The following is a 230686-nucleotide window of genomic DNA, read 5'->3' as shown; positions in this document are numbered from 1 at the left end:
TGTTTCAAGGTAGTGCCGCCGGGCTCAACGCCAATGCCGTGCTGCTGCTGGAAGGCAACCAGGTAAATGCACAGTTTGGCACCAGCGTCTCTACTGCGGGTGATGTAAATGCGGATGGTTACAGTGATGTACTGGTAGGTGCACCGTTGTATGACAAGGGTCAAACTGATGAAGGCGCAGCATTTCTGTACTTCGGCTCTGCCGGGGGGATTAAGCTGGCGGGGGCAGTTACTTTCGAGGCCAACCAGGCTTCAGCTTACTTCGGCCAGAGTGTTGCCACGATCGGTGATGCCAATGCGGATGGTTTCAGCGACATCATTGTCGGTGCGCAGCTGTATGATAATGGTCAGACCAACGAAGGTGCAGCATTCATCTACAAGGGGAGTGCAGGGGCGATCAGCGCAGTAGCAGCAACCGTCCTGGAAAGCAACCAGGCGAATGCAAGCTTCGGGTACTCGGTAGCCGGTGCCGGGGACATCAATGGGGACGGCTTTGGTGATGTGGTTGTAGGATCCATGCTGTATGACAATGGCCAGGACAACGAGGGGGCGGCATTTGTGTTTCATAGCTCGGCGGCAGGAGTGAACCCGGTTGCAGCGATCAGGCTGGAAGGCAATCAGGTGGCAGCCATTTTCGGGTGGTCGGTCAGTACAGCCGGTGATGTCAATGGAGATGGTTTCAGCGATATCATTGTGGGTGCTTACTCCTACGACAAGGGGGAGACCAACGAAGGGGCGGCCTTCATCTACCATGGTTCGGCAGCGGGCATCAGTGCCAATGCTGCCACTACCCTGGAAAGCAACCAGGCCGAAGCAGTGCTCGGGATTGCCGTCGCCTGTGCCGGTGATGTGAATGGGGACGGGTACAGTGACGTAATCGTGGGAGCGAAGTATTATGACAAGGGGCAGGCCAATGAAGGTGCTGCTTTTGTATACCACGGTTCAGCGGCAGGTATTTACGCCAACGCGGTTGCTACCCTGGAAAGCAACCAGGCCAATGCATGGCTGGGAACGTCAGTCGCCAGTGCCGGGGATGTCAACGGAGATGGATACAGCGACGTGATCGCCGGCGCACCCACGTTTGACAAGGTGCAGTACGATGAGGGAGGGGCGTTTGTGTTTCATGGGAGTGCTTATAGTGTGGATCTGGTGACATCGACGATTTTTTTAGGCGGCCAAAATGGTGCTCAGTTTGGCTGGTCAGTTGCGTCCGCAGGTGACGTCAATGGAGATGGATTTGGAGATATTATCATTGGCGCGAATGAATATGATAATGGCCAGGCAGATGAGGGTGCTGCCTTCATTTACTATGGATCGAAAGCAGGTCTGGACATGGCAAGCCCTACAATCTTGGAAATAAACAAGCCGCTTTCAGCTTTTGGAAGTTCGGTTGCCAGTGCAGGCGATGTGAATGGAGACGGATATGGGGATGTGATTGTCGGCGCATATCTGTACGATAATGCAAAGGAAAATGCAGGAGCCATATTTGTGTTTCATGGATCGAAGAATGGAATAAATCAGACTATACAATTCAAGGCAGAAGGTGCGCAGGAGGACGCAAATATGGGCAAAAGTGTCTCATCAGCAGGAGACGTTAACGGAGATGGATTCGATGACATTATTGTCGGTGCGCCGGGATATGATTTAGAGGCGCCATTAATGGATGAAGGAGTTGCATTTATCTTTAACGGTTCCCCTGCAGGAATAACTCAGAATACTAGAATTTTACCCGGTGACACGCGCGGAATCTATTTTGGATCTTCGGTGGCAACCGTGGGAGATTGTAATAGCGATGGCTATTCGGATGTGATTGTTGGTAGTCCCTTATTTGGTCAGGATGAGAATTATGAGGGGGCTGTGTTTGTTTACTATGGATCACCAACAGGAACAAATGTCTTGCCTGGGCAGACGTTGGAAAGCGGTCAGGATGGTGCGCGATTGGGAGGGTCTGTTGCAGCGGCTGGCGACATCAATGGAGATGGCTTGCCTGATTTTGTTGCCGGGGCGGATAGGTATACCAATGGAGAATATCAGGAAGGAGCTTGCTTTGTGTATTATGCCGGACCAAATGGATTTTTTACATGTCCCGAAATTTTGGAACGGAATTTCATGGGCGCACTTTTGGGCAGCGCAGTCCATGGTGCGGGCGATTTAAATGGGGATGGATACAGTGACGTTATCATTGGCGCTTTGGGCTACACCAATGGTCAGTTCAATGAAGGAAGTTTCTATGTTTACCTTGGCTCTTCGAGCGGAATTGCAAACGGATTTGTAATGAGTGCTGAAAGCAATCAAGAGGGCGCATTTCTCGGACATTCCGTCGCATCGGGAGGCGACGTTAACGGCGACGGTTTTAGTGATATTTTGATCAGTGCGCATCAATTTGATCAAACTAAATACAACGAAGGGATAGTGTACGTCGCCTACGGCAACACCGGAGTATGCCTCCGCAACAACCTTCGCATTTACAACTCCGACCTGATTTCACCCATCGCGCAATCACAATTTGCCAAGAACGACTTTGGGGCGGGGTTATATTCGAAATCATTTTTGGGGAGAGGCAAGGGAAAGCTGGTTTGGGAAACCAGGCCAAAAGGACAGCCATTTTCCAAAGTGGCAGGTGGTACGATCACCACCAGCACCCAGTTTACCGGCATGCAGAACATCTATGCAAGCCTGGGCTCAACAGGTACTGAGCTGAAAAGCCTGATCACAAAGCAGGGTGTAGGTACAAAGGTGAGAACACGTGTGAAGTTTGATCCAGTGCTTGCTATGACGGGTCAGGTATATGGACCATGGCGGTATACTCAATCCAACCTGTCCGGTGCCAGCAATGCACCAGCACGTCAGGCGCAGGTAGCTATGACGACGGCCGGTAATCTGGAAGAAGCGTTTGCCGAAATTAGCATTTACCCCAATCCCGTTACAGACTGGCTGCATATCCAGACAAGTGAAACATATGAGATAGCATCGGTTGAAATCAGGAATGTAGCAGGAGCATCGATCTACAAATCAGTAAATGCAAGCCAGGCGATTGATGCGCGAGAATTTGCGCCCGGAACTTACATTATCATAATGGGTGATCAGCAGGGACGCCGCACAAGCAGGAAGTTTGTAGTAAGCAGATAAGTGTTATAGAAGTAGTCAGGAAAGCCGCGGAGCATTTTGCACCCGCGGCTTTTTCATTAAAAAAAGATGACTAAAAAATCATTATTGCTTGTTGGCGAATGATCTCAGCATCCAGGTATTTTTTTCCTTGAACTGCATGAAACGGTTTACCATATCATTGGTACCATCATCGCCAGCTGCCGAAGAGGCTTCCAGCAACTCGCGTTCAAGGCTGATCAGCTGCGCCATGTCGCCCAGTATTGCATCCACCATTTCAAGGTCGGGCATACCGATGGTATTTACCTCCTGAATCTCAGACTCGCTGATATAATCGGCAAAGCGGCTGTGCGGCGGCTTGCCCAGGGTCAGTACACGCTCGGCAATTTCATCAATGGTCAACTGAGCATTGGTATAAAGCTCTTCGAATTTGACATGCAGCGTAAAGAAGTTTTGTCCCTTGATATTCCAGTGGCAGCCACGCAGCTTTTGGTAGTGAATATGATAGTTTGCCAGGTAGTCGTTTAAAAGATCCACAACGGGCTTGACTTCCTGCTCGCTCAGGCTGATTGCTTCGGCTTTCATAGTTTTTATTGCGTTTATTTTCGGGAAATATAAACATCAAAACCATACCAAATTCATCAATAAGGCGCTAAACAATAAAATTGGCGGGTTTTGGTTTATAGCATACGGAAACAGGCACGATCCTTGATCTGCTATCCGGAACATGCCGGAGCATCCGGTTCACCATTCTTTTAATTTTATGAATAACCTCAAATCAAAACTCGCCGCGTTCTTCACACTATTCGTACTGGCTACAAGCGTTCAGGCGCAATCCAAAGAGGAGGATCGGATTAAGGCTTCCGTTTCAGTACTCAACGATTTCGGACAAATGCAGGAAAGTATACCCTCGCAGTTGCTGGACATCTCAAAGGGTATCATTATCATTCCGAAAATGATCAACGCCGGCCTGATGGTAGGCGGCAAGCATGGCAAAGGTATCGCCATGGTGCGCAAGGCAAACGGGGAGTGGAGTGATCCTGTTTTTATCACGATGACCGGCGGCAGCATCGGACCACAAATTGGTGTACAGGCTGTGGATCTTGTCCTCATTTTCAAAAACAGTAAGTCACTCACTGAGATGACCAAGGGGAGTTTTACCCTGGGTGGAGATGTGTCGGTAGCAGCCGGCCCAATGGGCAGGAGCTCTTCGGCAAGTACCGACTATAAGCTGGAAGCGGAAGTGTACTCATATTCCCGGAGCAAGGGACTTTTTGCAGGTATCACACTCAATGGTGCGGCTCTGGCCGTTGATACCAAGGCAAACAATGCTTTTTACGACAACACATCCAGCGCAAAAACCATCTTTACGGCATCCAATGTGTCGTCCCAGGCAGTAGACGATCTGCGGGGTGCGCTTGCTGATTTTAATAAATAAACAGCATATGCCTTCTTCGGTGGTTGCCCATTTCAGCTATGACGAAGAGACCGGAACGTTGCGCATCAGGTACGTTTCCGGTATGGTATATGATTATAGGAAAGTCCCTTTGGAAGTGTACCGCGCGATGCGGGATGCACCTTCAAAGGGTATTTTTTTGAATACATTTATCAAAGACCAGTACGACTTTGAGAAGGTGGAATAGCTTTTCAGATGTTCCCTTTTTTCATCTCACGTACCGCATAATCCGCTGCCCTGGCCGTCAGGGCCATGTAAGTCAGTGAAGGATTTTGTGTCGAAGTGGACGTCATGCAGGCGCCATCCGTGACAAAAACATTGGAAACATAATGCATTTGATTCCATTTGTTGAGGATGGAGGTTTTAGCATCGCTGCCCATCCTCGCTCCGCCCATTTCGTGATTTTCGCTGCCCGGATTGCGCTGCGTGTCGGACGTTTTGATGTTGCTGAATCCCGCCCTGTCCAGCATTTCGCTGAGTTCAGTGTAAAAATCCTGCACCATTTTCATGTCATTTTCATCAAAAGAAACATGCATGCGGAGCTGCGGAATACCCCAGGCATCTTTCAATGTATCGTCCAGCCTTACAAAGTTGGTTTCTTTGGTCAGCGTTTCTCCCATCATCTGCGCGCCGATCGACCAGCCGCTTTCGTCCGGTGCAAAAAGTCCTGCCTTCAGCGACTCGCCTATACCATCATTCGGGTTGCCCGACTTGGATGCCGACACGGAGGCTGCATAACCGCGGAGAAAATCCGTCTCCTGCTTAAAAACATTGCGGAACCGCGGTATATAGACGCCATTGGGACGACGGCCGTCGGTGGTGCGATCATGAAAGCCGTCAAAGTCTGCCGTGATGCGCCCGCGATAGTTGTGGAATCCGATGAATTTGCCCAGCACCCCGCTGTCATTGCCCAATCCGTTCGGGAACCTGGCCGATGTAGAGTTCAGCAGGATCAGGTTGGAGTTGATGGCTGATGCATTGATAAAGATGATTTTAGCATAGTACTCACTCATCTCCTTAGTGAGTGCGTCAACAACCCGGACGCCGGTTGCGCGTTTTTTGTTTTCATCATAAATCACCGAATGCACCACGCTGTGGGGCCTCAAAGTCAGATTGCCTGTCCGCTCAGCCCACGGCAATGTGGCTGCATTGCTACTGAAATATCCGCCAAACGGGCAACCCCGCTGGCACAAATTGCGATGCTGGCATTGGGCACGGCCCTGCTGAATATGGACCGGCTGCGGCGCTGTGATATGAGCCGCACGCCCGATGATCACAGGACGTGTTCCTCCGTAGTTTTTCGCTGTCTGATCACTGAAGTGCTTCTCAACACAGCTCATCTCGTGGGGCGGCAGGAACTCGCCATCAGGCAGTTGCGCTAGCCCGTCCCGATTCCCCGAAATACCCGCAAACTTTTCAACATAGCTGTACCAGGGAGCAATATCCTTGTAGCGGATGGGCCAGTCAACGGCGAATCCGTCCCGGGCAGGTCCTTCAAAATCGTAGTCCGACCAGCGTTGCGTTTGCCGTGCCCACAATAGCGAGCGCCCGCCCACCTGGTAGCCGCGCATCCAGCTGAATGGCTGGTCCTGCACATAGGGATGTTCGTAATCTTTAACGACAAAATGCATGGCATCTTCCCGGAAAATATAGTGCTTGCTGGCCATGGGACTGGCTTCCCGGACAGCAAGCGACGGCATTCCAAGATGCTCAAACTCCCAGGGCATCATGTTGGTTGTGGGGTAGTCGGTGATGTGCTTAACGTCCCGGCCACGTTCAAGGATCAATGTTTTCAACCCTTTTTCCGTCAGCTCCTTCGCAGCCCAGCCGCCGCTGATGCCCGTCCCGACGACGATCGCGTCGAACGTACGTTCCTTCACCGAATCGATATTCAAGTTTGCCATTTGTATTCAGCGCTATGCTTATTTGCTGGTAGTACCGGTTTTCTTCCAAAGATTGGGCAGCAGCTTGTCGTGCAGCAGCATACGCCACGTACCCCAGTCGTGTGCACCTTCACCTCCCACAAAATATTCGTGGGGCACACCTATCTTTTCAAGCGCCTCGTGGGTAGCTGCCGATCGTTTCCCTACAAAGTCCTGCTCGCCGCTGCCGGAGCCGATCAGTATATAGTCTACTTTTTCTTTAATCCCGGGGTCAGCAAAGAATGCAGGATTGAGCTTTGCAGGCTCGGCATCTCCTGAGCTTAGAATCCCGAAGGAGCTGAAAAGGTCGGTAGAAGCAAATCCTACGGCCTGGGTATGGCGGCCACCCATGGAGAGCCCGGCAAGTGCCCGTCCCCGGCGGTCTTTGATCGTACTGTAATGCTGATCTATAAACGGTACAATTTGCTCCCGCAGCTCTTTGCCGAAACGTACATAGGTTTTTTCAAGATGCTGGGGATCGTTGCGGTGAATGACCTGGTTGTTGGGCATGGCGATGATCATCGGGACCATCTTTTTCTCTGCCAGCAGATTGTCAGCGATAAAGTTCGCGCGGCCGTCCAGCGACCATCCCGAGGCCAGCTCGCCACTGCCGCCCAGCAGGTACAATACAGGGTATTTTTTCTTTGGATCATAGCCTGGCGGCGTGTAAACAAAGATTTCCCGCTCACCACCGAGTACGTCGGAATGGTAGATATGGCGCGTAATGCTGCCATGAGGCACATTCGCTGCATCATAGTAGGCAGGCCTGGCACCGTGCACCACCAGGGTACTGTAAGCCGGCTGATTGGAAACGCCCGTGATGGTATTATTCGGATCGGCGACGGCAACTCCGTCCACCAGGAAGCGGTACACGTACATGTCGGGTTTCAGCGGTCCGACCGTCAGGGTCCAGATGCCATCGCTGCCTTTTACAAAAGGAATAGGATCCTTTGACCTGAGCGCCAGCAGAACCGGCCCGCCGGTAAGCTGAACCGAGGCTGCGTCAGGCGCCTTCAGTCTGAAAGTAACTGTATGATCGTCGCGAACATCCGGTGAGACCACATTACCTCCGTACGGAAAAAGGTTTTCAGTATTTTTCTGCGGGTTCCAGTCCAGGTTTACATTCGCCTGCTGTGCGAAGCTCGTCAGTGTGGTAAGGCACAAGGCCGGACCAAGAAGCCGGGAAATCAGTTTGCTCATTACGCAACAATTTGGGTACGTCATAGTAAGGCAGCAGGATAAAAACACTACCGGTCACCGACGTCCTAAATTGCTTTCAGTGTTCTGAAAATCTCCTCGTGCGGCTGCTCTCCTTCGAAAGTTTTGACCATTTTCCCGTTTTTATCATAAATCACGATGTACGGGAAGTACCTGATCTGGTAGTATCGCTGCACAAGCATGCTGCTGCCCTCGGTACCCACTTTGAAGTTGGGAAAAGTAGCAAGCTTGTATTTGGAAACAAATGGCCGCAGCATGTCCATATTCTGGAAAGTGACCATCACAACCTGCTTGTTGGCAACAACGTTGTAATTTTTGACGAGATCCTGCGTGAAATCCTGGCAATGCTCGCAGTCAGGCGAAAAGTAGATCAGCACCACGGGGCCCTTCGCGAGCTGCGCAGAGGTATATTGCTGACCGTTGGTGAGCTTCATACTGAATGGAGCAATGCTCTTCAGGCCTGCGGTACTTTGGGCAAAAGTGGCAGCGGATGATAATAAAATCAGGGAAATGAGAAAATAGCGGAACATATCGGTCTTTGATTCTTGAAACGTTTTGCCAAGTTATCAATCTTTTTGCAGCCTTGTGCCCGCGCCAGGCATTTACTTGTTGCACGATCAAATGTGCGGCTGTGATCAGGGCGGAAAGTGACCGTCAGCCATCACTTGCCAGGGTGGTGTTTTTTTATAAATTTGAATTTATGAAGCACATATCTGTACTGGTACCGAAAGGCGACGCTGCATTGGGCACCATTGAGGGGCCATTCAAATTTTTCACCTTCGTGAATGATTTTCTGGTTGCGATGGGGCGCGAGCCCGGGTTTCAGGTGGAGCTGGTGGGGCTTGACCGTGACGTCCAGCGGTATGGTAAAGTGTTTGCAGTGATCCCCGACATGTCCATCGAGCATGTTCATCAAACGGATCTGGTGATCATCCCAGCGGTCAATGGAAACCGTGAGCAGGTGATTGAGATGAATCAGGCCTTTTTTCCCTGGATTACGCGGCAGCACCAGGCAGGTGCCGAAGTTGCCAGTTTGTGCGTAGGGGCATTTTTGCTTGCCGCCACGGGACTGCTCAATGGAAAAAGCTGCACCACACACTGGATGTCTGCAGGCGATTTCAGGCGGATGTTTCCTCTGGTAAACCTCATGGACGACCGCATCATCACGGATGAACGCGGCGTGTACACCAGCGGCGGCGCCAACTCATTCTGGAACCTGCTTGTATACCTGGTGGAAAAGTATGTTGATCGTGAGATGGCGATCTATACCACCAAGTTTTTTATGATCGACATCGACCGCCACTCTCAGTCTCCATTTATCATGTTCAGCGGACAAAAGGGCCACGAGGATGAGGTGGTACGGAAAGCGCAGGAATTTATAGAAAAACAATTCCACGAGCGCATCACGGTCGATCAACTCTCGGACATGTTTGCAGTAGGGCGACGCAGTTTTGAACGTCGCTTCAAAAAAGCCACGGCAAATTCCATTACCGAATACATTCAGCGGGTGAAGATCAAGGCGGCTAAGAAAAGCTTTGAAGTAAGTCGTAAGAATGTCACCGAGCTGATGTACGAGGTCGGCTATACGGACACGAAGGCATTTCGCAGTACCTTCAAGAAACTGACCGGACTTTCACCGGTGGAATACCGCAACCGTTACAACAAGAATCTCACGCAGGCTTAGCCGACACGAAACGGAGAAGGTTCGCGCCTGAGCTTATGGTAATACACGTAAGAGCCGGCCAGGAGCCCGATCGCTATAAAAATCCCCACCCACAACTAGGACCGTCGCCCGCAGCGATGTGCGAATACAATGCACCTGCAAGATCAAAGAAAAGACCTGCATATGCCCACTCTTTGATCCTCGGAAAACCAGGAACCAGAATCGCGATCACACCCAGTAGCTTGGCAATGCCCAGAAAAGGCACAATGTACGCGGGGTAGCCGAGGTGCATCACATGCGTCAGGGCTTCGGGCGCCGACACGGCATCAAATATGGCACCTACACCCAGCATTGCTGCCGCAAGACCGGTCAGAATCCAGTACACGATTTTCGTCTTTTTCATTGTTTCATTTGTTAAAGCTCAGGGCACGACAAGCATTTATTCCGTTATGAAAATGGCGGAATGCAATCCGGACGTAATCGGGTCATCATCTTCATCATCCAATATTTCTGCACGAAATCCGAATGCTCCAAGCAGGTCGATGACGGCAGACGCATCAAGATCAACCGTCAGGGACTCCACCCGCAAAACGCGGTCATAGTCTTCAAGGTCGAAACTGGCGGCATAATCCGGAAATCGCCGGCGCAGGTGGTCGAGCAGAAAGCTTGCCTGGACTCGTTGTTCAACATTGGTCCTGAAAACCTCAATCATTCGCAAGCCCAAATCGCCTCCGGCTATACGCCCGGGCACCGGCAATAACAATGGTCTTTCATGTGCATTTCCTTTCATCATGGCAGGAAGTTAGGCTGTTACAAAAATAGGGTTCAAACAAGTCGTAATGAGATGTGATTTGCGACATTATGAGGGGGTAATTGTGACAATAAACCGGGTCTAGCGAGCACCTTGTTCAAAGGCGGCAGCTTTGTTCCAATACTACGCAGCAGAATACAGCATTTCAGAAACTTTGTACAAGTTTTTTTATAAAAGGTAGAATTTTATGCAACATATATGGAGCGTCATGCCGTGAAAATTTACCATCTTTGCCGGTGAGAAACCTACAATAAATCAGGAAAATGGTTGAAGCAGCCCATAGGGACACACTGCCAGCCCAATCCTCTTTTGGTTTTCCAAATTTTTACTCCCACAATTAGGTAAGCCTGTATGACGGCGACTGCACATATTGTAGTAGGACTTGGCTATGGGGATGAAGGCAAAGGTATTTTTACCGATTACCTGAGTTCCCGTCTTCGGCGCCCGGTCGTGATCCGTTACAACGGTGGGCATCAGTGCGGTCATTCCGTAAACCTGCGCGATGGCCGTAGCCACGTTTTTTCCAGCTTTGGTTCCGGCACTTTCCGGGGAGTACCCACTTATATATCTGCATTCTGCACCATTGATCCTGCCGATATGCTGCACGAACATGCCAGCTTGCGCAGCCTGGGCGCAAATCCTGTGTTGCTGGCTGATCCCCGGGCGCTTGTGGTTACGCCGTTCGACAAGCTGTATCACAGGCTGCAGGGGGGTCAGAGTGACAGCCATAATCCCGGCGAGGGCTTCGCTGCCTGCCTGGATCGTGTGGAACGCGGCTGTGTGCTTCATGCGGCAGATCTGTTCGTGGAAAAAGATTTAAGTGCCTTACTGCTGCACATCAGGCAGTACTATGAAACTGAGCTCATCCAGGCGGGCTACCCGGACGCGCTTTCGGATTTGAACCAAATCTCCATTCCCGGCTTTCTGGATGAGGTACGTAAAGCCACCGCTTTTTTTCAGCTGGTCCCGGAGGGCAAGCTTTTCTCGGGGTCGGGCTTTTCCGATTTCATTTTTGAAGGTGCGCGTGGCATCCTGCTGGACAATGAGTTCGGGATCTTTCCCAATGCTGCCAAGATGAGTACAACCAGCAAAAATGCTGTGATCATGATCAAACGAAACCTTCCGGACTGTCAGGCAAACCTGTACTATCTCACCCGCGCCTACCAGACCCGGCGCGGCACCGGATGGATGTCGACCAGGAACCATCCGGTAAAACTGACGGCGGAGCGCACAACTGATCGCCAGGTTGCTACCGGTATCCTGGACCTCGATATGGTGCGCTACGCCATGCAATGCGACACTGACTCCGACTTTCCGGCTAAGAAAAATCTCGTGGTCACCTGTCTGGATCAGCTCGCTGGCTTTGTGCATTTCAGGGACGGGCGTGTAATCCGGTCACAGGATATCGGCTCGTATATTTACAAGATCGCAGTATGCAATTCAATCTACCTCAATGCATCACCCTACTCGGATACTTTCAGATATTACAGCTGGGAAAGCTGACTGCATTCATTCACCCCACATTGTAATGACAAGGCTTCTGGGCCCGCCTGCGTTGCGGTGCTCGCAGAGGTAAATGCCCTGCCAGGTACCCAGCGCAAAGCGCCCCTTACTCACCGGCACCATAACCGAACTTCCCAGAAGTGCCGCTTTCAGGTGTGCCGGCATGTCATCGGAACCTTCGTAATCGTGGCGGTAATCGGGATCGTTTTCAGGAACATGCTTGTTGAAGAACATTTCAAAATCCTGGCGCACGGTTGGGTCTGCATTTTCATTGATCGTCAGCGAGGCAGATGTGTGCTGGATAAAGACCTGGCAAATCCCTGTCTGTATGCCATGTTCTTGTCCGAGCACTTGGATAATCTCATCCGTAATCAGGTGAAAACCGCGCCGGCGCTCGCGGAGGCGAATTTGTTTTTGAAAAATCTTCATGCAGCTTATTACATTTCTTTTAGCACCGAGAGGATGTTGCCTGCCGGGTCAGTGAACCATGCAATATGCGGACCAACCGGTCCCCGTGCAATGTGGTCAGCGTCGGTTTTCAGTCCTGGAAAGTCATAATCCTCAAATGGCACACCCAGCTCCTTCAGCTTCGCTACGGTTCCTTCAAGATCCTCAACAGGGAAGTTAAGCACGGTAAAAGTGGCGGGCTGGTGATTGGGCTTTTCGTAAATCAGCACATCGCCGCCACCTGCAAGATGGAGGCGGAGGGTAGGCATTTCGGCTATTTCACTGACGTCCAGTTGCAGAATGTTTCCGTAGAAATCCTTGGCTTTTTGCAGATCATTTACCGAATATCCCGTGAATGCTTTTGCGTTTTTAAACATGTTCTGTACCGGTTAAGTGATAGACAATGAATATTTTATAAAACAGCAGGCTGCCCCGTGCCTCCATATTCTTCTTCGGGCTTTCTGTAAATCTTCGAAAGCTGCCTGTAAGCCTTTGAACGCATAGCCACCAGTGTAATCAGCAGTCCGATGATCCCCGTGACTGAAAACAGGAGCGCCAGTCCGCGTGCCTGGCCGGTACCATACCAGGAGCCAATCAGCCGGGCACCTGCACCGTCGGTCATCAGCGGGATAAAGATGTACTTGGCGATCGGGCCGATCATGAAGGCGGTCACCGGTGCTGCGGCCTGCTCAATGCTTTGCGCAAATCCGAACACACGTCCCTGCCTTTCCGGCGGAATTACTTTCTGCAGGATGGTCTGCTCGGTAGCCTCTACAACGGGAATCAGGCACAGGTATACGAACATGCCGATTGCCAGAAGCTCAATCGAAGACTGTATGGTGAAAAATATGCAGATCGTCCACATAACGATGTTGGACACAAACAATGTTTTAAGCGGCTTCTTCCCTAAACCCGTTTTGGCAACCACCAGCCCGCCAATGATAAATCCCAGGCTGAGCACGCCCCAAAGTATCCCCCAGGCCTGCACCGACACTAGGGAGAGGCCGTACGCATCCATCAACGACATAAATACCCCGCCTAGAAAGTTGTTGAAAGTATTGAAGAAAATGAGCCCGAAAAGCCCGGGTACCAGGTTTACAGCGGCGATGGTCCCTTTCATATCAACCATTTGGGAAGCCGGATCAAGGTGGACAATTTCCTTCTCGCCAATGTGTATGGTCGTGAGGTGCAGGATCGTCAGGACGGTGAGCCCTATTGCCAGCACCAGCATCCAGAGCATACCCATAAATCCGATCACCAGCCCGCTGAAAATGGACGCAACCAGGAACGACACGCCGTTTGCCGTACCCACCATGCCGTTCGCCTTATCTCGCGCGTCTTCCGCGACCAGGATCGTAACCGTAGTGGAGAGGGCAATGCTGCGGATATTACCTGCTATGGCCCCCAGCAGCGACAAAGTTATAAACACCCATAGGTTGATGCTCGAAGGATTTTTGAATGTAGCCTCGGGCGTAAGCACGTATATCAGCAATGCCAATCCATACAGTACCAGTGTGACGACGCCCGATATCATCATGGAAGTTTTCTTCCGGTAGTGGTCTACAACAGAGCCAAGAAAAAACCCGGAAACAGCCACCGTAGTCAGGTAAATGCCAGCCATCAGTGAAGTCGCGATCACCGACTTGGTTTCCAGGTACACCCAGAAAGTTACTGCAAACCAAACGAATGTATTGGTCAGTGAAGCTGCCAGCGAATTAACCAATACTGCATAAAACGTTTTCATAGTATGTTGTGAAGGTTAATGCAAAGATACTCGCCGACTGCCACTTACAGGATGGTGGTACAGGACAATGTAAGGGTGTCCATGCGCCACCTCCCTCAGTGCACCGGCCGGGCCGGCTGCCGCTGGGCAGGGATAACGTTACCGCGCTGCGACTCAGTGGAAGGTTCATTTCTTCCGGATGTCGCTTGCCGGGTTCCGGTGTTTGCAGCCTCACCTTGAGATGTTGTGCCGGACGTTTTGGCCGGCGTCGCACCCTGCCGCTGATACTGTGCCGGATTAGCCGCGGGGTCCTGGGTCGTGAATGCATTGGGGACACGTCCGGGTTGTGCCAAATTCCCCTGGGCTCCTGCCTGCCGCGGCAGAGGCTGCTCAATGCGGCCTGTGGGCCTGGGCTGATATTGCGGATAGCGCATGCCCGGGCTGCTGCTCGAATCGGCTCCGATTTTTCCGGTGGGTGCGGGGCGACTGCCCTGTGCACAGGTTTTGGCTGCCATCATGCCCGAAAGCAAGGCAGCAAGTAATAGTTTGTGGGTTAAATGCATGAAGTTTGAACTTGGTCGGAATGGAACGTTTGTGAACGCAATTTTACCAAAACCATTCCAATAATGCCCCGGCCCGCTACCAGCTTTTTACGAGTCGGGAACAAGCTGAGTTATTCCATCATTTCAGGACGGTCCCAAAATGGCGGCGGTGTAATGCCCAGTGAACGCAGGTACACATACCCCTGTGCGCGGTGATGGATTTCATTGTCAATCAGGTAAAACAGGGTAGCGTAGACCTTGCCGGGATACATGCCAAATGCCACATCGTGCTCGTGCAGACGATCCAGTTTGACGTCGGGCCAGGTTTGGTTGATCAATGCTGTAACTTCATCCCACAAGGCCAGCAGCCCTGCTTTGGTAGGAGGTACCGGGGTTTCATGGGATATCTGGGGATTGGAGGATGTCCAGTCGCCATAGGCAACACCCCGTACGCCCGGAGCAGCCAGCCCTGCCATTTCCATGGTGAGTTCGGCAAATGTGCGCATACCACCAATGGAATATTGAAACAGTTGTTCTTCCGGGAAGGCATCGATGACCCGCCTGGTGAGTGCGCGGTGGCCCTGCCAGTGTTCGAGCAGTTCCGTGAGCGTGATAATGGAAGGACTGTTAGTGGCAGTGTTCTCGGTGATGTACGTTTCCATGGTCGTCTGAAATTTGGGTGATTGTTTTTGTTTGACTCTTCAAAGTAAATACCGGCGGGTGACAGCCCTGTGTCAGCAGCATTTCAGAAATGCAAAGTTTTTTTTGTTTTTACTAAACACTGTTTACTATATTTACGATGTATTGTTAGGGACCATGGCGATTAAGGAAAGAAAAGAGCGGGAAAAGCAGGATATGCGTAATCTGATTATCGAATCAGCCACACGGCTGTTTTTGAAGCAGGGTTACGATAAAACCTCCATCCGCAACATCGCCGAGGATATCGAGTACAGCCCCGCTACCATTTACCTGTATTTTAAAGACAAGGACGAAATTTTTTACGTCATACATGAAAATGGCTTTTCAATGCTGCTGGCTGAATTCCGGAAGTCGCAAAACATTGTAAATCCGTTTGAAAGGCTGGTGGCAATCTGTAAATCCTACATCCGGTTTGCGATAGAAAACCAGGACTTTTACGATCTGATGTTTATCATGCGTGCGCCCCTGGCTGAGATTGAGTGCAATAACGAGTGGCCCGAGGGGCAAAATGCATTTGCATTTCTTGTCCAGGTCATTCACGAATGTCTCGACCAGCAGCTGATCAGGCCGGTGGACGTAGGTTTGCAGGCACTTTCTGTATGGTCGATGGGGCACGGGCTGGTGTCGCTGTATGTGCGCGGACGCTGCACGGCCATGAAGTTTCCGGAGGCGGATATGGAGCAGCTGCTGGATGATGCAGTCGTGAATTATCTTGAAGCGATCAGGACCTGATCCTAAAAAAATTTTACCATCTGATAAACACTGTTTACTATCTAAACAACATTTAGTATGATCAGCATTCCGAAGATCAGGGGCTTTCTGCTGGGAGCTTCACTGGCTGTGCTATGTGCAGGGGAGTCACAAGCGCAGGACGATCCGCTTCCCGGGTACATCCGCACCGGACTCTCCAACAATCAGGGACTCAAACAGGAAAATCTCCTGTTGGAAAAGAGTTTGTATGCGCTCAAAGAGGCTAAATCGTACTTTTTGCCGGAAGTGAATTTCAGTACCTCTTACCTCGATGCCCGGGGCGGCCGGAAAATCAGCATTCCGATCGGAGATCTGCTCAACCCGGTGTACCGGTCTTTGAACGAGCTGACCAGTTCGGGTGCATTCCCCCAGGTTGAGAATGTAAACCAGACATTTAACCCGAATAACTATTACGATGCAAAAGTCCGGACGTCTGTTCCGCTGTACAATGCCGAGATCATGTACAATGCCAGAATCCGGCGTGAGCAGATTACCATGCAGCAGGCGGGTGTCGACGTATATAAACGTGAGTTAGTCCGAGACATCAAGGTGGCCTACTATGCCTGGATACAGGCGAGGCAGGCTGCCGGTATACTCGAAAGTGCCGTAGAGCTGGCCCGGGAAAACCTGCGCTTCAACCAGGTACTCGTCAAAAATGACAAGGCGATACGTACCGTGGTAAGCCGGTCGGAAAATGAACTGATCGGCTTGCAGGCCAGGCTGGAAGATGCACGCTACCAGTCTGTCAATGCGGCCGGGTACTTTAATTTTTTGTTAAACAGACCGCTGGATACGGCCATCGAAGCTGCACCCGCCCATGAACTTCCTGTATCTATCGACTCGATCACTGACGGAAAGCGGGAGGAACTGACCCGGCTGGAAACGGTTTCCCACATTAACCAGCTGTCCGAGCAGCTTGTGCGGGCGGCTGTGATCCCGCGACTGTCCACCTTCCTCGACCTGGGTTCGCAGGGTGATTTTGCAAATTTTAACAAGGATACCCGCTACTACCTGTTCGGACTCACGCTCGACTGGCGCATATTCGCAGGCAACCGTACGCAGTACCAGCTCAGGAAAGCGGCACTGGATAGTAAAGTTACAGACGAGCAACTCAGCCAAACCAGCCGGCAGTTTGAATTACAAGCACTTACCGCCTCTAACCGGCTGCAATCTTCCATCGTCAGCTACCGGGCCAGCCGTAATCAGACGGCACTTTCCCAACAGTATTACGGCGACCAGCAAAAGCGCTATCGCGAGGGGCAGCTGTTATACATTGAGCTGCTCGATGCGCAAAACCGCCTTATCAATGACCAGTTGCAGCAAAGTATTGCTTTGCTGAATGTACAGACCCGCGCTGCCGAGCTGGAAAGAGCCCGTGCCAGCTTTGTTTTCAACGATTAATGATCAACAACATGAAAAACGTAAACTTGATACTGCTGGCTGCCACCCTGCTGGCAACTGCCTGCCGGGAAGTGAAAAAGCCTGAACAAACCGACAATAAAATCTCGGTGAAGGTGATCAGCTCGTCGGCATTGCAGCAGGCGCGACCCGTGCAAACCTCGGGTCTGCTGGCGTCCGACAAGGAGGCATACCTGTCCTTCAAAGTCGGGGGGATCATCAGCGAAATGTTTGTGAAAGAAGGTGACGCGGTTCGGAAGGGCCAGGTACTGGCAACCCTGAACACCACCGAGATCGCCGCCGAGGCTGCACAGGCAGAGGAAAATTTCGAAAGGGCCAGGCGCGACGCCCGTCGGACCGAGCACCTTTATAACGACAGTGTGAATACCAGGGAGCAGCTCGACAACAGCAAAACTGCATTGCTTATTGCTGAAAAACAGCTTGATATCGCACGGTTCAACCTATCGCAGGCAAAAGTAGTAGCAACTTCGGATGGCGTTGTGATCCGTAAAATGCAGAATGCCGGCGAGCAGGTGCAGGGCGGTACCCCTGTGTTGTTCGTGAGCAGCAACCGCAACGCCGACTGGGTTGTCAAATGCGGACTTACGGATGCCGACTGGGCGCGGCTTCGGGGTAGTGAGCAGGCAGAGATCCGGTTTGATGCCTACCCCGAAACCTTCACAGGCAGTATCAAAAGCCTGGCACAGGGCAGTGATCCTGCTTCGGGCCTGTACCAGGCCGAAATCCGCATTGATGCAAAAACAGCAAGACTGGCATCCGGGTTGTTTGCACGCGTAACCATTTACCCGAAAAGTAAAACCAACATGGTGTCCGTGCCGATGGATGCATTGCTGGAAGGAGAAAATGACAGCGCATTCGTGTTTGTGGCGGCAGGCAGCCGGGCATTGCGCAAGGCCGTGAAAGTGGCTTACCTGGAAGGTGAACGCGCGTTTATCTCGTCCGGGATCAGCGCCGGAACCCGGGTGATCCGGGAGGGATCGGCGTACCTGTCGGATGGTTCGGAAATCCGCATTGTTCAATAACATTTCAAAAGAAGAACCATGAAACTTCCTGAATTTGCCGTCAGAAATTACCAGTTTACACTGGTTGTTTTCCTGGGTGTGCTGGCGCTGGGGATCTATTCCCTTTTTACAATGCCCCGGAGTGAAGACCCCGACATTCATCCGCCGCAGTTTACCGTAGTGGTCATTTACCCGGGTGCCAATCCCAAGGATATGGAGCAGCTTGTTGTAGATCCCATGGAGAAAAAGCTCAATGAGCTTGACGATATGAAGCACATCATCACAGACATCCGTGACGGACTTGCCGTGATCCAGGTCATTTATAAGTACAGCTCAGACCCGGATGATAAGTACCAGGAGGTGGTACGAGAAATCAACAGTCTGCGTACGCAGCTTCCTGCCGATGTGGCCGACATCCGGATCAATAAGCAGGTACCTTCCGACGTGAGCATTTACCAGTATGCGCTTGTAAGTGAAAATGCCACTTACGCCCAAATGAAGAAGTACTCCAAAGAACTGAAAGAACGTCTTGAAAAAGTAAAAAGCCTTAAAAAAGTGGAGTATGCCGGCATCCCGGAACGTGAGGTTAAGGTAAAGCTGCATTTGCAGAAAATTGCCGCGCAGAACCTGACGCAGCAGCAGGTAATCCGTGCGCTGCAGAGCGAGGATGTAAACATTCCCGGCGGAAGCATCAGCATGGGCACCCGCAAGCTCAACATCAAAACAAGCGGCAACTTTCGCTCGCTCGACGAGGTCGCCAATACCGTGGTGGCTGCGTCAAATGGTAAAATTGTGCTGGTGAAAGATGTCGCTGACGTGTCTATGGGTTACGAAGACGAGTCGCATCTCACGCGCCTTAATGGGTACCGGTGCAGCTTTGTTAACCTGAGCCAGAAGGAAGGCGAGAACATTGTTGCCGTACAAAAACAGGTAGAACCCGTGACAGCGGCTTTTGCCCGGGAACTTCCGCCTAACATCGAGCTGGTGAAGGTGTTTGATCAGGCTAAAAGTGTGAACACGCGGCTGTCGCATTTTGCCCGGGATTTCGGAATTGCTATCCTGCTGGTGCTGCTGACGCTCCTCCCGCTGGGTACCCGGGCGTCGGTGGTCGTGATGATCTCCATTCCGCTTTCACTTGCAATCGGTCTTACCCTGATGAACCTGTTCGGCTACAATATCAACCAGCTGAGCATTGTGGGCATGATCGTGGCGCTGGGTATACTGGTCGACGACAGCATTGTAGTGGTCGAGAACATTGAGCGCTACCTGCGCATGGGCTACAACCGTGTGGATGCTGCCGTAAAAGCATCTTCGCAGATCGGGCTGGCCGTGGTAGGATGTACCATACTGCTTATTTTTGCATTTCTTCCGCTCGTGTTCCTGCCGGAGGGAGCGGGCGATTTCATCCGCAGCCTTCCGATGTCGGTAATTACCACGGTGTTCGCTTCCATGCTGGTATCCCTCACCATCGTACCTTTTTTATCCAGCATGATCCTGAAAAATCATGTGCACGAAGAGGGGAACTGGCTGCTGCGCGGCATGAAAAAAGGCATTCATAAAACCTACGGCAGCCTGCTCGACCGTGCATTGCGGTTTCCTCGGACGACCCTTGTGGCTGCGGGGCTGATCTTCGCCGGTTCACTTGCTTTGGTGCCGCTCATCGGGAGCAGTCTTTTTCCAAAATCGGAAAAACCCATGTTCCTGATCGACATTGAAACGCCGCAGGGTACCAACCTAAAAAAGACGAACGAAGTGGCACGCTATGTAGAAGATATCCTTAAAAAGGAGCCGCTGATCACGTCCTTTGCGTCCAATGTGGGAAAGGGCAATCCGCGGGTGTACTACAACGTCGTGCAGCGGAATGAGAGCGAGAATTTCGCTGAGATCTTTGTTCAGGTTGAAGGTTTGGAGACTGAGGAGAAAGTAGCCGTAATTGAAAAGCTGCGCAAAAAACTGGAAAACTATCCCGGCGCGGAAATCAAGGTGAAGGATTTTGAACAGGGACCCTTGATTGAGGCACCCCTGGCATACCGTATTTATGGCGAAAATCTGGACGACCTCCGTAAAACCGCATTCGGGGTAGCCGACCTGCTGAGCAAAACCGAGGGTACTATTTACATTAACAATCCCCTGCTCGTACAACCTACCGACCTGCGCGTGCAGGTCAACAAACAAAAAGCCGGAACGCTGGGCATTGCTTCGGCGGACATTGACCGCACGGTGCGGTTGGGCGTGGCAGGACTGAACGTGGCTACCTTCCGGGAAGACGAGGGCAAGGCCGACAATTACAATGTAAATGTGTCGGTACCCCGCCAGGCGGCTGTGCAGGACATCAGCGTGTTTGATGAGCTGTATGTACCCTCGGCATCGGGCGGGAGTATTCCATTAAAAAACGTTGCGAGGATAACGCTCGAAAGCTCACCCAACCAGATCAGGCACTACGACAAGGACCGGTATGTAACGGTATCGGCCTATGTGAAGCCCGGGTACAATGTGCAGCAGCTCAATGAGGAAATTACCGCAGAGCTGGGGAGTTTCCGGTTTGCCGAAGGACAGCATTTTACCGTCGCAGGTGAAAAAGAGAGCCAGGAGGAAAGTTTCGGAGGCCTCGGCCTGATCATTCTTGTAACGGTTTTCGGCTTTCTGGGCGTACTCATACTCGAATTCAAGACATTCAAAAGCATCCTGATTGTGCTCTCTGTAATTCCGCTCGGCATTGTGGGCGGGTTGGCCATGCTGTTCCTCACCGGGGAGACACTTTCTTTCACGGCAACAATCGGGTTTATTGCCCTGGTAGGTATCGAGGTGAAAAATTCGCTGCTGGTTGTCGATTTTACCAATCAGCTGCGGGAGCAGGGTATGGGCATCAGTGAGGCTATTATTGAAGCCGGGGAGATCCGGTTCGTACCCATTTTGCTTACTTCTCTCACCGCGATCGGCGGATTGCTGCCGCTGGTGGTTGAATACAGTGCATTGTACTCGCCGCTGGCGCTTGTCCTGATCGGCGGACTGATCAGTTCTACATTGTTATCGAGGCTGGTGACACCGGTCATGTACAAGCTGTTACCGCCAGCGATCGCCAAAGCCGAAGTTGAGCAGGAGCCCGCCGGTGAGCTGGCCTATTAATATTTGATCATTCCTGCACATGCAACAAATCCCGGGATCTCTTCCGGGATTTGTTTTTTTTATCGTACCGCTCCGGAATGGGGAAGGCAATCGGCAGGAACCGGTAAAAAGGCATAAAAAAAGGCGGCCTTGATCGGCCGCCTGCAACCCACAACAAAGAGTGGCACAGCAATGCTGTAAATACTTATTTGTAGTCCTTGACTAATCCCGGGATCATTTCAATCCCTGTTTGTGGTCATCCGTCATTTCAGATTATGGAAAACAGCAACGCTGTTGCTTGCCGGAAAGTAAACCTTCCCGCCTCGGCCTGAGCCGGTTCCTGTAAAATGATGGAAGAGGTTGCAAACGCTAAGCTACCACTTTTGCGTACACGGTCAAACATTATTCACGTGCAGGCCGATGGGCGGGCACGCTATTTTGTCAATGGTGCGCCTCATCGGGCAGCCCGGCATCACAAAACATTTTGGCATAGGATTTGGGTATGTAAGAGGGTAAATGTTGCAAAAGATGGAAAATAAGTCCGTTTCAGGCTCTGGTTTTATGTTTGGCAACTACCACCGCATCCCAATAGAGGTGCATTGAAATATGGAAAAAATAAAACAAAAAGAAAGCGGCAGGCTGATTATTGTCGCGTACCGGTTGCCCTTCAAGATTGTCCGCGAGCAGGATGCGGTGCAGCTTTTTCAAAATTCAGGCGGGCTGGTATCGGCAGTACTTTCGCTCGTAGCAGACAAGGAAAGCGCGGTTTTTGATACAACAGAAAAAATTCAGTGGGTAGGCTTTTCCGAGAATTCGCGGGAAGAGCTCAAAGGACAGTCGCTGGCGAACGAAAGCTTTCAGGCACACCCTGTATTTATCGCTCCCGAGCTGAATGAGCATTACTATGAGGGTTTTTGCAACAACCTGATCTGGCCCCTGTGTCACTATTTTCCTTCACTTGCCCGTTTTGACGATGTTTATTTTGAAGCATATCAGGCGGCCAACCAGCTTTTCTTTGAAAAGGTAGCCGAAATTATTCAGCCCGGCGACACGGTTTGGGTACAGGATTACCAGCTAATGCTGCTTCCGGGAATGATCCGGGAGCAATTTCCCGATAACAAGATCGGCTTCTTTTTCCACATCCCTTTTCCGTCCTTCGAGATATTCCGCCTGCTGCCGGTTACCTGGCGTAAGGCTATTTTGAATGGAATTTTAGGGGCTGATGTAGCGGGTTTTCATACCAATGATTATGTTGAGTATTTTCTAAAAGCAGTAAGGATGGTACTCGGGCATGGCAATAAGCTGCACTATGTAAATCTCAGCAACCGCATTGTCAAGGCCGATTCCTTTCCAATCAGTATTGACTATAATAAATTCAATAATGCATTTGATGATCCTGAAGTAGCCGAGGCACGGAGCGAGGTGCGGGCTTCCTTGAAGGAAAAGATCATTTTCTCGGTAGACAGGCTGGATTATTCCAAAGGGATCATTCACCGGCTCCGTGGGTACCAGCGTTTTCTTGAGACTTACCCGGAGTGGCACGAGAAGGTATCGTTTATGATGGTAGTGGTCCCATCGCGGGATACCATCGAGCAGTACCAGCAGATGAAATCAGAGATAGACCAGACCGTGGGCCGCATCAATGCGGATTTCGGGAATATTTACTGGCAGCCGATCATTTACCAGTACCGGTCTATGCCTTATAATGAAATGCTGGGCATGTATACGGCAAGCGACGTTGCGCTCATTACGCCCGTGCGGGATGGGATGAACCTTGTTTGCAAAGAGTTTGTAGCCAGCCGAAAAGACCGTAAAGGTGTGCTGATCCTCAGCGAAATGGCCGGAGCTGCGGCCGAGCTCGGAGAAGCCCTCATCATCAATCCGCTCGACCGGCAGGACATTGCAGATGCAATCAAAAGGGCTTTTGAAATGCCCGGCGATGAACAAACCAAACGGATGGATGCCATGCGTGAGCGCATCCGTGCGTACGACGTGTTTACATGGACAAATGATTTTTTTACCCAAATGACTATGCTTGAACAGGAACATGAGCGTCTTCGGCAGGTTTTTCTGAATGACAGCGGTATTAACGAGATCCGGAAAGCCTACGAGTCGGCCAGCAGGCGGATCCTTTTCTTCGACTACGATGGCACCCTCGCGCCCATTGTACCCGACCCGGCCAAGGCCATAGTTTCCGAAGATGTAAAAAAACTGCTGATGCAGATCGCCAAGCGCGATACTGTCGTCATCATCAGCGGCCGCGACAGGCATTTCCTGACCAGTTTGTTCGATGATCTGCCGGCCCACCTGATTGCCGAGCACGGTGCCCTGATCAGGTCTCAGGGCAGTAAGGAGTGGGTGCTGAACGAACAGTATGAGGAAAACTGGAAAGACAGCATTCGCCCGATCATGGAAATGTATGAGAAGCGGTGCCCCGGCGCATTTGTGGAAGAAAAAGAAACATCCCTGGCCTGGCACTACCGCATGGCCGATGACAAGGATTATGCAAGCCGGCGCGCGCAGGAATTACTGTGGCAATTGAAGAGCTTCATACAACCAGAGCTTAACCTGCAGGTCATTGATGGCAGCAAGGTAGTGGAGGTTAAAAAAACGGCATTCAACAAAGGAACGGCAGCACGGGCGTTTGTAGAGGATGGTCAGTACGACTTTATACTCGCCATCGGAGACGATACGACGGATGAGGATATGTTCGAGATTTTGCCCGATACTGCATTTACAATCAAGATTGGGGATGCCTTGTCGGCGGCCCGCAACCACATCAGGAGCCAGGAAGAGGTGTTTCATTTTCTCAACTTCATGGTTTCATCCGAAGCAGAGTAGGCCATGGACATGCATCTTGACCAGCTCAGAGTCCTTGTAGCAGCATTTTCACCTCTGTCTGACCAGGAGTGGGATGAATTCGCAGGTCTGTGGAAGCCTTTTTCCGCGGGCAGGAAGGAGATACTCACAAGTGCCGGAGAGCAGGAGCAGTATCTTTATTTCGTATGTGAAGGTGTGCAGCGGATTTACACGCTGGATCATACCAGCCGGGAGGCGACGCTGGTATTTACCTATCCGCCCTCTTTCGGCGGTGCTGTGGATTCACTCATACTGAGGCAGCCGTCGCGGTACTATTACGAAACACTGACGCCGGGTGTTTTCCTGCGGGCAGGCTATGAAGGCCTGAGTGCATTGGCGGCGAAGCATCCATCCGTGTCCGCGCTGATCATGAAAGGTCTTGCCCAGGCATTGGCCGGGACGCTGGAACGCCTGTCAGAAGTACAAAGCCTTTCGTCGGAGGAGCGTTACCGGGTGCTGCTGAAACGCAGTCCTCATTTGCTGCAGTTGGTTCCTCACAAGTACATTGCCAGTTATCTCGGGATCGATCCCACTAATTTCAGCAAGCTGATGAACAAGGTAAGAATCTGAAAAATCTTGGTATTTGCCAAAGTATATGCGCAGCTTTGGAGGCAGCTTTGCATTGTAATCAGCACGAATGCATCTATGAAGCCAATCAATCAGCAGTACCTGCTCTCCCAGCTTGCCCGTACGCTCCACCAGCAAACCCATATGGTAAATGAATCATTTCTGGACCGGGACCATGACGCTATGCATGCGCCGTCCCGGAGCGGTGGGTGGAGTATTGTACAGTGCCTTGCCCATCTTAATTCTTACAGTGCATACTATCTGCCGCGGCTCGAACAACAGCTTAGCCAGCCGGGGATTGCCAATGCGACAGGTATGTTCCGGAGCTCCTGGCTTGGACGTTTTTTTACCAACATGATGGACCCTGCGCAAAGTAAGTCACGGTACAAGGCACACCGGCTGCACGTGCCGGGCTCGGATGCCGACGCAGCTGAGGTAACCAGGGCATTTATACACCATCAGGAAACACTGTTGCGCTGCATGGACCTTTGTGCAGACAAAAACCTCAGGAAAATCCGTATCCCTATGTCGGTTGCACCGATGATCAAAATAAATGCAGGTGACCTGATCCAGTTCCTGATCATGCATCAGGAACGCCATATTCAGCAGGCTTTGCGCAATCTTGAAAAGCACACGATTGCTTAGCCAAGTACGACCTTGCCTGGTTCACTCAGGTTTTCAAGTTTGATAAAATGACAGCTGTATCCCGCCGACCGGAGGGTGGCTTCTATGCGTTTGAAGTCGGAGAGCTCGGAGGTGAGCGTCAGGAGAAATTCCTGAAAATCATAAGCCCAATGCTTAACATTCAGCTGTTTGAGGCAATCGTGCAGGCGTTGGAAGGACTTATTGTTGCGGATCCGCGTACGGAAGGATATTCGGTAAGTATTGCTCATTGTAATCATTGTCGAAGGTGATACTGAAAAGGTACAGTTGCATCATTGAAGAGAGTGGTTTCGCCATGATCAAAATTCACACTTATTTATAACAATTCCAAATAAGATCTTGTAATTTCCTGGCGCCTGAACGAAAAAAGCCTTGCAGCTTCACACGAGGTATTAGCTCATGTAAGTTGCAAAGCTTTTTGCTGAAAGCCTTTACCAGGCTATTAAGATTTCCTTAGAATTTGTTAACCTGAGGATAAACTCCGGTTACAACTTCTACTTCCAGTTTGTGCGGAGGAATTCGATCCAGTTGCGCCACATAATCCGCTCAATATCATCATTGGAATATCCTCTGGCGGCAAGAAGGCCGGGAATCGTTTGCAGGTCGGCGATGGAATCCAGGTCGCCGGGTGACTGCTCTCTGCCATACGCACCATCCAGATCCGAGCCGATGCCGACGTGATTGGCATTGCCGGCAAGCTGGCAGATGTGGTCAATATGCCGTACGACATGCTCGATTCTGAGCCCTGTACTTTCCGGGGTAGACTGCCCGCGTACCCAGCCGGGAATCATCATCCAGGCATCAAAAGCCATTCCGATTACCGCGCCGCGTTCTACCAAGGCATTGATCATCTCATTCGAAAACTGCCGGTTGTGCGGCGTAATGTCGCGTACGAGGTTGTGACTCGCCCATACCGGTCCATGATATATGTTTAATGCTTCCCAAAACGCGGTGTCGCACAAGTGTGTGGCATCGAGGATCATATTCAGCTTATCCATTTCGAGCAGCAGGTCACGTCCCTTTGCAGATAAAGGTGCATCGGCATCTGTCCCATAGGCATATACGCCGGGTCCGTAGTGTGCAGGTCCGATTGCCCGCAGCCCGTAGCCATAAGCAATTTCCAGGTTTTTCAGACTGATCAGTGAATCGGCACCTTCCAGGCTTAGAATGTATCCGATCGGAAGTGTTTCGTCCCCACTGGCATTCTGCCAGCGCGCCAAGTGGTGATTCAGGCCGACCACGTCGGTGATCTGTACCATTTCGCCGGCTTCTTCCATGGCTTTGTACCAGGCAATCTGGGCCTGGGTTTGTGCCCAGGCCTGCGCCTGAGAGTGCCAGCCAGGTATTTTGCTGTCGGGCTTCACAAACCGGGCAATCTGCGTGGCAACACAAATGCCAATATTTCCGCGTCGCATTTCAGGAAAACTGACTACTCCTTTGCCCCGATCGGGCTTGTCGGTCATGTTTTTTTCCCGGTTCCGAATGGCATAGAGGTCCTGGGTCAGGTCGCGGTTCCACTCCACGGCGTTCATGGACAAGTCCAGGTGTGCATCAAAAAGAAACATGAATTCTGGTTTAAAATCGTCAAAAAACTAAACAGAAAGGCGGCGGGAACGTGCAGTAATCTTCCACTCGTCCACGTTGTCTCCTTCCAAAACAATGGTTGCATAATCATGCAGTGCAACGGTGGGGCAAATGTGGTAGGGGAGTGCATAGTACACATCGCCCACCTTGATGGCTTCCCACTGGTCGGCGCTCACCTGCAATACACCATGTTCCTCACTCTGGCCCAAAACCGTATAATGCGGCATGTTCAGCAGCCTGAAACGGTTTTCAATGGGGTTTTCGGCCGCTACGGACTTGTGCCCGAGGTCAATGGTAACAATGCCCGGCGCCGGCTTGGAAACCACGCGCGTAAGTACGACAGCCGCATGCAAAAAGGGCTGCCCGTCAAACCGGTCGCCGTATCCCCAGTCCCAGAGTACGTTGGTACCCGGACTCAGGTAAACCTCCGGCCGCATGGCATGCACCGTAAAGGAAGGGGAACCTCCGGCAATAACCATCGTTTCCCTGCCGGTATCTGACCGGATGAGGTCAAGCAGCGGCAGTACCTTTTCATAGGCTTCATCGCCCGCAGCTTTACGGCCCGAAAATTCCGGGTTCCGGATATGTCCATCGTACACATGCAGACCCTGGATACTCAGGTTCCCGAATCCGCTGAGCGAGCGGTAAAAAGAAAGGATCGACTCGTCGGTAGGGTGGCCGGTCCGGTTCATTCCGTTATTTACATCAATAAAAACGGTGGCCACGCGCCCCTTACTTTCGGCAGCAGCATTAAGCTCCGCGGCCGAACCAAGGTTATCTATCAAAGAAGAAAATACCGTTACCGGAAATTGTTCCTGAAGTTGAAAAAGCCGACCGACATTTGGGCCTACCAGCTGGTATGAAATCAGGATCCACCTGGCGCCGGCCGAGGCGAGCATTTCGGCTTCCGCAATGGTGGCGCACTTGAATTTGCTGATACCCTGATCCATCTGCATGCGTACAATTTCGGCACATTTATGGGTCTTCACATGCGGCACCAGCCTGCCCGCATCGCCTGCCAGGCTGATCATGTTCCTGATATTATGTTCGATACGATCCTTGTAAAACAGCAGGGAAGGAGAAATAACTTGGTCGGGATGGTTGAGCTCGTACCAGGGCATGGAAGGGTTTTTGAATTTTGAATGACTGAATGATTTAATGACGGAGTTTTGAATGAGTGAGGTAGTGAGTTAGCGAGTTTTGAATGATTGAATGATTGAATTTTGAATGTGGCGGTTCTGACTTTTGGAAGAGAATGTAACAACTGGTGAAATGGGATTGGAAAGTTGTTAATAGATAATTTAATAAATGTAGGAAGTGACTCATACGTTAATGCTTGAAAAAAGAGCTTTAACCAGAAATCAAATTTATAACCCAGATTCATTCATTTAATCTATTATTCAGTCATTCAGTCATTCAATCATTCATCATTGCTTCTCACTTCTCCTCCAACTCAAACATTGCTTCGATCTCCACGGGAATGTTGTCGGGCAGGGTGCCCATTCCTACGGCGCTTCTTACGCCGATGCCGTTTTCTTCGCCCCAGACCTTAGCAAAAAGCTCACTGCATCCATTGATGATAAAAGGATGTTTTTCGAAGTCGGTTGTGCAATTGACCATACCGAGCACCTTCACTACTCTTTTTACGCGATTGAGGCTGCCCAGGTTTGCTTTCAGGGTGGATAAAATGGCAAGTCCCACCTGCCTGGCTGCAAGCTTTCCCTGGTCAGCATCCAGATCTTTGCCGATGCGGCCTTTGATCAGTGTGCCGTCATCCTGCACAGTGCCGTGACCTGATACGTACACCCAACGTTTATCAACGATCAGCAAGGGTTTGTAAACGCCCACAGGCTTGGGAGCAGGCGGCAAAGAAAGGCCCAGTTGGGCAAAGTTGGATTCAGGAGTGTTGTCCATGTTAATTTTGAATGATTTAATGAATGAGTTTTGAGTTAGTGAATGTGTGAGGGAGTGAGTTAGTTTTGAATGACCGAATGACCGAATGACCGAATGATTGAATGTTTGAGTTTTGAGTTAGTGAATGTTTGAGTGAGTGAGTGGGTAAATTTTGAATGACTGAATGACTGAATGAATGAATGATTGAGTTTTGAGTTAGTGAATGTGTGAGGGAGTGAGTGGGTAAATTTTGAATGACTGAATGACTGAATGACTGAATGATTGAGTTTTGAGTTAGTGAATGTGTGAGGGAGTGAGTTAATATTGAATGACTGAATTTTAATTGAAAGTATTGTTGCGCAAAAGTTTGAAAGCGAGCTTCGCTATATTATGAATGTTCAATTTCCATTGAAGAAGATTGATGTTTGAACGTCTGAACAGCTTGGTATTGTTCAATGAATTTGCTAATCATTCAATATTCAGTCATTCAACGATAACCCACTCACTCACTCGCACATTCACTCAGTCAAAACTTCCTCATTCAATCATTCGGTCATTCAACATTAACCCACTCACTCACTCACACAATCACTAACTCAAAACTTCCTCATTCAATCATTCGGTCATTCAAAATTGATCTCCTCTAAACAAACAAATTTAGTACCAAAACGCCCAGCAATCCCATGATGGAGACAATTGTTTCCATGACCGACCAGGTGAGCAGGGTTTCGCGGATGCTTAGGTTGAAGTACTCTTTAAACAGCCAGAAACCGCCGTCATTCAGGTGCGAGAACATCAAACTGCCTGATCCGATGGAAAGTACAATGAGTTCGGGCGCGACGGTTGAGCTCGCCAGGAGCGGGGCGAGGATGCCTACGGTGGTCAGTCCGGCTACGGTGGCTGAGCCGACACAAACCCGGATTACGGCTGCAATACTCCAGCTGAGCAGGAGCGGAGAAATGTTGATGCCCGCGAGGCCCTCGGCTATATAGGTGCTCACGCCGCTGGCTGTCATGATTTCCTTGAAAACGCCCGCTCCTGCAATGATCAGCAGGATTACAGACACGCCTTTAAATGCCTCCTCCATGCTTTTGCTGATCATTTTCATGTTGTTGCCGCGACGTATGCCGAGGGTGTATGCTGCAAACAACACGGAGAGCAGCATACCAAAGTAGGGTTCTGCAAGCAAACCGATGATCTTGCTTTCAGGATAAAGTTTCTTGATACCCGACATGGTGGTGAGCAGCAGTACAGGCAGCAAACCAGTCACAATACTGATTCCCAGTCCGGGAAGCTCGCTGGCCGGCCGTGGCCTCACATTGAACAGATCTTCATCCGGCTTCGGCTGAAAACGTTTGAGCGTACTCCCAAAGAGCGGACCCGCGACTGCAATAGCCGGAATGGAGACCATAATGCCATACAGCAGCGTTTGCCCCAGGTCAGCATGAAGCTGGCTGGCAATGGCGGCAGGTGAGGGGTGGGGCGGAAGGTAGCCGTGAGCCACCGACAGCGCCGACAGCATGGGGATACCTATATAGAGCAGCGGAAGCTGCGCAGTGGCGCTGATCATGAAAATAAGGGGGATCACAATCACAAATCCGGCATTGTAAAACAAAGGAATTCCAATCACGAAGCCGGCCAGCGCCATGCCCCATTGAATGTATTTTTTTCCAAATAAGCCAATCAGCGCATCTGTAATGCGCTGGGCTGCACCACTGTCCGCGACCATTTTGCCGAGCATCGCCCCGAATCCCACAATCAGTACCAGGTCGCCGAGCGTGCCGCCGACACCTTTCTGAATGGCTTTGCCGATGGTATCAATGTTTAGCCCGCTGGCAAGGCCGAGGCCGATGGAAACGAGCAGGAACGAAATAAAGGTGTCGATTTTGAGCCAGGCAATGAGGATAATGAGCGCGAGAATGGCAAAAAACGTCAGCAGTAGGGGCATAACAGCGGTTAGAAAGCAGGTTAGGGATAGAAGTTGGAAGAAACTAAATTTTACCGAGAGATGCCAATTAAGTTTTGTCCGGAAGCTTTTGGAGGTTAATGCCCGATGGATCATGCGAATAGGCGTACCGGGCTGAAATAGGGCAAAAGATAGTTTGTTAGAGTGGCAGGAAATCGCGAAATTTGGCAAACGGAAACTTACAATTTTCTAGTAATAATCAGGGATGAACACTGATCTGCCCCTGGCCAAACATTTGATTATCTTCTAAATTTTTTATGGCAGAAGCTTCTGGTGAAAACATTATCCCCATTAACATTGAGGATGAAATGCGTGGGGCGTACATTGACTATTCAATGTCCGTTATCATCTCGCGCGCGCTACCTGACGTCCGCGACGGTCTGAAACCGGTGCACAGGAGGGTGTTGTACGGGATGTCGGAGCTGGGTGTCAATTATAATCGCTCTCACAAGAAATCAGCACGTATAGTAGGTGAGGTTTTAGGTAAATATCACCCGCATGGTGACTCGTCGGTTTACAATACGATGGTACGTATGGCCCAGGAATGGTCCCTGCGCTACCCGCTTGTGGACGGTCAGGGAAACTTTGGCTCAATCGACGGAGACAACCCGGCGGCGATGCGTTATACCGAGGCGCGGCTGAAAAGGATTGCCGATGAGCTCATGAATGATCTCGGCAAAGATACGGTTGATTTTCAGCCCAACTTTGACGATTCACTTTCTGAGCCTACCGTACTCCCCGCCAAATTCCCTAACCTGCTGGTCAATGGATCCTCAGGGATCGCGGTAGGTATGGCGACCAACATGGCGCCGCACAACCTGTCGGAAGTAGTGGATGGTGTGCTGGCATACGTGGCTGATCCGGACATTACCGTCCAGGGACTGATGGAATACATCAAAGCTCCCGATTTCCCGACTGGTGGTATCATTTACGGCTACCAGGGTGTGCGCTCTGCGCTTGAAACAGGCAGGGGCAGCATTATCATGCGTTCCAAAGCGCAGTTTGAAGTCTCTAAAACGGGCAAGGAACAGATCATCGTTACCGAGATCCCGTACATGGCCAACAAGGCGGCGATCATTGAACGGATTGCGGGTCTGATCAACGACAAAAAGCTTGATGGTATCTCAGATATCCGGGATGAGTCAGACCGTGACGGGATGCGCATTGTTTTTGATCTGAAAAAAGATGCGATACCCAACATCGTACTGAACCATTTATTCAAGTACACGCCGCTGCAATCATCTTTCGGGGTGAACAACGTGGCGCTGGTAAAAGGCCGGCCGGTACTCCTTAACCTGAAAGACCTGATCAGGCATTACGTGGATCACCGCATTGTGGTGATTACCCGCCGTACCGAGTACGAACTCCGCGAAGCAGAAAAGCGTGCGCATATCCTGGAAGGTTTGCTGATTGCACTTGATAATCTGGATGCAGTTATTTCCCTGATCCGGAACTCGGTTGATCCCGATGCTGCGAAAAGCGGCTTGATCGAGCAGTTCAGCCTGAGTGAAATTCAGGCCAAGGCGATTCTGGAAATGCGTTTGCAGCGTCTGACCGGTCTGGAAAGAGACAAGATCGTGAAGGAGTACGAAGAGATCATGGTGCTGATCACAGACCTGAAAGACATTCTTGCCAACGAATCCCGGAAGTACGATATCATTAAATCAGAGCTTACCGAAATCAGGGAGCGCTACGGTGATGTGCGCCGCACGAAGATCGAGTTCGCTGCTGAGGAGTTCAGTGATGAGGATATGATTGCTGACGAGGAGATGCTCATTACCATTTCCAATGCAGGTTATATCAAGCGTACGCCGCTGGCCGAGTACCGTACGCAGACGAGGGGTGGGGTAGGATCGAGAGGTGTGAAGACCAAGGATACCGACTTTACCGAGCACCTTTTCTCCGCTACAATGCTGAATTACCTGCTGATCTTTACCGAGTTCGGTAAGCTCTACTGGATGAAAGTATATGAAGTACCGGAAGGCAGCAAAACGTCCAAAGGACGTCCGATCCAGAACCTGATCAGCCTGGAAGGCGGAGATTCCATCCGCTCGGTGATCAATGTGAAGACACTTTCTGATGAGGATTATATCAACAATAATTACATCATTATGTGTACCCGGCAGGGGACAATCAAGAAAACATTGCTTGAAGCCTATTCACGTCCGCGGACTAATGGAATTATTGCAATCTCCATCAATGACGGAGACCGCCTGCTTGATGTGGCATTAACCAACGGTGACAACGACATCGTGATTGCTTCCAGTGCGGGTAGGGCAGTGCGGTTCAATGAAAAAGGCGTGCGCCCGATGGGACGTACCGCGGCAGGAGTAAGGGGCATCAACCTGAATGATCCTGACAACAAAGCCATCGGTATGGTATGTATCAGCCGCGAAGATGCACAACTCCTGGTAGTTTCTGAAAATGGTTTTGGAAAACGCTCGGATATTGACAGCTACCGTATTACCAACCGGGGTGGAAAAGGAGTTTCGACCATGAACGCTACGGACAAGGTAGGTAAACTTGTCGCGATCAAGGAAGTAACCGAGCAGGACGATCTGATGATCATCACCCGCAACGGAATTGCCATCCGTATGAGTGTGCTTGATATCCGGTTGGCTGGTCGCAATACCCAGGGTGTAAAGCTGATCAGGCTGAACAACAGCGATGAAATTACGTCTGTAACCCGCATTCTGAAAGATCCGGATGAGAAGGCCGAAGAGCTGGATGAAGATGGAAACGTAATCAAGCCCGCAATAGTGGTGGAAGGCGCATCCGACAGTATCATTGTAAGCGCCGACGAGCAGGAAATACTATCCGACGACGACGACTTGACAGAAGAGGATGAAGACGAAAATGAGGCTTCTGACGAGTGAGGGGCATGATTTTTGTGAAATTCTCTAACTGTACGAATATTAACCCAACGAACAATCAATCATAACCAAAGTCAATATCTATGAAAAAACTGTTTTTTGTTTCTGCACTTGGCCTGTTCAGCATTGGTGCATTTGCCCAGGATGCTGTTAACAAGGCAATGGTAGATCAATACCGGAAGGACAAGGAAAAAAGCGATAAAGACGTAGCAGACCCCAAAAATAGCGCCAAAGCATCTTTCTGGATGGAGAGGGCAAAGCTTTATGAAAACATCGCGAGCAATGGTTCCGAGGTAGATTCAAGCGCGGCAAAAACAGCTTTGGAAGCTTACAAGAAAGTTGTTGAGCTGGATGTGAACAAAAAAGGGGAGCCCGGTAAATCTTCGAAAGAAGCGACCAATGCGCTCACAGGTGCTGAGGGTACCGTTTTATTCAATGCATTTGTGAAACAGGGTGCCGAAAAGTACCAGGCGAAGAATCTGGCGGGCGCGCTCGAAATGTTCCAGGCTGCCCAGGAAATCAACAAAAAGGATACAACTGCATCACTTTATGGTGGTATCGCCGCGCAGCAGCTTGACAAAAAAGAAGACGCAAAGACACAATTTGAAAAATATGTGGCTAATGGTGGTAAAGATCCCAGCGTATTTTACGGACTTGCTCAGCTGTACCGTGCCGACAATAACTTCGACAAGGCGATTGAGGCGCTGAACAAAGGTTTGGAAAAATCTCCGGGCAACAAGGATTTGAAATCAGAAGTGGTGAACATCCTGCTGGCATCCGGCAAGGAAGATCAGGCCATCAATGAGCTGACCACATTGGCACAAAACGATCCTAAAAATGTGCAGAACCTCGTGAACCTCGCGATCCTTTACGATAACACCAGCTCTAAGGCAAATCAGCGTATCAAAGAGATCCAGGGAAAACTTGGCCAGGGTAACAGTAAAGCGTCCAGCCTGACAAAAAATCTGGAAAGCGAAAAAAGCAAAATTGAAGTATACGACGGTGAAGTAAAACGCATTACCGCGTTGATCAAGAAAACGCCTAAAAATACCGATCTGAAACGTCAGCTGGCCGACGTAAACAACAAGAAGAAAGAATCGCTGGCAGCTATCGCAACCATGGAAGGTGAAGCGAAAGCAGCAGCAGCATCGGCATCAAGCACTGACAATGCAGGTTTGGAAAAAGAACTGGCAGACCTGAAAGCGAAACAGAAAGATGCAAGCGAAAAGGCTGTGACCAACTACAAGAAAGTATTGGAAGTAGACGGCGCTAACTACGATGCACTCTACAACCTTGGTGTTTTCTATTTCAATGAGGCTGTTCAGCTGAAAAGCGAAGTTGATAACATGAACATGACCGAGTACCAGCAACGTGGTAAAGAAGTTGAAGGTCGTGTATGTGGTAAATTCAAGAAAGCAAAACCTTACTTCGAAAAAGCCGTACAGGCAAAAGACGAAGCTGAGGCAAAAGAAAACCTGGCAACTGTGAACAGCGTACTGGAGCAATTCACTGCAAAACAGGTTGCATGTGTTGAAGAGTAATCCAAAGCTCATTCATACATTTATAAAAAGAAGAGCGGTATTAACTACCGCTCTTCTTTTTGCCTGAAACTCTATTTAACATAATATAAATTATACAACAAACATAGGAGGAGATTATTGGGCTTATACAGTAATGACAATTTCATATAGACGGCCCGTATTACAGCAAATGCCCGCTGTACAAACCTCAGGAGGTTGTAGCAGCAGGCATTTGAAGATAACTGACTGTAATGCAGAGCCCAATCAGGGATAATTGGACATTGTCAGGCAATGTCGCAAATTTCAACGCATTGCTTTAAAGACGCCAGCGGCTCGCGTTTTGGGATAAATTCCTGCGCTACGTAGCCAGTATAGCCCGTATCCAGGATCGCTTTCATGATTGCAGGGTAATTCAGTTCCTGTTCCTGGTCAATTTCGTTGCGTCCGGGAACGCCACCTGTATGATAATGCGCAATGTACTTGTGGTACTGACGAATGTTGGCAATCACGTCACCTTCCATAATCTGCATGTGGTAAATGTCGTACAGCAGCTTAAACTTTTCAGAGCCGACCATCTCACAAAGTCCGGCACCCCAGGATGTGTGATCGCACATGTAATCCCTGTGATTCACTTTGCTGTTGAGCAGCTCCATGATCATAGTCACATTGTATTTTTCAGCTGCCGGCATTAACCGTCTCAGACCGACGGCCGCATTGCGCATCCCGTCTACATCCGACATGCCGCGGCGATTTCCTGAAAAGCAGATCACCGTCGTGTAACCCGCAGCCTGTAATTTTGGAAAAAGCTCTTCATAGCTTTTTACCAGCGCATCGTGGTTAGCCGGGTCGTTGAAACCTTTTTCGATTCCCATACCTGCACCATTTGGCAAGGCACAATGCAGACCATACTTTTTCAGAGTCGGCCAGTCTTCGGGGCCAAGCAGCTCAACCGACTTGATACCTATTTTTTTGCATTCCTGGGCAAACGTCTCCAATGGGATATTTCCGTAGCACCACTTACATACCGAATGGTTGATCTTGCCTTTGAGTGCAGGACCCAGCGCCTTGTCGCTGGCTGCAAATGCATCGGATAGTGAAAGGATCCCGGCTCCTCCTGCCGCAATGTTTTTTAATGCTGAACGTCTGCTTGACATACTTGGATGATTTGTATCTTCTTTATACTAACTATTTTAACGTGAGATCCCCTGCGTGGCAGTAGGAAAACTTGCGGGAATTTTCTGCGTGACCTTTCCGGTCGCAGCCCACTCTGTACCCCGCTGAAGCGTGGTGATGAAACCTACACATTTTTGCGAGTATGTTTCATGGCCGAGTGTTGTATGAAAAATCCTTCCTTTTCCATACTGGAGTACCATCAGCACAGGCTCGTTCCGGCCGGATCCATTCTGTTCTTTGGCACTGTATGCCGTAGCAAGTACCGTAATGTTATCCGCAGGTCCGCGCAGGCGGTCGTACAGTTCGTCTTTCTGGTGAAGCCACTCGGCCGGCAAGTCCTTCATGATCGGATGCCCGGCTTCTCTTGTTTTGACTATGAATTCATGCTGATTGCCGTGACTGCCTCCTATGCCCGCACTTGAATCTTTCACTACGGCTTGTTTTGATTCGTCGTAGTAAAGCCACGGACCGCTCTTTTCGTCCCGGCCCTCCCATCCGCCAATGCCGATCATCTTATTGTAAGCTTCCCATTTTGGGAATGCATTGTCTGCGGAGTGAACCACCACCAGACCTCCCCCATTTTGCACAAAACGTTCAAATGCATCCTTCACTTCCGGCGACCATTCGTCGCCATTATAGTTGGAAAGAATAACGTCAAAGCCTTGGAAATCAGGTCTAAACGTGGAAAGATCGGTACCCTTTTTTGGCGAAGTCACTACATCTACGGTGAACAATCCGGTCTCTTCCAGGTAGCCCTTCATCATGGCAGTGCCCTCCTTCATGTTGCGGTGGTTAGTCTGACCGTCAATAATCAGTACCTTAAAAGGTTTGGGCGGATGTGCTGGCAGGGTCTTCCCGAATGTTGACCACATTGTCACAACAACGATCAGGATTGCGGTACCGAGGTGAAGCAGGGTTTTCATTGGTTTTGTAAAAAAAAAGTGATGCTGCGAGTTGCAGCACCACTTCCATAAGCTTGTTCTTAAATAATCTACTCTATTATTTACCGCCTTTCTGAGTTCTTGATTCGGTGTAGATCGGGTTGTTTTTATTACCGCCCGACATCAGGTAAGCTACCAGATCCCGGAGTTCGTCCGGATTAAGTCCGTTGATCAAACCCGGAAGCATTACGGAAACCGTCGAGATCTTAGATGATGCTACTTCTTTTTTGCTCAGCTTGCGAACTGTTTTTGAATCAAATGGATTCTGCGCGATGTAGTAAAAATTGGCATCCTCGTTGATCTGACGGCCTACCACCGACTGCCCGTCTTTCAGGGTGTAAGCGATCGATGCGTACTGATCAGAGATCGTTTTATCAGGAATGATGATCGATTCCAGCATATCATGCACGGAGAAGCGTGTTCCGAGCTGTGTAAGTTCGGGACCCACGTCGGCACCTTCACCCTGGATCGCATGGCAACGGCTGCAGAGTACGGCTGAGAAAATCATTTTACCTTTTTCAAAGTCACGGTTGGCCAGGCTGTCCTGCACCAAAGCGACTGCTTCGTCCACTTTCCATCCGCGGCCGGGGCCTTTCGGCGTGTAAAGTCTTGCAAGATCATTACCAGTGCCTGTGAGCAGCTCAGCGCCGGAAAGTTTGTTGTAATAAGCAAATTTGTCCTTCGGTACATTCTTCAATGCAAGCTGGCGGGCCTTGTCGATAAAGCCGATGTAGCTCCGTCCACCTTGGTAGCCAAATGCATTTTTGAACCAGGCGAAGTATTTCTCGCGCAACTCAGGCGTCCAGCCAGTCTTGGCGCTGCTCAGCATGATTGCGTAAAATGTTTGCTGAGCGGGCGGCAGTTTTTCAAGAAGTCCTGCCAGATCAAGGCCATACTGCGGGTTACGCAGGATCAGATCGGCCGACGCTGTCGCCATTGCATTATCCTTGTCATCAAAAACTTCATTCTTCTCAATCAGTCCAAGTGTTTTTTGAACAGCGCCGGGTGCTTCAAGCGTAATAAGGATTTTAGAAAGAAAACGGTTTTGCAATGCATTGGATGAAGGATACCGGGGATTGAGGTAACTGACAACCGCCTGCTTGGTGGCTGCGTCCGGCTCTCCGGTGCGGTAAATGATCACCTCCATAGCGCGGAGCAGTGCCTGTTTTTGCAGGTCATCCAGTTTGGCATAATCAATCTTGCTCAAAGCTTTCAGCAATGGACCACCTACCTTGGTTGAGTCCCCCTGACGACCCAATGCGATGGCCGCATAAATCAGTGTTTGCGGGTCTTTTTCAGCATATACTTTACTTTCCCATTGTGCTACGGGCTGGTGTTCAATTGCTGTCCGTGCGGCAAAACGCAGGAACCGATCCGGACTTTTCAGCAAAGGCCAGGCAAGGTCAATTGCTTTCGGATCTTTCTTAACATGGTATTGCTCAATCTCGGTACGTTGCTTGTGCTCCGGTGTAACGGCCGCATTGGCAACATTGGATCCCGCAGGGATGTTTTGGTAGTCACCATAATAAACCCGGTACAGGTCTGATTCGAGGCGGCGTCCGCCGGTCAGGAAATACAATGCACCGTCCGGTCCGATCGCTCCGTCTGTTAATGGAAGTGGTGCGCCAGAGAGGAATTCTTCATGATCAGCCGTGTAGGTAGATCCGCTTGGTTTCAGGTGCAAACCATGAACGATACCAAAACTCCAGTCAAATGCGAGCAGCGTATTCTTGTATTTGGCCGGGAAGCGCGCGTCTTTCAGGTAAATCAGGTTAGTAGGCGAACCCTGCCCGATATTCATGATGGGTGACAGGAAGTCGGCGAAAGCAGGAGAAGTATTGGCCGACCCGGTACGCCAGCCATAGTCGCCGCCGCTGATCGCATGGCAAACGCGTGTGGGCCGGTACCACGGAGTACCAAAATCCCACTCCATGTCAGAGTCGTAAATAAAAAGGTCACCCGCTTCATTGAATGCGATATCATACGAGTTACGATATCCGGCACTGAAAAGCTCCCATGATTTGCCTTCCGAATCGGTACGGGCAATCCAGCCGCCAGGTGCATGCCGGTCGGTGGCGTGGCCACGCGGATCTTTGATGAATGGAAACAGGTTATCGTTTTTCCAATTGGTTGGCAGCAGGTATGTGTCCATTTTCGGCACGTCCGTAAAGTTACCGGCTACCACAAAAAGGGATTTTTTGTCGGGTGACAATACAATGCTGTGCGGACCGTGCTCACCTTCTCCTTTCAATGCTTTCAGCAACGTGATTTTGTCGTACTGGTCATTATTGTCTGTGTCCTGCAACCGGTACAAACCGCTTCCTTTCGGGAAACGCGGATTTTCGCGGTTGTTGATCATAACATACAAACTGTTGAATGCATATAGCAAGCCGTGCGCATAGCCCATTGCCACCTTGGCGGTATCGCCTTCTACTTTCAGGGTCTCCACCTTTGGCTTTTCCGTAGAGCCGATCGGCGGGAGTACCAGCCTGAACAACCCGCCATACTGGTCGGAAGTGATCATCCGGCCTTTATCGTCGAATGTCATTGAAACCCACGATCCGTTTTGTTCTTCTGACGGACTATATAAATGTTCTGCCTTGAATCCCTCCGGCAGTTTGAGTTTGTCGACCTTGGAGCCAGGCGGACGGTGACTGGCTGTCCGGTTGCTTAGCATCACTCCGCAAAACACGCCCACAGCCAGTAATACTGCGAGCGTCATCGGAAGTTTTGACCATCGATTTTTTGTGTACATCTTACAGTTCAGTGTTTAAGTAATACTATTAAGAAAAGGTAGCTTGCTGATTGTCTCCGGATTAGTAAGGTTTCGGCAGTGTAGATCAGACCATTATAACTTAAATTTTTGTCTTGAATAAAACAAACTAAAACTTCGAATATTCCGGTAGTATGACAATGATATAAGGATTACGTGAGGCTGCCATCCTGTTCTGTCGGCATAGCACACGGGTATTTTTGTTTTTGTAATTAAAAAAAAGGAGTGCAGCAGGATCCTGCCACACTCCCCTCTCTTCCTGAATAACTACTAGAAATTAGGCGTCAATGCCGACTCATCAGCTGGCAAGCCATAGTACTGGTCAAGGTTCGTAAATGCATTTGCCGGTGGTATTGCGCCTTGCGGGAAGTAGTACGCAGCCGGGTTGGCCTTGATCCTGGCTCCATAAGGTTCGATAATCTCTTTCACGCGACCGGTACGGGTCAGGTCAAACCAGCGCTTGTTTTCGAATGCAAGTTCAACCCTTCTCTCTTTGAAGATGGCCTCCCGCATGTCGGCCTGGGATGCTGCCTTGGTAGCAGCAAGTCCTGCACGGGCACGTACCTGGTTGAGGTAAGTAGCAGCTTCCGAGGGTTTTCCCTGCTCGTTGAGGCCTTCTGCCAGAAAGAGCAATACTTCCGCGTAGCGGTACACAGGCCAGTTTTGACCGGTATTGCCATGCAGTGAATGCGGACGAGCGTATTTCTTAATGTACGGTATCGTCTTGTTTGCCTGCGCAGCACCGCTCAGTGTCACATATCCGATATTCACATCCTTGCGCTTGTCACCTGCCTCGTAGGCAGCAATGAGGTCCGGAGTAGGAATGTTATTACTTTCCTGCGAAGTAGGCTGCGTATTGCTGGTACCGGTAAGTGGCTGCAATTCAGCGGCTGTAATCGGCGACGGAATGAATGAATAGATAAACCCTCCATTGTATCCTGCGGATCCTTCCATGTACTGTACCTCAAATACTGACTCCTGGTTGTTTTTGTTGGTACCAGTAAATGAGAATGCATTGTTATAGTCCGGCATGAGCGCGTAACCATCCTTGCCGACTACATCTTTGGTCAGCGTAACTACCTGATCCCATTTTTTCTGTGTCAGGTACAGGTTGGCAAGCAAAGTTTTTGCTGCTCCGGATGTAGCACGACCAGCTTCCTGGGTTGCCTTGTTGGGGAGCAACGTACTGGCTGCGCTCGCATCTTTTTCGATCTGCGCATATACTTCTTCCGTAGTCGAAAGCGGCAATGCAGCATCCTCCCGGGTAGTCACCGGAGTAAGGTGCAGAGGTACCTTCCCGAAAAGCCGGATCAGGTCGAAGTATGCAAATGCACGCAGGAACAGCGCCTGACCTTTCAGGTTATTTTTGGATGCTTCCGCAAACTCAACCGCATCTATGGAAGTAAGGATCTGGTTGGCACGGGCTATGATCTGGTAGTTGAGCCGGTACTGCTGCAGCACGTTGTTGTTTGCCGTAACACCATTGGCCGTCGGTACCGCGAAGTTCGCCACGTTTTCCGTCGCATCTACTGCACCGTACAGTACGTTCCGGGCATAATACGAGTTGTCGGAATGCATTTCCTCCAATACCCATGCATGGTTGTTAAAGATGGTCCGCAGCGGAACGTAGGTTCCGTTTACAGCTTGCTGGAAGTCAGCCTCCTTGGTGAAAAAAGTCGCCGAGCTCAGCGCAGTTTCCGGCACCACTGTCAGGAAGCTCTCCCGGCAGGCAGTCATGGAAAGTGCCAGCAGGCAGGTTGTTGCTATATATTTTGTTCTTTTCATTTCAAATCAGTTAATAGATTTTCAAATACAGCAGCTTAGAAATTCAGGTTCACACCCAATGTCCAGGTACGTGGAACCGGATAGTTGGAGAAGTCTACTCCCTGGCTCAGGTTACCACCATCTCCGCCTCCGTCGCCTTGTGCGCTGGTTTCAGGATTGGGTCCGCCCCAGTATTTCGTAAATACATACACCTGCTGAGCGGAAGCATACACCCGCGCCGATTTGAAGACCTTGTTCACCTTACCGATGTTGTAGCCAAGCGTGATGTTCTTGATGGTGAAGAACGATGCATTGGCCAGGAAGTGCGAGCTGTTCCAGTCGCGCTCAATACCTGTGAAGGTACCGCCGCCATTGGTTGCGCCGTACATGCCTTTGCCCGGTGTGATCACCTCCGTAACATTTCCTTTGGCATCACTTTTCACGCGGAAACGGTCCTTAACGCCGGCCACCATGTTAAACACACCGTCGAGGTTGGCAGTACTGTACAAATGACGTACCCAAAGCTGGTTACCCTGTGATCCGGAACCGGTGATCGACAGATCCCATCCGCCGTAGCTCAGGTTGTTGGTGATGCCATAGGTGAATTTCGGGAAAGGACTGCCGATGATAGCCCTGTCATCCTGGTCGCCACCGTAAGTAATCTTGCCGTCGCCGTTCACATCCTTGTACTTGATCGTACCGATGGCAGACTGGCCCGGAGCAATCGGTGAGTTAGCAAGGTCTTCCGCATTCATGTAAAATCCTTGCTTCACCAGACCGTAAAACTGTCCGAAAGGTTGTCCAACCTGGGTAATGTGGAATGAACCATATACGCGGTCAATGCCGGGTGCCAGTTCCATTACCTTGTTTCTGTTGAAAGAAATGTTGGCGTTGGTCGTCCATTTCAGCTTACCATCCAGGTTGCGGGTAGTGAGTGAGAACTCATGTCCCCAGAACTTGATCTCACCAATGTTATCGTTGAAAAACGGGAACCCGGATTCCTGAGGAACCTGCACGGCATACAACAAGTTGGTGGTACGCTTGGTGTAGTAGTCATAAATGAACTGGATTCTGTCATTGAACAATCCCAGATCCAGACCAAGGTCGAACTGCTTGGTTGTTTCCCAGCCGAGGTTATTGTTTGCCAGGGATGTTACCACTGCTCCCGTAGCAACGTTGGAACCGAACACTGAATTGACCGTATTGTTTACGAGCGCGTACTGTGTGTAGTTACCGATATTGTTGTTACCGATCACACCAAAGCTACCGCGGATTTTAGCAAACGAAATCTTTGGAATGTCCTGCAGGAAGGTTTCATCCGAGATCACCCAGCCAGCCGAAACAGACGGGAACGTACCCCAGCGGTTTGCCGAACCAAAGCGGGATGAACCATCCGCACGTACTGCTGCCGTAAACAGGTATTTGCCTTTGTAGTTGTAGGACAAACGGGAAAGATAAGATGTCAGCGCCCACTCATTCACACCACTGATTGTTCCGCCCCGGTTGATGTTCAATGCACCCTGGATTGTCGGAAGACGGTCGTCGGCGTAGGTATCAGCCTGGATTCTTGAGAAATCCTGACGGTACCGCTGCTGCGTAAAACCGGCGAGCAATTCGAAGTTGTGGTTGCCAAAGCTGCGGTTGTAAACAGCCGTGTTCTCATTCAGCCAGCCTACATTCTCCAGTGCCTGACGGATGGATACCGCCGTGGTCGGGATAGGAACGTTGATGTTGCTGGTAGCCGTAGATGGGTTGAAGAAGAAAAACTTGTTGTTTTCGTATTCAATGTTCATCGTTGCTCTGAGCGTAAGCCCTTTAACTGGATTCAGCGTGAGGTACGTATTGCCGAGGAGCTTGGTTGTTTTATTTTCGTTGGTCAGCTCGTTGGCCGCGCGTACCCAGTTGGGATAATCGAAGATGTTACCAGTACCACTTGGGAAGTTGTTGTACTTGGTCAGTTCTCCATTTGCATCATAGATGGGCATAACCGGCCATGTATGCAATGCATTGAACAGGATACCCGTTCCGCGGTCGCCATCCGTTCTCGGCGTATTGTCGTATACGTACTGGGGTGCAATGTTAAAACCGATCTTCACCTTGCTGGAAATAGCATATTCGGAGTTCATCCGAAGCGAGTATCGTTTGTAATCATTGTTGAGCACAACACCTTCCTGGTTGAAAATACCCGCTACGAGCGAAGTTTTCAGGTTTTCCTTATTGGAAGTAATGGTCAGGTTGTAGCTCTGGATCGGCGCGGTATGCAGCAAGGCACCATACCAGTCGTTGTTTTTGCCGGCGTAATCCGACGGCCTCTGAAACACTTCCGGCACTGCCTGACTCTGATCTTCGTAATATTCCTTTTTAAACTGCGCGAACTCTTCCGCATTCAGCATTTTCACGCGGCCGCGCTCAGGTACTTTCTGCAGACCGTAGTATGCATTGAAGCTCACGTTTGTTTCACCGATTTTACCCTGCTTGGTCGTAATGAGTACCACGCCGTTTGCTGCGCGGGAACCATAAAGCGAGGTCGAGGCAGCATCTTTCAGGATGGAGATATCTTCAATCTCGTCGGGGTTGATCGCCGCGATGTTTCCTGTGATCGGAAAACCGTCAATCACGTAAAGCGGATCGCTTCCTGCCGAAACAGAAACCTGTCCGCGGATACGTACCGACATACCCTGGCCGGGCTTACCGGTCGTCTGGTTGATCTGGACGCCCGCAAGCCTGCCCTGCAGTTTTTGCGTCACCTGTGAAACCGGCATGTCCTTGATCTCTGCCGCACTCACGGATTGTACCGAGCCGGTCACTTCTTTTTTGAGCTGGCTGCCGTATCCCACAACCACTACTTCGGTAAGTGCCTTGGAGTCGGTGCCTAGTTTGACATTGATGTCGGTGTTATTACCAATGGTAACTTCCTGCGACAGGAACCCTACCGAAGAAAATATAAGTACGCCGCCCGCATCGGGTACACGCAGTGTGTAGCTTCCTTCTTCATCGGAAACCGTACCTGTGGATGTACCTTTGAGCACTACACTTACGCCCGGAACTTTCTCTCCGGATTCGTCAGTGATGCGGCCTTTTATGGTTTTGTCAAGAACTATGTGTTTACTACTGGGAGGAAAGAACGGTGGAACGGTCACCCTGGCATGTGCTCCGAAGCCGCAGGCAATTCCAAAAAGTGCCAGGCCGACTGATCGGGTAATAAGGGAATTCCGGGCACATACAGTTGATGGTCGAGATTTAGTCATAGAATTAATGATTTTTAAGGGTTGGGGACTTTGGGCATTCTGATGTCAGCTTTCTATCATGCGAACGGGTTTTAGTGAATAAATTTTCAGGGTTTAGGAACAGTAGTATTTTCAATGGATTTTATAATCATAAATAATACTCTTATAGTACCATTCTATTTGCCTGCAACTTTGCGGACCATTATGAGTTATCCGACATTTGCATCAACATGAGTCCAGGCAGGCAGAATAATACTACTCTGTGAAAAAGTTTTATTCCTCGTTAAGTAAGGCTAAAACAAACTCGATATAATGATATTTATGCAATAGTAGGACGATTGCCTATGCAGACTATCCTGCTCTGTCTGGTTTTAAGGAATATTTAATTCCTCAGAGTTTATAGGATATAATCAACAAAAAAACCGCCCGTACGCATTGTACTGGCGGTTTTAGTCCTCGTGTAAAGTGGCGGCTCAGGTAAGCAGCTCCATAACAGGTTTGCCTTTTCCGTCGGGGGTTGTGTAAAAAGGACGCTTTTCAATTTCGTACTGCGTATCGGGCGTAATTCCGAGCGCGTGATAGATCGTCTGGTGTATGCCATCGATCTTGACGGGGTTCTCAATGGTTTTGCACGGGCGCTCGTCGGCGGTCTTTCCGTACACAAATCCTCTTTTGATGCCCCCACCAAACATGAGCATGGAACAGCCGTCGGTAAAGTGGCGGTGCATGCCGTAAAACTTCGCATCCGACAGAATATCAGGCTGTGCGACCTGCTCCAGTACCTTGGCATCGGGCCTGCCTTCCACCATCATATCGCGGCTGAACTCACTGGCAAGTACGATCATCGTACGATCCAGCAAACCTTTTTCATCAAGATCCTTGATCAGCTGGGAAACAGGTCCGTCGATCTGCTTCTTCATATCTGCAAGACGCGTATGTCCGTTCTCATGCGTATCCCAGCCCATAAATGGCTCGTACTCCGTAGTGACGCTGATAAAGCGCGCACCCTGCTCGGTGAGCCTGCGTGCCAGCAGACAGCCCAGTCCAAAGCGGCCGGTGTTGTAAATGTTGTAGCTTTCCTTTGGTTCAGTGCTGAGGTCAAATGCCTTTGACTCCGGAGAATTGAGTAATGCATAAGCCTGCTCCATAGACCTTTTAAGTGATTCGCGCTGGTAATCGCTGCCGAACTCGCCCACCGGACTGTTGTTGATGAGCTCATTATAAAGCTGGTTCCTTCTTTCAAACCGCTTGGCATCCATACCTACCGGCGGACGGACACTGTCGAGTCCCTGGCTGGGGTCAGGAATAAAGAACGGACCGAATTCATTGCCCAGGAAACCCGCGGTATGAAATGCTTTCAGCTCTTCGGCTTCGCCTACGGTAAAGCGCTGGCCAATGTCTACAAAAGCCGGGATCACGGGATTTTTCGGACCGAGTTCCTTGGCAATCCACGAACCCAGATGGGGCGCAGCCACGGTTTGGGGCGGCTCGTAGCAGGTGTGCCAATGGTACTGATGCCGGGAATGAAGGATGTGGCCCATGTCAGCAGCCACGTATGATCGTATCAGTGTGCCTTTGTCCATAACCGATCCGATGCCCTGCAAACCCTCTGAAAAGTGGATGCCGTCCAGCACGGTCGGCATGGATTTGAAGGTACTGAGTACCCGGTTTCCCTCCATGTCCCTTTCGAAAGGCGTGTATTTTTTCGGGTCGAAAGTTTCGGTATGAGCCATGCCGCCGGCCATCCAGAGCAGGATGACGGTATCAGCCGAACCATTGCTGCCGGGCTTTCCCTTGCATGACGAAAGCAGTCCCGACATGGGAGCTCCCGCTGCAAGTGCCGCCAGTGTTGCAGCGGTGCTACGTTGCAGGAATTCCCTTCTGTTCCATTTCGTATTCATTTCAAAAAAGATTATCTGTTTATTGATCAGAATGATAGCTCTTAACACATATTCTACATAATATACTTTTCGTATTATTGAACATACATAGCATACATTATGGGTGATAAATATCTTCTATATTCAACATATACTGAAATACCTAGTAGATCAACTGAAACTCCGGCACCAGCGCAATGGCCCAAACCAGGTCTTGGATGCTTTCTTCACTTGGCTTTGGACCCAGAATTCGTTTAGCTGCGGCAATCTCATTGGGTACCGGTTTTCGGCTGAGTGCTTTCCGGTAGAGCTCGGTTACCAGCAGGTCTGTCGTCGGGTACTTCACTTTCCATACTTTGGACCCTGCCTTCAAGGTCTCCGTAAATTTGTCCCCGTTCGTAAGTTCAAGCGCCTGCAGCAGATTGGCCTGCGAAGTACGACTGGTACTTACCGTTTCGCGATTGGGCCGGCCGAGTGAAGTTAAAAACGGATCGTTCTTCACCACCGAAGCGCGCGCAAAAGGCAGCTTTGTTTTGATGTCCGCAGGAAGGGACTTGTACATTACTGCCGAGTCGGCATACATGGGCGTGAATGCGGTACTGATCGCATCCGAGAACTGCTCGGCCGATAATCTGCGGCGAACCATACCGGTAAACCTGTAATTCTGAGCTACAATATCCTGCGCTTCTTTTACAGAAGATGAAGGCAGCTGGTACGTTTTGGAGGTAACGATGTTGTAGATCAGCTTTTTCATATCATAGCCTGTCGCCGCAAAGTCAGAGGCCAGGAAGTCGAGCAGGTCTTCGCTCCAGGGTACATTATCCATCACGTCAACCGGCTCCACAATTCCCCGGCCCATCAGCTGTGCCCAGATCCGGTTGGCGGCAGTGCGGTAGAGCCTGCCATCTTTGGGCTGTACCAGCAGGTCTGCCAGCTGGCGCAAGCGTTTTTCGGTACTTGCATTTACACTGATTTCGCCCAGCTCGGGAAAGAGCATGCGGGTACCGGCGATTTTTCCTGTCGGTTTATCACAATGGTTAATTTCCAGTAAGGTGTCTGCAAAGATGTTGGCAAATGCATAGGCATCGGCCAGTTTCCAGTCGCTGACAAAGCTGTCGTGGCAGGATGCACATTTGAGATTAAGGCCGAGCAGTACCTGTGATACATTTTGTGCCGCCTGCATCTCGGTGCGCTGACTTGAGTTAATAGTACCGCGCCATTTGATACCTTTTATAAAACCTTCGGAATCCTTGGTTGGACTGATCAGCTCGCGCACGAAGAAGTTGTAGGGCTTATTCACTTCCAGGGAAGTGTACAGCCATTTGGTAATGTCGAACCTGCCGCCCGTAATGTAGCCTGTGCCGGTATAATCATTGCGAAGCGCATCATTCCAGAAAGAAAGCCAGTGCTGGGCATAGTCGCTGTTCCGGTTAAGGAGCTCTTTGGCCAGTAGCTCACGTTTGTCGGGCCGACTGTCTGCGAGGAAGGTGTCAACCTGTTCGGGCGATGGCAGCAATCCCACAATGTCGAGGTATACGCGCCGGATGTACGTACGATCGTCAACGACCGGCTTCCAGCTGATCTTGTTTTTTACAAAATACGCATTAACAAACCGGTCGATGGGTTTGTCAATGCCGCCCGAAGCAGCCGGGATCTCGGGGGTTCTCGGTTCAAGGGATGCTACGCGGTAAATGCTTTTCAGCTTGCCGTCTGGCCAGGGAGCCCCCTTCTCGATCCAGAATTTAAGCACCTTCACTTCCCGCTCGGTCAGCCGTTTTCCCTTGGTTGGCATGGCCTCCTTGTCATTCCGTGGCAATGTGATGCGGCGGATCATCTCACTTTTGTCGGGATGTTCGGGTACGACTACGGCGCCATGCTCACCGCCCTGCATCACAGCTTCCTTGCTGTCGAGGCGGAGATCGCCTTTGATTTTGGTTTCGCTATGGCAGCTGTAACAGTTATGTGCAAGGATGGTCCTTACTTCCACATTGAGCTGCTGCACCTGATCGGGCGAGAGGGCTCCGTTGTTAGTCATGACGAAATCCGGCTCGTCCGTTCCTTCCGGTTCTACCATATGCTCGTCGGATGAGGATGAGGGAAGGACTTCGGAAATGTAGTTTTCACCGTGCGTGAGCAGCGCGCCGTAATGTCCCGCAAAGGATACCCCCAGTACGGTCAGTAGCAAAACCGACCGGTACATGATACGCTGTTTTAAGCGGATCGCCAGACAGGCAATTACGGACAGTGACATGGTAGCAATGCCTGCCCATTTATGGATTGCAAATGTATCTCCGGCCGACTCTTCCGAATTGGCCAGCAACAAGCCAAATACTACTGCCACTACGGCGCTGAGAGCACCTACTACCGTCAGGATATTGATTGCTTCCCGCAGGGTACCGGATTTTTTACGCCAATCGAGGATTTCAAGTAAAAGGGCAACGCAAAGCAGTCCAACCGGGAAGTGGACCATCAATGGGTGTAAGCGTCCCAGGAATTGCCAAAGCCAAAAAGTTTCGCCAGCCTGAAGTAGCACGATATGAAATGATTAAGGGTAGGAAATGCTGAAAAAAGATGATGCGGATGCTGCAAAAAAATCGCGAATACCGGAGGGCACTGTCCTGCTGTGTCTTGTTATTACAAGCTCAATGTGCCAGGAGTGCATTTAAATATTACCGGTAGATGTTCCGTCATGGGTGCAGATGCTGATTTTTGACGTTTGCAGAATGGAAAAATGCTAACAAGCTGTAAGTTAAGGAAAATCATTGTTGTAATAACGTTTTTGTCCATTATTTACTTGCTAACTTTCAAATTGCAGCTTTCCCGGGCAGCCCTGTGCTTCCGGGAAAGCTGCAATGGGCAAATACTAGTAGCCGGGATTTTGTGTCAGCTTCGCATTGATCAGAATCTGAGGCGCCGGTATGGGCAGGTAGTACTCATTTTCGGTAAATACATAATCGGTTGAATTGAATGGCACATTCCCACGGGCGATTGTTGGATTCGCGCGTTCCTTGGCTCCATGCGCATTCATGAATGCAGCCCATTGCGCCGGCGTCATTGTACGCCGCAGATCAAACCAGCGCTGGTTTTCAAAAGCTAGTTCAACACGCCGCTCTTTGAGGACGGCAGTTCGGAATGCGGTCTTGTCGAGACCGGCGAGTGGTTCCAGTCCTGCACGCTTGCGAACCTGGTTCAGATAATCTGCTGCTTCGCCGGTTGGGCCGGATACTTCATTGATACTTTCCGCGAGCATCAGCAATACATCCGCATAGCGGAGCACGGGCCAGTTGGTGTTGGTACGGTTGACGATCGTATGCGGGTAATTGTATTTGTTGACGTAGGTCACCGGGTACTTTACACCTTCCAGCGTGAAGCCGGTTTTCAGGGAAATATCCTTGCGGAGGTCACCTTTTTCGTACGCCGCTATGATATCATTGGTGGGTGCATTGCGTCCGCCGTTTGACCCGCTTGCATATCCGGTCACAGCACCTTTGGAAACCCTTGGTGCGAATACATATTCAAAACTGCTCCATTCTCCCAGGTCATTGTCGCCCTGGTACTGGATCTCAAACAAGGATTCGGGACCATTCTTTTTGGCGGGCGAAGGATCAAAATTATCCGCGTAATTCGCATTCAGTGAATACCCGAGCTTGGTTACCTCTTTCAGCGTCGTAATCGCGTCTTCATACTTCTTGTTGGTCAGATAGGTTTTGCCCAGCAGGCCCAATGCAGCTCCCTTAGTTACCCTTCCTTTATCAGCAGCACTGGGGTATACGGCCGGCAGCAACGTGACAGCCTCTTTGAGGTCACTTTCTACCAGCGCCCATACTTCCGCCTGCGGGGAGCGAATGAGGTCAAATGCCGGATCAGGAGTTGCAAGCGTATTGGTTACGATCACCACGTCACCGAAATATTGAACGAGATTGAAATACAGATACGCACGGATGAATTTCAGCTGGCCTTTGATCTTGCCGCGTGCATCATCAGACAGGGTTGCGCCTTCCATTTTTTCGAGGGTCAGGTTGAGATTGTAGAGCGCAGCATAGTAGTTATTCCAAACTGTCGCAATCTCCCCATTCCCTGCATTGACCGTTGAAAATTCGAATGCTTCCCAACCTCCCGCACCACCCCGGTCCGACGGGTTCAGGTCTACAGTTGTATTATCGGTCTGAAACTCGCCGAACAGGTAAGCAGTGTTGGTGATAGTCTGCAATGTGCCGTAAACACCGTTTAATGCCTGGTTTACCTGCGCTTCATCCTTATAAAAGACATCCACACCAACCTTGGTAGGATCTGTTTGATTCAGAAAGTTCTCATTGCAGGATGTAGCCAGCAGGCTAAGCAGGAACATCCCGGATATCGTAATTTTTTTCATTGTTGGTCCTGTTAAAAATTGACTTTAATACCCGCAGAGAAGGTTCTGGGCACAGGGTACGACTCGTCGTCGTTGTTGAGCTCGGTACCGCCGCGCACCCCTGCATCCGGATTGTTACCAGGATATTTGGTGATAATCCAAAGGTTAGCCGCATTTACAAACACGCGTGCATCCGACAAAATGCCTTTCATCTGCGGAAGCGTATAGCCGATGGTCACGTTTTTGATCCAGGTGTGGGTTCCGTCGTAAACATAACGGTCGCTGCTTTCGCGTGACCACTTGAAGTAGTCTGTTCCACCCTGCGAATGCTTGTCGTTCGGATTGGAGCCGGGATCCTGGGGTGAGCGCCAGCGGTCTTTGGCTTTTTCCAGTACATTGAACACACCGTCCATGTTCATGGTGGAAGCCTCAATGTTGCGGTACACATCAAACTTATAGGCACCGAGCAGCATAATGTTGAAGTCAAACCGCCGGAAGTCTCCACCCACATTCCATGCCCAGGTAAATTTGGGATTAGGGTTCCCGATCTCGGTCATGTCCTTGGTATCATAAGACACAATCCCATCCGGGCCACCATCTTCCGCCCCGTGCAAATCGGCAAATTTCATGGCGCCCGGCACGGCACCTTCCTGCAATGGTGCAGCATTGATTTCTGCCTGGGTGTTGAAAATACCGATTTTGCGATAGCCGAAGATCATTCCGATAGGTCGGCCTACCTGCTGGATGTTGTACCCGCCGTACTGGCTGCCCTGCAGCAGAAAATCGTTCTGGCCGCGGATCGCCAGGATTTTGTTACGGTTGATGGTAACATTCGCATTGGTACGCAGATTGAGCGGACCCACCTTAATGCGGTAGGTAGCCGCAATTTCAAGACCTTTGTTCTGCACTTTACCCAGGTTTTTCAGGGTAGAGGTAAATCCGGAGACAGCCGGGATGTTGTAGCCCAGCAGCATGTCGTTGGTGATTTTTTTATAATACTCAACTGTAAAAATCAGCCGGTTGTTGAAAGTGGAGAGGTCGAAACCAATGTCCAGCTGGTTCGACTTTTCCCAGCTCAGCTCCGTGTTCGCAAATCCGGTGACCGTTTTGCCGGATACGACGGTGTTGTTGAACACATAATTATTGAGTCCGAGGAAGGCCAGACTGGCGTAATTTCCATCGCTGCCCGCATTCTGACCTACGCCAAAGTTATTGTTGGCCGACACCTGGTAGCTGTTGTTACCAGTCATGCCCCAGCTGGCGCGCAGTTTCAGGTCGGTAAGCCAGGAAGCTTTCGGCACAAAACGTTCTTCCGAAATGCGCCAGCCCACGGAAGCTGCCGGAAAGTTGCCGAATTTGTTCCCTTCCGAAAACCGCGAGCTGCCTTCACGGCGCATAGAAGCCGAAACCAGGTACTTGTCTTTAAAAGCATAGTTGGCCCGTGCAATGTAGGCGATCATGGTCCATTTCCTTTCCATGCTGTTGGAAGACCGAATGGTACCATTACCCAGGTATGGGGCCAGGTCGTCAGGAAAAGTGTTGGCCGATCCGTACAATCCTTTTACTGTTTCCTGCTGTGCTGAGTATCCCAGCAAGGCATCGAAATGATGGTTTTCACCAAAATTGTGATCATAAGTCAGCAGCTGGTCCGCAGCATAGTTTTGCAGCTCTTCCGAATCGTCCCGTTCTGTCGCAAGGCGCGGGGGCGCTCCTGCACTGCCCGTGGCAATAGCCAGACCGATCGTAGAGGGTATGTATTCTTTATAGGTATTGTAGTTGATCTTGGCATTGAGCGACGACCGGAACCGCAAACCTTCCAGCAATCTGACTTCAACATAACCACTGGCAAGCACATCGGCGATGTTGCGGGTGCGGTTGATGTTTTTAAGCATGTAAAGCGGATTTGGAAAACCGAAGACATCGCCGACCCCATTATAATAAGGTATGAGTTCACCCTTTTCATCGTAGGGAGAATAGCGCGGGTCGCTGATGAGTGCAAGTCCTACAACCTGGCTGCGGCCGTCAGTATTGGCAACGCGGCTTTTGGAGTAGCTGCCAGCCAGGTTCAGGCCTACATTGATGTACTTGTTTACGTCACCATTGAGGTTGGTGCGCACCGACGACCGCTCATAGCCGGTATACTGAAGGGAACCATCCTCCTTATAGTAGCCGGCAGAGACTACAGACTTAATCGGACCTTTGCCCGACATCAGTGTGACGTTCACATCTTTGTACGGTGCATTGTTGTTCAGGATCAGGTCAAACCAGTTGGTGCTGTATTTGGTAGCAGCCGGGTCGCGGAAGTCCGCGGGAATTTCGTCAGGATTGGGCGGACGCAGGTTCGACAACTGGAACCGGCCTATAAACACCTCTTTTTTGAATTGTGCAAAGTCAGGACCATTCAGCACATGGGTTTTGCGGGAATCCGGAACGTTCTGTACGCCGTAATCGATGGATACATTGAGACTTGTTTTGCCTTCTTTCGCACTCTTGGTGGTAATCAGCACTACGCCGTTACTTCCCCGTGCCCCGTAAATGGCCGTCGCAGCTGCGTCTTTGAGCACCGAAATGGTTTCGATGTCATTGGGGTTTAAATTCTGACCTACCGAAATACCGACCGGAAATCCGTCGATCACATACAATGGATCACTTCCCGCACCAAGCGAACTGATGCCGCGTACCTTGACGTCAAACTGCTGGCCCGGTGTACCGCTTTTTTGTTTAATGATCACGCCCGGCGCCTGGCCCTGGATCATGCGGGTCACGTTGGACTTCGGCATTTCGCCAATGTCGTCCATGTTGATCACCGACACTGCCGACGTAATGTCCCGCTTGCGCTGGGTACCGTAACCTACAACTACCACTTCTTCAAGCGCTTTGTTGTCCACAGCCAGCTGAACATCAGCGGTGGTTTGATTTGCGGCGGCGGTAACTTCCTGTGTAAGGTACCCGACAAATGAAAATACCAGGATGTTGGTCGCATTATCGGGCAGGTTGAGGGAGTAGCTACCCTCCGGATCGGTGACAGTTCCGGTACTCGAACCTTTGAGGATGACGCTCACGCCCGGCAGGGCGGCGCCTTTTTCGTCTGTCACTTTTCCTTTCACGATCCGGTCAGCCGGATTTTGAAAGGGTTCTGTCAAGTAAGGAGGAAATTCAGTCCTGGCAAGTACCGGGCCGGGCACGAGTTGGGCCAGTATCAAACCGGCAGCTAGCCAGCCTGTGAAAGGCGGGCCGGGAAGTCGAAGTTTTTTCATAAGTAAGGGGTAGAATAGTTGAGGCTTTTTGCAATACCGGCTGCATACCAGCCTGTACGGGCAGCCGTAACCTGTGCAGGGATCCGGGACTTTGGTGTTTAGCGTCTGTTTGTAGCCATAGCGTCTTTTTAGGTGGTAAAAAGCGTTAAGAATGAGAAAGGTAAAGGTTGGTTCCGTGGAAGGTACCGGTAAAGGAAAGTCGTGGGGTATTGTTGTATTGCAATTATAATCCAATAAATGATTTGAATTGCAACATTTACAATAGTATGGGCTTTGGCAGGCGTGACTATCCTGTGCTGTCCGGTAATTGGGCAAGAATGTGTAAAAGCTATATTTATTTTAATTTAAGTATGACCTTTGCCCGGGTAAATGGTTAATTGCCACAAATTCCCTTGTTTGCCCGTAAGTTGATTTAATGTAAAACCAAGATGCAGTCCGCTGATGGTCAAAACTCTACTTTTCCCGCTATTCATACTTCTTTTTGCCGCTGGCCTCCGGATACCTGTGTCGGCAAATCATATTGTAGGCGGCGAGCTTAAAATGCGCCCGCTGAATGCATCCAACCTGTACGAAATCACGCTGGTGCAATTCTGGGATAGTAATAACCTGATCATTCCCGGTCCCAACGTGTCGGGCAACCGCGACGTCAATGCAGAGCTTTTTATTTTTCGTAAAAAAGACAATGTACTGATGGATCGCCTGACGGTCGAGTATGTTTCCACGACCGACATGCAGTATCAGAACAAAGCCTGTGCTACTTACCGGTCTCTTGAAACCTCCATTGGTACGTACCGGGGAAATTTTGCATTGAATGCGGGAAAGTATAATGATCCGGCGGGCTACTACATTGTCTGGGAAAGATGCTGCCGCAATGATGACATCAATAATATTGTTGCACCGGGAGAAAATGGGATGGTCTTTTACCTCGAATTTCCGCCGCTCACTACCCGGAACGCATCTCCCCGGTTTCTTTCTCCGAATGGTCAGTACATATGCAATAACCGTCCTTTTTCCATGAACATGTCGGCCACCGACGCGGACGGCGATGAACTCAGATACTCACTGGTTACGCCGATGCGCGGTCATACGGATCAGATCAACATTTATGGCGACGACACTCCCAAAAGCAGCTTTCCGCTGGTAAGCTGGTCGGCCGGCATTTCCGATGCCAATATGATTCCCGGATCGAGTCCGCTGGCAATCAGCAATTCAGGTATTCTTTCCGTCAATGCAAGCCACGTAGGACTTTATGTTTTTGCCATACAATGTGACGAGTACCGCGCCGGCAAAAAGATCGGGCAGGTACGGCGGGATTTCCAGCTGCTGGTGATTGACTGCAATGATGATCAGCCGGAGCCGCCGGTGATTATGATGGGATCTCAGCCTGTGCGGAATGTGGCATTTTGCCCGGAAAAAACGATTGAACTGGAAACTGCCGCGTCTGATAAATGGTCGTACCAGTGGCAGCTCAATGGGCAGAATATCCCGGGAGCCACCACCGCTACGATTGCTGTTCAGGACACCGGGTTGTATTCAGTTGTAAAAAGTTATACGGAAAAATGTTCGCGGGATACATCCTCTGAGAATGTTCATGTAAGCTATGCATCGGTCCCGGCGGAAATTACCATGAACCGTGATACGATCTGCGAGGGAGAAACCGTAACGCTCCTTGCAAACGGAGGCAATGTAGGAAAGCTGGCGCTCAGCTGGATTGCTGACGGTAAATCGCTTTCGGAGAAGTCTGCTGGCCTGGATGTAAGCTCGTCCGGTACTTTTATCCTGAACCTGAAAGATAATGATACAGGCTGCACCGGCAGCGACACGGCCAGGATTGTGCAGGAAAAATTACAGGTAAATCTTCCTCTTTCGCAAACAGTGATCCGGGGCTCGCAGATTGACATCGAGGCCAGAGTTGTACCGGCAGGTAATGCCTACGTTTATCATTGGACGCCTCCTGCGGGTGTGGTGACAGGGCAGGACGGGAAAGTAGTGACGGTCGCGCCGGATCAGGAGACTGTTTATACGGTGCAAGTTGCTTCTCCGGCGGGTTGCATTGCAGACACGTCGACCATCGTAAAGGTTATTGACAAAATGCATATACCGACTGCATTCACACCGGATGGGGATGGGGTGAACGATAAGTTTGAGATCTTTAATGGAGATGGTCAGATCCTGGATGTGCGGATCTACAATCGCTGGGGAGAGCTGGTGTACCAATCGCCCGGGTACAGCACACCCTGGGATGGGACATATAAAAGTAAACTGGTTGCCTCGGGCGCTTATCCGTACATTATTAAAACGCCGAGCGGCAATGTCAATGGTACAATTACGATCATCCGCTGATGAAGGATTCGTAATGTGAGATACATGGTGAGTTCTTCACCCAATTCTTATGCAATCTCCTGATCAGGACCTAAGCTCCTGGAAAGTACCGTCCGAATAAAACACGATAATTTTATCGACCATCTTTGGCTTTACATCTGCAACTTCATTCTCAGGTTGTTTTTGCAGCTCGCTGGCCCTGGAAACGGCAGGTTGCGCTGGCGAAACGGTTTGAACTTTTGCAGCTTCCCGGGATTCTTGTTTGCTGACGTTTTCACCAGTGCCGGGCGCTGTAAAAGAAAGTTCTTCTCCGTCAAGGATCCAGCTTACTCCAAGGTCGGGATATCGCTTGATGATCTTCTGCACAATTTCCAGGCTGGGCTTATTGCGGCCCGATAGAATATGCGACATGCTTGATCGCTGTATACCTACTTCATCTGCGAAGAGAGAAGGTGAAATTTCCTTGTAAGAAAGAATGAGTTTAATCTTATCACTTAGCTCCATGTTCAGGCACATTTACAATGTAAACTTAATAAACATTGGCGAAGTTTAACAAACTATTAGAAATTTAGAGTTGTAATTTAAATCTGTAAACACCCGCTACTTTACATAAATCAATTTAATGTTTACAAATATAAACCTAACGAAAGAGCACAAAAAAGCACAGCCATAAAGACTGTGCATAGGATTATGGAATCGGTAATGTTAAACTGCGACCTGGTTTTCTCTTAATGCATCATTCAATGATGTTTTCAGATCGGTACTTGCTTTACGCTTTCCAATGATCAGTGCGCATGGAACGTGATAAGTACCCGCCGCAAATTCTTTGGGCAAAGATCCGGGGATCACTACGGAATCCGCAGGCACAAAGCCTTTATATTCAATTGGTTCGCTTCCTGTAACATCAATGATCTTCGAACTGCCTGTGATGGTAACCCCAGCTCCGAGAACAGCACGTTTGCCAATGTGTGCACCTTCCACTACAATACAGCGTGAGCCAATGAATGCACCGTCCTCTATAATAACAGGTGAAGCCTGCACAGGTTCGAGTACCCCTCCTACTCCAACGCCCCCACTCAAATGTACGTTCTTTCCAATCTGTGCACAGCTGCCGACAGTTGCCCAGGTGTCCACCATTGTTCCTTCATCTATATAGGCACCAATGTTCACATACGAAGGCATCAGTACAACTCCTCTTGAAATGTATGCACCATACCGGGCCACTGCAGGCGGCACTACCCGAACACCTAATTCGTCGTAGCCGGTTTTTAGTTTCATTTTATCATGGTACTGAAAAATGCCAACTTCTGCTATTTGCATTTGCTGGATTGGGAAATAAAGGATGATTGCTTTTTTTAGCGCCTGGTTGACTTTCCAGCTTCCGTCTTCCTGAGGTTCGGCAACTCGCAGCCGTCCCTTATCTACTTCTTCAATGATGTTCTTGATAAACTCGATGTTGTCCTGTTCTTTCAGAAGTTCACGGTTATTCCAAAAAGACTCAATCGTTTGATCCAAATTCATGTTAAACAATATATTTAATAAAATACTTATAAAACGCTCTTATACAATAACATAACGAAAGTTGAAGAATATTATTAAGGGGTATTATTCTGTAACTATCTCCTACCCTACTTCTTCAAATAATGTAGCCTCGCTACTGTCAAATTTTACTTGCAATTTTATGGAGAGACAAACATAGGCAAAGATTACAGACAAACAAAATAACTTAGACACAGCTAACATACATCTAAAATAATCTAACTACTACTTATATTAGTAATTTAGCAAACATTTCCTGCTGCGAAATTGCTAATGTAGATAGTAATCTATTTGACTGAACTCACTTCCCATATTTTAGGTTTGTGTTTTAAAACAGCGGCGTTTTTTATTAATATTGCCGCTAATTAACCAATCAATACAGATATGTCTAACGTAAAAGTCGCAATTAACGGATTCGGTAGAATCGGACGCCTGGTATTCCGCCAGATCTATAATATGGAAGGTATCGATATCGTTGCCATCAACGATCTTACCAACCCTAAGGTGCTTTCCCATCTTCTTAAATATGATACGGCACAAGGCCGATTTGACGCAGACGTAAAAGCCGGTGAGAATTCAATTTCGGTAAACGGAGAAAATATTGTCATTTATGCACAACGTGACCCTTCTCAAATTCCCTGGGGATCGCACGATGTAGATGTGGTACTCGAATGTACCGGTTTTTTTACAAGCCAGGAATCAGCCAGTGCTCACTTGAAAGCCGGGGCTAAGAAAGTTGTTATCTCTGCACCAGCTACGGGCGACCTGAAAACAATCGTTTTCAACGTTAACCACAATGAGCTTGACGGTTCCGAAACAATTATCTCCGGTGCTTCATGTACTACTAACTGCCTTGCACCTATGGCACAGGTACTGGAAGAGAAATTCGGAATTGTAAACGGCCTGATGACAACCATCCACGCTTATACAAACGACCAGAATACGCAGGATGCACCGCACCCTAAAGGCGATTTGAGACGTGCAAGAGCTGCTGCTCAGAACATCGTTCCAAACAGCACCGGCGCGGCAAAAGCAATCGGACTTGTATTGCCTAGCCTGAAAGGTAAACTGGACGGATCGGCACAACGTGTACCAACACTGACCGGTTCATTAACTGAGCTTACTGCAATTCTTGGAAAAGAAACTTCCGTGGAGGAAATCAATGCGGCTATGAAAGCGGCTTCGAATGAAAGCTACGGATATACCGAAGACGAAATCGTAAGCAGCGACATCATCGGCATCAGCTACGGCTCACTCTTTGATGCTACGCAAACACGCGTTCAAAAAGTTGGAGATACACAGATTGTAAGAACTGTGGCTTGGTACGATAACGAAATGTCGTATGTGTCACAACTTGTTCGCACCGTGTACTATTTCGCCGGTTTGATCAACAAGTAATATCAAATGCTTCGAAAAAAGCCGCTGCTCAATGACGGGCAGCGGCTTTTTTCATATCACCTGTGCTTTAATATACTTAATGGAATGTCCTTTGGCAGTGAAGATGCGCTCATAATGGGTTTGCACACCGTGGTGGTCTTCCAGCAGATGCGACGCGTATAAGTCTGGCGTATGCTCCACAATTTGCAGCTGCTTAAAGGTATCTAGTGTTTCCAGCGTATAGTCGTACAAAAAACTGCTGTCTGTTTTTAAACAAAAAAGCCCGCCTTTTTTCAGGAATTGTGCGTACCTGGTAAGGAATGAAGGATTTGTAAGCCTTTTTTTCTCTTCTTTATCTCGCTGCTGGGGATCAGGATGAATCAGCCATATCTCGCTAAGCTCACCATCGCTAAAAAATTCATCCGAGTACTGGATACCCGCCCTCAAAAAAGCTACATTCGAAAGATTCAGATCTGAAGCCAGCTTACTCCCCCGGGCGATGCGGTCACCTTTGATGTCCATACCGATAAAGTTTCGGTTGGGGAACTTCGCACCAAGTCCCACGGTATATTCACCTTTTCCACAAGCCAGCTCTACAATTACCGGCGCTTCGTTTTTGAAGTACAGCCGGTTCCAGTTACCTTTTACTTCCTGATAAAGGGGTTTGCCCGCCTGGATAACATTATTGGCTTCTTCGCTGTACTTGTAATGGTCTAACTTTCTTCTCATTGATTGTAACTATAATTCTTCAATATCGGCCACCACAAAAGTACTGCCGCCGACATAAATGGCATCGTCTGTTGCTGCATCATCCAATGCGGCACTTAGGGCCAGGTTGACATTTGGGTACACAGTCCCTCTCAGGCCGCAATCTGCGGCGAGCTGCTGTAACGTCCGGACATCGAGTGCCCGCAGGTTAGAAGGTTGGCAAAAGTAATATGCAGCATCTTTTGGGAACAAAGGCAACACGGACCGCACATCCTTATCACCTACAAAACCAATGACAAAACGCCGGGTCCGGCAAGCAATGGTTGAAAATTGGTTCAGCGTGATGGCCAGACCAGCTTCGTTATGGGCAGTATCGCAGTACACGGCCGGATTTTCCTGTAATTTCTGCCACCTGCCTTTTAGCCCCGTCAATTTTGCGGTTTGTGAAAGTGCCTGCGCTATGGCTTCATTGGTTAAATTCCAGCCTTTTTCCCGTAATATCCTGATGGCCGATAATACTCCCTTGATATTTTTCAGCTGATAAGCACCTGTAAGATCCAGCCGGAGGTCGGGTAATGACTGTGTACCTTCCTGATCTGTGACCGACAGGTGCATCAAACCTTCCTTCAACCCCATGTTTTCAACCCTAAATTGATCGGATCCGAAGGCGATCGGCGCTTCATTACTCTCTGCAGTACTCTCAAAAACCTGGGTGATATCGTCTGTTTGGCGCTCACTTACAATCACAGGCGTGTTTTTCTTGATGATACCAGCTTTCTCCGTGGCAATCTTGGCCGGCGTATCGCCGAGAAATTGCATATGGTCCATGCTGATATTGGTAATGACCGACAGCATAGGCTCAATAATGTTCGTCGAATCCAGGCGGCCGCCCATACCCACCTCGATTACCGCTACATCTACCTCCTGCTCAGCGAAATACCGGAGAGCCATCGCTACCGTAACTTCAAAGAAAGAAGGGCTTAGCCTCTCAATATCAGCATTGATTCCCTTGATAAATGCTGTAATGAATTCCTTGCTTACGACCGTACCGTTGACCCTTATACGTTCCCGAAAATCTTTTAAATGAGGCGAAGTGTAAAGGCCGACCTTGTATCCCGCCTGCTGCAATACCGCCGCAAGCATATGAGAAGTGCTTCCTTTTCCATTGGTGCCACCAATGTGGATTGTGGGATATTTCTCCTGAGGATTGCCCAGCAAGCTGCACAATTCCCTGGTAGTCTGAAGGCCCGGCTTGAATGCCCGGGCCCCTATATGCTGAAAGACAGGTAATCTTTGATAAAGGTACTCGATCGTCTCCTGGTAGTTCATGAAATGCTAGCGCGACCGTATTTTAAACGTAATGGTTCCTACCGACTCGTCAGGAACATTGTCGGATTTGGGTATGAAAGTCAGGTCCCGTACGGCGCTTTTATATTTGTTGACCACCGCGTAATCGGTAACGGTTGTGCTTTGGGTAATAATGCTTCTTACACGGCCATTTTTGTCCACTGTAATCTTGAAAGTAATATCCCCGGTAGCATCGGAGTTATCATCCACCACGGGCTTTCTGGACCAGCTCCAACCCGACAGACTTAGTCCGACTGCAGTACCACCGCCGCCGCCTTCTCCTTTATAGGTTTTTGCAAACAAGCTGCCCGTTTTTGCTCCCTTATCTCCCACTCCTTCGGCGTCGTCACCATTGTTGTTACCTCCAACCCCGCTTCTTGTTCCATTGGTACCATTGCTGCCAGATTTACTGCCTGAAGACTTCGAAAACAAAGCATCCTTGTTCACCGCTTTTTCAGGTGCAGGCTTCGCAGCAGGTGCTGACGAGTTTTCGCTTCCTGTAGACTTTTTAACTTCCGTTTTCTCCGGCGCTTCCACCGGGCTTTCTGTCTTGGACGTAATGACCGGCTTTTCAGCTACCGTCCTGGTAGGCTTTGGGGACTCGATTTTAGGGGGAACAGGCGGTGTAGGCTTCGGAGTGGACACCGACTTTACCTTTTTAACCTCGTCGGCATCGGCACGCATGTTTTCGGCCACCTTGCTGTCATTGGGCTTGTTAAATGTTTGCACATCTCCTTTTCCAACTTTGCTCGTTCCATAGTTTACTTCGACAAAGAGCTCTAAGGGCTCAGTCTTCGGCATGGACGAGTTTAAACGGATAAAAAAGAAAATACCCAGCATTGCCACAGTGATTCCGAAGGACATAGCCCAGGAAATTGCTATCCGCTGACGATCTTCTGCCTGTAACTGCATCATATTTTAACTACTTTTTACCCGAAATCAACGTGAATTTATATAAAATCGTATAAACAAAAAAGGAAGCGTTGCTGCCTCCTTTGATGTTTTGCTATGGTCTTTTGTACACCCAGCCTACTTCACCGATGACCGATTTTAGTCCAGCGGCTGATTGATATGCTTCTTTTTCATTGTCAAATCCATTGACGGCCACCTTCACCTTCTTGCTGAATTGGTCCTGCGGGATAATGGTAGCAGTTGTAACACCTTTGGATTGAAGCTGTTCCAACAAGATACCTGCCTGCCGGGTTCCTTTGAAAGTTCCGGCTACAACAAGAAATTTCTTTGACTTGTAATCTATTTCAGTTGGCTGGGCAACTTTAACTTCAGGTTCGTTCTTTACTTCGGCAACACTATCCGCGCTGACTACCGGAGCGTCAACAGAAGCATCCGGAATAAGACTCAATGAATCAATGGAGACAGCCTCTTCCTCCACCTCCGTTTCCACAACTTCCGGTTCATCCTTCACAACCTCTTTTCTGGCAAACAGCTCCTTGAAAGGGTTCAATGTACTCTGGATTGTACCGGTAGGAGAATTAACCAGAAAATAGCTCAGGCCGATCATCAGGCCGGAAAGTACCGCGGCAGCAGCCCAGCTCGTCCAGCGAATGCTTCTTGGCGCTGCTTCTTCCGACTCTACTACTTCAATTACTTCCTGGATTTCGGATGCAGGCGTATGTACCACCGGCTCCGCACGCATGATTTCGGTAGCTTTGAACTTCTCGAAGCCATACCAATCATCCTTGAAGTGCTTTCCCAAATCAGGCTCAAAAACCGGTTTGCCTTCCACATTCCGGCTGAATACGCCAATACCGGGGATTACTGCTTGTCCCTCCCTTTCGAGTTCACTACGCAGCCGGTCCGAGTAATTCTTGACGCAATCGACAGCTTCCTGGTGGGTCAGATTTTGCTCCCGGGAAATACTGTTGGCCAACAACCCGTCGTCCAGCTTCAGGTATTCGTTGAATGCAAGTCTTTTTGCAGGCGGCGAGAATATTCCTGAGTGGGTATCAAAGGTTGCAGGAACCTGATGTGACAGCAATGCTCCGAAACCAGGAATGATGACGAATTCATATTCCCCCATTAGTCTGCGGATAACCAGTTCAACTGCGATCATGAAGCCAGATTTAGTGTCATTTGGGCGAAGTTAGAAAGAAAAAGATAATCCACCAATAAAGTTCAGGCCCTGCTGCGGGTAGTACATGTACCGCTGATATTCCTTTCCAAAAACGTTATTCATGGCCACAAAAGCTGAAAAGTTGCTGGTTAACAGGTAATCTATCTTGAAGTTCAGATCGGTGATCACCGGCAGTTTGACAGCTTCTCCGGTCTGGAAATTTTTAGCTTTTATACCTCTCAGCATATAAAAATCCGCCGTGACAAAGAGCTTTTTGCTGATGGTAAGTGCGTTAAACCAGTTTAACGTAAGATCAGGCCGCTGCCAGGGTTCTTCCAGGTTTGCGACAGCATAATCAAAAAAATTAGCCTTCAATGAAGTCTTAAACAGATCATTATAGTTGTATCCTGCCTGGGCAGAAATGGTCAGCACCTTCGTTTTTCCCGGATCGTACAACACCGAGAACTTGGAAGTGTCTGCGAGCGAGTTATTGAAATAGTAGAAGTTGCGGTAGCGGGCATAAGCTACTTTTCCCTCGTAGTTAAACCCTGAACCAATTTCACCTTTGACGCCTCCGCTGATCTCAGCAGTTTTCTCTGTATTTGCAATCAGTACATTCGGCCCAAGCCACTGGTTTTCAGCAAGCATACTCTTCAATGTATTCCGGACAATATCTCCGTTTATGCCTGCGAAAATATGCAAACCTGTAAATGGTGTCACATCCACATTCACTACCGGGAAAGCCTTGGTCTTGTTAATGTCTAGCTGATTGTCCGTCTCGTTGACCACATTCAGCCCGGCTGTTACTGTATACATCTGTTCTGCATACTTGAACGTGGGCTGTACCCTGAACAGGTTTCTGTTGTAAGTCAGCCTGTCTACGCGCTGGTTGACAAATGCATCTGCTTCCAGCATCGCGTAAAATGTTTTACTGATGGGTACAGACGCAGTCAACTTAGTTCCCCAGTCGATCTCAGATGCATTGTAACGGTCATTCAACGAGTTCAACGTTGTTTTGACTCCATAATCCACAGCGACACTTGGGTCGGTATTTTCAAATCCCAGTGAAATTCCAAACTGATTTACAGTTTGCCGGATGCTGTCCCGATTTACAATGTAAGCCTCGGGCTGCGGTTTGTACCCGTAGAAATAGTAGTTTTTACGGTCATATTCCAGTGCCCCGTCCACCTTATAGGTGTTACGGATATACTTCCCGCCAAGTTTGATGTTCGTCAATGCATTAGCAGAATTCTTGCCCTCGACAGGTCCGTTTGCTGCTGACAGGTGTTTGAGCTGCGCGGTAAATGCAAGATCTTCCGAGGGACGTCCCCCTACAAATGCTTCACCCAGAAAGCGGCCGTAGTTACCACCTCCAAGCTTAATGTAGTTGTTGAGCACTTCAGGCTGTTCCTGGCGCTGCTTTTCATCAGATGCAACCCCAACCGCCGGTGTGAGCTTGGGCGAAGCAATGTTGATCTGCGGATCAATGATCTGGTAGTTCACCTTCTTTTTGCCCGTTTCATTCTGTACAGGCTGCACTTTATCAAAAATGCGGGTAGCAGGGGCAAATTCAATGCTTTTTTCTTTTACGATCTCGTAAGTCTGGCTTTCGATTTCGCCGCGTTGGGCGTATACAAAGCCGGATGAGAAACCAAGCGTAAGCAGAAATATGGAAGAGCGGGTAATGCTTTTGTTCGTCATGAGTAATCGGATAATGCTTCGGAATACTGTTTACTTCTGGATCTGCACCAACTTTTGTTTCGCAAGTTCAACGGCCTCTTTATCGTCAGAGTTGTCGATAATGGAATTCAGCGTGGCTTTGGCCTGCGGCATGTCGTTCATACCCACATATACCTCAGCAAGCAGGATAAAGGACCTTACACGCCAGTAATCGTATCCTTCAAATGATTTTCCCATATCGATGATCGCTGCTTCCGCTTCTTTGTATTTTTTGTTTTTATACAAAATCGTTGCTGACCAGTAGGCTGCCTCGGCACCTACTTCATCCTTGGAGGTAGCTGCTATTTTTCTGAACTCTTCCGCTGCTTTGTTCAGATCGCCTTTTTCATAGGGAACCTTACCCAGGTAAAGCTGCGCCTTTCCAAATCCTTCCGGAACAATGTTGCCCGCATTGACCACCTCACGCGCATAATACAGCGTAGAGTCATAACTTTTAAGCGTGTAATAGGTATCCATCAACCCGATCCACGCCTGTGCCTGCTCTTTTTTACTTTCTGAATTCCTTAGCAACACTCTGAAGTTAGTCACAGCATTGTTGTAATTACCTCTTCCGATTTCAAGCTCAGCAGATCTTTGGGCAGCTGCTGCTACAAAACTTGACCGGTTGTCGCGGACCACTTTACCAAAACCCTGGATGGCCTCACTTACTTTTCCGAGCTTATCGTACGAGGAAGCGATAAAGTATTGCGCATCATACTGGTGCTTGCTGCTTGGGTATGATTGAACAAATTCCTGAAGCGAAGTCACGGCGTTCTCGTATTTCTGGGCATAGTAAAGGTTCCTCACGTTGTCGAACTCAACTTCCTCCAGTTTTTCGCTGCCCGGATTGTTTTTTCGTACCACACCAAGTACCTGGGTAAACTCCTCTGGCCGGCCCACGGCAGTGTAGCTCTCCTGAATACCTTCCAGCGCACTGCTGGCTGATGGTGAATCCGGATACTCGGTTAGTATTTTACGAAAATCGACGATTGCCTGCTCATATACCTGCAGGTTATAATATGATTGTGCACGGCGAAGCAGGGCCGCGGGAATCATCACGCTTTTGGGCGTTTCATTGATCATTCGCGTAAAGCCTTTTACAGCGGCCGAGTAACTCTGCTTTTGAAAGTCTATATCGGCAATTTGGAAATACGCATCGTCAATGTATCTGGAATTGGGATATTGGCTGATCAGTTGATTGAACTGCTTACGGGCTTCGTCTTCCCGACCCATGTAAACAAAAGCACGTGACTTCTGGAACAATGCGTAATCTTTATCAACCTTTCCTTTGGCAGCTACCTGCTCGTAAGTACGGATGGCTTCATCATAATTTTTAGCAGCCAGGTAACAGTCAGCTAAACGTGCATGGGCATCCTCTATCATTTGTGCATCCATGCCTTCGATGTTGGATGTGAATTCCTTGAAGTAGGTCAGCGCCTGTCCGTATTTTTTCTGATTGTAGTAAATGTACCCCAGTGCGTAAAGACTTTTCCGTGCATAAATTCCGGCCTTCGCATTTTTCGATATTTGTGAATACTGACCGGCTGCCTCATCAATCCGGTTCAATGCATATACTGACTCTGCTTTATAGAATGCGGCAGGGAAAGTCAGTTGCTCGTCGATGGGGTTTTTCAACGATTTATCAAACATCACAATTGCCGCATCATATCGCTGGGCATTGAAATCTAACACCCCCTGGTTGTACGTAAGTTTCTGGTAGGTTCCATTAATCTTTGCATTCCGGCGCGAAAGTCCTTCAATGTACTTTATAGCACCCGCATTATTGCTTGATCCGGCGTACCCTTCTGCAACCAGCTCAGTAGCTTCTTCTATGTGCTTGCTCTGTGGATACTGCGCCATAAAGTTGTTGAATTCTTTAATGGCATCATTATTGCTACCATTATCGAGCTGAACTTTTGCATGGTTATATGCAGCCTCTTCCTTCACAACATCGTTAAAGTCAAGCTTTGCGGCGTTATCAAAGGAGGTTAAAGCATAGCTTAAATTATTCGTCTTCAAATAACTGATTCCCAGCAGGTATGATGCATACTGCGAAACAGAATCTTTACCAGGACCAATGGGCTTTAACGTCACTATTGATCCCTCATAGTTGTTTATCCTGAACTGTGCATGTCCGTAATGAAGTGCCACCGTGGGAGGTATAGCACCTGACTTCATACGCTTATATCTTTCGTACGCTTGGACTGCGGCGGCGTAATCTCCTTTCTCATAATAAACCTCTGCCACGTACAAAGCAACATCGTCGAGCTTGGTATTACCACGCTGCTGTTTTAATATGCGTTCACCATAAGCGAGCAACTGATCATAATCTTTCAGTTGGTATAAGGATGAAATGATCCAGTTCGGAGCTTCATTCTTGTAATAAGGATGGTCCTCTATTCTTTTGAAGTCTTCATAAGCCTCCCGGAAATTATTTTTCTGGTAATTAATAACCCCTGCATAAAAAGATGCGTCACCTGCATTCTGAAATCCAGCTTCATTTTTAACCTGGTTAAACAAAGGCAGGGCTGCGTCAGGCTGCTGCGTATTGTAATATGACATGGCCAGCTGGTAAGTACTTTCCAGCTTTTTAGCCCCTCCCCCGGTTCCTACTGCTTTTTCCAGGTAGGTGATTGCCTTGTCATAGGCTCCTGCCTCATAATAATACCGGCCCAAATCGCCATAGATCTGCTGCGCTTTCGGATGTTCCGCATGGTTTTTAACAAATCGGTCTACCTGCACCTCTGCCTCAGGATAATTGAGGTAAAGTCCGGTTACTGCCACATAATATTCAGCTGTAACTTTATTATAATCAGCAGTATTAAGTAATTTATCCTGGGTATTCAGGTACTCACCAAATTCCTGCCTTGCAGCCACGAAATTCGACTTTTCATAATATTCCAGGCCATTGCGGAAATGAGCCTCGGGTTCTGTAATACTTAATGTATTCTGAGCCAGAACCGAAGATGCGCCTACACATAAAAGCATTCCGACCGCGGAGGCGCTTTGTTTAAGAACCATAGGTACTGAGTTGGTGTATTTTTTACTGAATTTTATTAATTAACTCTTTCCAGGAAGGACATTTTCCAAGGACAGTTTTCTTTCCAGATCATTTGCTATCTAACGAAAAGCAGGATTAAAGCGTATAATGCAACCTCTACGCACTATTTGCAAATCAAAACAGCACATGATTCCTTTGCAGTGAACCAAAGAAATCACCATGCATTTCATCAAATCGCTGCATTACTGCCCTGATAAATGCCTCGTCCATACATTTTTCAATTTCATCCGCACTCTCTACTTCGTAATCATCGATTTTGTATGTTTGCTCATACAATCCGGATTCGATCTTTATAATGTACTTATTGTTCCATTGGTACAATCCGATCTTTAATTGTTGGTGCGGGATATCTTTCAGGTATCTCATTAACAAGTATTTACAACATAAATGAACTACATACTAAAACCACTTTTAGTGCTACAATTTTTAGTGCTAATTACTTCCTGCGGTGATCAGGATAAGAAAGATGCTGCTGATTTCTTTCTTAAAGGTAATGTAGCCCTCGGGCAGAAAAACTATGCCGAAGCACTCCGCTTGTATGACGAAGCAATCGCCAAAAATGCGGATTTTTCCGACGCATACCTCAACAAAGGCATAAGTTTATCTAAATTAAACCGGCACCAGGAAGCTTATGACGTTTTAACAGAAGCATTGCGCATTGATCCTACGCTGGTACAGGCAAATCTCGCGCGGGCAGAAATCGCCCTCGATTTGGGTAAAAAGCAGGAAACGCGAGTGGATCTGGCGCAAATCGCCAAAGAATACAAGGACTCTGCACGGTACTACCTGGTAAGAGGCAATCTGGCAGTTGCTGATGGGAACGATACACAAGCAATTTCCGAATACGACCGGACCCTGCAGCTGGATAAGCGGAACGTTGAGGCTTACGTGAATCGGGGAGCGATATATTACAAGATGAACAATCTTAATTATGCTGAGACTGATTTCCGATCAGCATTGGTTTTAGATCGTGCACAACCCCAGGCACTCAACAATCTCGGACTGATTGCTTCCAAAAAAAAGGACTGGGATGAGGCAAATTCATTTTTTGATCAGGTACTTTCCAAAAACCCAGCTGATCCCGTCGCAATGAATAACAAAGGATATGTACTGCTGCAAACCGGACACCCGGCCGATGCCTTAGCGCTCATCCAGCGTTCGCTGGACATTCTGCCGGAGAATCCTTATGCCCTCCGGAACCTGGGCATGTACTACGATCAGAAAGGTCAGTCCGCAGAAGCTATTCAATCTTACCAAAAGGCCATCGATCTGGCAGAACCTGTGGAAATGCTTTACGGGCTCGCTGGTGACGCTTACCTGAGGGCAGGCAACAAGTCTCAGGCATGTACAATCTGGAAGCAAGGTGCGATATTGAAAGACAGTCTGGCCATTGAAATGCTGACAGCAAATTGCAACTAGCTTTCAGGGCGCACAAGCGCTTTCAACATTTTCCAAACCCTCTCGTTCTCCCGCGGGTCGGTGAAGATCTCCAGCAATGCAATCTGATCGTGCTCCATCAGCCAGCGTAGTTTGTCTTCCAGTTCATCGGGCAACCTGGCAGACTGGTAATCGATCCGGGCATCTTTACAGGTATTTTCTGCGGTAAATCTATGACGGGTCTCAAAGTAAGTTTCGAGTTCTAGGGTATCTTTCGGTCCATCGATCATCCGAAAGATATTACCGCCTGCATTGTTGACCACAATAATCCGGAGGTTTTGAGGAAGATCCTGAATCAGAAATCCATTCCTGTCATACAGGAAAGAAACATCACCAACCAGAAGTAAAGTTGGTCTCTCATTAACCAGTGCAGCACCAATGGCAGTACTCACACATCCATCAATACCGCTCGTTCCACGATTGCAGAATACGCCGGAGTACAATTTTGTATCTAATAATGCATTTACATACCGGATTGCCATACTGTTTCCAACATGTAGCTGGTAGTGAGATGAAGGTTGCTTATTTAAAACATCTAGTAATGTAAGATCACTTAACATTGTTAAATTATTAGCAAAGTTGTACTTGATCTTTCTTGTTTTATATTCTTCTTCATTCCAGCAAGCTTTGAATGATGTATCAATTTCAAGATCTGTGTTGGTGACAAACAGGTAATTATCCAATTTCTCGAATAAGGTAGTAAAAAAGTGCGCAGCCTGAACAGGTACTTGCATTGTTAATGTTTGGGTAGCATCTGTAAGAAATATGTCCTGACCAATGTGCCAGTGCTGGCGCGGCGGATTTCTGCGTATGTACTGTTTAAACTCTTTTGAAACAAAGGACTTCCCAAATGTAATCAGCAGATCGGGTCTCAGGTGAGTGGAAGTCTGAGCATGCAAAAACAGATCATGATGATGAATAAACGCATCACTGGTCAGGTTTGAAACAGCATCGGCAAGCACCGGTATATCCCATTCCTCCGAGATATGCGTCAATGCAGCTGCAAGTGGCTGATCAGGCAGATGCTGTGCACCTGCAATCAAAATGCGGGGTGATGATTCGAACTCATCCAGTAGTCTGTTCCATTCGTCACTCGATAGTTCTGTAGTTGCTTTCGACTTCGAAATAATACGCAAGTTTTCAGTTGACTGGAACACATCGTTCTCGTCAGGGTAAAATGGCTCACGCACCGGAATATTGATGTGGACCGGGCCCTGCGGAACCGAGCTGCTCAGCAATATGGCTTCATTGGCAATCCTGTTGACAGCCCAGGCAGTATCGCGGTGGTCATAGTCCGGCAAAAACTCAAAGGAACGCTTTACATGCTTCCCAAATATTTCATGCTGATAAATTGTTTGTCCATCATACTGGTGAATCCATTCCTTAGGACGATCCGCCGACAGTACCAGTAGAGGTATTTGCTGGAAAAAAGCTTCGGAAACTGCCGGTGCAAAATTGTACACGGCGCTACCGGATGTACATATCAGAACGGTTGGAATGCCCGTCTGCTGGGCCATGCCGAGCGCGATAAAACCAGCGGATCGTTCGTCTATGCATACCTGCATCCGGAACTTGCCGAACCTTGCAAAAGAAAGCGTTATAGCGGCACTTCTAGAACCTGGTGATACTACTACATGCCTGATCCCATGTTTGTAGCAGATCGCGGCCAGATCTACCAGGGGTTGAATAACAGCCATTGCATTTAAACGAAAATAGCCTCATAAAGAGGCTATTTAGTAAAACTTTAACAAAAACAGATTAACCTAAATAGGTTTTAAGCGCTTTGCTTCTCGAAACGTGACGTAACCTGCGAATCGCTTTCTCTTTGATCTGACGTACACGTTCGCGGGTAAGATTGAACTTCTCTCCAATCTCTTCCAGCGTCATTGCGTGCTCGCCGTTTAATCCGAAGTACAATGCAATTACATCCGCTTCACGCTGCGTCAATGTGCAAAGTGCACGCTGCACTTCTTTGCGCAAAGACTCATTAACGAGGCCGGAATCCGGCTTATCTTCCAGGTCATTTTCAAGTACGTCCAGCAGGCTGTTTTCTTCACCCTGCACGAACGGAGCGTCCATAGAAACGTGCCTGCCTGAAATCTTCATGGTATCAACCACTTCTGAAGAAGAGATTTCAAGTACCTCAGCAAGCTCCTCGGGCGATGGCTCACGCTCAAAGCGTTGTTCAAGCTCCGAGAATGTTTTTGAAATTTTATTCAAAGAACCTACACGGTTCAAAGGTAAACGTACGATACGGGACTGCTCTGCAAGCGCCTGCAGAATAGACTGCCGGATCCACCATACCGCATAGGATATAAATTTAAATCCACGTGTTTCATCAAACCGCTGCGCTGCTTTGATCAAGCCGAGATTACCTTCGTTGATGAGGTCACCCAGGGATAAGCCCTGATTTTGGTACTGCTTGGCAACAGAGACCACAAAACGAAGGTTTGCTTTCGTCAATCTTTCCAGTGCAAGCTGGTCACCATCCCTGATTTTCTGAGCTAACGTCACTTCCTCGTCCGGCGTTAGCAAATCCACCTTACCGATTTCCTGCAAATACTTGTCAAGCGATTGGCTTTCACGGTTGGTAATTTGCTTACTGATCTTTAGCTGTCTCATCTATCTTTTTTTAATATGTATGTATTACGATCTTAGATACCCTCTATTCCAAAAAACATCAAATTATTCTTTTTTGTTCTCTGGCTTAGGTAACAAAACCTTGCGAGACAAGCGATATTTACCAGTTTTCTTATCTATTTCAACGAGTTTAACCTGTATTTCTTCTCCTACTTCCAGTACACCGTCCATTTTCTCAAGACGCTCCCACTTGATCTCGGAGATGTGCAGCAAGCCGTCTTTACCAGGAAGGAATTCAACAAATGCGCCAAACGGCATGATTGACTTCACTTTACCTGTATAAAGCTCACCTACCTCAGGTACCAGGATAATGCCTTTGATACGGGCAACTGCTTTTTCCATGGATGTTTTATCCGCGGAAAATATGCTTACAAAGCCGGCACCGTCTTTTTCTTCAATCGAGATCGTTGCACCGGATTCTTTCTGAATGTCCTGAACAACTTTTCCGCCAGGCCCGATTACTGCACCAATCATCTCCCTGTCAATCTTAATCACAACAGCACGTGGCGTATGTGGTTTAAGATCCGGGCGGCTCTCTGTGATTGTTTTATTCATTTCACCAAGAATGTGAAGTCGTCCGGCTTTTGCCTGCATCAATGCTTCTGTAAGCACCTCGTAGGACAAACCATTTACCTTCATATCCATCTGGCAAGCCGTAATCCCTTTTTCCGTACCGGTTACTTTAAAGTCCATGTCACCCAGGTGATCTTCATCGCCAAGGATGTCGGAAAGTACCGCATATTTGCCGGTAGCTGCATCTGAGATCAATCCCATCGCAATGCCTGATACAGGTGCTTTCACTTTCAGACCGGAGTCCATCAAAGCCAGTGACCCCGCGCAAACAGTAGCCATCGATGATGAACCGTTTGACTCAAGAATATCGGAAACGATACGGATTGTATAAGGATTATCCTCAGCAACAGGAAGCACCTTTTTCAGTGCACGAAGCGCCAGGTTCCCGTGTCCTACTTCACGACGGCCAGGGCCGCGGTTTGGCTTTACTTCACCGGTTGAGAATCCGGGAAAGTTATAATGCAGCAGGAATTTGCTGTATCCGTATTTCAATGGGGTATCTACGATCTGCTCGTCATTTTTGGTACCCAGTGTCACAGTAGTCAGCGATTGGGTTTCACCACGCGTAAAAAGTGCTGAACCATGTGCGTTCGGAAGAAAATCAACTTCCGAAGCAATCGGACGGATTTCATCAAGCTTACGACCGTCAAGACGGGTTCTTTCATCCAGCACAAGCCGGCGCGAAGCTTCCCATACCAGATCATTAAAGTAGCGTTTTGCAAGCGAGGCGCTCACTACTTCCTCTTCACCGATCGTAGTCAGGAATTCTTCCCAAACTGCTTTAAATCCTTCTTTACGAACCTGCTTGTTGGATGATCCCTGCTGAGCAACTGCATATATTTTATCATATGCAAATGCGCGTACCCGTGCTTCAAGCTCCGCATCGGTCGGGTCGCCTATGTATTCTCTTTTTTGTGTCTTGCCAACTTCAGTTTCAAACTCTTTCAAAGCCTGGCACTGATCTTTAATGACGCCATGCGCTACTTTCAGCGCTTCTATTACCTCTTCTTCGGTAACTTCATCCATTTCGCCTTCTACCATGGCAATGTCGTCATAGGTAGCACCTACCATCAGATCAAGGGTCGCATTAACCAGGGCCTCAGTACCCGGATTGATCACGTACTCTCCATTGATTTTCGCCACACGCACCTCCGAAACCGGTCCATTGAAAGGAATATCGGAAGCAGCCAGTGCAGCAGAAGCCGCAAGCGCAGCAAGTGCATCAGGCAATGCATTCGCGTCAGCAGAAATTAGGAGAATGTTCACCTGTACCTCAGCGTGGTAATCCTCAGGGAACAAAGGCCGCAAAACACGGTCTACGAGGCGGCTGGTAAGCACTTCATGGTCCGACAGTTTTCCTTCGCGACGCTGGAAGCTTCCGGGAATACGTCCGGCAGAAGCAAACTTTTCCTGATAGTCCACAGACAAAGGCAGGAAGTCGACACCTTCTTTAATATCTTTATTAGCGACAACAGTGGCCAGCAGCATGGTATTACCTAGCCGTACCACAACCGAACCGTCGGCTTGTTTAGCTAATTTTCCTGTTTCAATGGTGATTTCCCGTCCGTCCGGAAGGGGTATAGTTTTCGTAACTATATTAAAGAGCATAAAGTAGTTGATTTTTTGTAGCTGTGAAACGCTGGATCAGCGCTCCGGATTGTTTTGTCTTTTTCCGCAAAAAATCAGGGAACTTTCATTGATTGAAGTTCCCTGATTTTTGAATTACTTACGTATGTTAAGCTCGGCAATAATCGCACGATAGCGGTTGACGTCTTTTTTGTAGAGGTAATCAAGCAATCTTCTGCGCTTTCCTACCATTTTCAACAGCCCCAACCGGGTATCATTGTCTTTCTTGTGCGTTTTAAGGTGCTCGTTCAGATAATTGATACGGTACGTAAATAGAGCAATTTGGGATTCGGCAGAACCAGTGTCTCCGCCTTCTTTCTTAAACCCTTTAGATTCGAAGATGTCTCTCTTCTTTTCCGCGGTTAAATACATGATTGTAACAACAGATTAATATGAAAAAGTATAATTTAACAGCACCCTGCTGCAAATAAGGTTGCAAAATTACGCTTTTATACTTATTTAAAAAATTTAATTTTCGTATGCTTGGATAAGCTCCTTTTTACTAAATCTACTGATGAGGTACGACTTAATTCTGCGGAAGTACATCTGGTACACGTCCTTTTCAAACAATCTTGAATCACTCCTGGCGCGGTCCACAAAGTAAATACCGGCAAGTCCGAGTATGGTATTGGCCAGCCAGGCTCCTACCGGCACCGCTACCAGTCCTTCTTTCACCCATTTATCCCCCTGAATCGTAAATACATAAAGCAGGATGAAAAAGATAATGGAAATTAACACCGGCACACCAAAACCACCTTTTTTGATGATTGCCCCAAGCGGTGCGCCAATCAGGAACATGATCAGGCAGGAAAGTGCCTGGGTGTATTTGTGGTGCTTTTCAAGTTCATATTTATTGGCGTCTTTCAGCTTTGTTTCAAGGTATTCCGTCTGTGACTTCAAAAAACCCGTCATGCTAGTGACAGCTGCCTTAGAATTGCTCAGGATTTCTTTTTTCAAACTGTCGGACACAGGCTTGTTCAGCAAGGAATCGATCCACGGCCCGCTTTTTAGCGTCTTGTCCGTGCCATCCTTGTAATTGTAGGAATAATATTGCTGACTGCTGGGTACCAGATTTTTCCGGGTCTCTATATACGACGTTCTCAGGGAGTCGGTAGTCTGGTTCAGATCATTGATGTTTTTCATAAACTCATGGTACTTGAACTGTCCTTCATCCGTCCTTTTCATACCGAACGAAGCCAGACTTTCCGTCAGCCGGTAATGCATAAATGAGTTCCTGCTGAAATTAGAGTACACGGGTTTAGCGCCTGCCACCGACATGTACACGGGTCGGGAATTGTTGCTCACCTGGTCTGTATAGCGGGTACCATTGTACAGCTCAATCACCAGGTAGCGGTTATTGTTAATGGCATACATCCGTCCTGAGTCGGCCAGAATTACCTCTGTATTTCCGTATTCATACGAGCGGTTGCTGTGCTTGTAAATCACCATACCTTTCAGACGCCCGTTTTCTTCTTTCTGATCCACCTTAATGCTGAAACCCGGAAGATCATTGTAAAAGATACCTTCCTTGATTTTCAGTGTGGCTTTGGCTGTTTTGATGTCGTAAAGCAAACTATACCCTTTCAGATTGGCCCAGGGAGATATACGGTCATTGAAGAAAAAGGAAAAAATGCTGATGCCCACAGCCACGATAAACAAGGGCGCCATAGCCCGTACAATCGAAATTCCCGCACTTTTAATAGCCGTGAGCTCGAAAAACTCACCTAAATTACCAAACGCCATCAGCGAAGAGAGCAACATGGCCAGCGGCAATGCAGTAGGAACCGTAATCAGGCTGAAGAAGAAAAATAGCTGCGCGTAGTCAGTCAGAGCCAGGTCTTTTGACACAAAATCATCGATATAGAAAATCATGATTTTCATCAAAAACACAAATACCACTACCGACATCGTAATCACGAACGGTCCCCAGAACGTCTTTAAAATAAGCTTATCCAGCTTTTTCATTAACTACCTACTATTTCTCTAAGATTATCCATAAACCCCAACCACAGCGTCCTGAGCTCTTCCTGATCTTTAACGAAGGAGTAATCAATTACGCGTAAAAAGGTCGTCTGGGTTAACTCGCTTACTTCCAGTTTTAGTTCCAGATGGTTATTGTCCGTGTTGTTGTCACTGGTATTTTCAAAGTCAAAACGGACGGCTTTATTTATCCTGAGGCTGGTCTGACGGGCAATGTGGCTGTCACCGTCCCACTGGAAATCAAATCGGTGATCGGGCAGGACAGTGACTTTTTCAGCAAACCATTGTTCAAGCCCCGAGGGTGTAGAAATATAGGGAAACAGTACTTTTGGGGAAGATCTTAATTCAAACTCTATTACAAATTTATATTTTTCCATACCTGCTTCAATGATAAAGGGATGGTCCGAGTGGCGGGCCGTTGTAAAAGTTGTAATATAGCATAAATCCATAATAAAATCCCGCGCTAAGGTTTTTAATCTCTGGGGTTTGTACGTTTCTGAACTGAAATTTAGAAAAAACGTTTTGTGTACTCAGATAATTTAACATACTTTTGCACCACAATTACACGGCGGGGTAGCTCAGATGGTTAGAGCGTAGGATTCATAACCCTAAGGTCGGCAGTTCGATCCTGCTCCCCGCTACAAGTCAGAGCCGCTCCTTTCCGGGCGGCTTTTTTCATATATGATGGTTGCATACCATTCTCCGGCTCCCCCTTCCTTTTTGCCGGATTCCTGAATTAAATCCCGGCAAATTCAGTTTGCACTAAGTAAGTCCGCCACAAGAACCACCGTACATGATATGAAGTTACTACTCCAATACCTGAGCAGGTATAAGGGCCTTATTTTCATTGCCCTCCTGCTCGCCGCTGTCAACCAGATTTTTTCGCTCCTTAATCCCTACATTCTCGGGAACTACATCATTGACCCGTTTGCCAATAAAGCTGCCTCTTTCCGCACAAAGGATATGGGCGACGAGTTTTTTAAAGGGATTTCTGTCGGCCTGCTGATGATCATCGGCGTGGCCATGGTGTCCCGGATTGCCAAGGCTTTCCAGGATTATGTGGTCAACGTAGTGATACAAAAGTTTGGCGCAAACCTGTACACCGACGGGCTGCGCCACGCCTTGCGGCTTCCGTTTCAGGACTTTGAAGACCAGCGCAGCGGCGAAACCCTCTCCGTGCTGCAGAAAGTGCGTGCTGATTGTGAAAAGTTTATCACCAGCTTCGTAAACGTACTTTTTGCCACCCTCGTCGGAATTGTTTTTGTTACGATCATCGCTTTCCGGCTCAGCCCCATGCTGCCGCTGATTTACCTGGGAGGTTCCATCGTGCTGGCACTGCTGACCAGCGTGCTTAGCCGCAGGATCAAGGTGATTCAGAAAACCATTGTGCGTGATACAACTGCGCTGGCGGGCTCCACGACCGAGTCGCTCCGGAACATCGAACTCGTAAAAAGTCTTGGGCTGACGCAGCAGGAGATCAGCCGCCTGAACACCACAACCTTTAAGATCCTGAAACTCGAACTGAAAAAGGTCCGCAGCATCCGCTCGATCAGCTTTATACAGGGTACGTTCGTCAACTTCCTGCAGCAATGCATCATGTTTACACTCCTGTTTTTTGTATTTCACGACAAAATCACCGTGGGACAAATGATGATGATGCAGTTTTATTCATTTTTCATTTTTGGACCTCTGCAGGAACTGGGCAATGTGATCCTGTCGTACCGGGAGGCCGAAGCTTCTCTCGTCAACCTTCAGACCCTGCTGGCACGTCCGGTGGAGCCCAAGCCGGCTAACCCTCAGCAAATTCGCGAAGTCGATTCCCTGCGGTTTGAACATGTGCGTTTTCAGCATCAGTCGGCGACACGCCCTGCATTGGAAGACATTTCTTTTGAGGTAACGCGTGGCGAAACCATTGCATTTGTAGGTCCCTCAGGTTCGGGTAAAACGACGCTTGTTAAGCTGCTCGTCGGCTTGTACCATCCGATTACCGGCGCGGTTTACTACAACAACTTCAATGGCAATTCGGTCGATTTTGATGAAATCAGATCCCAGATCGGTTTTGTCACCCAGGATACACAGCTGTTTTCAGGTACAATCAAGGAAAACCTGCTGTTTGTAAACCCGGCCGCGACCGACGAAATGATCCATGACGTGCTGCTGAAAGCCGCCTGCTACAACTTGCTGGCCCGCGCAGAAAACGGCATTGAAACCGTGATCGGTGAAGGCGGCCTGAAACTTTCCGGGGGCGAGCGGCAGCGCCTGTCTATTGCCAGGGCATTGCTACGCGAACCAAACCTGATCATTTTTGACGAGGCAACATCCGCCCTCGATTCACTTACCGAGGAGGAAATTTCCAACACCATCCGCCAGATTACAGAACAATCGGCCCATATCACGGTCATGATCGCGCACAGGCTGTCTACCATCATGCATGCAGACCGTATTTATGTGCTTGAAAAAGGCAGGATCGTGGAAATGGGCAGTCACTCCGACCTACTGGACGAAAAAGGACTGTATTATGCCATGTGGCGGCAGCAGATTGGGGAGCGTAAAGATGAGCAGCTTGTTGCGGCGCAGTAAAATATTAACCACCGTCAGGCCGGCTCACCCTGCCTGACGGTCAGACTTCTCCACAGGTAAAATACGAGGTAGCTCTCCCACCCTTCGAAGGCGCTGAACAATGCATTGATCCTCTCCTGCTCTTTACGGTCGTGAATAATGTTATGGCTTTCCAGTGCATTCAGCAACCCGATATCACCATGAGGAATACCTCCCGGCTCCCGCATGGATTTCATCAGCACATAATTGGCTGTCCACGCGCCTATACCTTTCAGCGCGGTCAATGCTTTTGTACGTGCCTCAAAATCGGGAAGCGCTGCCAGCATTTCCCGGCTGATCAGCCCGTCGCGGAAAGCTTTGGCTGTATTGATCAGGTACTCGGCTTTTTGCCTGGAAAATTGCATGGACTTCAATTCCTCCATCTGTACGTCCGCCAGTACCGAGGGTTCGGGAAAGGTGTAAAATGTTTCATTTTCAAATGTCACGCCCTCTCCAAAGCGTTCAATCAGGCTTCGCTTTACCTTATATGCAAATGCCAGATTGATCTGCTGCCCGATAATACTCCAGCAGATCGCCTCAAAAAGGTTGGCGATCCCCATTAGCCGCAGCCCCTTGTACCTTTCTGCCATATAGCTCAGCCTGCCGTCAGTTTGCAGCAGATGGTAAAATGGTTCAATGTCCCGGTCCATATCAAACCACTCCCTGATATAGGCGACCACCAGGTTTTTCTCTGCCTCGCCGGCCGGGCCTGCAATGATATCGGCTTCCAAAAAGCTGCCATTTTGCTCGATACCTACGAGTACGATGTCATTTCCTGTATGAATTGACTTATAAACAGTTTGTTCTTTGATGACATGGAGACAATCGTCATAATTCCTGTCCAGGAACCAGACACATTCCTCAAAACTGAACAAAGCCGGGGTCGGGATTAAAATTTTATTTTCGTCTTGCATATATAAATGACCTGCCCGCCTTGCCGCACCAGGCCCGGACCATGCTTTTTTTTAATGTAGGATCTTAAAAACGAGTTCTTTCAGCAGCTCTCCCTCGGGGATGGACACACCGTCCACACCTTTCATACGAGCATCAGTATCTCTCAGAAAATGAACGATATCCGCAGCCTTATGCAGCGGATAATTCCGGGCAGCAGCGAGGTAATCCTTCACGAAATATGGGTTTACAGACAGTTCCGAGGCCAGCACCTTTTCAGATTTGTCCTTGCTTGCGTGTACCAGCAATACTTTCGAAAAAAACCCGAACAAAATAATCAGGATGGGCGTAAGCGGGTTGTCTTTGGGATTTGACGAAAAATAAGAAGCTATGCGGTTTGCTTTCAGCACGTCCCGGGTCATCAATGCTTTTTGAAATTCAAATACATTGTACTCCTTGCTGATGCCGACAAACCGCTCTACGGCTGAGGCATCAATCCCCTCGTCTACCCGCAGGTTCACCATAATCTTCCGGATCTCATTAGCCAGCCTTTTCAGATCGTTACCAATGTTATCAACCAGCATCTGTACGGCTTTCGGGCTCACTTTCACCCCTTCACTCTGGCAAAAGCCTGTAACCCACTCAGGCAGCTTGTTGTCGTACATTTTCTTGGAAGGTACTGCTACGCCATGTTTATCAAAAGCTTTCACATACGACCGCCGCTCATCCGCTGCTGCATTGAAGCAAAGTACCAGGACGGTACTTTGAAGCGGGTTTAATGCATAATCTTCCAGGCGTGCCTGCTGCTCTTTCTGATCAATACCTGCCAGTTTGTTAGCATCCTTGACAATGATGAGCTGGCGCTCGGACATAAACGGAAACCGCCGGGCATAGCTTAGTACGCCGGCCACGTCGGTATCCTTTCCGTAGAGCACAAATTGATTAAAGCCCTTTTCAGATTCCGGAACGATCCTTTTTTCAAGTTCTTCCGCAATGGAGTCAATGTAAAAAGGCTCGTCACCATGCAACAGGTACAGGGGTTTATAACGCTTGTTTCGTATATCTTTCAGAACAGTTTCGGGTGTCTGGCTCATGTACTCGGATTTTGGACAAAGGTAAACATTAATGCTTTCGACGACCTGCTATCCGTGCAGCGCCTGATTTTGTCCCTGAAGGCGAAACTCAGCCGATGCGTTTTGCAGATCGGGAAAAAACGCAAAAAACTTTTCGCAGTAGTATTCCTCATGCGCACGCAGCTCGTGCATTGCCCCGGCTACCGGCGCCAGAAACTCCGCCCGGCGCGAGAGTCTGCTAAATGTAAGGTCAATGCCTTCGAGCGTGGCATAGCCGGTCAGCCAGTCCTGTCTGATCATGGAGCGCACCATGGGAACCATACCCGGTGGTACAAGGTGTTCATTTTCTTCAATAAGCGCATATTTCCCATGGGTATAAGCGGCCAGCGACTCTTCACGAAAACGCGCGAAGTAACGTGCCAGAAAGTAGTCGAAGTAAATATCAACGGCAATGCCCGCCAGACGGCCGAGCGCTAGCGACGCCACATCTACTGCTTCCTGTACGATCTCATGTTTGTCTGTATAAAAATCAATAAACCGGTGCAGTTTTAAACCAAGCACAAAATCAGGGTTCCAAAGTGCTGTTTTCTCTTCCGTAAGACGCCCTTTGACGAAGTCGCCTACGTAGTTTCCCATGATCACACCGGGCTTTTCGCCCGACAGCAAAATGTGTGCTAAAAAATTCATAAAAATGACTTTGTGCGAAAATTAGCTGTACGTTTGTGCAGCATGCACCTATGGAACAAGAATTGCAGAACAACTATTACCTTAACAATCTAAAAAAATGAAAGTCGAAAAAAATAACGTGATCGCGTTAACATACAGCCTCAGCATTCCCGACTCTGAAGGTGAAATCGACGTTGTAGAAGTGGTGAACGAAGACGATCCCATGTACTTCATTCACGGAATCAGCGGATTGCCGGAAGGTTTTGAAAATCAGATCGAAGGCCTTGTAGCTGGTGATACATTCGACTTCACGGTTACCCCGGAAGACGGCTACGGCGAGTACGACGAGGAAGCCATTGTTGACCTTCCGAGAGAGGTATTCCAGATGGAAGGCGTCGACCAGGAAGATCTTCTGAAAATCGGTAACATCATTCCCATGACCAATGAAGAAGGCGAGCGTATGCACGGACAGGTTGTGGAAATACGGGATGACGTGGTCATTATGAACTTTAACCACCCGCTCGCCGGCAAGGAAATGCATTTTGAAGGAAAAATCATCTCCATCCGCCCCGCTACTGACGAAGAAATCAGCCACGGCCATGTTCACGGACAGGGCGGGCATCATCATTAAAAGTAAGTTTTGAATTAGTGAGTGAGTGAGTGAGTGAGTGAGTGAATTGATTTAGTTTTGAGTGAGTGAGTTTTGAGTGAGTGAATTGTTTTAGTTTTGATTGAGTGAGTTCTGAGTGAGTGAGTGAGTAGGTGGCTTGTAAAACTTCGGAGATGCTAGATTAGCATTGAAGTAAATACGAAGACGTTTGTTAAAGTGTTACAGATCAACATTCACTCACTCGCTAATTCGCTAATTCACTCACTCAAAATTCCCATACTCGCTCACTCACTAACTCACTCACTCAAAACTCCCTCGCTCCCCTCATACTTCTCCACCTCCACCCCAAAACGCCTCAGGAACTCTACTCCTTCTTCTACGGCGATTCCTTTGTAAGCGGCGTATGATTTCAGGAAGATTACCTTTTTGATCTTCATGGTATAAATCACCCTTGCGCATGAAATGCAGGGTGCAAGGGTCACAAACAATGTCGAGCCCTCGATGTTGGAACCATTTTTTACAGCAAAAAGGATTGCGTTCTGCTCAGCATGCAATGCCAGCGAGCAGCTTCCCTTTGCATCCCGCGGACAGCCTGTTTCAGGAAATTCTTCATCACAATTGTGGGTACCTGCCGGCGGACCATTATACCCTATTGAAATAATCCGGGTATCCTTGGTCAGTACCGCTCCTACCTGCGCCTTGATGCAATGGGAACGCTTGGCCAGATTTTTTGCTAAATCCATGAAGATCTCATCAAATTCAGGCCTTGTGTTCGTTGTAAGTAACGTCATTTTTCTTTTAATCCGATTTTATACAAACTTATATAAATGGCTGCTGGATTCAACAAAGGGAGTGTGGGGAAGAAAAGTATCCTGCTCGCGTTAATTCTGACTCACATATCGGTACTGGTGCATGCGCAGCAGGAAAAATTGGTTATACATCTTACAAAATCTACTCCTGCCCTGCTCAAAAACTATAAATTCTTTGTCCAGGAGGTGGAAGACAAAAGGCTTATTCCGGGTAGCGGGATCGGGAAAATCATCGCCCTGGGAAAAGAAGTACCTGCCGTACTGCCCGGCAAGGCTGACCGGGAATTATTTGCTTACTGGACGTTTGCTGCACCCAAAAAAGAACAGACCTACCTGCCGCTTTACGTTACCATTAAAGAGCTGTCTGTTAACGAGAAAAAAGTAGGTCCCAATAAGGTGACGGGCGATATGAAGGTCAGCTTATCATTCCGGTGGTACCGCAATATGCAGCCTGTGGAGCTTACCAGCTACCAGACCTCCGCGAGCTACACGCGACCTGAAAAAGATTTTGAGTACGAGAAGCTTATGAAGCAGATGCTTGATCAGGCACTGGACAGCTTTCAGAAGTGGATGACCAACAATGCAGGGAAAAACCCGGCACTTGCCAGAAGCTTACAGCTGGTTTTCAAGGAAATCACAGCCTCTCCCAGTGAAGATACCGTCTTTTACTCGCCCAAGCGTCCACTGATCTGGGACGACTTCAAAGTACGGACCGGAAAACCGGGAAGCCGGTACGCGGCAGCAGTATTTACCAGCTTCGGCTACGAGGGACGCTCCTATCCCAAAAACGATGACCTTGTTGTTGAGATCGGCTTAAAGACTTTCATGGTCAAAAGTATGTCCTGGGGCAGGCCCGAAGCGCGTACTGCCAGTACCCTCCGCCATGAGCAAATTCATTTCGACATCACGCGGCTGGTCGTGGAAAAGTTTAAGGAACGGCTTCGCAAAGCTGATCTTACCATTGAAGATTTCGACAGTGAAATCCAGTACCAGTTTCTCGAATCGTTCCGGGAAATGAACCGCGAGCAGGAAAATTATGACGGAGAAACCGGTCATGGCCTCAATGGTGCTGCACAGGCTGCATGGGGCCAGAAGGTTGCCGCCGAGATCAATGCAGTGTATGCGGTTCAGTAAGCGTTGGCGTCAGGAATGTTTTCGAATGGATCTCGCATACCGTCTCATAGTTCTGCACGTGATATTGGTACGCGCTGGTATCTGAAAAAAAAGCCGGATCCGCTGCAAAGTACAATGCACTTCCTGTTTTCAGACTGACAACTGCGTGGCCGGGCACCGCATGTACCTTCCACCCGGATTGCAGGTACAGCCATGTACTATGGCCTATGGCACAACTTGCAAAAACCGCCGCAAGAGCAAACCCGCATTTCAGGAAGTTGTAATTCCTGTGCTCGATGGCAAGCCAGACAAGCAGCAACATCGCAAACAACAAAATGACCTCCCATGCATTCAGGTTCAGGTTGCTGATGAGATTTTCGGGTAACATGCCAGGTACAGCCACGGCATAATTGGCAAGCTTCCCGGACCAGAGCACCACCTGCGACACTACCCAATGCAGGGGAGCAAGTGGTACAACGCTGACGATCAATAAGACAAGCGCAGCAGGTAAGAGGATGTTTGTAAAAAAGATCACAAATGGATTTGCAAGCCAGAAGTAGGTGGGAAACTGGTGAAAATAGTAAAGGCTGAGCGGAAATGTAGTGAGCTGTGCAGCAAATGACAATGCAGTTACCTGCCAGGCATAGTGAACAATGCGGTTCTCAAAAGTAAAAAGGTGTTCAATGGGTTTGTAAAACAGAAAAATACCCGACATCGCAAGGTAAGACAGCTGAAAACCCACATCGTAAATGGCAGCAGGATTCCACAGCAACACCAGCAGAGCGGATAGTCCGAGCGTATTCATGGGCTCGTTTTTTCTCCCGAATACCTCTGCTGCTGCAAAAACGATGCACATCAGAGTTGCCCGCTGCACCGAGGGCGGCAATCCCGTGACCATGGCATAAAATACAAGCAGAGCAGTAGTGACCGCAAGGAACAGAATACGCCCGTGCGGAAGTCTTTTCAGCCAACCCAGCAGGTACCCGGCTACCAGAAAGATGATGGCCACATGCATGCCGGATACTGACAGGATGTGCACAGCGCCCGAGACCGTATAATCTTTAACAAGCTCTGCACCCAGGTCATCACGCCGTCCCAGCAGCATGGCTTTAACCAGACCGTAAGTAGCCCCGTCGGGAATGTGATTTCGGAAAACACCATCTGCCCAGGCCGAGGCTCCCGTACTCCACGGATTTTCATCCGTGCCGGTACTCACGGCTGTATAGCTTCCCTGGCGAAGCCTGCCGGTGACGAAGATACCCTTGTTTTTCAGGTACCTGCGATAGTCAAATTGCCAGTACTCGGTCGAGGCAGGCGGCTTTGTAAGCTTTCCATGAATGAGCAGGCTGGTGCCTGGTGCGGGTACGTCAGCCGGATCTTTGGGAAAGGAAAGTAATGTTTTGAAAGACACATCCGACCAGCGGCCCTCACGCCCGATCCTGTGAACGGTAGCCTCCACACGAACCGACTGCGCCCGCTTTTCGGGCAATGATTCGACACGTGCAAGGTAGGCATCATATTGGGTAAGCGCCAGCCTGGTTTCCTGCTCATTGAGGTAACTGTCCGTCAGAAGTTTACGGATTGTACCGGTACATAAAACAAACAGGGCAAAGGCCAGGCCGAAAGCTGGCATTGCACGTTTTGCAAGAAAGATGAAGCAGAAGGCCGGAAGGCACGTCAATACAGCAGCAAGTACCAGTATGGTACCAGCATGTGCAGGGACAATGCCGGCGATGACGACGCCGACCATAAATAGAATGGCAATACTAACGAATGGTGTGCGTGATAGCATGTGTGTGGCTTACTGGACCACAAATCGCTTTGTCACAGTTTGGTTCCCCGATGTTACTTTATAAAAATAAACCCCGGCTGGAAAATTCCTGACATTGACGTACGTCCTGTTTACGACGTCGCTGGCGACTTTCTGTCCTTTCTGGTTATAAATACTTACTGTAAATGGCTCATATCCCGGCGTAAATACATTGGAAGTGAGGTACTCATGCACCGGATTCGGGAAAAGCTCAACCACTACATTTTCCGTCGTAATGCGTGAAAACTCTACCATTTTTGCCCTTCTCGGGCTGAGTGCGAGCACTGCATGGATCCGCTCTTTCTGGTCGTTGGTAAACACGCTCATACAACCGTCGGGCGAATAGTCCATGTAATTTTCGATCATGTTCCGCGTCACACGGCCTCTGCATTGTGAAAACACCGGTTCGCAACTGGTATCGGTAGTTTCGTTTTTTGTAAATGCTGTAGGTGTGTCCTCGCAATAGTCGGTGCCGCAGTTCTGGTCGCCCCAGATGTGGATCAGCCCCAGCCAATGCCCTACTTCATGGGTAGTCGTACGTCCCAGGTTGTACAGACTAGTAGTAATTGCAGGCGAGTTACGCCCGAAGTACCTGAAGTCGATCAGTACGCCGTCCGTGAGGGCCGCCTGTTCTTCTGCCTCAGTGGTCATGAGTCCCTGTGTACGGGTTGTAATATCCGTTACCACCGGAAATTGCGAAGTACCCAGGTACCGGTCTGCCAGCCGGGTCACCCAAATATTCAGGTAGCGGTTGGTAAACCACGCAGGCGAGATTTCAGCTACATCATCCGCTTCTGTAATGGGATTAAATTGTGCCTGTTCATTGTAAGTACGTACGATGGTCACAAGCTTAAATCGTATCCCGGTATCCACGCCCAAAGAATCGGTATAAAAGCCTTTGTAGCCCGACATATTGCCATAATCCTCATTGAGCACATCGATCTGGCTTTGTATCTGCCCATCAGAAATATTACTGTTTCCGACTCCCCCGACTTTGTTATTCAACTGATTGTGAACCACATGCACAACGACCGGAATCGTAATGATTTCGTCAGCCGCCGTCCTCAGCTGTGAGCGGTTGGCACGGATGTAATCCTGAATAGCCGCCTCAGAAGTGGTCCTGACTTGCTGCAATGAAGGAATGCGCGCCAGGTTGGCAGCGTCCGTTTCCACGCTTGCACATCGTTTCAGTAAAGTGTCGGCATCCTGTGCGGTAACCGCAGGCAGGATGCCATACAACATCAGACAGGCCAGTAGCAGCCTAATTTTCGGATTTTTCATAAGCTGCCAGTATTTCCTTAACCAGGCGGTGACGTACCACATCAGAGCCGTCAAGCTCCACGAAGCTGATTCCTTTTATTCCTTTTAAAACAGTAAGCGAATCAATCAGCCCCGATTTAAGGTTTTTGGGCAGGTCAATCTGTGATTTATCCCCTGTAATAATCGCTTTGGAACTCGGTCCCATCCGCGTGAGGAACATCTTCATCTGCATGGGCGTCGTGTTTTGTGCTTCGTCCAGCAGGATAAAGGCATTATTGAGCGTCCGGCCCCGCATGTAAGCCAGCGGCGCAATTTCGATGACGCGGCTTTCCAGGTACAATTTTAACTTTTCGGGGGCTACCATATCATCCAGCGCATCGTAGATGGGCCGCAGATAGGGATCAATTTTTTCCTTGAGATCACCCGGCAGAAAGCCCAGGTTTTCACCTGCTTCCACCGCGGGACGGGTGATGATGATCTTTTTAACCTCCTTATTTTTAAGTGCCCGTACGGCTATCGCAACAGCGGTGTACGTTTTTCCGGTACCAGCCGGTCCCACTGCGAATACCAGGTCGTGGCGCGCAGCCTGCTCTACAAGCAACTTCTGATTTGCCGTCTTGGCCTTGACAACCAGACCTTTGTTGCCGTATATGATGACATCGTCGTCATCTTCTCCGTGTGAAACCGGGGTCTTGGAAACTCCGTTGAGATACCCTTTTACATTGTCGTTGGTGATCTTTCCGTATTTCTGATAATGTGCAAGCAGTGAATCCATTACGTCCGTAATCCTGATGATCTCCGGGGCAGTGCCCTGAATGCGGATCTCATTTCCGCGCGACACAATCTTACTCTCAGGAAAAGCGGCGGCAACCTCTTTGATATTGGAATTGTGAATACCCAGAAAATCGACCATTGAAACGTCTTCGAGGGTGATGATTTTTTCCAGCAAATGAATTAAAGTTTAGTGATTGTCTATTTCCTGTAAAATTTAGTAATAATAACCAACATTCCGCTAAGCTTAGACGCAGAATTTCAAGCATGGTCATCCATTGCAGCAAAGAAAATTTTATTTTTCTGAGCAACTCTTTCATTATCAGACACGCACAAATAAGCACCCGATTTCTCAAATATTTATTTGCCCGCTCCGGCCCGCTGCGGCTTTTCCGGCAATGCTCAATGCTTAACTTTGTCTTAATATGGAGAACGAAAAAGTACCCAACAGTTTCGGCAAAACAGGCAACCGGCAGGGCAATGCAGCCAGAAAGCCCTTCACGCCTAAGGTGGCTGGAAGCGACCAGATGTTCAGCAAGTTACCGCCGCAGGCGGTGGACGTTGAGGAGGCTATTCTGGGGGCATTGATGATCGAAAAGGATGCGCTGACTGCCGTAGCAGACATTCTCCGGCCCGACAGCTTTTACAAAGAGGCGCATGTCCGGATCTATTCCGCCATCATAACCCTTTTTGCCGATTCGGAGCCGATTGATATGCTTACCGTGACTTCCAAGCTGCGGAGTACCGGTGAACTTGAACTCGTGGGAGGGGCTACGTACATCATGGAACTCACGTCGCGCGTTAACTCGGCGGCCAATATCGAGTTTCATGCACGCATCATTGCGCAGGCTTACATCAAGCGCGAGCTGATCAAGATTTCGTCAGAGATCCAGAAGGAAGCATTTGAAGATACGACGGATGTTTTCAGGCTGCTCGATAAAATGGAGCACTCCCTGTTTCAGATCTCTGAGTCCAATATCAAGAAAAACTACGCCGATATGGGCGCGCTGATGCGCCAGGCGCTGGCCGAGCTCGACCAGAAAAAACATAATAAGGACGGTCTTACCGGCGTACCCTCGGGCTTCAGTGCCCTCGACCGCCTGACTTCCGGGTGGCAGAAAACCGAGCTCATGATCCTCGCGGCGCGGCCGGGTATGGGTAAAACAGCTTTTGTGGTATCGTCGCTGCGCAATGCTGCTGTCGACTTCAATATGCCCGTCGCGATTTTTTCCCTCGAAATGTCCTCGGTACAGCTCGTCAACCGGCTCATTTCGGCCGAAGCCGAGATCGATAGTGAAAAGATCCGGAAAGGAAGCCTGGCACCCCATGAGTGGGAGCAGCTCCACCACCGTATTCACCGGCTTACCAATGCACCTATTTTTATTGACGATACTCCTGCCCTTTCCGTGCTGGAACTGCGTGCCAAATGCCGCCGTCTGAAAGCGCAGCATGATATACAGATGATCGTGATTGACTACCTGCAGCTGATGACTGCTGATACCGGCGGCAAAGGAGCGGGTAACCGTGAGCAGGAGATTGCAATGATCTCGCGCTCGCTGAAAAACCTGGCAAAGGAACTGGACGTGCCGGTGATCGCGCTTTCCCAGCTGAGCCGGGCCGTGGAAACCCGCGGAGGAGAAAAACGCCCGCAACTTTCCGATTTACGGGAATCGGGATCCATTGAGCAGGATGCCGACATGGTTCTCTTTCTTTACCGTCCTGAATACTATGGCATTACCGAAGATGAGGCCGGAAATTCCGTGGCCGGCGTCGGTGAGGTGATTGTGGCCAAAAACCGTGCAGGCTCCCTGGATACCGTGCAGCTGCGGTTTATCGGTAAATACACGAAGTTTGCAGACCTCGACTCCGGGTTCACTCCCGCACCGTATCCGGTGGACCGGCCGATCGTCACAAGTAATCCGATCGCTTCCTTTGAGAGTAATACCAAGCCTTCTGGCCAGGGCGGCACACTGAGAAGCCGCGCCAACGACCTGAGCAACTTCGATTACAAAGGTCCGGATACCGAGCCACCATTTTAACAAGGGCAGTCGGCAGTCGGCTATCGGCGAGTTACTTCGCCTTTTTTCAAAAGCCGAAAGCCGACTGCCGACTGCCGACTGCCACCCAAACTATTCCTTCCTGACCAGCAGCGCCACATTTTCGACGTGGTGCGTGTTGGGGAACATATCAACCGGCTGCACCTTCGTTACTTCGTAGTTTTCCGACATGAGCGCAAGATCCCGCGCCTGGGTAGCCGTATTGCAACTTACATATACAATGCGGTTGGGCTCCGCTTTCAGGATTGTCTCCACTACGGGCACATCCATTCCTGCGCGCGGAGGATCAGTAATAATGACGTCGGGACGGCCGTGTTTTTGTAAAAACTGTTCGTTCATCAATGCCCGCATATCTCCCGCAAAAAACTCGGTGTTGGTAATTCCATTGAGCTCTGAGTTGCGGCGCGCATCCTGCACGGCTGCTTCCACGTACTCCACGCCGACCACTTTCCTGGATCGCCGCGCAACAAAGTTCGCGATGGTGCCGGTACCGGTGTACAGATCATATACAAATTCATTGCCCGTGAGCTGGGCATACTCCCGCGCCACACTGAAAAGCTGGAATGCCTGCTCGGAGTTGGTCTGATAAAATGATTTTGCGCCTACCAGGAACGTAAGGTCCTCCATAGTTTCGCGTATAAACGTCTCACCTGCATAGTTGATCACCTCCTGGTCCTGGTAGGAATCATTGCCTTTCAGATTGATGATGTAGTTCAGGGATGTAATTTCAGTATGCGTCTTGTGCAGGTATTGCATTACCTCTTCTACCTGCTCCATATTGTTGTCACCAAACTGCACAATCACCATCACATCGCCGGTATTTGCGGTACGTATAATTACGTTGCGGAGCATACCCCTGTTGAAACGGACATCGTAGTACGGGATACCCTTGAGTTCGCCGAAATGGTGGAGCGAGTTACGGATCGTATTTGACGGATCGTGCTGTAAATGGCAGTGATCGACCGTAAAAATCTTGTCAAAACGTTTGGGGACGTGAAAACCCAGTGCATTTTTGGAGAATTCTGCACCGGAATCCATCTGCTCTTTCGTGAGCCAGCGCCAGTTGGAAAAAGTAAATTCGAGCTTGTTGCGGTAGTACTCCGTTTTAGGAGCTGCTATAATTTCGTTTATGGCAACATTCTTGATCTTACCGATCCTTTCAAAATGGTCCACCACCTGCTGCCGCTTGAACCTGAGCTGATGCTCGTAGGCAATGTGCTGCCAGCGGCAACCGCCGCAAACCGGATGGTGCAGGCAGTAAGGTTCGGTCCGGAGTGAAGATTTGGAATGTATCTTGGTAACGATTGCTTCTTTTAGCTTTTTTTTGGTTTTGAGAACCTGTAAATCAACTATGTCCCCCGGAGCAACATTTCCTTCCACAAAAATTACGCCTTCTTCCGACTTGTAAATACACTTGCCTTCTGCGGCAAAATCGGTAATTTCAACGTATTCATACTTGTTACTCTTAGACATCTTTTTCTTTTATAATTAACAATTCACTATATCGGATTCACTTTTCCTAAGCCATGATCAAACGGTTCATTCCCCTGCTGCTGCTACTGCTGTTTGTAGTTCCGTATGCATGGGCCACCCACATTGTCGGAGGGCAGCTATACATTACCCAGAATCCCGGAAATTACTACAACTACAACATCGGGCTCACCATGTACTTTGATGCGCTCAATGGTAACCCGGGTGCAGAGGATCAGTTTGTGAACATCTATGTTTTTCGAAAACGCGACAACGTCGCAATTGGTTGGCTGGAAGCCCCAAAATTAGAACGAAAATTGGTCACCTATGCAAATCCGCAATGCGGAATCTCCACTTTGCAGACCTACATGATCACGTACGGGTCGACCCTGCGCCTCGAACCAGGCGATTTCAATGATCCACAGGGTTACTATATGGTTTGGGACCGCTGCTGCCGCAATGGGACCATCACCAACATCAAGGCTCCTGGCGACGCCGGCAGCCTTTTTTACCTGGAATTTCCTCCACTCGTGAAGAATGGAACGGCTTTCTCCAATTCATCGCCCGTCTTCGCACCCATTGTCGGAGACTATGCCTGCGTAAATTCACCCTTTTTCTTTGACTTCGGCGGCAAAGATGCCGACGGCGACAGCCTCACCTACACGCTGATCACGCCCATGCAAGGCTACTCGGATAAAGGTAACCCAAGTGCCCCTGCTCGCGGCTCGTCAGGTTATCCGCGCCTGACCTGGCAGGACGGGATCTCTGTGGCCAATATAATCCCCGGCCCTAAGCCGCTCAGTGTCAATAAAAATACCGGGATGCTGTCTGTGACGCCGGGCAGTGTCGGATTATACGTTTTTGCGGTTCAGGTAGACGAATACCGGAAGGGTCAGAAGATCGGGACACTTACCCGCGACTTCCAGCTTAAAGTAGTGGATTGTCCCAAAATGGAACCACCCAAACTGCTTTTCAAGCCTGCCGGAAAAGCGACCTACTACAACGAAAATGAAATAATAACCATCAAAAAAAACGATCCGGCCTGTTTTGAAGTGATCGTGACGGATCCGTCCGTGAACCAGCTTGTGAAGGTACTCGGGAGTACGGTGGGACAAAGCAGGGATTATTTCAACCTGCTGCCGGCCGAATTCCGCACGTCTATCGCCAATGATACGCTTAAATTTCAGGTATGCCTCGACGAATGCTTTGTTACCTACGACAACCGTCCGATCCACATTCAGCTGCTGGCAGAAGACGAAAGCTGCCCGGTACCGCTCACCGATACACTTAATATCTACATCCGGCGGGAAGGCGGCGACAACAATCCTCCTGCCGTCACGACTTCCCTTGAAGGAAATTATGTGCATGTAACTGCGGGCGAGCCTGTGACTTTTACCGTTTATGGTAAAGATGCCGATAAGGATAGTCTTGCATTGTCCGGCCGCGGGCGGGATTTCAACATGAATGACAGGGGCATGGTGTTCAAGGCCGTGAACGGACGTGCCAGTATTCAGCAGACTTTTTCCTGGATCCCGCCCTGCAATGCACGCAAGGGTGACACGCTGATCGTAGACTTTAAAGCCGAGGATTTAAGGTGTGAGGGCAATCCGCTGGCGCGCTCCGCGCCTGTTTACTTTGTGGTAGACCAGTCGCCCAATACCCCGCCGGCAGTTACTACCTCGCTCACCGACCAGGAAATTGTCTATACCATCGGCTCCGGGGAAATCACGTTTGATGTACTTGCCGCAGATCCCGACACCAATGTAATCAGCCTTGGCGGGTCCGGGCGTGGGTTTGATATGGCCGCGCTGGGGATGCAGTTTGCGGGCAAAACCGGCGTCCGCAATGTTACCTCCCCCTACTCCTGGTCGCCCGAATGTTCTGTACTGCAGGGCGGGGCCGAGCAGGTATTTTACATTGATTTTGTAACCCGTGACAAGAACTGTGCAGCAGCTACTGACACAACATCCGTAAAGGTGACTGTCAAAGACAACGACTCCCAGGAAATGCCCGAGTTCCCCAATGTGATCACCCCGAATGGGGACGGCAAAAATGACTGCTTTAATTTCCACGATCTCCCTGATGACAACTGCTCGAACCAGTTCAGGGACGTGGCGATTTTTAACCGCTGGGGAAAACAGATTTACTACTCAAAAGACAAATCAAAAGACTGGTGCCCCACAAACATTTCCGGCGGGTACTATTACTATCTCATTCAATACACAAAAAAGTCCTACAAAGGCGGACTTACCGTGCTCAGGTGACAAGCATAAAACAATCCTGAGGAAGGCGCCGGCAATTACCATTCCCAAGTCCAACAGACGAGCCAAATGGTAATTCCCGGCACCTTCTTCAACGCTCCCCCCTTGTCACCCTGAGCGGAGTCGAAGGGCTATTGCCGACCAAGCTTGCATTAGTGCCACCACCCTAAGCTAACAAGCCGCTAAGCTCACTGCTACCCTGCTTCAATGCTCACCCTTTGTCACCCTGAGCGGAGTCGAAGGGCTACTCCCAACCAAGCTTGCTCCCCGCCACCCTAAGCAGCCAAGCCGCTGAGCTCACTGCTACCCTGCTTCAATGCTCCCCCCTTGTCACCCTGAGCGGAGTCGAAGGGCTATTGCCGACCAAGTTTGCCCTCCCGCCACCCTGAGCTAACGAGCCGCTGAGCTCACTGCTACCATGCTTCAATGCTCCCCCCTTGTCACCCTGAGCGGAGTGGAAGGGCTATTGCCGACCAAGCTTGCATTGGTGCCACTGTTCGGAGTGAAAGTGCAAACATGGTTGCGAGTACCCTTCGACTCCGCTCAGGGTGACAAGTGTGGACACTTGAACCTTATAATTCTGTAACTTTTTGATAGTATATATAGTACTCACCTTTTTTAAAGAAAACTAAGTACATTATGCACAATACATATGAAACTTTTAAATAGTAAAAGACATATTAAATGGTTTTAAATCATCTACTACCTCCAAACCCACACAACTTCTAACCTCAACATTAAATTCAGAATTAAACTAAGTTAAATATTTGTAAACATCCGCTTTGTGAGATAATGCTTATTGGAGTGCTAAGGCGTTCGTTCTTAACCTTTAAACCTTTATTTCATGAAGAAAATCTACCCGATGCGCGCAAAGCTGTGCATGCCGGTACTATGGGCATTGCTCGGCAGTTTCCCCGTGCTTGCACAAACCGTAAAAGTTTCCGGAAATGTTACCTCGGCCAGTGACAATGCTGCACTCGTCGGCATTTCTGTAGTGGTGAAAGGTACCAGTAATGGTACTACCTCCAATGCCGCCGGCGAGTACACCCTCACCGCCCCGACCGGAGGTACGCTCGTTTTTTCATTTGTAGGCTTCGAAAAACAAGAGGTGCCGATCGAGAACCGGAGCGTGATCAACGTCGTGCTGAAAGAAGACGATCAGCAGCTGAACGAGGTGGTTGTAACTGCATTGGGCGTACGCCGCGAGAAGAAGCAGCTGGGCTATTCCGTTTCCGAGATTGACGGCCGCAAGATGGCCGCCACCAATGAACTCAGCCCGATCGGTGCATTGCAGGGGCGCATTCCCGGCGTGCAGATCGACCAGGGTGCGGGCGGACTGATGGGCAATACCAAGATCCTCATCCGCGGCAACTCTACGCTCGGCACCAATAACCAGCCCATTTTCGTGGTGGATGGTGTGATCCTCGACAATGACGTATACGATGGCAGCGGCAGGGATTTCGGTAATGCACTGAAGAACCTGAACATGGAGGATTTTGAAAGTGTATCGGTGCTGAAAGGATCTGCTGCGGCGGCATTGTACGGTACGAGAGCTATCAATGGTGTAATCCTGATCACTACCAAGAAGGGTACTCAGCGGAGAGGGATCGGCGTAAGCGTGTCTCAGACTTTCAATATGCAGAAGCCTTACCGCGGGCCCGATTTCCAGAATGAATACGGCGGAGGCACCGTAGGCGCGTTTTTTACAGATACCCGCGAACCGAATTACAAACCGGACGAGAGCTGGACAACAAAAGTATTTCCGACCAACAGCCAGGGACAACCATACATCGACCGCCAGCTGAACCGGGAGCTGGAAAACTGGGGCCCGCGCTTCGCAGGGCAGCAAGTGGTGGATTACGACGGAAAAATGACCACCTACCAGGCCTATCCCAACAATTACCTGGACGCTTTTCAAACGGGAAAAGGCAGTCTGACCAATGTGGCGATCGACGGCGGAAACGAGCGCTCCACCTTCCGGTTCTCGTACAACCGCGTGCATTCCGACGGGATCAACTTCAAGAATACGATGCAGAAAAATGCATTCAACCTGAGGGCTACGCAGAACCTGAACAAATTTCTGGTAGCGGACGTCACCGCGGACTATACGACAACCGAAGGTGCTAACCCGCCTCAGCTCAACCTCAACAACTACATCTGGACTTTCCCGCGCAACTACGATACCAAGTACTGGATGCGGCGCGAAAATTACATCGGATACAATGGCGGACTCCGGAATGTGAGCGATGTGAACGAGCCCAACCGCGTGCCGGGTGCCGATTACTGGTTCAACATATTTGAAAACGACTACCTGCAGAAGGAGCAGATGGTACGTGGCCGACTGGCACTTACCGCCACCGTGACCGACTGGCTGAAATTACAGATCGAAGGTAATTTCAATAACCTGTATACCCGGAATGAAAGCAAGGAGCTGGGTACCGGAACCAACTTTACCGGGGGAAGGTACGGTCTGGGGCATTCAACCAAGGAAACCAGCTTTATGAAGTGGCTTGCGATTTTTAACAGGCAGCTCACCAAAGACATTGATTTCAGCGGTTACTTCGGCGGGGAAGCGCAGAAATACAATTTGTCGTACAACTACTCGGAAACCAATGGAGGGCTCACCTATCCGGGTAACTTCTTTCTGGCTAACTCAGTGCAGTCACAGATCTCGCGGGGCGGCGTGCGTACCCGGAGAGCGTACAAATCACTCTACGCCAGTGCTGACTTTGGCTGGCGCGACCAGGTTTTCCTCCAAGCCACCTGGCGTAGTGACTGGTCGTCGGCCCTCACCTACTCCAATGGCAGCGGTAATAACTTTTACAGCTATCCTTCTGTGAGCCTGTCGTGGGTATTTTCCCAGACCTTCCACAATTCGCTCCCTTCCTGGATCAGTTATGGAAAGCTACGGGGGAACATTGCAGCCCTGGGCGGAGACATTGATCCCTTTGTACTGAATCCCGGATTTTCATTCAGCGGGTACACCAATGCAGGCGGCTTCGGCGACCAGCCGATGTCGACTTACAGTTCGGGTACCACCTTGCAGCAGAACATCAAGCCTTTACGTAAAATTGCCAAGGAAATCGGGCTTGAACTGAAAGTGCTGAACAACCGTCTGGGCATTGACCTATCTGTATACCGCGACAATTCCCGCAACCAGCCCATCCCGATTTCGGCGGCCATGGAAACGGGTGTGAACAGCATCCTGATCAATGCGGGTAATATCCAGAATACGGGCATTGAGATTGCGCTGGATGCTACGCCGGTCAAGATAGGTGCATTCAGCTGGAACACGACAGTTAATTTCTCCCGCAACCGCAACAAGATCGTCGAGCTCTATGGCGATCGCGAGTACTATGCACTGGCCGATGAATCGGGCGGTGGGAATGACCTTATTCCATATGCCAAAGTGGGTGGTACCTACGGCGTAATCCGCACGCGCATTGCGGCAAGCCGGTTTGTGTCCGACGGCAGTGTTGCCAATGATCCGCGAAATGGCAAGGCGATCCTGTCGTGGCGGGGCGATGCGCGCGCTGCTTTCCCGGCACGCAGCAATGAATGGAAGGACGTGGGTGATATCAATGCAAAGTTCAGAGGCGGGTGGGACAATACTTTTAACTATAAAAGATTGTCGCTGAATGTGCTGTTTGATGCCAAGATCGGAGGCGATATGATCATTACCTCCCTGCGGTATGGCACCCACACAGGCATATTCACCAATTCACTCAAAGGCCGTGATGCCGGGCACGGAGGAATTGTGTGGACGAGCAAATACGACAACAAAACCTACGACGACGGCATTATTCCGGACGGGGTGTTTGCGGCCGGACAAACCATTACCCAGGCCGACGGCAGCTCAGCCGATGTTGGCGGAATGACGTTTCAGGATGCGTATGACAAAGGTCTGGTGGAACCTACGCACCTGCCTCAGTTTAATTACCGGTATGGTTCCTTTTCGACGGCCGTGGGCGATTACTGGATTGCAGAAAACTCGTGGATTTCGCTTCGGCAGGTGTCCCTGGGCTTCCAGGTACCGCAGTCGGTTTGTGAGAAGATCAAACTCAATACATTGTCTGTGAACCTCGTGGGGCGTGACCTGTTCTACCTGTATAATACCCTTCCGCTGCATTTCAACCCAGCCTCCAATTACTCTAACAGTACGGCGGTGCAGAAAGAAATCGGTTTTATTCCGCCTATGACGCGTACCCTGGGTGTGACGCTCCGTGCAGGATTCTAGCAGTTTGATGCAGTTTTTTACCTCAAAAAGATTTTACCAATGAAAAACAGAACATATAAAAGCTGGGCAGTGCGGGCTTTGGCTGCCACCATGCTCCTGGCTACTTCCTGCGAGCGTGATTTTGGTGATATCAACACTGATCCCAGCATTGTTACCACACCCGATCCCAGGTACCTGTTTACCTACTCGCTCAACAGTCTGGAATCGTACCAGAATACCGAATGGATCTGGGAGAACCTGGAACAGCTGCTTCGCTTTTCGCAGCATCTTACGACGGATCCCTACGAACTGTCAACCAACATCAATTCCCGGTACGGAGCCTACTACAACAATATACTGCCAAACCTCATCGAGATCCGCAAGCAGATCGACCTGAAAACCGATAAGGAACGTTACGCCAAAATGCGGGCGGTGACCTACGTGGTGTCGGCTTTGCACGGGCTGCGCGTTACGGATCTGAACGGCTCCATCCCCTACTCACAGGCGATACAAGCGCGGGAGCAGCAGAACTACCTGCCCGGTTACGATCCGCAAAAGATGTTGTATGATACCTGGCTCGCAGAACTCACCGACGCGATCGGCGTGCTCAGCGGCAACTCCGAAGGTCAGGAAACTTATGGGAACTCGGACATCTTTTACCACAGCGACTGGACCAAGTGGATCAAGCTGGCCAACACGTTGAAACTGCGCATTGCATTGCGGTATGAGGGACAGGATAAAACCCGCACGCAGTCGATCTTCCGGGAAGTAATGGACAATGCGACGGGTGCTATCGTGGAGGATGCGGACCAGTTTGCATACATTGACCCGGACAATGGTCCTATCGGTGGGGACATTGACTACCGGAGTACGCGGTATGCAACCCGCTCCATCATTACATTTCTGAAAGCGACGAAGGATCCGCGCCTTGTCATTTATTTCAACCCCAATGACCTGACGCCTGCTGCACTCGACAGCCTCAAAAAGTTTAATCAGCCACTGCCTTCGTTTATCAGCGCCGCTGACCCATTGATCCGGTATCAGGGCGGTCCTGCCGACTGGACCATCGAGCCGAATGTAGCCCAGTACTATAAGAATCCACTCAATGCGGGCACCAACAAGTATGTGGTGATGTCGACGATCAACAAAAACTTCTTTGCACCGCGCCGCAATGGGGGTACCGGAACGTTTTACGACTACATGGTGACCAGCGCCGAAACCTGTTTTTACATCGCCGAGCTGATTGCCAAAGGCTATGGCGGCACGGGTGACGATGCAGAGGAATGGTATAAAAAAGGAATCACATCGTCACTAAAAACGATGAACGCCATCGCGGCTGCTGCGCTCTCGACCACCGGTCTGAGCAGCACAAATGCGGATGCCGAAGTTGCCGCCTACCTCAATCACCCGATGGTGAAGTTCAATGGGCTCAATGATCTGGAACGGATCTACATTCAGCAGTATCTCAACTTCATGCGGCTGCCGACTGAGGCATTCACGTTTGTGCGGCGGACAGGTTATCCCAAGAACAATTCCGCCTACTATCCGCGCGACCCGTTCAATGAACTCATACCGCGTCGCTTCTGGGTGGACGAACCACCCCTGGGTACCAACAATGCCAACTGGCGGCAGGCACAGGAAGAGCAGGGATTTACACCCAATGACCGTACACCCCAAACGCTGAGTACGCAGCGGCTCTGGTTTGACAAGAACAATCCTGCATTCGGACAGGGCAAATAATGACTGAGAAAGTTGAGCAAAACGGGAGGCTGTCGCGGGATGGCCTCCTTTTTTTGTAAGCATTGATGAGGAGGCGGATTGCCGGCATGCCAGAAATTTCGTCTGGCATGTGCCCGGTGGAATCCGGTATTTCGGTCATTTAATCACAATGAAAATTATGAAAGTAGCAGTAATTGGTGCGACAGGTTTTGTGGGTATGCACCTGGTACAAGAACTGATTTCACGCGATCACAAAGTGATTGCAATCGCGCGCAATCCCCAGAAAGCCGGGGGACCGGGTGTGGAAACCAAGGTGGCAGATGTAAACGATCCCGACGAGCTGGCGGCTGCCGTGGCCGGTGCGGATGCGGTAGTGAGTACCTTCAATGCGGGATGGAGTAATCCCAATTTGTATGAAGATTTCCTAGATGGTTCCCAGGCAATTCAGGAAGGTGTGAGGCGGTCAGGTGTCAGGCGATTCTTGTTTGTGGGTGGCGCAGGCAGTCTGGAAATTGCGCCGGGCATTCAGCTGGTGGACACTCCTCAATTCCCGGCAGAGTACAAATCAGGTGCAACTGCTGCCCGCGACTACCTGAATATCCTTAAAGAAGAAACTGAACTTGAATGGACGTTTTTGAGTCCGGCTATTGAAATGCATCCGGGTACATCAGGCGTCCGGAAGGGTACATACCGCACCAGTCTGGACACGCCAGTGTTTGACGAGCACAAGCGCAGCGTCATTTCAGCCGAAGATCTGGCCGTGGCAATCGTTGACGAAATTGAACAAGGAAACCACATACGCGAGCGCTTTACAGTTGCTTATTAATAGGTACAGTTGCATTCAGGTGTGTTTTTGGTTTAAAGATGTACAATAAGCCAGTATTTGCACGAATTTGACACACTACTTTCTTGGCTTACTATATGCTAGGTACATACTAAATGTATTTAGCGTATAGTAAGCATTATACAAATCAAGTTATGAAAAGTATACTGCTAATTAAAACTAAGGTATGTATTAAACGCTGAATATTACTTACCAAAGTAAATGTGTCAAACATCTATACCATAATATACGTTTCAATCTATTAATACTTTTAAGAAGTACTATATAATTAAAATGTATGAAAGAGTAGCCTAAGCTTCTTACCGGAATAATTATACCGATCATACACCATTTTCCGTACTAAATTCGACAGCTTTCATGCTTGGATAGCATTGTTGAAATGTTGAAAAAAGCTCGACACAGTGCGGCGTCCTTTCGCTGACCTTGCCGCCAACTGCAAGAAAAGCTGCTGATATTACCACCCCTTTGCCAGAAATTCAGGTTCTTTGCAACCCGGCTTACGACACCAATTCTTACTCAATGAAATTCCGCATTACCTGCCTGCTGATTTTCTTCAGCTTGTTCTTCCATGGAAAACTCTTTGCACAGCGCTTTCTGATGGACCTTGTTGATACCACCAATCAAATGGGAAAAGGAATGCTGTCGATCTATGAACGGTACAACCGCGTCCGGATCAGCGGGTACATTCAGCCGCAGTTTCAGCTCATCAGTGCCAAGGGCGCGGAGACCTACGCAGGTGGAAATTTTTCAGCAATGGTCAATAACCGCTTCATGCTGCGCCGCGGCCGGCTCCGGGTTGACTATGCACATTTAAACAAAAACAACGACCCGACAAGCTACTTTGTGTTTCAGTTTGACGGTACCGAGCGGGGCGTGGCGATCCGTGATTTCTGGGGCCGCATTTATGAAAACAAGTTCAAGATCTTCGCCCTGACCACAGGAATGTTTGCCCGCCCCTTCGGGCATGAGGTAAACCTTTCGTCGGCCAACCGGGAGTCGCCCGAACGTGGCCGCATGTCGCAGATCCTCATGCGCAGCGAACGGGACATTGGTTTGATGGGCACTATTACCAGCCGCCAGAACCAGCTGTGGACCCAGCGACTGAAACTGGATATCGGTGTATTTAACGGCCAGGGTTTGTCGGGACCGGTGGATTACGACAGCCACAAAGACGTGATCGGAAGGCTGAGCATCAAGCCGGGCAAGGTTGCCAAAGCGGGCGGCATGAACATTTCGGCAGCAGTGTCGGGATACTGGGGCGGGATTACCAGCCAGGGTAATGTACTGTACCGGACGCGCGCTAACCGTGGCGAGTACACCATGCAGCGCGACTCGTCGGTCAGTAACCTGGGAAAGACCGCGCCCAGAAGGTACGCAGGTGCTGATGTACAAATTTCGTTTCCGAACCGCAAGGGAGAAACAGAGTTCAGGGCTGAGTACATCCGCGGCAGGCAGACCGCCACGCTGAATTCGAGCGAGACGCCCGGCACATACCCTGGCAGCGGCAATGTGAAGGATCCGCTTTACATCCGCAACTTTGATGGCGGCTACTTTTATTTCCTGCAGAACCTGGGAAGCAAAGACCACCTCTTTGTCCTCAAATACGACTGGTATGATCCCAATACCCGCGTTAAAGGCAGGCAGCTGAATGCTACGGATGGCTTTACCAGGGCAGATCTCCGCTACGACACCGTGGGTATGGGATATGTATATACCGCCAACGAATCACTCAAATTCCTGTTCTACTACGACTTCGTGCGCAACGAGAAAACTGCTCTTCAGGGCTATGAAGGTGATGCACCCGACGACGTTTTTACCTGCCGCGTCCAGTATAACTTCTAGGCTGGAAAGCGCTTTTTGAGGATCTCGTGCCGGTATCTGAAAATCCCGAGCACCTCATTCTTCACGTACACTGCATCCACGATCTTACCCAAAAAACCAAGGGGTACCTTGTAGTGGAGGATATCTTCCATAAGCACGCCGCCGGGCACTTCCGTAAACCGGTGCTGGTGATGCCAGAATGCATAGGGTCCGAATCGTTGCTCGTCAACAAAGTACTGCTTGTCGGCCACATGGGTAATTTCGGTGACCCATTCCATGGGTATGCCCAGTACGGGGCGGATGGTGTAACGGATGATCTGCCCGGGGTACATGCTTTCGCCATGGTGCAATGATTTGACCACAAACCCCATGTGCGCAGGCGTAATTTCCTTAAGATTGACCGGACTTGAAAAGAATGACCACGCCTGATCCAGGGTGATGGGCAACATCTGAGTAAAATACAGCTCCTGCATGAATTGTTTTACGTTTATGTAAACATCCAAAGATTCACGCCAGCGTACCTGCTAATGCTTGATTTGGCATGATTTTCTTTGATTTTACTAAAAACAAAAAACAAGAGTCATGAACCGAAAACTTGTTGCAACCACTACCATATCCATCCACGCCAAAAAATCGGCAGTATGGAAAGCTTTGATAGATCCTGAAATGGTACAGGAGTATATGCACGGCGCCATTGTTCGTTCGGACTGGCGGGTCGGCAGCCCTATTACCTTCACAGGCGTTTGGGAAGGTACTCCCTACACAGACAAGGGTACGATCCTGGAAATCATTCCGGAAAGGGTGCTCAGCTTTACATTCTGGAGTCCGCTGTTTGGTACAGAGGATTATGAAGACAACTATATGCACGTAACCTACCACATTGACGAATACGACGGCGTATCTACGCTGACAATTACCCAGGACAACCTGGAAACAGATGAAGACGTGATCAATGCCGAAGGAAACTGGATGAAGGTCGGTCACCACATCAAACACATCCTGGAAGAAGAGCACAAGCACGTACTATAAATGAAAAAGGCATTGCCATAGCGGCAATGCCTTTTTTGTTAAGCCGACTTCATGCTCAATGCAATCCGCTTTCGTGCCAGATCAACTTCGGTGACTCTTACCGTAACTTCCTGCCGCAGCTTCACCACTTCATTCGGGTCCCGCACAAACTGGTCGGCGAGCTGGGATACGTGAACGAGCCCATCCTGTTTCACCCCAATATCCACGAAGGCTCCAAAGGCGGTGATGTTGGTGACGATGCCCTGCAGTAACATTCCAGGTTTGAGGTCTTCGGGCTTGCGTACTGAGCTGTCGAACTCAAACCTTTTTATCTGCGCGCGCGGATCGCGTGAAGGTTTTTCAAGTTCCTGCAAAATATCTTTCAGCGTCGGCAACCCTACTGCTTCCGTCACATAATGCTCCGGCTTGATCTGCCGGCGGAGATCGGGTTTTTGCATGAGGTCGCCTACCGTCGCTTTTGCATCGCGGGCCATTTTTTCCACCAGCTCATATCTTTCAGGATGTACGGCACTGTTATCGAGTGGATTAGTACCATTTTCAATGCGTAAAAACCCCGCTGCCTGCTCGTAGGCTTTCGATCCGAGCCGGGGTACTTTCAATAATTGCTGCCGTGATTTGAAGTTGCCGTTTTGTGCCCTGAAATCAACAATATTCTGCGCCAATGCCGGTCCCAGGCCTGAAATGTACCTCAGTAAGTGCTTGCTGGCCGTGTTGAGATTTACGCCTACGGAGTTTACGCAGCTTTGTACGGCTACATCCAAAGCATTTCGCAATGCATTCTGGTCAACATCGTGCTGGTACTGACCTACTCCGATCGATTTCGGATCGATCTTGACGAGCTCGGCCAGGGGATCCATCAGGCGCCGCCCGATGGACACCGAGCCGCGTACCGTAACATCCTTGTCCGGAAATTCCTCCCGCGCCACGTCCGACGCCGAGTAAATGGAAGCACCCTGCTCACTCACCAAAAACAGATCAACAACGTCAGCCTTTTTCAGCTGACCAAGTACATTTTGTACAAAATCTTCGGTCTCCCGGCCGGCTGTCCCATTCCCGACTGCTACGGCTTCAATGCTGTATTTGTCGAGCAGGGCAGCTACCTGGCGGGAGGCTTCCACGGGTTTGTCAAACGGATAAATCACCTGGTCCGCTACGAGGTTTCCCTGCTCATTCAGCACGGTTACTTTACAACCTGTGCGGTAGCCGGGATCGATCGCGAGCACTCGCTTTTGTCCCAGCGGCGAGGCTAGCAGCAGCTGCCTCAGGTTTTCTGTGAATACCTGTATGGCCGCTATATCCGCTTTTTCTTTGGATAGCTGCGCAAATTCGTTTTCAATGGAGGGTTTCAGCAGGCGCTTATAGCTATCGGTCACGGCCAGCTGAATCTGTTCACGACTGCCCGAACTTCCTTTCACAAACAGCCTGTCCAGCGATTCCAGTGCCTGTTCCTCATCAGGGGAAATGTCGACCGACAAAAATCCTTCTTCCTCTCCCCTGCGGATTGCAAGCAAACGGTGGGACGGAATGCGGGAAAGCTGCTCTGAAAAGTCGAAATAATCGCGGTACTTGGCCGCCTCCTCCTCTTTTTTCTTTTTTACTTTGGAGCTGATCATTCCCGTACGCTGAAAATAATGCCTCATCCGGGACCGGGCATCGGCGTTTTCACTGATCCACTCGGCCATGATATCCCTTGCTCCCTGCAAGGCGGCATGGGCATCCGGTACCTGGTCATTGAGGTATGTGAGAGCTTTCTGCGCGGGATCGTTCTCTTTTCCGGAGAAAATCACTTGAGCCAAAGGTTCCAGTCCTTTTTCGATGGCAGCAGTAGCCCGCGTTTTTCGTTTTTGTTTGTAGGGAAGGTAAATGTCTTCCAGCTCCGTCAGCGTGAAGCTTTTTTCAAGCCTGGCTTTGAGGTCGGCCGTAAGTTTTCCCTGTTCTTCTATGTTTTTCAGGATGGCCGCGCGGCGTTTATCTACCTCCTGCTGGCGCTGCCAGGCGTCTCGCACAGCACTAATCTGCACTTCGTCGAGGCCACTCGTTGCTTCCTTCCGGTATCTGGCGATAAATGGCACCGTAGCGCCTTCTTCAAACAATCGAATGGTACTTGCGGCCTGCTTTGCTGAAATTCCTGCCTGCTGTGCGATCAGGTCGTACTGATTCATGGTCTGCTACTTTGATTCTGCCAGCAAAGAAACGCAGAATGCCCGTTTTTCGGAGCAGGTCTGGTAAAGAATGCCTGGCAGGCAGCATACGCATATTTCCCATATATTTGAACTTTCCGCTCTTTTTACGCCAACTTCAATCCTGATCCTACCATGTCAAAGATGCGCCGGGCCCATGTCATTGCTTTTCTTTTCCTTGTTTTTGTGCATTACGGTACGTACGCCGCGCCTTTTCACATCATTGCATTCTTTACCGGGAAAAATGATCAGGCTCACGTGAGCTTTGTGCGGGAAGCAAACCGATGGTTTCCCTCAGTGGCAGCGGAAAATGGGTTTACCTACGATACCACCAGCAACTGGAATAACCTCAATACAGCTTTTCTAAGCCGCTACCAGGTAGTACTTTTCCTGGATACCCGGCCTGAAAAAGAAGAACAGCGCGCTGCATTTAAGCAATACATGAAAAACGGGGGTGCGTGGATGGGATTTCACTTTGCGGCTTTCGCCCTCACGCCGTCGGCTTACCCGCAAAACTGGGATTGGTACCACAATGTGTTCATTGGTGCGGGACAGTATGGAAGCAACACCTGGCGGCCGACATCCGCAATCCTGAAAGTGGAAAATAAGGATAATCCGGCCGTAAAAGGCTTACCGCCTACCTTTAAGGCGTCACCCAATGAATGGTACCGCTGGGAGAAAGATCTGAAAGCAAACCCCGATATCAGCATCCTGCTATCCATTGATCCCGCCAGCTTTCCGCTGGGAACAGGCCCCAAGCAGCATGAGATCTGGCATCACGGGTACTATCCCGTGGCCTGGACAAACCGGAAGTATAAGATGATTTACATGAATATGGGGCACAATGACATGGATTACGAACATGGCACCAATAAGGAGCTGTCGTTCACTTTCCGGAATGAAGTGCAGAATAAATTTATTCTTGACGGAATAAAATGGCTTGCCGGGACAAAAAAGTAGAGAGTCCGACAAGTATAAACTTTAAGAAATTAATACTACCCTCAGGCAGGCTCGCTATCCTTGTCGCCCGGGGCGTTTTCGTCGGTATCTTCCGCAGGTAAATCTTCATCAATGCGGCTGCCGGTGCTTACTTCGGGTGCATCCGTACCGGGAATGTGCGGCTTTGGATTCATAGGTCCGGTCTGACCTGGTTTATCAGGATAACTGGGTACCGGCGACTGGTGGTCGGGTTGATCAGGCATTTCGTTGACAAAAGTGTAAAACGGATCGTTGGTCAGGAAGTCCATAGTTTTGTTGATGTTTTACATACACTATCAAAAAAATGTGCCTCCTGACAACACCCGCAGATTTCAATCCAATTCAAATCAATCAGGTAAATTCTACCCCAACACTGAGAACTGATGGCTGTACTGGTTGTTCTTATCGTCACATTCTTCATCGCACTTGCGGGCGGAAGGCTCGCTTGGGGTGAATGGACTTATGCCCAGGCTGGCAATATTGCCATGTGTGTGATGCTGCTGTTTACGGCGATAGGGCATTTTAAGTTTGCAAAAGGAATGGAAATGATGATCCCGCGCTTTATTCCATTCCGCCGGGCGCTGGTATTTGTAACGGGCATCATGGAGATACTGGCAGGATTGGCGCTGCTCTTTCCATCGTACAGATACACTGCCGGAATCTTCCTGATCGTGTTCTTTATACTGATACTGCCTGCAAACATTCACGCCGCCTTGCATAAGGTCGATTACCAGAAAGGTACCTTGGAGGGGCCGGGAGCTGCATATCTCTGGTTTCGCATACCCATGCAGCTTTTCCTGATTGCATGGGTTTGGTACTTCGCTGTATGGCTTTAAGGATCACTTGCGCTGCATCAGCGCCATATAGAAACCGTCAAAACCATCGCGGGCAGGAGAAGTCCTTTGCTCCGAGATCAATGTCCATTCATCGGGGAAGGATTTGAGAAAACGTTGAACCTGCTCCTCGGACTCGGACGGTAAAATACTGCATGTGGCATACACCATCTTACCTCCTTTTTTCACCATCGCAGCATAGTTGCTGAGTATATCCCATTGAATCTTACGGATCTGGTCTAGAAATGCGGGTTTCAGCTTCCATTTGGAATCAGGATTACGCCTGAGCACGCCCAGGCCCGAGCAGGGCACATCGAGCAGGAGCCGGTCCGCTGTACCTGCCAGATTTTTAATCGAATCGAGCCCCTGGATCACGATGGTTTCTACATTCGTCATCCCGCTCCGTGCGGCACGCTTCGTCAGCTCGGCCAGCTTGAACGGTTCCACGTCCATGGAAAGTACGGATCCGGTTTGACGGAGCAATGCGCCGATATGGAGTGTTTTCCCTCCTGCCCCGGCACAGGCATCGATCACGCTCATGCCCGGCTGAATGTCCAGGTAAGGAGCGATAAGCTGAGAGCCCGCGTCCTGCACTTCAAAAAGTCCCTGCTGATATGATTCGAGTTGCTGCACATTCTGTCGTTTTTTCAGGACCAATGCATCCGGCAATCCGGGCAAAAGCTCTACCTGCTCATGGCCGAGCAGATCAGCAAGCTGGTCGCGTGTTGTTTTCAGGGTATTGGCGCGAAGTACCGGCAGTGCAGGGCGGTTCAATGCGGCCAGCTCGTCATCCCAGGCGTCGCCCAGCTCCCGGCTGCAAACCTCGTCGAGCCAGTCAGGCACGGAACCGGCTATTTTCCTGATTGCCAATGCATCCTGGTACCTTGCAAGCACAACATCCTGCCGGAGGTACATCCATTCAGACCAGTCCGGCAGCTGGTTTGCTTCGGCATTTTGCAGATGCAGGGGTTTGATAATCAGCCAGGCTCCTACGATTTCCCAGAATCCAGGCTGATCGCTGACGTGCTCTTTTTCACTGACATACTTAATGAGCCGCCACCAGCGCACGATGTCATACACGTGCTCCGCCAGGAACGCGCGGTCGCGGGCACCCCATTTTTTATTGGATTTCAGCAGTTGTTCCACCACGCGGTCGGCCTGGCGGTTTTGTACAAAAATGCTTTGGAGTGCATCTGCTACGGCGGCGACAAGGCCACGGTGAAGTTTCAAGACCATACATGATGCCGGGAAAAGGCTTTTGGAAGGCAGCAAATTTGCAACCGGTTCGTCACAATGCCAAAAGCCGGGCGCTTCTTTGCATTAGCATCATTATTTGAATAGCTTCCACCCAAATTTTTAACCCAATACGATGGAGTCAAAAACTGCTGTTATATGTCCCCCGGACCTTACCCTGCGACCGCTGAGTTTGAAGGTAGAGAAACTGCTTGCATTGCCTGTTATAAAGGTTTTCCGGGCGTGGACAACCGAATTTGATCTCTGGTTTGCAGCCCCCGGCTCTCTGCTGGGCAAGCCTGAGCCTAACTGTCCTTTTTATTTTGAAACATTTTACGGAGGCATCCGCCACCCGCATTACGGCCGTTTCCTGAGCATTGAGGAGCCCCACCGTGTGGAAATGACCTGGATTACGGGTGCCAGCGGTACCCGCGGAGCCGAAACGCTGCTGACGATCGAGCTAGTGCCGCATGAGGTGGGTACGTTCATCAAGCTGACCCACGCCGGGTTTGCAGATACGGCTTCCCGTGACCTGCACAATGAAGCGTGGCCCCTGATCCTTGGTCAGTTGCACGAACGCATGTCACGCCCGGCCGACTGAGTCAGGTACCGTAAATATTCTGCGGAATCACCACTTCAAACCGGGTACCCCTGCCCGGCCTCGAAAACACGTCGATATGACCGTTCAGGCTTTCGACAAGGTGTTTGACAAGCGCCAGCCCGAACCCATATCCCTGCTCGCCCTCTGTTCCATTGCTCGAAGTTGCTCCTCCCGAAAGTATTGCCTCAATCGTCTCAGGTGCCATTCCCAGCCCGGTGTCCAGTACGGTGATTTTCAATACCGGTTTGCTCGGGTCGATGATCAGGTTGAGATCCACTTCGAGATGACCATCTGTCGGCGTAAATTTGATGGCGTTCGAGATCAGGTTTCCGGCGATTTGCAGGAGCTTACTACCTGTAAACGGAATATTTTCCGTCAGCCCCGAAGTACTCACGCTCATGTCAATCTGCTTCTGGCGGGCCTGGGGGCCATACAGCGTCACCACTTTCTCCCTCAACACAGCCAGGTTAAACACAGTGCGTTCTTTTTTTCCGTTCAACCCCGGAACATTGGTATCTTCTGATCTGCCGAGTATTTCTTCTGCCATATCGAGCACGGATTTCCCGCTATTCTGTATTAAGTGCATAAATTCAATTACTTCGCCGATTTCGTTGGCCTCTCCCAGGTCACTGATGATCTTGGCCAGTCCGATGATCCCGCCCAGCGGGCCGCGTATATCATGCGCAACTTTCTTCTGCGACTGCCGCGACTCCACGAGCCGATTTTTAAGACTCTCCACCATTCGCAGGGTTTTTAGCCGTGTAACTACTTCATCTGCAATGATTTTCAGCATTTCGACCTTCTCAGGTTCCAGGTGGCGGCTTTTCTGGTCCATCACGCACAAGGCGCCGACAGCCGTACCCGCACTGGTGCGCAACGGAATGCCATAATAATACCTTACTAATGGGGCCTGTACTACAAAATCCTTGTTCTGAAAGCGCTCGTCCTGACTCAAATCTCCCACTTCCAGGGAGTCCTCTGCCATAATCGTGTACTGACACACGGAGTCCTCACGCATGAGTTGCTGGATATCCAGCCCATAGTTCGAGATCGTCCATTGTGTAAGCGAATCGATGAGGTTGATCATGGACATGCTGGTGCCGGTCACCGCCGCCGCAAGCCTGGCCAGGTGCTGTAAACCCTCATGATGCTGGGAATAATCAATGTCCAAATCCGCCAGCCTGATCAGCCGCTCCTTTTCATCAGCCGGTATGGGTGTAGCCGTCTTCTTCACTTTTTTATCTTGTTTGATTGTCGATGCAGTACTCAGAATATGAAACGTAACAAATGTAATATTAATTCTAAATAAGATCAATTTTGTAGTAAAGATTCTATAAAGTAGATCCGGGATTATTTATGTCATCAATCTCCCTTCACGTAGCCACGATCCGGATAGCAGAAGTTAAAATTTTACAATTTCCCGAATGGTTGTATATTGTGTGAATTTCACCTTTAACAAATGGTACTTAAATCGCCGGTGAAATGAAAATTATAGCTTTTAAAACGAAGTTTCATTAGTTCTGCTTAGAGAAGCTAATTTAACAGCGTTAAATAAGTACCTCTATTTGCTCCAAATGCACACTATTCGAATAAGAACATACCTGCCCGGAATATTTCAAATTGTCTTATAGTAGTACATTCTGAAGAAAATTGTCCCTTGAAAAACTTGTTTTATCTACCCTCTCCCAGTTTGATCCGGATTACTTTTACCATAATTTTTTTTCTTGTGTTCCATGCGGTTTTCAGCCAGGAGCCCGCTGATCAGGTAATCGGTGAATGGATCAGCGAAGACCAGAACACGAGGCTGGAGATTTATAAGAGCGGTTCGGTATACAACGGCCGTTTCATCGCCGGCCAGAATCTGCTTGATGATGATGGAAAAGAGTTTCGGAAGGATGTGCAAAACCCGGATGAGAAGCTTCGTGGACGACCTTTGAATGAGGTAGAAGTTTTTTCAGGCTTCCTGTATGAAGATGGATTATGGGATAATGGAAAAATGTATGACAGCAAAACCGGCAGAACGTACAGCTGCTTTATGAAACTAAGGGATCAGACCCTTGAAATCCGGAGCTACGTCGGAATTCCTCTTTTTGGCAAGTCTACCTACTGGAAGAAAAATCCCTGACCCGGCGCATTTGCGTAGTTGCTTTCCCGCGGGTAAGTGCTCGGACGGCATTTACGGGATACAATTTTCATGATCTGCTGTTGTAAACCAGTAACAACAGCAGCAACATGATCACCAACATAAAATTAGGAATCCTAGACCAGTCCATCGTACGGAGCGGAAGCACGGTACGGGAGGCCATTGATGAAACCATCGCAACAGCCCAGCTGGCCGAAGAACTCGGGTACTCCCGTTTTTGGGTGTCTGAGCACCATAACTCCAACTTCCTGGCAGGCTCCACGCCCGAAGTATTGATGGTACGACTTGCGGGTGCCACCCGGCATATCCGCATCGGCTCAGGCGGGATCATGTTGCCCAATCACAGTGCATTGAAGGTAGCAGAGAATTTTCGTATGCTCGAAACCATGTTTCCGGGCCGGATCGACCTGGGTATGGGCCGTGCACCCGGAACAGACAGGGTTACCTCTTCCCTGCTCAACCCGTCCAATGATTTCAGCGAGGCAAGTTACCTGCGCCAGCTTGAACATCTCCGGATGTTTTTTACGGACACGGCGGCTACCGAGCGCGGCTTTATTTGGGCTACACCCATGTCCGAGACCATACCCCAGCAATGGATCCTGAGTTCCAGTGGCGGAAGTGCAGAAATTGCAGCCCGGTTCGGGATGGGCTTGGCCGTGGCGAAGTTCATCAATGGTTTTGTGCGTCCTGATGTTGTCGAGAGTTACAGGCGCAAGTTCCGGCCGTCGGAGCAGTACCCGGAGCCGCGTACCATCTTGTCTGTGTTCACATTGTGCGGTGAAACGGAGGAAAAAGCCGATGCCATGCGTAAGCTCATGGACTACATCCTGATCGAATTTGAAAAAGGCAAGTTTGGTCCCTTTCCTGATGCTGAGACTGTCCGCAAATACCAGTTTACGGCAGGTGAGCTTGAAAGGTTACGGTACAACTCGGGTCGCATTGTCTCTGGTACGCCTGAGTCCGTCAGAGAGCAGCTTACGGATCTTGCCAATGCATTTGAGACCGATGAGATCATCATTTCCACGATGGCCGATACGGTGGAGACCCGGATACGCTCGTTCGAGCTCATTTCCGAAGCTTTTAATTTGAGAGAACCGGTTCTTTAAAGTATTTTGCGGGCACAGCCATGCTCGCCCATGAACCGTTTTGACAGAATTACCGCAATCCTGATTCAGCTGCAATCACGCAAGATCGTGAAGGCACAGGACCTGGCCGATCGTTTCGAGATCAGTCTGAGGACGGTATACCGCGACATCAGTTCTCTGCTGGAAGCCGGCGTACCCATTGTGGGCGAAGCAGGCGTAGGATACTCTATCATGGACGGGTACCGCCTGCCGCCGGTCATGTTTTCCAAAGAAGAAGCCCGGACCTTCATTGCTGCCGAAAAGCTGATGCAGAAGTTTACCGATTTTTCTACCCAATCGCAGTACCAGTCGGCCATGTACAAGGTGAAAGCCGTGCTGCGCAGCTCGGAGAAATTGGTGGTGGAAAGCCTGGAAGACCATATTGAAGTGCGGCAGCTCACGACACCCTTCCATGCACCCAGGAGCAATACGTTTGATTTTTTACTTAAAAGTATATCCGAGAAAAAAATTGCCCGGATCCGCTACGCTGCGATGGGTGTCGAGGAAATAACTGAGCGCGTGATTGAGCCGGTGGGGATCTACCATGAAAATGCGTTCTGGTACACCATCGCATTCTGCCACCTGAGACAAAGTTACCGCAACTTCCGCTCGGACCGTATCCTGCACATCGAGGTGACGGACCAGCCTTTTGAACACCGGCACGCCCCTTTGAAGGAGTTTATGGATCGTTCACAGGACAACAAAAACCTGCGGCTCGTCAGGATTACAATCGACAAGCAAACCGCCCGCTATATCCAGAGCCAGCGCTACTTTTATGGCTTTGTTTCGGAAAAACTGATGGGCAATGTGCTTGAAATGACCTTTTTGTCTGACTCGCTGGATGCTTTTGGCAGGTGGTACCTGATGTTTGCGACGGAAGCCACCATCCTCGAACCCGACTCGCTCAAAGGTGTCGTCAGGCGGCTGATTACGGAGATCTCAGCCTCACTCTGAGCCTGCTCTGCCCTCTTCCTGCCTCCATAACCTGCACGATTTATTTGCAGAACAAAAGACTACCGATCCGGTATACTTTTCAAGTAAAGTCAATATTTTTGGCGAATATCCACTTTAAACAACGTACCGATGAAATTCGAGACCTTGCAGCTCCACGCCGGCCAGCAGCCGGACCCAGTTACCAACTCGCGGACCGTACCATTGTACCAGACAGCCTCCTACGTCTTCAACAATGCGGAACATGCAGCCAACCTTTTTGCATTGAAGGAGTTTGGTAACATTTACACCCGCATCATGAACCCGACCAATGATGTGTTTGAACAGCGCGTAGCGGCTCTCGAAGGCGGAATAGCTGCACTGGCGACCGGATCCGGGCACTCGGCCCAGTTCCTGGCGATCAACAACATTACCACGGTCGGCGACAATTTTGTGACTACCTCGTTCCTGTACGGCGGCTCGCACAACCAGTTTAAGAACTCGTTCAAAAATATCGGAGTCGAGGCACGTTTTGCCGACGGCGATGATGTAAGCAGCTTCGAGAAGCTGATCGATGATAAAACCAAGTTCTTGTATCTGGAAACCATCGGCAATCCCAGCTACAGTGTCCCGGATTTTGAGGCATTTGCGGCACTCGCCGGCAAATACGATCTGCCTTTGATCGTGGACAATACCTTCGGCGCGGCGGGAGCTATTTGCCAGCCTATCAAGTATGGGGCGCATGTGGTGGTGGAGTCAGCCACCAAATGGATCGGCGGGCATGGTACCTCGATTGGCGGCGTGATCGTGGATGCGGGTACGTACAACTGGGGCAACGGCAAGTTCTCGCAGTTTACCGAGCCATCGCCCAGCTATCACGGACTTGTCATGAATGACGTATTTGGTATCGGAGGTCCGTTTGGCAACATCCAGTTTATCATCCGTGCGCGTGTTGAGGGATTGCGTGACTGGGGGCCGTCGCTGTCACCATTCAACTCGTTTCTGTTCCTGCAGGGGCTGGAAACACTCTCCCTGCGCATTGAACGCATTGGCGAAAACGCCCTTGCGCTGGCGCGCTGGCTGCAAAACCATCCAAACGTAGAGAGCGTGAACTACATTGGTCTGGAAGGGAACAAGTATCACGAACTTGCCAGAAAGTACCTCACCAGGGGTTTCGGAGGTGTGCTTTCGGTAACGCTTAAAGGTGATAAGGAGCTTGCCACCAGGTTTGTTGACAAGCTGAAACTGATCAGCAACGTAGCCAACGTAGGCGACGCCAAAACCCTGATCATCCATCCTGCATCCACCACCCACTCCCAGCTATCCGACCAGGAACAAACCGCCGCCGGTGTCCACCCCACCCAGCTCCGCATCTCCGTAGGCATCGAGCATATCGACGATATTATCGGGGATATTGAGCAGGCTCTGGGGGAAGTTGGAGGAATGACTGAGTGATTGAATGAATGAATGATTGAATGATTGAATGATTGAATGATTGAATGATTGAATGAATTTTGAGTTAGTGAGTTAGTGAGTGAGTGAGTGAATTGGGTTGGTAGGTAATTGGGTTGGTAGGTAATTGGGTTGTGAGTGGGTGAGTATTGAAGTTAGAATGTTTGAATTGTAAGCGATTGAACTTGAAATGTGGAAAGTAGGACGTGCACTACATTGTCGCCGAAGGAGTAAGTTGCTACTTACCTCTTGCGAAGTACCCACCTCTGTCACCCTGAGCGCATCTTTGTCATCCTGAGCGGAGTCGAAGGGGTTTCCAACCAAGTAGTGGCGGCCTGTCAGCAGGTGCACCCCACCTTTGTCACCCTGAGCGCAGTCGAAGGGCACCCAGCCAAGCAGTGGCAACTTGTCAGCAGGTACGCCCACCTCTGTCACCCTGAGCGCAGTTGAAGGGCACCCAACCAAGTAGTGGCGGCTTGTCAGCAGGTACGCCCACCTCTGTCACCCTGAGCGGAGTCGAAGGGCGATGCGGCCGCCAAAAAGCCCTTCGACTCCGCTCAGGGTGACAAAGGTGAGGTTAAAACTCACTCACTCACTCACTCACTCACTCACCCTCCCCCTCCACCTCCACCTTGCCTTCAAGCGCGAACATAAATGCGTACTGCAGCGCTACTTCTTTCAGGTATTCAAACCGGCCGGAGGCGCCGCCGTGACCGGCTTCCATGTTGGTTTTGAGAAGGAGCACGTTTTTGTCGGTTTTGTGGGTGCGAAGCCTGGCAACCCATTTTGCCGGTTCGAAGTACTGAACCTGGCTATCGTGCAGACCGGTGGTCACCAGCATATTCGGGTAGGCTTTCTTAGTTACATTATCATAAGGAGAGTACGACTTCATATAATCGTAATATTCCTTCTTTTTCGGATTGCCCCATTCGTCAAACTCGTTTGTCGTCAGGGGAATGCTCTCGTCGAGCATGGTGGTTACCACATCCACAAAAGGCACGTCGGCAATCACGCCGTGCCAGAGGTCGGGCCGCAGATTGGTGATGGCACCCATCAGCAGGCCGCCCGCACTGCCGCCTTCCGCATACAGGTGGGCCGGTGATGTATATTTTTTATCGATCAGGTACTCCGCGCAATCAATAAAATCATTGAAGGTGTTCTTCTTCCTGAGCAGCTTACCGTCTTCATACCATTGTCTACCCATTTCCTGACCGCCACGAATATGTGCGATCGCGAAGATGAAACCGCGGTCGAGCAGGCTCAGGCGCGAGCTGCTGAAACTCGCATCCATGCTGTGGCCATAGGATCCGTAGGCGTACAGCAGTAAAGGCGTTGCTGCCGATTTTTCTGTTGTTTTTTTGTAAACCAAAGAAACAGGTACCTCCACCCCATCCCGGGATCTGGCGTAAAGCCGCTCGGTGACATATGCTTCCGGATCATAGCCGCCGACTACCTCCTGCCGTTTTTTCAGCTCCTTTTTCTTCGTTTCCATGTCATAATCATACACCGAGCTGGGTGTTGTGAGCGAGGTATAAACATATCGCAGGTTTTTGCTGTCGTACTCGGGATTGGATGAGATGTAAGCCGCATAAGCCGGTTCGCCAAAATCAACGTAATGCTCAGCCTGGGTGCGGATATTACGAATGCGCAGCTGGATCAAACCGTTTTTACGCTCTGTAATTACCAGGTGATCCTTGAACACGTCGATACCTTCCAGCAGCACATCCTTTCGGTTCGGGATGATTTCCTTCCAGTGGGCTACCTCGGTCTGACTTTCGGGTGTTTCCATCAGGCGGAAGTTGAGGGCGTCCTTGTTGGTCACGACCAGAAATTTACCATCCTGATGTTCGATCTCATACAATACATCCTTTAATCTGGGTTGAAAAACCTGGAATGTACCCTCCGGATCATTGGCATCCAGGATGCGGCTTTCGGACGACATGGTTGCCGACGAGCCGATCACAATGTACTTCTCAGACTTGGTTTTGCCGACGCCGATGTAGTTGCTCTTGTCCTTCTCATGGTACACGACCACATCGGACTTTGCGTCCGTGCCTAGCTTATGCCGCTTGATCTTCTCGCTCAGGAGCGTTTTGGAATTGGTGGAAGTATAAAAAAGTGTCCGGTTATCATTGGCCCACTCGGAATCCCCGCTGGTCGGGAAAATCTTGTCGGGATAAACTTCACCGGTTTCCAGATTTTTGACATAAATGGTATACTGCCGCCGCGAAACCGTATCCACGCCATAGGCGAGCAGTTTACTGTCCGGGCTTACATTGAAACCACTGGCTGAAAAGTAGGAATGCCCCTCGGCCATTTGGTCCACATCCAAAAGCACTTCTTCCGGTGCTTTCAGCGAGCCCTTTTTCCGGCAGTATTTGAAATATTGCTGGCCTTCCTCGCTCCGGGTATAGTACCAGTATCCATTGTAATACACAGGTACAGATTCATCTTTTTCCTTGATCCGTGCCTTCATTTCATGGTAAAGGTCTTCCTGCAATTTCTTTGTGCCGGAGAGCATAGTATTCGTGTAGGCATTTTCTGCGGTAAGGTACTCCACGACCTTATTGCTGTCGGGTCCCTGGCTGAAAAAATCAGCCATCCAGTAGTACTCGTCATTTCGCTTGTCACCGTGCATGCCGGTCTCATGGTCCTTTTTTTCTGCTACGGGCGGAACTGCACCCGGCCATTGATATGCTTCTTTCACTTCTTTTTTGGGGTTACAAGAAAAAACGATAACAGTCAGAATCAGCAAAATAATTCTCATAGGTGCAAATGGTATTCAGGAGTTTGACAAAAAACAGGATTATACATATCAGATGGTAATTACATTGACTATGTATTGAAAGTTTAAAGCATTTAAAAAGAGTAGTATTATTAAAAATAATTATATGTATTATACTTTTGAAACAAACTGAAAGGTAACATGTAGCTCTTGCAGGTGTATAAAACTACAAAAATCCGTCTCTAAACCATTTCCCTGTTCTCACTTGCTTATATTTGAGTTTCTTAAATTGATTTTTGCAAATGGACAAACCGGTTCACAAACTCTTTCTGCTCGATGCGATGGCGCTGATTTACCGGGCGCATTTTGCTTTTATAAAAACCCCCAGAATTACTTCAAAAGGCTTGAACACGAGTGCCGTGTTCGGGTTTGCCAATACCTTGCTGGAAGTACTGCAAAAAGAAAAACCCACGCACATCGGTGTGGCATTTGATACTTCGGCACCTACTTTCCGGCATATCCAGTTTGAAGCGTATAAGGCTCAGCGGCAGGAGCAACCCGAGGATATTACCGTAGCAGTTCCACTGGTAAAGCGGCTGCTCGACGCCATGTGCATTCCCACACTCGTGATGGATGGTTACGAGGCCGACGATATAATCGGTACCATCGCCAAAGAAGCCGGGCAGGCCGGATTCGAGGTTTTCATGATGACACCGGATAAGGATTACGGCCAACTGGTGGAGCAGCACATCCATATTTATAAGCCTGCGTTCATGGGCAAAGGTCCCGAGGTACTCGGCGTACAGCAGATCCTCGACCGCTGGCAGATCCGCCGCATTGACCAGGTGATTGACATACTCGGACTGATGGGCGATGCCGTGGACAACATTCCCGGCATCCCGGGCGTGGGCGAAAAGACTGCGCAAAAGCTTATCCAGGAATATGACTCCATTGAAAACCTGATCACCCACGTTGACGAAATCAAGGGAAAGCTGGGCGAGAAGATCCGTGAGAACATCGACATGGCTGTAATGAGCAAGCAGCTCGCAACCATTGACACCCGGGTGCCCGTCGTGTTTGATGCCGAAGACCTGACGGTTTGTGCAGGAAATGCAGACAAAATCGTGGCACTCTTTGATGAGCTCGAATTCAAGACGCTCAAACAGCGCGTGCTGGGTATTGGCGCGCCTGCTCCGGCAGCCAAAGTCAGCATCCCCGGCGCTTCCGGTCCGGCAGCCCAAGGCCAGCTCGACCTTTTTGGGAACCCCACTCAGGAAGTCGGAAAGCAGCCGGCAATCGTGAGCGAAGGCATTGCGGACGATGATGCGCCGGAACAGGCTTTTGAAGACCTCCGCCTGCCGACAACCCGCCGCACGATTGACAATACATTTCACCGGTATCATACCGTGGACACGCCTGAACTGATGAAAAGCCTGGCTTACTACCTCAGCATTCAGGATGCGTTTTGCTTTGATACCGAAACAACCTCGCTGGACACCATTGACGCGGAACTTGTGGGGCTGTCATTTTCCTACCTGCCCGGCGAAGCCTTCTACGTGCCGGTACCGGCCAACCGGGATCAGGCATTGGAGATCCTCGCCAACTTCCGCGAGGTTTTCGAAAATGAGCGGATCGAAAAAATCGGTCAGAACCTGAAATATGATATTCTGGTACTGCGCAACTACGACATTGAGGTGCATGGCACGCTAAGTGATACCATGCTGGCACATTACCTGCTTGAACCTGACAAACGCCACGGTATGGATATCCTGGCCGGATCGTACCTGAACTACGAGCCCGTTTCCATTACTTCCCTGATCGGCAAAAAAGGTGTGAAGCAGGGTACCATGCGCGATGTGCGTATTCCGGAAATTACCCAGTATGCAGGGGAAGATGCCGACATTACCTTGCAGCTCAACACCATATTTTCGCGCGAGCTGCCCAAAGTAAAAGCCTCAAAGCTTTTCAGGGAGGTGGAAATGCCGCTCCTGAAAGTACTTGCGGCGATGGAAAGTACCGGTGTACGGCTGGACATTGATGCATTGCGGGACATGTCGGCGGTACTTGAAAACGATCTCCGGCAGGCGGAATCAGAGATCTACGAGGCCGCAGGTCAGTCTTTCAACATCAGCTCACCCAAGCAGCTTGGGGAAGTGCTTTTTGAAAAGATGAAGCTTATTGATAAACCCAAAAAGACCAAAACGGGCCAATATGCAACCGGGGAAGACATTCTGTCGGACCTGGAAAACAACCATGTAATTGCGCGGAGAATACTTGATTACCGAGAGCTGCAAAAGTTGAAATCGACATACGTGGACGCCCTTCCGCTGCTGGTCAGCAGGCGTACGGGCCGCATTCACACGTCCTATAACCAGGCTGTGGCCGCCACGGGCCGTCTCAGCTCTACCAACCCCAATCTGCAGAATATCCCGATCCGTACGCCGCGGGGCCGGGAAATCCGCAAGGCATTTGTGCCCGACAATGATGATTTTCAGATTCTCTCGGCCGACTACTCACAAATTGAGCTGCGGATCATGGCGGCATTCAGTGGCGATACAAGTATGATCGAAGCCTTCAACCAGGGCCGCGACATCCATGCGACTACGGCCAGCAAGGTCTTTCAGGTAGCTTTGGATGAAGTGACTTCCGATATGCGGCGAAAATCCAAAATGGTGAACTTCGGGATTATTTACGGGATTTCGGCTTTCGGCCTGGCCCAAAGGCTGGCGATCCCGCGCGGGGAAGCCGCTGAAATCATCAGGGCATACTTCGAGGAATTCTCATCGGTGAAAGGTTATATGGACAAAGTCATCAACGATGCGCGTGAAAAGGAATATGTGGAAACCATCCTGGGCCGCCGCCGCTACCTTCCCGACATCAACTCCCGCAACATGACGAACCGCGGTTATGCCGAGCGCAACGCCATCAATGCCCCGATCCAGGGCTCTGCGGCAGATATGATCAAGGTAGCGATGATCAATATCCACGACTTTATGAAAGCTGAAAAACTGAAATCGAGAATGATCCTGCAGGTGCATGACGAACTCGTTTTTGACGCGCACCGGGACGAAATCCCGCTGCTCAAATCGAAGGTGGACGAGCTGATGCGCACTGCCATTCCGCTGCCGGTAAAGATGGAAACCGGTATCGGGATTGGTGCCAACTGGCTTGAAGCACATTGAGCCGCATCAGTATCTGTTACATGGCCCGGAGCACCTAGTGTCCGGGCTTTTTTCGTTTATTACAGTTAATAATTTGTTTACATATACTTCACATTTCGCCGCTCATAAATCCTGAATTTTACCAGCTAAAAACGCTGCCACATAGCCTGCCTGATTGTGGATACCAAATTTGCGCATTCTTTCAGCAAGTTTGATCTGAAAAAAGAATCTACCGCCCTATGCAACTTCTTCACAATAAAAGTTCATGAAAACAATAAACATGCGACATAATACCCGTGAGAATTAGTATTTTGGTCAATCTTGTTCCGCATGCTGTCATGTAATGGTATTTTGCTTTCAAAGTTCACTGAGGCTTAACCAGGCTAAGCCTTGATCCAGGTTGTTTTTCCTTTACTCATCTAAATACAACTCAATCTATGCTTAACAAAATTCTACCTGACCAGGTAATCCGGCGACTGGGTACCACCCTTTCTGTCACGGTGTTCGTATCGCTCCTGATGCATGCGCTGGCTGCCCCGCTGCCGCACCCCAGAGCCGACAAAACCATTACCGGAACCGTGACCGACGAAAATGCACTGGGCCTGCCTGGTGTCAGCATTGTGGTGAAAGGTACAACCAGCGGCACCATCACCGACTCGGAGGGTAAATACACCTTTACGATACCCGACAATGGCGCCACACTGATCTTTTCCTATGTTGGCTACCTCTCGCAGGAAATTACGACAGGCAATGCATCCGTGTACGACGTGATGCTGAAACCCGATGCGCGCAACCTCAATGAAGTAGTTGTAACTGCGCTGGGTATCAGGCAGGAATCCAAGCGGCTGGGGTATGCGGTACAGGAGCTCAAAGGCAGCGACATGGACAAGGCACGGGAAACCAACTTCGTGAGCGGACTCGCGGGCAAGGTGGCGGGCGTGCAGGTAATGAGCAGCCCGAGCGGCGTAGGTGGCTCGGCGCGGATTACCATTCGCGGAGATAAGTCTCTGGACATCAATAAAAACCAGCCCCTCTTTGTTATCGACGGCGTACCGATTACCAATGCGCTGACAGGGTCCAGCGGCCGGAGCTTTCAGGAGCTCGATTACGGAAACGGTGCCAGCATGATCAACCCGGATGACATTGAGTCGATGACGGTGCTGAAAGGTGCCAATGCATCTGCGCTTTATGGCTCGCGGGGAGCCAATGGCGTGATCGTGATCACCACTAAGTCAGGGAAAAACAGTAAGGGTATCGGCGTGTCTGTGAATGCGGGTGTTACCTTCGAAAATCCGCTGATTCTCCCCGATTTTCAAAAAGTGTACGGGCAGGGGAATAATGGTGAGTTCAGCTTTGTGGACGGTAACGGCGGCGGTACGCGCGACGGTGTGGACGAAAGCTGGGGACCCAAAATGGACGGCCGGCTGATTGCCCAGCATAATTCGCCCACTTCAAATGGCTACCGGGGAGGTGATATATCGCTGATCAATGACGGTGCGCTGGGTACTGCTGCCGACCTCGCGGCCCGGGGCACGATCACGCCCACACCCTTTGTTCCAGGCAACAATCTGAAAGAGTTTTACAACACGGGCATCACCAGCAATACCAACTTTTCGGTTACGGGCTCCAATGAAAAAGGTGATTTCAGGCTGGCTTATACCCTGCTCGACCAGAAAGGCATTATCCCGAATACGGACATCAAGCGCAACACATTTGCGCTCAATGCCGGCTACAAGCTGGCCCCCAAGCTGAGCGTGCATGTTTCGGGAAATTATGTAAATACCAGCAGTGCCAACCGTCCGAATCTTACCTACGGCACGGAAAGCATTATCTACCTGCTGCATTGCTGGATGGGACAGCACGTGGACCTGAACAGCCTTAAAGATTACTGGATACCCGGTATGGAAAACAGGCAGCAGTTTAACTTCAACTACAACTACCACGACAACCCGTACTTTAACCTGTACGAAAACACAAACAGCCAGAAGGCCAACCGTATTTTCGGGAATATTTCGTTGAAATACGACTTTGCCGACTGGCTCAGCCTGCAACTCCGCGCGGGTACTGACTTTAACAATGAGCTTCGCAAAAGGAGGCGTGCATTCAGTACACAGCGGTTTCCATTTGGCAGCTACCGCGAAGAGCGGGTGCGCAACGGAGAGTCCAACTTCGATTTTCTGCTGAGTGCCAACAAGGAGTTCAGTGAAAACTTTTCATTTGGTGCAAACATTGGCGCCAACCGCCAGATAGCAAACACCAATAATCTGGAAGTTACTGCTCCTCAGCTGCTTATACCCGGCATTTACAGCTTCAACAATACCCGGGTGGCACTTGTAAGCTCCATTGACGACATCAACAAGGTGATCAACAGCGTGTACGGATCAGTGCAGCTCGGCTACAAAAACTGGCTTTTCCTTGACGTGACAGCCCGCAATGACTGGTCTACCGCACTGACACTCCCCGCCATGGCTGATTCGCTGGGGCAGACGATCAATTCTTACTTTTATCCCTCGGCTTCGCTCAGTGCGGTCGTCAGTGATGTGGTGACGCTGCCTTCCTGGTTTTCGTATGCCAAATTACGCACCAGCCTTGCGCAGGTAGGTAACGATACCGATCCCTACCGCTTTACAGCCGGCTACGGACGAGATAATCCCTGGGGCGACTATCCGATCTATACGTCTACGCCATCGCTCGTGAATTATAATCTCAAACCCGAGATCAGTACTTCTTTTGAGGTGGGTACGGAACTTCGTTTCCTGAAAAGCCGCGCAGGCCTGGACTTCACTTTTTACAACATCAACACGCGTAACCAGATCCTTCCGTCGGTTCCGGTATCAGTTACTTCCGGGTACAGCAACCGGATCGTGAATGCCGGGGAGATCCGTAACTACGGGTTTGAGGTAATGCTGAGCGGGACACCGGTGCAGACACAGAATTTCCGTTGGGACATCTATGTAAACTGGTCTGCCAACCGCAGTAAGGTGATCGAATTTGACGGGGAAGTCAATGATTATCAGATGGCCGAGCGCCACGGCGTTTCCATCCGCGCCCAGGTTGGACAGCGCATGGGCGATATGTACGCGATCGGGTTCAAAAGAGTGGAAGACAAAGACAGCCCCTACTACGGACAGAAAGTTTTGAGTGAGTCGGGGCGCTTCCTGAGTACGAGCAACCTCATTAAGGTTGGTAACTACAATCCCGACTGGATGGCCGGTATCCGTAATACATTTACATACAAGAACTTCAATCTGAGTGGCTTACTGGACATCCGGCATGGCGGGCAGATATTCTCGGAAACATTTGTAGTGGGCCTCGAAGCCGGCCAGCTTGAAGAAACCCTCGAAGGACGGGCTGATGGCTACGATATCAACCAGCCGGGCAATGGCGTTGTGGGTCAGGGTGTGATCCAAAATGCAGATGGTACTTATCGCGTCAATGATGTGAAGCTGACTGCCCGGGAGTACCACCAGTCACGTACAGGCAACCGCGACATTCCCGAAGGCGGTATTTTCAATGCATCCTATGCCAAGCTGCGTGAGGTACGGTTCGGCTACACATTCCCTTCCAGATTGCTGAACAAAGCCAAAATCAAAGGTCTGACCCTCTCCGTGGTAGGCCGCAACCTGGCTGTTTGGAGCAAAGTGCCGCATATCGACCCGGAAACGTCATCCCTGAGCGGCGGCACAATCATTCCCGGCATTGAGTCGGTAGGTATGCCTACCACGCGCAGCTGGGGCGTCAACCTCGGTTTCAATTTCTAAACCAGTCAAGAGTCAACTATGAAAAAGATAACACAGTTTTTCGCGATCATCGTAGCCGGCCTGACCATGCTGCCTGCCTGTACCGACGATTTTGTAGAAAAAAATACAGACCCTAATGCCATCACGGACGTCACGCCCGACCTGCTGCTGCCGGGTATCATCCGTACTTCTGTAAACCAGATGGTCGACCAGAGCTGGTCCATCGGCAACATTGTAGTCCAGCACACAGCCAAGATCCAGTTCGTTTCCGAAGACCGCTACACCTGGGGAGATCGTGACGGGCTCTGGAACAACATGTACAACAACTTGCGTGACGTGCGTCTCCTGATCCAGCTCAGCGAAAAGAACAACTCCAACAACTACCGCGGCATTGCGCTGATTATGCGCGCCTGGATGTTTTCCCTGCTCACAGATGCTTACGGCGACATCCCCTACACCGAAGCAACCAGCGGCGTGTCGGGTATCCTGCAACCTAAATACGACGCCCAGGAAGTTGTATATGCAGGTATACTCAATGATCTGAAAACGGCAAATGAAATCCTGGGAGCCGGTGAAACCGTCGTGGGCGACCTGATTTACAATGGTGACGTAGCCAAGTGGAGAAAGCTCGCCAACAGTCTTCGCCTCCGCTACCTGCTGCGCATCTCGGGACGTAAAGATGTGAAAGCTGACATGCAGGCGATCCTCGCGGATGCCACCGGTAATCCGGTGATGACGAGTAATGCAGATAACGGAACATTGCGCTACCTGACTTCTGCACCTAACCAGTTTCCGCTGTATACAGCCCGCCAGGGTTCATTTGACGAGTTTCGCCTGAGCAAAAACCTGGGCGACAAGCTTACCGCCCTGGCTGATCCCCGCATTACTGTTTTTGCACAACCTACGGATGCTTCCGCTACCGCAGGAGCTCCCAAGTATGTAGGTGTTCCCAACGGGCTCAACGAGGTGGCAGCACTGGATTACAATGGCGGCCCGAACAACGTATCGCGCGCCGGCTCATTGTTCTTCAAAGGGTCCATCACGGACCGCGGTCTGGATGTGGCAAAAGGGTATATCATGGGGTATCCGGAGTTGCAGTTTATTCTTGCAGAAGCAGCCAGGAAGGGCCTCATTACTAGTACTACCACTGCCAAAACATACTACGAGCAAGGCATAGCCGCGGCATTTGACTATACCGACGTAGCCATGCCTGCCAACTACCTCTCGAGCCCGGGCGTAGCGTATACGGATGCCAGTGCATTGACGCTCATTGGCACGCAGAAATGGATTGCACTGTTTTTCACCGGACTGGAAGCTTGGTTTGACTGGCGGAGGACGGGTATCCCGACGATCAATGCAGGCGTCGACAATGTGAATGGCGGCAGGGTTCCCGTGCGTTTCGCATATCCCAGGAGTGAACAAACGCTGAACCCCGGAAGCCTGTCCGAAGCGGTAGCACGGCAGGGCGCCGACAACTACAATACAAGAGTCTGGTGGGACGTGCAGTAAGTATGCGTTCTTAATGTTTGCAAAAGAGCTGCCTGGTTACGGGCGGCTCTTTTGTGTTAGTACTGTTCTGTGCAGTTAAAAAATTCTGCTATCTTGCCGACCAAGTGCTCACGTTCTACCTCGCTCATCTGTCCTGTGCCGAATTGTTTCATTTAAATCCGGCAGGAACATGTTTACAAAAAGAGAATCCGAGATCATCGGCCTGGTTGCATTGGGGATGTCCACCGCTGCCATCGCCAACCGACTTTTCGTTTCGGTACACACCGTAAAAACCCACAAAAAGAACATCCGCGCGAAAGTCAGGCGCTCGCTGCCCGACCCTACTTCGCTGATTGAGTTCGCGATCCGGTTCACGGAAGAGCAAAAAAATGCCTCTGATGGGGGTATTTACAAGCGTTCCGAAGAAGTTTAGCTTTGTCCAGAACTAATTTTCTGAACCAATGAAAAAACAATCGTACACCGCGTACATGCTATGCGTAGCACTCATGGCCATGCTCTTCGCATGCGATCAGAATGCCCGCAAGATGGAGGTACCCACGTATTTGCAGGATGTGGAGAACATTGTCGGGGTCACCAATGGTTTTCACGTCAGGCACAATGACGTCGACATCAGTACCATCACCGTAGCAGGAAACAAAGCGCTGCACCTTGCATTCCATGATCAGCTGCTCCGGCCCTATGCAGCTGATATTTTTCTGGAAAATGACGCATTGGAAAAGGTGGGGCTGGAATCGGGCAAGTACGAGATCGTATTTCTTAAAAGTGTCCTCATCGTGAATGATCCCGTCGCACACCGCAAAGTGCATTTTATCGTCAACAACCAGGACCTTGCGCCGGTGAGGAAAGCCATTCCTGCGGCTTACCTGGAAGGAAATGGGTTTAATGCCATCGGGATCGCAGTCTACGGCGATCATAAAGCCAGCCGGCTTGCAGGTGATGGAAGCAGCGATCTGAAAGATGATTGTGCTACATCGGGTGGTACCGGTTCCGTACAATGTAGCAATGCATGCTGCAGCATTACATGCTCGTCCGGCTATTATGCATCCTGCGGCAAAAGCTGTAATTGTTCCAGAAATCCTTAGAACAAGTTTTAAGCCTGTTTTACGAAGCCAGTCCTCTTAGGGCTGGCTTTTCTGATCAAAAAAATTCCTAATATTTCCGGGTATATTAGTAGAAAAAAGTGCGACATTCGCCTTTTAAATGTAAACTCTACACTTAATATATCCAATGCGTCAATTGTTTCAGAAAGTATCCATTCTTTTGCTGACGTGGCCCGTAGCTGTTTTCGGGCAGGCTGTAAAAGGAAATTATTCCCCCCTTCCTCTGAAAGACCTCAGTGCTTTTGAAAGCAGCGGCGCAAACTGGTCTGTTCAGGGAAATATTGCCATCAGTCCATCAGCTGCTGCCAAGGCCCGCACCCAGTCTGGAGAAGGCGTACTGATTGGTACGGCGGGCACTGCCCTGAAGACCAAAATGAAAGCTGCCGATCTCAGGCTGTCCCTGGAATTTATGCTCTCGCCCGGAGCCGAAGGTCACATTGTACTGCCGGGAGGTCAGAAAGTACTGATCGCCGACAGCCGTAACCAGAAACAGGTTGGAGCAAACACTTCGGGGTACATTGGTCAGTTTCCCTCACAAAATGCGTCCAAGGCACCGGGCTTGTGGCAAACGCTTGAACTTGCCTATGATGCGTCCGTACCTTCCCTGCCCGGCTCAGCCCGGCTGAATGCCCTGACGCTGAATGATGTGGTGGTGCTTGAAACCGTATACCTGCCCAACGCCGCGGCAACCAAGGAAAGCCAGCCGCTTTCTTTTGAGGTTACAAAAGGTACGATCGCATTCCGCAACGTGGGCTACCAGTTGCTGGAAAGCCGCAAGCCTCTTTCAATCAGCAATCTGACCTACAAGGTATATTCCGACAAATGGGACAGCAAGACCTATGAGAAGCTGGATCATGAAGGAAAATCGGCAGTGCTGACACAGGAAGTTACCAATGGAATGCGTGAGTTCCACCTGGTTTACGAAGGTGAGATGGAGGTAACCGAGCCCGGAGAGTACCGGTTTACAAGCATTTACTCGGGACCCGTATTCACGCTCGACGTGGATGGGAAAAGTGTGATGTCAGGTGGCGAAAGTACCTCCCAGGAATCACACGCGGGTTCCGCCAATCTTACCCAAGGCAAGCACACCTTCAAAATATATTACTCCCGCTTCCCATGGAGACAGCCTGCACTCGGCCTGCGTGTGGAGAAATCCGGTGTGCGCCCCTACGACCTGCACACCCTCTCCTCCCTGCCTGAGCCAGAGCCCAAGCCTTATATGAGCGTAATACCGGAAACCCGGCCCGAGATGATCCGGTCGTTTATCCAGCTGGAAGGTGAAAAGTACAAGCGCACCCACTGCATTTCCGTGGGCAGTGCCGATGGCTGGAACTATACCATCGACCTGAACCGCGGTGCCTTGCTGCAAGCCTGGCGCGGCGACTTTGCCAACGTAACCGAAATGTGGTACGAGCGCGGAGAGCCTCAGCTCCTTTTCCCGGCTGGCCTCAATGTACATGTATCCGGCCGCAGCAGTCTGGCCATGCTCGACAATAGTAATGCAGCCTGGCCCGACTCTTCCAATATCAACTTCCTGGGATACCACATTCAGGCGGGAGGATATCCGGCATTCCGCTATGCGATCAGCAATGCGACGGTTAGTGACCTGCTGGTACCCGGCGCGTCGGGACTTACCCGTACTTTCCAGGTAGAAGGTGCGCCGCAGGGTGCCTTGTATGCGCTGCTGGGTAGTGGTAAAGATATCGTTGAAGTTGAAAAAGGACTTTTCCAGATTGATAACCGCTACTTTGTTCAGGTTGATAAAAAAGTTAAAACGCTCGTACGACCAGCCGGCTCCGACAATGTCAACAAGGAACTCCTGCTGCCCGTATCAGGCACCACCACTTACAGCATGTTCTGGTAAAAAGCCCAACTCATTCCCATTTATAGGCATTCATTTTCATTGATGAAAAATATTCTTTTAACCACCCTGATCTCCTTCGGCTGCCTCTCTGCCTTCGCACAGAGCAAACCCGGCAAAGAAGATGATTATTACCGGATCATCACGATCCCCATTCCCGAGGATGTCAAGCTTGAAGTAGGCGGCATGGCCGTGCTTCCCGATGGCCGCCTCGCCGCGTCCACCCGCCACGGCGAAGTATGGATGATCGGCAACCCGTACCTCAAAGGAGATGGAAAACCTACATTCCACCGTTTTGCGTCGGGCCTGCACGAGCCCCTGGGATTACTGTACCGCGGAAAAGACTTCCTTATTTCACAGCGTGGTGAAGTTACCCGCCTCGCCGATACCGACAATGATGGGGTTGCGGACGTTTATGATTCATTTGCAAGATGGCCCCTGTCGGGCAACTATCACCAGTACTCCTATGGCCCGGTTGCCATGCCCAACGGAGAGTTGCTCGTCACCCTCAACCTCGACTGGGTTGGTCGCGGCGCGAGCCAGTCCAAATGGCGTGGCTGGATGCTGAAACTGGGCGAAGACGGAAAGCTTACCCCCTATGCTACGGGTTTGCGCTCACCTTCGGGCTTCGGGTCCTATAAAGGCGACATTTTTTATACCGAAAACCAGGGCGACTGGGTAGGTTCCGGGCGGATGACGCACCTCGAAAAAGGCGATTTTGCAGGGAACCCTGCGGGTCTCCGGTGGAGCAAGGAAGAAGGCTCCCCTGTGAAACTTACGCCCGAGGATGTCCCCAGTACCGGCGAGCCGCTCTACGATGTTGCGAAACGTGTAAAAGGGCTTAAACCCCCGGCAGTATGGTTCCCCCACACGATCCTGGGTATCTCCACGTCCGACTTCAAGGAGGATGTGACCAATGGAGCTTTCGGGCCGTTTACCGGGCAGATGTTTGTGGGTGACCAGGGCCATAGTATTGTGACCCGCGTTGACCTCGAAAAAGTAAATGGCGTGTGGCAGGGTACTGTTTTTCCATTCCGGGAAGGATTTATGTCGGGCATCCTGCGCCTCGACTGGGGACTCGACGGTTCCATGTTTGTAGGACAGACCAGCCGCGGTTGGTCGGCGACGGGTAAAAAGGAGTACGGGATCCAGCGCCTGGTGTGGACAGGAAAGATGCCTTTTGAAATGAAAACGGTCCGTTCAATGCCCGATGGCTTTGAGATCACCTTTACGATGCCAGTGGACAAAAAGGCTGCTGCCGACCAGGATTCATATAAAATGAACAGCTTTACCTATAAGTACCACCAAACCTACGGTAGTCCGATCGTCAACACGCAGGAAGTACCTTTAAAGGGCATTGTGGTGTCTGAGGACGGGCTGCGGGTACGTCTGGTGGTAGATGCCGCCAGCCTACGGAAAGGTTATATTCACGAGATCAAGGCCGAGGGTATCAAGTCTGCTGAGGGTAATTCACTCCTGCATGCCACCGGGTACTACACCCTGAATGAAATCGCAGCGGGCAATGCGGTTGCCGCAAATGCATTTACCACTACCGTTAAAGCTGCGGCCATGGATCATAGCACGCATACCATGCCTGCCGAAGCGGCAGCCTCTACTGCGCCATCAGCCAAACGTGTGACGGATATGCCGGCTGACTGGAAGACGGGCCCGGACCAAACAATTACCATCGGCACCGTACCGGGATTGAAATTTGATATTTCTGAAATACAGGTAAAAGCAGGCAGTAAGATCCGGGTAGTGTTCAACAACAATGATGATATGCTGCACAACCTAGTGATTACGAAGCCGGGTACTGCCAATGCAGTGGGCGAAGCAGGATTGAACCTGGGACTGAAAGGGTCGGAGCTCAGCTACGTGCCGCGTACGAGCGATGTGCTTTTCCATACCAACATCGTGGAGCCTGAAAAAACAGAGTCCATTTACTTCATTGCACCCAAACAGGCAGGTACCTACCAGTATGTTTGTACGTTCCCCGGGCATTACACGCTGATGCAGGGCAGGCTGAAAGTTATAAAATAACAGCTTGATATTAAACTCCGGTGCCTTTTGCTGGCGGAAGGTACCGGAGTATTTCTACATCTCTGCCGCGCCGGCTTCCCCCATTTCCGTAGTTCTTGTTTTGAAAATGTCCTGAACATATAAGGAGATTATGCCTGTATCCTTATTTTACTAGCACAATTCTCTGATTTAATTTCACATTGCCGATAGGAAAACCTTTGAACGAAGCACCTTATACCTCGATGAATGCGGATATACAGGCCAGGCTCTGGCGGGAGTTCAAAGCGGGTGATGCGGATGCGCTCGGCCGCCTTGCGGAGGTGCACTACCGTGCTTTATACAACTATGCCACGCGGTTTTCCCACGATCCCGATTTCATCCGCGACGCCATTCAGGAGCTTTACCTGGACCTCTGGGAACGCCGCAACTTTCTGTCCGAAACTGCATTCGTCAAATCCTACCTGCTCAAAGCACTGCGGCACAAGATGATCAAGGAAAGTGCACGACTCAGGCGCTTTCACGAGCCGCATGAAGCTGCTTTTGATACCGAAAGCAATGACCTCCCCATTGAATCGCTGATGATTGAAAGCGAGCATGTGCAGTTTCAGCATGAGCGCCTCGAACAAATCATTACCAACCTCAGCAAGCGTCAGCAGGAAATCATTTACCTCCGCTTTTACCAGAACCTCAACCATGAGGAAATCGCTGCTGTGATGGCCCTGGGCAAGCAAAGCGTATCCAACCTGCTCTACCGTACCCTCAAAGAAATCAGGGACGTGTGGGCTCCCGCAGAATTCTGCTGGACCATGCTCCTTTGTTTTATGCAGTAGTACAAAGTCAGTCACTTTATCTCTGTCCATTTTTTTCAAAAAATATTTTAATTTTTTTGGTTATCACCAGCCAGAAACCGGACATACATATGTAAAGTCCTAAATATTCTATGCTGGATTATGAAGATTATTCACCGGAGGATTTTGCAGCTGACCCAACTTTCAGAAAGTGGGTACTGAATCCTGATCCGGAGGTAACCCGTTTTTGGGACGGCTGGCAGCAGGACCATCCCGAACAAAGTATCAGGCTCCACCAGGCCCGGGAGCTTTTACTTGCTGTGCAGGCATTGTATTCCGATGCGCTCACCGGTGATACGATCCGCCGTGAAAGTCTGGAAATCGCCCGTCTAGCGGGCACACGGCCCATACCTGCTTCCAGGAGATTCCAAATCTGGGGGGTAAGCAGCCGGAAGATTGCCGCATCGGTTTTGATGGTGGCATCACTCACCTGGGTGGTGACCAGATGGTTGCCGGAAACTCCCGCAGCTCACACTATAATAGCCGCCAGGGCCGACAGTCTGATTGTAAAAACAAATGACACCGCAGGTGAAATGACCATTCTGCTCGCCGACAACAGCGTGGCAATACTCGGCCCGGGTAGCTCTATCACCTACCCCAGGCGGTTCGGCTTGGGCGATCGGCAGGTCAGACTTTCCGGCGAGGCATTCTTTGATGTTGCACGTGACCCGCAGCGGCCCTTTTTGGTGTATGCCAACGAAACCGTAACGCGTGTGCTCGGTACCAGTTTCAGGGTCAGGGCATTTACAAAAGAAAACACGGTAACCGTACTGGTCAAAACCGGGAGGGTGTCTGTTTATCCTGAAAAAACGCACCAGAACGGCAAAATGGAGACCGATCCGGAGCGAGATGGGCTGGTACTGATGCCCAACCAGCAGGGCGTGTTCATCCGCGACCAGCACCGGCTCGAAAAAAGCGCAGTAGCGAACCGTGCCCTGCTGACCGAATCAGTCATGTCGCGCGAGCTCATTTTTGACGATCGCCCCGTTACCGAGGTACTGCGCACGATGGAAAAGGCTTACGGCATTCATATCCAATGTGATACCGGGCTGCTGGCGCGATGCAGCATCAGCGCGCAATTCAGCGATGAAAATCTGAAACAGCGCCTGAATGCAATTTGTGAAGCCATCGGTGCGACTTACGAGATGGTGGATGGACAGGTGCTCATCCATTCCAAGGGATGCAGCTGACCCCAGCCACACCGATTTCCACGCCATGCCTGTTAACCTAACCGATATGCCTATGAATTGAGGTTCACTGCCCGCTATTCCGGCAACTGCCGGTAGTACGTTTCTCCAGGCGGTACCCTGTGCCGCAGTTTCCGGAGTGTTTTGCCCAATCATTTTTCAGAAACATCAAACCAACAGAGTATGAAAAAACATCGACACCTTTTCCGGCTGCTTCATGGCACAATACACATTGCATTCTTCCAGCTTTTAATTGCCCTTATCTCCGGCGGGACAAGTTATGCAGCCCCTGTGGATGTGCAGGATATCCTGCGCCAGAAGGTTACCATTCAGTTGAGTAACCAGGAAATGAAGACTGTACTCACGCGCCTCAATAAGCTTACCCAGCTGCGCTTTACGTATAATTCGGCCCTGCTGCGTTCCCAGCGCAAAGTTTCGGTGAATGCGGTGGAGAGGCCGCTGGGTGATGTACTGGATGACCTTTTCAGGCCAGCCAACATCACGTACAAAGTGGAGGGTAAACAGGTGGTACTTATCAAAAGCACAATGCAGCCGGCCAGCGCTGTGATGGAGCTTCCTGCCAGTCACCTCCCCGACCGTACCGTGAGCGGCAGGGTACTCGACGAGAAAGGCCAGCCGCTTCCCGGCGTCAGCATTGTGCTGAAAGAAAGTAAGGCGGGAACTGCCAGCAATACGGAAGGCGCATTTCAGTTGACTGTGCCGGATAATGGCGGTACCCTGGTGTTTTCCTATGTAGGCTACACGCCCCGGGAGGTTGCTTTGAACGCACAGAGCGTGTACGACGTGACTTTGCAGCCTGATGTCCGTAACCTGGAAATGGTGGTTGTGACAGCGCTCGGTATCAAGCGGGATGCTAAAAAGCTGGGTTACTCGACGGCCACCGTCAATACCGAGGAGCTGACAACCAACCGCACAACCAACCTGGGTAACAGTCTGCAGGGCAAAGTGGCGGGGCTCAATGTAACGCCGCCAGCGAGCGGTCCGGGAGGTTCCACCAAAATCCGCATCCGCGGCCAATCCTCATTTGGCGGCAACAACTCGCCCCTCATCATTGTGAATGGTATTCCGATCAACAACAGCAGCGTCTCGGCGGGTGGATCCAATGGAAATGGTACGGGCAATCCCACGGGCGGTTCTTCGGATGCTGGTGACGGTCTGCAGAGCATCAACCAGGACGATATCGAGTCCATGACGGTGCTGAAAGGAGCTGCGGCAGCCGCATTGTACGGATTCCGGGCCAAGGACGGAGCGATCATTATCACCACCAAAAGCGGAAGCAAAACCACGGGGATCGGCGTGGAATTGAACTCCAATTTCCAGGCACAGGAGGCACTTGATTATACTGATTTTCAATACGAGTTTGGCCAGGGAGAATTTGGCAAAAGGCCTACTTCGGTAGCGGAAGCGCAAAGCTCGGGGGTTTTTGCTTTTGGTGAAAGGCTTGACGGTGCCATGTCCCCGCAGTTTGACGGCAGCATGCGCCCCTACATAGCACACAAAGACCGCATCAAGAAATTTTACCGCACCGGAACCAGCTTCACCAACTCGGTAGCACTTTCAGGCGGAAATGAGAAGGGAAATTTCCGGCTGTCATTTGCCAATACAGACGCGAATGCCATCATGCCGAACTCTGACTACCACAAGAAGATATTCAACCTGGGTCTGAACTATAAGTTTACCAAAAAGCTTTCTGCGCAGCTGAATGCAAACTACTCGAACGAGTACAACAAGAACCCGCCGCAGATCGGGATCCAGGACATGAATGCCAATACCACCATTTATACCCTGGCCACGAGCATTGATGCCGAGTGGCTCAAAAACCGGAAGGATGCTAACGGAAATGAGATGCCCCTGGCGCGTTTTACCAACCGTAACAACCCCTACTGGGTCGCTTATGACCGGTTTGAGAATGTGCGCCGCGACCGGATTTTTGGTAATACCTCTGTCCGCTACGATTTTACAGACTGGTTGTTTGTGCAGGGCCGCATCGGTCAGGATTATTTCACCAGACCTTACAACTACAACCGCCCGACCGGCACACGCTCCATCGGTGCTGTGACTACGGGTTTCAACGGGTATTACTACCAGGATGTAGCTACTTTCCGGGAGACCAACCTCGACTTCCTCGTGGGTATCAACCGGACGTTCGGCGATTTCGGGATCGATGTGACGCTCGGCGGCAACCAGATGACGCAGATCAATGATAATTTGTCTACGGCGGTCACCAACTTCTATGTCCGCGACTTGTATACCGTTGCAAACGGGCAGATCAAGAATCCAAATTATGGTTACAGCAAGAAGAAGGTCAACTCCTTCTATGGGTCTGCGGAGCTGTCTTACAAAAACTTTCTTTTCGTAAATGTCACAGGGCGGAACGACTGGTTTTCGACGCTCAATCCTGCATCCAACAGCTACCTCTACCCTTCTGTAAGCGGAAGCTTTGTATTCAGCCAGGCATTTGCCAGTGCACCTGAGTGGCTTACTTACGGCAAACTGCGCGCGGCTTATGCAGAAGTGGGCGGCGACACGGACCCGTACTCCAATAATCTTTATTACGGGATCAATGCAAACCCATTCAACGGAACTGCCCTGGGTAACCTGCCTTCGACGGTGGCGCCAAATGCAAACCTGAGACCATTGAAGGTGAAGGAAACCGAGCTGGGACTCGAACTGAAAACATTTGACAGCCGCCTTAACCTGGACATGTCAGTGTACCGCAAAAACACCGTTGATGAAATCCTGAACGTGGATATTTCGAACACATCGGGTTTCAGCCAGACGAAAGTGAATGTTGGCAAGCTGCGTAATACCGGTATTGAGTTCCTGCTTACCATTGTACCGGCGAGGACAGAGGCTTTCACCTGGGAAACCAGCTTTAACGGCAGCTATAATATCAGCAAAGTGATTGAGCTGGCACCGGGCCCGCCGCGGCAGCAGCGGTTTGACGTAGGCACGGGCGAGTTCTTCGGGATCGTGTCACACGAGCTCAACAAGCCGCTCGCGTCACTCCGGGGTTTTGATTACAAAAGAGATGCACAGGGGCGCATTATCACGGCAGGCGGCTTGTTCCAGCAGGGTGAGCTGACCACTTTCGGCAGCGCCATCCCTACCTGGGTGGGTGCCTGGGTCAACAATTTCAATGTAAAAGGTATCCGCATCGGAACCCAGATCGACTTCAAGGCGGGTCACAAAATCCTTTCCAACTCCAACCTGAACTTCCTGCGTGAAGGAATTTCCAAACCCTCACTCGTAGGTCGCGAAGGCGGTGTACTGTTCGAAGGGGTTACCTCCGACGGATTGCCAAACACGACCCGCGTGGAAGCGCAGCAGTTTTACACCCAATACCGCAGCACCAACCTGGCCGCCCCGTTTGTCTACAATGGCGCATTCGTGAGGTGGAGAAACCTGTCTGTGAGCTACGATCTTTCCCGCTTCGTAAGAGACAAGACGTTTGTCAAAGGGCTGAGCATTTCGGCCATGTGCTACAATGTGCTGATGATCAAAAAGTACATCGATAACCTTGATCCCGAGGCTGCTGTCTCCGCCTCCGACAACCTCCAGGGCATCGAAACCCACACCCTACCCACCACCCGGAGCTATGGGGTTAATTTGAATATTAAGTTGTAAAAAATGGGCATTGGGTCATTGGGTCACTAAATCATTCGGTCATTCAGTCATTGGGTCATTCAGTCATTGGGTCATTGATCACTAAATCACTCATTCATTCAATCATTCGGTCATTCAGTCATTCAATCATTCGCTAATTCACTCATTCACTAATTCAAAACTAAACATGAAACAACTTCTCTCACATATCACAACCCTCTGCCTCCTCGTCCTGGTCAGCTCCTGCGACAAGGGGTTTGAGGATGTGAACAAAAACCCGGTGCTGGCGACCAGCATTGATCCGGGTTACCTGTTCTCCAATGCACAGTTTTCGTCGGCGATCGCTACGCAGAACTATCAGCTTCAGATTGTGCAGCAGATCAATACACCTTACACGGGTGTGCTTGAAGGCGGCAACCACAATGCAGTGTCTGATCCAAATTCCAATGCGAACTTCAACTCGCTTTACCTGCAAAACGGTCCGGTGAACCTGCTGACAACTGTCATTTCTCAGACGAAAGACAATCCGGCCCGCAGTAACCTGTACCATATGGCGCGGATCTGGAAATCGTATGTGTTTATGGTTTTGGTAGATACCTATGGGGATGTCCCCTATTTCCAGGCAGGAAAAGGATTTCTTGAGCAGATCAACTTACCCAAATATGACGACCAGAAGCTGATTTACGACGACTTGCTGAAAGAGCTCAGCGAAGGCACCAAGGGTCTTGATGCAAGCAAGGCAATCGAAATCGGTGACCTGTTTTACAAGGGAAACATTGCACAATGGAAAAAACTGGGCAACTCGCTCCTTCTGCGTGCCGCGATGCGGTATACAAAAATTGACCAGAACAAGGCAAAACAGTTTGTGGCGGTAGCGGTGGATCCCGCGAACGGAGGTCTGCAGAGTTCCAATGCCGACAATGCATTCATCGCCTTTAACAGCACTTTCAACCATCCGCTGGCAAACTACTTTCAGGGTACCGAGCGAGGCAACGTATATCTTGGCAAAGCCTTTGTGGATTATCTGAAAGCCAATGCAGATCCCCGCCTGAGCGTCATTGCCGTGAAGTACGAAACCCCCGGCAACCCGATTGCCACCGCCGGAGCGGAGGACACCAATCCTGCCAACCAGGAAGGCATGCCCTACGGGTACAATGAATCGACCATTGCCAATGCGCCCGGCTTTCCCGGGAAGATCGGGGCTGCATTCAAATACTCGCAGATCAACCGTAAGACACTGGGCAAGATTGATGCACCCGAGTTTTTCATCACCTACTCGCAAACCTCGCTTTTACTGGCTGAAGCCGTACAGCGCGGCTGGGCTGCGGGAGATGTAAAAGCGTTGTACGAGGCTGGCGTAAAAGCACATATGTCGCAGCTGGCGACCTATGATGTGGCTGCGACAATCCCCGCGGCCAGTCAGGATGCCTACCTCACCGCCCACCCATTTACGCCGGCGAATGCATTGGAACAGATCAACAGCCAGTACTGGGTTTCCTCCTTCCTGAATGGTTCGGAAGCGTGGGCCAATTTCCGCCGGAGCGGCTTTCCTGCGTTGCCTGTAAATACCTATCCGGGTAAAGATCCTTCCGTCAAAGACTTTATCAGGAGATTGGTTTATCCGGTGCGCGAGCGTTCGGTGAATGAGGCCAATTACAGGGAAGCAGTAGCCCGCATGGGCCCTGATGAGTTAGGTACACCCGTTTTCTGGGACAAATAATCTTTATCCGCTTAATATACTTTTATGATCAAAAAAACCTTTTTCGCAGGGATGGTTGCATGCTGTACGCTCGGTGCGCAGGCGCAATCCGTCTCGCCTACGCCCGACCAGCTGAAAGCCTACACATCGGCCTGGAAAGGCGAACGTTCCGCCGACGGACGGCCCAGGGTTTCCGACGCGATACTGGCGCGCCTCAAAAACATTTCTATGGAAGAAGCCTGGGGCGTACTCCGGAACAAGGGCTACAACAATCAGTTTGAGGGAGACTGGCAGCTGATCCATACGGACAGCGTCATGACCGGGCGCGTCGTCACTGCCCAATACGTACCGCTCCGCCCTGACCTGGCCGATCTGGTCAAGGAAATGGGCAAGAAAGAAGGACGGGTACAAACCGGGGGTACCAACTCCTGGCCCATTGATGTTCTCAAAGAAGGCGATGTATACGTGGCCGACGGCTACGGCAAAATTGCCGACGGCACGCTGATCGGTGATAACCTGGGTAACTCTATCTATGCCAAATCGAAGCGTGGGGTGATCTTTTACGGGTCGGTCCGGGACGTGGAAGGGCTGAGCGAAATCAAGGGGTTCAATGCATGGACCAAAGGAAATGATCCTTCCTATATCCAGCAGATGATGCTGTCCAACATCAATACGCCGATCCGGATCGGCCGCGCCACCGTGCTGCCGGGGGATGTGGTACTGGCCAAAAAATACGGTACCATCTTCATTCCCGCTCACCTGGTGGAAGACCTTGTGATTACCTCTGAGGTAACAGCGCTGCGCGACGAGTTCGGGCACCTGCGCCTGCGCGAGGGCAAGTACACGCCCGGCGAGATCGACACCAAATGGTCCGATGCGATCCAGAAAGATTTCCTGAACTGGGTCAACAACTACCCCGGCAAGCTGCCGATGACCAAGAAGGAGCTGGATGATTATCTGAAAGACAGAAATTACTAGGTAGAACGGCTATGTAAGGCACGTCATCTCCCTCAACACCGCTCCTCCCATCCCTTGTCACCCTGAGCGGAGTCGAAGGGCAGATGCGGCCACTATGAAGCTGTTCAAGCTTGATAATAGCAAATGGCAACAAAGGAGGTAAAAAGTGGTTTGTGGTGGCCGCATCGCCCTTCGACTCCGCTCAGGGTGACAAAGGAGGGTGGGTGCGGCGACTATGAAGCCATTTAAGCTTGATAATAGCAAATGGCAACAAGCGAGGTAAAAAGTGGTTTGTCGTGGCCGCATCGCCCTTCGACTCCGCTCAGGGTGACAAAGGAGGGGCTTCAACGCTAAACATCTTAAAGACAGTATTTAGAAATTCTACAAAAAACTACTTATGAAAAGCATCTTAAAAGACATTATTGCACAGAACAAGCAACTGGAAGCAGCTGAAAAAGCAGCTCATCTTGCAGAGATGAACGATCCGGCAACAAAGCCCAGCCGCAGGAACTTCCTCCGCAATTCGGCCATCGGCGGCATTGCGCTGGGGAGCTTTATGTCCATGTCCACCGAAGACACCATTGCGCAGGCTACCAGCAAGGTGAACCGGGCGTCCAAACCTTCCGACCTGAAAATCACCGATCTACGGTATTGTATCGTACAGAATGTAGGCCGGACGCCTATTATCCGCATCGACACCAATCAGGGGATCTACGGTTTAGGCGAGGTACGCGACGGGGCCGATGAACGCTATGCGCTGAGTCTTAAAGCACATTTGCTGGGGCATAATCCGTGCAACGTGGAAATGTTATTTAAATCGATCAAACAATTCGGCTTTCACGGGCGCCAGGCCGGCGGGGTGTGCGCTGTGGAAATGGCGCTTTGGGACCTTTGCGGAAAAGCTTACGGCGTGCCCTGCTGGCAGCTGCTTGGCGGCCGCTACCGCGACAAGGTCCGGTTGTATGCCGATACCCCGGAATCTGACGATCTTGCCGAGTTTAAACAAAAAATCAAGTACCGTACAGTGGATCAGGGATATACCTGGCTCAAAATGGACGTATCCATTGGAATGCTCCGAAACGTGGAAAATGGCGTGGTAAACAACAAGTTCTGGGGTGGCGGGTTTTCACAATGGTCGGGCGACTACTACTCTTACGCCAACACCAAACACCCGTTTACCGGTATCCAGATCACAGAAAAAGGCCTTGCCGAAATGGCCAAGGTAGTAGACGATGTACGCAGCGCGGTAGGTTACGAAATACCGCTCTCTACCGACCACTATGGCCATTTTGATATGAATAACGGCATCCGGCTGGGAAAAGCACTCGAAAAATACCGCCTTGCCTGGCTGGAAGACATGGTTCCCTGGGAGTTTACAGACCAGTGGCGGACGATTTCCGACGCACTCGAAACTCCTACGCTGACCGGGGAGGATATTTATCTGAAAGATGGCTTTAAAACGCTCATCGACAAACGTGCGATAGACATCGTCCATCCCGACCTGGCTTCATCGGGTGGACTCCTGGAAACGAAGCGCATTGGCGACTATGCTGAAGAAAACGGGATTGCAATGGCCATGCACTTTGCCGGAACTCCCGTGAGCTTTATGGCCAATGTGCATTGTGCCGCAGCTACGCAGAATTTCCTCGCGCTTGAACACCACTCGGTGGATGTACCCTGGTGGGAAAGTCTGGTCAAAACCACAGATGGCCGCAGGCTGATCGACAAAGGCTTCGCCAATGTGCCGCTGGACGCACCCGGGCTGGGCATCGAGCTGAACGAAGAGGAAGTGAAAAAGCACCTGCTTCCAAAAGACAAAAGTTTCTTTGCACCTACGCCCGACTGGAACGACAAGCGCTCCCACGACCGGCTGTGGAGCTAGGCACCAATCCGCCCGCTTTTTTCTTAACCAAAAGATAACATTTCGCCCCGGCATCACCGGGGCGATTTTTTTGCCGGGCTGACCGGTTGTCCGGCGCTCAAAAAGTGGCCTCATGGCCTCAGAGTTGGCTTATCTTCATTATTTTGGTACTTTGCGCTGTTCACCTCGTTCCATATAGATGAAAAACCTGCGCAATCTCTTTTTCTACATTATCACGATAGGGGTATTCTCAACACTTCTTTATTTTTTCATGCAGCAGGGACAAAACCTGGAAAGCCCTGCACTTGCTGCCAGCAGCAAAGACCCAGGAACCAGCTCGTGGGAGCAGTTTTGGGATACTTTCAGGCATGGTCTTTCGCACCCTCTCGCCATTCTTCTGCTGCAAATCATCACTATCATCCTCATCGCGAGGATTTTCGGTTTTCTGTGCAGGAAAATCGGGCAGCCGTCGGTAGTGGGTGAGATCGCAGCAGGGATATTTCTGGGACCTTCGCTGGCGGGCATGTACTTTCCCCAGGTATCGGCTTTCCTCTTTCCAGCCCAATCGCTGGGCAATCTGCAGTTTTTGAGTCAGATTGGCCTCATCCTTTTCATGTTCATCATTGGCATGGAACTCGATCTCAAAACATTAAAAAGCAAAGCCGAGGAAGCTGTGGTGATCAGTCATGCGAGTATCATCCTGCCTTTTTCCCTGGGGGTGGGCCTGGCGCTGATGATTTATCAGCGTTTTGCACCGGCAGGCATCAACTTTCTCTCATTTGCACTCTTTATCGGTATCGCTCTGAGTATTACCGCTTTTCCCGTACTCGCGCGCATCGTTCAGGAGCGCGGGCTGTCGCGCACCCGGCTGGGAACCATGGTGATCACCTGTGCAGCCACAGACGATATTACTGCCTGGTGTATCCTGGCGGCCGTGATCGCCATCGTGAAGGCGGGATCGTTCCTGAGCTCATTGTACACCATTGCGTTGGCCGTGGTATATGTAGTGATCATGCTCAAACTGGTGCGCCCGTTCCTGAAACGCATCGGCGATCATTATGCCTACCGCGAAGGTCTTACCAAGCCGGTAGTTGCCGTGTTCTTTGTGACACTGCTGCTCTCGTCTTACTGCAGTGAGATCATCGGCATCCATGCCCTGTTCGGTGCATTCATGGCGGGTGTGATCATGCCTGCCAACCAGAATTTCAGGACCATATTTACCGAGAAAGTAGAAGACGTTTCGCTTGTACTGCTCCTGCCGCTCTTTTTTGTTTTCACCGGACTGCGCACGCAGATCGGACTGCTGAACGACATTTACCTCTGGAAAATCACCGGACTGATCATCCTCGCGGCGGTCGCAGGCAAGTTCCTCGGGAGTGCCATCGCAGCCCGTATGGTGCGGCAATCATGGCGCGACAGCCTGATCATCGGTTCGCTGATGAACACCCGCGGGCTGATGGAGCTGGTGGTACTTAACATCGGCTACGACATCGGCGTACTTTCTCCCGAGATTTTTGCAATGATGGTGATTATGGCGCTGGCTACCACTTGCATGACAGGCCCCGCACTCGACCTCATCGACCGCTTTTTACCGCAGAACAACTGGGAAAGTATGCTGGAAAGCGCCATTCCATCGCGTTTTTCAGTACTTATTGCATTTGCCAGTCCGCAGGGAGGCAAGAAAATGCTGAGGCTTGTTTATCATTTTCTGCAAAAAGACGCCGAGTCGCAGCACATAACGGCACTGCACCTCTCCCCCAGCAGCTACCTCAATCAGGTCAATACCGAGGCATATCAGGCCGAAACTTTCAGGCCGATCACCGAGGAAGCCGAGCACCTCGGTACCACATTCGCCCCGCTTTTCAGACCTTCAAAAAACATTGACAATGATATCATCGATACTGCCAACAGCGGTGAGTACGATATGCTTGTGATCGGCATGGGCAGGTCGGTTTTTGAAGGCACATTCCTGGGGAAGGTACTGGGCTTTACTTCTAAGATCATCAGCCGTGAACGCTGGTCTGATACACTCACGGGTAAGGAAAAGTTCTTTCATTCAGATGTGTTTGATGAAAAAACAACCCATATCATCCGCTCTGTAAAGGTACCGGTGGGCATACTGATCGAGAAGAACCTGGCCCGCGTACACCGCATCCTGATTCCGGTATTTGCTCCGGCAGACCAGTTCCTGCTGCGTTACGGACAGAAAATGCTGCTCTCGGGTGATGCCGAGGTGACTATTATGGACCCCTCCGAATCCCTGAGCCAGAACCCGGACGTGACGGGCCACCTCGCAGCGGTGCAGGAAACTGCCCCCGAGCGTGTGATCCTGCATTACGGCAATGCGCTGGACAGGGATTTTCTGCAGCAATTCGACCTGCTGGTGATGAGCCTTGCAAGCTGGAAAAAAGCCGTGGAGGCGCATAGCGTGTGGCTCTCGCAGTCGCCTTCGGTGCTTGTGATACGGGATTAATGAGGTTAATGTGTTTATTTTACATGAGCCGCATAAGCAATCCGTTTTATGAAATCGTTTTTTAAAGACACCAATCTTTCCAATTACTTCAACAAGCAGACTTCCCTATTCTTTTTACATAACTTTTTCATCAACATCGGCACCACGCTGGTGTATGTGTCGGCCAACGTACTCCTGCTCGAAAATCATCCCGAGTACTCGCTCCCCATCGCATATATCGCCGCAGGCGCGGCCGTCATGCTGGCGGGGAAGGTCTACGAGCATTACGAGCACCATCTGCTCCTCAAACGCCTGAGCCTGGGCACCATGCTATCGTCCCTGTTCATGGTGATGGTGGTGATGGGTCTTCTCTGGCTCGGGCACGGCATTGCTACTGCGATTGCCGTGATGGTGGGTTACCGCATTATTTACCTGCTTATCAATCTCGAATTCTGGGGCTTGTCGGCGCTGGTGTTTGATGTACGCCAGAGCAAGCGGCTGTTCAGTGTAATAGGGTCGGGCGATATGCCGGCCAAAGCATTGGGTGCCGTGCTGGCGGTCCTCATTCATTCGCCCTCGGTACTGATGATCCTGCTGGTGATTTCCCTAGTGTGCTTTGCACTGGCTTTTTATACGCAGCTGCTCACCTTCCGTCACACCGACATTCCCAACCCGCATCACGCCCGCACCAGGCAGGCCGTATCATCAGGCTCAAAGATTATCGAGAAATACTTCGGGGGCAACAAGCTGCTGACTTCCCTCTGCCTGGGCATGGTGGCTGTCTCGGCCACCGCCACGTGGATCGAGTACCATTTTTTTGTCAATGTGAAATACAAGTTTCACAGCCAGCACGATGTGATCGTGTTCGTGGGTTCGCTGCTGACGGCCACGTATGTGATCTCTACTTTTGTAAAACTTATTTTTTCTGGGAAAACGGTGGAGCGCTTCGGGGTACGTCTCACGCTGTACCTGCTTCCGCTCATCACCATTGCAACTTCGCTCGGGCTGCTGATCTCGTCCTACTTTCGGAAGGATGAACCTTCCCTGCTGGTCTACTATTGCGTAGCTTACCTCCTGTTTGAGCTGGTTCGCCGCACCATTTTCGATCCTGTCTTCCTGGTGCTGTTCCAGCCGCTCGCCACCAAGGTGCGCCTCAAAGGACATACGCTGGCCAAAGGACTTTTTGAGCCGCTCGGGATGATCGTAGCCGGCGCTTTGCTTGCGATTATTTACACCCAGCAACTTGGCAACATCAGCCTAACTTTCGACCTCTCACTCCTCTTTGCACTCGCTGCATTGCTGGCATTCCGCAAGGCATACGGTCATTATATTCTTGAACTGAAAAATGCGATCAGCAAGCGTTTTATCCATAGCGGCGAAATGGCCTCCCCTGCTGTGGCCCTGCCAATCATTGAAGAAAACCTGAGAAGCCCGCGACAGGAGGAGGTGATCAATGCGATAGACTGGCTCGCCGCTAACAAGCCTTCTATATTCAGAAAGAACATTGATGGACTGTTGAAAAATAACTCTCCTGCTGTCCGCCTGAAAACATTGCAAACCCTGGCTTTGTCTGCGAAGCCAGATTTGCCGGACAAGTTCACCCAATACATCGAGAACGAACCCGATGCTGCCTGCCAGACTCTGGCGGTGAAGATCGCGTGCTCATCATCGCGGCTATCTGAAGAAACGATCGCCCGCTACCTTGCCCACCCCGACCTTGATATTGTAAAAGGGTGCATTACCGGATGCTGGGAAGCAGGTAAGGCATTGCCCATGATCCATGGTACCCTGCGGCGGCTGCTGGACTCCGGCGATGAAGCCGCCCGGCTTGCCGGCCTGGAATGTCTGCAGACCACCGGATTGCACCCGTTTGAAGATCTCGTAAAACAATGCCTTGTAAATGGCACACCTGCCGTGCAGAACCTGGCACTTGAAGTAGCCGCCCGATCCGGAAATGCGGGATACCTGCGCAATCTCGAACCCTACCTGACCGATCACCTGCGCAAGCCGACCATGGCCGCACTCATCCGTAGCGGCGACCAGGGTGCGCGGATGGTAGAGAACTGGCTGCGCGGAGACGAGTCAGGCAGGAGGCTACATAACTTCATCAGGGTAGCGGAAAAGTTCCGTCATGAGTTTGTACTTCAAATACTTTTAGACCTTACTAAAAATATCTACCTGAACAAACTTTCCCTGCATACAGAACATTCAAACAGTACGTACCATACCGATACCTTCACACACCAGGCCGCTCTGAAAGCGCTGACCAATTATTCGTTAATCGCTGAGTACAAGCAAGCTGTGTCCGAGTTTGTTGAAAAAGAACTGATACATGCGTACCTGCTGCTAAACGGAATGGATGAGTCGGGAGCCAATGTGCTGTGGAATAATGCACTGGAATTTGAGCTGGAACTCACCGGTCAGCGGTTGTTCTACCTGTTTATGATCCAGTATGACAAAGATGCCGTGCAAAATGCATGGAAGGGGATCCGGCATGCCTCGCGTGAAAAACGGGCCAATTCCATTGAGATGATCGAGAGCCTCCTGCCCCGTATGCTGTACCCTTCGCTTCATGCGCTTTTCGAAGATATTTCTATCCAGAAAAAGCGTGATGCACTCCGCCAGTACATGGGAAGCCAGGATGCCGGCATGCCGATCATTACCTATATTCTGACCCAAAAAGAAAGAGCCTTCACACCCTGGACCATTGCCCTGGCAGCCGGAGCCGCCATTGATCGCACAGACATCATCCTGCTGGAAGGATTAGGCAGTCATCGGTCCAGGCTCATCCGGGAGGCAGCCGCTGCGCGCAGCAAGGCACTTTCGGAAGCAGGATTTCTCCCCACTTCATTCCCAAAAACCATGAAACACGAAGATACGACCCAGCAGATTTCCGAGATGGAGCGGGTAATTGTTCTGAAAAACACAAGGCTGTTTTCACAAACTCCCGAAAACGTGCTGAGCTCCATTGCTCCGATCATGCGCGAAGTAAGCTATACCGAGGGTCAGCAGATTTTTGCCAAAGGGGATCTGGGCGATTCCATGTACATCATCTATGCCGGCCAGGTCGGGATTTATGACGGCAGCCGCCAGCTTGCACTGTTTGACAAAGGTGAAATTTTCGGAGAGCTGGCGCTGCTGGATACCGAACCCCGGTCGGCCACTACGCTGGCAGAAACCGATATCCTTGTTTTTCGCATTGACCAGGAAGACTTTTTCGAACTGATGGAAGAGCGTGATGAGATCCTCCGCAACGTACTGCGGATTCTTTGCCAGCGGATCAGGGTACAAAATGAGAAAATGCGTCTGCTGACGGCTCAATAGCCCGGGCGGTTTTTTAATCCTGCCAGATGAGCGGCTTTCCGGGGTGCCCGCTTCCTGCGTGCAGCTGCGGTCCAGTATTGATGTGCTGTAAGAAAATGTACCTGCGTGCGGTTCCACTCGTCCGGGTTACCGGCAAGGCCGCGTGCCCTAAGCTCTTCGAATAAGGTAGCTCCAATCGTTTCAAAATCGTCCCGTCCAAGATAATCGAGGTCTGCATCGCACAGGATCTGTTCCAGGTGCGTAGCGGGGGACTGCGGGATTTTTGTAGCCATGATCATTCCACAAATCGCATCGGCCTGCCGGGAAGAGTAGCCAAATGCAGGCAGTACCTCCTGCGCAATCCGGCAACCTTCGGCCTCATGCTCCCGGTACACCACCATAAAGCCGGCATCGTGGTACAGGGCTGCCGTACGTAGCAGGAGCAATGCTTCTTCATCCGTGACACCCTCCTCAGCGGCCAGTTCCATGGCTGCACGCACCACATCGAGGGTGTGGTGAAGTCCATGGTAAAACAGGTCAGCCGGCAGGCGGCTCCCGAGCTCACCAAGGATGTACGACGATGCACGTTCCACGTCCATGATCATTCGAGCACTTCATAAATCCGTACTGAGTCGGATTTGTTTTTAAGATTGACCTCCCCGATCAGGTTACACCGGAAAGCTTCTTTGATACACTCATAAGCCGACTCCTGCACGACCACCTGCCCCGGCTGGGCCACTGATTGCAGCCGCTGGGCTACATTGACAGAGTCGCCGATCACCGTATAATCCAGTCTTTTCAGCGTCTCGGACCCGATGTTCCCGGAAACCATCTCGCCCGAATTGATCCCGATAGACACCTTGGGATAGTAGTCACCTTCGGAAAGCTCTTCCTTGAACCCGTTGATGTGATTGCGCACGGACAGTGAAGATTCAATGGCGCGGTCGAGGTGGTATTCGCCGCGGAAAACGGCCATCACCGCATCGCCCATGAACTTATCCACAAGTCCTCCCTGCGCGATGATCTCTTTCACCATCACATCAAAATACTTGTTGATCAGCTTAACAACCCGGTCGGGTTTTTCCCGCTCCGAGATGGCAGTAAAGCCGCACATATCCATAAACACGACTGTACCCTCTATATTTTCGCTCGACATCAGCGACCTTTCAAATTCTTCCTGCGTCATAAACTGCAGTACCGAAGAGTCCACGTACATGCGGAGTATGTCGTTTTCGCGCACCGCTTTCACGGTTTCTTTCAGCTGAGTGACATACCGGAGGGTTTTCTCCATGGTAAGTTCCAGGTCGCGGAAGTCAATGGGCTTGGTCAAAAAATCGAAGGCGCCGCGGTTCATGGCGGTCCGGATATTCTGCATGTCGCCATAGGCAGACACAATCACCGATTTGAGCATCGGACTCGCCTCCCCCAGCCTGACGAGCAGGGTTAATCCGTCCATTTCCGGCATGTTGATGTCGGTGAGCACCATGTCCACGTCGGGGTGCTGCACAAGTGTGCTCAGCGCCTGAAACCCGTTTTCCGCGAAAATAAATTCATATTCCCCCTCCCGGATCTGCCGCCTGAACTTTTGCTTGATCAGTAGCTGCAGGTCGGCCTCATCGTCCACCACCAGAATTTTGGCTTTCATAAATTGTTGAGCAGTTTTTCTTTCAGTTCTGTAAAATTCACCGGCTTTGTCAGGAAATCGTCCGCACCCAGATGAATGGCCTGATCATGATTTTCACGATCACCATAGGCCGTGATCATCATCACCATGGGCGGCGCAGCCGGGTGCTCCTTCCGGATGGATTTCAGCAGCTCAATGCCGCTCATGCCCGGCATATTGATGTCCGACAGGATCATGACAACCTCCGACGGGTGGTCGTGCAGGAACGCGAGCGCTTCTTCACCCGAGTAGGTGAAAGAAAATTCAAGCTGGCCACTGCGTATTTCGCGTCTGAATTTTTGTTCAAAAAGGGACCGTACATCCTCTTCGTCATCAACAACTAGTATTTTCATAAGATAAAGCCGGCACTCAGGTTACCGGCAGGGATATTTTGAACACAGTACTTTCGCCGGGCACACTTTCAACATCCAGCGTGCCACCATGCGCATTGGTCACGATATCGTAGCTCATGGAAAGCCCCAGGCCGGTGCCCTGTCCGGTAGGTTTGGTGGTGAAAAATGGCTGGAAAATCTTCGCTTTCACGTGTTCCGGAATACCTGTACCATTGTCAGTGACCCGGATGTAGAGCGTATTGTCAAACTTTTTTGTAGAAATCTTCACTTCCGGCCGGTAGTCGGTTTCACCGCCATTTGCCGCAAGTTTCCTCTTTTTCTCCGCAACTGCATAGAATGCATTGGTAAAAAGGTTCAGAAAAACCCTTCCGAGATCCTGCGGGAGTACTTTTACCTTCCCGATGGTGCCGTCAAAGTCTGTCGTGAGGGCTGCATTAAACTCCTTGTCCTTGGCACGAAGTCCATGGTAGGCCAGGCGCATGTATTCGTCGGCCAGTACATTGATATCCACCGGCTCCTTCTCACCCGAGGAGGCCCGCGAGTGCTGCAGCATGCCTTTCACGATGGAATCCGCACGCCTGCCGTGGTGGGTGATCTTCTGCTGGTTCTGGCTCAGATCGGCGATAATGCCTTTGATATAATCCCTGTCTTCGTCAGGAAGGCTTACTTTCTCAATTTCCTCTTCCAGTTCCGTGCAAAGCTCTACCGATACTTCCGAAAAGTTGTTCACGAAGTTCAGCGGATTCTGGATTTCGTGGGCAATACCGGCGGTGAGCTCGCCCAGTGAGGCCATTTTTTCACTTTGAATGAGCTGGGTCTGTGTTGATTTTAGTTCTTCGATGGCTTTCTGGAGTTCTTCCTTTTGCTGGGTGAGCTCGCGGGTACGTTCATTGACCAGGTATTCCAGTGATTCCTTCTGCGCTTTGGACTCCCGCTCTTCACGGATCCGCTCCTCACGTTCGAGCAAGAGCGCTTTTTGCTGTTTTCTTGCATAAAACCAGATCACGAAGCAGAGGACGAAGGCAAATGATTTCGCTATGCCCAGGAAATCGTCATATTTTTTGTAAAAATCAGGAAATACAGCTTCGGTAAAATCATTGAGGATCGAGATCACTACAAAAGGAATGACAGACTGCACCAGTGAACGGAGCGGTCTGAATGCTTCATTCCGGTACAAAGTATACACAAGCCAGATCAAGAATGCGTGCCATAACCACGCAAACCACGCCCCTTCATCGCTGACATAGTAGCTGACAATCAGCCCTATGGATGTATACCGGGCAAAAAGCAATGTTTTGTCCCACTGCGGCATGTTCACGGCCGTCTGCAGGGAGGTACGTGTGTATTGGATCAGGAAAAATGAAACCAGGAAATAATCCATTCCAGTGCTTGTTGCTTGGCGCTTTTAGATGACGATTTTATCGGAGGCAAAGTAAATATTTTCCGGCACAAATCAGCCTGAGCAGGCACAGGCAGGCTTCCTTGCTGCTACCATTTTCATCCGAGTCTAATTTATTTCTAACGGCATTTTAATTCAATTATAAAACCTTTTTAATGCCATTTTCACCAGCCTGACGAACCTTTGCCGGCAAGAAGCTAAACACTCACCAACATGTTCTGGAAAGTTTTTAAACCGGTAATCCTGCTGCTGCTCCTCCATGCAGCCGGCGCCGGAGCACAGACGCGCTATACGCTGCAGCAGGCATTGCAGGCGGCCAAGACCGGCAATCCGGTGCTCAAAAGAGAGCAGTACAACCTGTCCGTTTCACAGGCAGACATCACGACGGCTTCGCTCCGTCCCAATCCGGTACTTAACAACCAATCACTTCAGCTGGTGCAGCCCTCCCGTTTTCCGGAGCACACCTCCTGGTACGATGGCGTAAACCGGCAGGTTTGGTGGCAGGTCACCAAGCCGTTCCAGCTGCCTGTGCAGCGCCGCAATAAAATCGGGCTGGCGGAGCAGAATGCCCGGCTTACCGAGCGGCAATATGCTGAAACCGAGCGCAACCTCTTTCAGGGAGTAGCACAAAAGTGGCTCGATGCCTGGGCGGCCCGCAAGCAGCTGGACCTGCTCACCACCGCCAAAAGCAACGCCGACTCGCTGGCAGAGATCAACCGCCTGCGGCTGAAAAACCAGGCGATCACAACCACGGATCTTGCGCGGGCCGAGCTCCTGGCGCGCCAGTTTGACATTCAGCTGAAAACGGCCGCGCAGCAGTACCGCAACCAGCTTACGGGCCTTAAGTTCCTGATGGGTACCACAGACTCGGTACTGGTTGATACGAGCGACCAGTTCCTTTTTGCATTTCCGGCACGCATGGACTCACTGGTAGAGCAGGCCCTGCAGAACCGCTCCGACGTGCAGGTAATCAGGTCGACCATGGATGCAGCGGATGCCAACATCAAACTGCAGAAATCGACAGCCCTCCCTACCCCGGAACTCGGGCTGATTTACAACCCGCAGAACCGGGCGCATTATATGGGATTCTACGGAACGCTGGAAATACCGGTTTTTTCAAGAAACCAGGGTGAGATCAGGAAGGCTGAGACGATCCGCCAGCAAGCCCAGCAGGACCTGCGCGCGACAGAGACACAACTGTCGACGGAAATCCTGACAGCATACCGCTCCTATGAAATGCAGAAAGTGAATGTTCAGAATTTCAACCAGCTGCTTACCCAATCCCAGAACATCCTGAACAGTGTCAAGTATTCTTATCTGCGTGGCGGCACGACGATCATAGACTACCTGGAAGCACAAAGAAGCTGGCTGGACACCCAGCAGCAGTACTTTGACCTGCTTCTCCAATACCGCCAAAGCTATATCGACCTACTTTTCGCCTCGGGGCTGATCAATCAAATCGCACAGTAACAATGAAGCAAACGATTCTTTGCAGCGTCCTCATCGCTGCCCTGGTACTGGCCTGCAAAAACAAAGAAAACAAGCAGGTTCAGCAGGATAATATTACGCCGGTAGTCAATGCTGACGGCACGCGCATCAGCTTTCCCAACAAAGCCGGTCTTACTTCTTTTCAAACAGAAATGGTATCCACAAGCACGCTGATGGCGGATATTACCGCACCTGCAAAGGTGTCGGCCACGGTCATCCGGTCCAGTGAAGGTGCTTCAGGCAACATCGTATTGTTCGATAATCCAGAACTGTCGGGCAATTATACGCAGCTCCTGCAGCACCTGACGATGATCAACCAGATCCAGAACATCAACATCCGCCAGCGTAAAACAGAACTTTCGCGCATTCAGGATCTGCAGGAACACGGCGCTGCTACCGGCAAAGACCTGCTCGAATCACAATCGGCCCTCTCTATGGAAGAGACCAACCTGATCAATGAACGCTCGGCAATCATTGAGCATGAGACGAAGCTGAAGGCGGGCGGGTTTGAACCTAGAGAGCTCCGGCAGGCACCTGCGGGCACGACCTACATCATCTGCGATATACCAGAGAGTGAAATCAATAAGGTAAAACAGGGCAGTAAATGCACGATCCGGTTTACCGCCTTCCCCAATGATAATTTTACCGGCCGCATCGACGACATCGCCGACCTCGTGGACGAAACCACGCGTATGATCAAGCTGCGGGTTACGATCAACAACTCCGATGGCCGGCTCAAGGCGGGCATGTTCGGTACGGTGGCATTCGGGCTGAGTGAGGGTAATAGTATGAGTATCAACAAAGATGCGCTGATTACGATCCAGGGAAAGAATTATGTTTTTGTAAAAACAGGCACAAGTCTCTTTGAACGCCGGGAAGTAAGCCCGGGCGATCAGATCGGTGACCGCATCATCATTTACGACGGACTAAAAAACGGTGAACAGGTAGCAGTACGTGGCGTCATGCAGCTCAAAGGTCTTTCATTCGGCTATTAACCTCCTATCCAGATGATCAGGAATTTGTTATCATTCAGCCTGCGTAACCGCTGGGTTGTGCTGGCCGTCAGTGCTGCGCTCATGGGCATCGGCTACTGGTGTTTTACCCAGCTTAAAATAGAGGCTTACCCGGACATTGCTGATACCAATGTTATTGTTGTGGCCCAATATGCAGGCCGTGCTGCCGAGGAGGTGGAGCAGCAGGTGACCGTACCTATTGAACGCGCATTGCAGAATACGCCCAACGTACTCGACCGCCGCAGCCGCACGATCTTCGGGCTGTCGGTTGTGCAGCTTACATTTAAGGATGGCACTGACGACTACTTTGCGCGCCAGCAGGTTACCGAGCGTCTTGCCTCGGCTGAATTGCCGGAAGGTGTTGCGCCCGAGCTGGCGCCGCTGTCGACCGCGGTGGGCGAAATCCTCCGCTACGTGGTAGAAGCGCCGCCGAGCTACAGTCCGACCCAGCTGCGCGACCTGCAGGACTGGGTGATCAAGCCCGCTCTGCTGCAGGTGCCGGGCATTGCGGACGTGACCACCTTTGGCGGTCCGCTCAAACAATACCACATTATTACCTCACCCGAAAAGCTGGTCAAGTACAAGTTGTCCCTGCAGGACGTACTGAATGCAATTCAGGTCAACAACCAGAATACGGGCGGAAACATCATTTCACGCGGTGGCCAGGGCTTCGCGATCCGCGGGCTGGGAGCGATCAAAAACGAGCATGATATCCAGAACATCGTGCTTAAATCTGACAACGGGGTTCCTGTATTTGTACGTGACGTAGCAACGGTTGAGATCACGCCTCCACCGCCCAGCGGCGTGATGGGCTATACCATTACCCAGGACCATACCGATGTTACCGGAGGTGTGGAGGGCATCATCCTGCTGCGCCGGTATGAAAACCCGAGCGAGGTATTGAAGGTTTTGAAAGAAAAAATGGCAGACCTGCAAGCCAGCGAGCTGCCCGAAGGCGTACACCTGCGCCCCTTGTACGACAGGAGTTTTCTGATTGACCATTCACTGGAAACGGTAGCCCACACCCTTTTTGAAGGAATCAGCATTGTGGTCATACTGCTCATTTTCTTCCTGGGCAGCGTACGCAGTGCGCTTGTGGTCGCCCTGACGATCCCGTTTTCACTTCTGTTTGCGTTTATACTGATGCGTCTGACCGGCATTCCGGCAAACTTGCTGTCTCTTGGTGCAATCGACTTCGGGATTATCGTGGACGGTGCCTGCGTGATGGCTGAGCATCTGATCCGGAAATACCGCTCTGCGACGCCAGAGGAGAAGAAGCTGGGCATCGTGCATATCACTTTCGAGGCTGCACAGGAAGTAGGCAGGGAAATTTTCTTTTCCGTCACCATTATCATTCTTGCCTACATGCCCATCCTGCTCATGACGCGGGTGGAGGGCAAGCTATTCTCCCCGATGGCACTGACCCTGGCATTTGCCGTCATTGGTTCCATGCTGGCTGCACTAACCTTTATTCCTGTGCTCATTTCATTTGCTTACGCCAAGCCGCTGTCTGAGCCGGAAAAGCCGATGAAAGAGCACCGTAACATTGTGCTTGATTTTCTGACCAGATGGTATGTACGGTCGCTGCGCGGTTTCCTCAAAAACTACAAGACCGCTGTGCTGGCAGGATTCAGCCTGGTGCTGGTGATGGTTTTGTTCGGGATCAGGCTGGGTACTGAGTTTTTGCCGACGCTGGATGAGGGTTCCATCTTCCTGAGGGGAAACTTTCCGTCGGGCATTACCATCCAGGAAAATGCCAGCTATGCGCCAAAGATTCGCAAGATCATAGCCAAATACCCGCAGATTGCATTTGTTATCACGCAAACGGGCCGCAATGATGATGGCACCGACCCGTTTCCGGCCAACCGGAATGAAATCCTGGTCGGCCTGAAAGACTATGACCTATGGAGTAAAACCATCACCAAAAAAGAACTGGTTGAAAAAATTAAAACCGACCTGCAGACCCAGCTGCCTGCGGTATCTTTTTCATCCGGCCAGCCCATTATTGATCAGGTCATGGAAATTGTGACGGGAAGTGCAGCCGACCTGGCCGTGTCGATCGTAGGCGATGATCTGCACATGATGCGCAAGAAAGCGGAGGACATTGCAAAGATTGTAAAGGCTACCCGCGGAGCAGACAATGTGAATATTGAGCAGGAAGGTCCGCAGGAGCAGCTGGCGATCAACATCAACCGGGAAGCTGCGGCGCGGTTTGGCATTAACGTGGCCGACATCCAGAATATGATCGAGGCTGCGATCGGAGGCAAGACCATCTCTACATTGTACGACGGTACGAAGCGGTACGACATTGTCGTGCGCTTTCTGCCAAATTACCGCAACTCCATTGACGCGATCAAAAATGTGCAGGTGCCATCCCTCACCGGTGCACTAATCCCGATGAGCCAGCTTGCAGATATTCATTTCATAGAAGGGCAAACCAATATATACCGGTATGGCAGCAAAAGAATGGTCACCGTCCGTACCAACATCCGCGGGCGCGACCAGGGCGGATTTGTGGCTGAGCTGCAAACCAAACTGCACGCAAAAGTACATGTCCCCAAAGGCTACAGCATTATTTACGGCGGACAGTATGAGAACCTGAAACGTGCCGGTAAGCAGCTGGCATTTACGATCCCGCTTACGGTTGTGATGGTCTTTCTGTTCCTTTTTATGCTTTTCCGTAAACTTTCGCATACGATGGTGACGATGAGCTGTATCCTGTTTGCGCTGGGAGGTGGTATCGTCGCGCTGCTGGCCCGGGGTTATTATTTCAACGTGTCGGCGGGCGTAGGGTTTGTGAGCATTTTTGGAATCTCGGTAATGGCCGGTGTACTGCTTGTATCCGCACTCAACCGGACGGTCCAAAGCTATTCCGGCCCGCTTGAAACTGCCGTGCTGGAAGCATCCGGTGAGCAGCTGCGGGCCTTGTTATCCATCCTGGTGGTGGCGATCATCGGGCTGGTACCTGCGGCCATTTCATCAGGTATAGGCTCGGATGTGCAGCGACCGCTGGCTACGGTGATCATCGGCGGGCTTACCAGTACGCTGATCTTTGCTCCCATCCTCATGCCGCCGCTTTACCTTTGGGCCGAACGAAACCGGAAGTCCGGGAAAGCACAGGAGGAGCCAGCATTGTAAAGTGTGTAAAATTGATATTTTTGCATGGATCACCATCTTTCAAACACACTAACTTATGAGCAAACGAATTTCGATTCAGGAGGCAAAACGTTATCTGGCCAATGCCAGGACCATCCTCAGCGAGCAGGCAGGCAAGGAGGATGACTATTACCAGGATCCCAAATACGTAAAGCTTGCGGGTCATGCTGCATATACGGGCGTGCTGGTAGCTCTTGATTTTCTATTTGGTGAAAAAAAGAAGGGGCGCAAGGATGTTTCCTGGTACCGGGAGCAGCTCTCAGGAATGGATAAGAAAGTACTGACCAACTTTGGAATCGCTTATGATATCCTGCACTTGTCTATGAGTTATGATGGAAACCGTGATGTTGATGTTGCCAAGTCCGGCCTGAAACGCGCGGAAGAGATCATCAACTGGGTTGAGCAACGTACGACGTCCTACGCATAGACTTACGTGATTTATAAATGCAAACAGCAGACTTTCGGGCCTGCTGTTTGCATTTGTAAATACCACCTTACGAAAATCAAACCAGCCGGAAAGATGACGGTGTCTGATGCGTCTGCTTCTTGAAGAAGTTATTGAAGTGCGCAGGTTCTTCAAACCCGAGACTGTAGCTGATTTCGGAAACGTTCCAGTTGGTGTGTTTCAGCAGCGCTTTGGCCTCACTGGCCAGCCGCTCGGCAATGTGCGCCGTAGTTGTTTTCCCGGTGGTTTCACGGATGGCACGGTTAAGATGATTAACATGTACCGAAAGATGCCGGGCAAAATCATTGGCCGACCGCATTGAGAAGCGCTGTGAAGGTGATTCGATCGGAAACTGTCTTTCGAGGAGCTCTACAAACACCGAAGTAATGCGTGAATTTGCATTGGGATGCTGGAAAAGCGAGTTGGAAGGTTCCAGCTTCAGCGCATAGTGGATCAGCTCGGTGAGGTAGCTGCGGAGCAGGTCATATTTGAACTGGTAGTCGGAGCCGATTTCTTCAAGCATCCTTAAAAATATGGCGCTAACGCGGTCGTCCTGCTCCTGCGTCAGCAGGTAGGACGGCTTACCACCGATCGCAAACATGGGCAGCGAAGCCAGGTTTACACGCATTTTCTCGGTGATGAAAGCTTCCTTGAAAATGCAGAAATACCCCTCGGTAAAATCATTGGCAGCTTCCCACGTATAAGGCACCTGCGGGTTGAAGAAGATGAGTGCGGAGCCGTCCGTTTCCAGACTTTTATCTGCGTAATGGTAGATGTTCCTGCCGCGGATCAGCGTTACTTTGTAAAAGTCGCGCCTGCTGTAACTCACCGGCGTCGTGTTCAGCCCGCAATGCTGCTGGAAACCAAATACATTAAAATGGCCGATGTCCTGTTGCAGGTTGTCTGGTACCCATTTAAATTTATGCTGATAAAAATCTTCCAGTGTCTCGGTATTTTTCATGGATCAAAGTTACTATAATCAAATAAAAGAACCACTTGCTAAGTAAGCACTGCCGCGCGGTAACTTTCAGGTTTAACCGTTTCCGGGATGCCCCATTGTACGACTACATTACCGCCGGTTCAAGGATCACCCCACAATTAAATTAAGTATGCCCAATTTTACGCCAGTTCTCGATGACCACATTGCCAAGGGCCACATTGTATGTCCGCTGTGTTTCTCAAGACTTGAAAACAGCAGTGCGCTGCTTTGTACAAACATTGCCTGCGAACATCATGTTCAGCCGCTACCGGTTATCCAGCAAAAAATCCCGATTCTCGTCGATTTCAGACATACGATCCTTGACAAACAAAAACTCCTGGCTACCGCCGGAGAAAGTCTGATCCCGCGCTCACACGAAAAATACAGTACAATCAAAAGAATCTTCTGGGGCAGTGGCCGGAGCACCAAGCGAAACCTCACGCAGTTCAGCGAGAGCCTTCCCCGTCGTAATGCCGCAAAGTCCCTGATCCTGGTCATCGGCGGCGGCGCGGTGGGTACCGGTGCAGCCGGGTTGTACCAGATTCCACAAACCGAGGTACTTTCTTTTGACATTTATGCATCACCGCACACCGATTTCATCGCCGACGGACATTCACTGCCGATTGCCGACAATTCGGTGGATGGTATCTGGATCCAGGCTGTGCTTGAACATGTCATGTACCCGCACAAGGTAGCCTCCGAAATTTTGCGCGTGCTGCGGCCCGGCGGCATTGTGTATGCAGAAACACCGTTTATGCAGTTTGTCCATGAAGGTCCGTATGACTTTACCCGATTCACCGAAAGCGGACACCGGCTGCTGTTTAAAGACTTCAAAAGAATTGACTCGGGATTTTCCACCGGAATCGGCACCGTGCTGCTCTGGAATGTACGCTACCTGGCCTGGGGCGTGACGAGGAATAAGAAGCTCGCGATTGCAATATCCCTTCTATTCAGCTGGTTGCGGGTGTTTGACAGGTTGGTGCCTGCAAGTTTCAATGCGGATACCGCCAGCGGCGTATATTTCCTCGGACAAAAGGATCCCGCGTATAGATTTTCGGATCAGGATATCATTGCGCACTACCAGGGTTACCAACAAAAACGCTCTTAGATGCCTGTAAAGTAGATTTTTGGTCTAAAAAGCTTGTATTTTCGGCTTTCACCATCATTTACTTACATGTTTTCAAAAATCTTTCCGAACCTGGACTGCCGCCGGGCGTATGTCCCGGCTGTAGTCGCTATCAGTCTTACATTTTCACTAACACTCAGCGCCCAGCCCGATCTGAAACTTTGGTACAAGCAGCCTGCCAGGAATTGGAACGAGGCGCTGCCGATCGGCAACGGGCGTATCGGTGCGATGGTTTTTGGCAGGCCCGATGAAGAGCTGATTCAGCTGAACGAGGAAACCCTGTGGTCAGGCGGGCCGGTAAATACAAATCCGAACCCGATGGCTTCCCGGTACCTCGCCGATGTGCGCAAGGCACTTGAAAACGAAGATTACCAGCTTGCCGAGCAGCTCACGCAAAAGATCCAGGGCGTATTTACCGAGTCGTACGAGCCGCTCGGCGATCTCCTGATCAATCAGGACTTCCCGGGAGAAGTCACCAACTACCGTCGTGAGCTCAACATTTCAGATGCCGTAGCCAGCACCAGCTTCACTGCAGACGGCGTGAACTTTACCCGCGAACTGTTTGTGTCGGCGCCAGACCAGGTGATGGTGATCAGGCTGGCAGCCGGCCGGAAGGGTGCGCTGCGGTTTACGATCAAACCACAAAGCCAGCTCTATTATAAGAATGTAGTGGTTGCCAAAGACCAAATCGCAATGAAAGGCCAGGCACCTTCGCATACTGATCCCAGCTACATGCAGACCATGGAGCTGCCTATCATCTACAACGATCCGGCCAGGTGCAAGGGCATGCGCTTCGAGCTGCGGCTTATGGTCAGGCTGGCGGATGGAACCGTGGTAACAGATAGTGCGGGCGTACATGTTGCAGATGCTTCCGAGGCCACCATACTTATTTCGGCAGCTACCAGTTTCAATGGTTTTGACAAATGTCCTGATCAGGAGGGTAAAGATGAAGCCCGGCTTGCAGGCGACTACCTGAGCAAGGCATCCGGCAAATCCTTCGAGATACTCCGGCAGGATCACATCAGGGATTATCAAAAGCTTTTCAACCGGGTAGACCTTCGTCTCGGAAGTAAAACAAACGAGCTGCCGACCGATGATCGCCTGAGACAATATGCGGAAGGCGCCGATGATAACGGCCTCGAAGCCCTGTACTACCAGTTCGGACGGTACCTGCTCATTTCCAGCTCGCGGCCGGGTGGTATTGCGGCTAATTTGCAGGGAATATGGAACCACGAACTGCGGCCGCCATGGAGCAGCAATTTTACCACCAACATCAATACCCAGATGAACTACTGGATGGTGGAAAGTGCGAACCTCTCCGAACTGCATGATCCATTGATCGAGCTGATCGGCCACGTTGCAAAAACCGGGACTGAAACTGCAAAGAATTTTTATAATGCAAAAGGCTGGGTACTGCACCACAACTCGGACATCTGGGCAACAACAAACCCTGTGAGCGGCAGTCCGTCGTGGGCCAACTGGCCGATGGGCGGCGCCTGGCTCTGCCAGCATTTGTGGGAACACTACCAGTTTACCGGCAACAAGGATTATCTCCTCAAAACTGCCTATCCGCTCATGAAGTCCTCCGCCGAATTCTGCATCGACTGGCTTATCGAAGACAAAAAGGGCAAACTGGTAACTGCACCGGCTACTTCTCCCGAAAACATTTTCATCACGGATAAAGGCTACAAAGGTTCGGTAAGCGTAGCCACCACCATGGATATGTCCATCATCTGGGACCTTTTTACCAACCTGATCGAAGCCTCCGAAAAGCTGGGTATCGACCCGGATTTCCGCCAAACCCTCATTGAAAAGCGAAGCAAACTGTTTCCACTGCAGATCGGCAAGAAGGGCAATCTTCAGGAGTGGTACAAAGATTTTGACGAGGCCGAGCCCGAGCACCGGCATATTTCACACCTGTTCGGACTGTTTCCGGGCCGGCAGATTTCGCCGGTTTACACCATGAACTTTGCAAATGCAGTGAGGAAGACCATGGAACTACGCGGCGATGGCGGTACCGGATGGAGCAAAGGCTGGAAAATCAATGTATGGGCGCGGCTGCTGGACGGGAATCATGCCTACAAGCTTATCCGTGAACAGCTGAAACTCACCGGTGCGGAAGGTACCAATTATACAAACGGAGGTGGTACCTACCCTAACATGCTCGATGCGCACCCGCCTTTTCAGATCGACGGTAATTTTGGGGGCACGTCCGGAATCAATGAAATGCTCCTGCAAAGCCATGACGGTATGCTGAATGTACTGCCCGCTGTTCCTGACGTGTGGCAATCCGGCTCAGTGAAAGGACTGAAAGCGCGCGGAGGCTTTGAGGTGGATATCGTTTGGGAAAAAGGGAAGATTTCTGAGCTGAAAATCCGCTCAGCGCTGGGCGGCAACTGCCGGGTGAATGTACCCAATCCGCTGAAAGCCGCCGGAAAAGCAGGCTTGAAGCGCGGCGCCGGCACCAATGCAAATGATTTTTACCGGATTGCAGCCCTGCAAACCGCCGAAGATACCAACCTGATGAAAGGCCGGACACAATATGACTTCCCTACGGAGGCAGGCAAGGAATATGTTTTCAGATTAAAATAAATGCACGATGCGGAGGCCGGTCCCGGTCTCCGCGTTTTTCTTCTTCGCGCAAGTCGTGAAGTGCTTCCAGGTCTCCCCGCACTTCTTTGAGCATCAGCACCTTCCCGCCTTCCTTCTGAGAGACAGGTCTGACTTTATCCTTCCTGGTTTCGCATCCTCAATCTTTATCCGGCCCAATCAGAGAAAGTGCTGCACAAATTCGTGCGGTTGATGTCCGTAAGCGGACATTGCGCTAGCTTCTCGAAGAAACGATATTCTGAAAGTCAGGCATTTAGCAATTTGGCATATCTTTTATGCATAGAACTATGCATTGCATAATACCAGATTATAACGCATTCTTGAATGCTGTCTGTTAGCCTGAAATAAATTTTACTTTTAACGATTACCTCAATGATCAGAAACTACTTCAAAATTGCGTGGCGCAACTTACTCCGGCAGCGTTCATTTTCGGCTATCAACATTGTCGGGCTGGCCATTGGACTGGCATCCTGCATGCTGATGGGCCTTTACGTTTTCGACGAGCTGAGCTTCGACCGGTTCAACGACCATGCAGACCGGATCGTGCGGGTGGTGTTCAAGGGGCACATGGCAGGCGGCAAGTTCAATGAGTCGCACGTAATGCCTCCGGTAGCTGCTGCGCTCAAAGCCGACTACCCGGAGGTACAAGCCTCCACGCGCCTCCGCCAGAGCGGATTCCCACTTGTGATCGTCGATAACCAGCCGTTTACCGGCGACAAGCTTGCGCATGTTGATCCCAACTTTTTTGAAATGTTTACGCTGCCATTTATCAAAGGTGATCCCAGTACCGCACTTGCAGATCCCAACGCCATTGTGCTGAGCGAGCAAGCTGCCGCGAAATACTTTGGTACGCAGGACCCCATAGGTAAACTGATCGGCTTTAAAGGTTCGACATTGAAGTTGAAAGTAGCGGGTGTCTTTAAGGATATGCCCCGGAATTCCCATTTTCATTATGACCTGCTGGCTTCACTCAATGGAATGGAAGAAGCCAAATCGACCACATGGATGCAATCGGAGTTTTTTACCTACCTGCTCCTGCCAGAAAATTATGATTATAAAAAGCTGGAAGCTAAGCTCCCGGCTACAATGAAAAAGTACGCGGGTCCGCAGATCCAGCAGGCATTTGGCGCCAGCTATGAAGAATTTGAAAGACGCGGCAATAAGATAGGCCTCTTCCTGCAGCCGCTTACCGACATTCACCTGCATTCCGATTTCCAGTATGATCTGGGAAACAATGGTGACATCAAGTACGTCTACATTTTTACGGCCGTGGCGATTTTCATGCTGGTGATTGCCTGTATCAACTTCATGAATCTATCTACGGCAGGTTCTTCGAAAAGGGCGATGGAAATCGGGGTGAGAAAAGTAATGGGATCCAGGAAGAAAGAACTAATCTTCCAATTCCTGACTGAATCGATGGTCGTGACGTTCATCGCCATGGCGCTGGCTATCGGGATCGCCCTGCTGGCACTGCCCTACTTCAACCGGCTTTCCGGAAAAGAACTCGCATTTTCACCCGGCATGGTTCCTATGCTGCTACTTTGCTTTGTACTCTTCGGGTTGTTCGTAGGTTTCGCTGCGGGTAGTTACCCTGCCCTTTTCCTCTCGTCTTTCAAGCCGCTTGTTGTACTGAAAGGCGGCTCTGCAACGGGGTCAGGCAGGAGCCTGGGACTGAGAAGCGGGCTGGTGGTAGTTCAGTTCAGTATCTCGATTATTCTGATTATCGGCACTACGGTTGTGTACCGGCAGCTCAAATTTATACAGGACAAAAAGCTGGGGTATGACAAAAGTCAGGTGCTCGTCATTCCGGATACCTGGGCGCTGGGATCTAATCAGGAAGCCTTCAGGGAAGCTTTGCAGGCCGATAGCCGCATTGTCAGCATCAGTAGCTCGGGCTTTCTTCCAGCGGGTCCCTCGTCCAATAACAACTTCATGATTTCATCGGATAAAAGTCCGGAAAAAACGGTCAAGACGCTCCGGTACGAGGTTGACGAGCAATATGTACCCACCCTCGGCATGAACATCGCAGCAGGGCGCAACTTTTCGAAAGCATTTGCAACCGACTCCACAGCGATCATCCTCAACCAGACCGCTGCAAAGCTGCTGGGCCTGACCAAAGATCCGCTGAATGCTCAGGTAACCCGTCAGGAGAATGACGGGACCAAATACACACTCCACGTGATCGGGGTTGTTGAGGATTTTCATTTTAAATCCATGCACGAAGCCATTACTCCCCTCGTGATGGTACTCAGCCGGGGCGCCGGAACGATGATCGCGAAGATCAAAACAGATGATGTTCCGGGACTAATTTCGAAAGTGCAGCAGTCATGGAACACCTTCAAACCCGACCTTCCCTTTACCTACTCATTCCTGGATGAGCGCTTCAACGAAACCTATAAAGCGGAGCAGAAAACGGCTGAGATACTAGGCATATTCGCAGGACTGACTGTCTTTGTTGCCTGCCTCGGACTGTTTGGCCTTGCTACTTTTACTGCTGAGCAGCGCACAAAAGAGATCGGGGTGCGTAAAGTACTGGGAGCATCGGTGGCGGGCATCGTCGCATTGCTTTCCAAAGATTTTCTCAAACTGGTAGGCATTGCCATTGTGCTGGCAGTGCCTGTGGCCTGGTGGCTGATGGATTACTGGCTGCGGGACTTTGCCTATCGTACGGAAATAGCCTGGTGGATGTTTGCTGTAGCTGGTATACTCGCGGTGGTCGTTGCGCTCCTGACGATTTCATTCCAGTCGGTAAAGGCTGCATTGATGAACCCGGTGCGATCGTTGCGCGCAGAGTAGCAGTGCCCGCTGGAATGGTTATTTAGAATAACGGGCATCACTAAAAACCAACCATCATGTCACAAAATGCAGAAGTGATCGAGGTATTAAACGACCTGATCCTGATCAATAACGACCGGATCGCCGGGTATGAAAAGGCTTATGATGAAACCAAGGAAATTGAAAACGACCTGCGTGCATTGTTCCGCAGCTTCGCCGACGACAGCAGGTCTTTCCTGACCGACCTGAAAGCACAGGTAACACAGCTGGGCGGAGAACCGGCAACAGGTACCATGCTGTCGGGGAAACTTTACCGTGCATGGATGGACGTACGTGCGGTATTTACCACGGATAACAGACTGGCTGTGCTGGATAATGCGATGGCAGGTGAAGATGCCGCCAGAAAAGCCTACGACGAAGCTGCGAGGTCGGAGATACTGCCGGCGGATGTACGCCAGCTCGTCCTGGCGCAGCATACCAAGATCGGTGCAGCCCACGACATGATCAAACGGGAGCAGGAGCGGCAGCAGGATGTAGCCAAGTATCCTTTAACAACCTAAAAGAAGAAAGACCGGCCAGGCCGGTCTTTCTTCTTTTAGGTACCACTGCAATTTTTTTCAACTTTCCTGTAACCTTTTCCGGCTTCGGCAGTTTCCACTATTGAAACGCAAACCACAAACTTTTGAATGCACTGACGGACAATGCGCTGATGCTCCGGGTGAAAGCCGGGGACCTCGACAAAATGGGCCTGCTGTTTGAGCGGTACAACCGTCCGCTGTTTGCGTTTTTTTACCACATGACGCACAAAAAACACGTGAGTGAGGATCTTGTGCAGAATGTGTTTTACCGGATGCTGAAATACAGACAGGCATTCCGGGGCGACGGAGAGTTCAGGACCTGGATGTATGCGCTGGCAAGAAACGTACTGCACGACCTTCCAAAAACCGATCGCAGGCAGGAAGCTACAAACTGGTCGGAGCTGGCCGATGAAATGGATGGCGGTACTCCGGCGGACGAGCACTTTGACCAGCAGCAGCAAACCGAGTTCCTGCACAGGACTCTGGAAGCCCTGGCACCCGAACAACGTGAAATATTGATCCTGAGCCGTTTTCAGGAGCTGAAATACGAAGAGATCGGGAGGATCCTCGAAATCAGTGAGGGGGCAGTAAAAACGAGAGTACACCGGGCACTGGCGGAGTTGAAGAAAAAGTTTTTTACCAATGAAAGAAGATAGCATCACTAGCGGCGGGCACATCACGGATCGGCTAACCGACCTGCTGACCAACCATCTCAGCGAGGCTGAGCGTGCCGCAACAGAGCAACATATAGCCCAATGCGTAAGCTGCCAGGAAGCTTATCAGGCGTCACGCCAGCTTTGGGAAAACCTGGGCAAGTTACCGGTACCGCAGCCGGGCCCCGGCATGCGCGCCAATTTTTACAACATGCTCGACACTTTCAGGGAGGAAGAAAAAGAGCTTGCAGGCAGCACCTCTCTGTGGGACAAGCTGCTCCTGAATGTCAGGAACGCGGCGATTCCGCAGTGGACGTTTCAGCTGGGATTCAGCCTGCTGCTGGTGGCACTTGGCTGGACCATCGGGTACCGCATGAAAGCACCTGGCCCGGCCAGGCCGGAAGAGCAGATTGACGCATTGGCAGCACAGGTGCAGGATGTGAAAAGTGCCATGATGCTCGCCCTGATCGACAATCCCTCGGCGGCTGAGCGGCTGCGGGCGGTGAGTTACACGAGTGAAATTGCGAATGCAGACGAGCGCGTGATCAATGCCTTGTTTGCGACGCTCAACAATGATCCCAATGTGAATGTGCGGCTGGTGACCCTTGAGGCGCTGGCAGAATACGCAGACTTGCCGGAAGTGCGGGAACAACTGGTGAAATCACTGCTGCGGCAGGACTCCCCTATGATCCAGGCTGCGCTGGCCGACGTGATGGTCCGCCTGCAGGAAAAAAGTGCCGTGAGTGCATTAAAAACGCTGCTCCGGAAAGACAACCTGGACCATCTCGTAAAAATAAAAATCGAGCAGTCTATCCGCGATCTTTCTTAACCTCAATCCATCATTTGCCATGAAAACATTTACAATCCCGATCCTCGCGGGAATGCTGCTCGGGTATGTCCCGACCACTGCCCAGAAAGCCGAATTTAATGAGCATGTCAGCAAAATGTTCACCCTGCCCCAGAATGCCGCCGGGCATGTGCTTGCCATTTACAACATCAATGGATTTGTGAAAGTGGAAGGATACACCGGTAATGAGATCCGGATTGAGGTCAGCAAAACGATCACGGGCCGCGATGAAGCCGGCGTCACAAAGGGGCGGCAGGAACTTCAGATCGGGTTCGATGAGCAGTCCGATAGTCTGGTGGTTTACGTGGCGGCTCCTTTTGACTCCCGCCCGAACAAGAAGGTGCGTGACTGGACCCGCCATGAACCATCCTTCGATTTCCGCCTCGACTTTACGATCAAGGTGCCGCAGGGCATCAGCCTGCACGTCGCAACGGTAAACGATGGCGAAGTAACGATCGGGAATGTTGACGGGAGGATTGAGGCAGCTAATGTGAACGGAGGCGTCACCATCGCCAGTGCACGGAAAGCAGCCAGTGCGCATACCATTAACGGCGACGTGATCATTGACTACCTGGCTGTACCCTCGGGTGCGTCGGACTTCAAGACACTGAATGGAGACATCCGGGTTACCTACCCTGCCGGCCTGTCCGCCGACTGCGAGTTCAGGAGTTTCAATGGTGGGTTTTATACCGATTTTCCAAACGTGGAAACGCTGCCGGCAAGGGTAATTAAAAATACAGAAAGTACTCCCGGCAAGACCACATACAAACTTAGTACCGATACGCTGATCCGCATCGGCAAAGGCGGACAGGCACTCCGGTTTGAAACATTTAACGGAGACATTTACATCAAAAAGCAATCCTGATTTATGAAAACCAACTGGATAAAAACCCTCATTGTTCCTGCCATGCTCCTGTTTAACGGGCAGGCTAGTCAGGCACAAAATGAAGTAAAGGAGCAACTCACTGTTCCGCTGAGTGACCCTTCTAAACCGGGCAGCCTGACGGTAAACCTGATCAAGGGAAGCATCAGGATTGCGGGTTATCAGGGCAACCAGGTGATTGTGGAAGTCACGGGAAAATCCAATTCGACAGAAGACAAAAAGGAGCCCGCAGCGGACGGCATGCGCAAGATCGTCCCTAAGTCTGCCGCCATCGATGTGACAGCGACGGAAGACAAAAACAAGGTACACATTAATTCACGTCTGGTGAACCGGCCTGTCGACCTGCTCATCAAAGTACCGCAGAGCTTTTCCATCAAGGCGGGCACAATTGATGACGGAAACATTGCAGTAGACAACGTGAGCGGAACACACGAAATATCGAATGTGAACGGGGACATTACCCTTACGAACATGGGCGGTTCCATCGTTGCCAACACCATTAACGGAACGCTGAAAGTGACCTTCAGAAATGCGGACACCAAGCTGCCGATGGCGTTCTCCACTTTGAATGGAAATGTAGATGTTACGTTACCTCCCACTGCAAAGTTTGATGTAAAACTCAAATCTGATAACGGCGATATCTTCACCGACTTCGATGTGCAGGTGGATCAGTCGCAGCCGCAGGCATCACGGTCGGGCAAGGACGGGATGTACAAAGTCGCGGTTGAAGATTGGGTCAGAGGCAAAGTCAATGGCGGTGGCAGCGAGATAATGATGAAAAACATGAATGGTAACATTTATGTCCGCAAATTCAGGTAGTGCTAAATGACCGTCCCTCCCAGCTCCACAAGCAACTTCGCAAGCTCATCCAGCTTCTTCGTTTTTACCGCCGAAAGTAGCTGATCAGTAGTCGCTTCGGCCGTGAGCAGCGCTTCATTCAGAACGCGTTTTCCGGCCGTAGCGAGCTTCACATAGGACACCCTGGCGTCCCGGCTATTGGCCTCACGTTTGACCATACCCAATTTTTCCAGGGGCGTGAGCATACGCGTGATTCCTGACGCGGTTAAACCGGTCTTTTCAGCAAGGTCCGTACGTCTTAATTTTTCATCCGGCGCCTCCGCCAGATGTACCAGAATCATGAATTCATTCAGGCTTACACCATGGTTTCCCAGGCGTGCATCAAACTTCTTGGCAGTGAGCGCCTGGATCATTGTGAGGTTAAGAAAGACCTTCAATGCAGGAGATATTGTTATCATGAGTTTGTATTGTATTTGATTTCTATTTGAGATGTATTTGAGTTATCAAGTATTATACAAATATAAAAGCTGCTATGGATTCTGCAAGGGGCTTTTTTATGTAAATAGAAATTTGTCAGCTTGAATGAGCGCGGAGCAGCTGACGATAACTGTTGAGTATTGCAGACTTTGAAATGAACCCGAGAAACTCACCGGTTGCCTTGATCACAGGCAGGTTCCAGGCGCCGGTTTCATCAAACTTGCGGATGACGGTAACCACGCTGTCGAAGTCGCTGATTACGGCGACGGGTGGTTTCATCAATGCTTCAATGTCCAGCATTTGTTCGGCCTGAGGGCTGAAAAAAAGCGGCCGGATATCGTCCAGCGAAATGATGCCGAGAAGCTTGCTTTTATCGTCGATGACCGAAATCATATTCCGCCTGCCGCTCCTTACCAGCTCCACAAGTTCGTGGGGGCCGGCATCTGCCTGGATCACCTGAACATCCTTATCGATCAGGTCGAGCACGTGCAGGAGCGACAGCAGGTTTCTGTCGTGCTCGCGTGTAAAAATCTTCCCCTGCTCGGCAAGCTTCTGCAGGTCCGGAGATACGGATGAAAACCATTTTACAATCAGGAACGACATGACTGAGACAATCATCAGGGGAATGAAAAGATCATAGCCGGAAGTGGATTCTGCAATCAGAAAAATGGCGGTCAGTGGAGCGTACAGTACCCCCGCCATCACACCTGCCATACCTACAATCACCAGGTTGCTCACCGGTGCCTGTATGAATCCGAGTTGAAGTGAAAGCAGCGCAAACGCATATCCGAGCAGACCGCCGGCGAAAAGTGACGGTGCAAAATTCCCCCCGTTACCGCCGCTGAAAATGGTGATGGAAGCGGAGAATGCTTTGAGCAAACAAACGATCGTAACAAACACAAGAACGACCCATTCGCGGTTACCGATGAACCGGAAAAAACTGTTGGCAATTACCTCCTGCATCTGCCCGTTGATGATGGCTTTGATGGTATCGTACCCCTCACCAAAAAGTGGAGGATACAACACGCAGAGTACGGAAAGTATGGCGCCACCCAGCATTGCTTTGCGGATGCGGGTCATTTTCAGCCGGTGGAAAAACTGGTCGATCTCGCGGCTGATAACAACAAAGTAGCGCGCATACAAACCGCAAAGAACACCGAGGACGAGGTAAAAAGGGATGTTATGGTAGTCGAAGGGATTGCGTGTGGAAAATTGGAAAAGTACATTTTCCTGCAACAGTATTTTGGATACAAGACTGCCGCATACGCCCGCCACGACAAGCGGAATGAAGTCCGAAAAAACAACGCCCGTCAGCAGGATTTCAAACGCAAACATGACGCCCGCAATGGGTGCATTGAATGCGGACGCAATGCCGGCAGTAGCACCTGCGGCGAGCAGCAGCGTGCGCTCCCTGTATTCAAGCTTGTAGGTTCGAGCGAAGTTGGAACCGATCGCCGAGCCCGTAACCGCTATCGGACTCTCGAGTCCTGCCGACCCGCCGAGCCCGACCGTAATGGCACTCTGCACAATCTGAGAATACATCTTTACGGAAGAGACAACGCTTGAATTCTGGGCGATTTCATACAGGATCGCAGGGATTCCTTTTCTGTCCTGCCCATTGAAAAAGAAGATGACCACAAGCGTAGTAATGACGATCCCGAGGAAAGGAAACAGGCCGTAAAATAGCAGCTGCTGTTCAAAGTGGACCTTGTAGGTAATGACGTAATGGATGTAATGTACCAGGGACTTCAGCAGTACACCTGCAAGCCCGCAGGTGATGCCTACCAGGATACCCGAAAGGATCAGAAACTGCGAACGCGTCAGGATGCTTTTGAGCCAGAAGAGCACAATCTCATAACTCCTTGCTTTGCGGAAACTGTAACGAAGGAAGTTCCGGCGGAACTTAAGAAAGCTGTAAAATTTCTTGATACTGCTGTTGTCCACAATAAGGAATTTTCCGGCAGAGCCGGGTTTGCAATGCATGAAAGATGTATTCCTGAAAAGGCAGCAATTTACGTACCTGTCGCCGGCATTGAACCAGGAAAACAAAAAAGCCCGTTGAAAACGGGCCTGAAAAGAAATTTATATAAGGATCAATTGGCGCGTGCAAGCTGCACTTCAAGCCGGATGTCCACATTACGGTCATTGTTGCCGTAGCGCGAGTTGTAGCCGCCTGTACCAATGCCCACGCCCATGCCACCACCCATACCCATACCGCCACCCAGACCGATGCCGATCCTGGGACTGAATCCGGATTGGGATGATTGTCCGTCCACTTTAATGGCAATGCCCAGCACGGAAGTTGCCGATGGCTTCGTGTTCAGAGCGCTGAAAGGAATCGCAACCTGCTCGGTCAGCTCACCGTCGCGATCCATGGCAATGTGTGATTTGATACTGTTGTCAGGTGCTACCAGGTTGATGATATGCTGCCCGTCACGATCCTTCCAGACAGCCTCCTTGTTGTAGCTGTCAAGCAGCAAACCAAGTCCCAAACTGTTAGGCATATCGGTCTCGATGCGGCGCAATGCCTTACGGTCTTCTTTCATCACCACGGGAAATGTCAGGGCATAACCATCTTTCTTCTGACCTTCGGGACTGAAAGAGAGTTTGAGTCCACTGGTCAGAATGCTTTGAATCGTTGTCGGATCCTTGGTTTTCAGTGTAAGGTAAATGTACTGATCATCATTAATGATGCCGTACTTCAGCCGCGAACGCTGGTCCTGCCGGTCGGGCTTTACCTCATCCGCATATGCGAAAGGTGCATTCCATTTGGATTCGTAGGGTACTGTTTTCGAGGAGCTGCAAGCTGCTGCCAAAGTGAGCAGCAGCAGCCATTTACTGGATATGATTTTCATTTTGCCGGTTAAATTCCTGGATTTGATCAACAGTATAAACGCAAACTGCTGAACAATCATTACGGTAATCCCGAACATTATGTTGCACAATGGCTCTTCCGGGTTTGCCTAGGCATTCAGCGAAAGCAGATGGTTGATCTTATTGTGCAGCTTTTCGGGCTCAAATGGTTTTGAGAGTGCATCATTCATCCCGGATTCAAACGCCTGGCGCACTTCTTCCGGCAGTACCGTCGCCGAAAGCGAAAGAATGGGAGTTGTCACAGCAAGTTCCTGCCGGGCGTACCTTGCAGTCTGAAATCCATCCATTTCCGGCATGCGTGTATCCAGGATGATCAGGTCAAATTGCTGCTCGCGCAGGACGTCCACCGCGTCTTTCCCGTTTTCTACCAAAGTGGCCACAAGTCCCCAGGTACGCAGGTATTTTTTCAGCAGCAATGCATTCACCGGATTGTCCTCAGCAACCAGCACCCGCTGCCCCTCAAAGGTGGGCAGGTCCTGAAATGCGATGGGTGTACGGTTATCATTGGCTTTCTCCTGGCTTTCCTGCAGCACCAGCGTGAAGAAGAACTGGCTGCCGCCATTGAGCCGGCTGTTTACTTCAAGCTCCCCGCCCATCAGCCGGGTAAGCTTTTGTGAAATAGTCAGGCCGAGCCCGGTGCCCCCGTACTGGCGCGAGGTGTTCTCCGTGGCCTGTCCGTATTCAGAAAATATATTGGCGATCTGCTCGCTGCTCATGCCGATCCCGGTATCATTCACATGAAACTTGATCTTATGTCCCTGCTGCACTTCGGACACATATTCAAATTTCACCTGAATGTTGCCTTCGTGTGTAAATTTCAGCGCATTCCCGACGAGGTTCAGCAGGATTTGCGTCAGGCGCATACCGTCTACCAGTATGGAGCCCGGGATTTTAGGATCGATGTCGAGCCGGATTTCAAGCCTTTTCTCATCGGCCTTAAACTTCATCAGATCCACGATACCTTTCCCCAGCGACCGCAGATCCGTAGAAGCGGGTATAATCGAAAATTTACCCTCGTCGATCTTCGAAATGTCGAGGATGTCATTCAAAATGTTGAGTAAGGAACCGGAAGACTGCTGCAGCATTTCGAGCAGGTCGCGCTGCGACTGGCTCAGCTCAGTTGCCGAGAGCAGGTTACCAAGCCCGATGATACCATTGAGCGGGGTCCGGATCTCGTGGCTCATATTGGCCAGAAATGCTTCCTTCACCTTTCTTGCTTTTTCTGCCTGTGCCTGCGCGTCCATGAGCGCCCGCTCGTGCGCCTTGCGCTTTTCAATGTCATGCAGGTTCACAAAGAGCAGCCTGTTGCGGTACATGATACGGAGTTCGAGCCAGACTGGCTGGCGCAGGCGGCCGAAGAACCTGTCTTCGACAACAATGGTGTCGCCGCTTGCATAGGTACGTTTCACCAGCACTTCCCTCAGCTCCGAATTGAGCGGGTCCACCAGCAGGTCCAGGATCGTGCCGCCCGTCACATTGGCTGGCGAGAGGCCGAGAATGGTCTGGATGGATGGATTGATACTGGCGATCTTACCGGTCTCCGGCTCAACAGTCGCAATCATATCGGGTGAGTTGATCACGATGGTCGCGTAATTTTCGAGCAGCCTGTTTTTCTCGCGGATTTCTTTCTGGCTGCGTGCAAGCCTGATCAGCGAGTCAACCTTGGCATTGGTTATGTACGGGTCAAGGGGCTTGTAAAGGTAGTCGATTGCGCCTGTTTTGAGGCCGCGCACGGCATAGGTGGTCTCCTTGGAAATGGCCGTCACAAACACCACGAGGATTTCCCTCGTCTTGGGATTGGAAAAAAGGGTTTCTGCAAACTCAAAGCCATCCATGCCGGGCATTTGCACATCTACAAGCGCCACCGCAATTTCGTTTTCCCACACCAGTCTCAGCGCCTCATTGGGTGAGGTAGTGGCAAATATTTCTATATCGTCCCGGTTGAGGATCGCCCTTAATGATATCAGGTTTTCCTCCCTGTCATCCAGCAAAAGAATTTTCGTGTTTTCCATAATCAACGTTGAGCTCTAACTTAAAATACCGTTTACAGCTTCGAAGAAGTTTTCCTGTTTTAACAAAATATGTTTATCGCACCGTACCAGCGCCGCGGCGGGCATTCTGGGAAACTCGGCGGTTGCCGGGTCCTGGATATAAGTGGCATACCCTTTGTCCGCCAGCAATGCCAGCCCCTCCGCCCCATCGGCATTGGAACCGGAAAACAGCATGGCAGCCCGCACCGGAATGCCCGACACGGCTGCGGACACAAAGGTCGCATCAATGCTGGGTCTTGAGAAAAAGTCCCTGTCCGACCGGTCGCAGTAGAACCGGCTGTCGGGCCCTACGAGCAGGTGGTAGTCGGGAAAAGGAAAGTAAATGCAATCCGGCAGAATCGGGTCGAGATGGTAGGGTTCCTTCATGACTACATTCGTTTTGTTTTTAAATAGATCCGGGAGCGCATTTTTGCTCGATTTGCCCCGGTGTAAAATGAAAATCAATGCAAAGCTGAGCGGACTCCGCAGCTGCGAGAGGATTTTTTCAAAAAGTGAAAAACTTCCTGATGATCCGGCTATCAGTACGATACTCAGCGGTTCCATGACAGGTTCTATCATCTGATCTTCTGATAAATGTTGAGTGAACTGTCGATGATCCTGAAATGCTGCTCAATGCCCGAGTACCGGAGTGTTTCCCGTTTTCCCAGACAAAGAAAGCCCAGCATGCTCAGGCTGTCGTACAAAAGCCGGAATACACGCTGGCGAAGTTCCAGGTTGAAGTAGATCATCACATTGCGGCAGCTGATCAGCTGAAACTCGTTAAACACGCCGTCACCCGTGAGATCGTGAATTGAAAAAACGATGTTCTTCCTGACCTCGGGCGAGATGACCGCCTTGTTGTACGACACATGGTAGTACTCAGACAATGAATGCTTGCCCGCAGCAAGGAGGTAATTCTCAGAAAAAGTGCGCACATTGCCCAGCGTAAAAACACCTTCGCGGGCCGAAGCCAGCACACGGCTGTTGAGGTCTGTGGCATAAATGATAGACTTGTCCAGAAATCCGGCCTCCTTCAGCATGATCGCCATTGAAAATGCTTCTTCGCCTGAGGCGCATCCCGCAATCCACATGCGCACGGACGGATAGGATTCGAGGTAGCTGAATACTTCCGACCGCAGCCGTACGTAAAAGTCCGGATCACGGAACATTTCCGAATAATTCACCGTCAGTTCCTGGATCAGATCGTACACGACCTTGCCTCCGGGCCGGATATGCTCCATCAGCTGCTGCACGTCCATGGCTTTGCCGGTCAGGTACCTGCTGGCCCTCCGCAGCAGCGAGGGCCGCGCATAACCCGAGAAATCGAATCCCGATATTTCGTGAATTTTCCTGATGATCAGTTCCAGGTCCGAGTATTCGATTGTTACCATACGACTAGGCTGAATGTAACCACACTTTAATGAGTGAAAGTAGCTTGTCAATATCCACCGGCTTCGATATGTAATCGTTTGCACCTGCCGCGAGGCATTGTTCACGATCACCCTGCATGGCCTTTGCAGTGACGGCGATGATCGGCAGATTGGCCCACTTCCCTACCTGCCTGATCCGCCTTGTCGCCTCAATCCCGTCCATTTCGGGCATCATCACGTCCATCAGCACCAGCTCAATGTTCGCGGATTCTTCGAGGCGTGCAATCGCTTCAAGTCCGTTTGTAGCAATCTCGATGGTAAAGCCTGCTTCTTCCAGGACGGCACTGAGCGCAAAAATATTGCGCATGTCGTCGTCGGCAAGCAGGATCTTCCTGCCCACAAATACATGTTCGGCATGTACCACCGGATTGGCAAAAAACTCCTCTTTCGGCTCCGGCTTTCCATTTTTGGGCTGAATCTTTTTAAGAAACAGCTTCACTTCGTCCAGCAGGCGCTCATTCGATTTCCTGGTTTTCATCACCACGGGATGCGCATACTTCATCACGCGGCTCAGGTCGGCCTGCGACAAGTCCTCCGCCGTATTCACCACTACCGGAAGATGATCCCATTCCGGATTCTTTTTGATCGTATCGAGCAGGTCGAGCCCGTTCATATCAGCGAGCCTGACGTCCAGGATAATACCATCTACCGGCTCCGTCCGCAGGAGGTTTAGCGCCTCCTCGCCGGAGTAGGCATACAGGACAAGAATGTTGTTCTCGGCCAGGAAGTCGCCCACGTATTTACTTTGATAGGTATCGTCCTCGATCAGGAGTATACGCTGCTTTTCAAGATCTTTACCTTCCAGTTTAAGTAAATCAAAAATGCTCTCTGCCGATTTCTTGTTCACTGGTTTCTGCATAAAACCCACCGCTCCGTTCCGCAACATTTCTGTACTCTTATAGTCGCCCGAGGACACGGTATGTACAGGTATGAGCCTGGTACGGGTATCGGATTTCAGTTCCTGAAGTACCTCATTGCCCGACATGTCGGGCAGGTTCATATCCAGGATGATGGCCGTCGGACGGAAGCTGCGCACCATCGCAAGCCCGTCGCGTCCATTGTAGGCTACCGCGACATCGAAGCCGCTGGTGCGGGCTTTTTCCGACATATCGGCAGCAAATATTTCATCGTCCTCGATCAGCAGCAAACGCTCTTCCCGACCATCTTCCTGGGGTTTGGTGATCGAAACCGGCTTTGGATCGGACACTTTTACCGGCTCGGGTGCAACTTCCACGGCTTCCTCCTGTACCTCTTCCGTCACATTGGGGATCCACAGCGTAAATACCGATCCCTCACCAGGTGTACTTTTCAGAGAAATAGATCCGCCAAAAAGAATGGCCATTTCCCGGCTGATGGACAATCCCAGCCCGGTACCCCCGTACTTGCGGCTGGTTGAGCCGTCGGCTTGCTGAAAGGCTTCGAAGATTGACTTCTGCTTGTCTTCCGGAATACCAATACCCGTGTCGGCTACTTCAAAAAACAGGTCCTTGCCCAGGCTTCCTACGGAAAGTGATACCGTTCCGGGGGTCGATGTGAACTTGATGGCATTCGACAGCAGGTTCCGGATGATCTGCATCAGGCGGGTCTGATCAATGTAAAGCTGGTCGGGGCAGCTTTCCTGCTTTTCAACTTTGAGCGTGAGCCCTTTGTTTTCAGCAACCGTCTGAAAAGTGCTGCGTACTTCGTAGAGTACCAGGTCGGTTTTAACATTTTCCCGGAAGAGCTCTATTTTGCCCGATTCAACCTTGGCCAGATCAAGGATGTCGTTGATCAGCGTCAGCAGGTCATTGCCCGAATTATGGATCACAGACGCATACCGCTGCTCTTCGTCACTCAGGCGAGCACCCTTGTTCTCTCCCAAAATCCTCGACAGGATCAAGATACTGTTCAGCGGCGTACGCAGCTCATGACTCATATTGGCTAAAAACTCACTTTTGAACCGGCCGCTGCGTTCGAGCTCATCCGCTTTCACCTGAACCTGGTCGCGGGCCTCTTCAATGGTTTTCTTCTGCTCTTCCAGCATTACCGCCTTTTCTTCCAGCTCCGTATTGATCTGTTTGAGCTCTTCCTGCTGCACGCGCAGCTCTTCTTCCGAAACCTGCAGCAACGAGGTCTGCCGGGTAAGCTCCTCATTGGTCACCCGCAGCTCTTCCTGCTGACTTTCGAGTTCCTCGGCCTGCAGCTGTGTTTTTTCAAGCAGCTCAATGGCGATTTGCCGTGACTGGGCTGCCATCACCGCCACCCCGACATTGTCAGAGATCATGTCGAGTAGCTTGGCTACTTTTTCGCCCGGGTCGCTGAGAAATCCAAGCTCTATCATTGCCACGATCCGGTCGTCGTGCACTACCGGCTTGATGTACACGAATGCAGCTTTTCCCCCACCCGTCCCCGAGCGGATCGCCAGGTAGTCGGGTGCTACTTCCAATTTTTTGACCCCTGCATGCGCTTCCGTCAGCTGACCAAGGATTCCCTCTCCCGACTGGATGCTGAGTGGGATCTCACGGGCCTCGTCCACGCCGTATTTGCCCGTAAGCACGAGACTATCCCCGGTACGGTCAATCGAATAAATAACGCTCACAATGGAGCCGGTCACTTCCGCCATCCTCGACAGCAGGCGTTCGCTCAGCTCTACCTGCGTAGGTATGCCGCGAATGGCGGTATTGACGTCTGCCGCGGCATTGAGGATCCAGTTTTTTATCTGATCTTCCATTGATAAGGCTTCCAGCCGCCGGTTGGCTTCCAGAATCTCCTTTTCCTGGGCGATTTGCGAGAGGTATGTTTTTCTGATAAAATAATAAAGCAGCAGGATGACCAGCAGGAATATGAGGCTGCCGCCTAAGATAAACTGCTTCGCCTGGTTTGCTTTCGCCGCAGCCTTTTGCTCACGCTCAACCAGCAGTTCTTCTTCCACATGCTCAATGCGGTTGAATTGGAACTCGATCTGGGAAGACAGGTTTCTGCCCAGTAAAATGATCTTTTTAATCGTGTCCGCATCGTAGTTACCCGATTTCAGGACGTCGTACTGGTGGGCCATGACATCTATCCTCGACTGCATGATGGGTGCGAGCGTATCAATGCGGCTTACCTGTGTAGGGTTGTCGGCCACGAGCGTGCGGAGCTTGTCCATCTCGCCGGGAATGGCGCCGCTGGCCTGGTGGTAATTGTTTTCAAATGCAGAGTTCCTGGTAATCACGTAACCCCGGATACTAGCCTCAGCTCTCAGCAACAGGTTTCGTACCGATGCAGACGAGCGCATCACTTCGCGGGTATGATCTACAAGTCGCGAGCTGGTTTCCTGAATGTTGATCGCGATGTAAGAAGTGAAACCCACGACAAAAACCAGAAAGATCGAGAAACTTATGCCAATGAGGACTTGCCTCTGAAAGGTCAGGCGCATAGGGCGAAAACAAGTGGTAGAATTATCCACAATAATACTAAAACTAATTCTATCGCCTTATATCTTATAAAATATGTTTTAAAATAGAAGGTTATGTAGTCGCTTAATCAAATAAATACAGCTTAATTCTGTACTTCTTCCACACTTCCGGTGCCCAGTGTCACCAAAACTCCATGCGCGAGCTTCCCGGAGTCCTGATAGGCACCTACAAGCTTCTTCATATGCCTGCGCGCATCGTCGGTGCCCGTTCCTCCGATAAAGGTAACAAAGGTCACAGATCCGTTCGCCTGCTGAACGACCCGGTCTATATGCAGCATTTTGCCGCCGGGAATCAGGAGCTCTTTATTGATCTGAACGTGGCTGTCTTCCTGATAAAGACGGCGGAGCACGGGATCTGAAAGGTAGCGGTGCACGTGCTCCCCTATTTCAATGCCTTCTTTTTTGATAAAAATACCCTCATCGGTCAGTCGTTCGAGCATATCGGGCAGGTCGGCCAAACTTCGCAGGCGGGTAAGCAGGTACTTTGTTTTTTGGAGCAGATCCAGGCGCGGCTCAAATGTTTCCACATCAAAAATACGGTCTGCAAGGCGTCTGAGGCGCAGTGATTCGGTACGATCGTTACTGAGTACCTCGCGCATATAGAAGGTTTCCGCCCCCGACTTCCGGTGGGCGTGCTGCAAGGTGCCGGCTCCCTGGGCCAGCACATACCGCGACAGACCTTCGTCCCAGGCAGGCGTCACATGCTCGCTGGCCAGGAAATCTTTCAGCCAGTGGTTTACCTGCTGTCCCGAGTCCCATTGTCTTTCTCTTTTCGCCAGAACATACAACCGCTGCACCGGCCGGGTAAATGCTACATACAGCAGGTTGAGATTTTCCACGAGGGTACGTGTTTTTTCATTCTGGTACTGGTCCGCTACCGGTGTATTTTCCAGATCCTTCACCACCGAAACCATCGAGCTCCTCAGCTTCTTACCGGGCTCGCCACTGCGCTGAAGGGCATCATCTTCCATATCATCCAGGTTCACCCATATCCGGTCGAGCCGTGCATTGGGCGATGTTTTCCACTGGGCATACGGCACGATCACCACCGGGTACTCCAGTCCTTTTGACTTGTGAATGGTTGTGATGCGGATCGCATCCGTTTCCTCGGGAATTGTTATGGAGAGCTTGTTTTTAGCATGCTGCCAGTAGATCAGGAAATCACCCAGGTGGTTCGTCTTGCGGTTTCCGAATTCAAGTACCACATCCAGAAAGCGGAACAGGTACTCACTTTCATACAGGCTTTCAAACATCCCGAAACGCTTCATGAGTGTTTCACTCAGCTCAAAAACCGACAGCTGCCGCAGCCTGAAAGCATTCAGCTGCACCTTCCAGCGGTGAAAGTAGGTAAGAAAACTATCCAGTCCCGGTGCTTCGCACAGCTGGCGGATCTGCTCGTACTCCCGTGCACTCGGGTTTTGACGTCTGATCACATGATGAAAAAGGTACGCAGCCTCATACCTGGCCAGGCGATTGTCGGATCCGTGCAGCACTTTCATAAAAGAGATCACAAAATGCACCGACCGGGAGTAACCCAAGGAAAGCGCATCGTCCGAAATGAGCGGAAAACCCTGTTTCTTCAACTCATTGGCAAGTGTAGTTGCCTCTTTTTTACGTCGGCAAAGCACGGCCAGGTCCCGCCAGTTATACCCGTGCTCTCTCATTTCGCGAACCAGCGCTACGGTCCTGCCTACAATCGGATCAGCCGGGCGGTCTTCGTCCTCCGTGCTGTCGGGCTCGTCGCCCATCTCTACGAATTCAATTTCCACATGCCCGCCGTCTTTAACCCCTTCGGGTATTTCCTGCTGAAAATGCTGGTCGTAAACGTCTTCAATGAGCGGGAACTCACCCGACATCTGCGCGGCAATGAATGCAAAAAACTGGTTGTTGAAGGTCGTAATCTCGCGAAAACTCCGCCTGTTTACACGCAGCTGGTTAATTTCCAGGAAGTATTCCAGGCTTTGCAGCCTTTCGAGATGAAATTCATTGTTGCCCAGCAAGGTGCCGAGCTGCACCATCTGGTTTTGCGATAAATGCAGGATCAGGTCCATATCGCCGCTGCGAAACCGGTAGATGGATTGCTTCGCATCCCCGACAACAAGATTAAAATATCCGCCCGCGAGTGCATTTTCCATCAATGGCAGGAGATTGGCAAATTGCAGCTTCGAGGTGTCCTGAAACTCATCCACCAGAATATGGTTGTACCGCTCGCCAAGACGCTCGAAAATGAAGGGCACCGGCTCCTGCGCTACGATCGCCGCTATTTTCCGGTTGAAATCTGAGATATGTACCTGGTTATTCTGGCGCAGCAGAGCGTCAAACTCTTTCCTGATTTCTCCGAGGAGCGAGAGGTGGTACATATGCCGGTCGAGCTGCTGGTACAGCAGTACTGTCCCGGTTTGCGACAGTCGGATGTTTTCAATCTGGTGAAAGTGGTTTTCAAGATCGTTCCGCAGCGCCTCTATTTCGTTCCTGATCAATGCGGGCGCTTTTGCACCGTACCATGTACCTTCACCGATGGTTTTGTAAACGTAGGAATTCGGTTCTGCCCAAAGCTTTTTTTCCTCCGAGCGTTCCCGGAAATATCCGTATATGCCTCTGCCGCTCTGGAAAAAATCCTTTTCAGCCAAAAAAGTCTCCTGGATCATCTGAAATGCACCTTTTGCCAGACGCGCGATTTTCTGCTCTTCGCCGCGCACGTACTCGCGCATTTGCTTGCGGATCGCAATCCAGTCCTCCATGCCGAGATCCTCTACCCGCTTCATCTCGAGGTAACTTTGCTCATTAAGCAAGGTTTCTGCCGTCTGGCGTATCTGATTGGGCAGGGTTCCCCAGCCTCTTCCTTCCTCGGCCTGCTCACGGTAGTAGCGCTCGACGATCGTGGTCAGTACGTCCTCGCCTTCCTCCCCGATCCTGGCCAGCAGGCGGTCAACCGCTTCATCCAGCAGGTCGCTGTCGAGTTGTGTTTCAAAAATAAAGGGGATGCCGAGTTCGTCGGTGAAGCTGCTCACCAGTCGCTGGGTAAACTTGTCGATGGTCATCACCGAGAAGTCTGAATACCGGTGCAGGATCTGCCGGAAAACCAACCTCGCGCGCACTGCCAGCTCCTGTGCTTTTTCCTGCATCAATATACTGTCTGCCTCCGCTCCGGGATGCAGCTCGCGCACGATATCCGCCAGCATTACAGGCATTGCGGCATTCGAAGCAGGATACTCCGAAAACAGCCGCAGCATGGTAAGGATGCGGTCCTTCATTTCGTTAGCAGCCGCATTGGTAAATGTAACTGCCAGTATATGTTTGAAATAACCCTCAGACTGTGCATTTAATGCCAGTTTCAGGTATTCCTTTGTGAGCGTATAGGTCTTGCCGGAACCAGCCGAAGAACTGTAAATCTTGAACACAGGGAGAAAGATGCTTTTTGTTCAAATTAAATAAAAAAAGCAGGTTACCCTGCTCTTTTCACATCCATAGATCTGTCGGAATATCTTATAAATTAAACCGGATACCCGCTGAAAGATTAGGGCTCAGATAGAAAGGCCGCGGTAACAATTCGAGATAAGTACCGCCCTCCAGGAACACCGAAATGCGATTATCCGGGATAAAATATTCCAATCCTGCCAGGGCCGAGCCACCGAGCGAGATATTCTTCTCATAATTTCCACTCAGTCTTTTTGGATAGGACCGGCGGCTGTTGACCTGCCCGCCTATACCATAGTAAACATGAACTGCCTCTGAATTGAAAAGCGGCGTATGCCATAGGTAATGAACCTGCACGGAGAGACCGGTATTTTTGTAAACACCTTCATCACCCCTGTACTTCCGGTCTTTGGACATAATGCCGCCGTAAGTTCCTACTGTAATATCCAGCGCATGGATGTTGTTGAAATACTTACGGAAATTGACGCCGGTAGGTTCGCCCAGCTTAAAGCCTACGGCCAGGTTGTCGTACTGTGCCTGTGCCAGTCCGAAAAAGCAGAAGGTGCAGATGAATGTTAAGGCTAGTTTCTTCATAATGCGGATTTGTAGAAAAAAAACGGTTTATAACGCTGAGGCACGCTAAACTGTAACGTTTTTCTCCTGGAATTTCTTTAATGATGCGATTAAAACTTTGTTTTCTTCACTTGTGCCAACAGTTATGCGGAGGCATCCGTCACAGAGATGAACCCTGGAACGGTCGCGGACGATAATGGTTTCCTTGATAAGATAGTCCATCACTGCCCGTGCATCTTCAAACTGCACCAGCAGGAAGTTGGCATCGGAAGGGTACACTTTTACCACAAGCGGCAATGCCCGCAGCATGGTATCGAGGGTTGCGCGCTCGGTCAGGATATCAGCTACCATTTGGTCCTTTTTGTCCACTGCATGCAAAGCTTCAAGCAGCAATTGCTGGGCCGGCAGGCTGATGTTGTAAGGCGGCTTCACTTTGTTTAATATCCGGACCAGCTCAGCAGAAGCAAAGCACATGCCGATCCTTATCCCGGCGAGTCCCCAGGCTTTCGAAAAAGTCTGCAACACGACCAGGTTCGGGTAGCGGTCAAGCTCTGCAATCCAGGATGGTTCATCTGTAAAATCAATGTAAGCTTCATCTACCACCACCAGTCCCACGAAATTTTCCAGTATCCGCTGAATACACGCACGATCCATGGTGTTGGCCGTCGGGTTATTGGGCGAGCAGATCCAGACGATTTTGGTATCGGGAGTTACTGCATGCAGGATTGCGTCGGCATCCAGATGGAAGTCGGGTGTGAGCGACACTTTGTCGATATACACGTCGTGAATGGATGCACTTACCTCATACATACCGTATGTTGGCGGAAGGATAATCACCCTGTCCTTACCCGGCGTACAGCTGATGCGCGTCAGCAGGTCGATAGGCTCATCACTCCCGTTTCCAAGAAAAATGCGGTCGGTACTGATGTGTTTCAGCGGTGCCAGCAGGGCCTTGATCCCGGCCTGGTGCGGATCGGGATAGCGGTTGAAATTTCCGGTACTTGCTGATCCGAATGGATTTTCATTTGCGTCGAGAAATACGCCTACCTGTCCGGTATACTCATCCCTGGCCGAAGAATATGGCGCAAGTGTGAGAATGTGCGGACGGAGTATTTTACTTAAATCAAAGTTACTCATGGGTGGATAACAAGTCGGACTTTCGGTCCGGTCGTTTATTAATAAAGTTATTTGTCCGATTCAAATGGCTGCGATAAGATACCTTGCTGAACATGTCAGCACGCTTATATCACTATCTGGTAAGTTAGGACATTCTTCAGGGTTTTAAAATTTTCCCTTCTCATTTCGGACAGCCACGGCCCTTTGGTGTCCATGCAGCGACTCGGCCAGTGCCATGGTTTCCACGATGGGTCCGAGGGTTTGCAAACCTTGCTCCGTGATGTGCTGAACGGTAATTTTTTTTACAAAACTGTCCACAGACACACCGCTGTACTGGCGCGCATATCCATTGGTGGGCAGGGTGTGATTGGTGCCGGACGCATAATCGCCGCAGGATTCGGGCGTGAAGTTGCCCAAAAAAATAGATCCGGCATTGATGATCTTTTCCGAAACTGCTTCGGCATCCGCCACACTTAAGATAAGGTGCTCGGCAGCATATGCATTCAGCAGGTCAACCGCCTCCTCTTCCGACTGCACCAGAATGGCCTGGCTATTGCCGATGGACTGTGTGGCGAGTTCCTTTCTCGGAAGATCGGCCAACTGTATGTCCAGGCATTGATCGACTGCCGTAATCAGTTCCTGACTGGTCGAGACCAGCAGCACCTGGCTGTCGGGCCCATGCTCAGCCTGTGAAAGCAGGTCGGCAGCAACAAACTCGGGTACGGCGGTATCATCCGCATATACGGCAACTTCGGACGGGCCAGCCGGCATATCGATCGCAATGCCGTCTTTGTTAACGAGCATTTTGGCGGCCGTCACATACTGATTTCCGGGTCCGAAAATCTTGTAAACTTTCGGGACGCTCTCGGTACCATAGGCCAGTGCCGCGATCGCCTGCGCGCCGCCGATCCTGAATGCTTTTGTCACTCCCGCCAGGCGGGCAGCGTACAGGATAGCCGGGTGATCGGAAGGCGTGCAGAGCACCACTTCTTTACAACCCGCAATCTTTGCAGGAATTCCCAGCATCAGCACGGTACTGAACAATGGTGCGGTACCTCCCGGAATGTAAATGCCCACTTTTTCTATTCCCACGCTCCGCCGCCAGCAGGTGACACCCGGCATGGTCTCGATTTTTTCGGCAGGCTGCAGTTGTCCTTTATGAAAACGAAAAATGTTATCATAGGCCTGCCGGATCGCGCTTTTCAGGCTGTCGTCCAGCTTGTGTTCGGCACCGGCAAGCTCCTCTTCCGGGAACGCCAGGCTTTGCAGCTCAACCTTGTCAAAGCGTAAAGCAAGCTCGCGTACGCCCGCATCGCCTTGGGTTTTTACCTGTTCGAGGATCGGCGCTACTTTTCTTTCAATATCTCCCGCATCCTGCACGGGCCGGGCTACCAGCCCTGGCCATTCGGAGCGCGGCGGAAAGGTAATCGTCTTCATTGAGGATGTTTTTACAAGATCATTTTTTCAATGGGAATCACCAGAATCCCCTCTGCACCAGCCTGCCTGATTTTCTCTATATTTTCCCAGAAATCATTCTCATTGATTACCGAATGCATTGAGCACCAGCCTTCCGTAGCCAATGGAACTACCGTCGGTGAGCGCATCCCCGGCAGGAACTGGGCGATATTTTCGACTGCGCCGGTAGGGCAGTTTAACAGTATGTACTTATTATTTTTTGCCGCCTGTACCGATTTGATCCTGAAAAGCAACTGATCCAGCAGGGTCTTTTGTGTATCGGATAAATGTTTGCTGGCGATCATCACGGCTTCCGAGCGGAATATGGTTTCCACTTCTTTCAAACCATTGCTCAAAAGTGTGCTTCCGGAACTCACGATGTCGCATACCGCATCGGCCAGCCCGATGCTGGGCGCGATCTCAACCGAGCCGCTGATCTCGTGGATCGCTGCATTGACCCCATTTGCTTCCAGATACTGGCCCAGTAAACGCGGGTAAGTCGTAGCGATGCTTTTTCCCTGCAGGTCACTAACACCTTGGTAATCATGCTCACGCAGCACCCCGATTGACAGGCGGCAGCGTGAAAAACCCAGTTTATGTACCGTATCAACATCCCTGGCCGACTCTTCGGATACGTTTTCACCCACAATACCGAGGTGCGCCACGCCGTCTTCCACGTAGCCGGGAATATCGTCGTCGCGGAGAAAAAGTATTTCTGCCGGAAAATTGGTCGCATTGGTTTTGAGCTTGCCGGCACCATTGTCAAACCGGATACCACATTCCTTGATCAGTTTCAGCGAATCTTCACTGAGCCTGCCCGACTTCTGAATTGCAATTCTTAAAATATTATCAGCCATGTACCTGGTAGCTTGTAATTAAAATGATGGAAGCCGGAATTATCCGGCATTGATATGCGATATGATTGCAGGCAGCGCAAGTTTCAGCTGCTCCCCTGTTTTCATGTTTTTCAGTGTAAATGTACCCGATGCCATTTCATCCGATCCGATGAGGATGACATAGGGAATATGCTTCCGGTCTGCATAGTCAAGCTGCTTTTTAAGCTTCACCGAATCCGGGTAAAGTTCTGCATTGATACCAGCCTTCCTGAGTTGCGGCAGAATACCCAGTGCAAACCGGAATGCCTGTTCGTCAAAGTTCGAAATCATTACCTGTGTACTGGTCGTCTGGTTTTCGGGAAACAGGCCCAGTTCTTCCATGACGTCATAAATACGGTCTACGCCCAGCGAAATGCCTACACCCGAAATGCCCGGCACCCCGAATGTACCTGTTAGATTGTCGTACCTTCCGCCGCCGGAAATACTGCCGATCTGCACATTGTTGGCTTTCACTTCGAAAATTGCGCCGGTATAGTAAGAGAGTCCGCGCGCCAGGGTAACATCAAACTGCAGTTTCAGATTCTCGGGACCGAGTTGCTCCACGAGCTGCCACACGGTTTCCAGCTCTGCAATGCCCTTCATGCCTGTTTCTGACTCCGCAAGCAAAGATTTGAGGTAAGTAAAAGGATCTTTCTCGGCAGCAAGGTCAAATATTGGATCGAGCCGGGTAACGCTTTCTTCGGAAAAACCACGTTCTACCAGTTCCTCCACTACTTTCTCGCGGCCGATTTTATCCAGCTTGTCGATAGCCACACACAGCGGGCCTTCCATGCCGTGCGCCCCGATACTGTCTGCAATGCCCGTCAGGATTTTACGATTGTTCATCTTGACGGTAAAATCCCGGATGCCCAAAGCTGGCAGAATGTCGTGCAGCATCATTACGATCTCGGCTTCACAAAGGAGCGAGTCGGTACCGACCACATCCGCATCGCATTGAAAAAACTCCCGGTACCGTCCCTTCTGAGGCCGGTCGGCGCGCCATACCGGCTGGATCTGGTAGCGCTTAAAGGGCATGAGCAGGGTACCGCGGTTCATCACCACGTAGCGCGCAAACGGTACGGTAAGGTCGTAACGTAATCCTTTTTCGGACACTTTACCCGTAAGTACCTTATAGCCCGAGTGCAGGTCGGCAGGTTCAAGCTTGCCGGCAAAGTCGCCGGAGTTCAGTATTTTAAACAAAAGCTGATCGCCCTCATCACCATATTTACCCATCAATACGGAAAGGTTCTCGATAGCGGGCGTTTCCAGGGGCAAAAAGCCATAGCGCTGGAAGTAAAAACGGATGGTGTCGAAAATGAAGGTACGTTTTGCCATTTGCTCCGGACCAAAGTCACGGGTGCCGCGGGCAAGGGATGGTTTACTCATTCTGTTTGTCCTCAGGTAAGCAGTAATGCCGCATTTGTAACTTTCCGGCGCAGGTAAAACTGTGGTCCGGTAAGTGCGGAGTATCGGGCCTCAGCCCGGATGAAGCGGCAAAGTTATGCGAGCCGGTACAATATTTATGATTCTCTGCTACATTATTTATGCGGAAATCATTAATTTTGCGGCTCTTTCACAAAACACAAATTACAATGGGAGTTACGGAACTAAAACGTAAAGGTCGCAGAAACAGGGCAGTAGCAAATAATCGCACGGCGAAAATTAAAGATTTGTTGCGTAAACCTGAAGTACGCAACGTAGATGTGGAGGCCATCAAAGCTCAGTTTGAAGCTAATAAAAAATAAGCAAGCCACTTCGAAAGTCATTCAACTAGTCCTGTCAATCTGTTTTGGTAGGGCTTTTTGCTTTTTTAGACTTGGCTTTCCCAGGTGATTTGGTGTTCACCTTGCGCATGATCTGGCGCATGCTTCTGCGGGTTTCCCTCCGGATATTCACCATGGTCCGAAAACGAAGCGCTTCACCAAATATGACCAGGCCGGAATTGATCAGGACCAGGCTGTAAATCCCGAGAACCACCCATACCTGTGTCGGCTGGCCTGTTCTTCGCTGGTAGGTCGCCTCTGTCAGATTGATCAGCCCGAAACTGAAGAGGATCAGCCCGATTGGAGTGAGGATCATCCATTTGGTTCGGGTTGACATTCTCTTAATCAGTCTTTTGCCGGGTGGCTTGGGATCAATAGACGGAAGCATTAATTATTTTTTACCTTGTTATGATCCTAAATTTATCAATTTTTTAGATAATCGGTCCATGAAAAGCATCATTAGTTTCGTTCTGCGGTTCATTCCGAGACCCTATCTGCAGCTTGTCGGGCACTGGGTGGCACGCTTCCTCAGTATTTTTTATCTGGGTAAAAATGTGACCTGCCCGGTATGTGAAAGTCAGTACCGGAAGTTCCTCCCCTATGGGCGCAATACATCCAGCCGTGACAATGCACTCTGCCCGCATTGCCTGTCCCTCGAACGGCACCGGCTCATGGGCTTGTATCTGAGGCGGAAAACCAACTTTTACAGCGCGCAGCTGAAAGTACTCCATGTAGCGCCGGAGTACTGTTTTATAAACCGGTTTGAAGAGATGAAAAACCTGGATTACATCACCGCCGACATTGAATCGCCGCTTGCAAAAGTCAAGATGGACATTCACCAGATTCCTTTTCCTGACAATACCTTTGATGTTGCATTCTGCAACCATGTGATGGAGCACGTGGACGATTATGTGCTTGCCATGCGTGAGCTCTTCCGTGTGTTACGCCCGGGCGGCTGGGCGCTGATCCAGTCCCCCCAGGACCTGCGCCATGCAACTACCTACGAGGATGCTACCATCACCGACCCGCGTGAACGTGAGAAGCATTTTCTGCAGAACGACCACTTGCGGCTATTTGGGCGGGATTATGCGCGGGAGCTTGAAAAAGGGGGATTTACCGTCACAGAGGATCGCTTTGTGATGGATGAGCTCACGCCGGCTGAGGTTAAGCGCTATGCACTTCCCGCTGATGAGATCGTCTATTTCTGTCAGAAAACGTAGTCAGGAAGGATATTCCATGGAGGCGCCTGTCTCCCGGTGCGCCTTATTTTCCCAGAGTCTTTTCCAGCCTTCCTGTAAAAATCCGGTACCATAGCCAAACAGCTGGATAAAGGAAGCGACAATGCTCAGAAGTGCTACCTGCAGGCTCCGGGTACTCCGGAGTGCATCCAGGAAAATCAGCAGTATGTAAATACCCAGCCCAGCCGCTGCAAGCCTGAAAAGTGCGCCTGAAAGCAGTGCCAGCAGCGGTATGCTGCATACCGCCATTGTAAAACACAGCGGAAAGGTATGCACCAGTTTAAGTTCGTCGGGATAAAACCGGGCAATGTTAATCCTGGCCCGCCCGAAGAACTGCAGCTGCCTGTAAAATGCGCCGAAACGGGTGCGTCTTTTATGGTAAATGAATGCCTCCGGGATCAATGCAGCGCGGAAACCAGCCCTGATTGCCTGGATGCTGAACAGGATATCCTCTCCCATCCTGCTGATCGGGAACCCGCCGGTCCGTTCCCATACGGTCCGCGACAATCCCATATTAAAGCTGCGCGGGTGGAACGTGCCACCCATATTGTTCTTTTTTCCACGAATCCCACCCGTTGTAAAAATGGAGGTCATGGCATAGCTGATGGCTTTTTGAATGGGGGTAAATGAAGGATGGTCGGTATCCGGACCGCCATAAAGATCTACGTAATCGCTGTTCAGGCGATCTTCCACAATAGACAGGTAAGCAGGCTCAATCAGCGCGTCAGAGTCGAGTACAATGAAATAATCGCCGCTGGCGCGCTGAAAACCATAGTTCCTGGCAAAACCTTGTCCCCCGTTTTCTTTATAGTAGTAGTGAATATCGAGGCGGGCTGAGTAAGATCTGACAACCTCGTCGGCTTTGATTCGTGACCCATCCTCCACCACTACTACTTCAAAATTCGTGAAAGTTTGACGGCACAGACATTCCAGGAGTTCCTGCAACTCATCCGGGCGATTGTACACAGGGATAATGACGGAATATCGGCGCACTGGGGTCAAGGATTTTGTACAAAATTATAAACTGAGCACCTCGGACAATGCATCCTCGTTGGCTGCGATGATCAGATCCAGGTGCTTATCTGTAAGTGCTGTGGACAAAAACATACTTTCAAACTGCGAGGGACCCAGGTAAATGCCCCGGTTCAGCATTGCATGAAAATATTTGCCAAAGAGCACCAGATCAGACGTTTTGGCAGAAGGAAAATCTTTAACAGTTTGATTTGTAAAGAACAACGTATACATGGAACCGATCTGGTTTACCGTGTAGTCGAGGCCAAGCTTTTGCAGCGACTTGTTAAAACCGGCAGCTAACTTGCTCCCGGCAGTTTCCAGCTGCGAATAAACCTCAGGATGTGCATTCAGGTACTGCAGCATGGCCTGGCCCGCTGCCATCGCGATCGGATTCCCTGACAGGGTGCCTGCCTGATATACCGGGCCTGCGGGCGATACCCAGTTCATGATCTCTGCTTTTCCGCCATAGGCACCTACCGGCATGCCGCCCCCGATGATTTTACCCATGGTGGTCATATCGGGTGTGATGCCAAATCTTTCCTGGGCACCTCCCCGTGCGAGCCTGAAACCCGTCATCACCTCATCGAAAATCAGGACAATGCCTTCTTCGTCGCACAGCTTTCGTAATCCCTGCAGGAAGCCCGGCTCCGGAAGTACGCAGCCCATATTACCGACGACCGGTTCAAGGATGAGGGCAGCGATATGGTTTTTATTGGCATCCACAAGCTGGCGTACTGCTTCCAGGTCATTGTAAGGTGCGGTAAGGGTATCATTGGCGACGCCGCGTGTCACGCCGGGACTATCGGGCTGGCCGAATGTTGCCGCGCCGCTTCCTGCGGCAATCAGGAAGCTGTCGCCATGACCATGGTAGCATCCCTCAAATTTGATGATCTTATCTCTCCCTGTAAAGCCCCGGGCTACCCGGATGGCTGACATGGTGGCCTCGGTACCTGAATTGACCATGCGCACTTTTTCCACCGATGGCACCATGCTGACGATCAGCTCGGCTACTTCTACTTCTCGCCTGGTGGGCGCTCCAAAGGAAAAGGAATGCTGAGCAGCCTCTGCCACGGCCTCGTGGATGAGTTCATGGCCATGCCCCAGAATCATAGGCCCCCACGAATTGATCAGCTCAATGTATTCGTTTCCATCTTCATCGTACACATATGCACCTTTGGCTGATTTGATAAAGACCGGCGATCCGCCTACGGCCCGGAATGCGCGTACGGGTGAGTTTACGCCGCCGGGGATAAAATGTTGTGCTCGTTCAAATAAGGCCTGACTGGCTGTTCTGTTCATTGTCGTTTTTAGTAATATCACCTATTTGTCTACCGGAGCCCATTTGCTGCCATTGAACCTTAGTATGGGTGTAATCTGATTTTCGTTGGCTTTGGTGTAGTTAAACCCTGACAGCAGAAATTCTCCGTTTTCATACTTCTGCTTTCGCAATGCATCCGCAGCTTTGTCCCTGTAGGTGTTCATCATGCGGGCAAAAAAGAGCAGCTGATCGTATCCCTGGTAGGAATATACCGATGGAAATGTCTTTGCAAGATTGTAGTAATTCCGCTGAAAAGCCCGGATACTCTCCTTTTCACGATCAACATAATCGGCCTCGATCAGGAAAAGCCTGCTAGCGTACCGCGACAGTCTTGACTGCTGAAGATTAAAGCTGGTGGCTGTCGCAATTACCTGCAGGGTATTCAGTTTTCTCCCATTCAATACCTCGATGATGGCAGCACCTGAAACTCCGTCCGAGCTGAAAAGAGCTACGTGCCCGGGCCTGGATTGTTCCGTTATGGTTACCCTGGTGTCCAGCCACTCACGGTCCGGCTGGATCCTGAGCATTTGGCTGACCTTACCGCCGAGCCTCTCCCATTCCGCTGCATAAGCCGCAGCCATGGAAGAATCCTTGGTGGTACTGCCGTAATAAATGGCAGTCAGTGGTCCGGGTGCGGCACTTTTCATCCACTCTGCTGCGCGCTTGGTCTGGTATGAAATGGAGGGGTGCCCCAGGTAGATGTTGGAAGATGCATTGATGATGTTGCCATCTGTTGAAAGCGGGTTGAGCATGATCGCCTGACTGCCTGCAACAAAGTCCGCCGCTACTTCGAGCGTGGCAGGGTAAAGCGGACCAATCACCAGGTCCGACTGGCGGAAGTTCTTATTATCGGAAACAGAACGCATGGCGGCCTCATCATTGGTCACATCATAGGCCCATAGATTAACTGAAATTCCCTCGGTAGCAAGCTGCTCCTTTGCCAGTTTCAGGCCCATGTAATAATCGAAGGCAAACTGATTGCTGCGCCTTTTGGCTGTGGCCGCTTCATCCAGGCGAAATGGCAGGAGTACCGCCACGTTCAGGTATCCCTTCGTCCACTTCGTGTCGGAGCGCGGGGTACTTCTATTCGGCACGGCAGATTCGCTGCCCTTGTCTTTTTTTGATATTTTAAAGTTCTTCTGAAGCTGCTCAGCCAGCTGGAAATCGGTAGCCGATGACCGGGGAGTATTTTCTATAAACACGATCAATGCGATTGCAATATCCTTATCGTCTGGATATGCTTTCTGCAGTTCTTTCAGCTGGGCAAGATCGGTGATGCCGGCGAGCGAACTCTGCTTAAGTGCTTGTATGTCTTTGGAAAATGAGGATTCTTTGATTCTTGAAAGATAATCAAGGCCCTCCCGGTATTGGCCGGAGCCAACTGCAACCGCCCCCAACAGGTAATTGACATCGTTCATATTACGCCACCCGGGATATTTGCTCTGCAGCTGCAAAAGCGTCTGGCGGCTCTCGCGATAACGTTTAAGCTGGTAGGCCGACAAACTGTAGTAGTAATGCGCAAATGGTACGTAGCTGCCGGGTTCAGCAGCTTTGGTAATGGGCGCGAGCTTTTCCATCGCGGCAGCATACCTTCCTTGCTTGTAATCTTGGATGGCGGCTTTGTATCTGCTTTCTGCTGCACTACCCGACTGACCATAAACTTCAGCCAGACAGAAGGACCATGCAAAAAAGAGGAAGAAGCTAATTCGTAACATCAGGATAGTGGGAACCGTTTGAAAGGCTAATTAACGAAATGCAGTAAAGAGAAAAAAATGGGCAACGCTCCGAATGGAACATTGCCCTGATCTTAAACGGTATGGATCCTTATTTCTTTTTCGAACGCTTCTCGAGTTCTGCCTGCTTTTTCTTTGCTTCCTCGGCAGCCTGCAGTGATTTTTCCAGGTAACGCTGGAATTTGGTTTGCTTTTTCTCACCGTTGGCATTCTTTCTCCTGTTTTCGTCCAGGATACTCCGGATCTTGTCCTCATTCACAAAGCGCTTGATCAGCAATTGCTGCGCAATCGTCACAATGTTTGAAACAAAGTAGTAGAACGTAAGACCTGCAGGGAATGAATTCAGTACAAACATGAACATGAGCGGCATAAAGTAGCTTAGCATTTTCATGTTCACCGGTCCCGGCTGGGTTGGCGTGATCTGGTTGTTATAATAGGCGTACCCAATGCTCGAAGCCGTCATCAGGATCGTAAAAAGACTGATGTGGTTTCCGATTCCGAAAGGAATGGTAAATGGGAGCTTGATAAATGAATCGTAAGTGGAAAGGTCACCGGCCCAAAGGAATGCTTGCTGCCGCAGCTCAATGAGGTTCGGGAACAGGAAGAAGAGCGAAAACAGGATCGGCATGGTTGCCAGTACAGGAATACATCCACTCAGCGGACTGACGCCTACCTGCTGGTAAAGCTTCATTTGTTCCTGCTGCTGCTTGGCCATATCGTCCGGGTTTTTCTCACGGATCTGTTCCAATTCCGGAGCCAGCAGCCTCATTTTCGCCATACTGATATAGGATTTGTAAGTCAGCGGCGTGAGCAGCGTTTTCACAAACAATACCAGACAGATGATCAGAAGCCCGTAGTTCGAGATGAATTTTTCAAGGAAATTGAAAAGCGGAACCAGGAAGAACTTGTTGATCGGTTTTAGGAACGCATACCCAAGGTATACATTCTGGTCAAAATTTTCGGCCTGAACCCGGTCGACGGTATGATAATCATTGGGACCGAGGTAAAACTGATACGCAGCCTGTCCCTTCTGAATTGTTGATACCGGTATGTTGGCCGATATGTTCATCGTTTTCACGATGGTCGAGTCCTGAGGGTTCACACTGGCACGCAGGGCTACATTTGTGAGCGGACCGCTTTTCGCGATCAAACCGGCAAGAAAGTATTTGTGCTTGATCGTAAACCATTTTACCGGCTCAGCAGCCAGTGCTTCTTCATTGGCAGTCGGGCTTGTAGGCAGATTCTGAAGTTCGTCGGTATAGTAGTTGATGGTAACTACTTCCCTGTTTTTCTTCATGTCGTTTTCAAGCTGCAGCAGGTCATTCGTCCAGTCCAGGTGCAATGCCTTATCGGCGGAAGCGGTGCTGTTCGATTTGATACCATAATCAATCAGGTAACCCGATCCGCGTACCACGTAGGTTTGCTCCAGATACTGGTTGTTTTTCAGGTCGACGCGATACGAGATTACCGCCGAGTCTTTCTCGGATAACGTTCTGTTCGTCGCGCTGGTTGTGAAGAACATGTCGCTCAGCCGTACATTGGCAGCAGCCGACGGGAAATCAAGCTGGAACCTGTTATGTCCTTCCGCAATCAGATAGAGTGGTTTATGATCAAACGTTTTGTATTTTTTAAGTAAAACCTCCTTCATGACACCGCCTTTGTTAGAAAAGACAACACGGAGGTCGCTGGTTTCGATAACAAGATCCTGAGGAGGTGTTTGCACAACCGCAGAGTCGCCCTGCTGCAAACCGGCCTGATTATTGTCCTGGGTAGTTGAAGTGGTAGCGGGAGAGTTTGAAGCTTCTTTCTTCACTTGCGCCGTCGGGACCTGCTCCACGGGTTTTGGAACAAGGACCTGGTAGCCTATCAGCATTAGCATAATCAGTACTAAGCCGATCACAAAATTTTTGTCCATTATTTACTTTAAATGATTGAAGATTTTCCCTCGCGGGACGTCAAAGGTAAGAAGTTTTTGCTTACCGGCTTTACGATCAATGGACTGAACTGTTTACAGACTCTACCGACCTTTTTTCCAGGGAGTATGTCAACGCTGCTTTCACAAAATTGACAAAAATCGGGTGCGGATTGATCACCGTGCTTTTCAGCTCAGGGTGAAACTGCACACCGATATAGAACGGATGTGAAGGCAGCTCAACCATTTCCACCAAATTGTTTTCCGGATTGATACCCGTCGCGATCAGCCCTTTTTCATCAAAATCCTTAAGATACTTGTTGTTGAACTCGTAGCGGTGACGGTGACGCTCGGTAATGTTGGTTTTGCCATAAATCCGGTAGGCAAGCGTATCTTTTTTGATGCGGCACGGATAAGCTCCCAGACGCATGGTCCCTCCTTTGGTAGAAATGTCTTTCTGGTCTTCCATGAGATTAATCACCGGGTACTCCGTATTTGCATCCATTTCAACGGAATGCGCCGGCTCCCAGCCGATCACATTGCGAGCATACTCGATCACGGCCATTTGCATACCCAGGCAAATCCCGAAAAACGGAATATTGTTTTCCCTCACATATTGAATAGCAGCAATTTTCCCCTCGATACCCCGCTCCCCAAATCCGGGTGCTACCAGCACACCGTCCAGGTTTTCGAGTTTTTCAACAGCATTTTCAGCGGTAAGCGTTTCTGAATGGATCCACTCGATATTTACCTTGCATTCGTTGGCTGCGCCGGCATGGATGAACGATTCAACAATCGACTTGTAGGCATCATGGAGCTCCACGTACTTCCCTACCAGCCCGATCCGGACCGAATCCACGGGATTTTTCAACCTGGAAAGGAATGTTTTCCACGTGTCCAGCTCTACATCCTTATCATTATAAATATCCAGCATGTACAACGCACGCTGGTCAAGGCGCTCTTTCAGCATGAGCAGCGGGACAGCGTAAATCGTGTCGGCATCCATCGCTTCAATCACCGAATTCACATGTACGTTGCAGAAAAGCGCCACTTTTTTGCGGATGTCATACGGCAGCGGATGCTCCGTACGGCAAACCAGGATATCGGGCTGGATTCCTGATTCCTGCAGCATTCTGACAGAGTGCTGGGTAGGCTTGGTTTTAAGCTCGCCGGAGGAGTTCAGGTAAGGGATCAGGGTTAAATGGATCATGAGCGTATCGTGCTCTTCCATCTCGAATTTAAGCTGGCGTACGGCTTCCAGGAACGGAAGTGACTCAATATCACCCACGCACCCTCCTATTTCAGTGATGACAATATCGTAGTCGCCTGTCTGCCCGAGCAGCAGCATATTGCGTTTGAGCTCGTCGGTAATATGGGGTACTACCTGCACGGTTTTCCCAAGAAAGTCGCCGCGGCGCTCTGCAGTAATCACATTGTGGTAAATGCGTCCTGTAGTAACATTATTGGCCTGTGAAGTACGAACATTGAGAAAACGCTCGTAATGTCCCAGGTCAAGGTCTGTCTCGGCCCCGTCGTCGGTCACATAGCATTCCCCGTGTTCATAGGGATTCATTGTGCCCGGATCAATATTAAGGTATGGATCAAATTTCTGTATGGTAACAGAAAGCCCTCTGGCTTGCAGCAGTTTGGCTAATGAAGAGGCAATGATTCCCTTGCCAAGTGAAGATGTAACACCGCCCGTAACGAAAATGTACTTCGCGGTCTTTTGTGCTTTGGAAGCCATAAGACGTTGCTTTTTTTCTATGATTACGGGATACAAAGGTACAGAAACATCACCAGAAAGTCAGCCCGGAATGTCTAAATATTTAGAAGACGGGATGTAAGCATTTGTGCCTCTGCGGTATTATGCAGGCATTTTTCCTGGAAGGGCGAGTTTGGCCTTACGGATGTATCCGATACCCGCCAATTTTGCATATTTTGCATTTGAGACCAACCTGTTCTTACTTCCTAACCCTTTTGAACGATGTACAAAACATTTCCATGCCTTTTTCAGGCAGCTGCTTTACATTCATTTTGTATGGCCCTTTTGCTCGCCGTTTTTGCCGGCAACAAGCCTGCACAGGCACAAACCAGCACAGCCCAGCCTTTAAAAATTATTGTTTTTGGAGCACATCCTGATGATTGTGATCTTGGTGCCGGCGGCATTGCCTCCATCTATTCATCCATGGGCCATCAGGTAAAGTTTGTTTCGCTGACGAATGGCGACAAAGGACACCAGGATATGGGCGGAGGCGAGCTGGCCAACCGTCGATTACTGGAAACCAGGGAAGTAGCCAGGCGGCTGGGCATTACTTACGACGTGCTCGACAACCATGATGGTGAACTTTTACCAACCCTGGAAAACAGGCTGCTGGTCATCCGTAAAATCCGCGAATGGAATGCCGACATCGTGATTGCCCCCCGCACCAACGACTATCATCCCGATCACCGCAATACCGGCGTGGTGGTACAGGATGCCGCCTACCTGGTGATTGTGCCCAATATCCTCAGCAGTGTGCCCCCGCTGACCAAAAACCCGGTGTTCCTGTACTTTCGCGACCGCTTTCAGAGACCAAATCCTTTCCGGCCGGACATTGCAGTGGACATAACCGATGCACTTGCTAAAAAGGTCGACGGACTGGATGCGCATGTTTCCCAGTTCTACGAGTGGCTGCCCTGGACCAACCAGGATCTTGACAAAGTACCCAAAGACAAGGTGGAGCGCAAAAAATGGCTTCTGGAGAGCATCGGCCGGCGATCGTCGGTAACGCCGGAGATCAAGCAGACGCTTGACAAATGGTACGGCCCTGAAAAGGCAGGCAAGGTCAAGTTTGTGGAGGTATTCGAAATTTGTGAGTATGGAAAGCAGCCAGGCCCGGAAGAAATCAAGAGGCTATTTCCCATGCTGCCTCAATAAACCGTAGAGCAGCAGGTCAGTCCAAGCTTAGCACTATTCTCATAAACTGACCTGCTGTATTTACTAAATTAAGCTAGAAATCAGGACAGTCTATCCTTGAAACTCTCGTAGCCGAACGACCTTATCAGTTCAAAATCTCCGTTTTTGCGAGCCACGCCAATGGAAGGTAAGTTAACACCGTTAAATGTTGTAGTTTTGACCATCGTGTAGTGGATCATATCTTCAAATATGATTTTATCGCCAATTTGCAGCGGTTGTTCAAATGAGTAATCACCCATAAAATCCCCTGCAAGACAGGTCATCCCTCCCATCCGGTAAGTGGGCTTTCCGGGTACAGGCTCATGGTGGGCGCCTTGAATATAAGGCTTGTAAGGCATTTCAAGCGTATCCGGCATGTGTGCCGCAAAGGAGGTATCCAGCACAGCCACGTCAATTCCCTGACTATCGAGAATGTCCAGTACCGTTGTGACCAGTACACCGGTTCGCCATGCAATGGCCGAACCTGGTTCCAAAATCACATCCAGATCGTAACGTTCCCGGATCGCTTTTACCAGGGCGATCAGTTTTTCAATGTCGTATCCCTCACGCGTCATCAGGTGGCCACCGCCCATGTTCAGCCATTTGGCTTCGTGCAGCAGGTCGCCAAACCTGCTTTCAAGTGCCGCCAGTGTACGTTCCAGGGTGTCAGACCCATTTTCACAAAGCGTATGGAAATGCAGCCCTTCGATGCCTTCCGGCAGGTGTTCCGGCAGCTTGTCGCGCGTTACGCCCAGCCTCGACCCGGGTACGCACGGATTGTACATATCGGTAGTTACTTCTGAATATTGCGGATTGACCCGGATACCACAGGAAATACGAGCCTCAGAATGCGCAGCATTGAAGGTCTCTACTTTGTTTTTAAATCGCTCCCACTGCCCAAGACTGTTAAATGTAATGTGGCTGCTCCGGTCCAGTATTTCATCAAACTCCGATTCAAGATAAGCCGGCATATAAGTATGGGCTTTCACCTGCATAAAATCGTTGATCAGCTTCACTTCATTGAGCGAGCTGGCAGTGGCGCCGCTGAGGTACTGACGAACTGTCGGGAATACGCTGTACATGGAAAATCCCTTCAATGCCAGGATGATGGTACACCCGGCAGCCTTTTGCACACTATCAATCAATGCGAGGTTCTGATGCAGCAAAGCTTCTTCGAGGACGAAGCACGGAGAAGGAACGTTATGATAATCCATATGAATTCAAATAGGTGTTATTGGGAATGAACCGCAAAAATGGGATGTTTACATAGATTTTAACACAAAAATCCACGCAGAGTTGCACCTCATGCCTGCGCTCACCCAGATCTTAACAATTGTATGCCATTCTTAGTCCTTGATATTGAAATGACCGGTCCTGAGCCCGGCTGGAACGAGATTATCCAGATCGGTGCTGAATTCTTTGATGATCAGTGGGAGTCAAAAGGTACGTTCCTGCAGAACGTTTACCCTGAAAATGAAGAAGCCTTTTCGTCCAGGTCGGAAGAAATTCACGGTTTATCCCTCGACGAGCTGGATGATGCACCCATGATTTATGAAGTGATACCGATGTTTGAACAATGGATTACAAAATTAAACTACAATAAAAGCAAGTTTACGGATGTAATTATATGTGGACAGAGCGTAGTTTACGATATTAACTTTCTGCGGTTTGCCTATCGGAGCGAAAAGGTGGATTGGACTTTCTCAAACAAAATGCTCGACCTGCATACTATATCCTACCTGTGCTTTGAAATCCTTCGTAGTAATGGGAAGGCGGTTCCCAAACAACTCAGCTTGTCTGCCGTGGCTTCCTACTTCGGGTTGGAACGGAGTACGGGTACGCACAATGCGCTCGAAGATGCACAGCTCACAGCACAGTGCTTTAAAGAGTTTTACAAGATAATTGACAATGTTAAACTAGCATGATTGACTATAATCCGAAGGAGTGGTTCAAGTACATCTTTTACTTTCAAAAAGCGGATACCGTCCGCAAGCTTGCGCCACTCATTGTTACGATTGCCATTTACTCCGGTGCTGTCGCGTACCTGATATTGAAGGTCTGGAAAGGCGGTGAAAACACCGATCTGAAAAATGTCTCACTGGTACACTCCCTGCTCGGCTTTGTGATATCCCTCCTGCTGGTATTCCGCACCAATACCGCCTACGACCGCTGGTGGGAAGGTCGCAAGCAATGGGGTTCGATGATGAACGTTAGCCGGAACCTCGCACTTAAGATTAATGGACTTTTGGATAAAGACACCAGCCGGGCTGACCGCGAGTTTTTCAGAAAGATGATCCCGAACTTTGCGTTTGCGATGAAAAATCACTTGCGCAACCGTTACCTCAGTGAAGAGTTTGACGATAGTACCAGCTTTGGGCAGTCCATGATTGATCCTGGCGGGCACGTTCCGGCTCAGATTGCCTCAGCCATTTTTTCCAAAGTAGTGACATTGCAGCGTACCGGCGTCCTCCTGCCCGAGCATGTCATTGTGCTGAATCATGAACTTGAAGCATTGATGAACATCTGCGGGGCATGCGAGCGGATCAGGAATACACCCATCCCGCTTTCATACAGCTCCTTCATCAAGAAATTCATTTTTGTATACTGCCTCACGTTGCCGATCGGCTATGTTTTCAGCCTGCATTTTCTGGTAATTCCGTTCGTCATGTTTGTATTCTACATCCTGGCAAGCCTTGAAGTTATTGCAGAAGAGATTGAAGATCCTTTTGGCGAAGACAGTAATGACCTGCCGGTGGAACGCATCTGCCAGGGCGTCCTCACATCCGTGCGTGCATTGATTGACTGAAATCCTCAAATCAAACGGTATTTATTAAGATCTGATTAGAACTGGAGTTTTTTCAAACTTTTTGTTGCGTTGAGAAATGAAACCGATTTCCAGTACTTTTTAAAAATTTTTACGAAAACAGTGATTATCGTAAACTCAAATTTTTCTAATCCTTCATTTTGTCTCAGAAACCAGATTAAAACCAGCACTTCCCAGCCAGCATTTACACTTTTTGCCATTCTTACCAGAAAATGGTTCTCTGCGTAAAAGTGTCTATTTTCATCCAAGACAAACTGTTTTATTCATTTAAATAGCTGTTGAGATGAAAAAGATCACCATTATGCTGGCCGTTTTCAGTCTCGCCTTTGCCGAACTGAAAGCACAGTCTATTGTGGATCCGGGAGTATCCATCCACAATTATAAACATCCTAATAAAGCCGCAAAAGCCAGGGCACTTGCCGGTGAGGCGGGTACCGTGAAAGTACCGAGCTACAACACGGTAAACAGATTCTCGAAGGCGCGCAACTCCGGCGACCTGATCACCCCAAAGTATGCGCCAAGACCTGCTGCATTGGTGATTGTTCGGGAACGTCCGGTTGAAAAAATGCAGCTTGACCCACTCTCGTCGCCTGCCAATTACAAGACACCGTTCAGCAAGCGGGTGAAGCAGCCGGAAGCAATAGCCGATCAGAGCTCAGAGACATACCCGACGGTAGATTAGTCTGATAACGTTTGATTATTGTAAATACCGGCAACAAATGAAAGCCGGCTTGTGAGGACATCAGAAAACGATCTGAGTGCTTGCGGGCCGGCTTCTTCTTTCCCAGGTAGATCCTAAGATTTATTAAAAAGTTCATATTGAGGTTTTTACGGTTTGCTGAGAGCATCTGGGTGTTAGAAGTAGTTGCATCCTGCCCGTCGTGAAAAAAGTTAATTGTTTCATTTCAGAGTGCCAATCCTTTCAAGGCCAATTTCTTCGATATTTGATTTTTATAGGTTAATGTTTGATTAACATATGAAAAGTAACTGGCATGAAACTTATTTTTGTTTGACAATGAATAAGTTCAGTACCGGATAACCTACCACAATGTTCTTCACATCACTCCTGTTTTCTACCTTACTCGCGCTGTCGCCGGGTCGGGTGGAGGCGACAACGCGTAACAATGCACGCACGTCTGCCCACAACTACAAGCAATCCAATAACACTTTCGCTGGTGCCCGGCTGCATGCCGGCGGGCTCGTCATTCCGGTGTACGGCCCGGCCAGGATAGCGCGCTCCGGCAAGTACCCGGCTGGTACCTGCAGCACTACGCCCCGTTATGCCGCGCGCCCGGCTTCACTCGTTGTGTTCACCCATGAGAGCCGACGTAAAATGCACATTAATCCGATGCTTTCGCCGGATAATTACAAAGCAGCCGGCCGCTACCAGGTCAGCGATGCCCGCGAACTCGTCAGTGGTGTGCTTTAAATCATCATGCAGCATTCCTAAGTACGGCGCTAACCTCCGCAGCAGGAAGCCTGCTTTAAGCCGGAAAATTGGTCATTTAATTCGATTCAACCCTATTTAACATCTTTTTAACGGCTCCGGTTTGTAGCCGATATTTGAATCTCATAATTTCAATATATGATACCGAGCGAGACCGTAGAACATTTTTACCAGACGCACCCGGCCGCCAAGGCATCCAGGTGGCCCGGTCGGGAAAGTGGGGATGAGGGGCATTTCAATGTGTTCTCCCGGGTGTATTGTCAGAAATATACCTCCTACGCCCGCCGCGACTTTTACCAGATATCGCTTATACTGGGTAAGGGAAGGCTTTCTTATGGGAGTCATGAAGTAGAGATCGACCGCAATGCACTGGTATTCTTTAACCGGAATGTACCCTTTACATGGCAGGCCGTGTCGCAGGAGCAGGAAGGTTACCTGTGCTTGTTTACGGATCATTTTCTTAGTACAATGACCCGTTCCAAAACAGTGACAGATTGCCCCATCCTGCGGAATGATTGCATTCCCGTCTATTTTTTAAGCAAGGAACAGGAAGAATACCTGCTGATTGTGTTCAGGAAAATGCATGCTGAGATCGAATCCAGCTATATCCACAAATACGATCTCATGCGTAATTATGTAAATGTCATCTCGCATGAAGCTATGAAAATGCAACCTTCCGATACCAGTGATCCGTATAGCAACGGCTCCGCCCGGTTGTCCTCCCTTTTTCAGGATCTGCTTGAAAGGCAATTTCCTATCGAATCGCCCGAGCACAAGCTTAAATTAAAAACAGCCAAGGATTACGCCATCAAGCTGGGTGTACACGTGAACCACCTCAACCGCGCATTAAAAGAGATTACAGGTAAAACGACAACGGAGCATATTATAGGGCGTATCATGGAACAATCTAAGGTCATGCTGCGGCATTCCAACTGGAGTGTGGCCGAAATTGCTTTTTGCCTGGGTTTCGAGTATCCCGCCTACTTCAACAATCTTTTCAAAAAGCAGACGGGCATCACGCCGAAGTCTTACCGGGTGCTTGAACGCTGAGCTGTTTGATTTTTATAACATTTTATTTGAAAGAAGTAAATAGAACCCGTGGTGACATAATTACATTTGCATAGCCAATCAGCCTGCTGCCCCCGTAACCTGCCGGGCGGTCGTCTGTTGCTATTAATCATCTCCTATATGCCGAGAAGTTTTCTGACTTTCCTCATCCTGGTACTGACCTTCTCCATCGGGAGACCGCGGGCGAAAGGCCAGGTACTGACCCTCCGTCAGGCCGTCGAGACAGCCCTGACCAACTATCCTTCCATTAAAGCCAAAAACAACTATCTCAGCGCCTCGAAGGCTACGGTGCTGCAAAGCCGGAAAGAGTACCTGCCCAACGTGAACCTTTCGGCCCAGCAGGATTATGGGACGGTAAATGGTCAGAACGGGCCGCTCTACGGAATGGGCTTATCGGTAGCTTCCTCGGGACTTCCGCTGGCAAAGCAAAACTGGAATGCCGCTTTCGGCTCGCTGTACCTCACCAACGTCAACTGGGACTTTTTTGCTTTCGGCCGGGCACGTGAACGCATCGGCGTGGCCGAGAAAACCGTGCTTCGCGATGAGGATGATGTGCAGCAGGAATTGTTTCAGCACGAAGTAAGGGTTGCTGCGGCTTACCTCAACCTGCTGGTAGCCCAGCGGCTGACCCGCTCGTGGGAAAACAACCTGCAACGTGCGGATGCATTGAGAACGGTGGTGGTAACCCGCGCGAAGAATGGGCTGAACCCGGGCGTGGATTCGTCGTTAGCCAATGCAGAGGTATCCAATGCAAAGATCAGCATCAACCAGTCGCGCGATTTTGAGCAGGAACAGGCTGCCAACCTGGCCCGGCTGCTTGGCATTACCAACCAGCAGTTTGTACTGGATACGGTTTTTATCACCAAAATGCCGGAGGGCATAGCCGATACGACTGTCCGAAATGAAAACCATCCTGTCCTGAAATATTTCGCCTCCCGCATTGCCGTGAGCGACCAGCAGGCCAGGTACTTCCGCACGCTTGGCTTACCCGTATTTTCATTGTTCGGCGTGTTTCAGGGACGTGGCGCCGGGTTTCATTCCAGCTATGCATCCGACCAGAATGCATATACCCAAAGCTACTTTGAAGGTATCAAGCCCGTGAGATATAACTACTTGCTTGGTATAGGCGCTACCTGGAACATGACGAATGTGCTGCGCACCCGCCAGCAGGCAACAGCGCAAAACTTTATCTCGGGTGCATTGAAAGAGGAGTACAACCTCATGGATCAGCAGCTCCGCAACCAGCTGATCATGTCCGAAAACAAGATCCGCAATGCAGTGGCCAATTTCAGGGAAGCACCTGTGCAGGTACAGTCCGCGACCGATGCCTACAATCAGAAAAGCGTGCTTTACAAAAACGGATTGAGCAACATTGTAGACGTCACCCAGGCATTGTACGTGGTAACCAGGGCCGAAACCAACCGCGACGTAGCCAACAGTAATCTCTGGCAGGCCCTGCTGCAGAAAGCGGCGGCCTCCGGTGACTTCGGGATTTTCCTGAAACAGTAAGACAGGCCGGACCGGCAACATTCCCGAACAATATCGAGCAATTATGGATTTAATACGTTTCGCCCTGCGCAAGCCCATTACCATCATGGTGATTGTAGCAGGTTTGTTTTTCTTCGGGGTCAATGCCGTGCGAAATATCAAGGTCGACATTTTTCCTAAACTTGACCTGCCGGTCATGTACATTGCCCACCCCTTCGGAGGTTACACGCCGGACCAGATGGAAACCTTCTTTGCCAAACAGTACATCAATATTTTGCTGTATGTAAATGGTATCAAAAGCATTGAGACCAAAAACATTCAGGGATTGACCCTGATGAAGGTCAATTTTTATCCGGGTACCAACATGGCACAGGCATCGGCCGAGCTGAGTGCTTTTACCAACCGCGCGCAGGCGATCTTCCCGCCCGGCTCCAACCCTCCCTTTATCATCCGCTTTGATGCGTCTACGCTGCCGGTCGGCCAGCTGGTACTCAGCAGCGAGAAAAGGAGCAACAACGAGCTGATGGACCTTGCGAATGTGTACGTGCGGTCTACCTTCACATCCATTCCCGGGCTAGTGTCGGCCCCGCCGTTTGGCGGAAACATCCGAACAATCGTGGTGAAGGCAGATCCTCAGCTGATGCGCTCCCATAACATCAGCCCGGACCAGCTGGTAGAGGCACTCCGCCTCAACAACCAGACGGCACCTTCGGGAAATGTGAGAATTGGCGACAAAAATTATATCACCCCTACCAATACGACCGTGCATGCGGTCAAGGATTTCGAAAACATTCCGCTGTTTAAAGGCACGGTGCAAAACCTTTACCTGCGCGACGTGGCGACGGTGCAGGATGCGGCGGATATTACGTCGGGGTATGGGCTTGTGAATGGAAAACGGTCTGTGTACCTGAGCATTGCAAAAAATGCGGACGCGTCTACCTGGGAAGTGGTTCAAAACCTGAAAGCTGCAATTCCTAAAATACAGAGCACCCTGCCCGAAGATGTGAAGGTAAGCTATGAATTTGACCAGTCGACCTACGTGATGAACTCTGTGAAGAGCCTGCTGTCCGAAGGTGCGATCGGTGCGATCCTGACCGGGCTGATGGTATTGCTTTTTCTGGGAGATCCGCGGGGTGCGCTCATTGTAATCCTGACGATTCCTACTTCGATCATTTCCGGTGTACTTTTCCTGAGCCTTTTCGGGCAGACCATCAACATCATGACCCTGAGCGGACTGGCGCTCGCAATCGGGATACTGGTAGACGAAAGTACTGTAACCATTGAAAACATTCACCAGCACCTGGACATGGGTAAACCGAAGGCACTGGCGATTTGGGATGCCTGCCAGGAAATTGCATTTCCCAAGCTACTCATCCTCTTCTGTATCCTGGCTGTATTTGCGCCTGCTTTTACCATGGGCGGCATTCCGGGATCACTTTTCCTGCCGCTGGCCCTGGCGATCGGGTTCAGTATGATCGTTTCGTACTTCCTTGCGCAGACCTTTGTGCCTGTGATGGCAAACTGGATCATGAAGGTAAAACATCATAAAAAGGCGGATGGCACCGAGATGACCGACGCAGAGGAATTTGCAGCGTCGGGCCTGGGCCGTGATAAAGATCAGCAGAAAGAAGCTTTGCTGCACCGCCACGATGGCGATGCTGAGGTAAAAGGTTTCGACAGGATCCGTCGGCGCTTCATGCGGTTCATGGAGCGGATCATGCCTTATCGCATCCCGATTACCATTGCTTACCTGATTATCACCATTGCGGCGGCTGCGCTCATGCTCGACAGCATCGGGAAGGACGTTTTGCCTAAGGTAAACGGAGGACAGTTCCAGGTGCGCCTGCGTGCCCCCGAAGGTACCCGCATTGAAAAGACAGAGATAAAAACCCTGGAAGCCATACAGGTTGTGAAAGATATTGTGGGGCCTGAAAATGTCGCGATCACCTCGGCGTATGTCGGTCAGCACCCTTCATTATTTTCTGTAAACCCGATATTCCTCTGGGTAGCCGGCCCGCAGGAAGCGGTATTGCAGGTAGCATTGCATGAAGAATTCCATACCAACCTGGATGAGCTCAAAGAGCAGATCAGGGCACGCGTGAAAGCGATCAGCCCGGATGTATTCCTCTCTTTCGAACCCATTGAACTCACCGATAAGATCCTCAGCCAGGGCTCTCCCACCCCGATCGAGGTGCGGCTTTCAGGTAGGAGCAAAAAAGTGAATGAGGAATATGCCAAAAAAGTAATCGCAAAACTCCGGGAAATCAGCTACCTCCGTGATGTGCAGCTTGGACAGTCCAACAAGTACCCGGCCGTAAAAATCGAAGTCGACCGGGTAAGAGCAGCCCAGCTCGGGGTGGATATGAGTGATGTTTCCCGATCCCTCATCGCGTCTACCTCATCTTCCAGGTATACCGACAAAAACATCTGGGTGGACGAAAAAGCAGGGTACAGCTATTCCGTACAGGTTCAGATTCCGGAGAGCAAGATGAACAGCATCAATGACATTGGCGAAATTCCATTGATGAAAAACAGCAGCCGGCCCATGCTGCGCGACATTGCTACCATTACGCCGGATACTACTTACGGGGAAAATGATAACCTGGGTTCGCTACCTGTTTTGTCTGTAACGGCCAACCTGAATAACATTGACCTCGGCCGTGCGAAAGGCGATGTCGAAAAAGCACTTGCAACCCTGGGTGAGCTGCCACGCGGGCTGACGGTGGAACTGGTCGGCCTCAGCCAGACGCTCACGGATACGCTGGACAGTCTGCAGAATGGACTGGTAGTAGCCATCATCGTCATTTTCCTGATGCTGGCTGCCAATTTTCAATCCTTCCGGGTGTCGGCCATCGTACTCGCGACCGTGCCCGCCGTAATCGTAGGCTCGCTTGCCTTGCTGATGCTCACCGGCTCAACATTGAACTTACAGTCCTACATGGGCATTATCATGTCCGTGGGGGTATCCATCTCCAATGCCGTATTGTTGATCACAAATGCCGAGCAGCTGCGCAAGCACAGCGGAAATGCTATTGGTGCAGCCCAGGAATCTGCCGGACTACGCCTGCGCCCGATCGTGATGACGGCCGTTGCGATGGTGGTGGGTATGGTACCTATGGCCAGCGGACTGGGTGAAGCCGGCGACCAGTCGTCGCCACTCGGGCGGGCGGTAATCGGCGGGCTGATTGCCTCTACATTTGCGGCGCTCTTTATTCTGCCGCTTGTATTTGCATGGGGTCAGGGAAAAACGAGCACCCAAAGTGTATCACTCGATCCTGAGGATGAAGAAAGCCTCTACTATGTGCCGGTAAACAAGTAATCCATCGAACTTTAATAAAAATGAAAAGGATACAAATCATTGCTGCGCCCCTGCTTGCTGCCTCGCTGGGGCTGGCTTTCCAGGGTTGCGGCTCGTCACAGGCCAATGAAGAGGCGCGCAAAGCCGCACCCAAAACCGAAGCACTGGCAACCGAAACGATTACTTTACAAAAGCAACAGCTTACATCCAGCCTGAACATTCCCGGTGAGCTCATTGCATTTCAGCAGGTGGACCTGTACGCAAAGGTGAGCAGCTTCGTGAAAAAGCTGCATGCAGACGTAGGCTCCGAGGTGCAGCAAGGACAGATCCTGGCAACGATGGAAGCACCCGAGCTCAATGCCCAGGTGACCGCCAGTGAATCGCGTCTGCAGGCGCAGGAAGCTTTGTACCAGGCGAGCAATGCCAATTATGAGCGTCTTCTTGAAACAAGCAAAACACCTGGTACAGTGTCTCAGAATGATCTTGATGTTGCATTGGCAAAACAAAAATCTGATCTTGCCCAGCTCGAAGCATTGAAGTCTGCACGGCGGGAAATTACCGATACGCGCAACTATCTTGAAATCCGTGCACCATTCAGCGGCGTGATCACGGCGCGGAATGTGAGCAACGGAGCCTACGTAGGGCCTTCGGGCAAAGGATCGGAATTTCCGCTGTTTACCCTGGTAGAGCAGCGCAAGCTGCGCCTTGTGGTGAGTGTTCCGGAAGCTTATACCAGCTACCTGAAAAACAACAGCGAGGTGAAGTTTACCGTCAAGTCGCTGCCTGATCAGACGTTTGCTGCCAAAGTAACACGGCTCGCAGGTGCATTGGATACACGCCTCCGCTCACAGCGCACCGAAATGGATGTATTTAATAATAACCGGAAACTGCTCCCCGGCATGATCGCCGAGGTGGCCATCCCGCTCAACAGTGGCACAAAGGCATTTGCAGTACCCCAGTCGGCGGTACTAAATAGCACCCAGGGTACTTACGTGATTAAAGTGGTGGAGAATAAAGCCGTGTGGGCGCCGGTGAAAGTAGGCAGCAGTGACGCCGAGAAAACCGAGATCTTCGGCGATATCCGGGAAGGTGATGTGATCGTGAAAACAGCGAATGAAGAAATCCGCAATGCTTCTGCGATCAGTCATGTGAAGCCTGCGGACATCTGAGGTCAGCGCGCTTTTGCGGTGGCTCCTTCTTTCAGCACAATGCGCAGCTTGAAGCCGGCGAGGTCGGTATTAACCTCCCGGCACAACCCGTTTTTATATAAGTACACCCCCTGTTTACCGTCGGGCAGCGCTACTCCGTATTTTCCTTCGGATAACTTTTTGATGCCGCACATGCGTCCGTAACGTTCGGAATATACTTCGCTGAGGTTTACCGGCTCTTTATAGTACAGGCCCGTAATGGTACTCAGGATGGGCTCGTCAATTTCGATCTTCGGCTTTTCTTTTCCATCCTCTCCCGAAAACCATACTTCATACAGGCTTTTGGCTGCACTTTTAGTCTGCGTTTTTTCTTTCAGGTCCCCGTTTACAAGATGCGCACATACTGCCGAAACCAGCTTACCCTGTACGTAGCTGGTCTGGGTGGAGTACTTTCCTTTGTAGAACAGTACTTTAAAGTCTGACTCAATGCGGTGAGTTTCCGTATTCGCCTCTCCTTTGTCGTCAAATACCCTCAGTGAACCGATCGTTCGTCCTGCCAGGATGATGTCGTAAACGTTCGTCTGGCTGCAAACCGGGCCGGCCAGCAGCAACAGCATTCCCAAGATGTAACAACTCATTTGCTTTTTGTGCATAGTGCTTTTCCTCCGCTGCTTTCGTATGCTATATAACAGCACAACTTTTGTTCCTATTGTATCATGCGGAACATAATCGCCAGTAAGGCAAACCTGTTTAAGGCTGATCGTTTGCGCTTTTTGCAAACAAGATGTCCCGCTTTGACCTGTGACAATCAACGCGGGACATTCCCCTACTGCTACATTGTAATTTCCTATTTGGCGGCGGAAAAGTCCAGTTGCTGGATGAGGGCGGGGTTTTCAGGAGAAAGTGTGAAGTAAACCCGCACATCGCCACGCTCACATTTGAGCAGGAATGTACCCCGGAGCTGGTTTTCGGCGAACATCTCGGTGCTACCGGTAATGTGCCCCACTTTGGCCAGCAGTACGTCCAGCTCCTGCCTGCGGTGATTTATGGAACGGTCCGGGAAAAAGTTTTCCGCAAATATGCCGCTTTGTTCCGCATTCTTCCAGTCCGGCAGCATCCGCGTGAGCTCATCCTTTCTCTTTGTAAGGATGGCAGACACGCCGATGGGCGTTGGTTTTAATCCGGTGAGTGCGATGATTGTATCCAGCACTGCCGTATTGATCGTAGCCATGCCGGCGTAAGTACGGTTGGCGTAAGCAATGATACCGATGCCGTAATCGGGCAGGATCTGCCACTGGCTGCCAAAACCTGGCAGTCCCCCGGTGTGCCCGATGCCCGTCCTGCCCTCGCAATCCCTGCTCCACCGCAATCCATAGCCATAAGCTGAAACCATGGCGCAAGGTCGCCCGCCCGGATATTTGTATGCAGCATTGAGATTATTGAAATTCCAAGGCATCTGCATTTCCCGCACGTCACTGCGCCGGACAGGCCCGTGTTCGGGTGCCGAACTGGCTGGCCATGCCGATAAATGAAAAATGACATATTTGCTGAAATCCTCAATGGAAGTAATAAGTCCACCCATGGCACCATAGGTACCATCGTGCAGCAGCTCCTCCTCTTTCCACATATCGTCTTCATACCGGTAACCATGCGCCAGCAGTGCTTTCGGCGCTTTGCTGTACTCCCAAATGGTATTGTTCATACCCAATGGTTTGAAAATCGTGTCGTCGATATACTGCTGGTAGGGCTTGCCGGAAACATTCGAGATGATCTTGCCCAACATGGCGTACCCCAGGTTGGCATACTCATAGGCGACACCGGGCACATTGGAAGATGAGATCCCCTTCCTGATCAATGCAATAAGTTCTTCATCGCGAGTATCCAGCTGGCGGTCACCCCATGGATTGTCTTCGGGGAACCCCGCCGCGTGTGTCAGCAGATGCCGGACCGTTATCGCCGGCGCATCGGAAGTGAGCAGCGGCATGTTCTTAAGTTCCGGAATATACAGGTATGCAGGATCGTCCAGCCGGAGCTTGCCCTCATTCCGCAAGGCGAGTATCCCCATGGCCGTCACGCTCTTGGACATGGATGCGATCCGGAACAACGATTTTGTTCCGGCCTTCACTGATCCTGCAATTTCCGAATACCCGGTGGCGCCGGAAAGCAGTAATTTTCCGTCAAGTACAATGCCGTATGCCACCGCCGGTAAATGTTGCTGCGCGGCATAGTCGCGGTACATTTTATCAATCACGGGCAGCAAAGCACGCACTTCCTCAGCCCGGTCTCCGGGTGTTCCCTGGGCAAGGCATGCGTGAACGATCAGGTAAAGGATCAGGGTAAAGGTCGCTTTCATGCGGGGAGTCTGTTACTTGTGGTGAAAAGTGAAGATAAGAAACCTGTTTGAAAAATCCACTTTCTTACTTTTGTACAACACATACTTTTTTAGTTGATTATAAAAGTACAATTTTCGTGAATCATCTTTTTTGTAAACACGTTAATTTTGCATCTGTAAATAGTATTTGATATCCATAGTCTGTTTTCAGGTAAATGCCGTATTAAAGGCAACATAGAAATAATCATATAAAAAGCTTTTTTAAAGTCCATCACGCACCACAAATTTCGATACACATGAATTATTCAATTTTCGCTCCTTCTGATTCCAGAAAATTTCTCCGGCTTGCGGTTGCTGCATTCTTTTTTGTGCAGGGACTTAGTTTTGCTGCCTGGGCAAGCCGTATCCCCGATATCAAATCCATGCTGCACCTGACCGAGGGAGGACTGGGAACAGTTCTGCTCGCATTGCCGATCGGGTTGATGGCCAGCCTCCCTGTTTCCGGTTGGATGGTGACAAACTACGGCAGTAAGAAAATGGTGCTGATCGGTGCATTGCTTTACGCTACTACCCTCACTTTCATTGGGTTTGTAACCCGCACGGAGCAGCTGGTCATCGCCCTATTTGCATTCGGGCTTTGGGGTAACCTCACCAACATTGCCGTCAACACACAGGCTGTCGCCGTGGAGCAGGTGTATGGAAAATCGATTATGGCATCTTTCCACGGGCTCTGGAGCCTGGCAGGGTTTGTGAGCGCCATGCTCGGCTCTGTTTTCATTTCGATCAACGTGCCTCCGTCCGTGCACTTTCTGGTAGTTGCATTGCTTGCCTACGCCATCATTTTTGTAGCACACAGGCATACCATGCCCGACAGCAGCAAAAGCGAGGACGAGTCGCAGCCCATGTTCGTGAAGCCCGACCGTGACCTCCTGCTCCTGGGCCTGATTGGCTTTTGTGCGATGGTGTGCGAAGGCGCGATGTTTGACTGGAGCGGGGTTTACTTCCGTGAAGCAGTGCACGTTCCTGCGTCCATGACCACGCTCGGATATGTTGCTTTTATGGGCACCATGACCGGCGGCCGCTTTGCGGGCGACTGGCTGGCCAACCGCCTCGGACGTAAAACCATGCTTCAGATCAGCGGTGCATTGATGGGCAGCGGACTGGCCATCTCGGTGTTCTTTCCATACCTGGTACCCGCCACTTTCGGGTTTCTGCTGGTAGGCTTCGGAGTGTCGTCGGTGGTACCGCTGGTTTACAGCGCAGCAGGCAAGTCCAATACCATGTCGGCCGGTATGGCGCTTGCAGCAGTATCGTCCATCAGCTTCATTGGTTTCCTCATCGGACCTCCATTGATCGGTATCGTAGCACAGTTTGCTAACCTGCAGTGGTCGTTTGCGATCGTCGGCGTACTTGCTTCCATGACTGCCTACCTGTGTACGAAAGCGAGGCTCATCCGGTAGGCTGGTATATATTTTTGAAAGACTTAAAGGACAGCCCAAGGTTGTCCTTTTTTCTTTTAACCATACTGTATGAAAAAGTTAGGTACCCTGCTGCTTCTGCTGGCAATAATTTGGGCAGCACCTGTGCATGCCCAGCAGGACTCCCTGCGCAACCTCGACATTAATCTGGAAAACTATGAATATCCGTTTCCGGTCTCGTACCTGAGCTTTGATACGCAGGGAGAAAGGCTGAAAATGGCGTACATGGACATCGAGCCGGACAAGCCAAATGGCAGGAATATCATGCTCCTCCATGGCAAGAACTTCAATGGCGCCTACTGGGAACAAACGGCCCGCGCATTGTCAGCGCTGGGTTTTCGCGTCATTATGCCCGACCAGATCGGGTTTGGGAAGTCGTCCAAACCCCTGCATTTTCAATACTCCTTTCACGAGCTGGCAGCCCATACCCGCGAGATCCTCGATACACTTGGCATCAACAAAACGATCGTACTTGGACATTCCATGGGAGGAATGCTGGCGACCCGGTTTACCCTGATGTACCCCGAGCGGATCGAGAAACTGGTGCTGGTCAATCCGCTGGGCCTGGAAGATTATAAGTTGAAAGTACCCTATCAGCCTATCGACAAATGGTACCTCACTGAGTTGAAAAGCAACGTTACGTCCATTAAAAATTATCAGCTTACCAGCTACTATGACGGTAAATGGAAGGAAAACTATACCCGCTGGGCGAACCTCCTTGCGGGCTGGACGCTCAATAAAGAATATCCGCGCATTGCCTGGAACGCGGCCTTGACGTACGACATGATTTATACGCAGCCTGTGTGCTACGAATTTGGAAAAATTGCAGCGCCTACCCTGCTCATCATCGGGCAGCGCGACCGCAGCGCGGTAGGTAAAAACCTTGCGCCTGAATCCTTGCGCGCTACCCTGGGCAACTTTCCCGAACTCGGAAAAGCCACCCAGGCCAGGATCAAAGGCAGCAAACTTGTACCGCTCGACAACATCGGGCACCTGCCGCACATTGAAGATTTTGACCGGTTTTTCACGGCTCTGAAACCCTTTATCATACCATGAAAACAGCCGCCCGGATTGCGTCCGGGCGGCTGCTGATTTTACTCCCTGGATAACTCAGCCTAAAAATTGTTTGAGGTAGTTGCGGCTGGTGAGTATGGCGGTTTGTACATCGGAAATATTTCCTTCGTAGGCTTTGTCTTCCACTTCTATCACCACAGGACCCCGGTAGCGAACATCCGTTAATGCAGCAAAAAAGGCACGCCAGTTGACATCACCGAGTCCCGGCAGCTTGGGTGAATGGAATTCCAGCGGATTGGCCATAATCCCCACCCTGTCCAATTTATCTTTGTAAACCTTAACATCCTTCAAATGAACGTGATGCAGCCTGTCTTTATAATTGTAAATAGGCTTGATTTCGTCCATCATCTGCCATACCATATGTGAAGGATCATAATTCAGCCCGAGTATAGGGCTTGGTATTTTTTCGAACATAATATCCCATACCGCTGGGCTTATAGCAAGGTTTTTGCCACCCGGCCACTCATCATCTGTGAAAAACATCGGGCAGTTTTCGATGGCAATTTTCACATTATTCTCCTCGGCAACCTTCACGATAGCAGGCCAGACATCCGCAAAACGGGCAAGGTTCTCTTTCATGCTTTTTGCAGGATCACGGCCGATAAAGGTGGTAACTACGGGCACATCCAGCCTGGCTGCTCCGCGGATAACTTCCTTGATGTGTTCAATATAGTATTCCGATTTTTGTGGGTCCGGATCAAGCGGATTGGGATAATACCCGAGGGCTGATATGAAAACGCCTGCTTCTTTCAGGCTATGGCGTATGCCGGAAACTGCCTCGGTGGTGAGGTCCCCTACATTGATGTGAGTAACCCCTGCATATCGTCGGCTATCGGTATTATTGGCAGGCCAGCACATCATTTCCACACATGCAAAACCATGATTACCGGCAAAACCAATAACATGCTCGAAGCTGAAATCTGCAAGAATCGCGCTGTTAAAACCTAATTTGAGCATAATGGATCGAGTTTTTTAACAAACATCCACAAAAATGGGCGAGCATTCAAGATACGGTTGGAATTCCATCCAACTTTTGACCGGCTTCATCCGGGCAGCACACCACTGGTAACTATCGCGCTCGCGTGCATGATTTCAAAATGTGTAATATTGACCTTATAAATGCAGTGAACCTAAACACGTTACACCATTATGGCAGAATCTGAACCGGGTATCGGGAAGAAGATACTCAGCTTTTTTATCAAGGATGCCGATGAACCCGCACAGGCGGTACCGGCCAATATTCCTGTGACCAAACCGGAAAATGCCGTCAAAAGTCAGGCAGAAGTTCCGGTTCCCACAGGCGAGGTGAACAAAAAGTTCATCGAACATTTTGCCGCACTGCTCGAAAAGGCCAATATGCCCGGCCCGGATTACTTTGAGTACAAGCAGGCGCTGCAAAGTATGGACGGATTGGGGCTTGGTGTTGAAAAACAATTCCAGGCAGCGTGGGCGAGCTTCAAGGCCATGGGCGGTGCAAAGGAAACGACGGTGCTGAAAACATCTGCCGAGCAATACCTTACTGTGCTGGGGCGTGACCGGGAATCATTTTTGAAAGATGTGGAAAAAACAATCCGCGACCGGGTAGGCGCATTGCAGGAAGAGCAGAAAAGGCTGGAACAGGCAAATGCCGCATTCCTCAGCCAGATTGCAGATCTTCAGCGTAAAATCGATGAGAATAAAAGCCGGCTCGGGCAGATTGCCGGCGATGTGACGGAGCAAACTGCGCGTATCCAGAGCAACCGCGAAAGTTACGACATGACCTACGCCCGATTTGAAGAGCAGATTAAGTCCGATTTGAACAAGATTAACCAATACCTTCACTAACCTGACATACTGAAAAACATGGCAACACCCGATTTCACTCAGCTGGGCGGCGCTCAGGATGACCACTCGAAAAGGTCGTACTGGAGCAAGCCCGAAGGCGTTACCTCTCTGCTGTTTCTTGGTGCAGCCGGGGCGGCAATCCTTTATTTCTGGAACAAAATTGCTGCCTTTTTGATAGAGGTAACGCAAAATACATTGTACCTCGGCTTTCTTGTAGCCATACTCGCGCTGCTGATATTTCTGTTTACGAGCAAGGATGTCCGTACCGCAGTATTCTTTCTTTTTAAAACATTCATGCGTAAAATCACCGGTGTGGTGATCAAGCTGGACCCGATTGCAATCATGAAAATTTACATTGATGACCTGAAAGAAAAGCGGGAGAAGATGCAGGGACAGATCAATACACTCGCGGGGCAGCTTGTTAAACTGAACCGGAACATCAGCGACAACAATGAAAAGATCAAGCAAAAGTTTGCCGAAGCCAACAAAGCCAGTACCATGCTCGACAGGCCCGGCATGAAGGAAACTGCTTCGCTAGCTACCATTGAAGGTGCCGGTCTGCAGGAGATGAATGAGAAGCTTTTTCCATTGCAGCGCAACATGAAGACCGTACTGGAATTCATGGAAAAAGTGAATAAAAGCGCCGATTATATTATCAAGGAAACCGAGATCAAGGTAAAGCTGAAAGAGGCTGAGTACCGGATCGTTAAGGAAAGCTCGAATGCACTCAGGACGGCCATCAGCATCTTTAAGGGCAATCCGGACAAGAAGTTTTACTTCGACGAGTCCATGGAATACATTCAGGAAGACATGAGTCAGAAACTTGGGGAAATGAAGCGGGCAATGGACCTGTCGATGGACTTTATCAATGGAGTGGATGTGCAGAACGGTTTACTTTCGGACAAAGGACAGGCCATGCTCGAAGCCTACAACTCCGGACAGTTCAAGCTGATCCAGCTGGATACCCCGCCTCCTGCCGATCGCTCACTGAACGTACCCAAAGATTCATCGTACAAGGGTCTTCTTGACTGATTCATTTAGTTTTCAATGCTTTACATTTTTCATTTTTCCACGAACAACCTATGAAACGACTGACAGTTGCAGGACGGTTACTGATCACAGCGATCATTCTTGGCGCTATATTCCTGGGATACAAGTACCTAGGAGGCCAGAATGCCTTGCAGCAAATGGCTACCGACCGGGCACAAAGCTCCGAAACGCAGGCTACCAACACGGATACCAGTGCCACAACTGAGCCGACTCGAAGCGGTGAAGCTACCACTGCACAGACTGCTTCCTTCGAGTACAGTGCACCCGAGCCGGTCAATGGCAAACTCCGCGGCGTGGTGGAGCTCGGTGCGAGCGGATTTAACTCCTTCATCATCCGGGTTGACGATGCGAAACGATGGAAGCTCGAGAAATCTGAATTCGGCAACAGCCTGGTAACTGAAAACATGGCTACCGATGAAGATGTACGGATCGGTTTAAAAAAGTATATCAGCAGCATGCTCGATTTTGGTGTAGGGAGTAAGGATATCCATTTCGTTGTCAGCTCGGGAGCGGCCAAAGCAGATGTTACCGTAAAGATCACACGGGTATTGAAGTCGCTGGGATATGTGGTTAACCAGGTTACGCCCGAGCAGGAAGGACAGCTCGGACTAAAATCGGTACTACCGGCAGGCTTCGCCGATAAGGCATTCGTGGTGGATATTGGCTCGGGAAATACCAAAATTTCCTGGCTGGAAAATGCACGTATCCAGGCTTTGGAATCGTATGGCGCCAAGTATTTTCAGGAAGGTACCAGTGACGACAAGGTGACGCAGGATGTTAAATCAAAAGCAGCCAAAATTCCGCAGTCGCTTCGTAAAACCTGCTTTATCATCGGAGGCGTTCCCTTCGAAATGGCGAAGGAGGTAAGGAAAGGAAAAGAGCGCTATACAATTCTGGGTACGCCTGAAAGTTATGCAAAGTTGACGAATGCAAAGTCCAAAGCAGGAGTTAACATTTATAAATCTGTTGCAGAAGAAACCGGATGCCAGCAATTTGTTTTCGACTGGGATGCCAACTTCACAATCGGCTTTTTGCTGGGTTTGTAACACAGCATCATGCAGGAGGGCTCGGGCATTCGCCTGAGCCCTTCCTTTTTTGCCTGAATAATCCTCCTGAGAATTGCACACACGACAACATTTTGGACCATCATACGTACATACAATTCTGCGTGACTGACGAGCAGAAATTTCGGGCTCGTGAACTGGTGCAACATTCTCTGCATCACCACCATACACCCAATATTTGGGACCGGCACGCTGCTAAGCATTCACATACAAGAATGCTGCGTTTTACCGGCACATTGGGTGAGATTGTGTTTGCAGATGCCTACCACCTGCCTCGCCCCACCCGGTCATTTGGCGCTGCCGATGGGCAGGACTGGGGCCAGGATTTTCAGATTGATACTGATAGTCAGCAATTTGCAGTTGACATCAAAGCGATGAAGCGGAAAACCGGCGTGTTGCACGGCGATTATGTGCTGAATATTCCCGCATCCCAGCTCCACAAGCCCGAGTCCCGTACAACCCATTACTTCTGTATTTCCTTTCACCAGTCCGCTGAGGATGGTACCATTGCATCGCTCATCGGGTTTATTGATAAGGAAGCATTGTATCACGAACAGGTCGGGCGATTTTACCGTGCTGGTACCACGCGCGTCCGCAAGGATCGTACTTCATTTACCTTTCACGAAGATACTTACGAAGTTCCCTTCCGGGACATCGACCCACCCTTTGTCACCGACTCCATCCGCCGGCGCGGCGGTTACAGGCTGTGCCATCTGCGGTAAAGGTTTATACGTATATTTGTTTTAAGGATCTGCTCTTTTTTAGCCGGGCTTTTAGAAAATAAAAAAAGCTTTCGGTCAGGACGGGTACTTTAAAAAAGTGACTTCCAAGAACCTGACTGTATCTCCGTACAAGGCCGCGTCCGGCAGAGGTCTACACTTCCAGGCAGCGCGGGTACTTTCATGGATGTAGTTGGTAAAACAATGAATATAACGCCCGCCCCTGAATTGTAGCATGGCATCGCAAACACGCACTTACGAGAAGAAGAAGCTCCTCGGACAAATTTATACACCCCCTTTCATTGTTGAGAAAATTTTGAGGGATGCCGGATTTTACGATCATTACCGGTCCGGTTTCCGCGTGCTCGACCCAGCCTGCGGCGACGGGCGATTTCTGGTGCCGGTTGCCCGCCATATTATTGATTGTTCATCGTCCGAGACACTTTTGCAAAACCTGGAAGGTTTGCATGGCTGGGACATTGATGCCGACGCGATTGAGGCTTGCCGCAAAAATCTGGATGCACTGGTCGCGCCACTCGGGATTACCGTAAAGTGGAACCTGCAAAAGCGGGACGCCCTTAAACGGGTTCGATCGCGCGAGCGCTTTGACCTGATTACCGGCAATCCGCCTTACATCCGCATCCAGCATTTACCCGAAGCCCAGCGCAAATACATTCAGCAGCATTATAAATTTTGCAGGTCGGGCTCAACCGACGCCTACATTGCCTTCTTCGAGCTGAGTGCCAAGCTGCTCAGCGACAATGGTGTATGCGCACTGATCACACCCAATTCCTATTTCCGGTCCGAGACGGGCAAGCCGCTGCGTGCCTTTTTTTATGAGCGGCAAAATCTTTTACAGCTTACAGACTATGGCACATTCTCTGTATTCGGGAATGCAGCGACCTACTCGGCGGTCACCATTTTTTCAAAATACAGGTCACCGCATTTCCGGTTTGAGCAGTGCGTAGACAGTGCGTTTAATTGTATAAGCCGGCTGGCCTCTCCCGATGAACTTCCGGAATCGGGCAACTGGCATTTTTCCGTGGTGGCTCAAACCAGGGAGACAGGCGTACGATTGGGAGACATTTGCCGGATCTCGGTGGGCCTTGTCACGCTTGCTGATGCGCATTTTATTTTCAGGATTATTCATGAAAAAGAGGCGCTGGTGTATGCTGAGAGTAAGGATGGAGCCACTGTGTACCTCGAAAAAACGATGTTGCGGCCTGTCATCAAAGGGTCCAAGTTAAAAAGTGCACAGGATTCCGTCGTCGAGTACATCCTTTTTCCATACCGGAAAGATGAATCGGGCAAGCACCGGATCATTCCGGAACCGGTCATGCAGCAGGAGTTTCCGCATACGTATGCCTACCTCCTTAAAGTAAAACCCGACCTCAATCGTCGTGATAATGGAAAGCCCAACCCGGCAGCCTGGTATGCATTCGGCAGAGCGCAGGGACTCGATCAGACATTTGGAAAAAAGATCATCTTTTCACCCATTAACCGGCAACCCAATTTTGTGCTCTACGAGAACCCGGACGTAACAGTTTATTCGGGATATTTCATTAAATATGACGGCAATTATGAAGCTTTGCTCGCACATCTTAATTCCGACAAAATGGCTGATTTTATTGCAGTTGCAGGCAAGGATTTTCAGGGCGGGTATAAAGGTTACAACAAAAAAATCATAGAGAACTTCATGCTGCCCGTCAACCCGGGATAGCTCACCACCCCCTGCCGCCCAATACCCCGATTCATGAATCTTCACAAGACAAACAACTATGTCTGAACAAACCACCAAACAAACCTTTTCCGGCTATGAGAAATTCATCATAGCCGTGCTCGCTTTTCTTCAGTTTACCGTCGTGCTCGACTTCATGGTCCTGTCGCCCCTGGGGTACCTGCTGCTTGAAAAACTGTCCATTACAACCAGGCAGTTCGGGATCGTCGTTTCGGCTTATGCATTCAGCGCCGGTGCCGCCGGACTCCTTACCGCCGGCTTCGCTGACAAGTTTGACCGTAAAAAAATGCTACTCTTCTTTTACACGGGCTTCATTGTGGGTACCCTGTTTTGCGGACTCGCCCCTACCTATCACCTGCTGCTGTTCGCGAGGATTTTCACAGGATTGTTTGGCGGTGTGATCGGGTCAATCAGCTTCGCGATCATCACTGACCTTTTCCCGATCCAGGTTCGCGGCCGCGTAATGGGATTTGTGCAAATGGCCTTTGCCAGCAGCCAGGTACTCGGCATTCCCATCGGGCTTTACCTGGCCAAGCAGCTCGACTGGCATGCTCCGTTCCTGATGATCGTCGGGCTGAGTGTGGTCGTATGGTTTTTGGTAGTTGGTAAAATGAAGCCCATCACCGGTCACCTGCAGATCCGCTCGAAGCACAATGCATTCACGCATCTTGGCAAAACCCTGAGCCGGCCCGAGTACCTGCAGGGTTTCGCGGCTACTACCCTGCTCGCGACCGGAGGCTTTATGCTGATGCCTTTCGGCACAGCCTACGGGGTAGCCAACCTGGGCATTCTCGAAGATCAGCTTCCTACCTTATATATGGTGACCGGAATTTGCATGCTCGTATTCAGCCCGATGATCGGCAAGCTGAGTGACAAGGTCGGCAAGTACAAAGTGTTTGTGCTCGGTTCCGTAATCGCAGCCATCATGACGATCATTTATTGCAATCTTGGCATTACCCCACTCTGGATTATCATTGTGCTCAACGTATTTCTTTTCGTAGGAATCACTGCCCGCATGATCTCGGCATCCGCCCTGATGACCGCCGTGCCCGAGCCCCAGGACCGGGGTGCGTTCATGGGTATCAATGCGTCGGTGCAGCAGATTGCCGGTGGCATTGCTTCCCTGATTGCCGGCCTGATCGTGTCCGTCGGCAGTACGGGACATATAGAAAACTACCCGATGCTCGGGAATGTAGTAGTACTCGCAATTGCTGTGACCCTCATTTTGATGTACCGTATTCACCGGTATGCTACCCTAAAAACCGAGCAGACGGCGGCAGTGGTACCTGCTGCGGACGGGACGGTTTAAGAAAACAAGTTGGATATGCATGTAACAGGAAGCAGATAAATCTGCTTCCTGTTTTTGTTTTCAGGTAAGTACCTCATTTGCAGGAGTAAAAGATGATCTAGCAAAAAAAATTCTTTTAGTACTAACTATTCTTTTAAAAAGTTTTATACATTTACAACAACAAAAACTTTTCATGCATTCTATTTGAAGTATTAGTGGTAAAAATATTTTCTGTTTATTTACATGTCAGACAGGAGATAAATGTGCAGCTTTTTATACTATTAATACTTTTAAATGAAGATCATCAGTATTGTTAACAACAAGGGTGGCGTTGGTAAAACAACTTCTGCCCAAAGCATTGCTGCCGGCCTCAGCAAATTTGCCAATGCCCGGGTGCTGGTTATAGACCTCGACGCACAGGCTAGCCTGACCAAAAGTTTTGGCATTACCCACGCAGGGTTAAAAAAAGACAGCGGCTCGTTTATCACGGGCGAGTACGAGTTTGACGAGATTGTCAAGAAGGTCGGGAGTATTGATGTGCTGCCGGGCTCGGCTGAAATGATCCACCGGGAAGACACCATCAAGTCGGCACCCGTGTTTCCGTTTAACCTGAAAATAGCGCTGGAAAAAGTGAAGGACCGCTATGACTTTGTGATCATCGACTGTCCTCCCGCCCTGTACGGCAACACCCGGCTTGCACTTGTTTCGTGCCACCAGTATTATGTACCCTTGCAGGCGGAATTCCTGAGCTACGAAGGTTTGCGCAACTTTCTGGTGTACTCGGCGGAGATTAAGAAGATCAGTCCGAATACAAATCTGGGCGGTGTATTTGCGACCCGGTACAACCCGAAGATCCGTAAAAAGATCAGCCACGAACTGATCAGCGCTACCCGGGAGCAACTTGGTGAGGTGTTTATGGAATCGTACATTCGCGACAACATTGCATTGTCAGAGGCACAGGCCAATGGTACGACCATATTTGATTACGCTCCGCACAGCAACGGAGCCGAAGACTATTACAAGCTGACCAAGGAAATATTAGAACGAATCAATAATTGATGAAGATGGCTAAGGAAAGGAAATTTGAATTTGCGCCGCTCCCGCTCGTTACCGACATCCAGGAAGAAGAACAAAGTACCGCCAAGGAGAGTGTACCCGAGGGTGCCCCGACCAAGGTGACCTTTGATTGTGATTATGTGCTGATGGAAAACATGAAAGATTACGGCTACTGGGAGGGTTTGACGCAAAAGGATATCATTCTCGAATCGCTGCGCCTCTATTTCGAGGATAAGGAAATCCGCCCCCGTCCCGACAAAATCCGGAACCGTACCAAAGTCGGCCGCAAGCCAAAATCGGCGGCCGAGTAAATGCTACCCTGGTGGATTGCATTTACCTGGCTGCGCCGGATCATGCCCTACTCCGCTGCGACGGCACCGGTTACCTCACGCCCATTGTTACTGAACCGGTACAGGTAAATGCCTGCCGTGCCGGGAACGGGCAGATCAATGTACCCGTCAAATGCTTTTGAAGCTACCTGGCGCCCGGCGCGGTCGTACAAGGTTACCTGCGAGGAACCCGGCAGGCGGGTTTCGAAATGAATGTAATCCCTGGCAGGATTAGGAAAAATCTTTACCAGCCCGGCAGCTTCTGCCGGGTTTGATAATACCAGCTTTTCCAGTTTCCACTCGGCTGTCCGGGTACGTGCAGCCACTGCTCCCGCCGCCCGGCTCATGGTGGTCGAATCGTAGACGGTCGCGGTAAGCGTTGCTGCGGACCCACTCAATGCACCCGGACCCAGGGTCAGCTCACCCTGGTTGGTGGCAAGCAGCGTACCATTCAGCCTCCACTCTACTTTTAATGTATTGGGTTCCGGACGTACCAGGTTCAGGCTGAAAGTACGGTCGTCGCCGGTCAGTGTCACTGTAGATGAGACAGCCGGTGTCACACCTTCCAGCGGGTTCACGATTTCGAGTATACGCTCCGTAGTCGCCTCCCGGCATACCTGGCAGAAAGGCTGACTCAGCAGCTCCATCAGGCAATTGGAAGTAGTCGGCTTGTACCACTTCTCAGCCCCTCCCGAATCTCCATGCCGGAAGATGCCGATGGGATCGGTATCGAGCCAGGGTTTCCACTTGATTGTTGCCGGATTATTGTCGACGGTCATATTGGGCGCTTCCCAGCCGTAAATGGCACCGGCCCAGTATTCGTCATTCACATGACTGAATGTATGGGCAATCTCATGCACACCGATCGTATTGGCCTGTGCGTGCAGCGTGTGCACTGCCACCGCTCCACCTGAGCCGCCATAATATTCTGTATTTACCAATACCACCGCCAGGTCGTAGGAAGCCAGGTTATAAGCCAGCACATCATACACTTTCGATATGTTAACCGTCACCAGCCTGTGAATGGTACTGCCAAAAGTCGCCTCATAGTAAGTGTCCTTTTTCCCGACCGGCTGGTCAGCATAGGCGTCCGGCGCATCACCCGGATTGGTGACGCCGCTTTCGCGGGAGGGTGTGGCTATGGCAAAAAAGTTGAAATAGTTTTTATAATGATTATAAGGCTCATACCCCAGAAAAAACTCAGAAAACCGGCGTGCCTCTTCCCTGAATCGCGGGAGCTCGGCATTGGTAAAACCATCGCCCAGGATCACTACATTGATCCTGTTGTCAAGCCGGCCGGATTTGTAAATTGTATCTACATCAAACTTTTGGCCCAATGCGGCGATTGCCGGCAAAAGCATGATCAGAAAAGTAAATGTTTTTCTCATCGTTTAAAGTCTAGGGTATTGATCAGTACTCGTCCCTTTTCAGGCCCTTCACTGTAAAGGTCGACCCGCGTCAGGTATGGGTCGTCCTGCAGCCGGATCGTGAGCGAACCTTCATGCACAGCCAGGCGGCTCCGGGAAAGAACGCCGGTAGTGTCTGACACCTCCACCGACTGAAACAACGGATGCTCATACCGCATTTCCTGCTCGGGGTGGCTGGTACTGTAACGCGGGATGGCCACGATCCGGTAGGGACTTTCCGCCGCCGCCAGCATTGCTTTCACACGGCCGGAGCCGGCAACTGACCTGACGAGCTCAGCGGTTTCATCTCCTGCACTGTTTTTCCTGATTTTAAATTCAAGAAAAAGAACATGGTCTCCTGCACTGGGGTTGTAATTAGGCACATTCTTCATTGAAAGACTACCCTGAGACGGCCTGCAGCCGAGAGGCAGCAGGCACATCACCGATAGCAGCAAGACGTAAACTTTGGACAATACCTGCATTTAAAAATGATCCTAAACCGATGCTTTAATAAATTCCCGGAGGGTTACTTTGGTATAAATGGTATCAACACCCTCCGCGGCAGCTCTCCCGTCAATCACGGCATCGGTCATTTCTATAAAGTTGCGGATGGCGTCCGGCGTAAACCCGATCTGTGCCAGGCTGCTGCTCCAAAGCTCCCGCGGAATCCTGCTGGGTACCACCTCCGTGTTCAAAGCGTCCGAAAAAGCCTCTGCTACATCCAGGGATGTGTACAAGCCCGGTCCGAGTACTTCCACGGTTTTTGTTCTTGGTTTTTCAACGTCCAGCAACATTTCATTCACGATGCATGTGGCTACTTCCAGCGGGGCAACCATGGGTATGGCAAGGTCAAGCGGAAAATAGGTCGGCAGGATGCCACTTTCTTTAATAACCGGCAAAAAAGCCAGCCAGTTGCTGAAAAAATAGGCCGGGCGGATAAAGGTCTTGTGCACGCGCATGCCATCAAAGGCATGTTCGAGCAGGTTGGACATCAGCAGATTGCCGGTACCATGGTCATGCTGCGCACCAATGGAGGAAAGTCCTACGAGCCGGTCAATGCCAGCTCCCTCCCACGCATGCCGGTAGTTTTCCAGGATCACCGACGTTTCTCCAAGCACATCCAGCTCCTGGCCCGTTTCGGGTGTCAGTACAAAGAGCGAAGTGCCACCCTGAAATGCCTTTTGCAGCGAGGGCAGGTCCCGGGCATCGGCGACTGCAACTTCGGCTCCCATGGCGAGCAGGTTCATGACCTTTTCTTCACTGCGGACAATGGCCCGCACGGGAACGTTCTTATCGATCAGTTTTTTGACAACAGCCGAGCCGACCTGTCCGGAAGCACCGAGTACAATATGCATGTTTTCGTGATTTGGTTAGTGCTTTGTCAAGGCAAATTTCTATGCCAGAATACCTTTGACCAACTGTCCGTGAACATCCGTCAACCTGAACCTGCGGCCCTGGTACTTGTACGTAAGCCTTTCATGATCCACGCCCATGAGGTGCATAAGGGTAGCCTGGAAGTCATGGACATGTACCGGATCTTTGACAATATTGTAACTGAAATCATCTGTTTCACCGAACGTAATGCCGGGCTTCACGCCAGCGCCGGCCATCCACATGGTAAAGCAGCGCGGATGATGGTCGCGACCGTAGTCCGTGGCCGTCAGCTTTCCCTGCGAGTAAACCGTGCGGCCAAACTCGCCGCCCCAGATCACCAGCGTGTCGTCCAGCAATCCCCGTCTTTTCAGGTCTACGATCAATGCAGCTGTTGCCTGATCTGTCTTTTTGCATTGCTCAGCGATACCTTTGGGAAGCCCGCCGTGGTTGTCCCATCCCTGATGATAGAGCTGAACAAATTTTACATCCTTTTCGAGCAGCTTACGCGCCAGGAGGCAGTTTGCTGCATAGGTACCCGAATCGCGGCTGTCGGGACCATACAGGTCAAAAACTTCGTCAGGCTCGTTGCGGATGTCCATCACCTCCGGCACCGAGGTCTGCATGCGATAGGCCATTTCATATTGTGCAATGCGCGCATCTACCTCCGGGTCTCCATAGGTTTCATTCTGCAGATGGTTGAGGCGTGTAAGATAGTCGAGCATTTGTTTGCGGTCCTGCCCGTCGTACCCTTCCGGATTATTCAGGAACAACACAGGGTCCTTTCCCGAGCGGAACTGTACACCCTGGTGCTCGGATGGTAAAAACCCGTTTCCCCAAAGCCGTGCATACAGAGGCTGGTCCTTCGACCCGTTTTTGGAGACAAGCACAATGAAAGCAGGCAGGTTCTTATTGTCCGAACCCAGACCATAGCTCACCCACGATCCGATGGACGGGCGACCAGGAAGCTGGTTGCCGGTCTGAAAAAAAGTAATGGCCGGATCGTGGTTGATGGCCTCGGAATAAATTGATTTTACAATACAAAGTTCATCCACCACTTTGGCCGTATAAGGCAGCAGCTCGCTCACCCAGGTACCATTTTTTCCATGTTGATTAAAATGGTAAACCGACGGCACGACGGGCAGGTCACTCTGATTGGCACTCATTCCTGTAAGCCGCTGACCCTTCCTGACGGAGTCGGGCAGGTTCTGTCCGGCCAGCTTCACCAGTGCGGGCTTGTAATCGAATGTTTCAAATTGGGAAGGTCCCCCGCTCATAAAAAGGTACACGACCCGCTTGGCTTTGGGCGCTATGTGGGGAAGTGCGCCAAGTATATCCTCCTCCAGCGTTTTGCCCGGAGCCCCGGCACCCATTGTGGCCCTGGCTCCGGAAAGCTTGTCGGCCCCGAGCAGTGATCCCATGGCCAGCGCACCCAGCCCGAGTGAAGTTCGCGTAAGGAACCGCCGGCGATCCATCTGGCGGTGAAGCCGGTCAAAATCCGGGTGATTGATCCTGAACTCGTCATCGTGATGTTGTGACATGGTTATCTGCGGGTTAGGGCTGCGTCGGAGTTAAGAATGGTACTGGCTACTACGGCATTGGCCGCTATCGCAGCTTTGTCAAGGTGCTTGTCAACCTGGTACTGGCCTTCTTTCAGCCAGCCGGCGGTTTTCGCGGGATTTTTCCTGAACTTTTCCAGCTCGGCATGTTGCATGGCGAGCAGCAGCTTCAACGCTGCGGGAGCCGGACGCGTGCCTGTGAGTTTTCGGTAAGCTGCTGTGATGGCGGCCGGCCCGCTGCCCATGCGCGTCATCTGCTCTCCCATAACTTTCATAGCTTCGTTAAAAGTAGGATCGTTCAGGGTTACCAAAGCTTGCAGCGGCGTGTTGGTTTTCTGTCTTCTCACTACACAAAAGCTCCGGGACGTTGCGTCAAATGTGCCCAGCGTAGGATTCGGGACAGACCTTTTGACCAGCACATACAGGCTCCGGCGGTATACCGAGCGGCCGGTATCCGCCTGGTAAGTTGTATTGTTGATCTCCCAGAGTCCGTCGGGCTGGTAAGGCTTTACACTTTTTCCCCCAATACGCATGTCAAGCAATCCGCTCGCCATCAATGCATTGTCGCGAAGCATCTCAGCGGTAAGCCGGCCGGAAGGGCCGCGTGCGAGCAGGCGGTTTTCAGGATCTTTTTCACGCTGCGTCCTGTTGGCCCGGGTTTGCTGCCGGTAAGCAGCCGACATAACGATCATTTTGTTCAATGCCTTCACATTCCAGCCCGACTCCCTGAATGTGACCGCAAGCCAGTCGAGCAGCTCGGGGTGCGAAGGCAGTTCGCCCTGGTTCCCGAAGTCCTCGGTTGTTTTTACAATGCCGGTACCAAAGAAGTTCTGCCAGAAGCGGTTCACCGCGACACGGGCTGTGAGCGGATGATCTTTGCCGGTAAGCCACAAGGCGAGTCCGTACCGGTTTTTAGGCAAATGCGCCGGAAAAGGCGCGATGGCAGCCGGTGTGGCAGGATACACCCGTTCACCCGGTGCATCATAGCTGCCGCGCAGCAGTAAAAAAGCGGGTTTGGGCCTGGACATCTCCTGCATGACCATGAGCTCTTCCAGGTTTTCTGCCGAGTCTGCCAGCATGGTACGCGTTGCTCTCAGGCGCGTGCGCATCTCCCGGGCCACCGGTGAAACCGCCGACCAGTAATATTCCTGTAACATTTGCTGGTCCACATGGCCGGGTGCGAGGATATTCTCCCAGCTTTCCTTTCCTGCGAGAACCCGTACTTCGAGTGGTGAAAGTGACCGGTTATATACCGCCAGATCGTCCACGCGCCCGCCTTTAAAGCCCTTGCCGCGCCACCACCCTCCTACCTGCAAACCCGGCTGCTTGTCCATTTTGAACAAAATATCTTTGGTAAGCTGGTCCATCGTCGTTTCAAGCGGCATTTCCGACCCATCCACAAACAGCCGCATACCGGCTGCCCGGGAGGAGCCGTCGTAAGTCATGGTGAGGTGAATCCACCGGTTGCGGGGAATGCCGCGCGCAGACAAGCGGGTAATCGCATTGGACGGCGCGGTATGCGCCATGTTGAGTTCGAGGCGATCTTTTTTCAGGTACAGGTGAAAACCCCGGAAGTTGTAAAGCCGCTCAGCCAGACTTTTATGAAAAATCACCCCCTCATCGAGTTCTGCGGGGATCCAGGTACGGATGCCGATTGTAAAAGTTTCTGATTTACGGAAAACACCCACCTTATCCAGGTCGAGGAACACGTCCCCGTTCATGGCCAGCGCTTTGCCTGCATCGTGTTGGATAAGCTCAGGCTGGTCGCCGGTTTGCCCCGACTCCCGCTTCATAATTCCGTTTTGGCGCGGATTGACACTGTTTCGGAGGGTACCTGAATCGAAGTTGTACAGGGCTACCAGACCTGTGGCAGGTAGCTTTTGTTTGGTCAATGCGTGATAAGCCTCCGAGTTTTTCCATTTTTCAAAGTCTTTCTGAGCACTTTGCGCTGCCGAGGTGAGGGCGACCTGCTGCTCGCTTTCCAGGGTACGGATATGTTTCAGCATGCGCTCCTGCTGTGGTGTCGGCAGCAGCAAGGTGGGTGTGGGCAGGGCATCGTCCCAGGAGATCTGTCCTGCTTCTTTTACATTGTTAAAAAAACTGAAAAGCTGATAGTAGTTCTTCTGTGAAATGGGATCATACTTATGGTCGTGGCACTTGGCACAGCCCACCGACAGGCCCAGCATTGCATCCCCGAACGTATTGGTACGATCCACCACGTACTCGGTCTGAAACTCTTCTTCAATGATCCCGCCTTCCACATTTTGCTGGTGATTGCGGTTGAATGCCGTCGCAATGCGCATGTCCCGGGTGGGCGCGGGCATCAGGTCGCCTGCCAGCTGCCAGTGGATAAACCTGTCGTACCGCATATTCCGGTTAAATGCATTAATTACCCAATCGCGGTAGGGGGACATGTCGCGGAGCCGGTCCACCGTATAACCATGCGAATCCGCAAACCTCGCCAGATCGAGCCAGTCCACTGCCATTTTCTCCCCATAATGCGGTGAGGCGAGCAGTCGGTCCACTTGTTTTTCGTAGGCTTTTTCGGATTGATCTTTCAGGAAATTGTCGGTCTCAGCCATCGTAGGAGGCAGTCCCGTAAGATCCAGCGAGAGCCGCCGCAGCAATGTTTCGCGGTCGGCCTCAGGGGAAGGCACCATCTTTTCCTGATCCAGTTTTGCCAATACAAAATAGTCGATGGCATTCCGCGGCCACCTTTCATTCTGTACCTGCGGAATTTTCTTTTTCTCCGGTTTTACAAATGCCCAATGCGGCTTGTACTCGGCCCCTTCTTCAATCCACCTGATCAGGACCGCCTTTTCTTTGGGCGTAAGGCTCAGGTGCGAATCGGGAGTAGGCATCACGTAATCGGGGTCGTCCGAGATAATGCGTCGGAAAACCTCGCTGTTCCGCAGCTTTCCGGGATCAATCGCCACCTTGCCCGAATGCTCGGGAAGGTTGGCGTAGGCAGCCTCGCGTACATCGAGGCGCAATCCCGCTTTTTGTTTGGCCTTATCAGGACCATGGCAGGCGAAGCATTTATCCGACAGTACCGGCTTTACGTGCAGATTGTAATCGAGTGTTTCGGGCAGCTCATCCATCGCCAGCGCTACATCGTCCGGAAGCGAGGGACCGCAGCTAAAAAGTGAAAGGCAGAAAAAGCTCAAC

169 protein-coding genes and 1 tRNA gene (2 of these 170 running past the window's edge) are annotated in these 230686 nt (G+C 50.4%); 83 read left to right on the top strand and 87 right to left on the bottom strand.

Features of this window, described 5'->3' with window-relative positions; genetic code table 11:
- A protein-coding gene (locus HWI92_RS05985; protein ID WP_204661595.1) for an FG-GAP-like repeat-containing protein crosses the window boundary here: on the top strand, positions 1 to 3128 show its 3' portion. Its footprint begins 916 nt before the window's first position; the window shows 3128 of its 4044 coding nt (coding positions 917-4044); the start codon falls outside the window, past its left edge; its stop codon occupies positions 3126 to 3128.
- An 81-nt stretch (positions 3129 to 3209) separates the two neighbouring features.
- Here the strand turns inward: HWI92_RS05985 and HWI92_RS05980 are convergent, their stop codons facing one another.
- On the bottom strand, positions 3210 to 3689 hold the full coding sequence (locus HWI92_RS05980) for a Dps family protein (protein ID WP_204661593.1): 480 nt from the start codon (positions 3687 to 3689) through the stop codon (positions 3210 to 3212).
- 178 nt (positions 3690 to 3867) lie between these two features.
- Between HWI92_RS05980 and HWI92_RS05975 the strand changes: the two genes are divergently transcribed.
- Positions 3868 to 4542, top strand: a complete 675-nt coding sequence (locus HWI92_RS05975; RefSeq protein ID WP_204661591.1) for a lipid-binding SYLF domain-containing protein — start codon at positions 3868 to 3870, stop codon at positions 4540 to 4542.
- A gap of 7 nt (positions 4543 to 4549) precedes the next feature.
- On the top strand, positions 4550 to 4747 hold the full coding sequence (locus HWI92_RS05970) for a KTSC domain-containing protein (RefSeq protein WP_204661589.1): 198 nt from the start codon (positions 4550 to 4552) through the stop codon (positions 4745 to 4747).
- A 4-nt stretch (positions 4748 to 4751) separates the two neighbouring features.
- Here the strand turns inward: HWI92_RS05970 and HWI92_RS05965 are convergent, their stop codons facing one another.
- The 3 genes from HWI92_RS05965 to HWI92_RS05955 form a co-directional block, all read right to left on the bottom strand.
- Positions 4752 to 6464, bottom strand: a complete 1713-nt coding sequence (locus tag HWI92_RS05965; RefSeq protein WP_204661587.1) for a GMC oxidoreductase — start codon at positions 6462 to 6464, stop codon at positions 4752 to 4754.
- Between the two features lie 18 nt (positions 6465 to 6482).
- Complete coding sequence (locus HWI92_RS05960) at positions 6483 to 7682, bottom strand: esterase (RefSeq protein ID WP_204661585.1); 1200 nt, start codon at positions 7680 to 7682, stop codon at positions 6483 to 6485.
- Between the two features lie 65 nt (positions 7683 to 7747).
- The gene (locus HWI92_RS05955) at positions 7748 to 8230 is read right to left on the bottom strand and encodes a TlpA family protein disulfide reductase (RefSeq protein WP_204661583.1); all 483 of its coding nucleotides are present in this window, start codon (positions 8228 to 8230) and stop codon (positions 7748 to 7750) included.
- A 170-nt stretch (positions 8231 to 8400) separates the two neighbouring features.
- On the opposite strand from HWI92_RS05955, the gene HWI92_RS05950 reads away from it, so the two are divergent.
- Positions 8401 to 9384, top strand: a complete 984-nt coding sequence (locus tag HWI92_RS05950; protein ID WP_204661580.1) for a GlxA family transcriptional regulator — start codon at positions 8401 to 8403, stop codon at positions 9382 to 9384.
- Between the two features lie 73 nt (positions 9385 to 9457).
- Here the strand turns inward: HWI92_RS05950 and HWI92_RS05945 are convergent, their stop codons facing one another.
- Both HWI92_RS05945 and HWI92_RS05940 read right to left on the bottom strand, forming a co-directional pair.
- Positions 9458 to 9766 carry a DoxX family protein gene (locus HWI92_RS05945; RefSeq protein ID WP_229248960.1) on the bottom strand — a complete coding sequence of 103 codons (309 nt, stop codon included), beginning with the start codon at positions 9764 to 9766 and terminating at the stop codon, positions 9458 to 9460.
- A 36-nt stretch (positions 9767 to 9802) separates the two neighbouring features.
- The gene (locus HWI92_RS05940; protein WP_204661578.1) at positions 9803 to 10156 is read right to left on the bottom strand and encodes a hypothetical protein; all 354 of its coding nucleotides are present in this window, start codon (positions 10154 to 10156) and stop codon (positions 9803 to 9805) included.
- A 369-nt stretch (positions 10157 to 10525) separates the two neighbouring features.
- On the opposite strand from HWI92_RS05940, the gene HWI92_RS05935 reads away from it, so the two are divergent.
- Positions 10526 to 11677, top strand: a complete 1152-nt coding sequence (locus HWI92_RS05935; RefSeq protein ID WP_204661576.1) for an adenylosuccinate synthetase — start codon at positions 10526 to 10528, stop codon at positions 11675 to 11677.
- A 6-nt stretch (positions 11678 to 11683) separates the two neighbouring features.
- On the opposite strand, the gene HWI92_RS05930 is transcribed toward HWI92_RS05935, so the two are convergent.
- The 5 genes from HWI92_RS05930 to HWI92_RS05910 all read right to left on the bottom strand — a co-directional run bounded on the left by HWI92_RS05930 (position 11684) and on the right by HWI92_RS05910 (position 15051).
- Positions 11684 to 12106 (bottom strand): secondary thiamine-phosphate synthase enzyme YjbQ, encoded by a 423-nt coding sequence (locus tag HWI92_RS05930; RefSeq protein ID WP_204661574.1) that lies wholly within the window; start codon positions 12104 to 12106, stop codon positions 11684 to 11686.
- Positions 12107 to 12114: 8 nt separating this feature from the next.
- Positions 12115 to 12501 (bottom strand): VOC family protein, encoded by a 387-nt coding sequence (locus HWI92_RS05925; RefSeq protein WP_204661572.1) that lies wholly within the window; start codon positions 12499 to 12501, stop codon positions 12115 to 12117.
- Between the two features lie 35 nt (positions 12502 to 12536).
- A complete protein-coding gene (locus HWI92_RS05920; RefSeq protein WP_204661570.1) occupies positions 12537 to 13868 on the bottom strand; it encodes an MFS transporter in 1332 nt (443 codons plus the stop codon).
- Between the two features lie 95 nt (positions 13869 to 13963).
- On the bottom strand, positions 13964 to 14410 hold the full coding sequence (locus tag HWI92_RS05915) for a hypothetical protein (protein ID WP_204661568.1): 447 nt from the start codon (positions 14408 to 14410) through the stop codon (positions 13964 to 13966).
- A 110-nt stretch (positions 14411 to 14520) separates the two neighbouring features.
- On the bottom strand, positions 14521 to 15051 hold the full coding sequence (locus HWI92_RS05910) for a DinB family protein (RefSeq protein ID WP_204661566.1): 531 nt from the start codon (positions 15049 to 15051) through the stop codon (positions 14521 to 14523).
- A 154-nt stretch (positions 15052 to 15205) separates the two neighbouring features.
- On the opposite strand from HWI92_RS05910, the gene HWI92_RS05905 reads away from it, so the two are divergent.
- The 7 genes from HWI92_RS05905 (at position 15206) to HWI92_RS05875 (ending at position 25434) form a co-directional block, all read left to right on the top strand.
- Positions 15206 to 15820 carry a TetR/AcrR family transcriptional regulator gene (locus HWI92_RS05905; protein WP_204661564.1) on the top strand — a complete coding sequence of 205 codons (615 nt, stop codon included), beginning with the start codon at positions 15206 to 15208 and terminating at the stop codon, positions 15818 to 15820.
- Positions 15821 to 15877: 57 nt separating this feature from the next.
- Positions 15878 to 17239: a TolC family protein gene (locus tag HWI92_RS05900; protein ID WP_204661562.1), complete on the top strand. Its 1362-nt coding sequence runs from the start codon at positions 15878 to 15880 to the stop codon at positions 17237 to 17239.
- An 11-nt stretch (positions 17240 to 17250) separates the two neighbouring features.
- Positions 17251 to 18279, top strand: a complete 1029-nt coding sequence (locus HWI92_RS05895) for an efflux RND transporter periplasmic adaptor subunit (RefSeq protein WP_229248958.1) — start codon at positions 17251 to 17253, stop codon at positions 18277 to 18279.
- Between the two features lie 18 nt (positions 18280 to 18297).
- Positions 18298 to 21384, top strand: a complete 3087-nt coding sequence (locus HWI92_RS05890; RefSeq protein WP_204661558.1) for an efflux RND transporter permease subunit — start codon at positions 18298 to 18300, stop codon at positions 21382 to 21384.
- Positions 21385 to 21969: 585 nt separating this feature from the next.
- On the top strand, positions 21970 to 24204 hold the full coding sequence (locus tag HWI92_RS05885; RefSeq protein WP_204661556.1) for a bifunctional alpha,alpha-trehalose-phosphate synthase (UDP-forming)/trehalose-phosphatase: 2235 nt from the start codon (positions 21970 to 21972) through the stop codon (positions 24202 to 24204).
- 3 nt (positions 24205 to 24207) lie between these two features.
- Positions 24208 to 24792: a Crp/Fnr family transcriptional regulator gene (locus HWI92_RS05880; RefSeq protein WP_204661554.1), complete on the top strand. Its 585-nt coding sequence runs from the start codon at positions 24208 to 24210 to the stop codon at positions 24790 to 24792.
- A gap of 75 nt (positions 24793 to 24867) precedes the next feature.
- A complete protein-coding gene (locus HWI92_RS05875; protein WP_204661552.1) occupies positions 24868 to 25434 on the top strand; it encodes a DinB family protein in 567 nt (188 codons plus the stop codon).
- Here HWI92_RS05875 and HWI92_RS05870 read toward each other — a convergent pair.
- From HWI92_RS05870 to HWI92_RS05850, 5 genes are all read right to left on the bottom strand, one after another.
- The gene (locus tag HWI92_RS05870; protein ID WP_204661550.1) at positions 25431 to 25682 is read right to left on the bottom strand and encodes a hypothetical protein; all 252 of its coding nucleotides are present in this window, start codon (positions 25680 to 25682) and stop codon (positions 25431 to 25433) included. The genes HWI92_RS05875 and HWI92_RS05870 overlap by 4 nt on opposite strands.
- Before the next feature lie 264 nt (positions 25683 to 25946).
- The gene (locus tag HWI92_RS05865) at positions 25947 to 27017 is read right to left on the bottom strand and encodes a dipeptidase (protein WP_204661548.1); all 1071 of its coding nucleotides are present in this window, start codon (positions 27015 to 27017) and stop codon (positions 25947 to 25949) included.
- Positions 27018 to 27044: 27 nt separating this feature from the next.
- The gene (locus HWI92_RS05860; RefSeq protein WP_204661546.1) at positions 27045 to 28157 is read right to left on the bottom strand and encodes a D-TA family PLP-dependent enzyme; all 1113 of its coding nucleotides are present in this window, start codon (positions 28155 to 28157) and stop codon (positions 27045 to 27047) included.
- Positions 28158 to 28473: 316 nt separating this feature from the next.
- Complete coding sequence (locus HWI92_RS05855) at positions 28474 to 28950, bottom strand: RidA family protein (RefSeq protein WP_204661544.1); 477 nt, start codon at positions 28948 to 28950, stop codon at positions 28474 to 28476.
- Positions 28951 to 29572: 622 nt separating this feature from the next.
- Positions 29573 to 30877 carry a gluconate:H+ symporter gene (locus HWI92_RS05850; RefSeq protein ID WP_204661542.1) on the bottom strand — a complete coding sequence of 435 codons (1305 nt, stop codon included), beginning with the start codon at positions 30875 to 30877 and terminating at the stop codon, positions 29573 to 29575.
- Positions 30878 to 31152: 275 nt separating this feature from the next.
- Here HWI92_RS05850 and gyrA point away from each other — a divergent pair, with 275 nt between their 5' ends.
- Together gyrA and HWI92_RS05840 are read left to right on the top strand one after the other, a co-directional pair.
- Complete coding sequence (gyrA, locus tag HWI92_RS05845) at positions 31153 to 33771, top strand: DNA gyrase subunit A (protein WP_204661540.1); 2619 nt, start codon at positions 31153 to 31155, stop codon at positions 33769 to 33771.
- Between the two features lie 80 nt (positions 33772 to 33851).
- The gene (locus HWI92_RS05840; RefSeq protein WP_204661538.1) at positions 33852 to 35309 is read left to right on the top strand and encodes a tetratricopeptide repeat protein; all 1458 of its coding nucleotides are present in this window, start codon (positions 33852 to 33854) and stop codon (positions 35307 to 35309) included.
- Between the two features lie 263 nt (positions 35310 to 35572).
- On the opposite strand, the gene HWI92_RS05835 is transcribed toward HWI92_RS05840, so the two are convergent.
- From HWI92_RS05835 to HWI92_RS05795, 9 genes are all read right to left on the bottom strand, one after another.
- A complete protein-coding gene (locus HWI92_RS05835) occupies positions 35573 to 36442 on the bottom strand; it encodes a hydroxypyruvate isomerase family protein (RefSeq protein WP_204661537.1) in 870 nt (289 codons plus the stop codon).
- Positions 36443 to 36478: 36 nt separating this feature from the next.
- Positions 36479 to 37384: a ThuA domain-containing protein gene (locus HWI92_RS05830; protein WP_204661535.1), complete on the bottom strand. Its 906-nt coding sequence runs from the start codon at positions 37382 to 37384 to the stop codon at positions 36479 to 36481.
- Between the two features lie 76 nt (positions 37385 to 37460).
- A complete protein-coding gene (locus tag HWI92_RS05825) occupies positions 37461 to 40157 on the bottom strand; it encodes a c-type cytochrome (protein WP_204661534.1) in 2697 nt (898 codons plus the stop codon).
- Between the two features lie 288 nt (positions 40158 to 40445).
- Complete coding sequence (locus tag HWI92_RS05820) at positions 40446 to 41960, bottom strand: RagB/SusD family nutrient uptake outer membrane protein (RefSeq protein WP_204661533.1); 1515 nt, start codon at positions 41958 to 41960, stop codon at positions 40446 to 40448.
- 35 nt (positions 41961 to 41995) lie between these two features.
- The gene (locus HWI92_RS05815) at positions 41996 to 45187 is read right to left on the bottom strand and encodes a SusC/RagA family TonB-linked outer membrane protein (RefSeq protein WP_204661531.1); all 3192 of its coding nucleotides are present in this window, start codon (positions 45185 to 45187) and stop codon (positions 41996 to 41998) included.
- Between the two features lie 452 nt (positions 45188 to 45639).
- A complete protein-coding gene (locus tag HWI92_RS05810; RefSeq protein WP_204661529.1) occupies positions 45640 to 47067 on the bottom strand; it encodes a DUF1501 domain-containing protein in 1428 nt (475 codons plus the stop codon).
- 142 nt (positions 47068 to 47209) lie between these two features.
- A complete protein-coding gene (locus HWI92_RS05805) occupies positions 47210 to 49516 on the bottom strand; it encodes a DUF1549 domain-containing protein (RefSeq protein WP_204664302.1) in 2307 nt (768 codons plus the stop codon).
- Between the two features lie 393 nt (positions 49517 to 49909).
- Positions 49910 to 51418 carry a RagB/SusD family nutrient uptake outer membrane protein gene (locus tag HWI92_RS05800; protein WP_204661527.1) on the bottom strand — a complete coding sequence of 503 codons (1509 nt, stop codon included), beginning with the start codon at positions 51416 to 51418 and terminating at the stop codon, positions 49910 to 49912.
- An 11-nt stretch (positions 51419 to 51429) separates the two neighbouring features.
- Positions 51430 to 54654 (bottom strand): SusC/RagA family TonB-linked outer membrane protein, encoded by a 3225-nt coding sequence (locus tag HWI92_RS05795; protein ID WP_204661525.1) that lies wholly within the window; start codon positions 54652 to 54654, stop codon positions 51430 to 51432.
- 441 nt (positions 54655 to 55095) lie between these two features.
- Here HWI92_RS05795 and HWI92_RS05790 point away from each other — a divergent pair, with 441 nt between their 5' ends.
- Positions 55096 to 56997, top strand: a complete 1902-nt coding sequence (locus HWI92_RS05790; protein WP_204661523.1) for a T9SS type B sorting domain-containing protein — start codon at positions 55096 to 55098, stop codon at positions 56995 to 56997.
- Between the two features lie 63 nt (positions 56998 to 57060).
- Here HWI92_RS05790 and HWI92_RS05785 read toward each other — a convergent pair whose 3' ends face one another.
- Together HWI92_RS05785 and HWI92_RS05780 are read right to left on the bottom strand one after the other, a co-directional pair.
- Positions 57061 to 57480 carry a helix-turn-helix transcriptional regulator gene (locus HWI92_RS05785; protein ID WP_204661521.1) on the bottom strand — a complete coding sequence of 140 codons (420 nt, stop codon included), beginning with the start codon at positions 57478 to 57480 and terminating at the stop codon, positions 57061 to 57063.
- 201 nt (positions 57481 to 57681) lie between these two features.
- A complete protein-coding gene (locus HWI92_RS05780; protein WP_204661519.1) occupies positions 57682 to 58497 on the bottom strand; it encodes a 2,3,4,5-tetrahydropyridine-2,6-dicarboxylate N-succinyltransferase in 816 nt (271 codons plus the stop codon).
- A 402-nt stretch (positions 58498 to 58899) separates the two neighbouring features.
- Here HWI92_RS05780 and gap point away from each other — a divergent pair, with 402 nt between their 5' ends.
- The gene (gap, locus tag HWI92_RS05775; protein ID WP_204661517.1) at positions 58900 to 59913 is read left to right on the top strand and encodes a type I glyceraldehyde-3-phosphate dehydrogenase; all 1014 of its coding nucleotides are present in this window, start codon (positions 58900 to 58902) and stop codon (positions 59911 to 59913) included.
- A gap of 51 nt (positions 59914 to 59964) precedes the next feature.
- On the opposite strand, the gene trmB is transcribed toward gap, so the two are convergent.
- The 7 genes from trmB to HWI92_RS05740 all read right to left on the bottom strand — a co-directional run bounded on the left by trmB (position 59965) and on the right by HWI92_RS05740 (position 69164).
- Complete coding sequence (trmB, locus tag HWI92_RS05770) at positions 59965 to 60621, bottom strand: tRNA (guanosine(46)-N7)-methyltransferase TrmB (RefSeq protein WP_204661515.1); 657 nt, start codon at positions 60619 to 60621, stop codon at positions 59965 to 59967.
- A 9-nt stretch (positions 60622 to 60630) separates the two neighbouring features.
- Complete coding sequence (locus HWI92_RS05765) at positions 60631 to 61929, bottom strand: bifunctional folylpolyglutamate synthase/dihydrofolate synthase (RefSeq protein ID WP_204661513.1); 1299 nt, start codon at positions 61927 to 61929, stop codon at positions 60631 to 60633.
- Positions 61930 to 61935: 6 nt separating this feature from the next.
- Positions 61936 to 62862, bottom strand: coding sequence for a hypothetical protein (locus HWI92_RS05760; protein ID WP_204661511.1), 927 nt, complete (start codon positions 62860 to 62862; stop codon positions 61936 to 61938).
- A 91-nt stretch (positions 62863 to 62953) separates the two neighbouring features.
- Complete coding sequence (locus tag HWI92_RS05755; protein ID WP_204661510.1) at positions 62954 to 64018, bottom strand: HU domain-containing protein; 1065 nt, start codon at positions 64016 to 64018, stop codon at positions 62954 to 62956.
- Between the two features lie 30 nt (positions 64019 to 64048).
- A complete protein-coding gene (locus tag HWI92_RS05750; RefSeq protein WP_204661508.1) occupies positions 64049 to 65719 on the bottom strand; it encodes a TonB-dependent receptor in 1671 nt (556 codons plus the stop codon).
- Positions 65720 to 65749: 30 nt separating this feature from the next.
- Positions 65750 to 68758, bottom strand: a complete 3009-nt coding sequence (locus HWI92_RS05745) for a tetratricopeptide repeat protein (RefSeq protein WP_204661505.1) — start codon at positions 68756 to 68758, stop codon at positions 65750 to 65752.
- A 154-nt stretch (positions 68759 to 68912) separates the two neighbouring features.
- Positions 68913 to 69164: a hypothetical protein gene (locus tag HWI92_RS05740; RefSeq protein WP_204661503.1), complete on the bottom strand. Its 252-nt coding sequence runs from the start codon at positions 69162 to 69164 to the stop codon at positions 68913 to 68915.
- Positions 69165 to 69212: 48 nt separating this feature from the next.
- On the opposite strand from HWI92_RS05740, the gene HWI92_RS05735 reads away from it, so the two are divergent.
- Positions 69213 to 70217 carry a tetratricopeptide repeat protein gene (locus tag HWI92_RS05735; RefSeq protein ID WP_229248955.1) on the top strand — a complete coding sequence of 335 codons (1005 nt, stop codon included), beginning with the start codon at positions 69213 to 69215 and terminating at the stop codon, positions 70215 to 70217.
- Here the strand turns inward: HWI92_RS05735 and menD are convergent.
- The 6 genes from menD to HWI92_RS05705 all read right to left on the bottom strand — a co-directional run bounded on the left by menD (position 70214) and on the right by HWI92_RS05705 (position 77431).
- Positions 70214 to 71932: a 2-succinyl-5-enolpyruvyl-6-hydroxy-3-cyclohexene-1-carboxylic-acid synthase gene (gene menD, locus HWI92_RS05730; RefSeq protein ID WP_204661499.1), complete on the bottom strand. Its 1719-nt coding sequence runs from the start codon at positions 71930 to 71932 to the stop codon at positions 70214 to 70216. The two genes, HWI92_RS05735 and menD, sit on opposite strands and share 4 nt — an antisense overlap.
- A 61-nt stretch (positions 71933 to 71993) precedes the next feature.
- A complete protein-coding gene (locus HWI92_RS05725; protein WP_015810559.1) occupies positions 71994 to 72857 on the bottom strand; it encodes a sigma-70 family RNA polymerase sigma factor in 864 nt (287 codons plus the stop codon).
- Between the two features lie 63 nt (positions 72858 to 72920).
- Positions 72921 to 75056 (bottom strand): polyribonucleotide nucleotidyltransferase, encoded by a 2136-nt coding sequence (locus tag HWI92_RS05720; protein ID WP_204661497.1) that lies wholly within the window; start codon positions 75054 to 75056, stop codon positions 72921 to 72923.
- Positions 75057 to 75170: 114 nt separating this feature from the next.
- Complete coding sequence (gene rpsO, locus HWI92_RS05715; RefSeq protein ID WP_204661495.1) at positions 75171 to 75446, bottom strand: 30S ribosomal protein S15; 276 nt, start codon at positions 75444 to 75446, stop codon at positions 75171 to 75173.
- A gap of 96 nt (positions 75447 to 75542) precedes the next feature.
- A complete protein-coding gene (locus HWI92_RS05710; protein ID WP_204661493.1) occupies positions 75543 to 77039 on the bottom strand; it encodes an LptF/LptG family permease in 1497 nt (498 codons plus the stop codon).
- Positions 77039 to 77431, bottom strand: coding sequence for an START-like domain-containing protein (locus HWI92_RS05705; RefSeq protein ID WP_204664300.1), 393 nt, complete (start codon positions 77429 to 77431; stop codon positions 77039 to 77041). Before HWI92_RS05705 ends, HWI92_RS05710 begins: the two co-directional genes overlap by 1 nt.
- 190 nt (positions 77432 to 77621) lie before the next feature.
- On the opposite strand from HWI92_RS05705, the gene HWI92_RS05700 reads away from it, so the two are divergent.
- Together HWI92_RS05700 and HWI92_RS05695 are read left to right on the top strand one after the other, a co-directional pair.
- Positions 77622 to 77695 (top strand) — tRNA-Met (locus HWI92_RS05700).
- Between the two features lie 157 nt (positions 77696 to 77852).
- Positions 77853 to 79634 (top strand): ABC transporter ATP-binding protein, encoded by a 1782-nt coding sequence (locus HWI92_RS05695; protein ID WP_204661491.1) that lies wholly within the window; start codon positions 77853 to 77855, stop codon positions 79632 to 79634.
- Positions 79635 to 79648: 14 nt separating this feature from the next.
- Here the strand turns inward: HWI92_RS05695 and HWI92_RS05690 are convergent, their stop codons facing one another.
- The 3 genes from HWI92_RS05690 to HWI92_RS05680 are packed head-to-tail and all read right to left on the bottom strand — an operon-like array spanning position 79649 to position 82303.
- A complete protein-coding gene (locus tag HWI92_RS05690) occupies positions 79649 to 80566 on the bottom strand; it encodes a DNA-3-methyladenine glycosylase family protein (protein ID WP_204661489.1) in 918 nt (305 codons plus the stop codon).
- Between the two features lie 51 nt (positions 80567 to 80617).
- The gene (holA, locus tag HWI92_RS05685; RefSeq protein WP_204661487.1) at positions 80618 to 81637 is read right to left on the bottom strand and encodes a DNA polymerase III subunit delta; all 1020 of its coding nucleotides are present in this window, start codon (positions 81635 to 81637) and stop codon (positions 80618 to 80620) included.
- 48 nt (positions 81638 to 81685) lie between these two features.
- Complete coding sequence (locus tag HWI92_RS05680; RefSeq protein ID WP_204661485.1) at positions 81686 to 82303, bottom strand: acyl carrier protein phosphodiesterase; 618 nt, start codon at positions 82301 to 82303, stop codon at positions 81686 to 81688.
- A gap of 97 nt (positions 82304 to 82400) precedes the next feature.
- Between HWI92_RS05680 and HWI92_RS05675 the strand changes: the two genes are divergently transcribed.
- Positions 82401 to 82913 carry an FKBP-type peptidyl-prolyl cis-trans isomerase gene (locus tag HWI92_RS05675; protein ID WP_204661482.1) on the top strand — a complete coding sequence of 171 codons (513 nt, stop codon included), beginning with the start codon at positions 82401 to 82403 and terminating at the stop codon, positions 82911 to 82913.
- Between the two features lie 275 nt (positions 82914 to 83188).
- Here the strand turns inward: HWI92_RS05675 and HWI92_RS05670 are convergent, their stop codons facing one another.
- A complete protein-coding gene (locus HWI92_RS05670) occupies positions 83189 to 83683 on the bottom strand; it encodes a deoxycytidylate deaminase (protein WP_204661480.1) in 495 nt (164 codons plus the stop codon).
- 36 nt (positions 83684 to 83719) lie between these two features.
- Here HWI92_RS05670 and HWI92_RS05665 point away from each other — a divergent pair, with 36 nt between their 5' ends.
- Positions 83720 to 84835 (top strand): DUF922 domain-containing protein, encoded by a 1116-nt coding sequence (locus tag HWI92_RS05665; protein WP_229248947.1) that lies wholly within the window; start codon positions 83720 to 83722, stop codon positions 84833 to 84835.
- Here HWI92_RS05665 and HWI92_RS05660 read toward each other — a convergent pair.
- From HWI92_RS05660 to HWI92_RS05650, 3 genes are read right to left on the bottom strand one after another with little or no spacing between them, the layout of a single operon-like run.
- Positions 84810 to 86606: a ComEC/Rec2 family competence protein gene (locus HWI92_RS05660; RefSeq protein ID WP_204661478.1), complete on the bottom strand. Its 1797-nt coding sequence runs from the start codon at positions 86604 to 86606 to the stop codon at positions 84810 to 84812. The two genes, HWI92_RS05665 and HWI92_RS05660, sit on opposite strands and share 26 nt — an antisense overlap.
- A 9-nt stretch (positions 86607 to 86615) precedes the next feature.
- A complete protein-coding gene (locus HWI92_RS05655; protein WP_204661476.1) occupies positions 86616 to 87905 on the bottom strand; it encodes a T9SS type A sorting domain-containing protein in 1290 nt (429 codons plus the stop codon).
- A complete protein-coding gene (locus HWI92_RS05650) occupies positions 87886 to 88833 on the bottom strand; it encodes a PhoH family protein (RefSeq protein ID WP_204661474.1) in 948 nt (315 codons plus the stop codon). The genes HWI92_RS05655 and HWI92_RS05650 overlap by 20 nt, the downstream gene beginning before the upstream one ends.
- 247 nt (positions 88834 to 89080) lie before the next feature.
- Between HWI92_RS05650 and dnaB the strand changes: the two genes are divergently transcribed.
- Positions 89081 to 90694 (top strand): replicative DNA helicase, encoded by a 1614-nt coding sequence (dnaB, locus tag HWI92_RS05645; protein WP_204661472.1) that lies wholly within the window; start codon positions 89081 to 89083, stop codon positions 90692 to 90694.
- A gap of 90 nt (positions 90695 to 90784) precedes the next feature.
- Here dnaB and rlmD read toward each other — a convergent pair whose 3' ends face one another.
- On the bottom strand, positions 90785 to 92185 hold the full coding sequence (rlmD, locus tag HWI92_RS05640; protein WP_204661470.1) for a 23S rRNA (uracil(1939)-C(5))-methyltransferase RlmD: 1401 nt from the start codon (positions 92183 to 92185) through the stop codon (positions 90785 to 90787).
- Between the two features lie 53 nt (positions 92186 to 92238).
- On the opposite strand from rlmD, the gene HWI92_RS05635 reads away from it, so the two are divergent.
- The 5 genes from HWI92_RS05635 (at position 92239) to HWI92_RS05615 (ending at position 103064) form a co-directional block, all read left to right on the top strand.
- Positions 92239 to 94446, top strand: a complete 2208-nt coding sequence (locus tag HWI92_RS05635) for a T9SS type B sorting domain-containing protein (protein WP_204661468.1) — start codon at positions 92239 to 92241, stop codon at positions 94444 to 94446.
- A gap of 841 nt (positions 94447 to 95287) precedes the next feature.
- On the top strand, positions 95288 to 98680 hold the full coding sequence (locus tag HWI92_RS05630) for a SusC/RagA family TonB-linked outer membrane protein (RefSeq protein WP_204661466.1): 3393 nt from the start codon (positions 95288 to 95290) through the stop codon (positions 98678 to 98680).
- A 39-nt stretch (positions 98681 to 98719) separates the two neighbouring features.
- Entirely contained in the window at positions 98720 to 100399 is a 1680-nt protein-coding gene (locus HWI92_RS05625) for a SusD/RagB family nutrient-binding outer membrane lipoprotein (protein WP_204661464.1), read from the top strand.
- A 157-nt stretch (positions 100400 to 100556) separates the two neighbouring features.
- The gene (locus HWI92_RS05620) at positions 100557 to 101204 is read left to right on the top strand and encodes an NAD(P)-dependent oxidoreductase (protein WP_204661462.1); all 648 of its coding nucleotides are present in this window, start codon (positions 100557 to 100559) and stop codon (positions 101202 to 101204) included.
- Between the two features lie 537 nt (positions 101205 to 101741).
- Positions 101742 to 103064: a putative porin gene (locus HWI92_RS05615; RefSeq protein WP_229248945.1), complete on the top strand. Its 1323-nt coding sequence runs from the start codon at positions 101742 to 101744 to the stop codon at positions 103062 to 103064.
- Here the strand turns inward: HWI92_RS05615 and HWI92_RS05610 are convergent.
- Positions 103061 to 103516: an SRPBCC family protein gene (locus HWI92_RS05610; RefSeq protein WP_204661460.1), complete on the bottom strand. Its 456-nt coding sequence runs from the start codon at positions 103514 to 103516 to the stop codon at positions 103061 to 103063. The two genes, HWI92_RS05615 and HWI92_RS05610, sit on opposite strands and share 4 nt — an antisense overlap.
- A 109-nt stretch (positions 103517 to 103625) precedes the next feature.
- Between HWI92_RS05610 and HWI92_RS05605 the strand changes: the two genes are divergently transcribed.
- Positions 103626 to 104072, top strand: coding sequence for an SRPBCC domain-containing protein (locus tag HWI92_RS05605; protein WP_204661458.1), 447 nt, complete (start codon positions 103626 to 103628; stop codon positions 104070 to 104072).
- Positions 104073 to 104110: 38 nt separating this feature from the next.
- On the opposite strand, the gene HWI92_RS05600 is transcribed toward HWI92_RS05605, so the two are convergent.
- Positions 104111 to 106234, bottom strand: a complete 2124-nt coding sequence (locus HWI92_RS05600) for a Tex family protein (RefSeq protein WP_204661456.1) — start codon at positions 106232 to 106234, stop codon at positions 104111 to 104113.
- A gap of 153 nt (positions 106235 to 106387) precedes the next feature.
- Between HWI92_RS05600 and HWI92_RS05595 the strand changes: the two genes are divergently transcribed.
- On the top strand, positions 106388 to 107212 hold the full coding sequence (locus HWI92_RS05595; protein WP_204661454.1) for a ThuA domain-containing protein: 825 nt from the start codon (positions 106388 to 106390) through the stop codon (positions 107210 to 107212).
- A 41-nt stretch (positions 107213 to 107253) separates the two neighbouring features.
- Here HWI92_RS05595 and HWI92_RS05590 read toward each other — a convergent pair whose 3' ends face one another.
- Entirely contained in the window at positions 107254 to 107499 is a 246-nt protein-coding gene (locus HWI92_RS05590; RefSeq protein WP_204661452.1) for a hypothetical protein, read from the bottom strand.
- A gap of 114 nt (positions 107500 to 107613) precedes the next feature.
- Here HWI92_RS05590 and HWI92_RS05585 point away from each other — a divergent pair, with 114 nt between their 5' ends.
- Complete coding sequence (locus HWI92_RS05585) at positions 107614 to 108066, top strand: DoxX family protein (RefSeq protein WP_204661450.1); 453 nt, start codon at positions 107614 to 107616, stop codon at positions 108064 to 108066.
- A 3-nt stretch (positions 108067 to 108069) separates the two neighbouring features.
- Here the strand turns inward: HWI92_RS05585 and HWI92_RS05580 are convergent, their stop codons facing one another.
- Entirely contained in the window at positions 108070 to 109299 is a 1230-nt protein-coding gene (locus HWI92_RS05580; RefSeq protein ID WP_310589516.1) for an RsmB/NOP family class I SAM-dependent RNA methyltransferase, read from the bottom strand.
- Positions 109300 to 109432: 133 nt separating this feature from the next.
- On the opposite strand from HWI92_RS05580, the gene HWI92_RS05575 reads away from it, so the two are divergent.
- Positions 109433 to 109897, top strand: a complete 465-nt coding sequence (locus HWI92_RS05575; protein ID WP_204661448.1) for an SRPBCC family protein — start codon at positions 109433 to 109435, stop codon at positions 109895 to 109897.
- Position 109898: 1 nt separating this feature from the next.
- Here HWI92_RS05575 and HWI92_RS05570 read toward each other — a convergent pair whose 3' ends face one another.
- A complete protein-coding gene (locus HWI92_RS05570; protein WP_204661446.1) occupies positions 109899 to 111131 on the bottom strand; it encodes a GAF domain-containing sensor histidine kinase in 1233 nt (410 codons plus the stop codon).
- A 492-nt stretch (positions 111132 to 111623) separates the two neighbouring features.
- Between HWI92_RS05570 and HWI92_RS05565 the strand changes: the two genes are divergently transcribed.
- From HWI92_RS05565 to HWI92_RS05550, 4 genes are all read left to right on the top strand, one after another.
- On the top strand, positions 111624 to 112022 hold the full coding sequence (locus HWI92_RS05565; RefSeq protein WP_204661444.1) for a DUF2147 domain-containing protein: 399 nt from the start codon (positions 111624 to 111626) through the stop codon (positions 112020 to 112022).
- Positions 112023 to 112129: 107 nt separating this feature from the next.
- Positions 112130 to 113146: an LLM class flavin-dependent oxidoreductase gene (locus tag HWI92_RS05560; RefSeq protein WP_229248943.1), complete on the top strand. Its 1017-nt coding sequence runs from the start codon at positions 112130 to 112132 to the stop codon at positions 113144 to 113146.
- Between the two features lie 30 nt (positions 113147 to 113176).
- Positions 113177 to 114118 carry a helix-turn-helix transcriptional regulator gene (locus HWI92_RS05555; RefSeq protein ID WP_204661442.1) on the top strand — a complete coding sequence of 314 codons (942 nt, stop codon included), beginning with the start codon at positions 113177 to 113179 and terminating at the stop codon, positions 114116 to 114118.
- A gap of 129 nt (positions 114119 to 114247) precedes the next feature.
- Positions 114248 to 115549, top strand: a complete 1302-nt coding sequence (locus tag HWI92_RS05550; protein ID WP_204661440.1) for an O-acetylhomoserine aminocarboxypropyltransferase/cysteine synthase family protein — start codon at positions 114248 to 114250, stop codon at positions 115547 to 115549.
- Between the two features lie 601 nt (positions 115550 to 116150).
- Here the strand turns inward: HWI92_RS05550 and HWI92_RS05545 are convergent.
- A complete protein-coding gene (locus tag HWI92_RS05545) occupies positions 116151 to 118313 on the bottom strand; it encodes a S9 family peptidase (RefSeq protein ID WP_204661438.1) in 2163 nt (720 codons plus the stop codon).
- Between the two features lie 260 nt (positions 118314 to 118573).
- On the opposite strand from HWI92_RS05545, the gene polA reads away from it, so the two are divergent.
- The 15 genes from polA to HWI92_RS05470 all read left to right on the top strand — a co-directional run bounded on the left by polA (position 118574) and on the right by HWI92_RS05470 (position 147616).
- Positions 118574 to 121453, top strand: a complete 2880-nt coding sequence (polA, locus tag HWI92_RS05540; RefSeq protein ID WP_204661436.1) for a DNA polymerase I — start codon at positions 118574 to 118576, stop codon at positions 121451 to 121453.
- A gap of 416 nt (positions 121454 to 121869) precedes the next feature.
- Positions 121870 to 125193, top strand: a complete 3324-nt coding sequence (locus HWI92_RS05535) for a SusC/RagA family TonB-linked outer membrane protein (protein WP_204661434.1) — start codon at positions 121870 to 121872, stop codon at positions 125191 to 125193.
- Between the two features lie 18 nt (positions 125194 to 125211).
- Complete coding sequence (locus tag HWI92_RS05530; RefSeq protein ID WP_204661432.1) at positions 125212 to 126681, top strand: SusD/RagB family nutrient-binding outer membrane lipoprotein; 1470 nt, start codon at positions 125212 to 125214, stop codon at positions 126679 to 126681.
- 169 nt (positions 126682 to 126850) lie between these two features.
- Positions 126851 to 127093: a response regulator transcription factor gene (locus HWI92_RS05525; RefSeq protein WP_204661430.1), complete on the top strand. Its 243-nt coding sequence runs from the start codon at positions 126851 to 126853 to the stop codon at positions 127091 to 127093.
- A gap of 28 nt (positions 127094 to 127121) precedes the next feature.
- Complete coding sequence (locus tag HWI92_RS05520) at positions 127122 to 127763, top strand: hypothetical protein (protein ID WP_204661428.1); 642 nt, start codon at positions 127122 to 127124, stop codon at positions 127761 to 127763.
- 145 nt (positions 127764 to 127908) lie between these two features.
- Positions 127909 to 129645: a 3-keto-alpha-glucoside-1,2-lyase-like domain-containing protein gene (locus tag HWI92_RS05515; RefSeq protein ID WP_204661426.1), complete on the top strand. Its 1737-nt coding sequence runs from the start codon at positions 127909 to 127911 to the stop codon at positions 129643 to 129645.
- Between the two features lie 42 nt (positions 129646 to 129687).
- Entirely contained in the window at positions 129688 to 131682 is a 1995-nt protein-coding gene (locus tag HWI92_RS05510) for a plastocyanin/azurin family copper-binding protein (protein ID WP_204661424.1), read from the top strand.
- A gap of 197 nt (positions 131683 to 131879) precedes the next feature.
- Positions 131880 to 132491 (top strand): RNA polymerase sigma factor, encoded by a 612-nt coding sequence (locus HWI92_RS05505; protein WP_229248941.1) that lies wholly within the window; start codon positions 131880 to 131882, stop codon positions 132489 to 132491.
- 110 nt (positions 132492 to 132601) lie between these two features.
- Positions 132602 to 133699 carry a FecR family protein gene (locus HWI92_RS05500; RefSeq protein WP_204661422.1) on the top strand — a complete coding sequence of 366 codons (1098 nt, stop codon included), beginning with the start codon at positions 132602 to 132604 and terminating at the stop codon, positions 133697 to 133699.
- Between the two features lie 180 nt (positions 133700 to 133879).
- Positions 133880 to 137344 (top strand): SusC/RagA family TonB-linked outer membrane protein, encoded by a 3465-nt coding sequence (locus tag HWI92_RS05495; RefSeq protein WP_229248939.1) that lies wholly within the window; start codon positions 133880 to 133882, stop codon positions 137342 to 137344.
- A 166-nt stretch (positions 137345 to 137510) separates the two neighbouring features.
- Positions 137511 to 139043, top strand: a complete 1533-nt coding sequence (locus HWI92_RS05490; protein ID WP_204661420.1) for a SusD/RagB family nutrient-binding outer membrane lipoprotein — start codon at positions 137511 to 137513, stop codon at positions 139041 to 139043.
- A 24-nt stretch (positions 139044 to 139067) separates the two neighbouring features.
- Positions 139068 to 140000, top strand: a complete 933-nt coding sequence (locus HWI92_RS05485) for an RraA family protein (RefSeq protein ID WP_204661418.1) — start codon at positions 139068 to 139070, stop codon at positions 139998 to 140000.
- Positions 140001 to 140376: 376 nt separating this feature from the next.
- Positions 140377 to 141861, top strand: coding sequence for a mandelate racemase/muconate lactonizing enzyme family protein (locus HWI92_RS05480; RefSeq protein WP_204661416.1), 1485 nt, complete (start codon positions 140377 to 140379; stop codon positions 141859 to 141861).
- 178 nt (positions 141862 to 142039) lie between these two features.
- Complete coding sequence (locus HWI92_RS05475; RefSeq protein ID WP_204661413.1) at positions 142040 to 144313, top strand: cation:proton antiporter; 2274 nt, start codon at positions 142040 to 142042, stop codon at positions 144311 to 144313.
- A gap of 48 nt (positions 144314 to 144361) precedes the next feature.
- Complete coding sequence (locus HWI92_RS05470) at positions 144362 to 147616, top strand: cyclic nucleotide-binding domain-containing protein (protein ID WP_204661411.1); 3255 nt, start codon at positions 144362 to 144364, stop codon at positions 147614 to 147616.
- On the opposite strand, the gene HWI92_RS05465 is transcribed toward HWI92_RS05470, so the two are convergent.
- Genes HWI92_RS05465 through HWI92_RS05450 form a run of 4 tightly spaced genes read right to left on the bottom strand, consistent with a single transcriptional unit; the run spans position 147610 to position 150992 of the window.
- On the bottom strand, positions 147610 to 148200 hold the full coding sequence (locus tag HWI92_RS05465) for an HD domain-containing protein (RefSeq protein WP_229248931.1): 591 nt from the start codon (positions 148198 to 148200) through the stop codon (positions 147610 to 147612). The genes HWI92_RS05470 and HWI92_RS05465 overlap by 7 nt on opposite strands.
- On the bottom strand, positions 148197 to 149240 hold the full coding sequence (locus HWI92_RS05460; protein ID WP_204661409.1) for an adenylate/guanylate cyclase domain-containing protein: 1044 nt from the start codon (positions 149238 to 149240) through the stop codon (positions 148197 to 148199). Before HWI92_RS05460 ends, HWI92_RS05465 begins: the two co-directional genes overlap by 4 nt.
- On the bottom strand, positions 149237 to 149611 hold the full coding sequence (locus tag HWI92_RS05455; RefSeq protein WP_204661407.1) for a response regulator: 375 nt from the start codon (positions 149609 to 149611) through the stop codon (positions 149237 to 149239). The genes HWI92_RS05460 and HWI92_RS05455 overlap by 4 nt, the downstream gene beginning before the upstream one ends.
- Positions 149612 to 149627: 16 nt before the next feature.
- A complete protein-coding gene (locus HWI92_RS05450) occupies positions 149628 to 150992 on the bottom strand; it encodes a sensor histidine kinase (RefSeq protein ID WP_204661406.1) in 1365 nt (454 codons plus the stop codon).
- 231 nt (positions 150993 to 151223) lie between these two features.
- Between HWI92_RS05450 and HWI92_RS05445 the strand changes: the two genes are divergently transcribed.
- The 4 genes from HWI92_RS05445 to HWI92_RS05430 are packed head-to-tail and all read left to right on the top strand — an operon-like array spanning position 151224 to position 157094.
- On the top strand, positions 151224 to 152480 hold the full coding sequence (locus tag HWI92_RS05445; RefSeq protein ID WP_204661403.1) for a TolC family protein: 1257 nt from the start codon (positions 151224 to 151226) through the stop codon (positions 152478 to 152480).
- 2 nt (positions 152481 to 152482) lie between these two features.
- Positions 152483 to 153493: an efflux RND transporter periplasmic adaptor subunit gene (locus HWI92_RS05440; protein ID WP_204661401.1), complete on the top strand. Its 1011-nt coding sequence runs from the start codon at positions 152483 to 152485 to the stop codon at positions 153491 to 153493.
- Between the two features lie 12 nt (positions 153494 to 153505).
- The gene (locus HWI92_RS05435; RefSeq protein WP_204661399.1) at positions 153506 to 156649 is read left to right on the top strand and encodes an efflux RND transporter permease subunit; all 3144 of its coding nucleotides are present in this window, start codon (positions 153506 to 153508) and stop codon (positions 156647 to 156649) included.
- A 55-nt stretch (positions 156650 to 156704) separates the two neighbouring features.
- A complete protein-coding gene (locus HWI92_RS05430; RefSeq protein ID WP_204661397.1) occupies positions 156705 to 157094 on the top strand; it encodes a DUF5618 family protein in 390 nt (129 codons plus the stop codon).
- 76 nt (positions 157095 to 157170) lie between these two features.
- On the opposite strand, the gene HWI92_RS05425 is transcribed toward HWI92_RS05430, so the two are convergent.
- Positions 157171 to 158073, bottom strand: a complete 903-nt coding sequence (locus HWI92_RS05425; protein WP_204661395.1) for a helix-turn-helix domain-containing protein — start codon at positions 158071 to 158073, stop codon at positions 157171 to 157173.
- A 148-nt stretch (positions 158074 to 158221) separates the two neighbouring features.
- Between HWI92_RS05425 and HWI92_RS05420 the strand changes: the two genes are divergently transcribed.
- The 8 genes from HWI92_RS05420 to HWI92_RS05385 all read left to right on the top strand — a co-directional run bounded on the left by HWI92_RS05420 (position 158222) and on the right by HWI92_RS05385 (position 168382).
- Positions 158222 to 159199: a class I SAM-dependent methyltransferase gene (locus tag HWI92_RS05420; RefSeq protein ID WP_204661393.1), complete on the top strand. Its 978-nt coding sequence runs from the start codon at positions 158222 to 158224 to the stop codon at positions 159197 to 159199.
- Between the two features lie 66 nt (positions 159200 to 159265).
- The gene (locus HWI92_RS05415) at positions 159266 to 161809 is read left to right on the top strand and encodes a glycoside hydrolase family 95 protein (RefSeq protein WP_204661391.1); all 2544 of its coding nucleotides are present in this window, start codon (positions 159266 to 159268) and stop codon (positions 161807 to 161809) included.
- A gap of 390 nt (positions 161810 to 162199) precedes the next feature.
- Positions 162200 to 164623 carry an ABC transporter permease gene (locus tag HWI92_RS05410; RefSeq protein ID WP_204661389.1) on the top strand — a complete coding sequence of 808 codons (2424 nt, stop codon included), beginning with the start codon at positions 162200 to 162202 and terminating at the stop codon, positions 164621 to 164623.
- A gap of 56 nt (positions 164624 to 164679) precedes the next feature.
- A complete protein-coding gene (locus tag HWI92_RS05405) occupies positions 164680 to 165162 on the top strand; it encodes a ferritin-like domain-containing protein (RefSeq protein WP_204661387.1) in 483 nt (160 codons plus the stop codon).
- 122 nt (positions 165163 to 165284) lie between these two features.
- On the top strand, positions 165285 to 165836 hold the full coding sequence (locus tag HWI92_RS05400; protein ID WP_310589515.1) for an RNA polymerase sigma factor: 552 nt from the start codon (positions 165285 to 165287) through the stop codon (positions 165834 to 165836).
- Positions 165823 to 166662, top strand: a complete 840-nt coding sequence (locus tag HWI92_RS05395) for a HEAT repeat domain-containing protein (protein WP_204661385.1) — start codon at positions 165823 to 165825, stop codon at positions 166660 to 166662. Before HWI92_RS05400 ends, HWI92_RS05395 begins: the two co-directional genes overlap by 14 nt.
- A gap of 19 nt (positions 166663 to 166681) precedes the next feature.
- A complete protein-coding gene (locus tag HWI92_RS05390; RefSeq protein ID WP_204661384.1) occupies positions 166682 to 167545 on the top strand; it encodes a DUF4097 family beta strand repeat-containing protein in 864 nt (287 codons plus the stop codon).
- 3 nt (positions 167546 to 167548) lie between these two features.
- Positions 167549 to 168382 carry a DUF4097 family beta strand repeat-containing protein gene (locus HWI92_RS05385; RefSeq protein ID WP_204661382.1) on the top strand — a complete coding sequence of 278 codons (834 nt, stop codon included), beginning with the start codon at positions 167549 to 167551 and terminating at the stop codon, positions 168380 to 168382.
- 2 nt (positions 168383 to 168384) lie between these two features.
- On the opposite strand, the gene HWI92_RS05380 is transcribed toward HWI92_RS05385, so the two are convergent.
- From HWI92_RS05380 to hisS, 13 genes are all read right to left on the bottom strand, one after another.
- Positions 168385 to 168819 (bottom strand): MarR family winged helix-turn-helix transcriptional regulator, encoded by a 435-nt coding sequence (locus tag HWI92_RS05380; protein WP_204661380.1) that lies wholly within the window; start codon positions 168817 to 168819, stop codon positions 168385 to 168387.
- A 115-nt stretch (positions 168820 to 168934) separates the two neighbouring features.
- Positions 168935 to 170821: a chloride channel protein gene (locus HWI92_RS05375; protein WP_204661378.1), complete on the bottom strand. Its 1887-nt coding sequence runs from the start codon at positions 170819 to 170821 to the stop codon at positions 168935 to 168937.
- A gap of 110 nt (positions 170822 to 170931) precedes the next feature.
- Positions 170932 to 171693: a DOMON domain-containing protein gene (locus HWI92_RS05370; protein WP_204661376.1), complete on the bottom strand. Its 762-nt coding sequence runs from the start codon at positions 171691 to 171693 to the stop codon at positions 170932 to 170934.
- Positions 171694 to 171801: 108 nt separating this feature from the next.
- Positions 171802 to 173724 carry a response regulator gene (locus HWI92_RS05365; RefSeq protein WP_204661374.1) on the bottom strand — a complete coding sequence of 641 codons (1923 nt, stop codon included), beginning with the start codon at positions 173722 to 173724 and terminating at the stop codon, positions 171802 to 171804.
- 15 nt (positions 173725 to 173739) lie between these two features.
- Positions 173740 to 174321 carry a chemotaxis protein CheB gene (locus tag HWI92_RS05360; protein WP_204661372.1) on the bottom strand — a complete coding sequence of 194 codons (582 nt, stop codon included), beginning with the start codon at positions 174319 to 174321 and terminating at the stop codon, positions 173740 to 173742.
- Positions 174318 to 175133, bottom strand: a complete 816-nt coding sequence (locus tag HWI92_RS05355) for a CheR family methyltransferase (protein WP_204661370.1) — start codon at positions 175131 to 175133, stop codon at positions 174318 to 174320. Before HWI92_RS05355 ends, HWI92_RS05360 begins: the two co-directional genes overlap by 4 nt.
- 4 nt (positions 175134 to 175137) lie before the next feature.
- Positions 175138 to 178569, bottom strand: coding sequence for a response regulator (locus tag HWI92_RS05350; protein WP_204661368.1), 3432 nt, complete (start codon positions 178567 to 178569; stop codon positions 175138 to 175140).
- Between the two features lie 122 nt (positions 178570 to 178691).
- Complete coding sequence (locus HWI92_RS05345; protein WP_204661366.1) at positions 178692 to 182009, bottom strand: UvrD-helicase domain-containing protein; 3318 nt, start codon at positions 182007 to 182009, stop codon at positions 178692 to 178694.
- Between the two features lie 85 nt (positions 182010 to 182094).
- The gene (locus tag HWI92_RS05340; protein ID WP_204661364.1) at positions 182095 to 182619 is read right to left on the bottom strand and encodes a hypothetical protein; all 525 of its coding nucleotides are present in this window, start codon (positions 182617 to 182619) and stop codon (positions 182095 to 182097) included.
- A 45-nt stretch (positions 182620 to 182664) separates the two neighbouring features.
- Positions 182665 to 183735 (bottom strand): histidinol-phosphate transaminase, encoded by a 1071-nt coding sequence (hisC, locus tag HWI92_RS05335; protein ID WP_204661362.1) that lies wholly within the window; start codon positions 183733 to 183735, stop codon positions 182665 to 182667.
- Between the two features lie 144 nt (positions 183736 to 183879).
- Positions 183880 to 185151, bottom strand: a complete 1272-nt coding sequence (hisD, locus tag HWI92_RS05330) for a histidinol dehydrogenase (RefSeq protein ID WP_204661360.1) — start codon at positions 185149 to 185151, stop codon at positions 183880 to 183882.
- Positions 185152 to 185162: 11 nt separating this feature from the next.
- The gene (gene hisG / locus HWI92_RS05325) at positions 185163 to 186026 is read right to left on the bottom strand and encodes an ATP phosphoribosyltransferase (RefSeq protein WP_204661358.1); all 864 of its coding nucleotides are present in this window, start codon (positions 186024 to 186026) and stop codon (positions 185163 to 185165) included.
- Positions 186027 to 186065: 39 nt separating this feature from the next.
- Positions 186066 to 187430, bottom strand: a complete 1365-nt coding sequence (hisS, locus tag HWI92_RS05320; RefSeq protein ID WP_204661356.1) for a histidine--tRNA ligase — start codon at positions 187428 to 187430, stop codon at positions 186066 to 186068.
- A 206-nt stretch (positions 187431 to 187636) separates the two neighbouring features.
- Between hisS and HWI92_RS05315 the strand changes: the two genes are divergently transcribed.
- A complete protein-coding gene (locus tag HWI92_RS05315) occupies positions 187637 to 187789 on the top strand; it encodes a hypothetical protein (protein WP_204661354.1) in 153 nt (50 codons plus the stop codon).
- A gap of 34 nt (positions 187790 to 187823) precedes the next feature.
- Here the strand turns inward: HWI92_RS05315 and HWI92_RS05310 are convergent, their stop codons facing one another.
- A complete protein-coding gene (locus HWI92_RS05310; protein ID WP_229248929.1) occupies positions 187824 to 188144 on the bottom strand; it encodes a hypothetical protein in 321 nt (106 codons plus the stop codon).
- Positions 188145 to 188253: 109 nt separating this feature from the next.
- On the opposite strand from HWI92_RS05310, the gene HWI92_RS05305 reads away from it, so the two are divergent.
- The gene (locus HWI92_RS05305; RefSeq protein ID WP_204661350.1) at positions 188254 to 189027 is read left to right on the top strand and encodes a class I SAM-dependent methyltransferase; all 774 of its coding nucleotides are present in this window, start codon (positions 188254 to 188256) and stop codon (positions 189025 to 189027) included.
- On the opposite strand, the gene HWI92_RS05300 is transcribed toward HWI92_RS05305, so the two are convergent.
- From HWI92_RS05300 to pyrG, 5 genes are all read right to left on the bottom strand, one after another.
- Positions 189028 to 190038 carry a glycosyltransferase family 2 protein gene (locus tag HWI92_RS05300; RefSeq protein WP_229248928.1) on the bottom strand — a complete coding sequence of 337 codons (1011 nt, stop codon included), beginning with the start codon at positions 190036 to 190038 and terminating at the stop codon, positions 189028 to 189030.
- 24 nt (positions 190039 to 190062) lie between these two features.
- On the bottom strand, positions 190063 to 191358 hold the full coding sequence (gene hemL / locus HWI92_RS05295) for a glutamate-1-semialdehyde 2,1-aminomutase (protein ID WP_204661346.1): 1296 nt from the start codon (positions 191356 to 191358) through the stop codon (positions 190063 to 190065).
- Positions 191359 to 191379: 21 nt separating this feature from the next.
- Complete coding sequence (locus HWI92_RS05290; protein ID WP_204661344.1) at positions 191380 to 193092, bottom strand: ABC transporter substrate-binding protein; 1713 nt, start codon at positions 193090 to 193092, stop codon at positions 191380 to 191382.
- A 109-nt stretch (positions 193093 to 193201) separates the two neighbouring features.
- Positions 193202 to 195025 (bottom strand): membrane protein insertase YidC, encoded by a 1824-nt coding sequence (yidC, locus tag HWI92_RS05285; RefSeq protein WP_204661342.1) that lies wholly within the window; start codon positions 195023 to 195025, stop codon positions 193202 to 193204.
- Positions 195026 to 195101: 76 nt separating this feature from the next.
- Entirely contained in the window at positions 195102 to 196766 is a 1665-nt protein-coding gene (gene pyrG, locus HWI92_RS05280; protein ID WP_204661340.1) for a CTP synthase, read from the bottom strand.
- A 294-nt stretch (positions 196767 to 197060) separates the two neighbouring features.
- Between pyrG and HWI92_RS05275 the strand changes: the two genes are divergently transcribed.
- Positions 197061 to 197939: a PIG-L deacetylase family protein gene (locus HWI92_RS05275; RefSeq protein WP_204661338.1), complete on the top strand. Its 879-nt coding sequence runs from the start codon at positions 197061 to 197063 to the stop codon at positions 197937 to 197939.
- An 80-nt stretch (positions 197940 to 198019) separates the two neighbouring features.
- Here HWI92_RS05275 and nspC read toward each other — a convergent pair whose 3' ends face one another.
- Positions 198020 to 199171: a carboxynorspermidine decarboxylase gene (gene nspC / locus HWI92_RS05270; RefSeq protein ID WP_204661336.1), complete on the bottom strand. Its 1152-nt coding sequence runs from the start codon at positions 199169 to 199171 to the stop codon at positions 198020 to 198022.
- 123 nt (positions 199172 to 199294) lie between these two features.
- Here nspC and HWI92_RS05265 point away from each other — a divergent pair, with 123 nt between their 5' ends.
- From HWI92_RS05265 to HWI92_RS05230, 8 genes are all read left to right on the top strand, one after another.
- The gene (locus tag HWI92_RS05265) at positions 199295 to 199882 is read left to right on the top strand and encodes a 3'-5' exonuclease (protein WP_204661334.1); all 588 of its coding nucleotides are present in this window, start codon (positions 199295 to 199297) and stop codon (positions 199880 to 199882) included.
- Entirely contained in the window at positions 199879 to 200763 is an 885-nt protein-coding gene (locus tag HWI92_RS05260) for a bestrophin family protein (RefSeq protein WP_204661332.1), read from the top strand. Before HWI92_RS05265 ends, HWI92_RS05260 begins: the two co-directional genes overlap by 4 nt.
- A gap of 301 nt (positions 200764 to 201064) precedes the next feature.
- Positions 201065 to 201463: a hypothetical protein gene (locus tag HWI92_RS05255; protein WP_204661330.1), complete on the top strand. Its 399-nt coding sequence runs from the start codon at positions 201065 to 201067 to the stop codon at positions 201461 to 201463.
- A gap of 366 nt (positions 201464 to 201829) precedes the next feature.
- Positions 201830 to 202210, top strand: coding sequence for a hypothetical protein (locus tag HWI92_RS05250; RefSeq protein ID WP_204661328.1), 381 nt, complete (start codon positions 201830 to 201832; stop codon positions 202208 to 202210).
- Positions 202211 to 202366: 156 nt separating this feature from the next.
- Positions 202367 to 203278 carry a helix-turn-helix domain-containing protein gene (locus HWI92_RS05245; RefSeq protein ID WP_204661326.1) on the top strand — a complete coding sequence of 304 codons (912 nt, stop codon included), beginning with the start codon at positions 202367 to 202369 and terminating at the stop codon, positions 203276 to 203278.
- A 138-nt stretch (positions 203279 to 203416) separates the two neighbouring features.
- Positions 203417 to 204805 carry a TolC family protein gene (locus HWI92_RS05240; protein WP_204661324.1) on the top strand — a complete coding sequence of 463 codons (1389 nt, stop codon included), beginning with the start codon at positions 203417 to 203419 and terminating at the stop codon, positions 204803 to 204805.
- Between the two features lie 43 nt (positions 204806 to 204848).
- A complete protein-coding gene (locus tag HWI92_RS05235; RefSeq protein ID WP_204661322.1) occupies positions 204849 to 208103 on the top strand; it encodes an efflux RND transporter permease subunit in 3255 nt (1084 codons plus the stop codon).
- A gap of 20 nt (positions 208104 to 208123) precedes the next feature.
- On the top strand, positions 208124 to 209251 hold the full coding sequence (locus HWI92_RS05230; RefSeq protein WP_204661320.1) for an efflux RND transporter periplasmic adaptor subunit: 1128 nt from the start codon (positions 208124 to 208126) through the stop codon (positions 209249 to 209251).
- 2 nt (positions 209252 to 209253) lie between these two features.
- Here HWI92_RS05230 and HWI92_RS05225 read toward each other — a convergent pair whose 3' ends face one another.
- Both HWI92_RS05225 and HWI92_RS05220 read right to left on the bottom strand, forming a co-directional pair.
- Positions 209254 to 209868 (bottom strand): DUF6134 family protein, encoded by a 615-nt coding sequence (locus HWI92_RS05225; protein WP_229248926.1) that lies wholly within the window; start codon positions 209866 to 209868, stop codon positions 209254 to 209256.
- A 209-nt stretch (positions 209869 to 210077) separates the two neighbouring features.
- Positions 210078 to 211583, bottom strand: a complete 1506-nt coding sequence (locus HWI92_RS05220) for a serine hydrolase domain-containing protein (protein ID WP_204661318.1) — start codon at positions 211581 to 211583, stop codon at positions 210078 to 210080.
- Positions 211584 to 211858: 275 nt separating this feature from the next.
- On the opposite strand from HWI92_RS05220, the gene HWI92_RS05215 reads away from it, so the two are divergent.
- Positions 211859 to 213022 carry an MFS transporter gene (locus HWI92_RS05215; protein ID WP_204661316.1) on the top strand — a complete coding sequence of 388 codons (1164 nt, stop codon included), beginning with the start codon at positions 211859 to 211861 and terminating at the stop codon, positions 213020 to 213022.
- Positions 213023 to 213091: 69 nt separating this feature from the next.
- Positions 213092 to 214096: an alpha/beta fold hydrolase gene (locus HWI92_RS05210; RefSeq protein ID WP_204661314.1), complete on the top strand. Its 1005-nt coding sequence runs from the start codon at positions 213092 to 213094 to the stop codon at positions 214094 to 214096.
- 54 nt (positions 214097 to 214150) lie between these two features.
- Here HWI92_RS05210 and HWI92_RS05205 read toward each other — a convergent pair whose 3' ends face one another.
- A complete protein-coding gene (locus tag HWI92_RS05205) occupies positions 214151 to 215071 on the bottom strand; it encodes a sugar phosphate isomerase/epimerase family protein (RefSeq protein ID WP_204661312.1) in 921 nt (306 codons plus the stop codon).
- Positions 215072 to 215263: 192 nt separating this feature from the next.
- On the opposite strand from HWI92_RS05205, the gene HWI92_RS05200 reads away from it, so the two are divergent.
- From HWI92_RS05200 to HWI92_RS05165, 8 genes are all read left to right on the top strand, one after another.
- Positions 215264 to 215938, top strand: a complete 675-nt coding sequence (locus HWI92_RS05200; protein ID WP_204661310.1) for a hypothetical protein — start codon at positions 215264 to 215266, stop codon at positions 215936 to 215938.
- Between the two features lie 18 nt (positions 215939 to 215956).
- Positions 215957 to 216970 (top strand): hypothetical protein, encoded by a 1014-nt coding sequence (locus HWI92_RS05195; protein WP_204661308.1) that lies wholly within the window; start codon positions 215957 to 215959, stop codon positions 216968 to 216970.
- 50 nt (positions 216971 to 217020) lie between these two features.
- Positions 217021 to 218034 carry a Ppx/GppA phosphatase family protein gene (locus HWI92_RS05190; RefSeq protein WP_204661306.1) on the top strand — a complete coding sequence of 338 codons (1014 nt, stop codon included), beginning with the start codon at positions 217021 to 217023 and terminating at the stop codon, positions 218032 to 218034.
- A gap of 233 nt (positions 218035 to 218267) precedes the next feature.
- Positions 218268 to 218774, top strand: a complete 507-nt coding sequence (locus HWI92_RS05185; protein WP_229248924.1) for a hypothetical protein — start codon at positions 218268 to 218270, stop codon at positions 218772 to 218774.
- Positions 218775 to 219006: 232 nt separating this feature from the next.
- Positions 219007 to 220491 (top strand): HsdM family class I SAM-dependent methyltransferase, encoded by a 1485-nt coding sequence (locus HWI92_RS05180; RefSeq protein WP_204661304.1) that lies wholly within the window; start codon positions 219007 to 219009, stop codon positions 220489 to 220491.
- A 58-nt stretch (positions 220492 to 220549) separates the two neighbouring features.
- On the top strand, positions 220550 to 221818 hold the full coding sequence (locus HWI92_RS05175) for an MFS transporter (protein ID WP_204661302.1): 1269 nt from the start codon (positions 220550 to 220552) through the stop codon (positions 221816 to 221818).
- Between the two features lie 273 nt (positions 221819 to 222091).
- Complete coding sequence (locus HWI92_RS05170) at positions 222092 to 222856, top strand: ParA family protein (RefSeq protein WP_204661300.1); 765 nt, start codon at positions 222092 to 222094, stop codon at positions 222854 to 222856.
- Between the two features lie 5 nt (positions 222857 to 222861).
- Positions 222862 to 223164 carry a hypothetical protein gene (locus tag HWI92_RS05165; protein WP_204661298.1) on the top strand — a complete coding sequence of 101 codons (303 nt, stop codon included), beginning with the start codon at positions 222862 to 222864 and terminating at the stop codon, positions 223162 to 223164.
- Between the two features lie 47 nt (positions 223165 to 223211).
- Here the strand turns inward: HWI92_RS05165 and HWI92_RS05160 are convergent, their stop codons facing one another.
- The 5 genes in view from HWI92_RS05160 to HWI92_RS05140 are tightly spaced (at most 39 nt apart) and all read right to left on the bottom strand, a layout consistent with a single transcriptional unit that may run on beyond the window.
- Positions 223212 to 224570: a M64 family metallopeptidase gene (locus HWI92_RS05160; RefSeq protein WP_204661296.1), complete on the bottom strand. Its 1359-nt coding sequence runs from the start codon at positions 224568 to 224570 to the stop codon at positions 223212 to 223214.
- Positions 224567 to 225061 (bottom strand): hypothetical protein, encoded by a 495-nt coding sequence (locus HWI92_RS05155; protein ID WP_204661294.1) that lies wholly within the window; start codon positions 225059 to 225061, stop codon positions 224567 to 224569. The genes HWI92_RS05160 and HWI92_RS05155 overlap by 4 nt, the downstream gene beginning before the upstream one ends.
- A 21-nt stretch (positions 225062 to 225082) precedes the next feature.
- Positions 225083 to 225943 (bottom strand): NmrA family NAD(P)-binding protein, encoded by an 861-nt coding sequence (locus tag HWI92_RS05150; protein ID WP_204661292.1) that lies wholly within the window; start codon positions 225941 to 225943, stop codon positions 225083 to 225085.
- A 39-nt stretch (positions 225944 to 225982) separates the two neighbouring features.
- On the bottom strand, positions 225983 to 227500 hold the full coding sequence (locus HWI92_RS05145; protein ID WP_204661290.1) for a DUF1501 domain-containing protein: 1518 nt from the start codon (positions 227498 to 227500) through the stop codon (positions 225983 to 225985).
- Between the two features lie 2 nt (positions 227501 to 227502).
- Positions 227503 to 230686: the 3' portion of a DUF1553 domain-containing protein gene (locus tag HWI92_RS05140; RefSeq protein ID WP_204661288.1), read on the bottom strand. 14 nt of this gene lie beyond the right edge of the window; only the last 3184 of its 3198 coding nucleotides appear in the window; the start codon falls outside the window, past its right edge; the stop codon is at positions 227503 to 227505.

This window comes from Dyadobacter sandarakinus (assembly GCF_016894445.1).
GTDB lineage: Bacteria > Bacteroidota > Bacteroidia > Cytophagales > Spirosomataceae > Dyadobacter > Dyadobacter sandarakinus.
This window is presented reverse-complemented; position numbering and strand designations above follow the sequence as displayed.

Excerpts from the sequence above, each read along its gene's own strand:
- HWI92_RS05420 (WP_204661393.1), top strand. The coding sequence starts at position 158,222 with ATGCCCAATTTTACGCCAGTTCTCGATGACCACATTGCCAAGGGCCAC.
- gyrA (WP_204661540.1), top strand. The coding sequence starts at position 31,153 with ATGGCAGAAGCTTCTGGTGAAAACATTATCCCCATTAACATTGAGGAT.
- HWI92_RS05410 (WP_204661389.1), top strand. The coding sequence starts at position 162,200 with ATGATCAGAAACTACTTCAAAATTGCGTGGCGCAACTTACTCCGGCAG.
- HWI92_RS05945 (WP_229248960.1), bottom strand. The coding sequence starts at position 9,766 with ATGAAAAAGACGAAAATCGTGTACTGGATTCTGACCGGTCTTGCGGCA.
- hemL (WP_204661346.1), bottom strand. The coding sequence starts at position 191,358 with ATGAACAGAACAGCCAGTCAGGCCTTATTTGAACGAGCACAACATTTT.
- HWI92_RS05830 (WP_204661535.1), bottom strand. The coding sequence starts at position 37,384 with ATGAAAACCCTGCTTCACCTCGGTACCGCAATCCTGATCGTTGTTGTG.
- HWI92_RS05710 (WP_204661493.1), bottom strand. The coding sequence starts at position 77,039 with ATGAAAAAGCTGGATAAGCTTATTTTAAAGACGTTCTGGGGACCGTTC.
- HWI92_RS05445 (WP_204661403.1), top strand. The coding sequence starts at position 151,224 with ATGTTCTGGAAAGTTTTTAAACCGGTAATCCTGCTGCTGCTCCTCCAT.
- HWI92_RS05965 (WP_204661587.1), bottom strand. The coding sequence starts at position 6,464 with ATGGCAAACTTGAATATCGATTCGGTGAAGGAACGTACGTTCGACGCG.
- HWI92_RS05460 (WP_204661409.1), bottom strand. The coding sequence starts at position 149,240 with ATGAAAGCCAAAATTCTGGTGGTGGACGATGAGGCCGACCTGCAGCTA.
- HWI92_RS05725 (WP_015810559.1), bottom strand. The coding sequence starts at position 72,857 with ATGAGACAGCTAAAGATCAGTAAGCAAATTACCAACCGTGAAAGCCAA.
- HWI92_RS05275 (WP_204661338.1), top strand. The coding sequence starts at position 197,061 with ATGGCCCTTTTGCTCGCCGTTTTTGCCGGCAACAAGCCTGCACAGGCA.
- HWI92_RS05560 (WP_229248943.1), top strand. The coding sequence starts at position 112,130 with ATGATCACCAACATAAAATTAGGAATCCTAGACCAGTCCATCGTACGG.
- HWI92_RS05615 (WP_229248945.1), top strand. The coding sequence starts at position 101,742 with ATGAAATTCCGCATTACCTGCCTGCTGATTTTCTTCAGCTTGTTCTTC.
- rpsO (WP_204661495.1), bottom strand. The coding sequence starts at position 75,446 with ATGTATTTAACCGCGGAAAAGAAGAGAGACATCTTCGAATCTAAAGGG.
- HWI92_RS05390 (WP_204661384.1), top strand. The coding sequence starts at position 166,682 with ATGAAAACATTTACAATCCCGATCCTCGCGGGAATGCTGCTCGGGTAT.
- HWI92_RS05760 (WP_204661511.1), bottom strand. The coding sequence starts at position 62,862 with ATGATGCAGTTACAGGCAGAAGATCGTCAGCGGATAGCAATTTCCTGG.
- HWI92_RS05385 (WP_204661382.1), top strand. The coding sequence starts at position 167,549 with ATGAAAACCAACTGGATAAAAACCCTCATTGTTCCTGCCATGCTCCTG.
- HWI92_RS05860 (WP_204661546.1), bottom strand. The coding sequence starts at position 28,157 with ATGCCCTGGTACGAGCTCAACCATCCCGACCAAGTTATTTCTCCTTCC.
- HWI92_RS05550 (WP_204661440.1), top strand. The coding sequence starts at position 114,248 with ATGAAATTCGAGACCTTGCAGCTCCACGCCGGCCAGCAGCCGGACCCA.
- yidC (WP_204661342.1), bottom strand. The coding sequence starts at position 195,025 with ATGGACAAAAATTTTGTGATCGGCTTAGTACTGATTATGCTAATGCTG.
- HWI92_RS05970 (WP_204661589.1), top strand. The coding sequence starts at position 4,550 with ATGCCTTCTTCGGTGGTTGCCCATTTCAGCTATGACGAAGAGACCGGA.
- HWI92_RS05855 (WP_204661544.1), bottom strand. The coding sequence starts at position 28,950 with ATGGACAACACTCCTGAATCCAACTTTGCCCAACTGGGCCTTTCTTTG.
- HWI92_RS05835 (WP_204661537.1), bottom strand. The coding sequence starts at position 36,442 with ATGTCAAGCAGACGTTCAGCATTAAAAAACATTGCGGCAGGAGGAGCC.
- HWI92_RS05470 (WP_204661411.1), top strand. The coding sequence starts at position 144,362 with ATGAAATCGTTTTTTAAAGACACCAATCTTTCCAATTACTTCAACAAG.
- HWI92_RS05180 (WP_204661304.1), top strand. The coding sequence starts at position 219,007 with ATGGCATCGCAAACACGCACTTACGAGAAGAAGAAGCTCCTCGGACAA.
- HWI92_RS05530 (WP_204661432.1), top strand. The coding sequence starts at position 125,212 with ATGAAAAAGATAACACAGTTTTTCGCGATCATCGTAGCCGGCCTGACC.
- HWI92_RS05780 (WP_204661519.1), bottom strand. The coding sequence starts at position 58,497 with ATGAATTTGGATCAAACGATTGAGTCTTTTTGGAATAACCGTGAACTT.
- HWI92_RS05465 (WP_229248931.1), bottom strand. The coding sequence starts at position 148,200 with ATGATCATGGACGTGGAACGTGCATCGTCGTACATCCTTGGTGAGCTC.
- HWI92_RS05515 (WP_204661426.1), top strand. The coding sequence starts at position 127,909 with ATGCGTCAATTGTTTCAGAAAGTATCCATTCTTTTGCTGACGTGGCCC.
- HWI92_RS05230 (WP_204661320.1), top strand. The coding sequence starts at position 208,124 with ATGAAAAGGATACAAATCATTGCTGCGCCCCTGCTTGCTGCCTCGCTG.
- pyrG (WP_204661340.1), bottom strand. The coding sequence starts at position 196,766 with ATGGCTTCCAAAGCACAAAAGACCGCGAAGTACATTTTCGTTACGGGC.
- HWI92_RS05665 (WP_229248947.1), top strand. The coding sequence starts at position 83,720 with ATGGCTGCTGGATTCAACAAAGGGAGTGTGGGGAAGAAAAGTATCCTG.
- HWI92_RS05290 (WP_204661344.1), bottom strand. The coding sequence starts at position 193,092 with ATGTTACGAATTAGCTTCTTCCTCTTTTTTGCATGGTCCTTCTGTCTG.
- HWI92_RS05475 (WP_204661413.1), top strand. The coding sequence starts at position 142,040 with ATGAAAAACCTGCGCAATCTCTTTTTCTACATTATCACGATAGGGGTA.
- HWI92_RS05310 (WP_229248929.1), bottom strand. The coding sequence starts at position 188,144 with ATGTCAACCCGAACCAAATGGATGATCCTCACTCCAATCGGGCTGATC.
- HWI92_RS05510 (WP_204661424.1), top strand. The coding sequence starts at position 129,688 with ATGAAAAATATTCTTTTAACCACCCTGATCTCCTTCGGCTGCCTCTCT.
- HWI92_RS05605 (WP_204661458.1), top strand. The coding sequence starts at position 103,626 with ATGAACCGAAAACTTGTTGCAACCACTACCATATCCATCCACGCCAAA.
- HWI92_RS05745 (WP_204661505.1), bottom strand. The coding sequence starts at position 68,758 with ATGGTTCTTAAACAAAGCGCCTCCGCGGTCGGAATGCTTTTATGTGTA.
- HWI92_RS05440 (WP_204661401.1), top strand. The coding sequence starts at position 152,483 with ATGAAGCAAACGATTCTTTGCAGCGTCCTCATCGCTGCCCTGGTACTG.
- HWI92_RS05750 (WP_204661508.1), bottom strand. The coding sequence starts at position 65,719 with ATGACGAACAAAAGCATTACCCGCTCTTCCATATTTCTGCTTACGCTT.
- HWI92_RS05975 (WP_204661591.1), top strand. The coding sequence starts at position 3,868 with ATGAATAACCTCAAATCAAAACTCGCCGCGTTCTTCACACTATTCGTA.
- HWI92_RS05245 (WP_204661326.1), top strand. The coding sequence starts at position 202,367 with ATGATACCGAGCGAGACCGTAGAACATTTTTACCAGACGCACCCGGCC.
- HWI92_RS05340 (WP_204661364.1), bottom strand. The coding sequence starts at position 182,619 with ATGAAGAAACTAGCCTTAACATTCATCTGCACCTTCTGCTTTTTCGGA.
- HWI92_RS05655 (WP_204661476.1), bottom strand. The coding sequence starts at position 87,905 with ATGAAAAATCCGAAAATTAGGCTGCTACTGGCCTGTCTGATGTTGTAT.
- HWI92_RS05170 (WP_204661300.1), top strand. The coding sequence starts at position 222,092 with ATGAAGATCATCAGTATTGTTAACAACAAGGGTGGCGTTGGTAAAACA.
- HWI92_RS05265 (WP_204661334.1), top strand. The coding sequence starts at position 199,295 with ATGCCATTCTTAGTCCTTGATATTGAAATGACCGGTCCTGAGCCCGGC.
- HWI92_RS05255 (WP_204661330.1), top strand. The coding sequence starts at position 201,065 with ATGAAAAAGATCACCATTATGCTGGCCGTTTTCAGTCTCGCCTTTGCC.
- HWI92_RS05520 (WP_204661428.1), top strand. The coding sequence starts at position 127,122 with ATGAAAAAACAATCGTACACCGCGTACATGCTATGCGTAGCACTCATG.
- HWI92_RS05250 (WP_204661328.1), top strand. The coding sequence starts at position 201,830 with ATGTTCTTCACATCACTCCTGTTTTCTACCTTACTCGCGCTGTCGCCG.
- HWI92_RS05430 (WP_204661397.1), top strand. The coding sequence starts at position 156,705 with ATGAGCAAACGAATTTCGATTCAGGAGGCAAAACGTTATCTGGCCAAT.
- HWI92_RS05810 (WP_204661529.1), bottom strand. The coding sequence starts at position 47,067 with ATGAATACGAAATGGAACAGAAGGGAATTCCTGCAACGTAGCACCGCT.
- HWI92_RS05620 (WP_204661462.1), top strand. The coding sequence starts at position 100,557 with ATGAAAGTAGCAGTAATTGGTGCGACAGGTTTTGTGGGTATGCACCTG.
- HWI92_RS05820 (WP_204661533.1), bottom strand. The coding sequence starts at position 41,960 with ATGAAAAGAACAAAATATATAGCAACAACCTGCCTGCTGGCACTTTCC.
- HWI92_RS05815 (WP_204661531.1), bottom strand. The coding sequence starts at position 45,187 with ATGACTAAATCTCGACCATCAACTGTATGTGCCCGGAATTCCCTTATT.
- HWI92_RS05790 (WP_204661523.1), top strand. The coding sequence starts at position 55,096 with ATGGTCAAAACTCTACTTTTCCCGCTATTCATACTTCTTTTTGCCGCT.
- HWI92_RS05205 (WP_204661312.1), bottom strand. The coding sequence starts at position 215,071 with ATGCTCAAATTAGGTTTTAACAGCGCGATTCTTGCAGATTTCAGCTTC.
- HWI92_RS05805 (WP_204664302.1), bottom strand. The coding sequence starts at position 49,516 with ATGGTCCACTTCCCGGTTGGACTGCTTTGCGTTGCCCTTTTACTTGAA.
- HWI92_RS05875 (WP_204661552.1), top strand. The coding sequence starts at position 24,868 with ATGAAGCCAATCAATCAGCAGTACCTGCTCTCCCAGCTTGCCCGTACG.
- HWI92_RS05260 (WP_204661332.1), top strand. The coding sequence starts at position 199,879 with ATGATTGACTATAATCCGAAGGAGTGGTTCAAGTACATCTTTTACTTT.
- HWI92_RS05590 (WP_204661452.1), bottom strand. The coding sequence starts at position 107,499 with ATGGACTTCCTGACCAACGATCCGTTTTACACTTTTGTCAACGAAATG.
- HWI92_RS05610 (WP_204661460.1), bottom strand. The coding sequence starts at position 103,516 with ATGCAGGAGCTGTATTTTACTCAGATGTTGCCCATCACCCTGGATCAG.
- HWI92_RS05225 (WP_229248926.1), bottom strand. The coding sequence starts at position 209,868 with ATGAGTTGTTACATCTTGGGAATGCTGTTGCTGCTGGCCGGCCCGGTT.
- HWI92_RS05555 (WP_204661442.1), top strand. The coding sequence starts at position 113,177 with ATGAACCGTTTTGACAGAATTACCGCAATCCTGATTCAGCTGCAATCA.
- HWI92_RS05890 (WP_204661558.1), top strand. The coding sequence starts at position 18,298 with ATGAAACTTCCTGAATTTGCCGTCAGAAATTACCAGTTTACACTGGTT.
- HWI92_RS05695 (WP_204661491.1), top strand. The coding sequence starts at position 77,853 with ATGAAGTTACTACTCCAATACCTGAGCAGGTATAAGGGCCTTATTTTC.
- HWI92_RS05925 (WP_204661572.1), bottom strand. The coding sequence starts at position 12,501 with ATGTTTAAAAACGCAAAAGCATTCACGGGATATTCGGTAAATGATCTG.
- HWI92_RS05930 (WP_204661574.1), bottom strand. The coding sequence starts at position 12,106 with ATGAAGATTTTTCAAAAACAAATTCGCCTCCGCGAGCGCCGGCGCGGT.
- HWI92_RS05915 (WP_204661568.1), bottom strand. The coding sequence starts at position 14,410 with ATGCATTTAACCCACAAACTATTACTTGCTGCCTTGCTTTCGGGCATG.
- trmB (WP_204661515.1), bottom strand. The coding sequence starts at position 60,621 with ATGAGAAGAAAGTTAGACCATTACAAGTACAGCGAAGAAGCCAATAAT.
- rlmD (WP_204661470.1), bottom strand. The coding sequence starts at position 92,185 with ATGTCTAAGAGTAACAAGTATGAATACGTTGAAATTACCGATTTTGCC.
- HWI92_RS05365 (WP_204661374.1), bottom strand. The coding sequence starts at position 173,724 with ATGGAAAACACGAAAATTCTTTTGCTGGATGACAGGGAGGAAAACCTG.
- HWI92_RS05675 (WP_204661482.1), top strand. The coding sequence starts at position 82,401 with ATGAAAGTCGAAAAAAATAACGTGATCGCGTTAACATACAGCCTCAGC.
- HWI92_RS05900 (WP_204661562.1), top strand. The coding sequence starts at position 15,878 with ATGATCAGCATTCCGAAGATCAGGGGCTTTCTGCTGGGAGCTTCACTG.
- HWI92_RS05175 (WP_204661302.1), top strand. The coding sequence starts at position 220,550 with ATGTCTGAACAAACCACCAAACAAACCTTTTCCGGCTATGAGAAATTC.
- HWI92_RS05150 (WP_204661292.1), bottom strand. The coding sequence starts at position 225,943 with ATGCATATTGTACTCGGTGCTTCCGGACAGGTCGGCTCGGCTGTTGTC.
- HWI92_RS05240 (WP_204661324.1), top strand. The coding sequence starts at position 203,417 with ATGCCGAGAAGTTTTCTGACTTTCCTCATCCTGGTACTGACCTTCTCC.
- HWI92_RS05870 (WP_204661550.1), bottom strand. The coding sequence starts at position 25,682 with ATGAGCAATACTTACCGAATATCCTTCCGTACGCGGATCCGCAACAAT.
- HWI92_RS05355 (WP_204661370.1), bottom strand. The coding sequence starts at position 175,133 with ATGGTAACAATCGAATACTCGGACCTGGAACTGATCATCAGGAAAATT.
- HWI92_RS05755 (WP_204661510.1), bottom strand. The coding sequence starts at position 64,018 with ATGATCGCAGTTGAACTGGTTATCCGCAGACTAATGGGGGAATATGAA.
- polA (WP_204661436.1), top strand. The coding sequence starts at position 118,574 with ATGGACAAACCGGTTCACAAACTCTTTCTGCTCGATGCGATGGCGCTG.
- HWI92_RS05785 (WP_204661521.1), bottom strand. The coding sequence starts at position 57,480 with ATGGAGCTAAGTGATAAGATTAAACTCATTCTTTCTTACAAGGAAATT.
- HWI92_RS05195 (WP_204661308.1), top strand. The coding sequence starts at position 215,957 with ATGGCAACACCCGATTTCACTCAGCTGGGCGGCGCTCAGGATGACCAC.
- HWI92_RS05720 (WP_204661497.1), bottom strand. The coding sequence starts at position 75,056 with ATGCTCTTTAATATAGTTACGAAAACTATACCCCTTCCGGACGGACGG.
- HWI92_RS05535 (WP_204661434.1), top strand. The coding sequence starts at position 121,870 with ATGCTTAACAAAATTCTACCTGACCAGGTAATCCGGCGACTGGGTACC.
- HWI92_RS05595 (WP_204661454.1), top strand. The coding sequence starts at position 106,388 with ATGTCAAAGATGCGCCGGGCCCATGTCATTGCTTTTCTTTTCCTTGTT.
- HWI92_RS05940 (WP_204661578.1), bottom strand. The coding sequence starts at position 10,156 with ATGATGAAAGGAAATGCACATGAAAGACCATTGTTATTGCCGGTGCCC.
- HWI92_RS05905 (WP_204661564.1), top strand. The coding sequence starts at position 15,206 with ATGGCGATTAAGGAAAGAAAAGAGCGGGAAAAGCAGGATATGCGTAAT.
- HWI92_RS05635 (WP_204661468.1), top strand. The coding sequence starts at position 92,239 with ATGATCAAACGGTTCATTCCCCTGCTGCTGCTACTGCTGTTTGTAGTT.
- HWI92_RS05825 (WP_204661534.1), bottom strand. The coding sequence starts at position 40,157 with ATGTACACAAAAAATCGATGGTCAAAACTTCCGATGACGCTCGCAGTA.
- HWI92_RS05145 (WP_204661290.1), bottom strand. The coding sequence starts at position 227,500 with ATGTCACAACATCACGATGACGAGTTCAGGATCAATCACCCGGATTTT.
- HWI92_RS05660 (WP_204661478.1), bottom strand. The coding sequence starts at position 86,606 with ATGCTATCACGCACACCATTCGTTAGTATTGCCATTCTATTTATGGTC.
- HWI92_RS05160 (WP_204661296.1), bottom strand. The coding sequence starts at position 224,570 with ATGAGAAAAACATTTACTTTTCTGATCATGCTTTTGCCGGCAATCGCC.
- HWI92_RS05740 (WP_204661503.1), bottom strand. The coding sequence starts at position 69,164 with ATGAGATACCTGAAAGATATCCCGCACCAACAATTAAAGATCGGATTG.
- hisC (WP_204661362.1), bottom strand. The coding sequence starts at position 183,735 with ATGAGTAACTTTGATTTAAGTAAAATACTCCGTCCGCACATTCTCACA.
- HWI92_RS05920 (WP_204661570.1), bottom strand. The coding sequence starts at position 13,868 with ATGAAAACGTTTTATGCAGTATTGGTTAATTCGCTGGCAGCTTCACTG.
- HWI92_RS05625 (WP_204661464.1), top strand. The coding sequence starts at position 98,720 with ATGAAAAACAGAACATATAAAAGCTGGGCAGTGCGGGCTTTGGCTGCC.
- gap (WP_204661517.1), top strand. The coding sequence starts at position 58,900 with ATGTCTAACGTAAAAGTCGCAATTAACGGATTCGGTAGAATCGGACGC.
- HWI92_RS05210 (WP_204661314.1), top strand. The coding sequence starts at position 213,092 with ATGAAAAAGTTAGGTACCCTGCTGCTTCTGCTGGCAATAATTTGGGCA.
- HWI92_RS05305 (WP_204661350.1), top strand. The coding sequence starts at position 188,254 with ATGAAAAGCATCATTAGTTTCGTTCTGCGGTTCATTCCGAGACCCTAT.
- holA (WP_204661487.1), bottom strand. The coding sequence starts at position 81,637 with ATGAGCCAGACACCCGAAACTGTTCTGAAAGATATACGAAACAAGCGT.
- HWI92_RS05960 (WP_204661585.1), bottom strand. The coding sequence starts at position 7,682 with ATGAGCAAACTGATTTCCCGGCTTCTTGGTCCGGCCTTGTGCCTTACC.
- HWI92_RS05895 (WP_229248958.1), top strand. The coding sequence starts at position 17,251 with ATGAAAAACGTAAACTTGATACTGCTGGCTGCCACCCTGCTGGCAACT.
- HWI92_RS05455 (WP_204661407.1), bottom strand. The coding sequence starts at position 149,611 with ATGAAAATACTAGTTGTTGATGACGAAGAGGATGTACGGTCCCTTTTT.
- HWI92_RS05425 (WP_204661395.1), bottom strand. The coding sequence starts at position 158,073 with ATGAAAAATACCGAGACACTGGAAGATTTTTATCAGCATAAATTTAAA.
- HWI92_RS05950 (WP_204661580.1), top strand. The coding sequence starts at position 8,401 with ATGAAGCACATATCTGTACTGGTACCGAAAGGCGACGCTGCATTGGGC.
- HWI92_RS05575 (WP_204661448.1), top strand. The coding sequence starts at position 109,433 with ATGGAGTCAAAAACTGCTGTTATATGTCCCCCGGACCTTACCCTGCGA.
- HWI92_RS05935 (WP_204661576.1), top strand. The coding sequence starts at position 10,526 with ATGACGGCGACTGCACATATTGTAGTAGGACTTGGCTATGGGGATGAA.
- HWI92_RS05235 (WP_204661322.1), top strand. The coding sequence starts at position 204,849 with ATGGATTTAATACGTTTCGCCCTGCGCAAGCCCATTACCATCATGGTG.
- HWI92_RS05485 (WP_204661418.1), top strand. The coding sequence starts at position 139,068 with ATGATCAAAAAAACCTTTTTCGCAGGGATGGTTGCATGCTGTACGCTC.
- HWI92_RS05375 (WP_204661378.1), bottom strand. The coding sequence starts at position 170,821 with ATGCATTGCAAACCCGGCTCTGCCGGAAAATTCCTTATTGTGGACAAC.
- HWI92_RS05500 (WP_204661422.1), top strand. The coding sequence starts at position 132,602 with ATGCTGGATTATGAAGATTATTCACCGGAGGATTTTGCAGCTGACCCA.
- HWI92_RS05910 (WP_204661566.1), bottom strand. The coding sequence starts at position 15,051 with ATGGAAACGTACATCACCGAGAACACTGCCACTAACAGTCCTTCCATT.
- HWI92_RS05200 (WP_204661310.1), top strand. The coding sequence starts at position 215,264 with ATGGCAGAATCTGAACCGGGTATCGGGAAGAAGATACTCAGCTTTTTT.
- HWI92_RS05885 (WP_204661556.1), top strand. The coding sequence starts at position 21,970 with ATGGAAAAAATAAAACAAAAAGAAAGCGGCAGGCTGATTATTGTCGCG.
- HWI92_RS05980 (WP_204661593.1), bottom strand. The coding sequence starts at position 3,689 with ATGAAAGCCGAAGCAATCAGCCTGAGCGAGCAGGAAGTCAAGCCCGTT.
- dnaB (WP_204661472.1), top strand. The coding sequence starts at position 89,081 with ATGGAGAACGAAAAAGTACCCAACAGTTTCGGCAAAACAGGCAACCGG.
- menD (WP_204661499.1), bottom strand. The coding sequence starts at position 71,932 with ATGGCTGTTATTCAACCCCTGGTAGATCTGGCCGCGATCTGCTACAAA.
- HWI92_RS05415 (WP_204661391.1), top strand. The coding sequence starts at position 159,266 with ATGTTTTCAAAAATCTTTCCGAACCTGGACTGCCGCCGGGCGTATGTC.
- HWI92_RS05600 (WP_204661456.1), bottom strand. The coding sequence starts at position 106,234 with ATGAATCAGTACGACCTGATCGCACAGCAGGCAGGAATTTCAGCAAAG.
- HWI92_RS05350 (WP_204661368.1), bottom strand. The coding sequence starts at position 178,569 with ATGCGCCTGACCTTTCAGAGGCAAGTCCTCATTGGCATAAGTTTCTCG.
- HWI92_RS05370 (WP_204661376.1), bottom strand. The coding sequence starts at position 171,693 with ATGAAAATCATATCCAGTAAATGGCTGCTGCTGCTCACTTTGGCAGCA.
- HWI92_RS05435 (WP_204661399.1), top strand. The coding sequence starts at position 153,506 with ATGATCAGGAATTTGTTATCATTCAGCCTGCGTAACCGCTGGGTTGTG.
- HWI92_RS05220 (WP_204661318.1), bottom strand. The coding sequence starts at position 211,583 with ATGAAAGCGACCTTTACCCTGATCCTTTACCTGATCGTTCACGCATGC.
- HWI92_RS05450 (WP_204661406.1), bottom strand. The coding sequence starts at position 150,992 with ATGGATTATTTCCTGGTTTCATTTTTCCTGATCCAATACACACGTACC.
- HWI92_RS05405 (WP_204661387.1), top strand. The coding sequence starts at position 164,680 with ATGTCACAAAATGCAGAAGTGATCGAGGTATTAAACGACCTGATCCTG.
- HWI92_RS05215 (WP_204661316.1), top strand. The coding sequence starts at position 211,859 with ATGAATTATTCAATTTTCGCTCCTTCTGATTCCAGAAAATTTCTCCGG.
- HWI92_RS05850 (WP_204661542.1), bottom strand. The coding sequence starts at position 30,877 with ATGCCCCTACTGCTGACGTTTTTTGCCATTCTCGCGCTCATTATCCTC.
- HWI92_RS05955 (WP_204661583.1), bottom strand. The coding sequence starts at position 8,230 with ATGTTCCGCTATTTTCTCATTTCCCTGATTTTATTATCATCCGCTGCC.
- HWI92_RS05795 (WP_204661525.1), bottom strand. The coding sequence starts at position 54,654 with ATGAAAAAACTTCGACTTCCCGGCCCGCCTTTCACAGGCTGGCTAGCT.
- HWI92_RS05670 (WP_204661480.1), bottom strand. The coding sequence starts at position 83,683 with ATGACGTTACTTACAACGAACACAAGGCCTGAATTTGATGAGATCTTC.
- HWI92_RS05630 (WP_204661466.1), top strand. The coding sequence starts at position 95,288 with ATGAAGAAAATCTACCCGATGCGCGCAAAGCTGTGCATGCCGGTACTA.
- HWI92_RS05315 (WP_204661354.1), top strand. The coding sequence starts at position 187,637 with ATGGGAGTTACGGAACTAAAACGTAAAGGTCGCAGAAACAGGGCAGTA.
- hisS (WP_204661356.1), bottom strand. The coding sequence starts at position 187,430 with ATGAGTAAACCATCCCTTGCCCGCGGCACCCGTGACTTTGGTCCGGAG.
- HWI92_RS05690 (WP_204661489.1), bottom strand. The coding sequence starts at position 80,566 with ATGCAAGACGAAAATAAAATTTTAATCCCGACCCCGGCTTTGTTCAGT.
- HWI92_RS05865 (WP_204661548.1), bottom strand. The coding sequence starts at position 27,017 with ATGTTTCTTTTTGATGCACACCTGGACTTGTCCATGAACGCCGTGGAG.
- nspC (WP_204661336.1), bottom strand. The coding sequence starts at position 199,171 with ATGGATTATCATAACGTTCCTTCTCCGTGCTTCGTCCTCGAAGAAGCT.
- HWI92_RS05480 (WP_204661416.1), top strand. The coding sequence starts at position 140,377 with ATGAAAAGCATCTTAAAAGACATTATTGCACAGAACAAGCAACTGGAA.
- HWI92_RS05185 (WP_229248924.1), top strand. The coding sequence starts at position 218,268 with ATGCTGCGTTTTACCGGCACATTGGGTGAGATTGTGTTTGCAGATGCC.
- HWI92_RS05680 (WP_204661485.1), bottom strand. The coding sequence starts at position 82,303 with ATGAATTTTTTAGCACACATTTTGCTGTCGGGCGAAAAGCCCGGTGTG.
- HWI92_RS05800 (WP_204661527.1), bottom strand. The coding sequence starts at position 51,418 with ATGAAAAAAATTACGATATCCGGGATGTTCCTGCTTAGCCTGCTGGCT.
- HWI92_RS05360 (WP_204661372.1), bottom strand. The coding sequence starts at position 174,321 with ATGATAGAACCTGTCATGGAACCGCTGAGTATCGTACTGATAGCCGGA.
- HWI92_RS05490 (WP_204661420.1), top strand. The coding sequence starts at position 137,511 with ATGAAACAACTTCTCTCACATATCACAACCCTCTGCCTCCTCGTCCTG.
- HWI92_RS05190 (WP_204661306.1), top strand. The coding sequence starts at position 217,021 with ATGAAACGACTGACAGTTGCAGGACGGTTACTGATCACAGCGATCATT.
- HWI92_RS05765 (WP_204661513.1), bottom strand. The coding sequence starts at position 61,929 with ATGAACTACCAGGAGACGATCGAGTACCTTTATCAAAGATTACCTGTC.
- hisG (WP_204661358.1), bottom strand. The coding sequence starts at position 186,026 with ATGGCTGATAATATTTTAAGAATTGCAATTCAGAAGTCGGGCAGGCTC.
- HWI92_RS05545 (WP_204661438.1), bottom strand. The coding sequence starts at position 118,313 with ATGAGAATTATTTTGCTGATTCTGACTGTTATCGTTTTTTCTTGTAAC.
- HWI92_RS05880 (WP_204661554.1), top strand. The coding sequence starts at position 24,208 with ATGGACATGCATCTTGACCAGCTCAGAGTCCTTGTAGCAGCATTTTCA.
- HWI92_RS05395 (WP_204661385.1), top strand. The coding sequence starts at position 165,823 with ATGAAAGAAGATAGCATCACTAGCGGCGGGCACATCACGGATCGGCTA.
- HWI92_RS05840 (WP_204661538.1), top strand. The coding sequence starts at position 33,852 with ATGAAAAAACTGTTTTTTGTTTCTGCACTTGGCCTGTTCAGCATTGGT.
- HWI92_RS05580 (WP_310589516.1), bottom strand. The coding sequence starts at position 109,299 with ATGGTCTTGAAACTTCACCGTGGCCTTGTCGCCGCCGTAGCAGATGCA.
- HWI92_RS05380 (WP_204661380.1), bottom strand. The coding sequence starts at position 168,819 with ATGATAACAATATCTCCTGCATTGAAGGTCTTTCTTAACCTCACAATG.
- HWI92_RS05525 (WP_204661430.1), top strand. The coding sequence starts at position 126,851 with ATGTTTACAAAAAGAGAATCCGAGATCATCGGCCTGGTTGCATTGGGG.
- HWI92_RS05705 (WP_204664300.1), bottom strand. The coding sequence starts at position 77,431 with ATGGAAAAATATAAATTTGTAATAGAGTTTGAATTAAGATCTTCCCCA.
- HWI92_RS05165 (WP_204661298.1), top strand. The coding sequence starts at position 222,862 with ATGGCTAAGGAAAGGAAATTTGAATTTGCGCCGCTCCCGCTCGTTACC.
- HWI92_RS05495 (WP_229248939.1), top strand. The coding sequence starts at position 133,880 with ATGAAAAAACATCGACACCTTTTCCGGCTGCTTCATGGCACAATACAC.
- hisD (WP_204661360.1), bottom strand. The coding sequence starts at position 185,151 with ATGAAGACGATTACCTTTCCGCCGCGCTCCGAATGGCCAGGGCTGGTA.
- HWI92_RS05585 (WP_204661450.1), top strand. The coding sequence starts at position 107,614 with ATGGCTGTACTGGTTGTTCTTATCGTCACATTCTTCATCGCACTTGCG.